The sequence below is a fragment of the Lysinibacillus sp. FSL M8-0134 genome (assembly GCF_038069745.1).
In the GTDB taxonomy this organism is placed as follows: domain Bacteria; phylum Bacillota; class Bacilli; order Bacillales_A; family Planococcaceae; genus Lysinibacillus; species Lysinibacillus irui.
Map to the genome: position 1 here is coordinate 115343 of NZ_JBBPAJ010000001.1, position 230686 is coordinate 346028.

Annotated in this window: 228 protein-coding genes, 17 tRNA genes, 3 rRNA genes, 1 other RNA gene, 1 pseudogene, 5 riboswitches and 1 other annotated feature (2 of these 256 cut by a window edge); of the genes and pseudogenes, 184 read left to right on the forward strand and 66 right to left on the reverse strand. The window is 37.2% G+C overall.

From position 1 onward, the window contains the following. From MKY49_RS00640 to MKY49_RS00660, 5 genes are all read left to right on the forward strand, one after another. Window positions 1-1095, forward strand: partial view of an FAD-dependent oxidoreductase gene (locus tag MKY49_RS00640; protein ID WP_322605213.1) — the 3' portion only. The gene continues 240 nt to the left of window position 1, outside the view; the window shows 1095 of its 1335 coding nt (coding positions 241-1335); its start codon lies beyond the left edge, outside the window; its stop codon occupies window positions 1093-1095. Between the two features lie 14 nt (window positions 1096-1109). Further along, on the forward strand, window positions 1110-1586 hold the full coding sequence (locus tag MKY49_RS00645; RefSeq protein WP_274795240.1) for a glutathione peroxidase: 477 nt from the start codon (window positions 1110-1112) through the stop codon (window positions 1584-1586). A gap of 212 nt (window positions 1587-1798) precedes the next feature. Continuing rightward, a complete protein-coding gene (locus tag MKY49_RS00650) occupies window positions 1799-2566 on the forward strand; it encodes an ABC transporter ATP-binding protein (protein ID WP_274795241.1) in 768 nt (255 codons plus the stop codon). Continuing rightward, a complete protein-coding gene (locus MKY49_RS00655; RefSeq protein ID WP_274795242.1) occupies window positions 2553-4421 on the forward strand; it encodes an ABC transporter permease in 1869 nt (622 codons plus the stop codon). The genes MKY49_RS00650 and MKY49_RS00655 overlap by 14 nt, the downstream gene beginning before the upstream one ends. 1 nt (window position 4422) lies before the next feature. Further along, complete coding sequence (locus MKY49_RS00660) at window positions 4423-4782, forward strand: YxeA family protein (protein WP_312507207.1); 360 nt, start codon at window positions 4423-4425, stop codon at window positions 4780-4782. A 44-nt stretch (window positions 4783-4826) separates the two neighbouring features. On the opposite strand, the gene MKY49_RS00665 is transcribed toward MKY49_RS00660, so the two are convergent. Next, on the reverse strand, window positions 4827-6233 hold the full coding sequence (locus MKY49_RS00665; protein ID WP_274795244.1) for a sensor histidine kinase: 1407 nt from the start codon (window positions 6231-6233) through the stop codon (window positions 4827-4829). Beyond that, window positions 6230-6952: a response regulator transcription factor gene (locus MKY49_RS00670; protein ID WP_274795245.1), complete on the reverse strand. Its 723-nt coding sequence runs from the start codon at window positions 6950-6952 to the stop codon at window positions 6230-6232. The genes MKY49_RS00665 and MKY49_RS00670 overlap by 4 nt, the downstream gene beginning before the upstream one ends. 200 nt (window positions 6953-7152) lie before the next feature. Here MKY49_RS00670 and MKY49_RS00675 point away from each other — a divergent pair, with 200 nt between their 5' ends. The 4 genes from MKY49_RS00675 (at window position 7153) to MKY49_RS00690 (ending at window position 11752) form a co-directional block, all read left to right on the forward strand. Then, the gene (locus tag MKY49_RS00675) at window positions 7153-7767 is read left to right on the forward strand and encodes a PH domain-containing protein (protein WP_274795246.1); all 615 of its coding nucleotides are present in this window, start codon (window positions 7153-7155) and stop codon (window positions 7765-7767) included. A gap of 196 nt (window positions 7768-7963) precedes the next feature. Next, on the forward strand, window positions 7964-9322 hold the full coding sequence (locus tag MKY49_RS00680; RefSeq protein WP_312507209.1) for an acetamidase/formamidase family protein: 1359 nt from the start codon (window positions 7964-7966) through the stop codon (window positions 9320-9322). Window positions 9323-9522: 200 nt separating this feature from the next. After that, window positions 9523-10077 carry an HPP family protein gene (locus MKY49_RS00685; protein ID WP_274795248.1) on the forward strand — a complete coding sequence of 185 codons (555 nt, stop codon included), beginning with the start codon at window positions 9523-9525 and terminating at the stop codon, window positions 10075-10077. A gap of 199 nt (window positions 10078-10276) precedes the next feature. Beyond that, window positions 10277-11752: a hypothetical protein gene (locus tag MKY49_RS00690; RefSeq protein WP_312507211.1), complete on the forward strand. Its 1476-nt coding sequence runs from the start codon at window positions 10277-10279 to the stop codon at window positions 11750-11752. A 94-nt stretch (window positions 11753-11846) separates the two neighbouring features. On the opposite strand, the gene MKY49_RS00695 is transcribed toward MKY49_RS00690, so the two are convergent. Next, window positions 11847-13031 (reverse strand): CaiB/BaiF CoA transferase family protein, encoded by a 1185-nt coding sequence (locus MKY49_RS00695; RefSeq protein ID WP_274795250.1) that lies wholly within the window; start codon window positions 13029-13031, stop codon window positions 11847-11849. Window positions 13032-13488: 457 nt separating this feature from the next. Between MKY49_RS00695 and MKY49_RS00700 the strand changes: the two genes are divergently transcribed. From MKY49_RS00700 to MKY49_RS00710, 3 genes are all read left to right on the forward strand, one after another. Further along, on the forward strand, window positions 13489-15051 hold the full coding sequence (locus MKY49_RS00700) for a sensor domain-containing diguanylate cyclase (protein ID WP_312507212.1): 1563 nt from the start codon (window positions 13489-13491) through the stop codon (window positions 15049-15051). Between the two features lie 594 nt (window positions 15052-15645). Continuing rightward, on the forward strand, window positions 15646-15969 hold the full coding sequence (locus tag MKY49_RS00705; RefSeq protein ID WP_341385388.1) for a hypothetical protein: 324 nt from the start codon (window positions 15646-15648) through the stop codon (window positions 15967-15969). Window positions 15970-16601: 632 nt separating this feature from the next. Continuing rightward, on the forward strand, window positions 16602-20813 hold the full coding sequence (locus MKY49_RS00710) for an S-layer homology domain-containing protein (RefSeq protein WP_341385389.1): 4212 nt from the start codon (window positions 16602-16604) through the stop codon (window positions 20811-20813). A gap of 590 nt (window positions 20814-21403) precedes the next feature. On the opposite strand, the gene MKY49_RS00715 is transcribed toward MKY49_RS00710, so the two are convergent. After that, a complete protein-coding gene (locus MKY49_RS00715) occupies window positions 21404-22687 on the reverse strand; it encodes a hypothetical protein (protein ID WP_341385390.1) in 1284 nt (427 codons plus the stop codon). Window positions 22688-23417: 730 nt separating this feature from the next. On the opposite strand from MKY49_RS00715, the gene MKY49_RS00720 reads away from it, so the two are divergent. Beyond that, the gene (locus tag MKY49_RS00720; RefSeq protein ID WP_341385391.1) at window positions 23418-24173 is read left to right on the forward strand and encodes a peptidoglycan recognition protein family protein; all 756 of its coding nucleotides are present in this window, start codon (window positions 23418-23420) and stop codon (window positions 24171-24173) included. A gap of 227 nt (window positions 24174-24400) precedes the next feature. Then, window positions 24401-24829 (forward strand): bacterial transcriptional activator domain-containing protein, encoded by a 429-nt coding sequence (locus tag MKY49_RS00725; protein ID WP_341385392.1) that lies wholly within the window; start codon window positions 24401-24403, stop codon window positions 24827-24829. Between the two features lie 94 nt (window positions 24830-24923). Here MKY49_RS00725 and MKY49_RS00730 read toward each other — a convergent pair whose 3' ends face one another. After that, window positions 24924-26558, reverse strand: a complete 1635-nt coding sequence (locus tag MKY49_RS00730) for an S-layer protein (protein WP_341385393.1) — start codon at window positions 26556-26558, stop codon at window positions 24924-24926. Window positions 26559-26811: 253 nt separating this feature from the next. Between MKY49_RS00730 and MKY49_RS00735 the strand changes: the two genes are divergently transcribed. From MKY49_RS00735 to thiC, 3 genes are all read left to right on the forward strand, one after another. Beyond that, window positions 26812-28914, forward strand: coding sequence for a methyl-accepting chemotaxis protein (locus MKY49_RS00735; RefSeq protein ID WP_274795260.1), 2103 nt, complete (start codon window positions 26812-26814; stop codon window positions 28912-28914). A 105-nt stretch (window positions 28915-29019) separates the two neighbouring features. Then, window positions 29020-29949 (forward strand): AEC family transporter, encoded by a 930-nt coding sequence (locus MKY49_RS00740; RefSeq protein ID WP_274795261.1) that lies wholly within the window; start codon window positions 29020-29022, stop codon window positions 29947-29949. A gap of 78 nt (window positions 29950-30027) precedes the next feature. Then, a riboswitch (TPP riboswitch) is annotated at window positions 30028-30142 on the forward strand. 140 nt (window positions 30143-30282) lie between these two features. Beyond that, window positions 30283-32061, forward strand: a complete 1779-nt coding sequence (gene thiC, locus MKY49_RS00745) for a phosphomethylpyrimidine synthase ThiC (RefSeq protein WP_274795262.1) — start codon at window positions 30283-30285, stop codon at window positions 32059-32061. Window positions 32062-32179: 118 nt separating this feature from the next. Here the strand turns inward: thiC and MKY49_RS00750 are convergent, their stop codons facing one another. Continuing rightward, entirely contained in the window at window positions 32180-33685 is a 1506-nt protein-coding gene (locus tag MKY49_RS00750) for a catalase (RefSeq protein WP_274795263.1), read from the reverse strand. A gap of 284 nt (window positions 33686-33969) precedes the next feature. Next, a complete protein-coding gene (locus tag MKY49_RS00755; protein WP_274795264.1) occupies window positions 33970-35424 on the reverse strand; it encodes a helix-turn-helix domain-containing protein in 1455 nt (484 codons plus the stop codon). A gap of 399 nt (window positions 35425-35823) precedes the next feature. Between MKY49_RS00755 and hutH the strand changes: the two genes are divergently transcribed. The 31 genes from hutH (at window position 35824) to MKY49_RS00910 (ending at window position 56419) form a co-directional block, all read left to right on the forward strand. Continuing rightward, window positions 35824-37338 (forward strand): histidine ammonia-lyase, encoded by a 1515-nt coding sequence (gene hutH, locus MKY49_RS00760; protein WP_341385394.1) that lies wholly within the window; start codon window positions 35824-35826, stop codon window positions 37336-37338. Window positions 37339-37408: 70 nt separating this feature from the next. Further along, the gene (locus MKY49_RS00765) at window positions 37409-38737 is read left to right on the forward strand and encodes a YjiH family protein (RefSeq protein WP_341385395.1); all 1329 of its coding nucleotides are present in this window, start codon (window positions 37409-37411) and stop codon (window positions 38735-38737) included. A 15-nt stretch (window positions 38738-38752) separates the two neighbouring features. Then, entirely contained in the window at window positions 38753-40423 is a 1671-nt protein-coding gene (gene hutU / locus MKY49_RS00770) for a urocanate hydratase (protein ID WP_274795267.1), read from the forward strand. Further along, the gene (gene hutI / locus MKY49_RS00775; protein WP_312507216.1) at window positions 40420-41697 is read left to right on the forward strand and encodes an imidazolonepropionase; all 1278 of its coding nucleotides are present in this window, start codon (window positions 40420-40422) and stop codon (window positions 41695-41697) included. The genes hutU and hutI overlap by 4 nt, the downstream gene beginning before the upstream one ends. A gap of 152 nt (window positions 41698-41849) precedes the next feature. Next, window positions 41850-42650, forward strand: a complete 801-nt coding sequence (locus tag MKY49_RS00780; protein WP_274795269.1) for an NUDIX domain-containing protein — start codon at window positions 41850-41852, stop codon at window positions 42648-42650. Window positions 42651-42734: 84 nt separating this feature from the next. Continuing rightward, window positions 42735-43289 (forward strand): cysteine hydrolase family protein, encoded by a 555-nt coding sequence (locus MKY49_RS00785; RefSeq protein WP_274795270.1) that lies wholly within the window; start codon window positions 42735-42737, stop codon window positions 43287-43289. Window positions 43290-43312: 23 nt separating this feature from the next. Then, a complete protein-coding gene (locus MKY49_RS00790) occupies window positions 43313-44779 on the forward strand; it encodes a nicotinate phosphoribosyltransferase (RefSeq protein ID WP_341385396.1) in 1467 nt (488 codons plus the stop codon). A gap of 5 nt (window positions 44780-44784) precedes the next feature. Continuing rightward, window positions 44785-45402, forward strand: coding sequence for a nicotinate-nucleotide adenylyltransferase (gene nadD / locus MKY49_RS00795; RefSeq protein WP_341385397.1), 618 nt, complete (start codon window positions 44785-44787; stop codon window positions 45400-45402). 159 nt (window positions 45403-45561) lie between these two features. Continuing rightward, window positions 45562-47415 (forward strand): SLC13 family permease, encoded by a 1854-nt coding sequence (locus MKY49_RS00800; RefSeq protein WP_341385398.1) that lies wholly within the window; start codon window positions 45562-45564, stop codon window positions 47413-47415. A gap of 549 nt (window positions 47416-47964) precedes the next feature. Further along, a 16S ribosomal RNA gene (locus tag MKY49_RS00805) occupies window positions 47965-49516 on the forward strand. A gap of 366 nt (window positions 49517-49882) precedes the next feature. Further along, a 23S ribosomal RNA gene (locus MKY49_RS00810) occupies window positions 49883-52810 on the forward strand. A gap of 64 nt (window positions 52811-52874) precedes the next feature. Next, window positions 52875-52990: ribosomal RNA gene (gene rrf, locus MKY49_RS00815) — 5S ribosomal RNA — on the forward strand. The 16S, 23S and 5S rRNA genes sit together here with 17 tRNA genes alongside, the layout of an rRNA operon. Window positions 52991-53001: 11 nt before the next feature. Continuing rightward, window positions 53002-53077 (forward strand) — tRNA-Val (locus MKY49_RS00820). A gap of 3 nt (window positions 53078-53080) precedes the next feature. Next, window positions 53081-53156: transfer RNA gene (locus MKY49_RS00825), tRNA-Asp, on the forward strand. Between the two features lie 8 nt (window positions 53157-53164). Next, window positions 53165-53240: transfer RNA gene (locus tag MKY49_RS00830), tRNA-Thr, on the forward strand. 7 nt (window positions 53241-53247) lie between these two features. After that, a tRNA-Tyr gene (locus tag MKY49_RS00835) sits at window positions 53248-53331 on the forward strand. A gap of 4 nt (window positions 53332-53335) precedes the next feature. Continuing rightward, window positions 53336-53409, forward strand: a tRNA-Trp gene (locus MKY49_RS00840). A gap of 47 nt (window positions 53410-53456) precedes the next feature. After that, window positions 53457-53532: transfer RNA gene (locus MKY49_RS00845), tRNA-His, on the forward strand. Between the two features lie 9 nt (window positions 53533-53541). Continuing rightward, a tRNA-Gln gene (locus MKY49_RS00850) sits at window positions 53542-53616 on the forward strand. Between the two features lie 14 nt (window positions 53617-53630). After that, a tRNA-Lys gene (locus MKY49_RS00855) sits at window positions 53631-53703 on the forward strand. 17 nt (window positions 53704-53720) lie between these two features. After that, window positions 53721-53797: transfer RNA gene (locus MKY49_RS00860), tRNA-Arg, on the forward strand. A 14-nt stretch (window positions 53798-53811) separates the two neighbouring features. Further along, window positions 53812-53888: transfer RNA gene (locus tag MKY49_RS00865), tRNA-Pro, on the forward strand. 14 nt (window positions 53889-53902) lie between these two features. Continuing rightward, window positions 53903-53978, forward strand: a tRNA-Ala gene (locus tag MKY49_RS00870). 13 nt (window positions 53979-53991) lie between these two features. Further along, a tRNA-Ser gene (locus MKY49_RS00875) sits at window positions 53992-54084 on the forward strand. 4 nt (window positions 54085-54088) lie between these two features. Then, window positions 54089-54164, forward strand: a tRNA-Phe gene (locus tag MKY49_RS00880). A 6-nt stretch (window positions 54165-54170) separates the two neighbouring features. Next, a tRNA-Gly gene (locus tag MKY49_RS00885) sits at window positions 54171-54244 on the forward strand. Window positions 54245-54248: 4 nt separating this feature from the next. After that, a tRNA-Ile gene (locus MKY49_RS00890) sits at window positions 54249-54322 on the forward strand. Window positions 54323-54329: 7 nt separating this feature from the next. Further along, window positions 54330-54406 (forward strand) — tRNA-Asn (locus MKY49_RS00895). Between the two features lies 1 nt (window position 54407). Then, window positions 54408-54479, forward strand: a tRNA-Glu gene (locus tag MKY49_RS00900). Window positions 54480-54768: 289 nt separating this feature from the next. Beyond that, window positions 54769-55815 carry a nitric oxide synthase oxygenase gene (locus MKY49_RS00905; RefSeq protein ID WP_341385399.1) on the forward strand — a complete coding sequence of 349 codons (1047 nt, stop codon included), beginning with the start codon at window positions 54769-54771 and terminating at the stop codon, window positions 55813-55815. Between the two features lie 73 nt (window positions 55816-55888). After that, entirely contained in the window at window positions 55889-56419 is a 531-nt protein-coding gene (locus MKY49_RS00910; RefSeq protein WP_312507499.1) for a hypothetical protein, read from the forward strand. Window positions 56420-56470: 51 nt separating this feature from the next. Here MKY49_RS00910 and MKY49_RS00915 read toward each other — a convergent pair whose 3' ends face one another. After that, complete coding sequence (locus MKY49_RS00915; protein WP_274795276.1) at window positions 56471-57679, reverse strand: CynX/NimT family MFS transporter; 1209 nt, start codon at window positions 57677-57679, stop codon at window positions 56471-56473. Window positions 57680-57856: 177 nt separating this feature from the next. Then, window positions 57857-58033, forward strand: a riboswitch (Lysine riboswitch). Window positions 58034-58115: 82 nt separating this feature from the next. On the opposite strand from MKY49_RS00915, the gene MKY49_RS00920 reads away from it, so the two are divergent. The 5 genes from MKY49_RS00920 (at window position 58116) to MKY49_RS00940 (ending at window position 63116) form a co-directional block, all read left to right on the forward strand. After that, window positions 58116-59579 (forward strand): amino acid permease, encoded by a 1464-nt coding sequence (locus MKY49_RS00920; protein WP_274795277.1) that lies wholly within the window; start codon window positions 58116-58118, stop codon window positions 59577-59579. A 163-nt stretch (window positions 59580-59742) separates the two neighbouring features. Next, the gene (locus MKY49_RS00925) at window positions 59743-60435 is read left to right on the forward strand and encodes a response regulator transcription factor (RefSeq protein ID WP_274795278.1); all 693 of its coding nucleotides are present in this window, start codon (window positions 59743-59745) and stop codon (window positions 60433-60435) included. 3 nt (window positions 60436-60438) lie between these two features. Next, window positions 60439-61374, forward strand: a complete 936-nt coding sequence (locus tag MKY49_RS00930) for a sensor histidine kinase (RefSeq protein ID WP_312507497.1) — start codon at window positions 60439-60441, stop codon at window positions 61372-61374. A gap of 136 nt (window positions 61375-61510) precedes the next feature. Then, the gene (locus tag MKY49_RS00935; protein WP_274795280.1) at window positions 61511-62434 is read left to right on the forward strand and encodes an ABC transporter ATP-binding protein; all 924 of its coding nucleotides are present in this window, start codon (window positions 61511-61513) and stop codon (window positions 62432-62434) included. Then, entirely contained in the window at window positions 62427-63116 is a 690-nt protein-coding gene (locus MKY49_RS00940) for an ABC transporter permease (RefSeq protein ID WP_274795281.1), read from the forward strand. Before MKY49_RS00935 ends, MKY49_RS00940 begins: the two co-directional genes overlap by 8 nt. A gap of 50 nt (window positions 63117-63166) precedes the next feature. On the opposite strand, the gene MKY49_RS00945 is transcribed toward MKY49_RS00940, so the two are convergent. Continuing rightward, the gene (locus MKY49_RS00945; RefSeq protein ID WP_274795282.1) at window positions 63167-64432 is read right to left on the reverse strand and encodes an Nramp family divalent metal transporter; all 1266 of its coding nucleotides are present in this window, start codon (window positions 64430-64432) and stop codon (window positions 63167-63169) included. 212 nt (window positions 64433-64644) lie between these two features. On the opposite strand from MKY49_RS00945, the gene MKY49_RS00950 reads away from it, so the two are divergent. The 8 genes from MKY49_RS00950 (at window position 64645) to MKY49_RS00985 (ending at window position 73262) form a co-directional block, all read left to right on the forward strand. Further along, window positions 64645-65340, forward strand: coding sequence for a response regulator transcription factor (locus MKY49_RS00950; RefSeq protein WP_341385400.1), 696 nt, complete (start codon window positions 64645-64647; stop codon window positions 65338-65340). Continuing rightward, complete coding sequence (locus MKY49_RS00955; RefSeq protein ID WP_341385401.1) at window positions 65330-66625, forward strand: sensor histidine kinase; 1296 nt, start codon at window positions 65330-65332, stop codon at window positions 66623-66625. The genes MKY49_RS00950 and MKY49_RS00955 overlap by 11 nt, the downstream gene beginning before the upstream one ends. Next, window positions 66622-67293 (forward strand): PepSY domain-containing protein, encoded by a 672-nt coding sequence (locus tag MKY49_RS00960; RefSeq protein WP_341385402.1) that lies wholly within the window; start codon window positions 66622-66624, stop codon window positions 67291-67293. The genes MKY49_RS00955 and MKY49_RS00960 overlap by 4 nt, the downstream gene beginning before the upstream one ends. Before the next feature lie 90 nt (window positions 67294-67383). After that, window positions 67384-67905 carry a PepSY domain-containing protein gene (locus MKY49_RS00965; protein ID WP_341385403.1) on the forward strand — a complete coding sequence of 174 codons (522 nt, stop codon included), beginning with the start codon at window positions 67384-67386 and terminating at the stop codon, window positions 67903-67905. Between the two features lie 198 nt (window positions 67906-68103). After that, window positions 68104-68252, forward strand: a riboswitch (cyclic di-AMP (ydaO/yuaA leader). 119 nt (window positions 68253-68371) lie between these two features. Beyond that, on the forward strand, window positions 68372-70195 hold the full coding sequence (locus MKY49_RS00970; protein WP_274795288.1) for an APC family permease: 1824 nt from the start codon (window positions 68372-68374) through the stop codon (window positions 70193-70195). 163 nt (window positions 70196-70358) lie between these two features. Further along, a riboswitch (purine riboswitch) is annotated at window positions 70359-70460 on the forward strand. A gap of 135 nt (window positions 70461-70595) precedes the next feature. Next, window positions 70596-71180, forward strand: coding sequence for a xanthine phosphoribosyltransferase (locus MKY49_RS00975; RefSeq protein ID WP_274795289.1), 585 nt, complete (start codon window positions 70596-70598; stop codon window positions 71178-71180). Then, window positions 71180-72478, forward strand: a complete 1299-nt coding sequence (locus tag MKY49_RS00980; protein WP_341385404.1) for a nucleobase:cation symporter-2 family protein — start codon at window positions 71180-71182, stop codon at window positions 72476-72478. The genes MKY49_RS00975 and MKY49_RS00980 overlap by 1 nt, the downstream gene beginning before the upstream one ends. Before the next feature lie 277 nt (window positions 72479-72755). Further along, window positions 72756-73262 carry a DUF4275 family protein gene (locus MKY49_RS00985; protein ID WP_312507490.1) on the forward strand — a complete coding sequence of 169 codons (507 nt, stop codon included), beginning with the start codon at window positions 72756-72758 and terminating at the stop codon, window positions 73260-73262. 265 nt (window positions 73263-73527) lie between these two features. Here MKY49_RS00985 and MKY49_RS00990 read toward each other — a convergent pair whose 3' ends face one another. Further along, a complete protein-coding gene (locus MKY49_RS00990) occupies window positions 73528-74445 on the reverse strand; it encodes a hypothetical protein (RefSeq protein ID WP_341385405.1) in 918 nt (305 codons plus the stop codon). A gap of 239 nt (window positions 74446-74684) precedes the next feature. Here MKY49_RS00990 and MKY49_RS00995 point away from each other — a divergent pair, with 239 nt between their 5' ends. Then, on the forward strand, window positions 74685-75032 hold the full coding sequence (locus MKY49_RS00995) for a VOC family protein (RefSeq protein WP_312507501.1): 348 nt from the start codon (window positions 74685-74687) through the stop codon (window positions 75030-75032). Window positions 75033-75105: 73 nt separating this feature from the next. Here MKY49_RS00995 and MKY49_RS01000 read toward each other — a convergent pair whose 3' ends face one another. After that, a complete protein-coding gene (locus MKY49_RS01000) occupies window positions 75106-75486 on the reverse strand; it encodes a hypothetical protein (RefSeq protein WP_341385406.1) in 381 nt (126 codons plus the stop codon). 206 nt (window positions 75487-75692) lie between these two features. Here MKY49_RS01000 and MKY49_RS01005 point away from each other — a divergent pair, with 206 nt between their 5' ends. Then, window positions 75693-76214 (forward strand): DUF2179 domain-containing protein, encoded by a 522-nt coding sequence (locus MKY49_RS01005; protein WP_274795304.1) that lies wholly within the window; start codon window positions 75693-75695, stop codon window positions 76212-76214. 21 nt (window positions 76215-76235) lie between these two features. Here MKY49_RS01005 and MKY49_RS01010 read toward each other — a convergent pair whose 3' ends face one another. Further along, window positions 76236-77546 (reverse strand): DUF2252 domain-containing protein, encoded by a 1311-nt coding sequence (locus MKY49_RS01010; protein ID WP_341385407.1) that lies wholly within the window; start codon window positions 77544-77546, stop codon window positions 76236-76238. A 182-nt stretch (window positions 77547-77728) separates the two neighbouring features. Here MKY49_RS01010 and MKY49_RS01015 point away from each other — a divergent pair, with 182 nt between their 5' ends. After that, window positions 77729-78298: a YitT family protein gene (locus MKY49_RS01015; RefSeq protein ID WP_341385408.1), complete on the forward strand. Its 570-nt coding sequence runs from the start codon at window positions 77729-77731 to the stop codon at window positions 78296-78298. A 27-nt stretch (window positions 78299-78325) separates the two neighbouring features. On the opposite strand, the gene MKY49_RS01020 is transcribed toward MKY49_RS01015, so the two are convergent. The 4 genes from MKY49_RS01020 to MKY49_RS01035 form a co-directional block, all read right to left on the reverse strand. Further along, window positions 78326-79222 carry a DMT family transporter gene (locus MKY49_RS01020; protein ID WP_274795309.1) on the reverse strand — a complete coding sequence of 299 codons (897 nt, stop codon included), beginning with the start codon at window positions 79220-79222 and terminating at the stop codon, window positions 78326-78328. 104 nt (window positions 79223-79326) lie between these two features. Further along, a complete protein-coding gene (locus tag MKY49_RS01025; RefSeq protein WP_274795310.1) occupies window positions 79327-80487 on the reverse strand; it encodes a PucR family transcriptional regulator in 1161 nt (386 codons plus the stop codon). A gap of 160 nt (window positions 80488-80647) precedes the next feature. Then, entirely contained in the window at window positions 80648-82066 is a 1419-nt protein-coding gene (locus MKY49_RS01030; protein ID WP_312507483.1) for an amidase, read from the reverse strand. Further along, window positions 82056-82241 carry a hypothetical protein gene (locus MKY49_RS01035; protein WP_274795312.1) on the reverse strand — a complete coding sequence of 62 codons (186 nt, stop codon included), beginning with the start codon at window positions 82239-82241 and terminating at the stop codon, window positions 82056-82058. The genes MKY49_RS01030 and MKY49_RS01035 overlap by 11 nt, the downstream gene beginning before the upstream one ends. Window positions 82242-82535: 294 nt before the next feature. Between MKY49_RS01035 and MKY49_RS01040 the strand changes: the two genes are divergently transcribed. The 4 genes from MKY49_RS01040 (at window position 82536) to MKY49_RS01055 (ending at window position 86629) form a co-directional block, all read left to right on the forward strand. Beyond that, window positions 82536-83417 carry an EAL domain-containing protein gene (locus MKY49_RS01040; RefSeq protein ID WP_274795313.1) on the forward strand — a complete coding sequence of 294 codons (882 nt, stop codon included), beginning with the start codon at window positions 82536-82538 and terminating at the stop codon, window positions 83415-83417. Further along, entirely contained in the window at window positions 83395-84345 is a 951-nt protein-coding gene (locus MKY49_RS01045) for a GGDEF domain-containing protein (RefSeq protein ID WP_274795314.1), read from the forward strand. The genes MKY49_RS01040 and MKY49_RS01045 overlap by 23 nt, the downstream gene beginning before the upstream one ends. A gap of 114 nt (window positions 84346-84459) precedes the next feature. After that, window positions 84460-84906, forward strand: a complete 447-nt coding sequence (locus MKY49_RS01050; RefSeq protein ID WP_341385409.1) for a hypothetical protein — start codon at window positions 84460-84462, stop codon at window positions 84904-84906. A gap of 328 nt (window positions 84907-85234) precedes the next feature. Further along, complete coding sequence (locus MKY49_RS01055) at window positions 85235-86629, forward strand: L-cystine transporter (RefSeq protein ID WP_274795316.1); 1395 nt, start codon at window positions 85235-85237, stop codon at window positions 86627-86629. A gap of 47 nt (window positions 86630-86676) precedes the next feature. On the opposite strand, the gene MKY49_RS01060 is transcribed toward MKY49_RS01055, so the two are convergent. From MKY49_RS01060 to MKY49_RS01070, 3 genes are all read right to left on the reverse strand, one after another. Further along, complete coding sequence (locus MKY49_RS01060) at window positions 86677-86991, reverse strand: hypothetical protein (RefSeq protein ID WP_274795317.1); 315 nt, start codon at window positions 86989-86991, stop codon at window positions 86677-86679. A 109-nt stretch (window positions 86992-87100) separates the two neighbouring features. After that, window positions 87101-87640, reverse strand: coding sequence for a DUF1273 domain-containing protein (locus MKY49_RS01065; RefSeq protein ID WP_445928412.1), 540 nt, complete (start codon window positions 87638-87640; stop codon window positions 87101-87103). A 216-nt stretch (window positions 87641-87856) separates the two neighbouring features. Beyond that, on the reverse strand, window positions 87857-89002 hold the full coding sequence (locus MKY49_RS01070) for a DUF418 domain-containing protein (RefSeq protein WP_341385411.1): 1146 nt from the start codon (window positions 89000-89002) through the stop codon (window positions 87857-87859). Between the two features lie 103 nt (window positions 89003-89105). Here MKY49_RS01070 and MKY49_RS01075 point away from each other — a divergent pair, with 103 nt between their 5' ends. Beyond that, window positions 89106-89807: a response regulator transcription factor gene (locus MKY49_RS01075; protein WP_312507477.1), complete on the forward strand. Its 702-nt coding sequence runs from the start codon at window positions 89106-89108 to the stop codon at window positions 89805-89807. Beyond that, the gene (locus MKY49_RS01080; RefSeq protein ID WP_274795322.1) at window positions 89804-91453 is read left to right on the forward strand and encodes a sensor histidine kinase; all 1650 of its coding nucleotides are present in this window, start codon (window positions 89804-89806) and stop codon (window positions 91451-91453) included. The genes MKY49_RS01075 and MKY49_RS01080 overlap by 4 nt, the downstream gene beginning before the upstream one ends. Window positions 91454-91555: 102 nt before the next feature. Here MKY49_RS01080 and MKY49_RS01085 read toward each other — a convergent pair whose 3' ends face one another. Continuing rightward, on the reverse strand, window positions 91556-92467 hold the full coding sequence (locus MKY49_RS01085; protein WP_274795323.1) for a TetR/AcrR family transcriptional regulator: 912 nt from the start codon (window positions 92465-92467) through the stop codon (window positions 91556-91558). Between the two features lie 157 nt (window positions 92468-92624). Between MKY49_RS01085 and MKY49_RS01090 the strand changes: the two genes are divergently transcribed. The 8 genes from MKY49_RS01090 (at window position 92625) to MKY49_RS01125 (ending at window position 101344) form a co-directional block, all read left to right on the forward strand. Next, entirely contained in the window at window positions 92625-94139 is a 1515-nt protein-coding gene (locus tag MKY49_RS01090; protein WP_312507474.1) for a DHA2 family efflux MFS transporter permease subunit, read from the forward strand. 162 nt (window positions 94140-94301) lie between these two features. Next, on the forward strand, window positions 94302-95321 hold the full coding sequence (locus tag MKY49_RS01095; protein ID WP_341385412.1) for a serine hydrolase domain-containing protein: 1020 nt from the start codon (window positions 94302-94304) through the stop codon (window positions 95319-95321). After that, entirely contained in the window at window positions 95318-96628 is a 1311-nt protein-coding gene (locus MKY49_RS01100) for an ABC transporter substrate-binding protein (RefSeq protein ID WP_396631781.1), read from the forward strand. Before MKY49_RS01095 ends, MKY49_RS01100 begins: the two co-directional genes overlap by 4 nt. A gap of 89 nt (window positions 96629-96717) precedes the next feature. Beyond that, entirely contained in the window at window positions 96718-97662 is a 945-nt protein-coding gene (locus tag MKY49_RS01105) for a carbohydrate ABC transporter permease (RefSeq protein WP_274795327.1), read from the forward strand. 11 nt (window positions 97663-97673) lie between these two features. Then, entirely contained in the window at window positions 97674-98501 is an 828-nt protein-coding gene (locus tag MKY49_RS01110; RefSeq protein ID WP_274795328.1) for a carbohydrate ABC transporter permease, read from the forward strand. Continuing rightward, a complete protein-coding gene (locus tag MKY49_RS01115; protein ID WP_312507470.1) occupies window positions 98488-99534 on the forward strand; it encodes an N-acetylglucosamine kinase in 1047 nt (348 codons plus the stop codon). The genes MKY49_RS01110 and MKY49_RS01115 overlap by 14 nt, the downstream gene beginning before the upstream one ends. Further along, a complete protein-coding gene (gene murQ / locus MKY49_RS01120; protein ID WP_313471407.1) occupies window positions 99506-100411 on the forward strand; it encodes an N-acetylmuramic acid 6-phosphate etherase in 906 nt (301 codons plus the stop codon). The genes MKY49_RS01115 and murQ overlap by 29 nt, the downstream gene beginning before the upstream one ends. A 51-nt stretch (window positions 100412-100462) precedes the next feature. Next, window positions 100463-101344, forward strand: a complete 882-nt coding sequence (locus MKY49_RS01125) for a MurR/RpiR family transcriptional regulator (protein ID WP_313471408.1) — start codon at window positions 100463-100465, stop codon at window positions 101342-101344. A gap of 51 nt (window positions 101345-101395) precedes the next feature. On the opposite strand, the gene MKY49_RS01130 is transcribed toward MKY49_RS01125, so the two are convergent. The 3 genes from MKY49_RS01130 to MKY49_RS01140 form a co-directional block, all read right to left on the reverse strand. Then, complete coding sequence (locus MKY49_RS01130; RefSeq protein WP_312507467.1) at window positions 101396-102478, reverse strand: ABC transporter ATP-binding protein; 1083 nt, start codon at window positions 102476-102478, stop codon at window positions 101396-101398. Window positions 102479-102584: 106 nt separating this feature from the next. Further along, the gene (locus MKY49_RS01135) at window positions 102585-103445 is read right to left on the reverse strand and encodes a PucR family transcriptional regulator (RefSeq protein ID WP_341385413.1); all 861 of its coding nucleotides are present in this window, start codon (window positions 103443-103445) and stop codon (window positions 102585-102587) included. Between the two features lie 147 nt (window positions 103446-103592). Beyond that, window positions 103593-105779: an MMPL family transporter gene (locus MKY49_RS01140; RefSeq protein ID WP_274795334.1), complete on the reverse strand. Its 2187-nt coding sequence runs from the start codon at window positions 105777-105779 to the stop codon at window positions 103593-103595. A 125-nt stretch (window positions 105780-105904) separates the two neighbouring features. Between MKY49_RS01140 and MKY49_RS01145 the strand changes: the two genes are divergently transcribed. The 4 genes from MKY49_RS01145 (at window position 105905) to MKY49_RS01160 (ending at window position 109687) form a co-directional block, all read left to right on the forward strand. Further along, on the forward strand, window positions 105905-106522 hold the full coding sequence (locus MKY49_RS01145) for a TetR/AcrR family transcriptional regulator (protein ID WP_274795335.1): 618 nt from the start codon (window positions 105905-105907) through the stop codon (window positions 106520-106522). A gap of 419 nt (window positions 106523-106941) precedes the next feature. Further along, on the forward strand, window positions 106942-107370 hold the full coding sequence (locus tag MKY49_RS01150; protein WP_274795336.1) for a DUF1641 domain-containing protein: 429 nt from the start codon (window positions 106942-106944) through the stop codon (window positions 107368-107370). Window positions 107371-107415: 45 nt separating this feature from the next. Beyond that, window positions 107416-108600 carry an NAD(P)/FAD-dependent oxidoreductase gene (locus MKY49_RS01155; protein ID WP_274795337.1) on the forward strand — a complete coding sequence of 395 codons (1185 nt, stop codon included), beginning with the start codon at window positions 107416-107418 and terminating at the stop codon, window positions 108598-108600. Window positions 108601-108736: 136 nt separating this feature from the next. Beyond that, window positions 108737-109687, forward strand: a complete 951-nt coding sequence (locus tag MKY49_RS01160) for a methyl-accepting chemotaxis protein (RefSeq protein ID WP_341385414.1) — start codon at window positions 108737-108739, stop codon at window positions 109685-109687. Between the two features lie 101 nt (window positions 109688-109788). On the opposite strand, the gene MKY49_RS01165 is transcribed toward MKY49_RS01160, so the two are convergent. Then, window positions 109789-111285, reverse strand: a complete 1497-nt coding sequence (locus MKY49_RS01165) for an alanine/glycine:cation symporter family protein (protein ID WP_274795339.1) — start codon at window positions 111283-111285, stop codon at window positions 109789-109791. An 88-nt stretch (window positions 111286-111373) separates the two neighbouring features. Next, entirely contained in the window at window positions 111374-112978 is a 1605-nt protein-coding gene (locus MKY49_RS01170; RefSeq protein ID WP_274795340.1) for a M20/M25/M40 family metallo-hydrolase, read from the reverse strand. Window positions 112979-113409: 431 nt separating this feature from the next. Here MKY49_RS01170 and MKY49_RS01175 point away from each other — a divergent pair, with 431 nt between their 5' ends. Beyond that, window positions 113410-114138, forward strand: coding sequence for an IclR family transcriptional regulator (locus tag MKY49_RS01175; RefSeq protein ID WP_274795341.1), 729 nt, complete (start codon window positions 113410-113412; stop codon window positions 114136-114138). 100 nt (window positions 114139-114238) lie between these two features. On the opposite strand, the gene MKY49_RS01180 is transcribed toward MKY49_RS01175, so the two are convergent. Further along, window positions 114239-115480, reverse strand: coding sequence for an MFS transporter (locus tag MKY49_RS01180; protein WP_341385415.1), 1242 nt, complete (start codon window positions 115478-115480; stop codon window positions 114239-114241). Window positions 115481-115545: 65 nt separating this feature from the next. Then, window positions 115546-115809: a binding site (T-box leader), on the reverse strand. A gap of 52 nt (window positions 115810-115861) precedes the next feature. Further along, the gene (locus MKY49_RS01185) at window positions 115862-116485 is read right to left on the reverse strand and encodes a hypothetical protein (protein WP_341385416.1); all 624 of its coding nucleotides are present in this window, start codon (window positions 116483-116485) and stop codon (window positions 115862-115864) included. Between the two features lie 63 nt (window positions 116486-116548). On the opposite strand from MKY49_RS01185, the gene MKY49_RS01190 reads away from it, so the two are divergent. Next, on the forward strand, window positions 116549-117517 hold the full coding sequence (locus MKY49_RS01190; protein WP_341385417.1) for a quinone oxidoreductase family protein: 969 nt from the start codon (window positions 116549-116551) through the stop codon (window positions 117515-117517). Between the two features lie 168 nt (window positions 117518-117685). Here MKY49_RS01190 and MKY49_RS01195 read toward each other — a convergent pair. Together MKY49_RS01195 and pdxR are read right to left on the reverse strand one after the other, a co-directional pair. Beyond that, window positions 117686-118488 (reverse strand): annotated as a pseudogene (locus tag MKY49_RS01195) (EcsC family protein). Window positions 118489-118753: 265 nt separating this feature from the next. Continuing rightward, window positions 118754-120124 carry a MocR-like pyridoxine biosynthesis transcription factor PdxR gene (gene pdxR / locus MKY49_RS01200; protein WP_322606478.1) on the reverse strand — a complete coding sequence of 457 codons (1371 nt, stop codon included), beginning with the start codon at window positions 120122-120124 and terminating at the stop codon, window positions 118754-118756. A gap of 97 nt (window positions 120125-120221) precedes the next feature. On the opposite strand from pdxR, the gene MKY49_RS01205 reads away from it, so the two are divergent. Both MKY49_RS01205 and ldmS read left to right on the forward strand, forming a co-directional pair. Continuing rightward, a complete protein-coding gene (locus MKY49_RS01205; RefSeq protein WP_341385418.1) occupies window positions 120222-120806 on the forward strand; it encodes a GNAT family N-acetyltransferase in 585 nt (194 codons plus the stop codon). A 113-nt stretch (window positions 120807-120919) separates the two neighbouring features. Beyond that, a complete protein-coding gene (ldmS, locus tag MKY49_RS01210; RefSeq protein ID WP_274795349.1) occupies window positions 120920-122095 on the forward strand; it encodes an L-aspartate--L-methionine ligase LdmS in 1176 nt (391 codons plus the stop codon). On the opposite strand, the gene MKY49_RS01215 is transcribed toward ldmS, so the two are convergent. The 5 genes from MKY49_RS01215 to MKY49_RS01235 all read right to left on the reverse strand — a co-directional run bounded on the left by MKY49_RS01215 (window position 122092) and on the right by MKY49_RS01235 (window position 127579). After that, window positions 122092-122799: an ABC transporter permease gene (locus MKY49_RS01215; RefSeq protein WP_312507657.1), complete on the reverse strand. Its 708-nt coding sequence runs from the start codon at window positions 122797-122799 to the stop codon at window positions 122092-122094. The two genes, ldmS and MKY49_RS01215, sit on opposite strands and share 4 nt — an antisense overlap. Next, complete coding sequence (locus MKY49_RS01220; RefSeq protein WP_274795352.1) at window positions 122796-123644, reverse strand: ABC transporter ATP-binding protein; 849 nt, start codon at window positions 123642-123644, stop codon at window positions 122796-122798. Before MKY49_RS01220 ends, MKY49_RS01215 begins: the two co-directional genes overlap by 4 nt. Window positions 123645-123789: 145 nt before the next feature. Then, a complete protein-coding gene (locus tag MKY49_RS01225) occupies window positions 123790-124746 on the reverse strand; it encodes a response regulator transcription factor (protein ID WP_274795353.1) in 957 nt (318 codons plus the stop codon). An 11-nt stretch (window positions 124747-124757) separates the two neighbouring features. Then, window positions 124758-125336 carry a dienelactone hydrolase family protein gene (locus MKY49_RS01230; RefSeq protein WP_341385419.1) on the reverse strand — a complete coding sequence of 193 codons (579 nt, stop codon included), beginning with the start codon at window positions 125334-125336 and terminating at the stop codon, window positions 124758-124760. A gap of 128 nt (window positions 125337-125464) precedes the next feature. Then, window positions 125465-127579 carry a choice-of-anchor I family protein gene (locus MKY49_RS01235; RefSeq protein WP_312507656.1) on the reverse strand — a complete coding sequence of 705 codons (2115 nt, stop codon included), beginning with the start codon at window positions 127577-127579 and terminating at the stop codon, window positions 125465-125467. Between the two features lie 268 nt (window positions 127580-127847). Here MKY49_RS01235 and MKY49_RS01240 point away from each other — a divergent pair, with 268 nt between their 5' ends. From MKY49_RS01240 to MKY49_RS01250, 3 genes are all read left to right on the forward strand, one after another. After that, entirely contained in the window at window positions 127848-128897 is a 1050-nt protein-coding gene (locus MKY49_RS01240; RefSeq protein ID WP_274795359.1) for an NAD(P)/FAD-dependent oxidoreductase, read from the forward strand. A 170-nt stretch (window positions 128898-129067) separates the two neighbouring features. Then, complete coding sequence (locus tag MKY49_RS01245; RefSeq protein ID WP_274795361.1) at window positions 129068-130582, forward strand: DEAD/DEAH box helicase; 1515 nt, start codon at window positions 129068-129070, stop codon at window positions 130580-130582. Window positions 130583-130599: 17 nt separating this feature from the next. Further along, on the forward strand, window positions 130600-131379 hold the full coding sequence (locus MKY49_RS01250; protein ID WP_274795362.1) for a YqhG family protein: 780 nt from the start codon (window positions 130600-130602) through the stop codon (window positions 131377-131379). A gap of 37 nt (window positions 131380-131416) precedes the next feature. Here the strand turns inward: MKY49_RS01250 and MKY49_RS01255 are convergent, their stop codons facing one another. Together MKY49_RS01255 and MKY49_RS01260 are read right to left on the reverse strand one after the other, a co-directional pair. After that, window positions 131417-131737 carry an ArsR/SmtB family transcription factor gene (locus MKY49_RS01255; RefSeq protein ID WP_274795363.1) on the reverse strand — a complete coding sequence of 107 codons (321 nt, stop codon included), beginning with the start codon at window positions 131735-131737 and terminating at the stop codon, window positions 131417-131419. Further along, on the reverse strand, window positions 131737-132159 hold the full coding sequence (locus tag MKY49_RS01260; RefSeq protein ID WP_274795364.1) for an SRPBCC family protein: 423 nt from the start codon (window positions 132157-132159) through the stop codon (window positions 131737-131739). The genes MKY49_RS01255 and MKY49_RS01260 overlap by 1 nt, the downstream gene beginning before the upstream one ends. A gap of 158 nt (window positions 132160-132317) precedes the next feature. Between MKY49_RS01260 and MKY49_RS01265 the strand changes: the two genes are divergently transcribed. Beyond that, on the forward strand, window positions 132318-132956 hold the full coding sequence (locus MKY49_RS01265) for a LysE family translocator (RefSeq protein WP_312507655.1): 639 nt from the start codon (window positions 132318-132320) through the stop codon (window positions 132954-132956). 33 nt (window positions 132957-132989) lie between these two features. On the opposite strand, the gene MKY49_RS01270 is transcribed toward MKY49_RS01265, so the two are convergent. Beyond that, window positions 132990-134303 carry a short-chain fatty acid transporter gene (locus tag MKY49_RS01270; RefSeq protein WP_341385420.1) on the reverse strand — a complete coding sequence of 438 codons (1314 nt, stop codon included), beginning with the start codon at window positions 134301-134303 and terminating at the stop codon, window positions 132990-132992. A 305-nt stretch (window positions 134304-134608) separates the two neighbouring features. On the opposite strand from MKY49_RS01270, the gene MKY49_RS01275 reads away from it, so the two are divergent. The 4 genes from MKY49_RS01275 (at window position 134609) to MKY49_RS01290 (ending at window position 137430) form a co-directional block, all read left to right on the forward strand. Beyond that, window positions 134609-135493: a LysR family transcriptional regulator gene (locus MKY49_RS01275; protein WP_341385421.1), complete on the forward strand. Its 885-nt coding sequence runs from the start codon at window positions 134609-134611 to the stop codon at window positions 135491-135493. Between the two features lie 107 nt (window positions 135494-135600). Continuing rightward, window positions 135601-136308, forward strand: a complete 708-nt coding sequence (locus MKY49_RS01280) for a CoA transferase subunit A (protein ID WP_312507653.1) — start codon at window positions 135601-135603, stop codon at window positions 136306-136308. Further along, window positions 136308-136943 carry a CoA transferase subunit B gene (locus MKY49_RS01285; protein ID WP_341385422.1) on the forward strand — a complete coding sequence of 212 codons (636 nt, stop codon included), beginning with the start codon at window positions 136308-136310 and terminating at the stop codon, window positions 136941-136943. Before MKY49_RS01280 ends, MKY49_RS01285 begins: the two co-directional genes overlap by 1 nt. Window positions 136944-137016: 73 nt before the next feature. Beyond that, complete coding sequence (locus MKY49_RS01290) at window positions 137017-137430, forward strand: VOC family protein (protein ID WP_341385423.1); 414 nt, start codon at window positions 137017-137019, stop codon at window positions 137428-137430. A 220-nt stretch (window positions 137431-137650) separates the two neighbouring features. Here the strand turns inward: MKY49_RS01290 and MKY49_RS01295 are convergent, their stop codons facing one another. The 4 genes from MKY49_RS01295 to MKY49_RS01310 all read right to left on the reverse strand — a co-directional run bounded on the left by MKY49_RS01295 (window position 137651) and on the right by MKY49_RS01310 (window position 140928). Then, window positions 137651-138112 (reverse strand): hypothetical protein, encoded by a 462-nt coding sequence (locus MKY49_RS01295; RefSeq protein ID WP_274795371.1) that lies wholly within the window; start codon window positions 138110-138112, stop codon window positions 137651-137653. A gap of 696 nt (window positions 138113-138808) precedes the next feature. Further along, the gene (locus MKY49_RS01300; RefSeq protein WP_341385424.1) at window positions 138809-139999 is read right to left on the reverse strand and encodes a tyrosine-type recombinase/integrase; all 1191 of its coding nucleotides are present in this window, start codon (window positions 139997-139999) and stop codon (window positions 138809-138811) included. Window positions 140000-140075: 76 nt separating this feature from the next. Continuing rightward, window positions 140076-140486 (reverse strand): ImmA/IrrE family metallo-endopeptidase, encoded by a 411-nt coding sequence (locus MKY49_RS01305; RefSeq protein ID WP_322611461.1) that lies wholly within the window; start codon window positions 140484-140486, stop codon window positions 140076-140078. Window positions 140487-140505: 19 nt separating this feature from the next. Further along, a complete protein-coding gene (locus MKY49_RS01310; RefSeq protein ID WP_322611462.1) occupies window positions 140506-140928 on the reverse strand; it encodes a helix-turn-helix domain-containing protein in 423 nt (140 codons plus the stop codon). A gap of 353 nt (window positions 140929-141281) precedes the next feature. Here MKY49_RS01310 and MKY49_RS01315 point away from each other — a divergent pair, with 353 nt between their 5' ends. After that, complete coding sequence (locus MKY49_RS01315) at window positions 141282-141437, forward strand: hypothetical protein (protein WP_181574630.1); 156 nt, start codon at window positions 141282-141284, stop codon at window positions 141435-141437. Here the strand turns inward: MKY49_RS01315 and MKY49_RS01320 are convergent. Next, window positions 141426-141650 (reverse strand): hypothetical protein, encoded by a 225-nt coding sequence (locus MKY49_RS01320; protein WP_112117128.1) that lies wholly within the window; start codon window positions 141648-141650, stop codon window positions 141426-141428. The genes MKY49_RS01315 and MKY49_RS01320 overlap by 12 nt on opposite strands. A 60-nt stretch (window positions 141651-141710) precedes the next feature. Between MKY49_RS01320 and MKY49_RS01325 the strand changes: the two genes are divergently transcribed. From MKY49_RS01325 to MKY49_RS01470, 30 genes are all read left to right on the forward strand, one after another. Next, window positions 141711-142427, forward strand: a complete 717-nt coding sequence (locus MKY49_RS01325) for an ORF6C domain-containing protein (RefSeq protein WP_112117129.1) — start codon at window positions 141711-141713, stop codon at window positions 142425-142427. Window positions 142428-142443: 16 nt separating this feature from the next. Continuing rightward, window positions 142444-142635: a helix-turn-helix transcriptional regulator gene (locus tag MKY49_RS01330; RefSeq protein WP_112117130.1), complete on the forward strand. Its 192-nt coding sequence runs from the start codon at window positions 142444-142446 to the stop codon at window positions 142633-142635. 10 nt (window positions 142636-142645) lie between these two features. Beyond that, window positions 142646-142831, forward strand: a complete 186-nt coding sequence (locus tag MKY49_RS01335) for a helix-turn-helix domain-containing protein (RefSeq protein ID WP_112117131.1) — start codon at window positions 142646-142648, stop codon at window positions 142829-142831. Beyond that, window positions 142828-143103, forward strand: coding sequence for a hypothetical protein (locus MKY49_RS01340; RefSeq protein WP_112117132.1), 276 nt, complete (start codon window positions 142828-142830; stop codon window positions 143101-143103). Before MKY49_RS01335 ends, MKY49_RS01340 begins: the two co-directional genes overlap by 4 nt. 14 nt (window positions 143104-143117) lie before the next feature. After that, complete coding sequence (locus tag MKY49_RS01345) at window positions 143118-143342, forward strand: hypothetical protein (RefSeq protein WP_146750719.1); 225 nt, start codon at window positions 143118-143120, stop codon at window positions 143340-143342. Next, window positions 143343-143501, forward strand: a complete 159-nt coding sequence (locus MKY49_RS01350) for a hypothetical protein (protein ID WP_341385425.1) — start codon at window positions 143343-143345, stop codon at window positions 143499-143501. Further along, the gene (locus MKY49_RS01355) at window positions 143498-143758 is read left to right on the forward strand and encodes a hypothetical protein (protein WP_341385426.1); all 261 of its coding nucleotides are present in this window, start codon (window positions 143498-143500) and stop codon (window positions 143756-143758) included. The genes MKY49_RS01350 and MKY49_RS01355 overlap by 4 nt, the downstream gene beginning before the upstream one ends. An 11-nt stretch (window positions 143759-143769) precedes the next feature. Beyond that, the gene (locus MKY49_RS01360; protein WP_341385427.1) at window positions 143770-143976 is read left to right on the forward strand and encodes an IDEAL domain-containing protein; all 207 of its coding nucleotides are present in this window, start codon (window positions 143770-143772) and stop codon (window positions 143974-143976) included. 16 nt (window positions 143977-143992) lie between these two features. Then, window positions 143993-144325, forward strand: coding sequence for a hypothetical protein (locus MKY49_RS01365; protein ID WP_341385428.1), 333 nt, complete (start codon window positions 143993-143995; stop codon window positions 144323-144325). Next, the gene (locus tag MKY49_RS01370; RefSeq protein ID WP_285397613.1) at window positions 144322-144558 is read left to right on the forward strand and encodes a hypothetical protein; all 237 of its coding nucleotides are present in this window, start codon (window positions 144322-144324) and stop codon (window positions 144556-144558) included. The genes MKY49_RS01365 and MKY49_RS01370 overlap by 4 nt, the downstream gene beginning before the upstream one ends. Beyond that, entirely contained in the window at window positions 144555-145175 is a 621-nt protein-coding gene (locus MKY49_RS01375) for an HNH endonuclease signature motif containing protein (protein ID WP_445928399.1), read from the forward strand. The genes MKY49_RS01370 and MKY49_RS01375 overlap by 4 nt, the downstream gene beginning before the upstream one ends. Then, window positions 145172-145444, forward strand: a complete 273-nt coding sequence (locus MKY49_RS01380; protein ID WP_341385430.1) for an AbrB/MazE/SpoVT family DNA-binding domain-containing protein — start codon at window positions 145172-145174, stop codon at window positions 145442-145444. Before MKY49_RS01375 ends, MKY49_RS01380 begins: the two co-directional genes overlap by 4 nt. 142 nt (window positions 145445-145586) lie before the next feature. Continuing rightward, the gene (locus MKY49_RS01385; protein ID WP_341385431.1) at window positions 145587-145883 is read left to right on the forward strand and encodes a hypothetical protein; all 297 of its coding nucleotides are present in this window, start codon (window positions 145587-145589) and stop codon (window positions 145881-145883) included. Further along, the gene (locus MKY49_RS01390; RefSeq protein ID WP_341385432.1) at window positions 145819-147327 is read left to right on the forward strand and encodes an AAA family ATPase; all 1509 of its coding nucleotides are present in this window, start codon (window positions 145819-145821) and stop codon (window positions 147325-147327) included. The genes MKY49_RS01385 and MKY49_RS01390 overlap by 65 nt, the downstream gene beginning before the upstream one ends. Next, on the forward strand, window positions 147324-147521 hold the full coding sequence (locus tag MKY49_RS01395) for a hypothetical protein (RefSeq protein WP_341385433.1): 198 nt from the start codon (window positions 147324-147326) through the stop codon (window positions 147519-147521). Before MKY49_RS01390 ends, MKY49_RS01395 begins: the two co-directional genes overlap by 4 nt. Further along, entirely contained in the window at window positions 147521-148399 is an 879-nt protein-coding gene (locus MKY49_RS01400) for a RecT family recombinase (protein ID WP_341385434.1), read from the forward strand. Before MKY49_RS01395 ends, MKY49_RS01400 begins: the two co-directional genes overlap by 1 nt. 145 nt (window positions 148400-148544) lie before the next feature. Further along, window positions 148545-149288: an MBL fold metallo-hydrolase gene (locus MKY49_RS01405; RefSeq protein ID WP_341385435.1), complete on the forward strand. Its 744-nt coding sequence runs from the start codon at window positions 148545-148547 to the stop codon at window positions 149286-149288. Beyond that, window positions 149288-149512, forward strand: a complete 225-nt coding sequence (locus tag MKY49_RS01410) for a hypothetical protein (protein ID WP_066036997.1) — start codon at window positions 149288-149290, stop codon at window positions 149510-149512. Before MKY49_RS01405 ends, MKY49_RS01410 begins: the two co-directional genes overlap by 1 nt. A 15-nt stretch (window positions 149513-149527) precedes the next feature. Next, window positions 149528-150304: a replication protein gene (locus MKY49_RS01415; RefSeq protein WP_341385436.1), complete on the forward strand. Its 777-nt coding sequence runs from the start codon at window positions 149528-149530 to the stop codon at window positions 150302-150304. After that, window positions 150282-151562, forward strand: a complete 1281-nt coding sequence (locus tag MKY49_RS01420) for a replicative DNA helicase (RefSeq protein WP_341385437.1) — start codon at window positions 150282-150284, stop codon at window positions 151560-151562. The genes MKY49_RS01415 and MKY49_RS01420 overlap by 23 nt, the downstream gene beginning before the upstream one ends. Before the next feature lie 32 nt (window positions 151563-151594). Continuing rightward, window positions 151595-151948 carry a DUF7448 domain-containing protein gene (locus MKY49_RS01425; protein WP_341385438.1) on the forward strand — a complete coding sequence of 118 codons (354 nt, stop codon included), beginning with the start codon at window positions 151595-151597 and terminating at the stop codon, window positions 151946-151948. Window positions 151949-151969: 21 nt separating this feature from the next. Continuing rightward, window positions 151970-152548, forward strand: a complete 579-nt coding sequence (locus tag MKY49_RS01430; protein ID WP_341385439.1) for a hypothetical protein — start codon at window positions 151970-151972, stop codon at window positions 152546-152548. Further along, on the forward strand, window positions 152541-152984 hold the full coding sequence (locus MKY49_RS01435) for a hypothetical protein (RefSeq protein WP_341385440.1): 444 nt from the start codon (window positions 152541-152543) through the stop codon (window positions 152982-152984). The genes MKY49_RS01430 and MKY49_RS01435 overlap by 8 nt, the downstream gene beginning before the upstream one ends. A 57-nt stretch (window positions 152985-153041) precedes the next feature. After that, window positions 153042-153482 (forward strand): ArpU family phage packaging/lysis transcriptional regulator, encoded by a 441-nt coding sequence (locus tag MKY49_RS01440; RefSeq protein ID WP_341385441.1) that lies wholly within the window; start codon window positions 153042-153044, stop codon window positions 153480-153482. 476 nt (window positions 153483-153958) lie between these two features. Then, the gene (locus tag MKY49_RS01445) at window positions 153959-154237 is read left to right on the forward strand and encodes a hypothetical protein (RefSeq protein ID WP_341385442.1); all 279 of its coding nucleotides are present in this window, start codon (window positions 153959-153961) and stop codon (window positions 154235-154237) included. Window positions 154238-154363: 126 nt separating this feature from the next. Next, window positions 154364-154921: a hypothetical protein gene (locus MKY49_RS01450; protein ID WP_341385443.1), complete on the forward strand. Its 558-nt coding sequence runs from the start codon at window positions 154364-154366 to the stop codon at window positions 154919-154921. A 57-nt stretch (window positions 154922-154978) separates the two neighbouring features. After that, window positions 154979-155203 carry a hypothetical protein gene (locus MKY49_RS01455; protein WP_341385444.1) on the forward strand — a complete coding sequence of 75 codons (225 nt, stop codon included), beginning with the start codon at window positions 154979-154981 and terminating at the stop codon, window positions 155201-155203. Window positions 155204-155348: 145 nt separating this feature from the next. Then, window positions 155349-155861 (forward strand): hypothetical protein, encoded by a 513-nt coding sequence (locus MKY49_RS01460; RefSeq protein ID WP_131522512.1) that lies wholly within the window; start codon window positions 155349-155351, stop codon window positions 155859-155861. Continuing rightward, window positions 155845-157665, forward strand: a complete 1821-nt coding sequence (locus tag MKY49_RS01465) for a phage terminase large subunit family protein (protein ID WP_341385445.1) — start codon at window positions 155845-155847, stop codon at window positions 157663-157665. The genes MKY49_RS01460 and MKY49_RS01465 overlap by 17 nt, the downstream gene beginning before the upstream one ends. 12 nt (window positions 157666-157677) lie before the next feature. Beyond that, window positions 157678-157827: a hypothetical protein gene (locus MKY49_RS01470; protein ID WP_341385446.1), complete on the forward strand. Its 150-nt coding sequence runs from the start codon at window positions 157678-157680 to the stop codon at window positions 157825-157827. Here the strand turns inward: MKY49_RS01470 and MKY49_RS01475 are convergent. Continuing rightward, window positions 157811-158026, reverse strand: a complete 216-nt coding sequence (locus MKY49_RS01475) for a GTPase-activating protein (RefSeq protein WP_341385447.1) — start codon at window positions 158024-158026, stop codon at window positions 157811-157813. The genes MKY49_RS01470 and MKY49_RS01475 overlap by 17 nt on opposite strands. A 59-nt stretch (window positions 158027-158085) precedes the next feature. Here MKY49_RS01475 and MKY49_RS01480 point away from each other — a divergent pair, with 59 nt between their 5' ends. From MKY49_RS01480 to MKY49_RS01620, 29 genes are all read left to right on the forward strand, one after another. Then, window positions 158086-158301, forward strand: coding sequence for a peptidylprolyl isomerase (locus MKY49_RS01480; protein ID WP_313871612.1), 216 nt, complete (start codon window positions 158086-158088; stop codon window positions 158299-158301). Between the two features lie 8 nt (window positions 158302-158309). After that, on the forward strand, window positions 158310-159809 hold the full coding sequence (locus MKY49_RS01485; RefSeq protein ID WP_341385448.1) for a phage portal protein: 1500 nt from the start codon (window positions 158310-158312) through the stop codon (window positions 159807-159809). Beyond that, a complete protein-coding gene (locus MKY49_RS01490; protein WP_341385449.1) occupies window positions 159781-160380 on the forward strand; it encodes an HK97 family phage prohead protease in 600 nt (199 codons plus the stop codon). The genes MKY49_RS01485 and MKY49_RS01490 overlap by 29 nt, the downstream gene beginning before the upstream one ends. After that, window positions 160380-161837 (forward strand): phage major capsid protein, encoded by a 1458-nt coding sequence (locus MKY49_RS01495; RefSeq protein ID WP_341385450.1) that lies wholly within the window; start codon window positions 160380-160382, stop codon window positions 161835-161837. The genes MKY49_RS01490 and MKY49_RS01495 overlap by 1 nt, the downstream gene beginning before the upstream one ends. 18 nt (window positions 161838-161855) lie before the next feature. Then, window positions 161856-162182: a DUF2190 family protein gene (locus MKY49_RS01500; protein WP_341385451.1), complete on the forward strand. Its 327-nt coding sequence runs from the start codon at window positions 161856-161858 to the stop codon at window positions 162180-162182. A gap of 13 nt (window positions 162183-162195) precedes the next feature. Continuing rightward, a complete protein-coding gene (locus MKY49_RS01505) occupies window positions 162196-162396 on the forward strand; it encodes a hypothetical protein (protein WP_066036978.1) in 201 nt (66 codons plus the stop codon). After that, window positions 162389-162703, forward strand: coding sequence for a hypothetical protein (locus MKY49_RS01510; RefSeq protein WP_066036977.1), 315 nt, complete (start codon window positions 162389-162391; stop codon window positions 162701-162703). The genes MKY49_RS01505 and MKY49_RS01510 overlap by 8 nt, the downstream gene beginning before the upstream one ends. Next, window positions 162700-163266, forward strand: coding sequence for a phage tail protein (locus MKY49_RS01515; RefSeq protein WP_341385452.1), 567 nt, complete (start codon window positions 162700-162702; stop codon window positions 163264-163266). Before MKY49_RS01510 ends, MKY49_RS01515 begins: the two co-directional genes overlap by 4 nt. Continuing rightward, a complete protein-coding gene (locus MKY49_RS01520) occupies window positions 163267-163767 on the forward strand; it encodes a hypothetical protein (RefSeq protein ID WP_341385453.1) in 501 nt (166 codons plus the stop codon). It begins immediately after the preceding gene. After that, the gene (locus MKY49_RS01525) at window positions 163757-164161 is read left to right on the forward strand and encodes a hypothetical protein (RefSeq protein WP_341385454.1); all 405 of its coding nucleotides are present in this window, start codon (window positions 163757-163759) and stop codon (window positions 164159-164161) included. Before MKY49_RS01520 ends, MKY49_RS01525 begins: the two co-directional genes overlap by 11 nt. Then, a complete protein-coding gene (locus MKY49_RS01530; RefSeq protein ID WP_341385455.1) occupies window positions 164161-165588 on the forward strand; it encodes a phage tail sheath family protein in 1428 nt (475 codons plus the stop codon). The genes MKY49_RS01525 and MKY49_RS01530 overlap by 1 nt, the downstream gene beginning before the upstream one ends. Before the next feature lie 11 nt (window positions 165589-165599). Beyond that, on the forward strand, window positions 165600-166118 hold the full coding sequence (locus tag MKY49_RS01535) for a phage major tail tube protein (RefSeq protein WP_066036973.1): 519 nt from the start codon (window positions 165600-165602) through the stop codon (window positions 166116-166118). A gap of 14 nt (window positions 166119-166132) precedes the next feature. Next, window positions 166133-166471 carry a phage tail assembly protein gene (locus tag MKY49_RS01540; protein ID WP_341385456.1) on the forward strand — a complete coding sequence of 113 codons (339 nt, stop codon included), beginning with the start codon at window positions 166133-166135 and terminating at the stop codon, window positions 166469-166471. Between the two features lie 166 nt (window positions 166472-166637). Continuing rightward, the gene (locus tag MKY49_RS01545; protein WP_341385457.1) at window positions 166638-169088 is read left to right on the forward strand and encodes a phage tail tape measure protein; all 2451 of its coding nucleotides are present in this window, start codon (window positions 166638-166640) and stop codon (window positions 169086-169088) included. Next, window positions 169081-169287 carry a tail protein X gene (locus tag MKY49_RS01550; RefSeq protein WP_313469303.1) on the forward strand — a complete coding sequence of 69 codons (207 nt, stop codon included), beginning with the start codon at window positions 169081-169083 and terminating at the stop codon, window positions 169285-169287. The genes MKY49_RS01545 and MKY49_RS01550 overlap by 8 nt, the downstream gene beginning before the upstream one ends. A 4-nt stretch (window positions 169288-169291) precedes the next feature. Beyond that, a complete protein-coding gene (locus MKY49_RS01555; protein ID WP_313469305.1) occupies window positions 169292-170302 on the forward strand; it encodes a phage late control D family protein in 1011 nt (336 codons plus the stop codon). Beyond that, a complete protein-coding gene (locus MKY49_RS01560; protein WP_083225302.1) occupies window positions 170302-170844 on the forward strand; it encodes a phage baseplate assembly protein V in 543 nt (180 codons plus the stop codon). The genes MKY49_RS01555 and MKY49_RS01560 overlap by 1 nt, the downstream gene beginning before the upstream one ends. A gap of 4 nt (window positions 170845-170848) precedes the next feature. After that, entirely contained in the window at window positions 170849-171238 is a 390-nt protein-coding gene (locus MKY49_RS01565) for a phage tail protein (RefSeq protein ID WP_066036970.1), read from the forward strand. Next, window positions 171235-171561 (forward strand): GPW/gp25 family protein, encoded by a 327-nt coding sequence (locus MKY49_RS01570; RefSeq protein WP_313469309.1) that lies wholly within the window; start codon window positions 171235-171237, stop codon window positions 171559-171561. Before MKY49_RS01565 ends, MKY49_RS01570 begins: the two co-directional genes overlap by 4 nt. Next, window positions 171558-172676 (forward strand): baseplate assembly protein, encoded by a 1119-nt coding sequence (locus tag MKY49_RS01575; RefSeq protein WP_341385458.1) that lies wholly within the window; start codon window positions 171558-171560, stop codon window positions 172674-172676. The genes MKY49_RS01570 and MKY49_RS01575 overlap by 4 nt, the downstream gene beginning before the upstream one ends. Further along, window positions 172669-173370 (forward strand): phage tail protein I, encoded by a 702-nt coding sequence (locus tag MKY49_RS01580; RefSeq protein WP_341385459.1) that lies wholly within the window; start codon window positions 172669-172671, stop codon window positions 173368-173370. The genes MKY49_RS01575 and MKY49_RS01580 overlap by 8 nt, the downstream gene beginning before the upstream one ends. Continuing rightward, on the forward strand, window positions 173364-173666 hold the full coding sequence (locus MKY49_RS01585) for a hypothetical protein (RefSeq protein ID WP_341385460.1): 303 nt from the start codon (window positions 173364-173366) through the stop codon (window positions 173664-173666). Before MKY49_RS01580 ends, MKY49_RS01585 begins: the two co-directional genes overlap by 7 nt. Further along, window positions 173663-174307, forward strand: coding sequence for a hypothetical protein (locus MKY49_RS01590; RefSeq protein ID WP_341385461.1), 645 nt, complete (start codon window positions 173663-173665; stop codon window positions 174305-174307). Before MKY49_RS01585 ends, MKY49_RS01590 begins: the two co-directional genes overlap by 4 nt. Before the next feature lie 2 nt (window positions 174308-174309). Continuing rightward, window positions 174310-176772: a sialidase family protein gene (locus MKY49_RS01595; RefSeq protein WP_341385462.1), complete on the forward strand. Its 2463-nt coding sequence runs from the start codon at window positions 174310-174312 to the stop codon at window positions 176770-176772. After that, entirely contained in the window at window positions 176772-176993 is a 222-nt protein-coding gene (locus tag MKY49_RS01600; protein WP_257521078.1) for an XkdW family protein, read from the forward strand. The genes MKY49_RS01595 and MKY49_RS01600 overlap by 1 nt, the downstream gene beginning before the upstream one ends. Next, the gene (locus MKY49_RS01605; protein ID WP_257521079.1) at window positions 176993-177142 is read left to right on the forward strand and encodes an XkdX family protein; all 150 of its coding nucleotides are present in this window, start codon (window positions 176993-176995) and stop codon (window positions 177140-177142) included. Before MKY49_RS01600 ends, MKY49_RS01605 begins: the two co-directional genes overlap by 1 nt. Window positions 177143-177263: 121 nt before the next feature. After that, window positions 177264-177506 carry a hypothetical protein gene (locus MKY49_RS01610; protein ID WP_257521080.1) on the forward strand — a complete coding sequence of 81 codons (243 nt, stop codon included), beginning with the start codon at window positions 177264-177266 and terminating at the stop codon, window positions 177504-177506. Window positions 177507-177561: 55 nt separating this feature from the next. Beyond that, window positions 177562-177966, forward strand: coding sequence for a phage holin family protein (locus MKY49_RS01615; protein WP_197224486.1), 405 nt, complete (start codon window positions 177562-177564; stop codon window positions 177964-177966). Continuing rightward, window positions 177963-178664 carry a peptidoglycan recognition protein family protein gene (locus MKY49_RS01620; protein ID WP_341385463.1) on the forward strand — a complete coding sequence of 234 codons (702 nt, stop codon included), beginning with the start codon at window positions 177963-177965 and terminating at the stop codon, window positions 178662-178664. Before MKY49_RS01615 ends, MKY49_RS01620 begins: the two co-directional genes overlap by 4 nt. A gap of 57 nt (window positions 178665-178721) precedes the next feature. On the opposite strand, the gene MKY49_RS01625 is transcribed toward MKY49_RS01620, so the two are convergent. The 4 genes from MKY49_RS01625 to MKY49_RS01640 all read right to left on the reverse strand — a co-directional run bounded on the left by MKY49_RS01625 (window position 178722) and on the right by MKY49_RS01640 (window position 181132). Next, window positions 178722-179885, reverse strand: a complete 1164-nt coding sequence (locus MKY49_RS01625) for a Ger(x)C family spore germination protein (RefSeq protein ID WP_341385464.1) — start codon at window positions 179883-179885, stop codon at window positions 178722-178724. 150 nt (window positions 179886-180035) lie between these two features. Next, window positions 180036-180641, reverse strand: coding sequence for a DUF3862 domain-containing protein (locus MKY49_RS01630; protein WP_322611193.1), 606 nt, complete (start codon window positions 180639-180641; stop codon window positions 180036-180038). Between the two features lie 78 nt (window positions 180642-180719). After that, the gene (locus MKY49_RS01635; protein ID WP_322611194.1) at window positions 180720-180914 is read right to left on the reverse strand and encodes a hypothetical protein; all 195 of its coding nucleotides are present in this window, start codon (window positions 180912-180914) and stop codon (window positions 180720-180722) included. 17 nt (window positions 180915-180931) lie between these two features. Beyond that, a complete protein-coding gene (locus MKY49_RS01640) occupies window positions 180932-181132 on the reverse strand; it encodes a helix-turn-helix domain-containing protein (RefSeq protein WP_322611195.1) in 201 nt (66 codons plus the stop codon). Between the two features lie 154 nt (window positions 181133-181286). Between MKY49_RS01640 and MKY49_RS01645 the strand changes: the two genes are divergently transcribed. Both MKY49_RS01645 and MKY49_RS01650 read left to right on the forward strand, forming a co-directional pair. Beyond that, complete coding sequence (locus tag MKY49_RS01645; protein ID WP_341385465.1) at window positions 181287-182171, forward strand: helix-turn-helix domain-containing protein; 885 nt, start codon at window positions 181287-181289, stop codon at window positions 182169-182171. A 13-nt stretch (window positions 182172-182184) separates the two neighbouring features. Then, a complete protein-coding gene (locus tag MKY49_RS01650; RefSeq protein ID WP_341385466.1) occupies window positions 182185-182367 on the forward strand; it encodes a hypothetical protein in 183 nt (60 codons plus the stop codon). Window positions 182368-182525: 158 nt separating this feature from the next. Here MKY49_RS01650 and ssrS read toward each other — a convergent pair. Beyond that, window positions 182526-182718, reverse strand: a non-coding RNA gene (gene ssrS, locus MKY49_RS01655) — 6S RNA. A 247-nt stretch (window positions 182719-182965) separates the two neighbouring features. On the opposite strand from ssrS, the gene MKY49_RS01660 reads away from it, so the two are divergent. Continuing rightward, a complete protein-coding gene (locus tag MKY49_RS01660; RefSeq protein WP_274795372.1) occupies window positions 182966-183301 on the forward strand; it encodes a zinc ribbon domain-containing protein YjdM in 336 nt (111 codons plus the stop codon). A 56-nt stretch (window positions 183302-183357) separates the two neighbouring features. Here MKY49_RS01660 and MKY49_RS01665 read toward each other — a convergent pair whose 3' ends face one another. Beyond that, window positions 183358-183870: a zf-HC2 domain-containing protein gene (locus tag MKY49_RS01665; protein ID WP_341385467.1), complete on the reverse strand. Its 513-nt coding sequence runs from the start codon at window positions 183868-183870 to the stop codon at window positions 183358-183360. Window positions 183871-183972: 102 nt separating this feature from the next. Further along, window positions 183973-184611, reverse strand: a complete 639-nt coding sequence (locus MKY49_RS01670; RefSeq protein WP_274795374.1) for a YfbR-like 5'-deoxynucleotidase — start codon at window positions 184609-184611, stop codon at window positions 183973-183975. Window positions 184612-184782: 171 nt separating this feature from the next. Here MKY49_RS01670 and MKY49_RS01675 point away from each other — a divergent pair, with 171 nt between their 5' ends. After that, window positions 184783-185223, forward strand: a complete 441-nt coding sequence (locus tag MKY49_RS01675) for a DUF2269 family protein (RefSeq protein ID WP_341385468.1) — start codon at window positions 184783-184785, stop codon at window positions 185221-185223. Window positions 185224-185344: 121 nt separating this feature from the next. Here MKY49_RS01675 and MKY49_RS01680 read toward each other — a convergent pair whose 3' ends face one another. From MKY49_RS01680 to MKY49_RS01695, 4 genes are all read right to left on the reverse strand, one after another. Beyond that, a complete protein-coding gene (locus MKY49_RS01680; RefSeq protein ID WP_341385469.1) occupies window positions 185345-187186 on the reverse strand; it encodes an FtsX-like permease family protein in 1842 nt (613 codons plus the stop codon). Then, window positions 187176-187937, reverse strand: coding sequence for an ABC transporter ATP-binding protein (locus MKY49_RS01685; protein WP_341385470.1), 762 nt, complete (start codon window positions 187935-187937; stop codon window positions 187176-187178). The genes MKY49_RS01680 and MKY49_RS01685 overlap by 11 nt, the downstream gene beginning before the upstream one ends. 97 nt (window positions 187938-188034) lie before the next feature. After that, entirely contained in the window at window positions 188035-189021 is a 987-nt protein-coding gene (locus MKY49_RS01690; protein ID WP_341385471.1) for a sensor histidine kinase, read from the reverse strand. Beyond that, window positions 189018-189707, reverse strand: a complete 690-nt coding sequence (locus tag MKY49_RS01695) for a response regulator transcription factor (protein WP_341385472.1) — start codon at window positions 189705-189707, stop codon at window positions 189018-189020. Before MKY49_RS01695 ends, MKY49_RS01690 begins: the two co-directional genes overlap by 4 nt. A 385-nt stretch (window positions 189708-190092) precedes the next feature. Here MKY49_RS01695 and MKY49_RS01700 point away from each other — a divergent pair, with 385 nt between their 5' ends. After that, window positions 190093-191103, forward strand: coding sequence for a GGDEF domain-containing protein (locus MKY49_RS01700; RefSeq protein WP_322611200.1), 1011 nt, complete (start codon window positions 190093-190095; stop codon window positions 191101-191103). A 63-nt stretch (window positions 191104-191166) separates the two neighbouring features. Here the strand turns inward: MKY49_RS01700 and MKY49_RS01705 are convergent, their stop codons facing one another. Beyond that, entirely contained in the window at window positions 191167-191349 is a 183-nt protein-coding gene (locus MKY49_RS01705) for a putative motility protein (protein ID WP_274795381.1), read from the reverse strand. A gap of 299 nt (window positions 191350-191648) precedes the next feature. Between MKY49_RS01705 and MKY49_RS01710 the strand changes: the two genes are divergently transcribed. The 8 genes from MKY49_RS01710 to nhaC all read left to right on the forward strand — a co-directional run bounded on the left by MKY49_RS01710 (window position 191649) and on the right by nhaC (window position 200551). Beyond that, a complete protein-coding gene (locus MKY49_RS01710; protein WP_322611201.1) occupies window positions 191649-192410 on the forward strand; it encodes a LysM peptidoglycan-binding and 3D domain-containing protein in 762 nt (253 codons plus the stop codon). A 171-nt stretch (window positions 192411-192581) separates the two neighbouring features. Next, window positions 192582-193136: a superoxide dismutase family protein gene (locus MKY49_RS01715; protein ID WP_312505117.1), complete on the forward strand. Its 555-nt coding sequence runs from the start codon at window positions 192582-192584 to the stop codon at window positions 193134-193136. A gap of 292 nt (window positions 193137-193428) precedes the next feature. Further along, window positions 193429-194433, forward strand: coding sequence for a TAXI family TRAP transporter solute-binding subunit (locus MKY49_RS01720; RefSeq protein WP_274795384.1), 1005 nt, complete (start codon window positions 193429-193431; stop codon window positions 194431-194433). Window positions 194434-194558: 125 nt separating this feature from the next. After that, complete coding sequence (locus MKY49_RS01725; protein ID WP_322604861.1) at window positions 194559-195077, forward strand: DUF1850 domain-containing protein; 519 nt, start codon at window positions 194559-194561, stop codon at window positions 195075-195077. After that, complete coding sequence (locus MKY49_RS01730) at window positions 195074-197101, forward strand: TRAP transporter permease (protein ID WP_341385473.1); 2028 nt, start codon at window positions 195074-195076, stop codon at window positions 197099-197101. Before MKY49_RS01725 ends, MKY49_RS01730 begins: the two co-directional genes overlap by 4 nt. 211 nt (window positions 197102-197312) lie before the next feature. Beyond that, complete coding sequence (locus MKY49_RS01735) at window positions 197313-197456, forward strand: hypothetical protein (RefSeq protein WP_274795388.1); 144 nt, start codon at window positions 197313-197315, stop codon at window positions 197454-197456. 260 nt (window positions 197457-197716) lie between these two features. Continuing rightward, a complete protein-coding gene (locus MKY49_RS01740) occupies window positions 197717-198826 on the forward strand; it encodes an amidohydrolase (protein ID WP_274795390.1) in 1110 nt (369 codons plus the stop codon). Window positions 198827-199102: 276 nt separating this feature from the next. Next, on the forward strand, window positions 199103-200551 hold the full coding sequence (nhaC, locus tag MKY49_RS01745; RefSeq protein ID WP_341385474.1) for a Na+/H+ antiporter NhaC: 1449 nt from the start codon (window positions 199103-199105) through the stop codon (window positions 200549-200551). A 72-nt stretch (window positions 200552-200623) separates the two neighbouring features. Here nhaC and MKY49_RS01750 read toward each other — a convergent pair whose 3' ends face one another. After that, the gene (locus tag MKY49_RS01750; RefSeq protein WP_274795392.1) at window positions 200624-201865 is read right to left on the reverse strand and encodes a hypothetical protein; all 1242 of its coding nucleotides are present in this window, start codon (window positions 201863-201865) and stop codon (window positions 200624-200626) included. An 80-nt stretch (window positions 201866-201945) separates the two neighbouring features. Between MKY49_RS01750 and MKY49_RS01755 the strand changes: the two genes are divergently transcribed. Together MKY49_RS01755 and MKY49_RS01760 are read left to right on the forward strand one after the other, a co-directional pair. Then, entirely contained in the window at window positions 201946-203058 is a 1113-nt protein-coding gene (locus MKY49_RS01755) for a mandelate racemase/muconate lactonizing enzyme family protein (protein ID WP_341386905.1), read from the forward strand. A gap of 11 nt (window positions 203059-203069) precedes the next feature. Then, window positions 203070-203753 carry a GNAT family N-acetyltransferase gene (locus tag MKY49_RS01760; protein ID WP_322604858.1) on the forward strand — a complete coding sequence of 228 codons (684 nt, stop codon included), beginning with the start codon at window positions 203070-203072 and terminating at the stop codon, window positions 203751-203753. A 63-nt stretch (window positions 203754-203816) separates the two neighbouring features. Here MKY49_RS01760 and MKY49_RS01765 read toward each other — a convergent pair whose 3' ends face one another. Continuing rightward, on the reverse strand, window positions 203817-204527 hold the full coding sequence (locus MKY49_RS01765) for a Fe-S oxidoreductase (protein ID WP_341385475.1): 711 nt from the start codon (window positions 204525-204527) through the stop codon (window positions 203817-203819). A gap of 119 nt (window positions 204528-204646) precedes the next feature. On the opposite strand from MKY49_RS01765, the gene MKY49_RS01770 reads away from it, so the two are divergent. Then, complete coding sequence (locus tag MKY49_RS01770) at window positions 204647-205078, forward strand: DUF4395 domain-containing protein (protein ID WP_274795395.1); 432 nt, start codon at window positions 204647-204649, stop codon at window positions 205076-205078. 392 nt (window positions 205079-205470) lie between these two features. Here the strand turns inward: MKY49_RS01770 and MKY49_RS01775 are convergent, their stop codons facing one another. From MKY49_RS01775 to MKY49_RS01785, 3 genes are all read right to left on the reverse strand, one after another. After that, window positions 205471-206433, reverse strand: a complete 963-nt coding sequence (locus MKY49_RS01775; protein ID WP_274795396.1) for a DMT family transporter — start codon at window positions 206431-206433, stop codon at window positions 205471-205473. 204 nt (window positions 206434-206637) lie between these two features. Next, complete coding sequence (gene pepT, locus MKY49_RS01780; RefSeq protein WP_341385476.1) at window positions 206638-207867, reverse strand: peptidase T; 1230 nt, start codon at window positions 207865-207867, stop codon at window positions 206638-206640. 152 nt (window positions 207868-208019) lie between these two features. Continuing rightward, complete coding sequence (locus MKY49_RS01785; protein WP_274795398.1) at window positions 208020-208670, reverse strand: lysoplasmalogenase; 651 nt, start codon at window positions 208668-208670, stop codon at window positions 208020-208022. A gap of 131 nt (window positions 208671-208801) precedes the next feature. Between MKY49_RS01785 and MKY49_RS01790 the strand changes: the two genes are divergently transcribed. Further along, on the forward strand, window positions 208802-210481 hold the full coding sequence (locus MKY49_RS01790) for a hypothetical protein (protein WP_274795399.1): 1680 nt from the start codon (window positions 208802-208804) through the stop codon (window positions 210479-210481). 41 nt (window positions 210482-210522) lie between these two features. Here MKY49_RS01790 and MKY49_RS01795 read toward each other — a convergent pair whose 3' ends face one another. The 3 genes from MKY49_RS01795 to MKY49_RS01805 all read right to left on the reverse strand — a co-directional run bounded on the left by MKY49_RS01795 (window position 210523) and on the right by MKY49_RS01805 (window position 212816). Beyond that, complete coding sequence (locus tag MKY49_RS01795) at window positions 210523-210948, reverse strand: hypothetical protein (protein WP_341385477.1); 426 nt, start codon at window positions 210946-210948, stop codon at window positions 210523-210525. 388 nt (window positions 210949-211336) lie between these two features. Next, window positions 211337-212068, reverse strand: coding sequence for a class II chromate reductase ChrR (chrR, locus tag MKY49_RS01800; RefSeq protein ID WP_274795401.1), 732 nt, complete (start codon window positions 212066-212068; stop codon window positions 211337-211339). A 115-nt stretch (window positions 212069-212183) separates the two neighbouring features. Further along, entirely contained in the window at window positions 212184-212816 is a 633-nt protein-coding gene (locus MKY49_RS01805) for a glycerol-3-phosphate acyltransferase (RefSeq protein WP_341385478.1), read from the reverse strand. Window positions 212817-212971: 155 nt separating this feature from the next. Beyond that, window positions 212972-213085, forward strand: a riboswitch (SAM riboswitch). A 116-nt stretch (window positions 213086-213201) separates the two neighbouring features. Between MKY49_RS01805 and MKY49_RS01810 the strand changes: the two genes are divergently transcribed. From MKY49_RS01810 to MKY49_RS01820, 3 genes are all read left to right on the forward strand, one after another. Next, window positions 213202-214503, forward strand: a complete 1302-nt coding sequence (locus MKY49_RS01810) for an O-acetylhomoserine aminocarboxypropyltransferase/cysteine synthase family protein (RefSeq protein ID WP_274795403.1) — start codon at window positions 213202-213204, stop codon at window positions 214501-214503. A 330-nt stretch (window positions 214504-214833) separates the two neighbouring features. Further along, window positions 214834-215220 (forward strand): hypothetical protein, encoded by a 387-nt coding sequence (locus MKY49_RS01815; protein WP_341385480.1) that lies wholly within the window; start codon window positions 214834-214836, stop codon window positions 215218-215220. A gap of 473 nt (window positions 215221-215693) precedes the next feature. After that, entirely contained in the window at window positions 215694-216680 is a 987-nt protein-coding gene (locus MKY49_RS01820) for a homoserine dehydrogenase (RefSeq protein ID WP_274797254.1), read from the forward strand. A 66-nt stretch (window positions 216681-216746) separates the two neighbouring features. Here MKY49_RS01820 and MKY49_RS01825 read toward each other — a convergent pair whose 3' ends face one another. Further along, window positions 216747-216977 carry a DNA-binding protein gene (locus MKY49_RS01825; protein WP_274795405.1) on the reverse strand — a complete coding sequence of 77 codons (231 nt, stop codon included), beginning with the start codon at window positions 216975-216977 and terminating at the stop codon, window positions 216747-216749. 154 nt (window positions 216978-217131) lie between these two features. On the opposite strand from MKY49_RS01825, the gene MKY49_RS01830 reads away from it, so the two are divergent. From MKY49_RS01830 to MKY49_RS01845, 4 genes are all read left to right on the forward strand, one after another. Next, entirely contained in the window at window positions 217132-217995 is an 864-nt protein-coding gene (locus MKY49_RS01830; RefSeq protein WP_341385481.1) for a DMT family transporter, read from the forward strand. A 76-nt stretch (window positions 217996-218071) separates the two neighbouring features. Further along, window positions 218072-218764, forward strand: a complete 693-nt coding sequence (locus MKY49_RS01835) for a response regulator transcription factor (protein WP_274795407.1) — start codon at window positions 218072-218074, stop codon at window positions 218762-218764. Further along, on the forward strand, window positions 218742-218897 hold the full coding sequence (locus MKY49_RS01840; RefSeq protein ID WP_274795408.1) for a hypothetical protein: 156 nt from the start codon (window positions 218742-218744) through the stop codon (window positions 218895-218897). Before MKY49_RS01835 ends, MKY49_RS01840 begins: the two co-directional genes overlap by 23 nt. Window positions 218898-218913: 16 nt before the next feature. Then, entirely contained in the window at window positions 218914-221118 is a 2205-nt protein-coding gene (locus MKY49_RS01845) for a sensor histidine kinase (RefSeq protein ID WP_341385482.1), read from the forward strand. 41 nt (window positions 221119-221159) lie between these two features. On the opposite strand, the gene MKY49_RS01850 is transcribed toward MKY49_RS01845, so the two are convergent. Beyond that, on the reverse strand, window positions 221160-222308 hold the full coding sequence (locus MKY49_RS01850; protein WP_274795410.1) for an acyl-CoA dehydrogenase family protein: 1149 nt from the start codon (window positions 222306-222308) through the stop codon (window positions 221160-221162). A gap of 308 nt (window positions 222309-222616) precedes the next feature. On the opposite strand from MKY49_RS01850, the gene MKY49_RS01855 reads away from it, so the two are divergent. From MKY49_RS01855 to MKY49_RS01865, 3 genes are all read left to right on the forward strand, one after another. Further along, window positions 222617-223696 carry a metallophosphoesterase gene (locus MKY49_RS01855; RefSeq protein WP_274795411.1) on the forward strand — a complete coding sequence of 360 codons (1080 nt, stop codon included), beginning with the start codon at window positions 222617-222619 and terminating at the stop codon, window positions 223694-223696. 104 nt (window positions 223697-223800) lie between these two features. Next, complete coding sequence (locus MKY49_RS01860) at window positions 223801-224637, forward strand: undecaprenyl-diphosphate phosphatase (protein WP_396631729.1); 837 nt, start codon at window positions 223801-223803, stop codon at window positions 224635-224637. Window positions 224638-225032: 395 nt separating this feature from the next. Beyond that, complete coding sequence (locus tag MKY49_RS01865) at window positions 225033-225995, forward strand: 2-hydroxyacid dehydrogenase (RefSeq protein WP_274795412.1); 963 nt, start codon at window positions 225033-225035, stop codon at window positions 225993-225995. A 37-nt stretch (window positions 225996-226032) separates the two neighbouring features. On the opposite strand, the gene MKY49_RS01870 is transcribed toward MKY49_RS01865, so the two are convergent. Further along, entirely contained in the window at window positions 226033-226833 is an 801-nt protein-coding gene (locus MKY49_RS01870) for a TIGR00266 family protein (RefSeq protein ID WP_274795413.1), read from the reverse strand. 598 nt (window positions 226834-227431) lie between these two features. Between MKY49_RS01870 and MKY49_RS01875 the strand changes: the two genes are divergently transcribed. The 3 genes in view from MKY49_RS01875 to MKY49_RS01885 are tightly spaced (at most 26 nt apart) and all read left to right on the forward strand, a layout consistent with a single transcriptional unit that may run on beyond the window. Then, complete coding sequence (locus tag MKY49_RS01875) at window positions 227432-228910, forward strand: aldehyde dehydrogenase family protein (protein ID WP_341385483.1); 1479 nt, start codon at window positions 227432-227434, stop codon at window positions 228908-228910. 26 nt (window positions 228911-228936) lie between these two features. Further along, the gene (locus tag MKY49_RS01880) at window positions 228937-230109 is read left to right on the forward strand and encodes a saccharopine dehydrogenase family protein (RefSeq protein ID WP_274795415.1); all 1173 of its coding nucleotides are present in this window, start codon (window positions 228937-228939) and stop codon (window positions 230107-230109) included. A 9-nt stretch (window positions 230110-230118) separates the two neighbouring features. Continuing rightward, window positions 230119-230686, forward strand: the start of a protein-coding gene (locus MKY49_RS01885; protein WP_341385484.1) for an acyl-CoA dehydrogenase family protein. 626 nt of this gene lie beyond the right edge of the window; only the first 568 of its 1194 coding nucleotides appear in the window; it begins with the start codon at window positions 230119-230121; its stop codon lies off the right edge, out of view.

Below are 230686 nucleotides of genomic sequence, written 5' to 3' on the forward strand. Positions count from 1 at the left end.
GAAAATGTAGATGTAGAGAAGAAAATTATTACAGGTACACAAGCAAGTGGTGAAGCATTTGAAATTCCTTATGATAAGCTTCTGATTGCAACAGGGGCAAGTCCAGTTATGCCAGTGAAAAAGGGGTCTGATTTAGAAGGTATCCACACAGTAAAAACGATTCCACAATTAGAAGACTTAATGGCTGATTTAACGCCTGCTATTCAACAGGTAACTATTATCGGTGGTGGCTATATTGGGTTAGAAATGGCAGAGACACTACATGCCTGCGGTAAAAAGGTAAAACTAGTTCAACGTGGAAGCCATGTAGCACGCACTTTAGATGAAGAGCTTGCCCAACATGTTCATGAAGAAGCAAAAAAGAATGGTGTGGAGCTATTATTAAATATAAGTGTGGAAGCATTCGAAGGGAATAAACGTGTTGAACGTGTCATTACAGATAACGGCGTTTTAGAGACAGATTTAGTTATTGTCGCTTCAGGCATTAAACCAAATACACAATTTTTACAGGGTACTGGGATAGCACTAGCCAAAAATGGAGCAATTATTGTAAATCGTCATTTAGAAACCTCTATAGAAAATATTTATGCTGCAGGAGATTGTGCAACCCATTTTAATATTGTCAAAGAGCGTTTAGACTATGTACCATTAGGAACAACTGCTAATAAGCAAGGGCGTTTAGCTGGACTTAATATGTCAGGCAAATGTGCGCCATTTAAAGGAATTGTAGGAACTTCGATCTTAAAGTTTTTCAATTTAACAATTGCTACAACAGGCATTAATGAGCGCACGGCTAAAGAGCTTGGCTTCGACTACGAGGCATATAAATTATCTGCTCGACATATCGCAGGCTATTATCCAGGTGCGCAGCGCATGTATATAAAAGTTATTGTGCGCAAACGAGATCAGCTGCTATTGGGAGCGCAAATAGTAGGGCCAGCAGGAATTGATAAGCGTATCGATGTTTTTGCTACAGCATTGTATAGTAAAATGACATTACCAGATTTGCTTGATTTAGACTTAGCCTATGCACCGCCTTTCAACGGTGTATGGGATCCTTTACAGCAGGTGGCAAGAATGAATGGACGTTTATAATGGGAGGTAGAAAGATGGACATTTATGATATTAACGTAACTTTAGAGGATGGTACTATCTATAGCCTAGAACGTTATAAAGGAAAGCCTATGCTTATTGTCAACACAGCTTCTAAATGTGGCTTTACACCGCAATTTGAAGAATTAGAAGGTCTCTATGAGAAATATCAGGAGCAAGGTCTTGTAGTCCTTGGTTTCCCATCGAACCAATTTAAACAAGAGCTAGCGACTGCTGAGGAGGCGGCTTCTCAATGTCGACTGACGTATGGTGTGACGTTCCCGATGCACGAGATTGTCAAGGTGAACGGTAAAGAAGCCCATCCTATATTCGATTATCTGACTTCCCATTCCAAAGGATTTTTAGGTAGTAATGTTAAATGGAACTTTACAAAATTCCTCGTAAATCGTCATGGTGAGGTTGTTGGACGCTACGCACCGGCAGATAAGCCAGGTAGCTTTGAGGATGATATTCAAAAGGTTTTACAGCAATAGATGAACAGGGTTCATGCACAGTTTGTGTATGAATCCTTTTTTTATTTTGATTGAGGAAAAGGGGACCTTCGTGGATGTGTGGATAGAATTCTAGATAATTTACATTGGTAGTAATTTATAAAGCTAATGATTTAAGGTTGTTGTAAGCTTGTGACAAATTTCTTGTAAGTTTGGGGTCGTATACTAAAGTCAGAAAGAAGAGGTGAGCGTATATGACGCCATTATTAAAGGTACAAAACGTTGGAAAAACTTACGGCAAAGGCGCAAATACTTTTACAGCGCTATCGAATATATCATTTGAAGTAGAAAAAGGAGAGTTTGTTGGAGTAATGGGTCCTTCAGGGGCTGGGAAATCTACGCTTTTGAATGTATTAGCAACGATTGATACGCCAACAAATGGTGAAATTATTATTGGGGATACCAATTTAGCACGTATGAAGGACGCTGAATTAGCAGATTTTCGTCGTGATAACTTAGGATTTATCTTCCAAGATTATAACTTACTTGATTCTTTAACAGTACGAGAAAACATAGTTTTACCACTGGCTATTGCAAAGATGCCAACAAAGGCCATTAGCGCAAGGGTTGACCGTATTGCAGGTTTGTTTGGAATTAGTGATTTGCTTGATAAATATCCTTATCAAATATCGGGTGGACAAAAACAGCGTACAGCCTCATCGCGTGCATTAGTGACAGAGCCAAAAATAATTTTTGCTGATGAGCCTACAGGAGCACTTGATTCAAAATCTGCTACTGATTTACTTGAAAGTTTAAGTGATTTAAATCAATCTCAAGCCGCAACGATTATGATGGTTACCCATGATGCATTCGCAGCTAGCTTCTGTCAACGCATACTCTTTATTCAGGATGGGCAGCTTTCTAAGGAAATTCATCGTGGGACTCTAACAAGGAAGCAATTTTTCCAAGAGATCTTGCAGGTGCTATCTAGCATCGGGGGTGGAGTAAATGACGTTATTTAGTTTAGCGCGTAAAAACATTCAGCGCAATTTATCGAATTACTTTTTATATATTGCCTCGATGGTATTTAGTATTGTTATTTACTTTACATTTGTGACGCTGAAATATAATGATGATCTTTCAGCGTTAAAACAATCGTCACAACAGATTAAAGGATTGATGAGTGCGTCATCAGTAGTACTGCTGTTCTTTATAGTTATTTTTATGGCATATTCCAATTCATTTTTTATGAAGAAGCGGAAAAAGGAAGTTGCCCTCTACTCGTTACTAGGTGTTCGGAAGCAAAAAATTGGCTTAATGCTCTTTTTTGAGAATTTAGTTATAGGGCTTGTTTCTTTAGTACTTGGTATTGTTCTTGGATTCTTTATGTCACAAGGGCTATTAATGATTTTAGTGCGCTTAATGGGCTATGAAGTGGTAGGTAGCCTGACATTTTCGATGGAAGCACTAATTAATACGACATGCATTTTTACACTACTGTTTTTATTCACATCTTTACAAGGTTATCGTGTTATTTATCAATTTAAGTTAATTGATTTATTTCATGCTGAAAAACAGGGAGAGCAAATCCCGCGTGCATCATTAGTAGCTGCCTTACTGGGCACAGCGCTCATTGCATTTGGCTATTATACAGCTGCTTCTGATTTGTTTACAAGTAAAATTTGGCGATTCTTTACTATTTTAGGTACGCCATTAATGGTCATCGGTGTTACGATTGCCGGGACATATCTTCTATTCCATAGTGTGAGTGTCTTTGTGCTAACCGCTTTAAAAAAAGCAACATCATGGTCATGGAAAGGGTTAAATTTAATCGGTGTTTCCCAACTATTGTATCGTATCCGAGCAAACGCAAAGTCGTTGTCGATTATTGCTATTTTAAGCGCAACAACCATTACAGCTGGTGGTGGGGTCTTCGGTATGTATTACAATGCAGAAGCAAGTGTACGCCAGATGCTTCCGAATACGTTTATGTGGAAGGGCGATGCAGTTGAATTACCGCAGCAAGAGGTTTTGTATAATGAATCGCTGTCAGTGAAAAATCTACGTGTGGATAATGAATTCTCATTTTTCGAATATACATTACTTAAGGAATCTGATTATAATCGTTTAGCTAAATTACAAGGTAAGAATCAAGAACTGCACGTTGCAGATGGTTCTACTGTGTTACTTGATGCAGCCTATGATGAGCGATTTTCACATGATTTTACTAACGAAGACTTTAAACTTGAAAACGGAGATTCCTTCCATGTAGATAAAATGTACACAGAAAGTGTTTTAAACTTTACATCTGCAGGCACAGTACTCGTTGTGAATGATCAGGAATTTACTGCTACAAATGCTGAAGAGGTGACGATTCAGGTTATTGGATTAGACAATGATTTAAAACAACAGACCATATCCAAAGACATTTACAAGCAGTTATCCTCTGAACAGCAAGAATCTTTCTCTAGCGTTCCACAAAGTTATGAGGACAGTATAGCGACAGTAGGTGCACTATTGTTTGTAGGAAGCTTTCTAGGCTTAGTGTTCCTAGCGGCAACAGGTAGTATTATTTATTTCAAAATTTTAACGGAAGCTGAAGAAGATCAGGCGAAATATGCCATTTTAAATAAAATCGGTGTGAATAGTAAGCAAATCTTAAAGACAGTAGCAGGTCAAGTAGCTGTAATCTTTAGTGCACCACTGATTGTCGGTATTGTGCATAGTTCGTTTGCATTACTTGCATTTTCACAATTATTTGGTATGAACATTACAAAGCCAGTAATACTGTGGATGATTGCATACTCAGCTATTTACTTTATTTATTATATTTTTACCGTACGTTCGTTCTATAAAATTGTAAGACAGGGGAATTAATATGAAAAAAGTATTTCTCGCAATAGGTGCTTTGTTTATCTTATTCGTAGCAGGGTTAGTCGTATTAATGACTGTAGACTTTAACCGTTTAAATAAAGACACGTACTATGTGCATATCACAGCTGATGGCGAGGTAGAGGAGTATAAGGCAGATAGCGGTCAAATCTATCAAACATATTGGTACGAGCTACCTGCATTCAATAAAAACGGAGAAGAAAAAACATTCAAATTTTCAGCTCAAAAAAACTTACGTCAGGATGCGTATTTAAAGCTTTATGTAAAAAAAGAAACGGAAGTTACTTCATATGATGAGGTGAAATTCCATGAGTTACCTGCTAAGGTGCAGGACCAAATGAAGTAGAAAAAAGGGGTGTCTCAAAGATTTTTTGAGACACCCCTTTAGCGTTAAAATTTCTCGTTTTGACTTATGCGATTTTCACTTTGTAGATAAATGTTAACACTGGTTCCTTTTCCTTCTTCAGACGTAATGGTAACAGTGCCTCCATGGGCCTCAATAATATCCCTAGCAATGGCTGTGCCTAAGCCGGTACCCGTTGTTTTTTCTGTATTTGTACCTCGGTAATAGCGTTCAAAAATATGTTCTAAATCCTCTGCAGGGATTCCCTTGCCGTTATCAGAAATTGTAATAGAATTCCCATCAACCAACACTTGGACAGCTACATCTGGAGTATTGTGAAGGAGAGCGTTGTGTAAAAAGTTCATGATCGCTCTACGCATAAAATGCTCGTCGATTTGATGGTAACTGTTCTCAGAAGCCGCATTAAACTCGATATTGGCAAGCTCAAATTGTGTTGTATTTAAAGTATCAATAACAATCTCACGAATAAATGGCACCATATTAACTTTTCTTAATGAAAGTGGTAGCTGTTGATGTCTTAAGCGCATCGTCAAGTTCAAATCATCGAGTAGATCTTGCATATGCAATGATTGTTTTTCAATAATTTTGGCGTATTCTGTTTGCTCACTATAAGCTAATTGATCATCGTTCAATAGCTCTGCATAACCACGAATAGAAGCAAGCGGTGTTTTCATATCGTGTGAGACATTACTAATCCATTCCTCCCGCATAATCTCTAATCGTTTTCTTTCCTGTTCATGGGCTGCCAATTCTCGTGATACTTCATTTAAATTTTCAAAAACTGGTTTATATACACCACCAGGAGTTGTAGCAGTCTGATGTTCATGGTTTTTTAAATGGCGAATGCGTTCTATCATTGCATATAGAGGCTTCGTTAACGTACGACCAAAAAGCCAGCCAACTAATGTAGCTACTAACAAGTCGGCAATAACAATGAAAAGTCCGAATTTACCAATAAACTGTAAAAATGATGTGCCGGAAACATGCATGACTAACCGCGAAACATCACTCCTAATACCAATGAGATAACTAACCTCATCCTTGACGCCAATAAAAACAGTCGTATCAGCTTCAAATTCTTTATATTTATAAACCTGGATTAAGTCAATAGGTGCATAGTGTGAAGGTGCCTTTTCTGGTGTAAAGTGTGCATCAATAACTTGACCATTTACATCAAGCAATTGAATCCAAGCATTCCGCTGATGCAACTGTTCAAGCCCTTCTTTATTGATTGTCGCTGACCCATTCTTTATCTCAATATATTGTTGGAAATCCCGTACAAAGTCTTCCTCTTTAGTTGCAGATGGACCATCATAATCATTTGACAATCGATAAGTAAGGAGTCCTACGAAAATGGCTGTATTGACGAAAATAACAATAATGACAATAGATAGTACGGAAAGGAGAAAGCGCGCTGTTAATTTCCACTTCATCCTTGCGCCTCTTTTGGTATGACAAATTTATAGCCAAGTCCCTTTACTGTTGTGATGTAAAGAGGTTTAGAGGCATCCTGCTCAATTTTCTCACGTAGACGTCGTATATGCACCATGACCGTATTATCAGAGCCGAAAAAATCCTCTCCCCAAACACGTTCAAACAATGTTTCCTTACTTAAAATTCGATTAGGATTATGCATAAAGCAGGCCATTAAACCAATTTCCTTAGCTGTTAACTCCAATAAAACCCCATCCTTATGCACTTCCGTTTCATCAGCGTTTAGCTGGAATGGTCCAACCTTTAGTGCTTTTTCGGCAATGCTCGGAGTGGTATCCAGTAGTTGATAGCCGGCTCTACGTAATTGTGCCTTTACACGATAAGCAACTTCCTTTGGACTAAAAGGCTTCGTAATATAATCGTCGCCACCAATGGCTAGTCCTAAAATTTTATCTATTTCCTCATTTTTAGCAGACATGAATAGCACAGGCACATGGGACACCTCTCGGATTCGTCGACATAAATCGTAGCCCTCACCATCTGGTAGCATGACATCTAGCAGGACTATATCTGGATTTGTTTGTTGGAAACTTGTCCAAGCCTCGTGAATGGAGCCAGCTGTATAAATTTGTTTATAGCCCTCTTTTTCTAGACTACGTTTTAGAAGATTAGCTAAATCAGCCTCATCGTCCACGACTAATATGGTTGGTTCTTGCACTTATTCACACGACCTTTCAATTTAAAAGAATCTTTTCTGACAATCATTATAAATGAAATGTACAAGAAAGAGGAAATGAAGCATTGTTTTTGTAAAATTTGACCTAGCTGGCATTCCCTTATAATGAGTTGAGAGGGAGGAATGAAACCTTTACACATTCTAAAGCGTAAAAAGAGTATTACTATTTAGGGGGAATGACAATGTTTAAAAAAATAGCAGCGGATGCACTTGGACTTTCAGATATTGGGGTAGTTGTACCAAAAGAGGATTATGATAAAACGGATGCGGATGATTTTATCCTACATGAAATTGATGAGAAAATTTATTTTCTAATTAAAACGAAGGCAGATGAGTATTGCTTTACAAACCGTGCCATTATTCATGTAGATGGCGAAAGCGCTATGAGTAAGAAGCGATTACTACGACGCTATGACTATTCTATGTATTCCATTACAGATGTTTTTCTCGAAACAGCAGGAACAATAGACCTTGATGTCGAAATTAAGTTTACAATCGGCAATTCTCCACTTTCCATCGACATCCACAAACGCTTTATTGATGACATTAAAGATTTGTATAAAGCACTACATGCCATTAGCTACGAGCAGAAGCACAATGCCTATAAATTAGAGGTAGCAGAAAAAAGCCTTAACATTGCATCATCATCACTTGGTCGAATTGGCAATGACAATATATCTCCAGCGTCGTCATTCAAAGAAATTACAAGCTTTGCGAACAAATGGATGATTGAACATAAAGATAAATATAAAAAAGAAGACTTCTCACATATTTTTGATTTATATATGAATAATTAAATCTTTAGCACTCGGCGTAATGCACGTTGTCGCTTTGCTTTCTCATACATCCTGACAACTGTCAAAGATAAGTATTCATAACACGAACTTTTGGTAGGCTTCTTGTCCTGAAAAGATTAAATAGCTCTCTGCAAATGTGGAGAGCATTTTTAACATAAAGTTATACATATAAATCAAACTAGGAGCGTGACGAAAAATGACAAACGAATTGCATGTGCTTGAAAAAGAAGGATTAAAAAATGATGACTTTATACAGCAACCGCAAGCCGCTGAGACATTGTTCGTAAATGAGTTCATCGATGGAATTTTAGATCCCTCACAGAAAATGTTGGGGCCAGTTAAAGATGGTGGAACAATCATTGCCAATACAACACCTGGATGCTGGGGACCCATGCTTACGCCTACTATTCGTGGAGGACATGAAGTAACAAAGCCTGTTTTTGTAGAAGGGGCTGAGGTGGGTGATGCTATTGTCATAAAAATACAATCAATTCAGGTTACATCGTTAGCAACCTCATCTGGACATGATGAAGCCATTACTGATCGATTTATTGGCGATCCGTTTGTTTCCGTTAAATGCCCTGGCTGTGGCAAGCTACATCCAAATACAGTCGTAAAAGGAATAGGGCCACAAGCCATTCGCTGCTCGACATGTGATACCGAAACAGCACCATTTAAAATAACAAACGGCTATACAATGGCACTAGATCATAGAGGTCAAATGGGTGTGACTGTTGGACGAGAGGGTGCTCGCCGAATTGCTCTTGACGCTAAAAACTACATGAGAACACCTGAAAATTCTGTACAAAATCCTGTTGTTGCATTAGCACCAAGCGACTTAGTCGGTGTAATGGCCAGAATGCGACCATTTTTAGGTCAGCTTGGAACAACTCCTTCTAAAGCGATGCCAGATTCTCATAATGCGGGTGATTTTGGTTCGTTCTTGATTGGCGCCCCACATGAATATGCCTTTACACAAGATGAATTGGATGTACATCGTACGGATGGACATATGGATATTAGTCGAGTTCGTGAAGGAGCTACCCTAATTTGTCCTGTGAAGGTTCCTGGGGGTGGTGTCTATATTGGTGATATGCATGCCATGCAGGGAGACGGCGAGATTGCAGGACATACAACAGATGTAGCAGGTATCGTACAGCTCCAAGTTAGTGTCTTGAAAAAGGTAGCATTGGAGGGCCCAATCTTACTACCGAACGTGGAAGATCTACCTTATACAGCAAAGCCCTTTACAAAGGAAGAAAAACGGCGTGCTCGCGAATTAGCAGAGGAGTTCGGGGTGAAACAAGTTGAAGAATCATTTCCTGTATCTGTGGTAGGTTCTGGTAAAACATTAAACGAAGCTACTGATAATGCCATCTATAGAGCTGCAAAACTATTTGAGATGAGCGAACCAGAAGTATTAAATAGAGCAACGATAACAGGTTCCATAGAGATTGGACGTCATCCAGGAGTTGTCACAGCAACCTTCCAAGTTCCTAAAACAATATTAAAGAAGGTACGAATTTTTAAAACTGTTAAAAAACAATATGATTAATAGTGTTCTTTTTTCGAAAGCAAACTTTTATAGGTTTGCTTTTTTGTATGGTTAATAAAGTATATAAGTAAGCATTTGTCTGAAAAATGAAGTTTAGATTGAATTCTATTGTTGTGTTGATATAATAATTAAAGTTTAACAACGATCAACATGAAAATAGTTTTGAATAGATGAGTAAAGATTAGAAAAGTTGGTGTCAAATGGCAGATTCCTTGAGTGTGGAAAATAAGTTAGAGAAAAAGAATAGTATTAAACCCTTTATATTAAAAATGAGGGGAGGAGGTCATGCGCCATCTCGGACTAATTTCGCAGATGCCTTCACAGGAGCAATTGGTGGATTAATATGTATCTTTGTGCTCCTCTGGCTAACAAGCTTTACAGATGCACCTTGGTTAATGGCATCACTAGGTGGAAGCTGTGTGCTTGTATTTGTTGTCTGGAATGCCCCATTGTCGCAGCCTCGAAATATTATTGGTGGTCATTTAATTTCTGCGTTTATTGGTTTGGCCATGTATGCATTACTAGGTTCGAGCATGCTATCTATTAGTCTTGGTGTTGGGTTAACCATATTTTTTATGGCTTTTCTAGGCATTATCCATCCTCCAGCGGGTGCTAATCCTATTATTATTATTTTAGGAGGCTATGGTTGGAGCTATTTAGTAATGCCCGTATTAATTGGTGCCGTTATTATTGTAATTTTTGGGTTATTGATAAATAATTTACGAGAAAAAAGAAAATATCCACTGTTTTGGTGATGAAAGTTTTCCATCTATGAAGTGTTTTCACTTAATAGATGGTTCTTTTTTTTTGTTAACGTTTTCGTTATGCATATCACTATTTTTTTAGCATATGTTAGTTAAGATTTGTTATATTGAAGAAAGAGTGTTAAAAACATGTATTTTAATGATAGGGGAAGATCTTTGTTGGTCGAATTCGATGGGAGGCTCCAATTGTATGCTGTTGGACTGTGATGAGCAATTATTCAAGGCTTATAAACAAAGAAGTGAAGAGGGTGCTGAAAATTTACTAGCAACATGGCTAGAGGCAGAGTCATATCTGCAGGAAGATCCAAAAATACTTGGAACTTCACTCTCACCCCATTTATTTTTAGTTAATGAAGAAACGGCTAAAAATATTGCCTTTTCCACAGCTCGTAAATATTGGGGTCGTGTATCAACAGAAATGCAAATGTATTTTGACAAATATGGTTTAGAAGCAAAATTTGTGAATGAACGGCTCAATGCTTTTTTCTATACGCAAAAAGGAAAAGAAACTTTTTTTGACCAGCTCTTTGCACAACATACCATAGATTTAGAACGATTAATTTGGCTAGTTTTTGGGAAAAGAATGCAAATGGAAATGCCAGTTAATGAGCTGCAGACCATTATTTTGTATAAGTTTCAAGATGAATATTTAGTGCATATGCTTTATAAACAACATGCTTCATTTTGGCATTGGCTATTTATGAAAAAAGTTTATTCACTGTTTATCCACAGACCTTTAGAGCAATTCACATTTCTTTATGAAATAATGGGTCTTTTTGAGAATTCTGTGAGAAAAAGTTGTGAACATGTGGATAACTTTGTGAATAACTATAAAACGATACTGGATAAGTGTATAACTCATGTGGATAAGCATAATGCTAGCTGTTTGGCAAAGAAACAGTTACGTCTTTATCAAATTGTTACACATTATTGTTTATCAGAGGACGATTATGACAATGTCAAAGCGCTGATAACTTCATTCGAAGTAGAGTGGCGCTACTCCATGTACGCACTTACAGAGAAGGAAAAAGTGTTAATTGCCTATATTTTATTTCATATAGCTAATAGAGAACATCAGAGTGATAAAGTTATACATTATGGCGAGTATTTATTGGAGGACGAACGATTAAATAATTATGCTATCGAAATTTTACTAGAATACAAGGATCTTTTACCAAATCGTAAACCCACACCACCTGCCATTATTAAAAACTATCAGCTTAATTATTTAGAGAATTTATATGCTATACTACTCGATCATTATGTAAAAATGGCGTTTTATGAGGATGGATTACTTTTATTAAAGGAGCACGTACTAGCGTCTAATAAAAAAATTAATGCTTCATTAGTACAAAAAAACTTTAGTAGTGAACAACTGATCGCTATTGAGGCATACGTTCAACAGGACATTGCACTACATGTGAATAACTCATTACAGCATATTGGCTTATCCGTGGAAGAATGGCGACGTAATTATCGACAACCTGAAGTGCCATACCATGTTGTAGCGCAAAGTGCCTCCTTGCATATGTTAAATATTTTAAGAGTATTATTTGTAACCGAGCAATTTGAGCTTTTTGAAAAGTTGATGGAAATTTATAAAAAATATTTGCTAATTGATGATCATTTTGAAAACATGCGCATGTTTATTAGTGCATATGTATAAATAATTGATAAAAAACCGGAGCTATAGTAGGAAACACTCATTTAGTTTTTCCTACTAGTTCGGGTTTGCTGTAGCTAATCTGCAAAGCAATTTTTTAGTCTAAAACGCCTTTTTCCTTTAAGGCTTTGATTTGTTCAGCACTATAACCTAAAGAAAGTAAGACCTCTTCATTATGTTCGCCTAGTTTGGCACCAACATGCTTATATTCTGGCTGTGCACCGTCAAATTTAAAGGGTGATGCTATTTGATTTTGCATCGTCCCATCACTTTTTGGAATAGCTACAATCATTTCTCTTGCCCTTAGCTGTGGATGCTCACATGCTTCTGGAAATGTTAGAACGGGTTCTACACAGCCTTCAAAATCCTCGTTAAATACCTCAAGCCATTCCTCATATGTCTTTGATAGAAATGCATCATGAACTGCCTCTTTAAAACGAATCTGCGTATAGTAGGAATCATTGAAGGTATTATCAATCAACTCTGGAATATCAAGTGCCTCACAGAGCAATTTACGGAATTGAGGTTCTAAACTACCAACAGAGAAAAAGCGTCCATCCTTTGTTTTGTAAAAATCATAGTAACTTCCGCCATTTAATATTTCTTGCTCTGGCTGCGGCACACGACCACCTCCAATAAAGGCAGAGCCGTACATAGCATTAAGGGAGAATACAGCATCTGTCATACTAATATCAATGAATTGTCCTTCTCCTGTTTTTTCACGATGCAAGGCTGCAGCTAGTACACCAATAGCGGCATGCATAGTCCCACCGGCTATATCCGCGAGTTGAACACCCATTGAAACAGGTTTTTTATCCTTATGGCGTGAATAGTCAAGTAATCCTGCTAATGATAGATAGTTATTATCGTGTCCAGGCCGGTTGCTATAAGGTCCTGTTTGACCATAGCCTGTAATTGCACAATAAATAACTTGAGGATTTATTTCTTTAAGTGCCTCATAGCCAATGCCAAGCCTTTGCATGACACCAGGTCGAAACCCCTCGATAATAACGTCGTATTCTTGAACAAGTGTTCTAACAATGTCTATAGCCTCTGGTGATTTTAGGTTTAATGTAAGTGACTTTTTAGATCGATTTAAATGTTGGTGAATATATGCCTCGTGATCATCATCATAGGGTGGCATAATCCTAGTTAAATCAACGCGCTTTGATGATTCAACATGGATCACATCTGCCCCTAAATCAGCAAATATCATTGTTGCCATTGGTCCTGGTAGTAATGCAGAAAAATCGAGAATTTTTAACCCCTTTAAAATGCCCAAATCTTCCAACCCCTTTTTGTGTAGGCTACACGACCATCCCTATGATGGCAGCGCAGCGCTTTTCTCATAATCCCCATTGTGTGAAAAGCGACATAACATTCTGTATTAATACAGTTTATTTTATTTTAATGAGTATTATAACAGAATATATATTAAATTGCCTATGCTATTTTTAATTATAAAATAAACCTTATGAATTTTATATGTCAGAATAACAATAAAAATAGGAAAATTTAGAATTTAGATCCTTTAGCAATTTTCAGTTATTGAATGTTTAATTTCAGATAATTCAGTTAACTTTAGTTTGAATAAAATGAAAGTTTTCTAGATGTCCATATGATTCGGACCTCTTTATTGATACAATCTATGTTCTAGTGTACAAAGGACAGAATTAAACCGATATAATAGGCTCAAATATTGTTATAAATAAAAAACTAATATACATAGGTGGAAGGTAATGAAAACATATCAGTTAAAATTAAAGCATTTAATTATGGGTGTAGCGATGGCAGCATTCTTCTTTACAAGCATTGGCAGTGTTTGGAGCGGATACAGAATGAATGTTGATTCGATAAAGGAAAATACACTTGAGACAAATCGAGTGTATGCGCAAAAACTGGCATCAACGGCAGATGGCTATCTTGATGAAGCCTTTCAACTTTTGGGTTATAGTGCAAATCAAGTAAGTACAAATATGAATGATGAGCATGCGCTAAACCAGGAAACAGAGCGTCTAAGATTGCAAAATCAAATGTTCAATTCTGTAGTCATAACAAATGCAAAAGGTCTTGTCTTATCTGTATCTCCGCCATCAGTTGAAATTAAAGGGGAGGTTTTAACATCTATTGGGGCAAAAGAGGCGTTATCCAAAAAGAAACCATTCATCTCTAAACCATATGAGGCGATGACAGGACGTCTTATTATTTTTATATCTCATCCTATTTTCTCAGAGTCCAACGAGTATTTAGGGATGGTGGCGGGGACTATTTACTTAAAGGAACCTAATGTCTTTCAAACGTTACTTGGAGAACATTATAGTAAGGATGGCTCCTACGTCTATGTAGTAGATTCTGATGGACGCGTAATCTATCATCAGGACCCAAGCCGTATTAATGATGTCGTAACAAAAAACAAAGTGGTTCAAGCTGTAATGTCAGGCAAAAGTGGGGTTCAATTAGTCGAGAATACAAAAGGAGTAAAAATGCTAGCTGGCTATAGTGCAGTCCCTTCAACAGGTTGGGGAGTTGTTGCTCAAAAACCTTTAGAAGTAGCATTAGCCCCTTCATTTGATCGTGTACAGGAGGTCATTATAAAATCTGTACCGCTTATGGCTGTTTCAATTATTATCGTCCTTTGGGCTGCAGCACGGATAGCCAATCCGTTACAGCAATTAGCTATTTTAACAGAGGAAAGTCTCGATAAGAAGGATGTAGAGGGGTTAAAGTCGGTTAGTGGCTGGTATTTTGAAGCTTATTCTTTGAAGAATGTGTTGATTCGGAGTTTATCATTTTTACATGGACAAGTCACATTTTTCAAGGACCAATCAACCGTCGATCCACTAACGGGTGTTACGAATCGACGTACAATGGATTCCGTACTTGCAGAATGGTCTGCAAGTAATGTACCTCATGCGTTTATTCTGTTAGATTTAGATCACTTTAAAAGTGTCAATGATACATATGGTCATGCCGTTGGGGATAAAGTATTACAATTTTTAGCGAGACACATGGAGTCTGTAGCACGTGAAGGCGATATTTGTTGTCGCTATGGTGGCGAGGAATTTGTTATGCTACTGCCGAAAACTACGGCAGATGAAGCGGCACAGGTAGCAGAGCAATTACGTGAAATTTTATCCACTACAGAAAGCCCCTGTGGTAAACCAGTAACGTTATCAGCAGGAATTGCTGTGTTTCCAGAGATGGCCGATTCTACAGAGGCATTAATTGAAGCGGCAGATAGTGCATTATATCGAGCAAAACAAGCAGGGCGCAATCAAGTAAAAATTGCTGAGAAAATCTGAATAAAAAACTTATAACAAATGGGCTTACATCTCTAATTTTTGGGGTAATTGATTAATGCAAACATCATTTGGGCAAGCTATTCTTAAGTCATCCGCCAAATGACTTCTCAACCATGTTCAAATGATATGTAACTCGGGTCACATCTCTCGATCGACTTGACAAGACGTAAGGTTATCCCCCTTTCCCTTATGACACCCAAGTACGACTAGATGTATGCCTATATATCGTGAAAGCCAAGAGAGCACCGATGCTCCTTGGCTTTTTTATGTTTTCGTCAATGTTGCTTGCCGGAATGGGTGCATTGATCACAAATGGTGTTAATCTGCTCTAAGAGTGTGTGGAAGTGATCCAAACGAGTCAGGAACCGCTCAAAGGAACAAGGAAGTGATCCAAATAAAGCAGCTCCCGCTCATAAGTCGTTTGAAGGTGATCATAAAAGGGATGCCCCGCTCATAAGTCATGAGAAGGTGATCATAAAAGGGATGTCTCCGCTCCAAAGCGGAGAGAAGGTGATCATAAAAGGGAAGCCCCCGCTCTAAAGTGGAGAGAAGGTGATCATAAAAGGTATGCCCCCGCTCTAAAGCGGAGAGAAGGTGATCATAAAAGGGATGTCTCCGCTCATAAGTCGTGAGAAGGTGATCATAAAAGGGAAGCCCCCGCTCCAAAGCGGAGAGAAGGTGATCATAAAAGGGAAGCCCCCGCTCCAAAAAGGTGAGAAAGTGATCATAAAAGGGATGTCTCCGCTCCAAAGTGGAGAGAAGGTGATCATAAAAGGGAAGCCCCCGCTCCAAAAGGACGTGAAGGTGATCATAAAAGGTATGCCTCCGCTCCAAAGTGGAGAGAAGGTGATCATAAAAGGTATGTCTCCGCTCCAAAAAGGTGAGAAAGTGATCATAAAAGGTATGTCCCCGCTCTAAAGCGGAGAGAAAGTGATCATAAAATGGGAATCCCCGCTCATAAGTCGTGAGAAGGTATCTTAGAAGGGATACCTCCGCTCCAAAGTGAAAAGAAGGTGATCATAAAAGGGAAGCCCCCGCTCCAAAGTGGAGAGAAGCTAATCATAAAAGGTATGTCTCCGCTCCAAAGCGGAGAGAAGGTGATCATAAAAGGTATGCCCCCGCTCTAAAGCGGAGAGAAAGTGATCATAAAAGGGATGTCTCCGCTCCAAAGTGGAGAGAAAGTGATCATAAAAGGGAAGCCCCCGCTCTAAAGTGGAGAGAAGGTGATCATAAAAGGTATGCCTCCGCTCCAAAGTAGAGAGAAGGTGATCCTATAAAGGGAGAATTCGCTCAAAGGAAACGAGAAAATGATCCAAACAAACCTCCCCTCCTTTGAAAAGGTAAGAAGCTTAACAGAAGCGTAAGACTCCCCCGAAAAGTAACATGAAATCGAAAAGAGAACCCCTTCAAAAACTCATATGATTATGAAGAAATTTACCTAACTATTTTCGATTTATCTATGAAGGTTCACTAGCTTTTGGTCGATATAAAGAGTATGAGGAAAATGATAGTTGTACGTATCAAAATACATAAGTGAAAGGAAGAGTGGAATGGATAAATCTAAAATCCAAAAAGTAAATAAAGCCTTGATTGCAACAGTATTTGCTTCAAGTGGGATTGCTGTTGTAGTGCCTTCACCACAAAAAGCGGCAGCGGCTACTTCTCCCTTTACGGATATTAACCAATACTCGGATAATTATAATGAAATATTAAAAGCTTATTCTCAAGGTATAATGAGCGGTTTTTCGGATAACACTTTCCGCCCAAATGTAAGTGTAACTCGTGGAGAGGCAGCGAAAATGCTGGCTACAGCGTTAAAATTGGATACGAAAAATATCCAAGATCCTTACTATAAGGATGTACCGAAGGGCAATCAGTATTATAAATATGTAGCGGCATTACAAAATGCTGGCATTATGTCTGGTTATTCAAATGGCACATTTATGCCAAATGAAGTGCTTACTAGAGGCGAATTAGCCAAAATGGTTGTAGTTGGATTCCATCTAGAGGTTTCTCCTACATACAATAATATTTTCAAAGATGTGAATAGCCAAACAAGCAATGCTATCTATATTCAAACTTTAATCGATTTGAATATTACGAAAGGCACAACGCCTGTTACATTTTCTCCATTTGATCCTGTAACGCGCGGACAGTTTGCTTCATTTGTGGTAGGTTCACAAGAGAAGAAGAATAATGAAACATCGTACAAAATTACAAATGTTGATGATGACGCTGTTTACATAAATGGGAAATCTTATTCGATTCCGGAAAGTTTATCCCATATCTTTAATGACTATAATGAACCTGTATTAAAAGGTGCCTTTATTGAGGGGGATCTTTCGGGGAAAAGTATTCGCTCCATCTCAAAATTAACGATTAATGCAAGTGGTACAAGTTCAAGCTTCCTTGATTTCGATGGTGATTATGGATCATTAGGCGCAACGATTGTTGTAAATGGTAATTATATTGAGTTCTCAAATATGACGATGACAGGAACAATGTTTGTCAACGAAACCGTTCGTCCACCGTTGCATTTAGGGGCTACACACAATCAGCCATTAGCTCTTGGACGCGTGGCAAGCAATAATATCTCATTTATTAATTGGTCAAATCCAGATAATAACAAAGGTGAAGATTCGCCAAATAACAATTCAAATGATCTTCAAAATTGGACAAACCCAAAATCTGATAAAGACAAGCCATTCGTCAACTGGTCTAAAGAAAAGCAGGAAATGAAAAACGTTGAAAAGCATCTTGAATTCTATAACAGTAGCGTTTCTCGATTAGTTGTATCGCAAACAGGTACAAAGATTGAAACGAATACAAAACTCCCTCGTGTAGACATCATTGGAAATGTACGAGAGTTTGAAATTCAAGGTGATATCGGCACGTTAAATCTGAATACAGAAACGAAGCTTACAATCTACGGTTCAGGAAATATAGATTGGATTAATTACAATAGCTACACAGATCTTGAGCTATATATTGATGGTCGTATCGGCACATTATTTGTAGATAACTCATATGGCAAAATTGATATTGGCGACTATACGTATATCGATAAAGTCATCTTACCTAAAGATGGATCACCAAATAATATCTTCGATGATTTCCTGGATGATAAAGATAATATCGGCAATATTACTGATCCAGATGGTAAACCAATTGATAAAGACGAAAACGAGAATCAGGTTCCAGATGATAAAACAAAACCGATTGTTAGTATAACGAATGTCAAAGTACTAAGTGGTAGCGAGATTCAAGCAGACTTCACATCAGATGAGGTTGGTACGTACTACTATATTGTGCGTGAAAAAGGTGAAGAGGCACCAAATAAAAGTGAAATGGTCAACCGACTCTCCAATAAGAACGTGGCACATGGTACGGGGACAGCTATCAAAGGAACAAACTCAATTAAGGTTTCTAATTTAGGTGAGAAAAAAGAATATGTCATTTATATTATGGTAGTGGATGGCTCGAAAAATGCTTCGGATACTGTGTCACAATCGTTCCAAATGAAAGATGGAACTCCGCCAGTAGTCAAATCTCTACAAGTTACTCCTTTACATGGAGGCACACGTGCTGAATTTACTTTTACAGCTAGTGAGCCTGGAGACTATTATTACTATGTACGTAAGAAAACAACAGCAGCAGATCCAACTACAGCAGATATCGTTGCTAACCCAACTGGAAAAGGAGTAGCAAAAGCTGGTGAACTTGGCATAAAAGAAATGTTAACAGACTTAGAGGCTGAGACTGAGTATCAGCTTTACGTTGTTATGAAGGATAATTCAGGTAACTACTCCGTAGATCCTGCTGTAGCTAAGGAATTTAAAACAGGTGAGCTTGATAATATTCCACCATATGTTGTTGGTGGAGAATTAGTCTTACTTGATGAAATCAAAAATGAATTTTATATAACAGTAAGTGAAGAACTGGATCCTATTTCTGCAGAAAAAGTAGAGAATTATGATCTTTCTGGCACAGGTATAGTAAACCAAGGAGCACAACAACCGATACATCCCACAAAGGTTGTCTATAATAAAGCTCAGAAAAGACTTATTTTCACTATTCCATCACTTACAGGCTTTGTTAATGGGGATAACCTAGTTGTTACTATTTCACCGAATGTCAAAGATTTAGCTGATATTGAATTTGAAAATATAAAAAATATCCCAAATAATACCGTTCCACGAAATACAGCTGAGTACATTCATAATGATATGGAATTACCGGTTCTCACAATTATAGGGGAGCCAGTAATAAATAATACAAAGGATCAAACACTTCTAGAGTTTAATGCTTCAAAAGCGGGGACGTATCATTATTTAATTATGGAGTCAGATTTAACTCTAACGCGTGATGATCGTTTACGTTTAATTGAGGCAGTTCAATTAAATGAGACAACATTTAAAGTTGGAACACAGGATGTGGCAATCATAGGTAGTGGTGGAAATAAACCAGCACAATTAGGGAAGCAGAAAGTAACAATCCCTTTACCAAATACAATACCACCATTAGATCCATTTAAGAGCTACTCCATCTATATGGTATTGCGTGATCGTTCAGGAAATGTTTCTGATATACAAACAAAACATGTTATTGATGATAGAACGGCACCTAAGATTGAAAATACCTCTATTAAAATAGCTGAGGGTGATACAAAAGCATCCTTTAAATTTATGTCTGATGAAGCTGGAACGTATCACTATATTCTTAGAAGAGCTGATGATTCAACAGTTTCCGTACCAACTAGCGCTGAGGAAGTTATTGCAAGAGGAAGAGCAAGTACTATGCGAAAAGATACAAATGAAATTAACCTTTCTCCTCTAGAACCACATCAGAATTACGAGCTATATGTTGCAGTTCAGGATAGATATAAGAATGCAACAATGGTCCAAGTTGGTACAGAGTCAACAATCTATACACATGATGAAAAACAAAATAAACCAATTAGTCTAACGCCTGGCGAAAGTGGAACAGGTGTAATGGCATATAAATTCTTCTCTGACGGTACACCACCAAAAGTAGAAGATCCGATCGTTAAACAGCTTGATGGTAAAACATTAGAAGTGACTTTCTCGGAGGCTGTTGATTTAAAAGACTCGGACTTCCAATTAGTGGATCCTGAAACAGGTAACGCGATTACTCCTACTTATGCTTCATGGAAGTGGCAGGATAAAGTAGAGGATATTAATGAATGGAAGCCACGTAAAATGATACTTACATTTGCTAATGAAGTAACACAAAGTTTTGATATGACAATTAATGCAACTGCAAAGGATAAAGGCGGATGGACGTTTAGTAAGCTGGATGCAAAGTATCAATATCCAAAACCAGATGCTAACAATAAAATTATAGAAGCATATCTAACAGGAACTTTAGGTGGAAGTGATGTTAAAACATCTCCAACCATGGAAGTAAGTATTGAAATCAACACAGAGCTTTCATGGGAACAAACATATTATTACGCTGTTACTAACTCGGCTTCTCAGGTTCTCACAAAAGAAGATATTATTAATAGTATTGAAACTGGAAAATGGACTCAAGGTATTACACAGGCTGGTAAAAAGTTATTAACAACAAGTCAACAACAACAAAACCAATCAGAAGCAAGTTTCAGATTAACTTTGAAAGCTACAGGAAGCAACGCAATATTCATGGAGGGGCAAAGGGTTTATCTATTAACTGTTGATAAATATGGAAATGTAGTAATGGATGAGAATGGTTCATTGCAGTATACTTTAATTAAAAGGTAATAGTTATCTTTATCTTTTCTTAAATAGATTAAGATAAAAGGAAGATTTAATTATTGATATACGAATATATATGTTTTTCGCTCCAAAATATATAAAAAAATTATTATAAATACATCAGCTCTTTTACTCTTTATGACCCCGTTGCATTAGAATGCCTTTAGCAGCAAGCGCAAAAAATAACAAAGAAATTTTTAAAAGCCAAACTATCATAAATTGTAGTTTGGCTTTTTTGAGAATATCAGTTTCAATTATAAAGATAATAGCAAAGAAGGTGGATAGGGGGAGTTAGGTATATTATTAATGTTAATGACCTTATATACCTGTGGGATCATGCTACTATCAAAGTGCAAGATGTCAGGCTTCGCGTTAGGGAAACGTCTAACTTATTCAGTATATCGCCCAACGTAGTTAAAAAGTACGTTGGGCGATATGTTAGAGTACTATTTAATTCTCTACAAAGCGACGTTGTTATTGATTTTCACATTAGTGTTTGGTAATTTTAGGTAAAATTCATATTAGAGTTATATTGATAAAAAGATAGCACTAAAGAAACCAACAGAGGTTACCGGTATCTTTAATGCCATAAAGGTTTAATTCCTTATGATCTGGAAAGTACCAGAAGTAGTCGTTTGGATAATATGGCGATTACCACTGACAGTAAAGTCGGCTGGGACTTGCTTACCAAAATCATTGGAGCGATAGAAGGATGAATTAGCTGGTAATCCCTCCATAATGATTTCCATATTGGCATCGAATGTCACAGGCTCCTTATTTAATTCAGCTTTGAGTGTAATACGATTGCCCTTTTTCGTTACTTCTATATTCATCACGCCTTCATCCTCATTCACTAGCGTATAGAGTGGAGGAATGATGATCGTCATTTTATCTTTTGTCGTGAGAATAAAGCGTTCTGTATCAATCTCTGTCTCAGCAACATTAATTTTGGCTTTATAGGTATTTTTGTTTTTTGTCATAGCTGTAGTTTTACCTGGAGCAGCTGCGACATCAGAGAGAACGGGTTTTTTAGGTACGTTGTCTTTTGTAGGGAGTGTATATTTACCTTGTACAAAATCAACTAAAGTCCAGACATTCGGCACTAGTTCCTGTTGTACGGGTGTTAACGCTTCAAAGGCTGTTTTAACTTCCTGAACATCATGAACCGTGGATGTTTTCGGCGATAGGGCAGCAATGGCATTTTCAACTTCCTTTGCAGCTATTTTATCCTTCGTCACAAGCAGTTCAGCATCAAGTAACATCTGCTCGATCCCCACAGGTAAAGAAACATTGGAAAATCTCCGCAATGCATTAAGCTCCGCCCTGGCATCGGCCACCTCTTTATGGAACGTCAGGCGAGATGAATTAAGTAGTTGAATTTTATTGACCACTTTATCAACAGATGTATTTGGTGTGATATAGGACGTTAATATTTTTTGCGCAGAGGCACTTACATAAGACTTTTGCGCAGCGTTTAATGTATTATACCAATCGCGTGTTTCAAGGACATTTTGATAATAATGAACAGATGATGATTCTACAGAATTTAGCTTTTCTTCAATTTGAGCAGCTAGTTTACGGTAAGCCACTCTCGTTTGTTGATGTGCTGATAAGGTTGAATAGTTCGTCACATATTGTTTTTCAACTTCCGTCAACGCATTATATGCTTTAAGAGCTGCCTCTAAATTTGGTTGGAAGGTAGCAGTTGTATTGTTTATGTTGTTAATTAGTTGTATAACATTCGAGACGTTAGCATTGTAGTTGTATACATAGGCAGTTCTTGAATGGTCAGTCAAATTAGCTGCCGATGCTGGCGCACTGTAAAGTAGTGAAGGGACGGCCACTAAAGTCAGCAAGGCCAATCTTTTTTTGTTTTTCATCTTGGAGAATCCTCCTATTTTAATTGTTATTGTATATGGAACTATAACCCAACTAATATTTGGTATTATACTAATTTTATCATAGCCTAGGATTTTTTTATGCATTTTTTGGATGAATAGGTATATTGGTTATAAATTTAATTTAAGAATGGCATAACTTCAGTACCTATAAAGGAAATCAGACTGATTAAGATAATAGAAATATAGTGAAAAAACAGGTGATGTAAGGTTAATACATTGCCTTTTTTTTATGTAGTAGAAACCTGTTTATCCAAAGACACAATGAATAAATTGAAGCAAACCTTGCTACAGACATCAACAATGTTTGGGAAGCTGCAAATTGAATAGTGAAGGGAGACAATTGCGTAACCTTAGTCTTCTTTTCTACGAATCGACGGATAAAACAATCAAAGTAGCGGATAGAATGATCGAATTAATGGATAAATCAAAAAAACTGATGGATAACCCTAAAATGCACTCAAGTGAACATCTAATGTCCAGAAAATGTTGAGAATGGTGTTATAAATTTATAGTGTTATTTTTGTGAGGATCACACGTGCAATTATCAAAAGTGACTAGGCATCTTATTGCCTGGTCGTTTTTTATTTTTAGCACAATTTGTTCAGAAACTGTTCAGTTTATTAACGTAAGCTAGAAGCAATAAAAGAAGAGTGACTATAGGAATCACAATAGTTTGGCAGGTAATGAACAAAAAGGATGGTACATCATAATGGTAGTATGGCGTCAGTATTTAGTTCCAGAAACACAGGCAGCTAAAGTGACTTATGGAAAACAAAATACAAAAAAATATATTATTATTCATGAAACGGATAATGAGAAATCTGGGGCCGATGCGGATGCATACGCCCGTTTACAATATAATGGTCATTATAGGGAAGCTAGCTGGCACTTAACAGTGGACGATAAAGAAGCGGTTCAGTCGTTTGCGTTTGAATATGCATGTGTTGGAGCAGGATCAGCTAAAGGCAATTTACAAAGTATCCAAGTAAACATCTGTGTCAATTCAGACGGAGATTATTTACAGGCTGTGAATAATACAGCTGTTATAGTTGCAAGGATCATGAAAGAAGAAAACATTACAATTAACAACGTAGTACAGCATCATTATTTCAACAGCAAAAATTGCCCTAGAAAAATGCGGGAAGAGCGAGTAAAATGGATGCAGTTTATTTCTATGGTTAGAAATGCTTCGCACGGTACTGTGAGGAAGAGAAATGCCGTAAATGCTACTACGAAGTATTTTGTCGTAACAGGCCTATATGAAACTCAACAAGCAGCTGAAAATGCGCATGATGTGTTAAAGTACCGCTTTGGCTGGAATGCCTATATTGAACAATTAAATGACAAATGGAGAATTAAGGCCGGAAAATTTATAAGCAAAACGGAAGCAAAAGTAGCGGAGAAGAAAATAAAAGTCGCACAACTTTCAAAGATAACTGAGGTAGTGGCTGACTTAACTGAGTGAAATCGGTTGTTCAGGAATTGTTCAGAACAATGTAGTAAGCTAATTTATGTAATCTTGTCAAATGTCTTAATCCTTAAACAAACCAAGAAAGACTAGGTTTCTTTGCGAGCCTAGTTTTTCTTGGTTTATTTAGTAGATAGAAAGACTAATTCTGATTTAGAAATCAAACCACAGGCTAGAAGGGCGTACAAATTTCTAGACCATTACTGAATTCTGGCTATAAATTATTGGTAGAAAATGTTGCCGTAAATGTAGAACAGTGGCTCTCTAACTTCAAGACATTGCCGCCAATCGAACAAACAACAGTGGATGAGCACGAAAAGGTTTTCCAAATGTACACCGGTGATTATTTAGGTGATTGTGATTATTTAAGGGCAGAAGGTGAAAGAGAACGCTTAAGACGTCTGTGGTTACACTATGCCCATCAGTTAAGTGAGTTTTACATAAAAAATGAAAATTATCTTGCTGTCATAAAGGTGCAGGAAAAAGTTCAATTATTGTTTTCTGATGAGGAGGAAAACTATTTCACCTTGATGAAGCTATATGATCTATTAAATAACGGAGCTGCTGTTGAGGAGCTATACTGGCTATTAAAAAAGGCCCTTCAGGAGCATTTGGCAGTGGAGCCAAGTGAGGAAATTGAGGAATGGTATTAGAGGTGGAAAAAGGCTAATACGTCGCAGGTGGATGCTTTTAACTAGTATATTTTAAACATGGGAAAGGACTCTGTATTAAGCAGAGTCCTTTCTGTTAGTATTGTAAACCATCCTTCTTAGCATAGTTGTAATTGTTAATTGCGTTGAAAAGATTATCATAAGCATTTGTAACTTCACTTTGAGTTGGGTTATAACTGTTAATAACTGATTGTGCTAGGTCAATATAACTTTGTAAATATAGCAAATCAGATGGGATTGTCCACTGCTGGGAGTGATGAATATCATACCCATCATATGAAGAAGTCAATACTTTGCTGTTATTAGCAGTTGCAATGAGTGTTTGTAAATTAGTTTTATCCACATACCCATTATTCCCATACTTATGAGCACTCTTATAAGTCCAAATAGCATTGTTTAAATTATTGATAGCATTAGCTATATCCGTTTGAGTTGCATAATAATTATTAACAACTGATTGAGCCGATGATACAGCAGACTCTATTGCGTTTCTTTCTGTTTGTGTAGTCCATGGGGTATTATATGGCACATTCGAGCCATCCCAAGAAACCGTAACGTATTGAACAGAATTGATTAAAGATTGTAGTGAAGCTTTATCGCCATAGCCATATTTTGTTCCGCTTTTTTGAGCAGCTTGATAAACAGCTAGGGCATTTTTGTATTGACTGATGGCATTTTTCACTTGTTCTTGGGAGGCACTGTTGTTGTTTGCTACAGCTCTTGCGCTTGCTACTGCTGAATCAAATGCGTTTCGCTCAGCCTGTGTTGTCCATTTGTCTGTTGTTAAAATATCATAGCCGTTTACAGATACATGTACATACGGTGGTGATGCTAGTAGTGTATTAAGCTCTTTTTTATCTATAATAGGAAGAGTAACCGAAACATTTTTATTGTCTACTTGTACGTTCCCTACTTGATGTCCTGAATCTAACGCTACTTTAGTACCGCCTTTTACAACGATTTGATCAATTTTTCCTTCACCGTACAGGTTGAAATCTTTGTCTACATTAATTGTAAGTTTTTCTACATTAGACATTACCTCAAAAGAAGTAACTTTCCCTACTACATCCACTTTTGAAAGTGTTTGATCAGAAGATACATTAACTTTAGTACGCGCTAAATTAATATCAGCTGATTTCATATCTCTTAACGTTACATATAACCAATTTACCTTTTTTGTGACAATTGGTTTTAGCGTAATTGTATCACCCACTTCGACTTCATCGAGCGTTATGGCCTTTTTTACTCTGTTTGTAATGATCAACTGACCATCAACACTAACGTCTTGAATCTTTACATAGTCTGCATTTACAGTGAGGTCTCCAGAGATATCTGCGTCACCACCGTCGAAATAGACAGATTTTTTGCTTGTCCCTGCTTTGTTTAATGTTAAAGCTGTAACGTCCGTAATTTGGCCGTTTTTTACGACAATAGTAGCTCGGGCGTTTGTTAAAGCTGTTTTGTTAGAAGTTTGAAAAAGAGATTTTAAATCTTTATGGACTCTAAATGTACCGTTTGATGTGATGACCGTATCTTTTGTTAGATTTCGGATAGTCACAGATTCACCAATGACTTTTTTTGTTGCTGCTACTTGAGTTTCATAGGAATTTACTTGGTTTAAAGGTGTAGCGGCACTTGCGGAAGACACTGGTATTACTAGCGTCGCTGTAATAGCCGTGGCCATTAATGTTGATAGCGCTTTATTTTTCATGTAAGTCACTCCAATCAGGTTATTTATTAGTTAATATATCATATTTTTCTATAATTTAGAATCGGGGGAGGATGTTATACTATGAAGCTCTATTCAAATAAGTCATAAGTCCTTTCCTTTGTAAAATGAGTTATTGGCGAAATACCGGTATTTCTCTCTATTATTATGTAAAATTTCTACTTTATTCGATAAATATTTTATTGTGATACTATCTTCCATCCTTTATCATTATTATAAAAAAGGGGTGTTAGTGGTGAAAAAATCGAGGGGTATTGCATTAAAACTATCTTCCTTAATTATAGGATTATTTTTAGTATTATTTTTATCCTATACAGTGACCACGGGCATTATTATAAAAAAACAAAGTGTTGAAGACGCAGAGCATGGAACATTGCAAACGGCTGAATCTTCAGCAGCTATTATGAGTGAGCGTTTTAAGAAAGCCAATACAACATTACATACGACAAAGCGCATTATTGAAAGCATGGAGAAAAATAATACATTATCAGCTCAGGGCATCCTAGACATGATGAAAAGTAATTTAGCTAATAACGATGATTTACTTGGGGTTGGAGCTGTCTTTGAGCAAAATTCTATTATGCTGAAGCCGAATGATGAAGCTACTTTAGTGGATTCCAAAAATCGATTTGGCCCTTATTTAAGTAAAAATGGTAATGACATTACGACAGCTCTTATTGAAGGTGTCGATGATAAAAGTGTTTCTGAATGGTATTGGATACCAAAAGAAGAGGGACGCGCAGTTTTGACTGAACCGTATGATTATAATGTAAACGGACAAACCGTTTTAATGACAACCATTTCGGTGCCATTAGTCAATGCTTCTGGTTCATTCTTTGGTGTACTGACAGCAGATGTTTCTATAGATTTTTTAAATGAACTAACAGAATCGGTTGCACCAGAAGGTGGTTACGCAGCCATTATTACGAATAAAGGTATACTGACAGCCAATAGCTTTGGTAAAGAGCTAGATGGTCGCAATATGCAAGAGGATCCGACTTGGAAAAGTATAAGTAAGACAATGGAAAATGGCGAGCTAACAAATATGTACATTGATTCTAATCAGCTAAAGGAAAGGGCTTATAATGTCTTTGCTCCAATGATATTAGAGGATATTGATGAAACATGGACAGTTCAAGTCGTGTTACCCGAATCAAAAATACTAGAGACATATAATCACGTATTCGTATTTACGATTATTGCCTCCATTATTATGGTAATTTTAATGACAGCTGCAAGTGTGTTATTCATCTATAAACAGCTAAAGCCACTCAAGTTTTTACGTACATCTATCGAAACGGCAGCAGAGGGAGATTTAACCCAAAAGGTGGATGAGAAGTATATTAAGGCTGATGAAATTGGGGCAGTTGCATTAGCTTACAATAATATGCTAGATAAAACCAATGGTGCGATTCAAACCGTATTGAACTCTACTACATTATTAAACCAATCGTCCAATCAAGTACATGAGGCCTTTAATGAAATTGTAGCGTCTAGTCAAGAGGTGTCTGTTGCCATCAATGAAATTGCACAAGGCGCATCGAAGCAATCTGAGGATACGGAAGAAACGAATTATCGAATCATGGATTTATCTGAACAGATTGATGCCATTACAGCTCTTTCTAATGAAATGGATGAACTCTCTCATAAAACGAACGAAACAACAGAAAAGGGATTGTACGAGGTTGAAAGCTTACGTGAACGTAATATAGAGACAAATGAGATGAACGGTCGTATTCAACAACAAATCGAATCATTAGCCTCTCACATTGCGAATATTAATCATATCATTGCTTCGATCCAAAGCATTACTGAGCAAACTAATCTATTAGCTTTAAATGCAAGTATTGAGGCAGCACGTGCTGGTGAACATGGTAAAGGATTTGCTGTCGTTGCAGAGGAAGTAAGAAAGTTAGCCGAGCAATCTAAAAGTGAAACAGAAATTATTAAGAATACAGTAGAAAGCATCCTTGAAAATTCACAGCAAACAGTTGCTGTCATTGCATCTAATGCGGATTTAATGCAATCTCAAAATGAATCCGTACAAAGTACACAACTGGCATTTAAAGATAACAGTGATTTGTCACGTTCAATTGCAGCCTCTATTAGTGAATTAATGAGTAAGCTATCGAGTATGTTAGAGCATAAAAATCAAGCGATTATGGCCATCCAAAGCATATCAGCAATTTCAGAGGAAACGGCTGCCTCAGCTGAACAAGTAAGTGCATCTGCAATGGATCAACAAGCAGAGTTACAAAAAGTAGCCGAGTCTATACAAAATATGAACGATATTTCCAATGAACTGCAAGAAGTCGTGAATCGTTTTAAATTAGCGTAAAATGAAGGGCTGCCTAAACAAATAGGCAGTCTTTTTTTATTGGAAGAGACATTGACCTAGTAGAAATTCGGCACTACTATAAAAGAAGGGAAGGGGGTCATCGAAATGATGTATCTCGGAATGATTTTCTTTCAAATTGTTGCACCTATTTTAGTGTTACTTATAGTAGGTGCTATCTTACAAAAGAGATTTCGCTTTAATTTAAAAGCGTTGTCTCAGCTTATTACATATTGCTTTATGCCAGCAGCTGTTTTTGTAAATTTATATGAGACGAGTGTAGAGCTGTCTGTACTGGCAGAGGTCGGATTGTTTATTGTGCTTTTTATTGGGAGCCAAATGCTACTCAGTCACCTTTTTGCGAAGTGGCTTGGTTTAGTTAAAACAGAGGCAGCAGTTTTTAAAAATAGTGTTGTGCTCATTAACTCTGGGAACTATGGCATTCCGGTAGCTCAAATGATTTTTGTAACACAACCTATTGGTGTAGCGATTCAGGTCATCCTTGTAATCTTTCAAAATATGACAACTTATACATATGGTTTGTATAATTTAATTTCCTCTACCAAATCAGGAATGACGATTATTAAAGATTTTTTTAAAATGCCCATCATTCATGCGTTGATTATTGGTGTAGCCATGAACTATTTTAATATCGGTATTCCACAGTTTATTAAAATACCAATAGACCATGTAGCAGATGGCTTTATTGCTGTGGCACTAATCACGTTAGGTGCGCAATTATCGCAGCTTGAAATCAAATCTATGTTTAATAAAACGGTTTTCGTCAGCTGCTTCACACGTTTAATTGTCGGACCAGCCGTAGCTTTAGCCATTATTTTTTTATTGGGGTTAGATGGAGTTGTCGCTCAATCACTATTTATAGCCAGTGCTTTCCCGACATCCCGCAATAGCTCTAGTCTAGCATTGGAATACGATGTGGAATCGGCAACAGCTGCCCAAACTGTTTTATTTTCAACTATTGTCAGCTGTATAACGGTAACAATAGTGATTTATCTTGCGGACGTATTATTTGCTTAATCAATAGAATATTAAAAAATAATGAATGGAAAACTTCCATCTCATAGTAATATCTGCTACACTAGCATCAAACTAAATAGTATTAACTAGGGGAGTCTGATGAGTCAGGCTGAGAGGGAAACGCTTAGAGGTTTCTTGACCCTTTGGACCTGATCTGGCTCATACCAGCGTGGGAAAGTTAAGAAACTATTGCATAGTATGTGTATGCAATTTCAACCTTTACATTCGTGGCCGGATCCAAATAATTATTTTGGATTCGGCCTTTATTTATTTGTTAGGGTGAGCTAGATCCGGTCCTTGTAACAAAAAACATTTAAGGGAGAGAAGTAGCTCATGTCAGCAATTAGTGAAAAGAACATTACGATTATGTCTAGCTTTGAAGGAAGCAAAAAGGTGTATGTTGAAGGTTCCCGTCCGGATATTTTAGTACCAATGCGAGAAATTGCATTAAGTCCGACAACAGGAAGCTTTGGAAATGAAGAAAACGCCCCTATTCGAGTATATGATACGAGTGGTCCCTATACAGATCCATCTTATCAAGTAGATATTACAAAAGGTTTACCTGCCTTACGAAGTGGATGGATTCAAGAGCGAGGAGATGTAGAAGCATATGAGGGCCGCTCTATAAAACCGGAGGATAATGGTTTTCGTCGTGCAGATGATCCGCGTAATCATGAAAATGTCTTTCCTGAATTGGCAAGAAAGCCTTTACGAGCAAAAAAAGGGAGAAATGTAACGCAGCTGCATTATGCAAGACAGGGGATTATTACACCTGAAATGGAGTTTGTAGCGATACGTGAAAATATGGATCCAGAATTTGTCCGATCTGAAATTGCAGCTGGGCGCGCTATTATGCCTTCTAATATTAATCATCCAGAGGCGGAGCCAATGATCATCGGTCGTAACTTCCATGTGAAAATCAATGCCAATATTGGGAATTCCGCGGTATCGTCTTCTATAGCAGAAGAGGTTGAAAAAATGACATGGGCAACACGCTGGGGTGCTGATAATATTATGGATCTTTCAACAGGTAAGCATATTCATACAACGAGAGAATGGATTATTCGAAATGCAGCGGTACCAGTGGGGACAGTGCCAATTTATCAAGCATTGGAAAAGGTAAATGGCGTAGCAGAGGATTTAACGTGGGAAGTTTACCGTGATACGCTTATTGAGCAAGCCGAGCAGGGTGTAGATTATTTCACGATTCATGCAGGTGTACTATTACGCTATGTTCCCCTTACAGCTAATCGTGTAACGGGAATTGTATCTCGTGGTGGTTCTATTATGGCACAGTGGTGTTTATATCATCATCAAGAGAATTTCCTTTATACTCATTTTGAGGAAATCTGTGAAATTATGAAGACTTATGATGTTGCTTTTTCTTTAGGTGATGGCCTACGTCCAGGTTCAATTGCAGACGCCAATGATGAAGCCCAATTTGCAGAGCTTGAAACACTAGGTGAACTAACACAGATTGCGTGGAAACATGATGTTCAAGTGATGGTGGAGGGGCCAGGTCATGTACCGATGCATCTGATTAAAGAAAACATGGACAAGCAATTAGAAGTTTGTAAGGAGGCGCCTTTTTATACGTTAGGTCCACTTACAACGGATATTGCTCCAGGCTATGACCACATTACATCGGCTATTGGGGCAGCGATGATTGGCTGGTTTGGGACAGCAATGCTCTGCTATGTGACACCAAAGGAGCACCTTGGATTACCTAATCGCGAGGATGTTCGAGTGGGAGTAATTACGTATAAAATAGCGGCACATGCGGCAGATTTAGCGAAGGGGCATCCTGGTGCACAACGCCGAGATGATGCACTATCAAAAGCACGTTTTGAATTCCGCTGGCGTGATCAATTCAATCTATCTCTCGATCCAGAAAGAGCGGTGGAGTATCATGATGAGACTTTGCCAGCAGAAGGAGCAAAAACAGCACACTTTTGCTCTATGTGTGGTCCTAAGTTCTGTAGTATGCGAATTTCACAAGATATTCGAAATTATGCTAAAGAAAAAGACTTGAATACGACAGAAGCGATCCATCGAGGTATGAAGGAAAAGGCAGAGGAATTTAAAAAAGCGGGTAGTCAGATTTATCAATAATGTAAAAAGGCTTGTGTTGTAGTATCGACACAAGCCTTTTGTGATTAAAAAACTCCATGTGAGTGAAAAATTCACATGGAGTAAAAATTGGATTTGGATATCAATAATAAGTGGAATATTAAACGTTTGTTGGTTGTTTTACATATGGGTTTGTAAGATCCATACCTTCTAATGAAAGACCCATTGCTTTTGCTACACCTTCACCATATGCTGGATCTGCTAAATAGCAGTGAAGGATGTGACGGCGCTTGATGAATTCTTCAACAGAAGCCATATCATTTGCCGTATTTTCAAATAGACGTTGTTGCTCTTCTGCCGTCATAAGTCGGAATAGTTTACCTGGTTGTTCAAAGTAATTGTTGTCGTCTTCACGGAAGTCGTGAATACCTGCATGACCATCGATACGTAATTCAGGCTCTTTATAGTCTAAGTTATGCTCCCATTCACCATAGCTATTTGGTTCATAACCTAGTGTTGAACCAAGGTTGCCATCAAAACGCATTGCACCATCACGGTGGAAAGTGCGGAATGGACATTTCGGTGCGTTAACAGGAAGCATATAGTGGTTAACACCGAGACGATAACGCTGTGCATCTGCATATGCAAAGATACGACCTTGTAACATTTTATCTGGTGAGAAGCTAATACCAGGAACAATATTAGACGGTGCAAATGCAGCTTGTTCAACTTCTGCAAAATAGTTGTCCGGGTTTTTGTTTAACTCAAACTCACCCACTGGAATTAATGGGAAGTCTTTTTTATACCATACCTTTGTTAAATCAAATGGGTTGTATGGTAGCTCGCGAGCTTGCTCTTCAGTCATTACCTGAATGTACATTTTCCATTTAGGGAAATCGCCTTTTTCGATTGCTTCATATAAATCACGTTGTGAAGATTCGCGGTCTTGACCAATGATGTCATTAGCTTCAGCGCCAGTTAAGTTTTTAATGCCTTGCTCTGTACGGAAGTGGAATTTAACCCAAACACGTTCATTATCAGCATTGATAAAGCTATACGTATGAGAACCAAAACCATGCATATTGCGGTAACCAGCTGGAATACCACGGTCAGACATTACGATTGTCACTTGGTGAAGTGCTTCTGGTAATGAAGTCCAGAAATCCCAGTTAGAATTAGCGTTTTTCATATTTGTACGTGGGTCACGTTTTACCACGTGGTTTAAATCTGTGAAGTGTAATGGGTCGCGGAAGAAGAATACAGGTGTATTATTACCTACTAAATCCCAGTTACCTTCTTCTGTATAGAATTTAAGAGCAAAGCCACGGATATCGCGCTCAGCATCTGCCGCACCACGTTCACCTGCAACTGTAGAGAAACGTGCGAACATTTCTGTTTTTTTGCCAATCTCTGAGAAGATTTTAGCTTTTGTATATTGAGTAATATCATGCGTTACAGTAAAAGTACCAAATGCACCTGAACCTTTTGCGTGCATACGACGCTCAGGAATTACTTCACGGTTGAAATTTGCTAATTTTTCAACTAACCATACATCTTGAAGTAAAAGAGGGCCACGTGGACCTGCTGACATAGAGTCATGGTTACTTACTACTGGAGCGCCACCTGCTGTTGTAAAACGACGGCTACGATCATTTGCGTTTGTCATATTAGTTTACCTCCTGAAAAAAATGTGAGTCAAACTCTTCATCTATAACTATAACAAATATAAAATAGAATTGCTAGTACATTATAATAATTATCGTTAAAGAATTTATATATTTAAGTATAAACTATAAATATATGCGCTATACAGAAGTAATATACATAGTTTTTCACTTGAATTTTGCTAAGCTAATCTCAATTTGTAAAGTAATAAAGAGAAATGACTGCGTTAAAAATATCTTTATTGAAAATAAAGTGAGCTAATTGAAAACTATTTTAAACAAACTTTTATTTTTTTCTATATCGGTTTGGCGTAATACCAGTTTGTTGTTTAAAGATTTTAATGAAATAATTTGGATCATCGAATCCATTTAAATGAGCAATCTCACTAATTGCAAAATCTGTTTCTAGTAGCATTTTTGTAGCATGATGAATTCTAACTTGCTGTAAATAGCGCTTAAATGGCAGGCCTTGCTTCTTAGAGAAAATCGTACTTAAATAATTAGGACTAATTCCGAGCTTATGAGCAACAAAGGGTAGAGATAATGCACTATCTTTAAAGTGTTGATCAATTATTTCTAAAGCTAGTTCAACATAATCGGCTCTTTTCTCCATCCGGGCTTCTCTTGCTAACTCGATTAAAGTTTGTGTAAAAGAAATGATGCTGTTGAGAATAGTATAAAAAATAGGATGCTCGATAATGATGTGAAATAGCTGACGATAGTTTTGTTCAATAACAGCTTTTTCATGTAATTTATATTTCAACATAAAGCGCCGGATTTGTGCTAAGACACTTGTCAGATGAATACGTAAATCATCTTGTTCATAATAGATTCCCTCATTAGAAAGTCGATATAAAAAAGTTTTAACAGCCTCTAAGTTTCCATCTTCCAAACTACTTATTAATAATTGTTGCTCCTCTGGTGTTAGTAATGGATCAAAGGGCTGTGTTTCAAATTGTTTGCTGGCATAAAAAATATGACCAAAGCCTTCGTAAAAACTTTGATGTAGTGCACGCTTTGTTAATGCATACATATTTTTAATGGTTGTAGGTGTTCCATCATATATCCCGATATTTAAAGAACTATTACTAATCAAACGCCATTCCTTCATTAACGTTCGAACATCCTTCTCCACCATTTTTATATCGTCTGTGTCAAAAAGACATACGATTTTATTGGATAGAGGATATGTTTTCATATGGAAATGAATTGGAGTTTGTTGGAGCCAAGTGTAGAGCTTATTAAATGTCTCGTGATGCTCGGGTTCAATCATTGTAAAATGCAAAGTAGGTTCAATAGAGCTAGATTTGTTATCTAAAAATAATTGATAATAAAAGGAATCATTTGTCGCCTCTTGTGCATAATCTGTAATTTTTGGTGTGCGAAGAGAAATGGCAGCGAGTTTTTGCTTTAATAGTTCTAAGTCAATTGGTTTCACAAAAAGATGGGCAACCTGTAAATCAATTGCTTTTAATGCATTTTTAAATAGGGGTTCTGTCGTCATTGCTAGAATGGCACCGGATAGTTTTTGTAAATCTCGATAAAGAGCGTTTAAGCGATTATTAGGAAATAAATCGATATTTAAAAGAATCGCATCTGGTTCAAATTGTCGAATACTTTGAGTCACTTCTGAAATACTTGTACACATTTCAATAAAAACATCTCCAGGAAAATATGTATGTAAAAACCATTTTATGCCTGCTAATTCGGTTGGGTCACGATCAATTAATAACAGCTTCATACCATCAATCCTCCTTAAAATATTCTAGTTTCATATAAAATTACGATTATATTAATAAAAATAACATAAGAATCTGAAAAAAGTCTTGTTTTCTCTTTTAAAATTCTCTATATTCTGAAAAAGGTAGTTAGTACAATGTAAATAGAGTAATTGAACAACTATCAGCAACATCGATTTTTGCAATGAAAACGCTTAAAAGTGTTTTAATGCTGATGTTTTAACTATTACGATGAAATAAATCCCCCCAGTGGATTTCGCAGATTTTGAAGAGGAGCTTTTTGAGCAATTTCGAGAAAATCTGGACGCATTGTTTTTCTACGTAAAAGCTAAGCGTCAACGGCTATGATGCCGAGGCGTAATTGATTTACATAGTTACATAAGGGAATAGGAGGATGTCATGTGAATTCGATCATCGAGCTTGATGGCAATACATTAACAAGACAACAAGTTGAGGAAATCGTAAAGGGGCAAGCAACTGTAGCACTTTCTGCAGATAGTTTAGAACGAATTCGTTTAAGTAGAGAGCGTATCGAAAAACGTTTAGCAGAAGGGCAAACGATTTATGGTGTAAATACAGGGTTTGGAAAACTCAGCAATATAAAAATTGAAGAAGAAGATATTGAATTATTACAGTTGAATTTACTACGTTCAGATGCAACGGGTGTTGGTGAACCATTCCCAACTGATGTTGTACGCGCAATGATGGTGTTACGTGCTAATGCATTGGCTAGAGGATTTTCTGGTATTCGTGAAGAAACCGTCCAGCTGTTATTAGATCTTATTAATAAAGGCGTGCATCCAATTGTTCCATCACAAGGTTCGGTAGGAGCAAGTGGTGATTTAGCGCCATTATCCCATTTGGCATTAGTACTAGTGGGTGAAGGTAAGGCAGAGTTCAACGGAGAAAAAATGAGTGGTAGCGAGGCGTTAAAGCAAGCTGGATTAACACCAGTTCGACTACAAGCGAAAGAGGGTCTGGCACTTGTTAACGGTACGCAAGCAATGACAGGTATTGGAGTTTTAACGGTCAATGAAGCTGAACGAATTGGACTTGCAGCAGATATGGCGGCTAGTTTGACGCTAGAAGCATTGAAGGGCATTACGTCAGCATTTGATCCAGCGCTATTAGCTGTAAGACCACATCCAGAATTAGAGCTGGTTGGTGGACGTATTCGTAAGTGGCTTGATGGTAGTAAACGTGTAACAAAGCAAGGGGAAATTCGCATGCAAGATGCGTATTCGCTACGCTGTATTCCGCAAGTACACGGTGCATCTTGGCAGTCATTTTTCTATGCAGAGAACCGCGTTCAAACGGAAATGAATGCTACGACAGATAATCCGATTGTATTAGAGAGTGGTGAAGTATTGTCGGGAGGTCATTTCCATGGTCAACCGATTGCTTTAGCAATGGACTTTTTGAAAATTGGTGTAAGTGAATGGGCTAATATTTCAGAACGTCGTACAGAACGTATGGTAAATCCACAGCTTAACGAAGGCTTACCGCCATTTTTAGCGACAAATCCTGGAATTGAATGTGGACTGATGATTGCACAATATACAGCGGCTTCCATTGTCTCAGAAAATAAAGTCTTGGCACATCCCTCTAGTGTGGATTCTATTCCGACATCAGGCAACCAAGAGGATCATGTGAGTATGGGCACAACTTCGGCTCGTCAAGTACGTCAAATTGTTCACAATGCGGCTCGTGTTATAGCAATAGAGTTGATTTGTGCATCACAGGCAATTCATTTAGATAAAGCGGAAGAGCAATTATCTCCAACAACTCGAAAGTATTTAGAAAAAGTGCGTGAATTCTGTCCACCATTATTAGCAGATCAACCAATCGGTGATGAAATTGAAGCATTGGCTAAGTATTTATTAGCAAGTGATGATCTAGTTAATGAATATGTGTAAATTAATTGAATAAACTTGTTAGAAATTAAAGTTAAAAGCTCTTTCTAAATAATATCTGAGGGGGACTTGGATGGAATTTCAACAACAAGAGCTGAGGCAAGACTCGGTTTTCCGAGCTTCCTCCGCTTTGAAAATGATTATATGCAGTTTAGTCGGAATATTCAGTTTCTTTGTTTCGTTTGAATGGCGAGGCAAAGATACAATCTTAATCGATCATATTGTGAACTTTATCCGTGCAGAGGTACCACTATTGGTGACTGCATATGTTCTGATCATGCTCGTAGGGGGAGCATTACTTCCATTTTTAACTAAAAAATGGAATAACTCAATTGTTAGTATTGTGTTATCTATTTTTAAAGTGTGTGGAATGGTAGCAGGAATTTTATTAATTTTTAATTTAGCACCGGGATGGCTAGCGAACGAAAGTATTGGACCGTATTTGATGGAGAAGCTTATTAAGCCTGTAGGAGTACTGATTCCAATTGGTTCATTATTTCTAGCACTTCTTGTAAGCTATGGGCTACTTGAATACATTGGTGTGTTAACGCAACCGTTTATGAAGCCAATCTTTAAAACACCTGGACGGTCAGCAGTTGATGCTGTTGCCTCATTCGTGGGTAGTTATTCGGTTGGTTTACTTCTAACAAACCGTGTCTATATGGAAGGGCGTTATACAGCGAAAGAAGCTGCTATTATTGCGACCGGCTTCTCTACTGTATCGGCAACGTTTATGGTAGTCATTGCGAGTACGCTTGATATTATGCAGCATTGGAATGCATTCTTCTGGGTATCGCTCGTAGTAACATTTGTGGTCACGGCCATAACAGCTCGTATATATCCACTTCGTTCAATGAAGGATGAATATTACCAGGGTTCGACACCTATGCCCGAAAAGATCGTTAAGAAGGATCGTTTTAAGGAAGCTTGGCGACAAGCGATGGAGGCTGTAGAGCAAAACCCACCTTTATCCAAAATTTTATGGATGAATTTGAAGGATGGTTTCATTATGGCAATGGGTGTTATTCCTTCTATTCTATCAATAGGTTTACTTGGATTGGTTCTTGCGACGTACACGCCTATTTTTGATTGGTTAGCTTATATTTTTGTACCTTTCACTTACGTACTACAAATTCCAGAGCCATTTTTAGCAGCCAAGGCACTATCTTTATCGCTTGCAGAGGTATTTTTACCAGCACTTGTCGTGACACAAGCACCACTCGTAACAAAATTTATTGTAGCAGTAGTATCCATTTCGGCTATATTGTTCTTCTCAGCCGTTATTCCACTAATTTTATCATCTGAAATTCCATTGACGTTGCGTCAAATTTTACTGATTTGGTTTGAGCGTGTCGTATTAACTTTAATTATCGTAACACCTATAGCATTTTTACTATTTTAAAGGAGAGTGTTTTGTATGGTATTCAAAACAGAAATTCGTGCACCACGTGGAAATGAACTAACATGTAAGGGTTGGACACAAGAAGCAGCTATGCGTATGCTAATGAACAATTTGGACCCAGAGGTTGCAGAAAACCCGGATGAACTGATTGTTTATGGAGGTATTGGTAAGGCTGCCCGTAACTGGGAGAGCTATGAACAAATTATTGCTTCTTTAAAAGAATTAGAAAATGATGAAACATTGCTCATTCAATCTGGGAAGCCAGTAGCTGTTTTCCGTACACACGAGCATTCCCCACGTGTATTAATTGCCAATTCAAACCTTGTTCCTGCATGGGCAAATTGGGATCATTTCTATGAATTAGAAGATAGAGATTTAATGATGTATGGTCAAATGACTGCAGGAAGCTGGATTTATATTGGTGCTCAAGGTATTTTACAAGGTACTTATTTATCGTTTGTTGAAGCAGGGAAAAAAGTATTTGGCACTGCGGATTTACGTGGTAAATTCATCCTTACAGGTGGTATGGGTGGCATGAGTGGTGCACAGCCATTAGCTGGAAAAATGGCAGGAGCTGTAATTCTAGTTGTTGAAGTAGAACGTGCACGCATTGAACGTAAAATTAAAGAAGGTTACTGTGATTACATTGTGGAAACGGTGGACGAAGCAATTGCCTTAGTGAATAAATTACGTGACCAAAAAGAGCCTGCATCAATTGGTCTTGTTGGTAACTGTGCAGACGTCAATCGTGAACTGCTAAATCGAGGGATTATTCCAGACTTTGTAACAGATCAGACATCTGCACATGACCCTATTAATGGCTATGTACCAAACGGCATGACATTTGAAGAAGCACTAGAACTGCGTAAATCAGATGTTAAAACATATGAACGAAAAGCGAAAGAAACAATGGCAGAACATGTGCGGACAATGCTAGAGTTCCAAGAAGCGGGCGCTGAAGTATTTGATTATGGTAATAACATTCGTGCATACGCTAAAGAGATGGGTGTAACAAATGCCTTTGATTTCCCAGGCTTTGTACCAGCATATATTCGTCCATTGTTCTGTGAAGGCAAGGGTCCATTCCGTTGGGCGGCTCTTTCAGGAGACCCAGAGGATATTTATAAAACAGATGCACTTGCGAAAGAGATGTTCGCTGAAGATGAAGGCCTTGTTAACTGGATTGATATGGCGCAAAAAATGGTTAAATGGCAAGGCTTACCTGCACGTATTTGCTGGTTAGGCTATGGTGATCGCCACCGTTTTGCATTAAAAGTAAATGAAATGGTTGCCAATGGTGAATTATCAGCGCCAATTGTCTTTGGCCGTGATCATTTAGATTCAGGTTCAGTGGCATCGCCAAACCGTGAAACAGAAGGAATGTTGGATGGTTCGGATGCAGTATCCGATTGGCCAATTTTAAATGCTCTTGTCAATACAGCGAGTGGTGCAAGCTGGGTAAGTGTACACCATGGTGGTGGTGTTGGAATGGGTTATTCCCAACATGCAGGCCAAGTGCTAGTAGCAGATGGATCTGAGCTTGCTGCAGAAAAAATTGCACGTGTATTAGTTTCAGATCCAGGGATGGGCGTTGTTCGTCATGCAGATGCAGGCTATGACATTGCTATTAATACAGCGAAAAACAAAGGTGTGCATATACCAATGTTAAAGGGTGATGTGAAGTGACCATTTTAATCAAGAATGCCAATGAAGTGATTACATTAAAAAGTAACATACAAGGTCCGCGTACGAAGGAACAAATGCGTGAAATTGCAGTGGTAGAAAACGGCTCTGTTCTTATTGAGGCAGATCATATTGTTGCTGTTGGAGCTTTGGATCAACTAGAGGTAGACTTTCCTGATTTAGTAAAGAATGCGGAGACTATTGATGCTTCAGGTAAGATAGTTATGCCAGGGTTAGTTGATTGTCATACACATTTAGTACATGGTGGGACTCGTGAACAAGAGTTTAATATGCGACTTAATGGTTCTACCTACATGGAAATTATGAATGCTGGTGGTGGCATTCACGCTACAACTAAACGTACACGGGAAACTAGCATTGAAGATTTATATGAAAAAACGATGCAACACTTAGATGTATTTTTAAAGCATGGTGTGACAACAGTTGAAGCGAAATCAGGCTATGGCTTGGATTGGGAAACAGAAAAGAAGCAGCTGGAGGTAGCAAAACAATTACAAGCTACACATGACATTGATGTCGTGAGTACATTTATGGGAGCGCATGCAGTACCGCGAGACTATAAAGGTCGTGAGGATGAATTTGTTGATGTCGTCATCAAGGATATGTTACCTAAAGTGGCCGAGCTAGAACTAGCTGAATTTAATGATGTATTTTGTGAAAAAGGTGTATTCACACCAGAGCAATCTCAACGAATTTTAGAAGCGGGGAAAGCACTTGGTTTAACCCCGAAAATACATGCTGATGAAATCGAGCCATATAAAGGTGCAGAGCTTGCTGCGGAAGTAGGGGCAATTTCGGCAGAGCATTTGTTAGTGGCATCGGATGAAGGTATTAAAAAAATGGCTGAAGCAGGTACAATTGCTGTCTTGCTACCGGGAACAGCATTCTTCTTACGGGCACCATTTGCAAGAGGACGCCTAATGATTGATGAAGGGGTGCCCGTAGCAATCTCAACGGACTTTAATCCTGGATCATCTCCGACAATGAGTCTACCATTTATTATGAATTTAGCTTGTATGCATATGGGTATGACATTGGAGGAAGTATTAACAGCTACAACGATTAATGCGGCTTATGCACTGAATCGGGGCGAACAAATAGGGTCCCTTGAAGCGGACAAAAAAGCGGACGTTGTGATTCTAGATGTTGCTAATTACAAGCAATTACAATACTTCTACGGTATGAACCATACACATACGGTCATCAAAAATGGTCAAGTTGTTGTGCAAAATGGAATTCTGCTGAAAGATCAATAATATTATGGGCATAAATAAGGCTAGAAAGCTTTATTTATGCTTTTTTTATATATAGGTTGCAATTACTTTGGTAAAAGATTATAATCAATTTAAATAGTAATTCATGAATTACAAATTACTAAAACCTTGTTATTGATTGAAGGGGTTACTCAATGAAAAAATTTCATACTGAAGAAGAAGTGCTTGCGAATTATGATTCTTCAAAATATCAAACACCTGATGGGTATACAGCGGATATTGCTATTTTTACAATTACGTCAGAGAAAATAGAAGAAAAAGCACCTCCTCAAATGACACTGAAGATTATGTTAATTAAGCGTGCGGCAAAAGATGCTGAAGGAAACCAGAATATTGAAGGGGGAAAATGGGCACTTCCAGGAGGATTTGTAGATGCTGTTCAAAAGGAAACAGCATATATCGCTGCTAGAAGAGAATTAAAAGAAGAAACAAATGTAGAAGGTTTACATGTACAACATTTTGGTGTTTATGATGAAATCGATCGAGATCCACGTGGTTGGATGATATCGAATGCGTTTTATGCAATTGTTCCTGAGACATATATAGAGCAACGCCAAGCTAATGATGATGCTGATGATGTACAGTTATTTGATATAGAAAATGTATTTTCGCTACAGTTAGCTTTCGATCATCGAAGAATTATTACAGATGCGTTGGAATTTATTAAAAGGGATATGATACAAACGACAGTTGCCAAAAACTTTTTACCACAAGAGTTTACTTTATCTGAATTACAGCGGGTGCTCCTGACAGTTGGAGAAGATCCTCGAATTTCAAATGATTCAGTATTTTTTACAAAAGCACCTAAATTACCTTTTATCCAAAAAGTGTTAGATGAGGAAGGTAAACCGAAGAAAACGAAACGCAATTCATTTAGGCCTTCACAACTTTATACATTCACTGATTTTGAAATAGTGGAGTCCATCTATCATTAGGAAAGAGCCATCTTTCCTGATTGTTTTAAATGAAGTAATTTGTAATTTTTATATTACTAATTAATAAAGTGGAGTGATGAGACGATGATGAAAAAACGTGCATTAATTAATATTGATTATACAGTGGATTTTGTAGCGACAGATGGAGCTCTTACTTGTGGAGAGCCTGGGCAGTTACTCGAACATACAAATGTTGAATTAACAAAGGAATTTATTAAGAACGGTGATTTTACAGTTTTTGCGATAGATGTTCATGAACAGGGGGATGTCTACCATCCAGAAACAAAGCTATTCCCACCACATAATATTCGAAATACAGAAGGTAGAAATTTATATGGAGCATTAAAGCAACTATATGAGGCAAATAAAGAGCAGGATTGCGTCTATTACATGGATAAAACACGCTACTCTGCTTTTGCAGGAACAGATTTAGAATTGAAATTACGTGAAAGAGGAATTACTGAGCTTCACTTAATCGGCGTTTGTACAGATATCTGTGTTCTTCATACAGCAGTAGATGCTTATAATAAAGGGTTCGATATTGTCATTCATAAAGATGCTGTTGCCTCCTTTAACCAAGCAGGACATGAGTGGGCGTTAGGGCATTTCGAGCACACGCTCGGTGCCACTATTATTTGACAATAAGGGATGGAGGAGAAAACATGAAATATGCAGACGATAGCTTCATGTTACACACAGATTTATATCAAATTAATATGGTTCAAGCTTATTGGCAAGATGGTGTTCAACAACGAAAAGCTGTTTTTGAGCTATATTTTAGAAAACTTCCATTTGGCAATGGCTATGCGGTATTTGCTGGTTTGAAAAAAGTGATCGATTTTATTAATAACTTTAGATTTTCCCAAAGTGATATTCAATATTTACGAGAAGAGGGGAAATATCCAGAGGATTTTCTTCAATATCTGCAGGAACTTAAGTTTACAGGAAGCATAAAGGGAATGAAAGAGGGTGAACTTGTCTTCGCCAATGAACCTATCCTGCGAATTGAAGCACCATTGGCAGAGGCCCAATTAATCGAAACCCCTTTGTTAAATATTGTGAACTACCAAACGCTCATCGCCACAAAGGCTTCACGTATCAAGCAAGTGACAGATGAGGATATTGTTATGGAGTTCGGCACTCGACGTGCACATGAATTTGATGCTGCAATTTGGGGTACTCGGGCTGCTTATATAGGTGGATTTTCTGCAACAAGTAATGTGAGAGCGGGGAAATTGTTCGGTATTCCTGTGTCAGGAACTCATGCCCATGCAATGATTCAAACCTATCGAGATGAGTATACTGCTTTTAAAAAATATGCAGCAGCTCATAAAGACTGCGTTTTCTTAGTAGATACTTATGACACGCTACGTTCAGGCGTTCCTAATGCTATTCGTGTGGCAAAGGAGCTTGGAGATCAGATTAATTTTGTGGGTATTCGTTTAGACAGTGGCGATTTAGCCTACCTTTCAAAAGAGGCAAGAAAAATGCTAGATGAAGCAGGGTTTACAGAAGCTAAAATTATGGCTTCGAATGATTTAGACGAATATACAATCATGCATTTAAAATCGCAAGGTGCGCGAATCGATGCATGGGGCATCGGAACAAAGCTAATTACAGCCTACGATCAAGCTGCTCTTGGTGGAGTATACAAATTGGTTTCTATTGAAGATGAGAGGGGAGAAATGGTTGACACCATTAAAATTTCAGCAAATCCTGAGAAAGTAACTACACCAGGGCGTAAACGTGTTTACCGTATTATTAATAATGAGAATGGTCATGCTGAAGGGGACTATATTGCATTAGATGAAGAAAACATAGAACAAGAAGAAAGATTAAAAATGTTCCACCCTATTCATACGTATATTAGTAAATTTGTTACGAATTTTTCAGCAAAAGAGTTACATGAAAGTATTGTCGAAAAGGGAAAAGTGATTTATGAGGAACCGACTCTTCAAGAAATTCAAGCATATGCGAAGGAAAATTTACGTTTGCTCTGGTGTGAGTACAAACGAACAATGAATCCAGAAGAGTATCCAGTCGATTTAAGTCAAGCTTGCTGGGACAATAAAATGGAAAGCATACAGACAATTAAAGAAAAAATCTCACAAGGAAACAGCAGGAGGTAGATAAAATGGCGAGGATAGGTATTTATGGTTCATCTTTTGACCCTATTACCAATGTTCATCTTTGGACAGCAAGTACGGTCGCACACCGCTGTAAATTAGATAAAGTTATCTTTTTGCCATGCTCAAATAAACGCAAAGATAAAACGATAAAAACCGCTGATATTCATCGTTGGAATATGCTACAGCTCGCTATTGCTAAGGACGATCGTTTTATTGCAGATTCCTATGAGATGGACCAAGAAGGCTGGAACATCTACACATATGACACGATGAAATACTTTAGAGAAAAACATCCAGATGATGAAGTCCATTTTATCATGGGGGCTGATTTATTAGTGGATATTGGTGCAGGGCTGTGGAAAAAAGGCGACGCATTAGTAGCAGAAAATAAATTTATTGTAATGGCAAGACATGGCATTGATATGCTGTCCACGATTAGTCGTTCTCCTATATTAAGGAATCATGATGATGGTAGATTCCATCTAATCGATAAAGGGCTAGCGATGGAAATTAGTTCTACCTATATTCGAGAAGAATTTGCTATGCGGGGAGAACCAAGATACCTCTTGCCTAATGCATGTTACGACTATATTAAAGAACATCATCTTTATCAAAAAGAGTAAAGTACGGTTAAAAGTGTGGATAGGTGCCACACTTTTTTAATTTTGAAAAGATGGTGAATTTTATCATATGCTCCTCTAGGTAAGCTATAATAAAAAGAGCAATAACATACAATCTTTTTGCTGGTAATAATTATAATGATTAATGTTAGAAAGGAATTCATGGATGTGCAACTTACATTAACATTTCTTATTTTAGGAGTAACGATTTTCGCATTTGTGACCAATAAAGTACGGGCAGATCTTGTAGCAATTGTGTCACTTCTAGGATTTGTCATTACGAATATTTTAACGCCGGCCGAGGCATTAGCTGGTTTTTCTAACTCTGTCGTTTTAATGATTGCAGGGTTATTTGTCGTGGGTGCAGGAATTTTACGGACAGGACTTGCAGGAATGGCAGGGCAACTTTTACTTAAGTGGTCTGGTAATAGTGAGCTAAAACTATTTGTGTTACTGCTTATTATTGTAGGATCAGTCGGTGCCTTTATGAGTAATACCGGTACTGTAGCACTAATGATGCCGATAGTCGTGAGTATAGCAATTAGTATGAAAGTCAGCCCTTCTAAATTTCTTCTACCACTTTCATATGTAGCAAGTCTTTCTGGGCTGATGACTTTGATTGCATCACCAACAAATTTAATCGTTAGTCAGTTATTGGTCGACCGAGGCTATCATAAACTTGGCTTTTTTGAAGTGACCCCTATTGGTATTATCGGGATGATTGCGGGGATAACTTACTTAGTACTTGTGCGTAATATTTTGTTACCAAAGGATCGTAATCGAACTCAGACAAATGAGGGGTATAAACTTTCACCTAAGAAAATTATTAAGCAATATGATTTAAATAATCGCCTATTTAAAATCTCTGTTCCTGATGAATCACCTATTATTGAAACATCTTTAGCAGAATTAAAACTGCCAGCTACGTATATGCTTTGTATGATGAAAATTCATCGTAAATCTCAGGAGGGCATTAACTTATTACCGATGACTTATCAAGAAATGGCTGGTCCAACAAGTGTTATACATGCAAAAGACGAGCTATATGTTCAAGGTGAAGAAGAGGATATTCGTCGGTTTGTTGAGGATTATCAGCTTGAGATGCAAGGATTAGTAGAAGGAGAAGCCGACGAACTAGTATCGAAACATCTTGGTATTGCAGAAGTATTGCTCACACCTAATTCAAGCTTTATCAATGAAACGGTCAGCTCTCTTGGATTCCGAGAAAAATATAACTTAAATATCATTGGTATTAATCGTAGAGGTGGCTATAAGCTCCAAGATATGGTTTCACATAAATTGAAATTTGGAGATGCGATATTAGTGCAAGGAGCATGGGATGAAATTCTTTTGTTAGCAAGAGAGACCCAGGATGTTGTGGTTGTCGGTCAGCCTAAGGAACATGCAAGTGTAGCAGCGGCTACAGGCAAAGCTGGTATTGCAGGTATTATTATGTTGTTCATGATTTTTTTGATGGCATTCGAAATTTTTCCTGCTGTCATCTCGGTCATGATTGGTGCTGTCCTAATGATATTGACGGGTTGTTTAAGAAACATGGAAGATGCCTATAGCAATATGAATTTTGAAAGTATCGTGCTTGTAGCTGCTATGCTGCCAATGGCGACAGCATTAGAAAAAACAGGAGGCATGGCTATTTTATCTGATGGGATCATCAATGCTCTAGGCGATTTCGGACCTTATGGTGTACTAATAGGTGTTTATATTTTAACTGCTGTATTTGGTCAATTTATTAGTAATACAGCAACTGCAGTATTGTTTGCGCCGATTGCCATGAGTGCCGCCATTGCAATGGATGTAAGTCCCACAACATTTATGATTGCAGTTGCGGTAGCCGCAAGTATGGCATTTGCTACACCAATTGCTTCCCCAACAAATGCACTAGTAATGACAGCAGGGGGCTATAAATTTATGGACTTTGTCAGAATAGGGGTTCCATTACAAATTGTTATGTTCATTGTCATGATGGTAGCCATCCCATTCTTTTTCCCATTTTAAAATCTCAGGCTATCCATCTAAAGGAATCGAGAAGTACTTCTCGATTCTTTTCTAATTGATCACGTGGAGTAGATTTGATGTTTCGTCCGTCATAAATGTAAATGAAAAAGAACATAGAGAAAGTCTCAACTTTTTTTAGTCTATCTTTAGGTTGAAAACTCAATTTTAATATTCAATTATTTTGATTATAGTTCTAAAAAAAACTACTAAATTATTATCGAGGGATATGCTAAAATAAAATACAACAGCTAGTGAAAACATCTTTATTAGCCAAAATATTTTATGTTATTAATATAGGAAGTTATCCTGCTTTGAGAAAAAACTTAATTTTTTTTTAGAAAAAGTGTTGACCTTTTAAAAATAAGGGTGTAGTATTATACAAGTCGCCACGGTGACACGCTAAAATAAAGCAAAACATGAACCTTGAAAACTGAACAAGCAAAACGTAATCAATAAAGTTTTAAGTAACTAGTTTTGGCTAGTGAACGAAACAAAATTTTGGACATCAAAATTGATGCCAGCAAAACAATTTGAGCTAATCAAATTTCTTTTATGGAGAGTTTGATCCTGGCTCAGGACGAACGCTGGCGGCGTGCCTAATACATGCAAGTCGAGCGAACAGAGAAGGAGCTTGCTCCTTTGACGTTAGCGGCGGACGGGTGAGTAACACGTGGGCAACCTACCTTATAGTTTGGGATAACTCCGGGAAACCGGGGCTAATACCGAATAATCTGTTCCACCTCATGGTGGAACACTGAAAGACGGTTTCGGCTGTCGCTATAAGATGGGCCCGCGGCGCATTAGCTAGTTGGTGAGGTAACGGCTCACCAAGGCGACGATGCGTAGCCGACCTGAGAGGGTGATCGGCCACACTGGGACTGAGACACGGCCCAGACTCCTACGGGAGGCAGCAGTAGGGAATCTTCCACAATGGGCGAAAGCCTGATGGAGCAACGCCGCGTGAGTGAAGAAGGTTTTCGGATCGTAAAACTCTGTTGTAAGGGAAGAACAAGTACAGTAGTAACTGGCTGTACCTTGACGGTACCTTATTAGAAAGCCACGGCTAACTACGTGCCAGCAGCCGCGGTAATACGTAGGTGGCAAGCGTTGTCCGGAATTATTGGGCGTAAAGCGCGCGCAGGCGGTCCTTTAAGTCTGATGTGAAAGCCCACGGCTCAACCGTGGAGGGTCATTGGAAACTGGGGGACTTGAGTGCAGAAGAGGAAAGTGGAATTCCAAGTGTAGCGGTGAAATGCGTAGAGATTTGGAGGAACACCAGTGGCGAAGGCGACTTTCTGGTCTGTAACTGACGCTGAGGCGCGAAAGCGTGGGGAGCAAACAGGATTAGATACCCTGGTAGTCCACGCCGTAAACGATGAGTGCTAAGTGTTAGGGGGTTTCCGCCCCTTAGTGCTGCAGCTAACGCATTAAGCACTCCGCCTGGGGAGTACGGTCGCAAGACTGAAACTCAAAGGAATTGACGGGGGCCCGCACAAGCGGTGGAGCATGTGGTTTAATTCGAAGCAACGCGAAGAACCTTACCAGGTCTTGACATCCCGTTGACCACTGTAGAGATATAGTTTCCCCTTCGGGGGCAACGGTGACAGGTGGTGCATGGTTGTCGTCAGCTCGTGTCGTGAGATGTTGGGTTAAGTCCCGCAACGAGCGCAACCCTTGATCTTAGTTGCCATCATTTAGTTGGGCACTCTAAGGTGACTGCCGGTGACAAACCGGAGGAAGGTGGGGATGACGTCAAATCATCATGCCCCTTATGACCTGGGCTACACACGTGCTACAATGGACGATACAAACGGTTGCCAACTCGCGAGAGGGAGCTAATCCGATAAAGTCGTTCTCAGTTCGGATTGTAGGCTGCAACTCGCCTACATGAAGCCGGAATCGCTAGTAATCGCGGATCAGCATGCCGCGGTGAATACGTTCCCGGGCCTTGTACACACCGCCCGTCACACCACGAGAGTTTGTAACACCCGAAGTCGGTGAGGTAACCTTTTGGAGCCAGCCGCCGAAGGTGGGATAGATGATTGGGGTGAAGTCGTAACAAGGTAGCCGTATCGGAAGGTGCGGCTGGATCACCTCCTTTCTAAGGATTATTTCGGAATACAAACCTAGGGTTTGTAAGATTACGTTTTGCGTTCAGTTTTGAAGGTTCATTCTTCCGAATGAAATACTTCAAATATTTGCTCCTGTCGCTACGCTTTCGTCGCAAAGCTGCGAAGAAGTAGAAGCAGGCAGTAACTTTGTTCTTTGAAAACTGGATAAAACGACATTGAAATTGTAACAAACACATTTATTTTTTAAGTTTTTTATAGGCTTAATAACATTAGTAAGGTTTCAAGACACGAGCAGTTCTAGGAAGCAATCGAGTGAATGAAGGAGCGTACTTCAGTACGTGACTGATTGAACGAGTGAAGCTGACAACGAAATGCGATGTGTATTGAAAGCTGTAGGTTAAGTTATTAAGGGCGCACGGCGAATGCCTTGGCACTAGGAGCCGAAGAAGGACGGCACTAACACCGATATGCTTCGGGGAGCTGTAAGTGAGCTTTGATCCGGAGATTTCCGAATGGGGGAACCCACTACGTTTAATCGCGTAGTATCTTGACGTGAATACATAGCGTCTTGAAGGCAGACCCAGGGAACTGAAACATCTAAGTACCTGGAGGAAGAGAAAGAAAAATCGATTCCCTGAGTAGCGGCGAGCGAAACGGGAAGAGCCCAAACCAAGAGGCTTGCCTCTTGGGGTTGTAGGACACTCTATACGGAGTTACAAAAGAGCGAGTTAGATGAAGCGACTTGGAAAGGTCCGCCAGAGCAGGTAAAAGCCCTGTAGTCGAAAGTTCGTTCTCTCCTGAGTGGATCCTGAGTACGGCGGAACACGTGAAATTCCGTCGGAATCCGGGAGGACCATCTCCCAAGGCTAAATACTACCTAGTGACCGATAGTGAACCAGTACCGTGAGGGAAAGGTGAAAAGCACCCCGGAAGGGGAGTGAAAGAGATCCTGAAACCGTGTGCCTACAAGTAGTTAGAGCCCGTTAATGGGTGATAGCGTGCCTTTTGTAGAATGAACCGGCGAGTTACGATTACGTGCGAGGTTAAGCTTTAGAAGGCGGAGCCGCAGCGAAAGCGAGTCTGAATAGGGCGAAATAGTACGTGGTCGTAGACCCGAAACCAGGTGATCTACCCATGTCCAGGGTGAAGGTAAGGTAACACTTACTGGAGGCCCGAACCCACGCACGTTGAAAAGTGCGGGGATGAGGTGTGGGTAGCGGAGAAATTCCAATCGAACTTGGAGATAGCTGGTTCTCTCCGAAATAGCTTTAGGGCTAGCCTCGTGATGAGAATACTGGAGGTAGAGCACTGTTTGGACTAGGGGGCCATCCCGGTTTACCGAATTCAGACAAACTCCGAATGCCAGATATTTATACACGGGAGTCAGACTGCGAGTGATAAGATCCGTAGTCAAAAGGGAAACAGCCCAGACCACCAGCTAAGGTCCCAAAGTAATCGTTAAGTGGAAAAGGATGTGGCGTTGCACAGACAACCAGGATGTTGGCTTAGAAGCAGCCATCATTTAAAGAGTGCGTAATAGCTCACTGGTCGAGTGACGCTGCGCCGAAAATGTATCGGGGCTAAACGATTCACCGAAGCTGTGGATTGACATCTACGATGTCAGTGGTAGGAGAGCGTTCTAAGTGCGTTGAAGTCAGACCGGAAGGACTGGTGGAGCGCTTAGAAGTGAGAATGCCGGTATGAGTAGCGAAAGACGGGTGAGAATCCCGTCCACCGTATGACTAAGGTTTCCTGAGGAAGGCTCGTCCGCTCAGGGTTAGTCGGGACCTAAGCCGAGGCCGACAGGCGTAGGCGATGGACAACAGGTTGATATTCCTGTACCACCTCCTCACCGTTTGAGAAATGGGGGGACGCAGTAGGATAGGGTAAGCGCGCTGTTGGTTATGCGCGTCCAAGCAGTAAGGCGTGTGTGTAGGCAAATCCGCACACTGTAACGTTGAGCTGTGATGGCGAGTCCGTATGGACGAAGTTCCTGATTTCACACTGCCAAGAAAAGCCTCTATCGAGGTGAGAGGTGCCCGTACCGCAAACCGACACAGGTAGTCGAGGAGAGAATCCTAAGGTGTGCGAGAGAACTCTCGTTAAGGAACTCGGCAAAATGACCCCGTAACTTCGGGAGAAGGGGTGCTCTTGAGCGTGCAAGCGCATGAGAGCCGCAGTGAATAGGCCCAGGCGACTGTTTAGCAAAAACACAGGTCTCTGCAAAACCGTAAGGTGACGTATAGGGGCTGACGCCTGCCCGGTGCTGGAAGGTTAAGAGGAGTGGTTAGCGCAAGCGAAGCTGCGAATTGAAGCCCCAGTAAACGGCGGCCGTAACTATAACGGTCCTAAGGTAGCGAAATTCCTTGTCGGGTAAGTTCCGACCCGCACGAAAGGCGTAACGATCTGGGCACTGTCTCAACGAGAGACTCGGTGAAATTATAGTACCTGTGAAGATGCAGGTTACCCGCGACAGGACGGAAAGACCCCGTGGAGCTTTACTGTAGCCTGATATTGAATTTTGGTACAACTTGTACAGGATAGGTAGGAGCCAGAGATCTCGGAGCGCCAGCTTCGAAGGAGGCGTCGGTGGGATACTACCCTGGTTGTATTGAAATTCTAACCCATGCCCCTTAGCGGGGCAGGAGACAGTGTCAGGCGGACAGTTTGACTGGGGCGGTCGCCTCCTAAAAGGTAACGGAGGCGCCCAAAGGTTCCCTCAGAATGGTTGGAAATCATTCGTAGAGTGTAAAGGCACAAGGGAGCTTGACTGCGAGACCTACAAGTCGAGCAGGGTCGAAAGACGGGCTTAGTGATCCGGTGGTTCCGCATGGAAGGGCCATCGCTCAACGGATAAAAGCTACCCCGGGGATAACAGGCTTATCTCCCCCAAGAGTCCACATCGACGGGGAGGTTTGGCACCTCGATGTCGGCTCATCGCATCCTGGGGCTGTAGTCGGTCCCAAGGGTTGGGCTGTTCGCCCATTAAAGCGGTACGCGAGCTGGGTTCAGAACGTCGTGAGACAGTTCGGTCCCTATCCGTCGTGGGCGTAGGAAATTTGAGAGGAGCTGTCCTTAGTACGAGAGGACCGGGATGGACACACCGCTGGTGTACCAGTTGTCTTGCCAAAGGCATCGCTGGGTAGCTATGTGTGGACGGGATAAGTGCTGAAAGCATCTAAGCATGAAGCCCCCCTCAAGATGAGATTTCCCATTACGCAAGTAAGTAAGATCCCTCAAAGACGATGAGGTAGATAGGTTCGAGGTGGAAGTGTGGTGACACATGGAGCTGACGAATACTAATCGATCGAGGACTTAACCAAATTGTTTGAAGCATTCAATGTACGTTTATCTAGTTTTGAAAGAATAACCTTTCAACTGAATAAGTGAAGTGATGATGGCAAAGAGGCCACACCCGTTCCCATACCGAACACGGAAGTTAAGCTCTTTAGCGCCGATGGTAGTTGGGGGCTTCCCCCTGTGAGAGTAGGACGTCGCTTCGCTTATTTTTTGTGGAGGATTAGCTCAGCTGGGAGAGCACCTGCCTTACAAGCAGGGGGTCGGCGGTTCGAGCCCGTCATCCTCCACCATATGGTCCCGTGGTGTAGCGGTTAACATGCCTGCCTGTCACGCAGGAGATCGCCGGTTCGATCCCGGTCGGGACCGCCATTATTTTTGCCGGTGTAGCTCAGTTGGTAGAGCAACTGACTTGTAATCAGTAGGTCGTGGGTTCGACTCCTATCGCCGGCACCATTCCCTTGGAGGGGTAGCGAAGTGGCTAAACGCGGCGGACTGTAAATCCGCTCCTTAGGGTTCGGCGGTTCGAATCCGTCCCCCTCCACCATTTTAGGGGCATAGTTCAACGGTAGAATAGAGGTCTCCAAAACCTTTGGTGTGGGTTCGATTCCTACTGCCCCTGCCAGGTATTGAGGTACTCGTTCATATACAGCTGTTATGATTTATATAGTGGCGATTGTGGCGAAGTGGTTAACGCATCGGATTGTGGTTCCGACATTCGTGGGTTCGATTCCCATCAGTCGCCCCATTTCAACATTGGGGTATAGCCAAGCGGTAAGGCAACGGATTTTGATTCCGTCATGCCTAGGTTCGAATCCTAGTACCCCAGCCATTTTTTTCTTTAACGAGCCATTAGCTCAGTTGGTAGAGCATCTGACTTTTAATCAGAGGGTCGAAGGTTCGAGTCCTTCATGGCTCATCATTTTTATTTACTAAGCGCCCGTAGCTCAATTGGATAGAGCGTCTGACTACGGATCAGAAGGTTATGGGTTCGACTCCTGTCGGGCGCGCCAATAAATGTATTTTACGGAATGTAGCTCAGCTTGGTAGAGCACTTGGTTTGGGACCAAGGGGTCGTAGGTTCGAATCCTGTCATTCCGACCATCTTTTATTTAAATGGGGCCTTAGCTCAGCTGGGAGAGCGCCTGCCTTGCACGCAGGAGGTCAGCGGTTCGATCCCGCTAGGCTCCACCATTTCAATATTTTTGGAGGTATACCCAAGTCTGGCTGAAGGGATCGGTCTTGAAAACCGACAGGCGGGTAACACCGCGCGGGGGTTCGAATCCCTCTACCTCCTCCATTTCGGGTCAGTAGCTCAGTTGGTAGAGCATTAGATTGAAGCTCTAAGTGTCGGCGGTTCGATTCCGTCCTGACCCACCATTATTTGCGGGTGTAGTTTAATGGTAAAACCTCAGCCTTCCAAGCTGATGTCGTGAGTTCGATTCTCATCACCCGCTCCAAAATGGGCCTATAGCTCAGCTGGTTAGAGCGCACGCCTGATAAGCGTGAGGTCGATGGTTCGAGTCCATTTAGGCCCATCATTATTCCGAAGTAGCTCAGTTGGTAGTAGCACCTGACTGTTAATCAGGTTGTCGCAGGTTCGAGTCCTGCCTTCGGAGCCACGGCCCGTTGGTCAAGTGGTTAAGACACCGCCCTTTCACGGCGGTAACACGGGTTCGAATCCCGTACGGGTCATCAAGCATGTAGCACAGATGTGTGTTACATGCTTTTTTCTATATGTAGATGTTCAACCAAGACTATAAAACCATTAAAAGGTTCTGTAGCTTTTTTATGGTGAACATAGGACAGTATAAATGCTTTAGCTCATTTCAAGGTCCTGTTCCATTTATCAATCACATGTTTCACCCACTAATAAATTTGAACAAACTATTTCATATATGCAATATGTATGTTTTTTCAACAGCTATTTTCATGGTGCTTGCCGTATCGTTGCTCTAATATGAGGGTAAGTGGAGGAATCGATATGAGTATACAGGAGATAGAGCAATTCTTAAGTCAATATCAGAAAGAACAAAATAAATCAGATCTTTGGTTAGAGAATAGATTGCAAGAGATTAAGAGTGAAGGTGAATATTACCCCACAACAGAGGAACTAGTTTTTGGAGCACGTGTCGCATGGCGTAATAGTAACAAATGTATTGGACGCTTGTTTTGGCAGTCATTGCATGTAGTAGACGCACGAGATCTTTTAGACGAAGAGGATATTTTTCGAAAATTACTAGAGCATATCGAGTATGCAACAAATAGTGGGAAAATCCGCCCTACAATAACCGTGTTTGCCTCAGATCGAGTACGGATTTGGAATCACCAACTTATCCGTTATGCGGGCTATGAAACGGAATTAGGTGTTATAGGTGATTCTCATTCTGTTGCGTTTACACAAGTATGTGAAACGCTAGGCTGGAAAAGTGAGAGAACAGCTTTTGATGTGTTACCACTTGTTATACAAGTAGATGGGCGAGCTCCAAGGCTGTTTACAATTCCAGCAGAATATATTTTAGAGGTGCCAATCCGCCATCCAGAGGAAGCTGAAATAGAAAAATTAGAGATGAAATGGTATGCTGTACCCATTATCTCGAGTATGCGTTTTCGAATGGCAGGCATTGATTACCAAGCTGCTCCTTTTAATGGTTGGTATATGGGGACAGAAATTGGAGCACGTAATTTAGCTGATCATGACCGCTATAATATGCTACCAGCTATTGCTGAGATTTTTAATCTTGATACAACCAAACAAGCTTCTCTTTGGCGTGATCGTGCATTAGTGGAGCTTAATATAGCAGTTCTCCATTCCTTTAAAGAAGATGGGGTAAGCATTGTCGATCATCATACAGCGGCTCAGCAGTTTAAATTATTTGAGGAAGCAGAGCTATCGGCTGAACGGGAAGTTACAGGCAACTGGACATGGTTAATTCCACCGCTTTCACCTGCAACAACGCATATTTTCCATAAGCCCTATGTAAATGTCTATCATACACCAAATTATTTTTATCAAAAACCATGCTATTAACAATAGAAGACTCTTCAATTTCCTATCAGTAAATTTATCAATTAATTGTATTTTAAGAAGAGGGTGATCCACTATGTTGGAGCAGCAAATTCCAGATATCCCGTGGCAACAATTGACCACACCTTATGGAAGAGGTGCAGCCATTCCGCAGCTGATTGAAGAGGAAAATTACCGACAACTAGCTGAGTTAATTGAACATCAAGGTACACTTTGGCAGGTGACACCATGGGTTTTGTTAATCCTTTTAAAAAAGCTGGGTAGCCAAGATAGGGAGGATGTCTCCTTACAAGAAATTGAACTTTATTTAGCCGTTGCTCAGGCGATTACTGTGGATTATTTAGAGCCAACACAAACTGTTCAACCCATGCAGAAGCTGCTAGATAGAAACTACTTATGGACAGAAAATGAAGAGGATGACGATCAAGAGTGGGAAAGAGAAACGCCGACGGGCTATGAGCAGACAGCATTTTTAAGCTATTATTATTTCAGCTATCTACTCTTACAAGAGGCTATCCCTAGTTTAACGGCTATTACAGTGCACAATAACGAAGCAGCAGACCGTCTTGCGGAACTGCTAAGGTTATTAGAGCAGCTGAATAAATAGGTTGATAAAAAAGCAGATGAGAAACATATGCCATTTCCCATCTGCTCCAATTTAATGGACATATTCATCTTTAGAAGCTCTCATTGAGCAGAAGAAAAGTACCATTGCCACAACTACAAAAAGCCAGCCAGCAATATCCCAGCCACCGAATAAATCATGCAAGTAGCCAAAAAGAATAGGACCAATTGCGGCAAATAAATACCCTAAAGATTGTGCAAAGCCTGATAAATCTGCTGCTTCAAAGGCAGTACGGGTGCGAAGGGTGAAAAACATCATGGCTAATGCGAATGAAGAACCACCTGCTAATCCTAGAAGGACCATCCAAAGTACTCCAAGGCTTGTCCATTCCATTACAACACCAACAAAGCCTACTAAATAGAACGACGTAAACATCAGTACAAGAGGTCGCTGTGAAGTCATTTTACTAGCAATAATAGGCACAGCTAATGCCATTGGAACTTGAGAGAATTGCATAATAGAAAACATCCAGCCAGCCTTATCAGGAGCTAATCCTTGGGCAATATAGATTTCTGGAATCCAAGCTGCAGTCGTGTAGAATAATAAAGACTGTAAACCCATTGCGCCTGTGACGGCCCACGTAACAGGTGATTTCCATAGTGGTGGACCTGACTTTTTAGATGAGGTAGTTGGTTCAGGTTTATTTGATTTTAATTGAGGTATCCAAATTAAAATCGTAACGACAACAAGTACAAGAGCAATGGCCAAAGCCCCTTGCCAGCCTAATGATGAATTAGCTATTGGATAGCTAATACCTGCGCCAAGGCCAGCAGTTAAATTCATGGACATGGTGAAGAAGGCCATCAGTAAGCCTACATGGTATGGAAATTTCAATTTTAGTAATCCTGGAATGAGTACATTTCCAAAAGATATTGCTACGCCAATTAGCATAGTACCAAATATAAGTAATCCTGTTGTTCCAAGTGAGCGTAGAACTATCCCTAAGGCCAATAGAATAGTGGATAAAAATAAAGTAAGCTCAAGCCCTAGTTTACGTGCTACGATAGGTGCAAAAGGCGATATGATGGCAAAAGCAAGCAATGGAATAGTTGTTAGAAAGCCTGCTAATACATTAGAGATACCAAGATCATCACGGATAAAGGATATGATTGGACCAACAACAGTTAATGGCATTCGTAATGTAGAGGCAATAAAAATAACCCCAAAGACTAAAAGTAATGTTGTTCCTTTCCAGCTAATTTTTTTACTTGGATAACTAGCGGAATGATCATTTGTAGTCAAAATAACTCCCCCCTGTTATTAACCATTCTAATTGAACTACTATAACACTTTATCACACTATTAAAAATAGTAGAAGATTCATAAAATACAGAACATTTTCCGTGTTGTTGAAATGTCTATGGTCTTATGTTAGTATAATAATCATCATAAATTTAATAATTATATGCCTCATGTTTGTATTGAGGTAGAGGTCGCGATATTTATAAGTATGCTAATTGAAATGACAAGCATTGATGAGATTAGCTGAAAGGAAATATTGCCGAAGTGTGAGGGGACTTGAAAACCTCATGCTGGGGCTGTCTCCGAAAGGAACAGAACTGTCACGTTTGTACAACGTGTTGAGCTATCATTTAGGAAAAACTGAGGATTAACTTAGCCATCACATTGTTCATGTGATGGCATTTTTTTGCCTCATAAATAGGAAGGAAGCTATATCGTGAGTGAAATAAAAGTAAATCAGCTCGGTCATAACGAACCAAAGCTGAAAAAAGAATTAAAAAGCCGTCATATTACAATGATTTCTTTAGGCGGTACAATTGGTACGGGGCTATTTTTAGCTAGTGGTGGTGCCATTGCACAAGCAGGGCCAGGAGGCGCATTGCTTGCCTATGCCTTAATTGGTGTTATGGTGTACTTCCTAATGACGAGCTTAGGAGAGATGGCTGCTTATATGCCATCATCAGGTTCATTTAGTACGTATGCAACAAAATTCGTAGATCCAGCACTAGGCTTCGCTTTAGGTTGGAACTATTGGTATAACTGGGCAATTACGATTGCAGCAGAAATTGCAGCAGTGTCTTTAATAATGAAATATTGGTTCCCAGATAGCTCATCAGCACTTTGGACAGTATTATTTATTGCTGTTGTGCTAACGTTTAATTTACTTTCTGTAAAGAGCTATGGTGAAAGTGAATATTGGTTTGCTATGATTAAAGTAGCAACGGTCATTGTTTTTATTATTATTAGTTTATTAATGATTTTTGGTATTTTAGGTGGTCAGGCACCTGTAGGCTTCACAAATTTCTTTATTAGTGATGGGCCATTCCATGGGGGCTTCCTTGCTACCTTTGGTATTTTCCTGGCTGCAGGGTTTTCATTCCAAGGAACAGAGCTTCTAGGTATAACAGCTGGTGAAACTGATGATCCAGGTAAAAATATTCCGAAAGCTGTAAAATCCGTATTCTGGCGTATTCTTTTATTCTATATTTTAGCAATTGGTGCAATAGGAATGCTGATTCCTTTCACAGATGAGCGCTTATTATCAGAAGATATTGCAGTATCACCATTTACATTAGTGTTTGATCGCTTAGGTATCGCCTTTGCTGCGTCGTTAATGAACGCTATTATTTTAACGGCTATGCTATCAGCAGGTAACTCAGGGCTTTATGCATCATCTCGTATGTTATGGCAATTAGCGGTGGATGGTCATGCGCCTAAAATCTTTACAAAGCTTAGTCGCCGTGGTATTCCAATTTACGCGCTACTAGCAACATTAGCTGTAGGCTGTTTAGCATTTTTAGCGTCATTTTTCGGTGACGGTGTGGTGTATATCTGGCTATTAAATGCCTCTGGAATGTCTGGCTTTATTGCATGGCTTGGCATTGCATTTAGTCATTATCGTTTCCGTCGTGCATTCGACGCACAGGGCTTAGATCCAAAGCTATTACCTTATAAAGCAAAATTGTATCCATTCGGACCACTATTCGCCTTTACAGTTTGTATGATTGTGGTCATTGGACAAAATTACACAGCCTTTACAGGAGACAAAATCGATTGGTACGGTATTCTAGTTTCTTATATTGGAATTCCATTTTTCTTACTATTATGGTTAGGCTATAAAATTAAACATAAAACAAAAATGCTTCCACTTAATGAGTGTGATTTAAAAGTGGAGGATTAAATAGAAAAGCTGTTCTGTATACCGTTGTATGACGGTTGATAGGACGGCTTTTTTATATTTGGGCGTTAAATTTATTTCTTAATCTATATCATATATATGGTAATATACTATAGATGTGGAAAGTCATACTAATGGCTTTTTAGTTAGGAAGAGGTGCATGAAAATGCAAAAACATATTTTACTAGTTGAAGATGATGAGGCTATTCGTGAAATGGTAGAAAACTTTTTACTATTGGAAGGCTTCGGTGTTACAACTGCAAAGAATGGAGAAGAGGCATTACAGTATTGTTTAAACCATTCATTTGATTTAGTTATCTTAGATATTATGATTCCTAAACTTAATGGATTAGAAGTACTAAAAATAATTCGAGAACAAGCAGCGCTTCCTATCATCATTATGTCAGCAAAGGATAGTGATGTAGATAAAGCTTTAGGGTTAGGCTTAGGTGCAGATGATTATATTGCTAAACCATTTTCTATGCTAGAGTTTTCTGCTCGCGTAAAAGCCGTTATTAGACGAGCAACCAAATATTCTAGTCAAGTGGATAACAAACAAGATGTAGTAGTGATCGATAATTTAACGATAAATATGATTAACTTTTCTGTAGATAAAGATGGGCAAGAAGTGAAACTAACATCTAAGGAATTTGCCATTTTAAAATTGCTTGTAACAAATCGCCAGCGAGTTTTTACTAAGGAGCAAATTTATCAGACAATATGGAAAGATACTTACTACGGTGATGAAAATATTATTAATGTACATATAAGAAGACTTCGCGAAAAAATTGAAGATGATCCGTCTAATCCTCATTATATAAAAACGCTGTGGGGAATTGGCTATAAGTTTGAGGGATAAAATATGACGTTATGTCTATTACTAATTATTTTGTTGCTGGCGGGTATTATTCTTTATCAAAGAAAAGTAAAAAAAGAACAAGATGATACAATCCAATACATGCATGAAAAAATACAAGCAATTGTTAATAAACCAACTAATGAAAAGGTTTTAGTTGCTACGACAAATCCAGAAATTCAGCAATTACTGATTACAATAAATGCCTTATTGGATGACAAGCAAAAGGTTCTTGCTACACATCGAAAAATGGAAGATTCAATGAAAAAGATGTTGGCAAATATTTCACATGATCTTAAAACACCTTTAACAGTTGTATTAGGCTATATTGAAATACTTCAGCTTCAAAGTTCAATTAGTGAGGAAGAGCGACAGCGATTACTCACTGGTGTTCATGCTAAAACGTTAGAAGTATTAAAAATCATTCATACATTTTTTGATCTGGCAAAATTAGAGGCAGGAGATGCAAATTATCCAATCACGAAAATCAATGTTTGTGAAATATGCCGAAAAAATATTTTATCCTTTTACGATATGGTCACATCGGTGGGATTAAATATCAATATTTCAATCCCCGAACTTCCTATGTATGCCCTTGGTAATGAAGAAGCGTTAGATAGAGTTCTAAACAATCTATTATCAAATGCTATAGCTTATGGAGCGGATGGCAATGTGATTGGCTTAACCGTAAGAAATGATGAGACAAACATTTATATTGATGTGTGGGATCAAGGCAAGGGCATTGATGAATATCATATCGATACTGTTTTTGAAAGAATGTATACACTAGAAGACTCTCGAAATAAATCCTTCCAGGGAAGCGGCCTAGGTCTAACCATTACAAAGCGTCTTGTGGAAATAATGGATGGTTCCATCCAGCTATCAAGTATTCCTTATAAAAAGACCATTTTTACAATTGCTTTAAAACGAATGATGTATTGAATTCACACTGCCTGTAGAGCTTTCAATGCTTTACAGGCTTTTATTTTGCTCTTAAGAAATTTGTAAGAATCAAGTAATTAATTAGAGAGGTTCATTTTTTATAATGAAACTAGCCACAATTGAGGGAGAGATTTACATGACATACATTGTAAAAACAAATCAGCTTACGAAAGTGTACGATGGTAAAGAAGTGGTATCCACTGTCAATATGAACGTCAAAAAGGGAGAGATTTATGGATTTTTAGGTCCAAATGGTGCAGGTAAAACCACTGTCATGAAGATGCTAACAAATCTGACGAAGCCAACAAGCGGGGATGTAGAAATATTTGGCGAAAAGCTGACGGATCGATCCTATGAAGTACTAAAAAGAATGGGAACGATTATTGAGTATCCTATTTTCTATGAAAAATTGACGGCTAAGGAGACCTTAGAACTGCATTGCGAATATATGGGGTATTACGATAAAAAAGAAATTGCTCATGTTCTAAATTTAGTAAAATTATCAAATACAGAAGAGAAGCGTGTAAAAGACTTTTCTCTAGGGATGAAACAGAGACTAGGCATTGCACGTGCCATTATAACAAAGCCAGAACTTCTTATTTTAGATGAACCAATTAATGGATTAGATCCTGTAGGGATTAAAGAGTTGAGAGAGCTCTTCAAAATGCTCTGTAAGGAGTATGGTATTACGATTATCATCTCCAGCCATATATTAGGGGAAATTGAACAATTGGCTGATACAATAGGTGTCATTAAGGATGGTAGGCTACTCACGGAAGTTACAATGGAAACAATTAATCGTAATCAAGCAGATTATATTGAAGTCATTGTCAATGATGGCAAGAAGGCAGCTTTTATTTTAGAAAGTGTATTGAAGATTGCTAATTTTAAGCTGATGGATGACAACTCTATTAGAGTTTATGATTCGACAGTATCCCAAAAGAGCCTAACAAAAACATTAATTGAACATGACATCGAAATTGAAGAGATAAGCAAAAAAACAAGCTCACTTGAGGATTATTTCCTAAAATTAATCAATGGAGGAGTTGTCCATGCTTAATTTAATGCGTTTAGAAATGAAAAAGTATCATTTAGGCTCATACGTTAAGGGGGCTATTATTGCTAATTTTATTATTCTTGGATTTCTATTTTTGGTAGTAGGTATTTCCAAAGTGGAGGGGGACCAAGACCTTGAAAATTACCAGGTTGCTTTAAGTGTCATTGAATCAATGATTAGAGTCGTCTTTAGTATTTTTGCTTCTACGTTAATAGCTAAGTTGATTATCGGAGAATATAAATTTAAGACCATCACCTTAGCTTTTATGTATCCTATAAGTAGAAAGAAATTAATCGTCGCGAAGCTTGCCATTGTAATGCTTTTTACGTTTAGTACGATCATCATTTCAAATGCTTTTATTACAACGGCTTTCTGTGTTATTAGTGATAAATTTGATTTGATTCCAAATGTACTATCAAGCTCATTAATCTTACAACACATTCCTTCCGTATTGATGAATGCGATTGCTGCCTCGGGTATAGCTTTAATCCCATTGTATTTCGGAATGAGAAAATACTCCATACCAGCAACTATTATTTCATCAATTATAATAGTATCTCTGACTTCGTCTAATACAGGTAACTTTACGTTAAACGATATTATTTTTATTCCTATTACTTTAGCAATTGTAGGTCTAGGCATTGCCTATTTAGCCATTAGAAATATTGAAAAGGTGGATGTTTAATCAAAAAAATACCAGGTACTCATTCTATCTACAGAGTACCTGGCTTTTTATTATCCAAATATTGTTTCCCACAGTAAGTAAATATTCAGCGTAACAACAATGACTACGACAAACCAACCCAAAATTGTTGTAATACGGTGATTAACTAGGCTACCCATGATGTCTCGTTTACTTGTAAACATAACAAGAGGGATAAGTGCAAAGGCAATACCAAATGATAAAACAACCTGACTAAGAACTAGAGCATAGGTTGCATTCACACCAGATGCAATGATTGCAAGTGGAGGTACCATGGTAATTGCTCTACGTAAATAAAGAGGTATTTTTCTTTGAATAAAGCCTTGCATGACTACATCACCGGCTAAAGTCCCTACAGAGGAGCTAGCAAGCCCTGCAATAAGTAAACCAAGACCAAAAGAAATGGCAGCCAATGGGCCAAGAGCCTCTTTTAAGCCGTTATAGGCAACATCTAAATCTTCAACTACAACGCCTTGTGTATGGAATACTGCTGCGGCGATAATAAGCATGCTCATATTAATAGCTCCAGCAATAATCATAGCGATGATAATATCAATAAATTCAAAACGGAAAATGCGTCTTTTTTCTTCTTCATTACGACCAATAATACGGCTTTGAGTTAATGAAGAATGTAAGTAAATAGCATGAGGCATGACGGTTGCACCTAAAATACCTGTTGCTAATAATAGTGAATCTACACCTTCAAAGTGTGGTGTGAACATGCCAATCGCCACATCGCCCCATGCTGGCTGCGCTAAAAATGTTTGGAAGGCAAATGCTAATACGACAATTAAAACCATACCAGAAATCCCCGCTTCAAAGGCTCTGAATCCTCGTCTTTGGAGTTCTAAAATAGCAAATGAGCCAACCGCTGTAATCAATGCTGCTGGTAGCATTGGAATATTAAATAACAAATAAAGCCCTAAGGCTGCACCGATAAATTCAGCAAGGTCTGTGGCAATGATAACTAACTCTGCCTGAATCCAAAGGAATATAGAGGTTTTTTTAGAAAAATGCTCGCGTGCCACTTCAGGTAGGTTTTTTCCTGTCGCGATTCCAAGCTTTGCAGATAAGGATTGAATTAAAACAGCCATTAAATTGGAAAAGGCAATTACCCAAAGTAGCAAGTAGCCATATTGTGAGCCTGCTGTTATATTTGTGGCAAAATTTCCAGGGTCGATATAAGCTACGGCTGCAATGAAAGCGGGCCCTAAAAACGGTAAAAAGCGTCGCCAACCTTTTATATCTCCGTCTAAAACAGCCTCGGCTGGCGATTTTGTGACTCGTTTATAAACCATATTGTTCCCTCGTTTCAAAAAGTATCGTCAACGAAATAAAGTTTCCTATAGGAAAATAAGATATTAGTATTCTAACGCTAGGAATAAAAAAAGTGAAGTAGTTTGCATTATCTTTTGTTTAATAAGTATGGACAATTCTCATCATTTTCTAATTAGACTTTCACCGCTTGCATCGTTTACGATGAAAAGAAAAGGTGAAGGATGGATTCGACATGACCAATCGAATTTTAATTATAGAAGATGAAGAAAAAATTGCGCGAGTGCTACAGTTAGAGCTTCAATTTGAAGGCTATGAAGCAGTAATGGCTCATACAGGAACAGACGGTTTACTTCAATATCGTGAGCAGCAATGGGATTTAATCCTACTGGATGTCATGCTACCTGAGATGAGTGGTATTGACGTGCTAAAGCGAATTCGTGCAACAGAAACCCAAACACCTATTATTATGCTGACTGCCAAAAGTGAGGTGGAGGATAAAGTAAAGGGGCTAGATTTAGGCGCCAATGATTATGTGACAAAACCGTTTGAAATTGAGGAGCTGCTTGCGCGTATTCGCAATGCTTTACGTTTTTCACAAAAGGCTAGTCCAAAGCAAGCTGCTCTCACATTTGGACATTTATCTATAAACGAGCAAACAAGAGAAGTTGTATATTTTGATAAGGAGATTCAACTGACACCCCGAGAATATGATTTGTTGTTCTATTTACTAAAGCATCCAAAACAGGTACTGACTAGAGAGCAAATTCTAGAGGCTGTATGGGGCTATGATTATTATGGAGATACAAATGTTGTAGATGTTTATATTCGTTATGTCCGACAAAAGCTTGAAGCTGCTAATGCAAAGCCCATTATTCAAACGGTTCGTGGAGTTGGGTATGTGCTAAAGGAACATAGCTATGAGACTTAAAACAAAAATTCATTTACTAACAACGATGCTCATGCTTGTCATTTTAGTGGCAACTACTAATGGCATTTATTTTTTGTATGAGAAATTTGCCTATGATACGGAATACAATCAGCTCCAGTCACGGGCAAATGATTTAAGCTCTTCACTGAGTCAGTTAAATGCACAAACCAACCTCCAGCAAGTATTAAGGGCATATATGCCAACGGACGGTGCTGTCTATATTTATGATGGAGAGCGTTTGAAAACAAAGGTTCAGGCTACACTTGAAATGCCAGAGGTCCCTTCCATTACCTACACGATGCCTACCATTTGGATAGACGGAACAGTTGTAGACATAACATTACAGCAATCCATGGAAGAGGTAGAGCAGACATTAGACTTACTAAAGGTGATCTTAGTCGTTGTATCTATTATGGCAACGCTCCCCATTTTCTTAGCAAGCTTAGTACTTGGGCGCTTAATTTTATTACCACTAGAGCGTTTAAACATTACTATGCGTAAAAGTGCAGCGACAGGGAAATATGAAAAAATAGATATTCCTGAAAAGGGTGGAGACGAGTTAACAAACATTAATCGTACCTTTAATATGATGATGGAGAAGCTTGAACAGCATTATCAAAAGCAACAAGAGTTTGTTTCAAATGCTTCCCATGAGCTAAAAACGCCGATTACCGTTATTGAAAGCTATGCAAAATTACTCCTTCGAAGAGGCTTTGATAATCGTGAAGTTGCGCAAGAATCATTACAAGCGATCGCTAATGAATCGACTCGCATGCATGAAATGGTACTACAATTGCTAGAACTAGCTAAAAATAATGAGCATCTGGCTATTCATTTGGAACAGCTAGAGCTTGAACCGTTCTTGCAGAAAGTTGCCTCACAAATGCAGCAGGCTTATCATCGAACATTTATAGTCGATGCGAAGCTTCCAAGATTTATTTATAGTGATGAAAAAATCTTGAAGCAACTACTTTTTATTTTGCTCGATAATGCTAGAAAGTATAGTGAGGGTGAGGTGCGTATTCTTACAGCAGAAACAACCAATCATGCCTGCATTACCATCCAAGATTTTGGTATAGGTATTCCAGAGGAGCACTTACCTCATTTGTTTGAGCGTTTTTATCGGGTAACAGAGGATCGAAATCGTAAGACAGGTGGCTCTGGATTAGGGCTTGCGATAGCCCATGAGCTTGCAGAACAACTGGGCATAACCATTGATGTGAAAAGTACACTTGGAGAAGGAACAAGCTTTACCCTATGTATACCAAAGGAGGAGGAGCAATGAAAAAATGGGTTCTGATAATAATTGTTATTCTCCTTCTTTGTAGTGGAACGCTGTGGTTTATTCAGTATCGCTATTTTCATGTTGAACCACTTAGCAAGTCAGAGGCTATAAACCATATTGAAGCCATCTATAAAGCCCATGTTACGCAGGTGAAGAAACAAGGAGACACCTATGAAATGTTTTTTACACGTGACAATGTCAAGTATATAGCTATGCTAGATGCTAAAACACAACAGGTAACTGATTTAACAATAAAAGAAGGACAAACGAAGTTATTGTTAACTGAAAAGCAAATAAGACAAATGGTAAAACAGAAATATGGTGATGTTGAAAGTATAAAGTTAACAGATACCACTTATACGGTACGTGTTGAGAAAGAAAACCAACAAAAAGATTTAACTGTCAATGCCTACTCGGGTGAAATAGTATCGGTGGAAAATGTTGAGCCGCATAAACCACCTGTAGAAGAACCTATAATTACTGAACAACAGGCTATTCAAATAGCGCTAGGACAATTGACGGGGGAAGTGGACTCAGTTGATTTTGAAGAAACGGCAGAAGGTGGTTATTATTTAGTTGAAATTGAAACTCAGGATGACGAAGCCACTTTTCAAATCCATGCTGTTTCAGGGGAAGTTCTGTCCATTACATGGGATGATGATCAATAATTCATTCTCATGAAATTCTAATGTTTCTCTTATAGTTCTATCATCTTTGCTTGGTAAGCTAAGAATAGATAAAACAAAGGAGAGATAGATATGAAAAAAATGATTATGATTCCAGCATTAGTAGTTACACTTGGGGTTGGTGCAGCGATTGGCTCGACAACATTATTATCTGGAGATGCTCAAGAAAAAAAGGTGTTAACAATGCAAGAGATTGAGAAGAAGGCCCTTACAGTAGTTGATGGTACAGTAGCGGATATCGAGTTAGACAAAAATCAGTATCGTTCTATTTATGAAGTAGAGGTCTATACTGATACAGAAGAATATGATTTGAAATTTGATGCTTATACTGGGAAATTACTCAAGCAGAAAAAAGAACGTCGAGATAACGATGATATGGACGACAATAAACTAGCAACTACAGTAACTACTAACATTACTAAAGAGCAGGCTATCGAAACAGCCTTAAAGAAAGCAAAAGGTACTGTAACAAAAATTAAGCTCGATGATGGCATCTATGAAATTGAATTGAAAGATGGTCAATATGAATATGAAGTAGATGTGGATTCTATGACGGGGAATATTGTTGATTTTGAACAGGATTATAATGACTAATATAGAGAGCTACTGTAAAAGTAGAGCATACTTTTACAGTAGCCTTTTGCTGTTCTGAGAGAATTTGCTTGGCATTTGTAGGTGAATTCCAAACGATTTCGAAAAAAAGTCTATGTTTTTCTCTCATAAAAGTGAAAAATTTTCTTCTTTACTTTTTTAATTGACAGGCGTAATATGACATCATTATAAAAGTTTCAAATTTCTAAATCGCTGAAGCAACTAAACGCGGGGGACCCATTTTTGACGGATGGCATCAGCCATCCTTGGGGTGAATCTCTTCATTTGAAGAGTAGGGCTACTCAGGCCCGAATCCGACAGCTAACCTCGTAAGCGTTAAGAGCAGAAAAGTTGGAGCTTGGCAGACGGATGAGCGTCTACAAGTCTTATTTAGTGATGACTTGTAGGCGTTTTTTGATCTTATTTAGAAAGGCGAAACACACTCTATAAAACTAGAAGGTGTTTAACAATGAAATCCTCATTCAAACGTTATGTAATCGGTAAACCATTAAGATCCGATGCGTTAGGGGAACAAAAGCTTAGTAAAACAAAGGCATTAGCCATATTATCATCAGATGCCTTGTCTTCAGTAGCCTATGGACCAGAACAAATTTTAATTGTCCTGATGACAGTGGGTACACTTGCCCTTTGGTACTCTCTACCAATTGCTGCTGGAGTCGTTATCTTGCTTGTGGCACTAATTCTCTCCTATCGTCAAGTTATTTTCGCCTATCCACATGGGGGAGGGGCCTATGTAGTATCACGGGAGAATTTAGGGGTAAATGCAGGTCTTGTGGCTGGAGGGTCCTTACTTGTTGATTATATTTTAACAGTAGCGGTAAGTGTATCAGCAGGTACAGATGCCATTACTTCGGCATTTCCAAGCCTCCACCCCTACAATGTACCCATTGCTATATTCTTTGTGGTTTTTTTAACAATCTTAAACTTACGTGGTGTAACAGAATCTGCTTCTATTTTGGCATACCCAGTCTATCTGTTTGTAGGTGTTATGCTCTTGTTAATTGGAATGGGGCTCTATCATGTCGCAACTGGTCAGGTGCCAGCAGAGCTACATCCAAAGGTCGGTACACCGGTTGCAGGAATTAGTTTATTTATTTTATTAAAGGCATTTGCATCAGGGAGCTCAGCTTTAACAGGGGTAGAGGCTATTTCAAATGCCATCCCTAATTTTAAAAATCCTGCTCCTAATAACGCAGCTAAAACGCTTTTAGCAATGGGTGCTATTTTAGCCGTTTTATTTATAGGCATTGTTAGTTTGGCTTATTTTTATGGGATTGCGCCAACAGCGGAAGCTACAGTTGTTTCTCAACTTGCAGAAGCGAGCGTAGGTAGAAATCTATTTTATTACATTGTCCAGGGTACAACGGCAATGATTTTAGTTCTTGCTGCAAATACAGGTTACTCAGCATTTCCTTTGTTAGCAGTAAATTTATCAAAGGATGGCTTTATCCCAAGAATATTCCAAATTCGGGGAGACCGTCTTGGTTATTCAAATGGCATCCTGATGCTAGGTGCAGCGGCTATTGTCTTAATCATTTTATTTGATGGAGCAACTGAGCATTTAATTCCACTATATGCTGTAGGGGTATTTATTCCGTTTACATTAGCGCAAACAGGAATGATGCGAAAATGGTGGCGTGATAAACCTAAAGGATGGATTGCAAAATTTACGATCAACACAATTGGTGCTGCTATTTCTTTCATCGTAGCGATGATGTTTTTTGTAACAAAAATGCCTCAAGTATGGCCAGTGTTTATCTTTTTACCAATTATTATTTTTCTATTCCATCGGATTAAGCTCCATTATCAGGCCGTTGGAGAACAATTAAGATTAAATCATGAGGAACTAGCTGCTATTGAGGGGAATGTTTTTATTGTACCAGTAGCTGGTATAACGAAAGTTGTTGAAAATTCCCTTCATTATGCGAAATCATTACATGTTGAGAAGGTAATTGCATTTTACGTAGCCTTCGACCAAGCGGATGCAAAGGCTTTTGAAGAGAAATGGAAGGCCTGGCAACCAGATGTACGACTAGTAACTTATTATTCACCATATCGCAGTATCACACAGCCATTGATTAAATTTATTGATAAGGTGGAACATCAATGTACGAAGACAGGTCATAAAGTAACAGTTGTCATCCCACAATTTTTACCGAAAAAAGGGTGGCACCATATGCTACACAATCAATCTAGCTTATTAATTCGTACGACACTGTTATTTCACAGAAATGTCGTCATTATGACAGTACCTTTCCATTTATCAAAATAATGCTAGCAAGCTAGAAAATAGTCTGTTATAATCAGTACGTTGATTGAAAACACGAACGTTTACAATTGAAAAGTTGCAGAATACCATTAAATTCCGAAAAATTAAACTTTTTTCAATATGAGATATAAGCTCTTACCGAATAAAGTGATAAATTGGTTATTCTGATAGTTTCATACAATCCACTCATATAATAGCGAGAATAGGGCTCGCAAGTTTCTACCGATTTACCGTAAATAAATCGACTATGGGTAGCAATGCTTTTAGAGAACTTCAATTTTAATGATGTTTTCTATTCGTTTCGACGTTTTTACGCTGAATGCCTTGCTCCACTCGTAGCTGAATGGAAACAAGACATCCAGCGTTTTTTTATTATTATTAACGAAAGAAGGATATGAAAGAAATGAAGTTATTACACGACAAAATTATGCAAGAAGGTAAGGTTTTATCTTCATCAGTATTAAAGGTAGATTCATTTTTAAATCATCAAATTGATCCGATGTTAATGAAGGAAATTGGTCACGAATTCGCAAATCGTTTCTCTGATCAAGTTATTACTAAGATTTTAACAATTGAATCTTCAGGCATTGCACCATCTGTCATGCTAGGCTTAGAAATTGGTGCACCTGTAGTATTTGCTCGTAAACGTAAATCTTTAACACTTTCAGATAACCTTTACTCATCAAAGGTACATTCATTCACAAAGAATGAAACAAATGATATCTCTGTATCACGTAATTTCTTAAATGAAGATGACAATATTTTAATCATTGACGATTTCTTAGCAAATGGTGAAGCTGTCAAAGGCTTACTTGATATTGCTGCACAAGCTGGTGCGAATGTTGTGGGTGTGGGCATCGTTATTGAAAAGGGCTTCCAAGATGGAGGGAAATTATTGCGTGAACAAGGTGTTCGCGTTGAGTCATTAGCGATTGTAGACTCTCTTGAAGATGGCAAAGTAACATTTGCTGCGGAGGCTCGCGCGTAATGAATACCTTTAAATCAACGACGCTAGCGATTCAACATTTACTTGCGATGTATGCTGGAGCCATCTTAGTGCCACTAATTATTGGTGGGGCAATTGGCTTTGATTCAACACAAATGACGTATTTAGTGGCGATTGATATTATGATGTGCGGGATCGCAACACTTTTACAGGTTTATTCAGGTAAATTTATCGGTATTGGCTTACCAGTAGTACTAGGCTGTACATTCACAGCAGTAAGTCCAATTATTGCTATCGGTACAAACCCGGAGCAAGGTATCACAGATATTTATGGTTCTATTATTGCATCTGGTGTAATTGTGATGATTATTGCTGGCTTCTTCGGTAAGCTTGTGAAATTCTTCCCACCAGTAGTTACGGGATCGGTAGTTTCTATTATTGGTATTTCCTTATTACCTGTGGCTTTAAACAATATGGCTGGTGGACAAGGTGCTGAGGATTTTGCCTCTGCTTCTAATGTTGCTTTAGCGTTCATTACATTAGTCATTATTTTAATTGTTTATCGTTTTTCTACAGGGTTTGTCCGTGCAATCTCGATTCTTATTGGATTAGTAGTCGGTACTATTTTAGGTGCATTCATGGGTAAAGTAGATTTTACACCAGTAGCAGATGCTGATGTATTCCATATGGTTCAGCCTTTCTATTTTGGAATGCCAACTTTTGATGTGACTGCAATTATTACCATGACACTCGTAGCAATGGTATCTTTAGTAGAGTCATCTGGTGTCTATTTTGCACTAAGTGATATTTGTAATAAAAAATTAGATTCAAAGGATTTAGCTCGTGGCTATCGTTCTGAAGGTCTTGCTTCAGTAATCGGCGGGATTTTCAATGCTTTTCCATATACAACATTCTCACAAAACGTGGGGCTAACTCGTATGTCAGGTGTAAAAGATCGTAAAGTTATTTACATCACAGGTGGCTTACTTGTAGCACTTGGCTTCCTACCAAAAATCGCAGCGTTAACAACGATTATTCCAACATCTGTACTAGGTGCGGCGATGCTTGCGATGTTCGGTATGGTGATTACACAAGGTATGGGCATGCTTGTACCTGTAATGAATGAATCAGCAGAAAACGCGATGATTGCTGCCATCGCAGTTAGTCTTGGTGTTGGTGTATCTGTAGTTCCTGGCATTTTTGATGCACTACCAACAAGCGTTTCAATTCTTACATCTAATGGTATTGTCTGTGGTTCTGTCACAGCAATTATCCTTAATATTTTATTCAACATGATTGGGCCTAAGCATAAGGAAGACCCAATGCATGGGGAAATATAGGCAAAACTAAACAACATTCATCTAAATACCTCATTTATTTTGATGAAAAGGCCGTTGTCACCTACTTTTATCTATTGATATAGATTTAAGGAGGTGACATTTTTTATGAGGAAAAAGGGGTACCCATTCAGAAGTGATAATACGGAATCATTTACAAATAATAAGATGTATACAAATCACCAAAGTTAATTAAGAATCCTTATTGAAAGAATGGTACAGTTATATTGAAGAAGTAATAAAAAGCTATGAAATCTATAATTCGTCATTGGAGGAAAAGATGATTAGAGATAAAATTGATAAAATCTTAGATAGTTTACCAGAAGAAGAGTTAGAAAATGTTTATTGGTCACTAATTTTTATCCAGGAAGATTATATATATAAACAAAACTTACGTGAAAAAGGTGTATTCATAGAATTAGTTAATGAAGCAGAGGATATTATTGATTTATGGGAAAAGACATTCGCACAAAATATTAGTGAAGAATTAAAAGAAGAAATAAATTATGATCAGTTTAAATGGCATATTTTTAGTTATGAGAAGAAAGAATGCTTGAAAAAAGAGATTGCGAGAAAAGCATTTGATAATTTATCTAAAGAAGAATTTTATGTAATGTATCAAGGGTCACCAATAGTATTTCTTTATACAAATGCTAGTAAAGTAATATCCAGGGATTTTGATATGCAACAAGATATATATATATTTGATAAAAACTTTACTTGGACATATGTTCATACACATGAATCCATGTGTGGTCCATATTTTTATCAAATCAATTGTAATTAAGATCCACAGTGGGTTTATTCAACTAAAATCAGGGGGGTATTCTATTTTGTGGAATTGTCTCACATGTGCAAGAAATCGTATCTTCTAATAAAGTTAACTAGAAGTGGTTTATATAAAGTTTTTTGGTTATAGAGTTAAGAGTTCTTTTTAGAGGGTATTTAACAGGATTGGTTGAAACCCCGATACATGATGAATCGCAGAAGAACTTGATGAAATGGTAAAAGAGATTTTGAAAACATCTAAAAAATAATACGTGATGAAATACTTAGTTTATTTTATGATTATTTTTGTCACGTATAATAATTTTATATGGAATTTCCTCAATTGAAAGTTCTTCTCTTTTCAACTCTATTATCTTATCTACATACATAGTGATATGTTTTATTTTTTTATTCGATTTCCAAAACCCTTTAGGCTTTTCTAAGTCCGTTTTAATAATAATTTGTAAGGGGTCAGGGTGGAATGAATATGCAAATCCTCTATATTCTTTAAACTCCTTTTTTAATTCGTCTCTTATTGCACTAAATATAGGTTGCCATTCTTGGTCTTTAACTTTACTTTTGCTTTTTTCTTTTATGAAAACCTTTAAGTTCATATTTGTATTAGAATAAACTGAATTAGCGATAAGCTTTTCTGTTTCTTTCTTATTTATTAAGTCCTCTTTCGTAACCTCAATCATGATTCCCTTACTCGGATCAATGGATATTGAATAGTTAGCTTTATCATAACCATTCGTTTTTAATAAGTTTGAAGTTATTTTTAGTACTTCATTTAACGATTCATTTAGCTTAACATCTTCATTGCTTAATTCGTAACTATCCAATGTTACGTAGTCAACTTCGAAGTCTCTAAAACCCGTCTCGTTTGCAACATATAAGATAATATTTTCAATAATAATCTTTTTCTTTTCTATAAAATCCTTATCTTTAGCTTGAATAGTAAATACACTGTCATCATGGGAAAAACCAAATCCGATTTGATCGAATCCTTTTTTATTAAATTCCTGAGAAATTTTCATTAATATCTCGTTTATCTTCTCATTTTCCTTTTTAGTTTCTTCCATGCTTATAACTAAAGCATTTTCTAACTTTTCTTCAGAATTAGCAGACCTTGATTTATGATTTATCGCTACAACAATTGCAGTAATGATTATAGCTGTAAAAATAAAAATGAACTTTCTCAAATTAGTCACCTCCTAGATATTGTATGTACTTTAATACTCATTATGAACTTAATTGAAAACTTGCTGTCTTAAAAACACAAACCTCCTAGGAAGCTATCAAATATCAACATATATATTAATGAGTCGAAGACGATAGAATGAGCAACTACACCTTACAGACACTGGTTAGTAAAGAAGGGATTTGCCTTTAAAACTAGAATTTAAAGAATAACAAATAGGTTAGGAAGGAGAATATTATGATCTTAAAGGGCATTGGAGGAGTATTTTGGAGGACCAATAATTTAGAGGAAATTAAACAATGGTACAGTAAGGTTCTAAATTTGGAAATTGAAAATTGGAATGGTGCTATTATTTCACCACAGTCAGACAATCAAACGATCTTCTCTTTCTTTTCTGAAAGTGACAGCTATTTTCCAACAGAGCAACAAGTCATGTTGAATTTTCAAGTGGAAAATATAGAAGACAGTATTAAGCATTTAGAAAAAATGAAAATTCCTATTGTAATGGAAAAAATGACAAATGAATATGGAAAATTTATTTGGATTGAAGATCCAGAGGGAAGGAGAATAGAGCTTTGGGAGACTTAATTTAAAACTAACGATGTCACCACCTTTTACTTAGGTCAGGAGGTGACATTTTAGTATGTAAAAAAACTATTGTTCATTTTTTAAATGGTAGTCGCGGCTGTTCGTCTTGATAGCTAGAATAAGTCCAACCGCTATTCTCCATCTCTGAACATTGCTTATCTTTACAATAAAAAATATATGTCTGTTTATCTGTACAAACATTTACTTCAAAATAATAAGGGAATACGCCGCCTTTATTCTTATCGATACTTGTATCAATAGCGATAACTTTCTCTTGCGAAGCTATTTCTTTATATTTTTCACTTGCTACTGTTTTTTGAACCATTTCGCTTAATATAACACGTTCCTCAGCATTAGCTTCATACCATTGATCAAGCAAAAACCATTTTCCCAATATATATAAATTTGTGCTTAAGCTAATGATAAGAAAAATAATTATCATTTTCTTCCTCAATATTTTACATCCTCCTTCTTTAAATATTCTTGAATAATACCATATCACACATTAAGTGTAAAATTACACTTATACCTCATGAATTTTTATACAGTTGTTTAAAATGTTTAACATTGCTGCTTGAAGGGAATTTAAAATTAGTAGAATGTAACTTTCTATTTCAACATACACTTATATATAATTACTCTCAGAAAGGTCTAGAATAAATGCAAAGTATCGTGTTAATTTTAATCCTTCAACTAGTTTATGTACCTTTTTTAACATTACGTACAATATTTTTAGTAAAGAATATTACTTTCCTTGCTGCGATATTTGGTATGTTGGAGATGTTAGTGTATGTATTTGGCCTTTCGCTCGTTTTTAGTGGAAAACAAAGTATGTTAGCTATGGGCGTTTATGCGGTTGGATTTGGATTAGGAATATTTTTAGGGGCCAAAATTGAACGTAAGCTAGCAATAGGCTATGTCTATACGACCATCAATACTCAAAATAAGAATGAGGAGCTTGTGAGATTTCTTCGTAATGAAGGGTTTGCGGTTACGATTTATATTGGGGAAGGGCGAGATAGTAATCGCTATAAATATGAAATATTAACGAAGAGGAATCGTGAGGGTGAACTCTTTCAAATAGTAGAACAGTTTGAGCCTAATGCATTTATTATCTCGTACGAACCAAAGTCATTTAAAGGTGGGTTTTTGCTTGCTCGTATGAAGGCCAAGCACAAATAAATGTGAATAGAGGGACCTCTGCTAATAGCCGAGGTCCTTTTTAAAATTGAATTTTGTTTCAACAAAGCTTTTAAATATGTCAAAGTCTGTGTAGACCATTTCCTTGTAGCTCATGGCTTGTAAAATTGTCTGCTCAATAAATATAGTACGATCTTTACCTATAGCCTTTAAAATCTCTTCCTCGCTGTGATAGGTAAAAACATGAGAATAATCGATATCAGCGCGAGCATGTATTTTGGCAGCTATTTTTCCCATAAGTGATGTTGTTGTAAAATAATCCTCTAAATCCTTATAGTTTTTAGGCTTAATCTTCTTTTTATAAGGAGAGCGTTCTCGAATATAAAATTCTTGGTTATTCATCGTGATATAGGCTAAATGAGGGTCCTCTAAATGATGCATAGCTTTTTGTGTACCCACAACACGTGCTCCTTGGTGCTCATAATGATCCCAAAATTGCTCTTGATAGGGGAGGAAATAGGCAGGAATCGCTGTACGTACTTCTTTCATTTCTAGCACTAAATCATTTTCTTCAGATGTAATTTTTTTATCTTCCACTAAAATATAGTAACGTTTTAGACCGATAGAAGCTGTGCCAGAGCCATGCTTATAAGCAATATCCTTAATTTTATAAGTTGGAAGTGCGTTTGCTATGGCACTGTATTCCTCTGAAGAGACTGGTTGAATTTCATCATTCCATAAAAAAGCTCGTTGGCCATCTTCACTCTTATATGAAATATCCTCTAAAAAAAGAGAGTGTGGACGTTTTTCAAGCATTTTCAAAAGTTTTTTAGCAGGTCCTTTAGTATTATCCTTTGTAAACATCAGTGTTAGTGGATCATCTTTTTTGCGCTGAAACCGTTTTAGTTGATCGATATAGCTATTGAGAAAATATTGAATAGCCGTTTCTTGGGTTGCCTTATGTAAGCCTTGTTCTTCTAAACAGAGTGCAATACTGACGCTCATTCGAATAATATCGTATAAATAAGAGCCGACATAGCCCTCATCGAAATCATTGACATCAAAGACAATGGTGCCTGCTTCATTTTGAAAGGCCCCAAAGTTGTCCATATGCATATCACCTTGAATCCAAGTTGGCCTACTGTTAGGAGTATGGAAGATAGAGGTAGTCTTTGCCATATCAAAGTAAAATAGATAGGCACTTCCACGGAAAAAGCGGAATGGACTTTCTAGCATTTTGCGATATTTTTCTAGGCGCTGTGCCTCTGTTAATCTCATTCGCTGCACATCAAATTCCTCAAAGATTGTTTCTAATTGCCCTTTTCTTAAATGTATTCTAGTATGTTTAACCTGTTCTAATAAAGCATGCTCCATAAGGAACCCCCTTTTTTAAAAATCAAATTTTACTTGTATTTACGGGAAATAATAGAATAAGTTTCGAAGAAATTTAGCAAATATACTCGATAAAAATGATCATTCATCTAAGGTTATTTCATAACATGTTCGATTACCTATTTTCATACTATAAGACATGCGTAATTACGGAGGGGGGTTGTATGTATTTCTTTACAAAAAGTCTTGTCATTATAATAGGAAGTATTTCTTTGTCGTTAGGAATTAATTTATTTTTAACGCCTTATGAAATATTAGATGGAGGAGTAGTTGGATTAGCGCTAATTTTACATTATTTATATAAGCTAAAAATCGGTTTAATGATTATTGTCATTAGTATTCCCATTTTTATTATCGCTTGGTTTAAATATAGAGCCTATTTTTTCAATAGTATACATGGCTTAATAATGTCTTCCTTCATTATTGATTTATTAAAGCCTGTCCGTAATTTTGTTCAAATTGATGCGCTTTACAGTGCGATTCTTGGAGGCATTCTTGTAGGGTTTGGAATTGGTCTGATGTTGCGATTTCAGACAAGCACTGGAGGGACAGACTTAATCGCTCAATTTATCTGTGATAAAACAGGTATTAATGTGGGGATATTAATATTTTTTATCGATTCCATCGTTATTGTTATAGGTGGCTTCCTATTATCCACTTCAACCTTTCTATTATCCATTATTACCGTTTTAGTAGTAGGTATTACAACAAGCATCATTACTAGTCGAGCTTAAAAAAATAGTTCCAGTTTTAAACTGAAACTATTTTGGCGTTTGATTTTCTAGTGTTTTCATAAGCTTCTTTTTAGGATGTGCTGGTTTGACTTCGGCAATTAGTATAGCCAATAAAATGAGCACTGCGCCTACGACCATACGGCTTGTTAAAATTTCATGCAAGAAGATGACGGATAGTACCATACCGAAGAAAGATTCAGTCGATAGGATAATCGCAGCTTTAGTGGCCGTTGTGTATTGATTGGCCACATTTTGGAATAGATAAGCAATCGTCGTAGAAAAAATTCCTAGATAAATAAGAGAATAGATTGCTTCTTTTTCAAATGATGTTGGGATTTCGCCTTGGCTAATGACGACTAGAACACCTATAAGGGAGGCCGTGAGAAACTGAATAATAGTAAGAGCAATGGCATCTTCCTTTTGAACAAAAAGGTTTGTACAAAAAATATCAAATGCAAAAGCAACGGCACAAGCTAAAGAAAGTGCATCACCCACATTCATTGTCAATGAGCCCTGTAATGATAAAAAGCCAATTCCAACGATTGCCATTATCGAACCAATGATTTCATAGCCATCAATGCGGCGCTTATAAACCGCATAGGCAATTAAAGGAACAATAATAACATTTACGGCAGTTAAAAAGGCATTTTTAGAAGGTGTTGTATACTGAAGTCCGACTGTTTGAAGGGCGAATGCTATATATAGAATGGTCCCTAATAAAGCTCCTTTCCAAATAACCGATTTTGAAGCTTTTTTTAATCGAGAGCCAAATAGAACAGTTAATATAATCGAAGCTAATAAAAATCTACCAGCCATTACTTGATAAGCTGTTAAATATTCTAAGGCAATGGCTGTAATAACAAATCCACTGCCCCACACGATTGCAGTAATCAATAGCATGCCATCTGCTATGTAAGTTTTCATATGTTTCTTCCTCCTGACTTCAATAGAATAGCATAAGAGTGAAGAAAAGGTTTTGATTTTATTTCTAAATATTCAGGCGTTTTTTTGTACTTATTCCAAAGTAATTATTCGACAGTCAATTTACTATGTAATAAGTACAATTTAACGGCTGCAGCTAGGTGTTCATAAAAAACATAATCATTATCTTCTAGTGCTACTAATTGACGTATTTTAGCCATACGATAGCGAATTGTATTGGGGTGACAGAACTGTGCCACTGCGACTTCCTTAATATTTCCTTTCTTAATGATATAGGTTTTGGCAGTTTCCATTAAATCTGAATCAGCCTTATCATCAAGTAATGGGGCTAAAAAGGAATTTACGTAGTCCATTGCAAATGTTCGATCTTTACGATACAACTCAATTAATAAGCGTTCAGATGCGAGATTGTTATAATGACAGCTAGGTAGTCTATCAATTTCAGCTAAAATACTGGCAAAGAAAGCTTCGCGTAAGGCGCTGGGTAATCCTGTTTCGGTATCGTAGCTACTACTATAGCCAAAGGTGATTGTATCAGTTGGTATGGCGTATAGAGCTAACCATTCATCTAAAACTTTTTCAAATTGAAACTGCTGAGATGCATGTGTCATGATAATGAAAAGGCTTTGTTTATATGAACAAATTAGACCCGATTTTAATAATGGTTCTAATGAAAAAATAGATTGCATCGAGCTATGATGGAGTGGGTCACTTGTACGTAAATTTGCTGCAAATACATATTTTTCAAAGGGCTTATTAAGTTGCTGTAAAATGGATTTGATTTGCTCTTGCGTAACATCTTCTTCCATTAATCTTCGTAAAATAGTTTCTAAAAAGAATGAGTAATCCTGTGTCTTGGCATAGGCCATCGTTTCTAAAATAATTTTTTCAAAAAATTCATCTCCACCGAATCTAAGTATAGGGAAATTTTGCTCTTCAGCGTAAGTCAAAACTTCTTCAGGCAAGTCCTTGAAAATGACAGGCTTATAAGCTAAGGCACTCGCCCCTAGCTCAATCAAATTTTTGACAGCATTTAATAAATACTCTGGTTTTTGTTTTGCAAACAATAAACTACTTAAAACAACACTATGGGGCGTGAAAATCGTATCTCGAACATGGGGTATGTCCGGTGAAAATTCAAAGTCTAAAATTTCCACATTTTGAACAGCTTTATGCAAACCGTTGTGCCCAGCTACAACGGTGAAATCCTTAGTAATCGGTAATTGTAAAAAATTCTCTACATTCATGAGTACATCATTGCCTTTCCTATAGTAAGCTTCTAGCTTCTATTATAGAATTACTTGTTTATAAAAAACCATTAGTATTCACACTTGCTTGTATCCACCAAAAAAATCTGCTCATTCAGGGTATCCCGTGAAGTGAGCAGATTTTTTTCAAAACTATCTTTTAAATATTAATAAAAATATTCGGCTTTCTATTTCGTAATGGGTTAGTTTGTTCAACTGCATATCCTACATTTAATATACGTCCTTCTTTAAAGGCAGGCCCTATAATTTGTAAGCCAATTGGTAAGTTCCCTTTGAAGCCGCAAGGAACGGAAAGTGCAGGTAATCCTGTTAAGTTGCTAGGGCCAGTAAAGCGAATAATATTATCAATTAAATCCACTTTTTGACCATTCAACTCTGCGAAATCATCGCCAATCGTACTTGCCACAACTGGTAGGGTAGGGGTAATGAGTACATCTACCTCATTAAAAATTTCAGTAAACTCTTGCTTAATTTGACGTCGTACCTGTTGAGCTTGTAGGTAATCAACTGCAGAAGGTAATTCACCAAGCTCAAATAGTAGACGTATATCATCCCCAAAATCTTGTGGTCGCTTTTGTAAATCTGAATGGTGTATAGCTGCTGCCTCTGAAAGGGACGTAACAAGCTCCGCCCATTCTGCATATTGTAAAGAAGGAATTCGGACCACTTCTACTTTTGCACCTTGATCCACTAAGCTTTGAATGCTTGCTCGTACAGCTTTTTCCACTTCAGCATCCACATTTTTAAAGAAGTATTCTTCATTAATTCCAATCACTAAATCCTTAATATCTCCAGATAATTGCTGCACATAGTCGTCCGTTGGGACATCAATGCAAGTAGGGTCTCGATGGTCAAAGCCAGCAATGACTTCAAGCAAGCCTGCTGCATCCTTTACGGTCTTTGTCATTGGACCAATATGATCTAAGCTCCATGCTAAAGGATAACAGCCATATTTACTTACACGACCGTGTGTAGGTTTTAACCCAACTATGCCACAAGCAGAAGAAGGAATTCGAATGGAGCCTGCTGTATCCGTCCCTAGTGAAGCTACGCTTGCCCCAGCCGCAACAGCTGCTCCAGAGCCTCCGCTTGAACCACCAGGAATTTTATCTAAATCCCATGGGTTGCGAACAGGTCCGTAATGAGGGTTGTTATTGGTAATGCCCCATGCGTATTCATGCATGCTTAATTTTCCGGTGAATATAACGCCAGCGTCTCGAAGCTTTTCAACAACTGTTGCATCATAATGAGAAACGAAGTCCTTATGAATTTTTGAGGACATCGTTGTTATTTTATCTTTAAAATACAAGTTATCCTTTAAGGCCATAGGAATTCCATGATACATACCTTTATAGTGGCCTTGGAGAATCTCCTGTTCAATTTCTTTTGCCTTTGCTAATGCTTCTTCCCGATAAAATGCCATATAGGAATTAATTTTCGGCTGACTTTCCTCAGCAAAGTCTAAAATAGCTTTTGTTAATTCCACGGGGGAGAGCGTCTTCGATGCAAGTAAAGGTGCCAGCTCTTCAACGGATTTTAAATGTAAATCAGTTGTCAATATGATCACCTCCAGGAATATTACGTACAGCGATATCTGCATCATCAATCGCAATACCTTCTAAATTGCTACGAAGTGACTGCATACCTTCCCAGCGTGTTTTTAATAGTTCAAGGTGTTCAGATTTCGGTGTAATTCCTTTGTTCTCCAATAATTGTTGAATAGACAAGCTCATTAACAGGATCCTCCCTTGAATAATTTTTTATCTAAATAGGTTTCCCTATAAAGATCGATCAGGTAAAAGCACAAAAAAATATAATAGGTAATATAAACCTATTATTACAATCATACACTAATAATGGTTTATATCAATAAATCATTTGTAATATATTGAATATTATGAAAAATGTATTATGAGAAAATATCTCAAAGTATAGTACGGGGGCTTACACTTTTTACATACCATTCACAGTCTGTTTACAATAAAAGGGTACAATGAACCATAATAACCAATTGAAGAGGTGCAAGAATGGAGTCTACAATGGGACAAAGTATAAAAACAAGGAGTATATTTTCCTTTTTAAAATATTTATATGGGCAACATCAAAGAAATTCATTATATATGAAACGTTTAAAAGCGTTGAAACATATTATTCAGCATAATGATTTACATACATATTTCCAACCTATTGTAGATTTACAGTCAAAGCAAACGATGGGATTTGAAGCATTAAATCGCCCAGTTCCATCAGTATTATTTAATAGTGTGGATCAGTTCTATGAGTTTGTTGGGCAAACAGATTGTGTTTTTTTATTTGAGTGTTTTTGTAGGAATCTTTCCTTACAGCGTTTCAAGGAGCGTATGCATAAAGATGTGAAGGATACGAACTTCTTAGTATTTCTTAATATACATCCGAATGTGTTAGTAGATAAAAAATATCACAGTGGAGAAACGCTACAATTACTTAAGGAGCTGGGCATTAAACCTCAGCAGGTAGTATTTGAATTAACAGAGCGCAGTGCTGTAATAGATTTTGAGGAATTCGAACGGGTGTTGTCACATTATCGATCACAAGGTTATCGCATTGCAGTAGACGATGTAGGCTCAGGTTATAATAGCTTGAAAACTCTTATTTATTTAAAGCCAGAATTTATTAAACTTGATCGTTCGTTAATTCAATTTATCGATCAAAATAGCGAGCAGCAACAGCTCGTTACCTTATTGATGAAATATGCTGAACAGGTGAAAACAAAAATTATCGCTGAGGGGATTGAACGACAAGAAGAGCTTGATTATCTGCATCGTATAGGCATTCATTATGCACAAGGTTATGCGATAGGAAAGCCATCAAAGGAAATACATTTGGGAAAAATAAGGGTGGGTGACCATGAAGATAGGGGAAGTCATTGAAAAGGTTCCGTGTATTGATGAATTTGTGAAAAATAACGAAGTAGATGTACTTTTTATGAGTAATCCTTCATTGCGAAGCATTGTAGTAGTTCGTGATGAAAAACCAATTGGACATATTACACGTACACATTTCTATCAAAAAATTGGTACTCGCTATGGCTATCATTTATTTATGGGACGCCAAAATCAACTTATCATGAAAGAAAACCCTTTAATTGTAGATCGTAATACACCAATTACTGAAGTGAGTACACTAGCTATGTCTAGACCTCCTGAAGATTTATATGATGATGTCGTTGTCACAAAAAATAACTTATATGATGGTTTAGTTAGTATTCGAGAGTTACTATTAAAGCTTGTTGATACACAAGTAGCCATTGCAAGCTTCTTAAATCCTTTAAGTAGCCTTCCCGGGAATAAATTAATTGATGAAAAGCTAGAGGAAGCATTACAGCTATCACAATATAGCTTAATCTATTTTGATTTAGATCATTTTAAATCCTATAATGACACATATGGTTTTAATAAAGGTGATAAAATTTTAATGTATTTAACAGATATACTAAAAAGACATATCTGTGGGATGGAAGATTTTTTAGGGCATATCGGTGGCGACGATTTTGTTGCCATTCTACCTCATTATGAAGTAGAAAAGATTTGTCAAAAGATTATAGATGACTTTGATGCCAATATTGTAAGTTTTTATGAGCTTGAGGATTTAGTATGTGTTCAAGTGGCCAATAGAGCAGGTGAACTAGAACCTTTAACATGTACGACCTTATCTATCGCCGTTATTACAAACGAATATCAGTATTTTAATTCCGTTGAACAATTGTCGAATGCGGTCACACATATCAAAAAGCAGTGTAAAAAAATCGCAGGAAGCTGTTACCTCATTAATAAACAACAAACCTACTTCGTCCATTAACTTAGTGCATTTCGCTAGGTTTATTGCTGGAGCTTTACTATGAATTTTTAAAAGATTATATGTAAAATATATGAATTTTTGAATAAAGTTTCTATATAAAAGTGGGGTTTTTAGATGGACTTAAGAAGACTGCATATTTGGCAGCCTATTACTTGCTTGGAGAGGGCTCAAGTCGTTAATGCTACATTAAATTATACAGATTTAGGGTTATCCTTAACATTAATAGTTCGAAACAATACGGAAGTTGATATTATTTATGATAAGATTTCCCCAATACAAGATTACGTTTGGTCATTCCGCTACACTGGAGAAATCTCTCGATCTAATTTAGTGCCCTTAGTCGATGAAGCATTGCAACAAGAAAATGCTATAAATTTTTCAGCAGAATGGTTTTATAAAATGAGCCATTCAGATTATATAGCATGGTTTGACCAACTTCCCTGGATTGGGAGCAAAGAAATTCCTCACGTTGAACATCATATTTATTGTTTTAATGATGGTGTTTTTGACATAATTAGCGACTATGAACCGAGATTTGTCATTAGAAATGAAGCGATATAAGGAAACCTATAATGCTGCCTCTAGACTGTTAGTTTTTATAACAATCTAGGGGCAGTTTATCATTTGTCACCAAATGTAGTACCAGTGACTAAACTATCTATACAATCGCCTGCACATATGCTGATGATCTTGGTTTGTTAAATGTCTTTTATAATAAAGCGTCAGGGGCAAAAGGGTGATTGTGATTCATTTTTTGAGGGTATAATCATAGGCAAAGAACCATTTCCTTTAGGAATTTATTAATCTTAATAAAACATACTTGAATTATAGGGATTATGGGTATATAATTCGATTACATTAATAATAAAACATCTTAGGAGGCATTCCATTGTCGAATTTACAAATCATTCTTAACGTAGCAGTGTTGCTTGTGTTCGTTGGAATTTTATTTATTATGAATAAAAAACACGTCAAATTTTCAAATCGTGTTTTTGCAGGCTTAGGTTTAGGGATTGTACTTGGCCTTGGACTTCATTTTATCTATGGTATAGATTCTGAAGTACTAGCCAAAACAACTTCTTGGTACAATATTATAGGTACTGGGTATGTTAAACTGCTACAAATGGTTGCAATGCCTTTAGTATTCATCTCCATTTTAATTGCCTTTACAAAAATGAAAATTGGCAAAAACTTTGGGAAAATGGCAGCTCTTATTTTAGCCATTTTAATTGGTACAACAGCCGTTTCGGCAGCAGTAGGTATTCTTTCTGCAACGGTATTTGATTTAGATGCAACACATATTTTACAAGGTGAAGCAGAAACAGCTCGAGGACAATATCTTGAGGAAAAAACAACTGGCTTAGCAGCACCGGATTTACCAACTCAAATTGTTGAGCTATTCCCAGCAAATCCCTTCCTTGATTTAACTGGAGCTCGTTCAACTTCAACAATTGCTGTAGTAATTTTCTCAGCATTCCTTGGTTTTGCTTACTTACGTGTGGCACGTAAAGATGAAGGGACAGCAGCTACAATTAAAAAAGGCTTAGATGCTATTTATGCACTAGTAATGGGTGTTGTAACAATCATTTTACGTTTAACACCATATGGAATTTTAGCTATTATGGCTCGTACGGTTGCAACATCAGATTTCGGTGCCATTTATAATTTAGGTAAGTTTGTGATTGCTTCTTATGCGGCGCTAATAATTGTTTTCTTAGTACATTTATTAATCCTAACATTAAGTGGATTAAACCCAGTTACGTACGTGAAAAAATCAGCGGAAACATTGTTATTTGCCTTTACATCACGTTCAAGTGCTGGTACTTTACCAATGAACATTAAAACGCAAACAGGCCGTCTTGGGGTATCTGAAGGTATCGCAAACTTCTCAGGTTCATTTGGTTTATCAATCGGCCAAAATGGCTGTGCTGGAGTATACCCTGCTATGTTAGCGATTATGATCGCACCTACAGTAGGTATTAATCCTCTTGATCCTGTGTTCATTATTACAGTTATCGCAGTAGTAGCCGTTAGCTCCTTTGGTGTAGCAGGTGTTGGTGGTGGTGCAACATTTGCAGCGATCCTTGTACTTTCAGCTCTTGACTTACCAGTTGCACTTGCAGGTGTATTAATCTCTGTTGAGCCTTTAATCGATATGGGGCGTACAGCTTTAAATGTAAGTGGTTCAATGACTGCTGGTGTTACAACAGCACGTATTACAAAAGAGCTTGATACAGAAATGTATAATAATAAAGAATTAGGTGCGCAAGTAGCAGACCTATAACATAAAAAAAGCCCCTTTAAAAGAAAAATTTTAAAGGGGCTTATGTTTTATATTATTTTTACATAAAAATCTTTACCATTAATTATCTCAGCTATCTCAATATTATAATGTTGTTTATAGTATTCATAAATATTGTAGGCTAAACCGGAGTGTCCATTTAAATAGGTTCCCTTTTTAATCTCTTTACGCGGATTATGGAAATCGAAATATAAGCGTGAATCATTGCTCATCGTATTCAAAATAGCTGAAAATTCCTGTTCCTCAATATGAATTCCACGTGTATACCGACATTCTCTACGATACGTATCGTGAGTGACATTAACAGGAGAAGCTTCAAGAACCATTTCAATATGTTTATTCAAATGATACAGCTCCCTTCAATTTATTGGTAGCCTTCATGAAAATAGTAGGCTACAAAAAGGAATAACTAATTATAGTATATGATTGTCAGAAAATTATAGCAATATTTTTCTACCAGTCTTGCTGTTGTATTTCTTCAGCTATCACCTGTAAATCATAGGCGTTTATTGTTAAAAGAGAATAGTCATGAGATTCCATATATTTTTCTGCAAGACGTTTAATGTACTTTGGAGAACCTTCATTTTCTTCATCGTAAATTAATAAAAGACCGTCAGTATTTTGAATAATAAATTTATCCTTCTCAATAAATTGCCAAGGTGCTTCGTACGGTTTTTTGGTCACGCTTGTAACAAAATCGGCTTGGGCAATTAATGCTTGATACTTTTCCTTTTTAGGGTCTTGCCAATTCTTCTCCTGCTCTAAAAAGGGCGTTATAACGGCATATTTTAAATTTGTATATTCCTTTTTTAGCATTAAAACAACTTCAGCACTCCAAGATTCGACGCCCTGCTGTCCACTAATAATAACCCATTCCAGTCCTTCATCCAGTAGTGTACGTAGACGAGCTTCTAGTGCCTTTTTTATAATGACAATGCCAGGGTGTTTATCATTAAAAATACCAAGTTCATGTGGCTTATAGCCAGTAATCATCATACGCTGTAACAACAAAATGCCCCCTAAGCTGTATAGTTGTAGTACTTACTAGTATACAGTAGGGGGCAAATGAAAATGAAATCTAATGTGTAATTTATTTGAATGCAAATAGTGTTAAAATTACTGCTACAGTCGCACAAATACCCAAAAACCACCATGAGTCTGTAAAGTCTTCTTTAGAGTCACTATTCATAAAAATAATTCCTTTCTATTTTAGTCTTGTTTTACCTGCCCAGACCAAGACCAATTTGTCCATATCCGTAAAATTGTTTCAAATGGACCACGTTTAAATTTCTTTAAATAGGCTAGGCTGAAAACACATTGCAAGCTATACACAACGATTCCAAATAGGATACCGCCAAAAACGCCTAGTTTGCCGTATAATCCAAGGCCATAGCCATAAAAAACAGTTGTACAAATAATGGTTTGTAGTAAATAATTGGTTAATGACAGTTTGCCTACGCTCTCGAATGCAGGAGCAAGCAGTTGAACAGGGCGTGTTTTATAAATCAATGCTGCAAGGCAGACATAGCCAATCGCTAATAATTGCGAGCCACCCATTAATAAAATGGAAGAAAAAGCATTTTCTATAAAACTAACACTTTTACATACAAGTCCAATAGGAACGAGGAGAGCACCTAGTTTATACCATTTCATTTCCTTATCCATCTCCACAAAGGCTTGCTTCTTAGCAAGTGCCATGCCGAAAAGGAATAGTGGTGCGTAGAACATTGGTGCAAAAATTAATAAAATAAAGATGAACGCCGGATCTTCCATTCCTGGTGGTTCTACATTTGCACGGAAATCAAAAATCTCTAAATAGTTTCCATTAGCGTAGATAGCATCTGCTTGTTCAATGTAAGTATCTAGCTCCTTTTGTTCCTTTTTAGATACTTCCATAGAGCCGTATGTTAACGCTGTTGTTAGTACAAAAAGGATACCAGCCCATATTAATAGAGTTTTTGGCTTACGATTAATAAAAGGAATCAAGAATAAAGTCATACAGCCATAAGAAAACAGAATATCGCCTTCCCATAAGAAGATGGAATGAAGTAAGCCAAGAGAAATTAAGCCTGTTGCACGGCGTAAAATAGACCAGCGGCTTTTATTCTTTTTTCTGCGGATGGATTCAATTAATTTAATAAGCGAGAAGCCAAATAAAATGGTGAAAATGGGCATAAACGAGCCTTCAATTACAATTTTCACAAAATATAAAGCTCCGTTATCTAAGGTAGAAAGATTTTTTAATTCATCTTTGCCATACATCCCAAACTGGAAAAACAGCAAATTTGCCATTAAGATGCCAAATAAACTAAATCCACGCATTGTATCAATGAAGGTAACACGATTAGTTGTCATTGCGTTTTATCTCCTTAATTGGTTATCTTATACATATAATAGTTGAGGAAGCTTATGGTGAAATAATGACTACCTTAAAGTAATCTTAAAAGTAGGTGGAAAAATGCAGGAAGCATCAATTTTAGTGTTAGAGGACGAACGTGCAATTGCCGAAATGATTGAAATCATTTTAAGAAAAGAGGGAATTGCCAATATAACATTATGCAACACGATAGAAGAGGCAAAAAACGAGATTAATACTAAACCATTTGATTTCTATCTATTAGATATCATGCTACCAGATGGTAGTGGGTTGGATATCGCGCATATCATTCGAGAGAAAAGTGATGCCCCTATTTTTTATTTAACAGCAAAAAGCAGTGACGCCGATAAGCTCCGAGGTTTTATGAATGGTGCAGATGATTATATTACAAAACCATTTAACCCATTAGAACTTGTGGCAAGAGTGAAGGTACAGCTAGTACGTTATATGAAGAAAAAGAATGTTCAAGAAAATCACATTTTTACTTGTAGCCGTTTTACATTCGATATTGACGCAGCAGAGATTCAGGTAGATGGCGTAAAGGAAATGATTAGTGGCCGCTTATTTCATTTATTAAAATATTTATGTGATAATGCAGGGCAAGTGTTATCAAAGGAACAAATATACGAGAGTGTGTGGGGAGATTGCTTGTTTGATGATAATACAGTAATGGTACATATACGCAAACTACGTGAAAAAATCGAAAAAAATCCTGGAAAGCCAACATGCATTATAACGGTCCGAGGCATTGGTTATAAACTTGTTGGGGATGTTTCTTCATGAAGCCTGCTGGAAAATTAACACTCCGTTTTGTTTCATATTTCATCATATTTTATCTCTTAATTATTTCAGGCTTTATTATGAGCTTGGTATTTTTCGCCATCTTTATTAATGATCGTGTTGGTGACAATATTCATGTTATGAGCTCCTTTGAAATTGAAGATGATGCTGTTGTTGAAAAAGGACAAACGGTTAAAATAGCGGATTACTTAGTGAAGCGAGCAGAGGAAAACGTAGGACAGCTATACTTATTTGATCAATCCATGACCATTGTTGATTACACAGGAGATAGTTGTGAATTATGTGGAAAGTCCGATAGCGAAATATTAGCATTGAAACAACCGGGTATGCATACATGGGAACTCCCGAATTACTACTTATTATTTATTCCGACTTCGCCTGTTCAACCTTTGTTTGAAGAGGCCTTCGAAAATTGGGTTTCAACAGGGGACATTTCTGCCGTAACCTTGCAACGTTTAAAAGAAAATAAGGCGAGTGTTGAAATCTATGACGAACAATGGAATCGGACGGATGTCATAGGAAAGCGTTATGATAAGCTGAAGAAGCCGCAATTACTCGAGGAAAAATATGATATTTTCGAGCATGAGGAGCTTACACAAAGCGTAGCCCTAGCTGATGATGCCACTTTTGTTGTGCGAATGCCTAACCCATCCTATAAGCCATTTGAAGAGCCCTTTAATAAGGCGATGGTATTGTTTGTTTCTATATTCTTCGGTGGGCATATTATTTTGATACTCGGCGTGATCTTTTTATCCATTAGTATTTCACGGCAATTTGTGCGACCACTCGTTTATGTTATTTCGCGTATTGAGCGACTGACTCAATTTGATTACAGAGAAATAAGTGATAAAAAAATTCATCATAACAAAACGGGGAAGCTCAAGCGGAAATTTAAACTGTTCCAGCCTGTAGAGGAATCACTCAATCATTTATCTGAACGACTTAATTCAAATGAAAGACAGATCAAGCACGCAGAGCAATTACGTGAAGAGTGGATAACGGGCTTATCACATGATTTAAAGACGCCGTTAAGTTCAATTTATGGCTATTCCACAATGCTGGCATCGGAAGATTATGAGTGGACCAAGGATGAGATGCGTATTTTTGCACAAACGATGCAAGAAAAGGCGACCTATATGGATGCGCTCATTCAAGATTTAACCTATACGTATCAATTAAAAAATAAGGCCATACAGCTGGATGAAGTATTACTGCCGTTAGCAGCATGGTTACCACAGTTTGCAGATGAGCAGGTAAGTGTGAAAGTTTATGGGGATGTATTGCTGCAAGCAGATGAGCTTTTACTCAAGCGAATTATGGATAATTTAATTACCAATGCGAAAAAGTATACGCCCGAAGGCACAAAAGTAATTGTAGAGGCACAACATACTGGTAAAGAAGTGATGCTAACCATTGCTGATCGAGGTCCTGGCATTCCTCAGGAGGAGCTTGATAATTTATTCGAGCGTTATTATCGTGGTACTAATACGACTGACGATATAACGGGAACAGGACTAGGACTAGCCATTACAAAACAGCTCATTGATTTGCATAATGGCACCATTAGTGTTCGTTCTGGCCAAGGTGGAACTATTTTCGTTCTGAAATTTCAATGCCACGAAGGCTGATTTTCATGCAATCCAAAGACATAAAAACCATGAAGTTGAATCTTAGAGTATATTTCATCATAGTAAAGAGGTATCAAGAATTTTTGATACCTCTTTTTGTATTTATTTATTTTTCGTACAGCGCTCAGCTGGTTGTTCAATTTTTACATAGCGCCACAAGTTATTGGCGATGTCGCGGGCTTCTGCGATATGCTCTGTGCCGACAAAAGCCTTACGGAAAGGTGTAAGAAGTGATTCAATAATAAAAAGTTTTGGCTTTTCGCTCTGTAGTTCCTCTAATAAGAATTGAGCATATTCTAAACCTTCCATTGTTTCGTTTTTCGATAATCCCTTCGTAAACCCCCGTAATTGTTCAATAACCATTTCCTTTGTAACCGTTTTATAGTTCACCACATTTTGAATGGTATTGATCATTTCAACACTTACGATGATTTCTTTCGATTCAAGCATAGTGGGTATAATTACGCTTATATTGCGCAATGCTACACGTACAATGGCTTCTCGATTGATATATTTATAATCGGCAATAAAGACGGCACGCAGTGTAAGGTTAATCATTCCAAGTGTTTGTACAGCACACTCATAGCTAATAGGGCTAATCTCTTCGCCAAAGACTTGTACTAGCCGATTGGCAAGCCATTCCAATTCTTGTAAATGGTAGTTGATAATGATTTTTTTTAGTTCTTTATCTCTTGATTGGAAAATGGATTCAAAAATTTGTATTAAATTATGTTCCCGATTGACATACATGAGTACAGCAACTTGCTGTGTCAATACTTCTAAATCTGTTGGATCCTTACCATAAATAAGTTCATGGCGGCGATTACTTGCTTCCTCTCGTCCTTCGTCTAAAATGGCGATTAAGCATTCGTTCTTTGAAGTAAAGTGATTATAAAATGTACCTTTCGAAATCTTGGCCGCATTGATGATGTCGTTAATCGATGTATCTAGAAAACCTTTTTCAATAAAAAGTTCACGGGCTGCTGTAATAATCTGTCTTTTTCTTTTGTTCATGACCTCACCTTTTTTATAGTATTATACTCTTATTCTACACTTAAAAAGCCCGTATATCAACGTTTGTAAAAAATATAAACTTATTTGTTGAAAAAAGTAGACTACGAGTATAAAATAAGTTTTATCGTAAAACACAAGAAAGAATTGAGGGATATAAATGAATAGTGAGCAAACAATGAAGAAGCCCCCTTATGGCATGATAGCTATTCTATTTGTGGGTGCTTTTGTTGCTTTTCTAAACAACACATTGCTGAATGTGGCATTACCAACAATCATGAAAGATTTTGGAATAACATATTCAAAGGTACAATGGCTAGCAACAGGTTATATGCTAGTAAGCGGTATTTTAGTTCCTGCTTCAGCATTTTTTGTGACACGCTTTAAAAATAGACATCTATTTATAGTAGCGATGTCCGTCTTTACAATAGGTACAATTATGGCAGGCTTCGCACCAAACTTTGGTGTGCTTCTAGCAGGTCGTATGGTGCAGGCAGCCGGTGCATCAAGTATGTCACCACTTTTAATGAACGTTATGTTAACAAGCTTCCCGAAAGAAAAACGTGGGGCTGCGATGGGTATATTTGGTCTAGTTATGATTATGGCGCCAGCAATCGGTCCTACATTATCAGGGTACATTGTTGAGCATCATGATTGGCGTATGCTTTTCCAAATGATTATTCCTTTTGCTTTAATTAGTTTATTATTTGGTGTTTGGAAATTAAGAAACGTGATGGAGACACGTGAAGTTCACTTAGATTTCCTTTCAGTACTTTTATCAACAGTTGCCTTCGGTGGTATTTTATACGGCTTTAGTACAGCAGGGGATAAAGGCTGGTCAAGTCCATGGGTATATGGCACAATTACAGTTGGTTTCATCGCATTAATTATTTTCGTTGTTAAACAGCTGAAAATGGATGAACCATTGTTAGAATTACGTATTTATAAATATCCAATGTTTGCATTAGGGTCTGTCATCTCCGTCATTGTCTCTATGGCGATGTTCTCAGGGATGATTTTAACACCAGCTTATGTGCAATCTATTCGTGGTATTGAACCATTTGAAGCAGGCTTGATGATGCTTCCAGGGGCACTTGTAATGGGGATTATGTCACCAATCACAGGTAAGCTTTTCGATAAATTTGGTCCACGAGTGCTGGCTATTACTGGTTTAGTCATTACGACGATTGCAACATTTGGTTTAACAAAATTAGAAATTGATTCAAGTTACACATATATCGTATCGATGTATACAATTCGTATGTTCGGTATGTCAATGGTTATGATGCCAATTATGACAAACGGGTTAAATCAACTACCACAAATTATGAATCCTCATGGTACAGCTATTAACAATACATTACAGCAAGTATCAGGAGCAATCGGTAGTGCGATCCTAGTTACATTTATGAATAATCGTACAAAAGTAAAAGCTGAAGAATTAGTTGCAGAAGCAAAAGCTAATGCTGCACAATCAGGTGCGGCACCAACACCAGAGCAAATGCAACAAATGCAAGATCAAATTATGCAAAATGCGCTATTAGATGGAATCACGCACTCCTTCTTAATTGCAGCAGGCATAACAGTAATTGCGGTAATTCTTGCGTTCTTCTTAAAGCGTGTAAAAGTTGAAAGCGTAGCATCTTCAATGGATTTAAAAAAATCAACTAAATAATTCATAGAATTCCCATTAAGTAATCATTTACTTGGTGGGGATTTTTTATTGCTCAATTTTAAAAAAAAATTTTAGGATTTTTGTTATTTTTCATCATTTAATTTTATATGATGATAATAAAATTTACTGAAAATTTAGATATTTACACAATGAGGTGTTTGCTTGATAGATGCATATATCAATGAATTAGTGCAAGAAAAGAAAATTCCAAGTGCCGTATTAATCGTTCAAAAGAAGCAAAGAAGGATGTTAACAAGCAGTTATGGAGCTTATACAGGTGAAGATGATAGAGAGCTAGCCATTGAAATCGATACGTTGTTTGATTTGGCTTCCCTAACAAAGATTGTTGCAACTTTACCAGCAATATTATTGTTGATGAGCCGAAATCAATTAATGTTAAATAGGCCAATTCAATTTTTCCTACCAGAGTTTAAATTCTCTACTATTACAATCCAACACTTGCTACAGCATTGCTCCGGTCTGCCGGCAGACTTAACCCCGGTAGTGGAAAGACATCATAAGCGCGACATCATGAAGGAGATATTTGCAAGTGAAGTTGTATGTCAGCCAAATGAACAAGTGTTATACAGCGATTTAGGAATGATTTTATTAGGAAAGGTAATTGAAAAAGTAACTGGAAAGTCTCTAAAAGGTTTTGTAGAGCAAGAAATTTTTATGCCATGGGGCATGCATCGAACTTGTTTTCAACTACCGAAGCATAATAGAGGACTTGCAGCAGCAACAGAAAGAGTATCCGGTAAATTTGTACAGGGGATTGTACACGATGAAAAAGCGCTGTTACTAGATGGAATTGCTGGTAGTGCAGGTTTATTTTCTTGTGCAGAGGATTTAGCAAAGTATGCGGAAATTTGGGTAGGAACCAGGCAACAAAATGTAATACCGTATCAATGGCTCAAGCTGGCCTATACAGAAGTGTTTAGAAATAGAGGATTAGGATTTGAAGTATGGATGGGGGAAGATTCAACATTTTGTTTTGGCAGGAGGTGGAGCAAGGGCTCATTTGGTCATACAGGATTTACAGGCACAAGTATTTGGATGGACCCTGTTCACCAGGGATTTGCTATTTTTCTAACGAATGCGGTGCATTATGGGAGGAAAACAAGCATGAGAAGCATTCGGGAGAGGCTTCATACGATGATTTATGAAAAATTACTGATATGAAGGGTGGAACGGACATGAGACAAAAGAGTAAATGGTTATTACCGTTTCTTTTATTATTCGTTGTAGCTTTAGTAGGCTGTAACTCTGATGAGGAATCAACGAGCTCCACAACACCTAACAAGGAGGAGGAACCGAAAACAGAAGAAGTTTCGCTAACTATAGGGAGTTGGCGGACAGAGGATGTTGCTAAATATGAAAAAGTCATTGCTTTATTTAATGAACAACATCCTGATATACACATTTCATTTAACCCAACTAAAAATACAGAATATAACACAGTCCTCAATACAGCTTTACAGGCTGGTGAAGGGCCGGATATTTTTCACTTACGGCCATATGCAGCTGGATTAAAGCTTGCTGAAGCAGGTTATGTTGAGAAAATTAATGATTTAAATGGATTAAGTGCATTCCCTGAAGAAGCATTAATGGCTTCTCGTGATGAACAAGGGAATCAATATGGTGTACCGATTAATTTAAGCTCAACTCAATTTTTCTATAATAAAAAGATCTTTGAAGATAACAATCTTGTAGTTCCATCTACATGGGAAGAATTCATAGCATTAAATGATCAATTATTAGAAAAGGGTATTACACCAATAGCAATGGGTACAAAGGAAGGTTGGTTATTGTCGTTGCTACACGGTATTATAGGTCCAGCAATTTATGAAGGAAATGACTTCTATCAAGCTGTACTTGCGGGAGAAAAAGATTTTACGGATGCGAAATTTATCGAATCGCTTCAAGTAATGAATGACTTGAAAAAGTATTTCCCAGCCAATTCTGAAGGATTAGGAATGGATGATATTCGGACATTGTTTGCTTTAGAAGATGCAGCAATGTTTCCGCTAGGTAGTTGGGAAATTCCTGTTGTGTTAGAAATGAATCCAGATTTAGAGTTAGGCTATTTCCCAATTCCTTCAAAAGAGGGCAATAAAACAGTAACAACTTGGGTAGACGGCTCATTTGCAATTAATGCAAATTCAAAAAATAAAGAAGCAGCGAAGCTATTCCTAGAGTTTTTAACAACGAAGGAATTTGGTGAGTTATTTGTGAAGGAATTTTCTATGATTAGTGCTATTCCGGGCATTACCTCTGATGATGCATTACTAAATGACATTAGTAATTCGACTACAAATGAAGCAACACCATATATGTGGGTAACTAATTTCACGGGTGGGGACCCAACAACGAAGAGCTTACTGGAAAGTGAGCTTCAAGGTATGTATTTAGGCCAAGTAACGCCAGAAGAGGTAGCTACAAAGGTGCAGGAAAACGCTAAAACTTGGTTTGCACCATTTCAAAAATAATTCAACCATGAAGCAAGACCCTGAAGCGCCAACTAAGGAGTGTAGGGGTCTTCTTGGCACAATATTATTAAAAGGGGCGGCTGTTCATTATGAGAGAATCTACAGCTTCACCGTTAAGAAAAAGGAAATCTTGGGCGAGATGGACTATCCATCTATTCCCTATTCCTGCGTTAATACTGTATGGAATGTTTGTACTTTATCCGATTTTAGCAGCATTATCCTATAGTTTTTTTGAGTGGAAAGGGATGGCTCGCGGAAATTTTATCGGATTCAAAAATTTTGTGACGCTTTTTACGACAGAACCATATGGCTCCTTGTTTTGGAACGCCTTCAAACATAATGTCCTATATTTTATCCTGCAAATGATTGTCATGAATGGATTAGCATTTTTTCTTGCGTTTATTATTTATCAAAAAATTAAGGGAGCTGAGTTTTTTAAGGCAGCTTTCTTTTTACCCAGATTATTATCGGTTATTGTAGTAGGTTTCCTATGGAAGCTCATTCTGAATCCTAATTTCGGTACGTTAAATGTGATTTTAGAGAAACTCGGTTTGGAAACCCTACAAAAAGCATGGCTTGGTGATCCTAAAACAGCTTTAATTGCCATTATTTTAGTTAATTGTTGGTTTGGATTAGGTTTTGGCGTTTTAATTTTTCTTGCAGGTTTTCAGGGGATACCAAGTGAGTTAGTTGAAGCAGCAAAGTTAGACGGCGCCAAAGGATTTACCTTATTACGCACCATTTATTTACCTTTAATGGTGCCATCGATTATGATCATGGGCATTTTAACATTTATTCAATCCTTTGAGGCATTTGAACTTGTTTATGCAATGCAAGGCTCCATGGGAGAGCCGTATTACTCAACAGATACATTAGCTGTATTTTTCTATCGCTTGGCATTTGGTAGCTCTACAGCTTCTGGGGCGACAGCTATAGGTCTAGGGTCCGCTTTAGCGACCGTATTATTCCTCTTTATATTAATTTGTACCACACTATTTTTACGTTTTGCTAATAAAAAGGATGTTCAAATGTAGGGGGGGAGTATATGAAGCAAAGTGCCATTTGGGTTCGACCGCTTTACTACCTTGTTGTATTTACGGTGGCGACCATCAGTTTATACCCTATTTTGTTAATGATTTTGTCTTCCTTTAAGAAAAGTGTGGACATTTACAAAGATCCATTGGGCTTACCGACTAGCTTTAGCTTAGATACTTACCGCACATTATTATCTAAAATTCCATTTACTACGTATTTTATGAATAGTATGTTTGTGAGCATTTTATCCGTTGTATTAATTGTTGTTGTTTGTTCATTGGCTTCTTTCTATATTGCTCGCTTTAAATTTTCTTGGAATCATGCATTATTCTTTATTTTCTTATTAGGTATGATGATTCCTATTAAGTTAGGGATTGTGCCGCTCTTCATTTTAATGCGTGATTTAGGACTGATTAACTCTTTATGGTCCTTAGTTTTAATGAATACAGCGACAGGAATTCCATTATCAATGCTAATATTAACAGGATTTTTTAAAACGATGCCATATGAACTTGAGGAGGCTGCTCGTATTGATGGAGCAGGGAATTTAAAAATCCTTTGGCATGTCGTATTACCGTTAATGAGACCAGCACTTGGTACAGTCGTTATTATAAACTTTATCGCCGCATGGAATGATTTTTTCTTCCCACTTATTTTTATTACGGAGAAGATGAAACGAACTATACCAGTAGGCATGATGTCGCTCTTTGGAGAGCATTCAGCAGATTGGGGCTCGCTCTTTGCAGGTCTAACATTAGCATCGTTACCTATGATTCTACTATTCTTTATTGCTTCAAAGCAATTTATGGAGGGGTTGACGGCTGGTGCCATTAAATAGGCCATACATTATTGGGGTAGATGGTGGTGGTACGGGAACTCGGGCAGTGATCGGTACACAAAAAGGAGAAGTGCTAGCCATTGTTGAAGGAGCAGGAACAAATATGAAGTCAAAGCCACCAGATGAGGTAAGGCAACAGATTGTGCAGCTACTAGAGCAGCTATTACAAAAAGTTAGTGCCACAAAGAATGATATTTCTACAGTCTTTCTATGTGTGGCGGGAGGGGATCGACAAGTAGATAAAGATCGATGGGAACGATGGCTGGGCTTTTTATTCCCTGCTAGCACCTGTCAGATAACGATTACCAATGATGCAGTAGCTGCGCTTACTAGTGGCACTTTTACAAAGCAAGGGGTTGTTGTAATAGCAGGAACGGGTTCCATCGTATATGCTATCGCAAAAAAACTTCAAGTTAGTCGTGTCGGAGGATGGGGTTACCTATTAGGTGATGAAGGCAGTGGCTACTATATTGGGCAAGAGGCATTGCGTGCTATTGCACAACATTATGATGTTTTTGGTATGAATGGTGATGTGTTTACAGCGACTATTTTAAATCAGCTATCATTAACCAATCCTGCTGACATCATTACGCAAGTTTATGAGGATCCACAGCCTCGTGTACTTATAGCCTCCCTAGCTCGGACGGTGTTAGGTTTAGCTGAGCAACAGAATGCTAAGGCGGAGAATATCATCAAACAGGCAGTTCACCATCTAGTTCAATTCATCCAAACGATGTTAATAAAAGAACCACAGGTAAAAAACCTGCCCATTGTCCTATGCGGAGGCTTATTTGAAAATCTTTACTTTGTTCAGTGTTTTCAAATGAAGCTGAAACAAGCTTCAATCCATAATCGATTAATTCAACCTGAAGTACCACCTGTTATAGGGGCATTTATTAATGGGCTTTTCAATGAGGGAATTCAAATGACAGAGGCTTTACAACGAACGATAAAGAAAACTTGGATGAGCATTCACGAAAATAGTATGGGGGGATTTGATCATAATGGAACGAATGACAAAACTGACGACTGAAGGCTATCATCCAGATACGGCAAATTTAGATTTAATGAGCACTGCTGAAATTGTAAAGCTGATGAATGAAGAGGATAAAAAAATACCGCAAGCAATAGCTAAGGTCTTGCCTGCAATTGAACAAGCTATAATAGCCGTTGTTCAGGCACTTAAGAACGGTGGGAGATTATTTTATGTAGGTGCAGGGACAAGTGGACGTATTGGGTTGCTTGATGCGGTGGAATGTCCACCTACATTTAGTACGTCCCCGAAGCTTGTGCAGGCTATATTGGCTGGAGGATCAGAGGCGGTAATGATAGCTATAGAAGGCGCCGAAGATGATCTATCTTTAGGAGAAGCAGAACTAAAGAAACAGCAGCTAACAAACCGCGATGTAGTGATCGGTATTGCGGCAAGTGGTCGAACTCCTTTTGTGAAGGGGGCATTAATTTATGCTCAGCAACAAGGGGCTAAAACAATTAGTTTAGTTAGTAATGCTCATGCGGTTATTAGTCAGTACGCTGATATTAAAATTGAGGTGATTACGGGACCGGAAATTTTAACAGGTTCTACAAGATTGAAGGCTGCAACCGCTCATAAACAAATATTGAATATGATTACAACGGCTTCGATGATTAAACTCGGAAAAGTTTATAAAAATTTAATGGTGGATGTCCATGCTAGTAACTTTAAATTACGAGAGCGTGCCAAACATATTGTCTGTGAAGTGACGGGTGTTACTTATAGTCAGGCTGAAAGAGTTCTGGAGCAAACCAATTTCCACGTAAAGCTCGCGATTGTGATGCTCTTGACGAATACAACTATTGAAGAAGCAACAGAATTACTCGCTCAATCCGAAGGGCACGTGCGTAGAGCGGTGGCGCTAAAGAAGTATTGATGAAGAAGGTGCATGGATAACCTCCTTTTATCTAGAGATGGGGCTGGAAAAATGGAAAAAATAAATGCTGGTTTAATTATGCTTGCTGAAATGCACGAAAAGCTTCCCCCCTCCGAAAAGAAGGTGGCAAGCTATATATTAGCACATCCAACACAGGCAATAAAAATGACTGCGGTTGAACTAGGAGAAGCTAGTCAAACAAGTAGTGCGGCTGTTATTCGGCTGTGTAAATCTCTAAATATTAGCGGTGTTCAAGAGCTGAAATTACGTATTGCTGGTGATTTACAACATACGATAACTGTAGATCGAGATATTGAGGCAAATGAAGCATTACCATCGATTGTAGAAAAGGTAACGATACAAAGTAGTGAAATTTTAACACAAACAGCTAATTTAATAGATATAGCTGAATTAGAACGTGCGGTATCTGCTTTATCGCAAGCACGCAAAATTATTTTTTTTGGTGTAGGTGCTTCAGGTATAACAGCAAAGGATGCAGATCAAAAGTTTTTAAGAATTAATAAAAATAGTAGGGCATTTATGGATTTACACTTAGGAGCTACTGCGGTTGTTAATGCGCAGAAGGGGGATGTAATAGTAGGGATTTCCTTTTCTGGGGAAACACATGAAGTGGCAAAAATCCTGGAGATAGCTAGTGAAACACCTGCAACTACAATTAGTTTAACACGCTATGGAAGTTCATTAGTTTCTAGTTTAGCGGATATTTCTTTATATGTATCTCCAAATGTTGAAGCAACCTTTAGAAGCGGTGCTACCTCATCACGTCTTGCCCAGTTGCTTGTCATTGATATTTTATTCATGGGGGTAGTGACAAGTGCCTATGAACAAACAATAGACTATTTAGACGAAACACGTACCATCATTCAAGGATTGCAAAAAAAAGTGGCTAAACGAAAAAATAGAATAAAATAAAACGAAGACGATCAAGATTCATAGCATCGTCTTCGTTTTTTATAGTTTTGTTTATATCCGTTCTTCTGTTTCGGGGTCGAAGAAATGAATCTTTTCTTCTTTCATAACGAGCGTTACGACCTCAGTTGGTTGAAAATTACTATCAGCTTGAACACGCGCAATAAATGGCTGAGTTACTAAAGAAGAATATAAGAAGGTTTCTGCACCGAGCAATTCAGCAACATCAACAGTTGCTTTGAAAGCATAAGGGGAAATGATATCAGTGATTTGTAAATCCTCTGGTCGTATTCCCATAACAATTTCTTTCCCTAAATAATTTTTTCTCTGTAATAATGGCAAGTACTTGGGAGGGATAGGGAAGCTTTGACCATCTAAAAGAATCTCCGTTTCTGTAAGTCGACAATGGAATAGGTTCATAGATGGTGAACCGATAAAGCCTGCCACAAACATGTTATGTGGTGTATTATATACTTCTTTTGGTGTCCCAATTTGTTGAATAAGCCCATCTTTCATCACCACGAGACGTGTAGCCATTGTCATAGCCTCGGTTTGATCATGAGTAACATAGATCGTTGTTGTTTGAATTCGTTGATGGAGCTTTTGAATTTCCGCACGCATTTGCACACGTAATTTAGCATCCAAATTAGAAAGAGGTTCATCCATTAAAAATACCTTCGCTTCTCTAACAATAGCACGGCCAAGAGCCACACGTTGACGTTGTCCACCTGATAAAGCTTTTGGCTTTCTTTTTAAATAATCCTCTAATCCTAAGATTTTAGCAGCCTCTTTGACACGGCGATCAATCTCTTTTTTATCGACCTTCCGGAGCTTTAAGCTAAACGCCATATTATCATAGACGGTCATATGCGGATATAAAGCATAGCTTTGGAATACCATTGCGATACTTCTATCTTTCGATTCCACATCATTCATTAAGACATCATCAATAAAAAGTTCCCCTTTGGATATATCCTCTAAACCAGCAATCATACGTAATGTTGTAGTCTTTCCACAGCCCGATGGACCTACAAACACAATGAATTCTTTATCATGAATATGCAAATTAAAATCAGTTACAGCCTGGACATTTTTATCGTATATTTTATAGATGTGCTCTAGCCGTAGTTCCGCCATACACGCTACACCCCTTTGCAAGTCATACTATCATTGTAAATGACTTCTTAATTGAACGATAGGGCAATGGTGCACAGTGGTGGGGGTATAAATTGTGCAGTTGACCTTAACGTGACTCCAAGAAAATAATGGCGAGATAAACCTCTAGTCGATGAGAAAATTGCCTAATGTCCTTTTGTGTTAGTTGCTGGAATTTTTCTAAGCGATTTTGTAGTGTATTACGGTGCATATACAACTTTTTTGAGGCTAATGTGATATTACCTTCGTATTCTATTAATTGTTTTATTGTATGAAGTAAATCAGGCTGAGAGGTAGCATTTTTTAAGATAGAGGAGATAAAAATATCTTTCGCTTGAGGCTCTGTATGCTGAGCTACGTATGGCACTAAAAGCTCTTGCTGTGTGAGCACATGCTTATTTGTGTAAGTCCAAATCGATTGTTGTAGCTGGACATACCAGTTAAATCGCTCCTTTGTCGTGCTAATGTCTTGTATTACATCAGAAACGAAGATTTTAAAATGAACCTCAATGTTCTCTATTAAAGGGTCGAGATAATGAGCAAGGTTTAATATTTCATTGCCCTCGATACATTCTATAATGGTGAATAATTGGGGATGAAGTGATATCAATAGAATATCCTTTCCCAATAAAGCTTCGAAGACTTTTCGTAGTAAAGATGGTGCTGTAAATGCTTTGTCAAAGTGGAGAAATATTAAACGGTGCATAGGAAGGACTGTAGGAGCAACATCCGACTTATCTGTTAGATATTCTAACCAGACAAGGTCATAGTCATTTGGCAAAGCAATAGGGCCTGAGAAAATTTGCAATAGCTCTAATTCACTTTGTGTTATCGTGTGTTTTGGAATTTCATAGAGCTGATTATTAAAATTAAATACATAGTTTTCATCCGTTTTATTGGAAAAGGGGCTTAATGAAGGGAAGCGTTGCTGTAATTTTTGATAGTCCATACATACAACTCCTTTTAAATTGAAAGAAAAATAGGTCGAATTCGTATAGTTATATATATGAAGAAATATTTATAGTAATCATACAAAAACACGAATATTAGCTAGTATGATAGTTTACATACCTAATGCTAATATCCGTGTTATCCTTTAAGCGTCTTTTTTAAATAACTTACCTGGCCAGAATGCATATTTACCAAGTACTGTTGTGATTGCTGGAACTAGCAATGGTCTTACAATGAATGTATCGAGAAGCACACCAATCGCTGTTACAACACCAAATTGTACAAGTACCTGAATCGGTAATGTGGCAAGAACAGCAAATGTACCTGCTAAAATGAGGCCAGCAGATGTAATAACACTTCCCGTCCGAACTACACCTTCTTCTACAGCTGTTAAATGATTGACTGTTTTACGTTTTTTCCAAATTTCCGAAATCATAAAGATATTATAATCTTCTCCGAGTGCGACTAAGAACACGAAGGAATACAGTGGGATAGCTCCAGAAATGGCCTCTGCCCCCATGATGTGGTGTAAGATTAACCATCCAGCGCCTAATGCACCGAAGTAAGAAATAATAACGGTTGCTAATAAATAAATAGTAGCTGTAATGGAACGCAAATAGACAAACAATAGTAATGCGATTAATGCAATCATCGTTGGCATGATCACCGTTTCATCACGCTTAGTTATTTGTTTTGTATCATATTGGCTAGCAGTTTCTCCACCAATCCATACATGCTTCTCCGCATTAGTAAGTCCTTGATCCTCCAAAATTTTAATAACCTTAGTTTTAAGATCAGGAATACGGGCTAATGATTCCTTTGCGTATGGGTTGGCATTTAAAGTGAGTTCGTATAATTGAATGTCATTATTTTTTTCGCCTGTTCGTACATCTTCAACTCCATCAATATAGGAGATTGCTGTAAGTTGCTGCTGTAAATTAACATTAGCCCCTTCAGTATCAATAACTAATTGCACAGGTGCTAATTCTCCAGGCGAAAAATTTTCTTCTATTAATGTAAAACCTTCTCGAGACGGCATATCTTTCGGGAAGGATGACAGTAAATCAAAGGTATATTGAATACGTGGAACAAATGCTGCTAATCCTCCCAGTAATATTACCGTTATGGTGATAACAATCCATGGCTTATGCGTAACAAAATGTCCGATTTTATGGCTAACCTTATGGGAAGGCTTATGTTGTTTCTTACCTTTTTTAGTGGCCATTTGCTCTGTACGGGGGATGAATGGAAAGAAAGCGACGCGCCCTATTAGTACAAGAATAGCCGGTAGGACAACAAGAGCAGCAATTCCCATCACCAGCACGCCAAAGCTAAATGGGACAGCAAAACGCTGAAATGCACCATAATGAGCAAGACTGAGTGTAGCTAGACCAATAACAACTGTTAAGGCACTCATTAAAATAGCACCGCCTGATTCTTTGACAGCCAGCTTCATAGCGGCAGTCTTATCCTCCACATCAAAGAGAATTTCTCTATATTTAGATATTAAAAATAAACAATAGTCAGTCCCCGCACCAAAAAGTAAAACAGTCATAATAGAAACTGCTTGTGAATCCTTATCAATCCATCCATGGTCAGCAAAGAAACCTAAGGTCGGACTGATAACACCATAGGCAAGCCCAACAACAAGTAAAGGAATAATAGCTAGCAATGGTGAACGGTAAATAATAATAAGTAATACTAAAACAAGTAATACTGTTGCTATTAATAGTTTTACATCTGCTTGAGAAAATAAACTAACAGCATCTGTAGCAATCCCAACTGGTCCAGAATAACGCACATGAAGTCCATCACTGGAAAGTTCTTTATCTTGTTGGACTTGGTAGCGCTCCATAATCTTTGTTAGATTATCCAAACTATCCTGTAGCAAATCTGTCGCGACTCCTTTTTCAAAAAACACAGGTGTTACTATTGTGGTGCCATTTTCGGAAGTAGAAGCCATTAAAGCTTGAGTTGGCATTTGGTCAAATGGTGGGACAAGAGTTTGATGAGCTAATGGCTTTGCCGAAAGCTCGCTGTAAACACGCTGGATTGCTGAAAAATCATCGGATGTTAGACCACTGTCACGATGCCATACTAGCAATAAGGGTGTTCCAGCATCATTAGGAAATTGCTCTGCAATAATCGCTGCCGCTTGTTCAGACATTTCAGTGTCAGGTAAATTTTTGCCCGACTCGCTTTCTATGCTATTGATTTGTGGCCAAGCAAATGACAGCACAACTACTAATAACACCCAAAAAGCTAGTGCTACTAATCGCCCCTTTTTACTTGCAACCATTGAGCCCCATTGCTCAAGTGGATGTTTTTTCATCAAAAGACCTCCATTTCATGTAAGTGACTTAATTATATATACTAGAAGGTTAATTAATCAATCAAGAAATATTAATATGTTATAATATGTGTTAAAACAATGCTTTATTTAAGGAGGCGAACTTGATGAAACAATCACCGCGTGTTCTCGGGAGACCTCGCCATGATGAAAATGCGAAACCAACAAAAGATATTGTTCTTGAAACGGCCACAAGGCTTTTTATTAAAGAGGGCTACAAAAATGTGTCGATGGATGATGTAGCAAAAGCTTGTAACGTAACAAAGGCGACTATCTATTACTACTACCCAACTAAAGGCGAGTTATATACATCTGCATTAATCGCAATGATGGATCGTATCAAGCTATCTATCCTACAAATTTTAGAGCAGTCGAAACCATTTAAAGAACGGCTTGAACAGCTTGTTGAGATTCATTTATCAGCAACAATCGATATTGATATGAAAAATTTTATGAAAGAGGCGGCCATTAATTTATCAGAAGACCAGTTAAGTCAAGTTCATGCTTCTGAAAACAGAATGTACCAAACGATTGAGCGAGCCATGGAAATGGAAATGGATAAGGGTACTATTAGAAAAGGAAATTCAACATTTTTTGCCCATACCTTCATGGCACTGATGTCTGTAGGATATTTTAAAGATGGGGATGGAAATAGATTATTTCAAACAGAGGCAATTGCTGCAAAAGAAATAGTGGAATTTTTCTGGCTTTCTGTCCAAGTTTAAGACTAAATTTTAGGTGAAAACAAATGGAATCTTCGTAGAAATAGCTTGCGCAAAATTCCTAATAGTATTTTTTTACATCTAGGACAAAATACAAACGTAAATACAATAAATAGTTGACGAAATCAATGAATTTTGAAAAGATTGTCGAAATTGTGATTTAGCTCATTGAAATAATGTACAAACAGCCTTATAATGAAGGTTGTAATGTCACCAAGACAAGATAAGGATGGTATTATGATGCGCTTTTTGCGGTTTAAAGTAAACATTGTAATAACAAGTCATACGAAACGCTATCCAGCCCTTGTGACTGGTGAATGTGTAAGATATACGCTGTAACGACTGTTAAGTTTTACCTTAATGGTCTTTTTTACATGTAGGCAATAAAAAATAGTACTAGTGATGGCAAAGGAGAGTTCAAAATGTCAGAAACGAATAACCAAACACAGGCTGAGCAAGTAACTGTGAGCAAAGAACAATTAGATGTGCTAGATCAATTATTAAAGCCTGAAGTTCAAGAATCTCTTACAACTTTAGTTGAGCAATTACCAAAGTTAACTGAAATGATGACATTATTAACGAAATCATACGAGTTTGCTCAAGCTGTTGCAACAGACGAAGTGCTTAAAAATGATACTGTTGGAGCAGTAACAGAAATCGCTGGACCTGTAGTGGGCTCTGCGAAAAACCTTGCAGCAACTGCAATTGAAGCTAAAGACCGTGCAGCTGAAAGCCATGAAGTAATTGGTTTATTCGGTCTTGTGAAAATGTTAAAAGACCCTCAAGTTCAAAATGTTTTCCGTTTTGTTAATGCTTTCTTACAAGTAAATGCAGAGCGTAAAGCTAAATAAGACTCAAGGTAAATTCAATTCGTAAGGACGGAGGATTAATTAATCATGTCAAAAGAAATCGTCATCTTAGGTGCAGGTTATGCTGGCGTTTTAACTGCATTAACAGCACGTAAGTATCTATCAGCTGATGAAGCTAAAATTACTGTAGTAAACCAATTTCCAACACACCAAATCATCACTGAGCTTCACCGTTTAGCTGGTGGTACAATTGCAGAAGGTGCTGTTGCTCTACCACTTAAAAAAATCTTTAAAGGTTTAGATATCGATCTACACATTGCGAAAGTAACAAAATTCAATGTAGATACTAAAAAAGTTGATTTAGATAATGGCTATACATTAACTTACGATACACTTGTTGTATCTTTAGGAAGCCAAACTGGATTCTTCGGTATCCCAGGATTAGAAGAAAACTCAATGGTACTTAAATCAGTAAATGATGCCAACAAAATTAACAAGCATATTGAAGACCGCATTAAAGCATATGCTCAGTCTAAAGATGAAGCAGACGCAACAATCGTTATCGGTGGTGGCGGTTTAACAGGTGTTGAGCTTGTTGGTGAAATCGTGGACAACTTCCCGAAAATCGCTGCAAAACACGGTGTTAATTTTGCTGATCTTAAAATTAAGCTTGTTGAAGCTGGTCCAAAAATCTTACCAGTACTTCCAGATACACTTATCCAACGCGCTACTGAAAGCTTAACAAAACGTGGCGTAGAATTTATTACTGGTACGCCTGTAACTGGTGTGGATGGTAATGTTATTTCTCTTAAAGATCGTGAACCAATTGTTGCCAATACACTTGTTTGGACAGGTGGAGTTGCTCCACTTCCAATCGTAGGCGAATCAGGTCTAGCAGCTGATCGTGGTAAAGCAACAATCAACGAATTCTTACAATCTACATCTCATGAAGACGTATTTGTTATTGGTGACGCGTCTGTTGCATTACCAGCAGATGGTGGTCGTCCGCTTTACGCTCCAACTGCACAAGTTGCTTGGCAAATGGGTGAATGCGCTGGTTACAATGTATTTGCACAATATAAAAACCAAGAAATGAAACCATTCTCAGCAGTTAACTCTGGTACACTTGCAAGCTTAGGTCGTAAAGATGCTGTTGCTACAATCGGAGCTAGCAACACAGAGCTTAAAGGTCTTCCTGCAACATTAATGAAAGAAGCTTCTAACATTCGTTATTTAACACATATTAAAGCTTTATTCGGTTTAGCATATTAAAATAGTGAATTCCCTTAAATGCAATTTTGCGTTTAAGGGGATTTTTTTGTGTAAAAACCTGGGATATTATTGATTAATCGTAAGGTAATGGATAAAATTAATTGAATAGGAAAAATTTACTTGGGGTGATAGGACGATGTTCACGATATTTCGATCAAAAGAAGAGGATGTTGAGCAATTTAAAAAGAAAATTGATGAGCTAAATGCGACATTAGATAAAAAAGACCATGAATTTCAATTATTTTTAAATCTGTTACATAAGGAAATCATTGAAACTATTGAACAACATAACAAGGTAAATAATCAGCATGCAATTTTAGGAGAAATGGTTGCTGATATTGTGGGAGAGTTTAATAAAGTAGAGGCAAGCACAATTCAATCTAAGGAGATTTCTGAAAACGCACTAGATAAAGGCAATGTATTAATTTCTTCATCCGATCAAATGATGACATTATCAGTAGAAAGCAAGCAAGCTGTCCATGAAGTTGAACAGCTTATTGATGCATTAGGAGAGCAATCTCAGAAAACCTCTTTAAGCATGAGCCATTTAAGTGAACGATCCAAGCAAATTGCAGAAATAGTAAATGTTATTGGGGAAATTTCAAATCAAACAAATTTACTAGCTTTGAATGCATCAATTGAAGCAGCAAGAGCAGGGGAGCATGGTAAAGGCTTTTCAGTTGTTGCTGAGGAAGTTCGGAAATTAGCTGAAAACACGAAAACTAGCACAGAGGATATTGCAAATTTAACAAAGAAAATTGAGGAACAAATTGCACTTGCTTACGAAGATAATAAAAATAATATGCAGCTAGTAACGGAAGGTATTGATAAAAGTGCTAAAACCTCAGTGAAAATTGATCAATTACTACAAATTATGACCAATGTTCAAAGAGGAATTAATGAGCTATTAGATTCCATTAAAGATCAAAAACTATCAAACGAAGATGTGATGCATAAATTTAAAACGACAACAGCCTTATTCGATGAAACTAATCATGTCCTAACAAGCCATATTGATGAATCCGAAATTGTGACGAAAAAACTTTTAGCAGCAGTAGAGCAAGTAAAATATTTCCCAACTGAATAAATAAATAGGTTACACTATTGAAACCATTCTAAAATTTTTAAGGTTTAATAAAGAAAACCCTGTATAGACCTCCTAAAGTGTCTATTACAGGGTTCATTTGTTTATTTAAAATCGCCAACTTTTTCTTTTAAAGCGGCTAATTGATCTGGATAGTTCTTTTCAGTAATGTCATTCCATAATTCTGCATCTTTTATACCGCATCTCTCTGGAATAAATACTGGATCAAGCCCCATTTTCTTTTGCTCCTCATAATCTCTCAACGTAGCAATACCTGGCTTTGTTAATAGGATAATAGCTATTAGGTTTAACCAAGCAAGGGTTCCTACACCAATATCCGCAAGATTCCAAGCCGTCGAGGATGAACGTATAGTACCGAAAAAGATGGAGATAACCAATAGTACCTTTACAACAACTGAAATAGTCCCAAAGTTTTTACTGTTTTTAAATAAGTAAGCAACATTACTCTCTGTATATACTCCAAAAGCAAGCATTGTAGTAATGGCAAAGAAGAATACAGCGATTGCTACAAACGGGCTTCCTAAGCCAGGAATAAATGAGTTAATAGCCTCTTGAGCGAAAGCTGTACCCGCTTCAACTCCAGGAAGATTCTCGACTATAAATCCACCGTTAGGATGGGCGATATTGTAACTACCTGTAGAGATAATCATAATGGCTGTAGCTGTACAAACAAGTAATGTATCTACATAGACAGAGAATGCTTGTACAAGCCCTTGTTTGGCAGGGTGAGATACTTCTGCGGTACCAGCTGCTTGTGCTCCTGTACCTTGACCTGCTTCATTTGAATAAGCACCTCTTTTTACTCCCCACATAATGGCATTCCCAAAAACAGCTCCGAATGCAGCATTTAAATTAAAGGCAGAGCTAAAAATTAATGCAAATATAGCAGGCACTTCTTTTATATTGATAAATAAGATAACGAACGCAAGAAGTATGTAAGCTGTTGCCATAAACGGTACAGCATACTCAGCAACTTTACCAACCCTTTTGATTCCGCCGAAAATAGCAAATCCAAATATTGCCGAAACAATGATACCTGTGATTATTGGTGAAATCCCGAATGCACTTTTTGTAGAATCTGCAATGTTAAAGGCTTGGACACCAGAGCCAGTGAAACCAGTTGCTAAAATAGTAGCAATGGCAAACAGTATAGCAAATGGCTTATTTTTCAGCCCTTTTTCGATGTAGTAGGCTGGTCCTCCACGATACTCGCCTGCAATTTCTTGTTTCCAAACTTGTGCTAGAGCGGACTCAATATAGGCAGCACCAGCACCTAAAAAGGCGATGACCCACATCCAAAATATAGCTCCTGGTCCTCCGAAATAAATTGCTGTCGCTACACCGGCGATATTACCAATACCAACACGGCCACCTAATGCCATAGCAAAACTTTGAAAAGATGAAACACCATTTGCTGATTTTTTCCTATTAAACAATTGTTTAATCATATCTTTGAAAAGACGTAGCTGTGGAAACTTCATGAGAAGTGAAAAATAAATTCCTGCTCCTAAACAAAGATAAACTAAAGCATTACTCCAAATAATCCCTGCTATTTTCCCTGTTAAAGCGGCAAAATCCATATAACAACCTCATTTCTATATTCATCCTAGATACATTGGTGACAATTCAAATTAGAGATAGTGAAAACCATTTTGAATGAAGTTTTTCTTACAATAAGCTTTTAATTAACGTATCAATCATCATAGGCATTTCTTTAAAAGCACTATCTACATGTAATCGTTCTGTTTTTTGGTGTGCATCTTTGCCAAATGGACCGACATTTAAGACAGGGCCTTGGAGGGCTGTCATTTCTTTAAATGGAATGCTATACGTTTCGCCCCAGACAGGTGTATTTCGTTCAAAGGCTAGCCACTCATTGGATGCATCTGAATAGTTTACATAGCTTAAATCACAAATCCCGTTAAAATAATGAATTTGTTCTACTTCAACACCAAATGTTTGGGCTGTCTTTTTCATCAATTCAATCGACTGTTTTACTAGTGGATGATTGGATGAATTAATGGCAGGGTAGTATGGTGGTGCATATAACAGAACCGTCGCTGGTGCTAATTCCTGACAGCGAATCATGAGCTGGTCTACGATGCGAATGGATTTTTCACGATCATCCCATTCACTATGCTGTAGAACTTGCTGTTTAATTGCTTGTACTTCTTCAGCACCTAATTTTTCGATGGCATGTTCCAATAGAGCTTCGTAACGTAAAACCTTTACCTTGCCTACGCCCTGTACATTTTCTCGTGTACAAATTTGCTCATAGTGGTCATTACAAGCAGCCATAGCTTCTAGTGCAACCTGTTCAAAAATAGCCATCACTTCTGCAGCTGTACGTTTTAGCAAAAAGACATTGTAAAGGGCTGCCGCACGGTAGGGCGTTTGTGTAGAATATTCCATTTTTAAATCTTTTAATTGTAACGAGACGGGTAGTGGTGTACTTTCACCTAAATCACTTTCACGGAAAAGTGGATTCCACTCCATATGCTGTGTCATATAGGAAGCAATAAAGTTAGCAGTCATGCCTTTTAATGGCTCACCAACATGGGTTTCCTTCCCATAAAACAGGGCAGCGGGCATGATCTTACCTATGGTCCCTGAATAAATATATTCATTCGTATCAGATGGTCCTTGTGAGAAGGACGGTTCACTATTTAAAAATAATTTATACGTTAAACCATGTTGTTCTCGTAGTCTTACAAGCTCTACTACCGCTGCTCGCATACCTGCAGAGTTCACTTCCTCATCCGGCACAGCTGTCAATAATAGATTGATCGGCCATTGCTCAAAGCTAGCTTTTTCAATCAACTGCATATGTAACGCCAGACCCATTTTCATATCCATTGTGCCGCGGCCAAATAAATAATTACCAGACTCCAAATCAATTCGAGCTGCCTCTGGCAAATCTTTTTTATATTTCGGTTCCATTAACTTTTTAGTTAATTCCTCTGGATAAAAAGCTAATGGCTCTAGCTCTCCATATTCCTCCGTATGCACAGTATCAAAGTGGCTAATTAACACGACTGTTTCCGTTGCCGCTGGATGCTTATATAAGGCTGTTACAGCATTTCTTCCTAAACCGGCATCATGTAATTCAATATACTCAGGATGATTTTTATAATATGGAAGCGTTAACAATTTATCTTTTAATTTATAGGCAAATTCATTTTCGCCCTTTGTTAGTGTTCGACTTTCCCAGCTAACAATTTCACAAAGTAGGGCACGTAGTTTTTCAGGTGTATTCCACATAAAAGTATTCATAAAATTTCTCCTTTTATAGTAAATTGTAATTTTTTGAAAATTATATAAATCATAAAGTGTGTTATTTGGATTACCTTTAATTTATAAATTCCACTATACGAAATTTAATCTGCATAATGGAATATAAATTATCGTAAAGGGAAAATATAAAATTGTCAATTTTAATTTTTAAGAATACTTGTAATTTTCCGTACTAATAGTGATTTCCTCTAGACATATTTCATCTAGCATCTATTTAAATATTTAAAAATTAGTTAAAATAAAATGAAACTACATTCAAAAGCAGGGGCTACATGTTAAATTTAAAAAGCACATGAAAGATTTGATAATTTGCATGAATTGTAATTTCTAAATTATTCCCCTAACAGCTATTTTAGATCTGTAAAGCTTTAGAGTAGAGGTCATATAGGATAATGGAAGGGAGAAATGGAATGATACAATCAATAGAAAGAGCAATGGTAGTTATAAATATGCTAGCAAGACATCCAAAACGGTTTTTTTCTGTGCAGGAAATTTTTAATGAAACAGACCTACCAACTAGCACAATTTACAGAATATTGTATACATTAGAAAACTTTGATTTAGTAGAGAGAAATGATAATAAAAAGGAATTTCGACTGGGCTATACATGGTTGCAACTTGGTATGAAAATGTATCATGAAACAGATATCAGGGAAAAAGCGCATCCTCTCTTAGAAAACCTTGCCTATAATGTTCGTGAAACGATCTACTTAAGTATTGCAAAACAGTTTGCATCCATTATTATTGATCGAATTGATAGTCCTAAAAATGTACGTATTATTGATATGATTGGTGAGAAAATCCCGTATCCTATCGGAGCTCCTAATAAAGTGTTGCTTGCATTTTCTAGAAGTGAGCTACAGCAGCAATTTTTAAAACAACTTGAAGAGCAAGAGAAAGAAGAATTGATTGAGAAGCTCAATGGTGTGAGAGAAAAAGGATTTGCCATAAGCTTTGGGGAAAAAACAAAGGGAACAGTATCAATAGCAGCACCTATTTTTGATTCAAATAAACAACCAATTGCAGCAATCAGCGCTGAATGCTTTGAATATGATACAGATGCTGAAAAATTGGAGAGTATAACAAAAGAAGTAATTAAAACAGCACAGCAGCTTTCATTTGAATTAGGATATATCTAAAACATTCTCCATTTTAATAACCATCTAATGTCAATGTATAGTAGACGTTAGATGGTTAAATTTTTTTAAAACACAAATGCTTCAGTTTTAGAAAGAATGGTTATTTCCTGCTACTCTCAATGCCTTGGTAATAGCGTCTTTTCGAAGGTCGTGTAGTTAACAGTAGTAGAATAATAGCGGTTAACAACATGAAAAAGGAAGCACTAAAGACAACTGCACGGATTGTCATCCATTCAGCAACTAACCCAAATACAGCGGTGAATATAATGATAAAAAGAGCTTCAAAGAATCCGTAAATACTTCCAATTCGCCCCATGCTCTTAGTGGGAATGTTATTTTGATAAAATGTATAAAACCCTGTATTCGCAAAAGCAGTTGCAAATGACAATAGAAAGCATCCTAAAGCAGCAATAAGAAAAGTAAAGGATGAAGTAAAAACCAAATAACCTACTGCTGTTAAAAGAGAACCCATACCGATGAGCCATGCTGTAGGAATTTTTTCGACAAATGCTGAATTGGTTATAGAGCCAATTAACACACCTGCTCCTGCGAGACTGACTAAAATTCCATATTGTCCTTCTGACAATGCAAGAACTTGTGTTGCAAAAGCTGCCTCTAAAGAATCGGTTGCTGTCATCAAAACGACGGTAGTACTAAACAACAAATAGATCATCATGACGTAGCGATTTTTTAAGCTAAAACGTATGACCATTTGCCAATCATATAGTAAGACTCGGTAAAGCGATGCTTTTTCTGTTACATTATCAAATTTTTCATTAGCTTCAACATTAGGCATCTTAAAGGTTATACAGGCTGATAGACATAAAGCAATTGCATTTAAGTATATGGCCATATTGGGTGTTCCAAGTGTAAATAGTAAACCAGCAATAGCAGGACCAGTTAAAAATGCCCCAGAATCGAGAAGGCTACGCAGGGAATTAAAACGTTTCCGTTGTGCATTAGGGATCAATTTAGTGATATAAGTCATAGATGTTGGATGATACATAGTGCTAGCTACTGTAATGATAAAGACTAAGATATAAATTGATACTAAGCTAGAAAAGAAAGGGAGTAAAACGATTAGTATAGATTGAAAAAGATTTAAAATAATCATTAAATTTTTTTTATTAAAACGATCGATTAGGCTTCCTGACCAAAAATTAGTGAGCAAGGATGAGCATGCTCTTACAATATATAAGCCAGAAACAGCAAGAGCTGATTCTGTAAGCTTCAAGACAATCAGATTTAAGGCAATAAAATAGATCCATTCACCAATACTAGAGATACCAATACTACACAATAGGATAGCAGGATAGCGCCAGGCCTCTAAAGATTTTTTCATATAAATTCCTCCTTCAGCAAAGTCGTGATTTGCAAATAAAAAATCCCACCCCCAAGACGTATAGTCTTAGGGACGAGATTGTGGAATTTATACTCACGTGGTGCCACCCTAGTTCACTATTATGTCACCATAATAGCCTTTTCAGTACGACATAGTGCCTATGCTTATACTGTAACTCTATAACGGGAGTTCCCGTCGCACCATCAGTCAAATAGAAATCCAATGCGCTACTCCGAGGCTTGTTTCAATAATTCGTTCTTGCTCGTTTTCAGCAACTCGAGCTCTCTGGGAAGAACAGCCTTATTTACTCTTCTCTTCTCTGTATTTTTGATAGTGTAGCATAGATAGATATTTCTGGTAAATAACCCGTTGGAAATTTAGTTAATTAATTTGCAGAAATGCCTTTAATTGTTTCATTAGCGACTGACAGTACTGAATAGTGAGCGCTATATTAGAAGGGATTTCAAGTGAATGATCAAGATTTTCGAAAACAGAAAGTTTATGTGAAGTTAATTGTGCTATTTTTTCCTGTGAATAATGGGGGTCAGCTGTGCCAATTGCCAAAAAAGCATGTTTGTCTAATAGATTTGTCACTGTATGTTCCAGTGACAAAAGAGGTGTTAAGAGCACATAATTAGCAGGAATTAAGGAAGGTCGCTGCATATAAAAATCGATAATAGGCATGGTACCTAAAGATTTCCCTATGAAAATAACATGTGTATAAGGTTTTGTTTGTAAAAAGTCTTCTACAATAGGATTGACAACGCTATAAACCATATTCGATATAGCTTGGGGCTCCTGCTCGAATTGCTGTTGTGCAAATGTATAATTAATTTGAATGACATCATAGCCGAGTTCTAGCACAAGTAACCTTGAATAATAAAGAATAGGTTTGTCATAGCTATAGCCAGTCCCAGAGAACATAAAACATATTTTATCGCTATTGTTATCAAAAAAGTTGTAGGATATACCGTTGTACATATCTTGCTTCGGTTTGATTTTCATGTAGGTTCCTCCATTATTTCTATATTTAGTTTATAATTTACTATAACAAGGAGGGGGAAATAAATGAAAGCAATTGTTATGAATGAGTTTGGTGGATCTGATGTTTTAAGATATATAGATTGTCCTAAGCCTACTATCTCTGAAGGAGAGGTTTTAATACGCACATCTTTCACTAGTGTCAATTATGCAGATATTAAAAACCGTTCGGGTAATAAAGCGAAGGCAAATTTCCCGATGATTCTAGGCTTAGATGTTGCTGGTGTTATTGAAGAGGTTTTCGGAAATAACAGTGCTTTTCAAGAGGGTGACCAAGTCATTGCATTCCCCAAAAGTGGCGCTTACGCAGAATATGTGATAGCAAAGGAGCAATTAGTTTTTAAAGTTCCAAGTAATGTACCTTTTGAAAAGGTTGCAGCTGTACCGACTGTTTCTTTTTTATCGTATATCTTAACACATCAGATAGCACCCATTAGTCAACATGATGCTGTATTAATTCATGCTGCTTCAGGTGGAGTAGGGACAATGCTCATCCAAATGGCAAGAAAGCTTGGTGCAAAACAAATTATTGGTACGGTAAGTAATTTAGAGAAGGCTACAATTGTTGAACAACTAGGTGCAGATCATGTCCTCATATACGATCAATTTAGTAATCATGTCAATAAATTAACAGATGGCCGTGGTGTTGATATTGTATTCGATTCTATTGCAGGAGCTATAACCGAAGAAAGTTTGGCTTGTTTAGCACCTTATGGGACACTGGTGCAATTTGGCAATAGTGGAGGCCGTGCAGGAAATATTAAAACATCAGATTTACATAGTAGCTGCCGTAATATAAAAGGGTTTAGCTTAGGCACAACTAGAGCTTCAAAACCAGAGATGTTACAACAAGTTGCGCAGGATATTTTTACTTTATTAAAAGAAGACAGCTTCCAAGTGCCAATTGCTAAAGTGTTTAGTTTAGAGGAAATGCAAAAGGCGCATGATTTTATGGAGAGCCGACAGCATCAAGGGAAAATACTTATTAAAATATAAAAAAGTAAGGAAAAGATGACGCTCTTATAGCAAAGAGTATCATCTTTTTTAGTGCTGAAAAACAAATCAATCAACCAATAGCGATTTTACGCGCAAAGGGTTTGTCGTTCCACATAAATCTTTTTAAAGGGCTATTTTGCTCCAACACTTTTGCACCATCTTTTTTCATCAACATTCTAATTCATTTAATTTTTCATAAATACGTCTTTTTCGATAGAGCATAATGCCGGTTTCTGCAACATCCTGTATCATCCCTTTATTGGCGTAAGCTCCAAAAACCATCCCTGCAATAGGAATCATCTGAAACAGCTTTTTCCAGCCAAGTTGATCGCGATATGTGTAAAAAACCTCCTGCCAACCCTGAAGCTGAGAAATCATGTTGTCCGAAGCTTTTTTTGTGCTATTCATTGTAGAAAGCTCCTGTAAAATCGCTTCTTTACCAACAATATCAGCAGAAGTAAACTGAAGGCACTTCACAATAAAAATACGCTCCATTTTATCATTCGGATCATAGCCATGAATCATGGCAATTTCCTGCAATGTTTTTAATGCTGTTCCTAAAATAACAGGAATATCAATAGCCAACGTAAAGATTCCACCAAAGCCAGTAGAAGCTCCCTGAACAGTAGCAAACTTTACACGCTCATTTTGTAATTGATCGCTAAGAGTGATCATGTTTTCTAATGTTGACCGATATCAGCAATGGTCAATATGTGTTGAGTGGAAGAATGGTTACGGATTTTTTGCATCATTGCTTGCTCACTAATTAAATACTTTCCTCCTGATTGAATATAATTTCCCAATTCATCAACCAATAAAGCGATTTTATTTTGAATAAAGACTGGGGTCATTTTATCTAAAAGCTTAAAAGGTATTCGTCCTAACTTTTCCCAAAACCATAAATCTTTTTGATCTTTTTCCCATACTTTAATTTCCTGTAAATGCTGTTCTAATTGCTCACGGTTCTCCATCTCGTTTAATCCCCTTATGTGTCCATTTAATTTTAATGATTTAGCATATGTTATTTATTTAAGGTCTGCCGAATCTAGATCTAGCCTCCAACGGATGTCTCAGATTTTGAAGAGGAGATTTTTAAGCCTTGCTCGATAAAATCTGAACGCTTTGTTTAGCTGTACCAAAGTGATCTATGCAGAATCTGAGGCTTAATTGATATACGAAAAAATGTTTTAAAGGTTTCGCTTTATTTAATGAGTATTTCGACAAATAAAGAATAAGTCAGCGTTGCCAAACAGAAGCAAGCAGCGCAATGCCATCATTAATTTGCCCAAGTGTCAGTCCACCGTAACCAATAATGACCATTGCCTCATTGGTTCCATTTTGATAGGCAGTAGAGCAAGGGTAGACACGAATGCCTACTTCTTGTGCAAGCTGGATCGCTTTTTTCTCAGTAAGATAATGAGGTAACTTCAAAACAATATGGAGCCCTGATTTTTCACCGATTACCTGAAAGTCATTTGAAAAATGCTGAGAGATAGATGTCAGTAATGCTTGCTGTTTTTTACGATAAATTGTCCGCATTTTAGCCAAATGTTTATCGAATTGTCCTTGTGCGAGAAAATCTGCTAAGACAAGCTGGTCTACTTTGGAGACAACCGATTTTTGCTCTTGGTGGAAGGTCATAAATGGTGCGACTAAAGATTTTGGTAGAATCATATAACTTATACGTAATGATGGGAGCAATGTTTTCGAGAATGTTCCGAAATAGATAACGTGTTGAAGCTGGTCCATCTTAGCTAATGAAGGGATTGGAAGTCCCTTAAACCGAAACTCCGAATCGTAATCATCTTCTATAATAAGAGTCTCGTTCGAGATAGCCCATTGTAACAATGCAGCTCTTCTTTCCATTGTCATAATCATGCCCAAGGGGAATTGGTGAGCCGGTGTTGTGTATAACATGTGAATTGTTTTTAAGGGAAGTGTTATTCCCGAATTATCCACAGGAATTGCCTCTGTTGATAATCCACACTGCTGTATGATTGCACGTACTCGTTTAAAGCCTGGTTCTTCTAAACCAACCCGAGTAGTTGAACCAAGAAAAAGACAGAGGGCTAAAAGCTGGCTTTGCGTACCACTATAAATAAACACCTGTGAAGCGTCACACACGACCCCTCGGGAGCGTTCTACATAGCGGGCAATCTCCATACGTAAAACAGTTTCTCCTTCCCAAGGGCTTGTTGATAAGTTGTCGCAATTAAAATGCTTTTTCATGAGCTTGTGCCAAACAGCGTAAGGAAACGCTTCGTTATCCACATGGCCATTAGTAAAATCGAATTGTATGTCATCTTGGGGGTTGGTTGTGCTTGGAGCAGCAATTTGTTGTTCGACATGCTGCTGCAGCCAATCAAATTCAAATGGAGCAATGTAATAACCGGATCGTTCTTTGCTATAAATATAGCCTTCTGCAAGTAATTGTTCATAGGCTTCCTTTATAGTATGCACACTGACATCCAGCATTTGAGCAAGAGCACGTTTTGAGGGCAATTGCTCATGAGCAAGTAATCTTTTAGTTAAAATAGAGTGCTTTATTTCTTCATAGATTTGTATGTACTTAGCTGAATTTCCTGTAAATGAAATAGAGAGCTCCACATTCAAAACCTCCTTTGGTATGGTCGTTTTTTTAATAATTGGATATATCCATCATATCAATTTTGCCGTTAAATAAGTAGAAAAGGAGTGAAGTGTAGTGGAATTCATTACATTAGAAAATGAAGTAGTCAAACTAAAGCCTTTAGAGTTAAGCGATATTCAAGGACTTCTAGAGGCAGGTAGTTATCCAGAGATTTGGTCACATATGTCCAAAACTATAGAAAAAAGGGAGGATGTGAATAACTTTGTGGAAAACGCACTACTTACAAGAAGCGGTAAAACTGAGTTTCCTTTTGTGATTGTGGATAAACAATCGGGGAATATTATTGGCTCTACTCGTTATATGGATATTGATGACAAGCATCAACGACTAGAGATAGGGTATACATGGCTGACACCCGCATACTGGCGCACAGCTATTAATACCCATTGTAAATATTTATTATTACAATATTGTTTTGAATACCTTCATTTACAACGAGTTCAAATCAAAACAGATCATGAAAATATCCGTTCTCAAAGAGCTATTGAACGTATAGGTGCCACAAAGGAAGGGATATTGCGTAATCATATGATTCGCAAAGATGGGACAATTCGGCATACAGTGATGTATAGTATTACGATTGAAGAATGGCCACAGGTGAAAAAACATGTAGAAGATTTATTAGTGCAAAGTAAATAAATAAAGGTATAAAATGGAATTTAATTAATCTTTAAATCCGTTTTTTCTTATAAAAAGTGTCAAAAAATAATAGGAAGGGTAGAGTACCTAAAACTTGAAAGAGGGTAATCTACTTGAAACCAAAATATACTTTAAGACAAATTTATGGTGATAATGCTGTGTATACACCAAGAACACCGTATAGTGATAATCCTTGGATGATGGATGATCCTCATAAGCTAGATGCTTTAACCTCAAGAGAAGTAGCTATTGCTGATATCCCCGTATTAGTACACCGAGCCACACAAACAGAAAAAGCTCAAGAGCTACATGAAGTGGCAGGGTTACCTTGGGTTGAACAGCCCTATAGTTATGAAACCAAAGAGGAATATTTGGCACAAATTCAATCTTGGTGTGAGGAAGGAAAGACAATTGTTTGTCAATATATCCATGACTTGGAGCACATGGATCGTCAATGCTATTGGATGGATGCCGAGAAATTTAATGAGCTGAATACAAAAGCATATATCGATCATCTAATCGACAGTAAATTCGTGCCGAGCCGTTTAAATGTTGAGACATATAGACTTTCGGATGCCATTAAAAATTGGCAGCCACCAGTTGTACTAAAGCCCGGAGATGATTCTCCAACATCTGGGGGGTATGGTGTCATCATCTGTCATAATAAAGAAGAGCTAACAGAAGGCTTACGGCAATTTCGAATGACCGGTACGGAGAGCATAATTATTGAGGAACTTTTACAGACAAAGGACAATTATAGCTGTCAATTTGTTTATTCAGAGGAGCTAGGTATTCAATACTTGGGAGCCTCTCAACAAATTACCGATGATAATGGCATTTATGAAGGGAATATTATAGTAGAAAAAGTCCCTGAAAAAGTTATTGAAGTGGGAAGACATATTATGGAACGTGGTGTTGAAGAAGGTTTTGTTGGAGTGGCTGGCTTTGATTTAATCGTCACGGAGGCGGGAGATGTTCAAGCCATAGACTTAAATTTTCGTCAAAATGGTTCTACCTCTATGCTGATGTTTCATGAAGCTTTAGGGAAGCCCATTAATAAATTTGCTTCTTATGCAGCACCAAGCCCGGAAAAGAATAAGCACTTTTTTCAAACAATCAAGACATTGATTGAACAAGGGACGTTGTTTCCGCTATCTTTCTATGATGGCGATTACTTTGAAGAGCCTATAGCATCTAGATTCGTTGGCATATGGTATGCTGATACACTAGATGAAATTGAAAAGCTAGAGCAGAAGTTAGTGTATGAAGAAGAAAAGAATGGTCATTAATCGACCATTCTTTTTTTATAGATAATTGCCGCTAAAATCCAAGAAAGAAGAGACCATACAATAATCGTAATCATAGGAATAATCACATCTGTCATAGAGTACTTACCTTCTAATGCTTCCGCTAAAAGTAATAACTGTGAGCTTGGGAGCCATTCCGCTAATTTTAAGATTGGGTAAGTCGAAGATAGAGCTAAGGCCATAGGACCGAATGAGAAGATCAACATTATAGGCAGCACAATGATAGATGCTTCCATGATTGATTTAGCAAATAATCCACAAATTGTACCTAGAGCAATATAAAACACAGCAGAAAGTAATAATGCAATTGCTAAGATAAAAAGGTTCGCAGGTTCGTAGCCAACTAGAAAAATAGCCAGTGCTACAGAAACAATTGTAATAATTAGAACAAACAAGCTTTTACCAATCAAAATATCTCCAAGTGAGGCTGGGGAGAGCATGAGACTGCGAAGAGTGTTTTTTTCTTTTTCTTCTGCAATTAAACTACATTGTACGTAGGTGGTCACTATGGAGAACGTTAAATTAATTGGTAAGAAATATATGTTAATGGTATTTGCACCTGTTTGATTATATAAAAATGCCATTACAAGTGGTAATAACACCATAGATGATACAGCATAGTTACGTGAGAATTCCTTATAATCCTTCATCAATATAGCTTGAATACGTGTCATTGAAATATTCATACTAAATCACTCCCTGTTATTTGCATAAAAATGTCACCAAGTGTTGGCTCGTTTGTATAGATACATCTAACTTGCTCTGATTGCATCCATTGATATAATTTTTCTGCATCCTGAGCACCATTTTCTATAATTTCCTGAGCACCATTTTTAAGCTCTACTGTAATAGTGTCAGTACCAAATTCTTTTTTTAGGTCTTTTGGAGCTCCTATTGCTCGGATTTTCCCTTTATGGAGGAAAGCAACACGGTCACAAAGTATTTCTGCCTCGCTCATATCGTGGGTTGTTAAAAAAATAGTTGTCCCCATATCATTTAATCTTCTTAAGCCATTATAAATATGCTGCGTATTGACAGGATCAAGTGCAGAAGTAGGCTCATCTAAAAACAATAATTCGGGCTTATGCATGATGGCACGTGCAAGTGTAACACGTTGAATCATTCCTTTTGAGAGCTGACTAATCTTCTTTTTTCGGTCTGCATATAAATTGACAAAGTCTAAAGCTTCTTTGACAGCAGAATTAGGTATCTCATATAAATTACTGTAGAGTAATAAATTTTCCTCAATAGATAGTCTTGTGTACAGTCCACTATTATCTGTTAAAATACCAAAACGTTTTCGATTTTGACTTTGCTTCATGTCAGTTGCTGGCTGACCAAATAATAGAACATTGCCAGCAGATTTATCTGTTTGTGCGGTTAATATTTTAATAGTAGTAGTTTTACCTGAACCACTCGGTCCAAGAAAGCCAAATATTTCGCCTTTCTGAATAGTAAAGGAAACATCTTGTAATGCTGTCTCTTTATTAAAAGTTTTTTTCAAATGTTGCACATCAATCACTGCGTTCATGTGTAACCTCCTGTTTGTTGTTGATGTCTATACTATAATCAACAAGAGTAAGGCTCACAGTAAAAATTGCGTGAATGGCAGAAAAATGACCTTCAGTGGAACCTTATTAAAGGTGACAGGAGTCGTTTATTTCCTGGGAAATCTACTAAATTCCGAGTATTTCCTTTAAATCTGCCAGTTTATTTTTCGACAGGGGAACTACTGTCTTTTCTGTACTGTTGAGTGCTAGGCTATAGCTATTGCGTGTCCATGTAATGATCTCTCGAACCTTTTGTAGGTTAACGATATAAGAACGATGACTTCTAAAAAAGCCGAAAGGTGTCAATTTTTGCTCTAGCTCATTAAGGGATAAAGAACATGGGTATGCTTCACCAGCAACAAAGACAGAAACAACCCCATCAACACTTTCAATATAATCAATTTCAGGTGGATTAAATAAAATAATCTTGTCATTTTTCTTTGTAGGAATCTTATCAAGCCGAATTGGTGCGCTCTCAAATGGCTGTGGAGTATGTTCTACCTCCTCCTCCTTAACATCCAATGTATGTAAACCAGTTCCATCTAGCCTATGTATAACCGTACTTGTAATCATTAAGTCTTCCAAATTATTCGAGAGTAAAATAATACTTTTTTGTTGCTCGACTAAGCGTTTTAATAATTTTTGGATATTTTGTTTAGAAAAATCATCAATGTTTTGAAAGGGCTCTTCTAAAACTTGCATAGGCGATTGGTGGAGATATGTAGTCAAAAGCTTTAATCGCTGTTTTTCACCAGTAGAAAGTTTATGGATTTTAGTGTTTTTTTGTTCCATAAGGCTAAGTAATTTTAATAAATTCTCTTTTTCCCTAGTTGAATGATGAAAAAGCTTTAAAAAAAACTGTAAATGCTCGAGGACAGTTAGGCGCTCATACAAGGCACTCTCACGAAAGTATGTAAAAGTATTCTTTTGCTTCATAAACCATTGCATCAATGTATGTATTTTAGAAACATCAGTGTAGATCCCAATGATTGTACCAGGTTGTAAGGACAGGTGAAAACTTGGATAAATAACATTACCTCCTTCAATATAGGGATCAACGTCAATATTAATGTTACGTTCCATCTTTGTTCCTCCTAAATTTTGTTCTCTTGTAAAAAGCTTTTAATGTCAGTTTGTGCTTGTAGGAAGCTACTGTAGCAATAATTAGAGTTGGACGCATCCATAAAACCATGAAGCCCCTGATATTGTTTCAGATGGACATTTGGTATGCTCACAAGTGCTTGTTTTAAGGTTTTAACATCAAAGCTACTTTCCTGACTAGGTAAAATAACCAAGGTTGGACAGGAAGGTCTAACATCTATATATTGACGTATACGTGAACCATAAACACAAACGATTCGGTGGAGGGGAAGTGCTGATAATCTCCAAGCTAAAGTGGCCCCTACACTATATCCAATTAATACTACTTCTTCGTAGTCTTCACATGCTTTTAGCAGTTTTTGTGAAAGTAATTCAATAGGAGTATCGAATCCAACTGACTGTACGAAAAAGTCATAAGCTTGTTTTTCCTGTTCATATGGAAAGGAAAGTCCCTCTGGATAGAGCGAAATACAGGTAGTAGTTGTGTTGTCATCACAGTAAGCTCTCTCCTGTTCTTTAATAAAATGATTTACCCCATATATTTCGTGTAATATAAATAGTATCCTTTTCATGATTACCTCTTTAACTTTTTCCAATAGTTTATCAAAAAGTAACGTTAACGTATATTTTGGAAATTTATGAATGTTCCTTTTTGAAATGAAAAAAAGCTGTCCGACTACTCGAACAGACTTTTTCAATATTAGTATGATTGAACAAATAAACGATAAAGAATGGACGCGATAGTAGCACGAGATAATGTGCTTTGTGGTTCGAAAAGTTGTTGTTTATCTCCTGTTAAAATTCCAGCTTGTTGTAAGCTATAAATGGCCTCTTTAGTATGAGCGGAAATAGCAGCATCATCCTTGAATAATAGCTTTGGCTGATGCTTTGATAATGGTTTTTCTATTAGCTTTGTAAAATTATACAAAATTACGGCAGCTTCCTCTCGGCTAATAGGTTCATGAGGCCTAAACTTTCCATCTGTTGAATCAACTAGCTTATGTTCATGAGCCCAAGCAATAGCTTCAGCAAAATAATCATCTGGTTTTACATCTGAAAAAGGGGCTTTTGTTGTAGTGCTAATCCCCTGTGCTCGACTGAGAACAGTAATAAATTGTGCTCTTGTCAGTTGTGCGTTTGGATAAAACTGATTTTTTGTGATGCCATTAAATATCTGAGTGCTTGCTAAGTATTCAATAGCTGTTTGAGCCCAGTGTCCTTGTATATCTGAAAATGTACTGTTATTCGAGTTGCCAAATGTAAAAGCAGTAACAGTGCCACTAACCTCGTGGGCAGCAAGTAAAGTTGGAAGTCCAGTAATACTTGTGGATGCAGGAATAAAGGTTAAACCTTCTGGTGAAACATCTCCCTTTATGTTTTCACTAAAATCTCGTTCATTGAAATATTGAACAAACTCTGGAGCATCCGGCTTTGTAATATCATACATCATAATGCCACCAACTCGTTCTATACCGATAAAGGCATACGTACGATCACCAATTTGCCCGATTTTTACATCCTCTGGTTCAGGTCCTTTTTTACCGCTGCGATTATCAAGCTTAGTATTATTATTGGAAGCATTGAAGTATTCAGGCAATGAATCAGCAATGACTTTTTCAAAATCACTACCGCTATCATAGATCTGTGTCATTGTATCGGCTTCATAGATTGAGAAAGACCGTGCACCGAAGCTATATAACTTTCCTTGTTGTAAACCATCATAATCAGATGAATCAAAAAGAACAACATCATTTCCTTTTAATTCCGTTTCTTTTTCATTTATGTAACCATTCCAATCACGTGAATCGCCTTCATTTGCTGTGACTAAATACGTTTTACCATTTACCTCGTAGGATGCAATTCCATCAGGCATATAGATTCCAAAAAGATTCTCTGTAGTAATATTGATTTTGTTATCTTTCATAAAATCCAGAGCATTTTTTTCCTTACTATGATCCTTAAAACCTAATGGTTGTATATTTATCCATTCACCCATTGTAAGATCTAGAGTAGCAATAGCATTTGCTTCTTGTAAGGTAATATAGGCTTTATCACTCATACGATTAACAGCTATATATTCTGGTTCAAAATCAACGGACGGATTCGTTTTCTTCTTTAGAATTATTCCTTTAGCCACAAGATCCTCACGTTGAGCGTCCATAGCCTTAAAAGTTATGTTTTTAGCGGTGGCTTTTGTCATATCAGTTGAGAGCTCAATTATACTGACGCTGCCTTCGGGATCTGTGGCCATCTCATAACCTTCTCGGGGTTCACCTTCATTTGCTACAAGTATCTTCTTTCCATCCGGGGTAAAGGTGATCATATCAGGCTGTTTACCAGCTTCCACAACATGAAGGATTGTACCACTGTAATCTAACAATACAGCTAATCCATTATCATTGTAGTCTGCTGCTTGTACTGCGGCTGCGATGATATCCGATTCCGTGCTAATACTAATACTTGTCACGTCCCCATATGAGAAGTTTGGTTTTACTTCTTTTAATGCCTTTTCAAGATTTATGAATTTCTCTGCTTTTAGGGTAGTAAAGGGCGTATTTTTTTGTAAAGGGACAACCTCAATTTGCTTAGTCGTCCCGTTGATCACATAATATTTGTGATTGTCAGCATTGTAAGCAACGATTTCGGTTGCGCCGCCATCCTCATTTTTTACACCAGAATCATACCGAGAGGAGACATTTAAGGTTAATTCAGACGGTATTTTTTCTACCGCATAGGATTGATTTTCTCCCACTAAAAAGGAAGCTAAAGCTATAGAACAACCTGCTGCCATTGCGGCTAATTTTTTATACTTCATACATATTAAACCTCCAATTAAAGTTAGTTTAAGCGTACATGTCCAATGTAAAGGCCGTATAAAGATTAATTAAAGAATAGTAAGATTTAGCAAAATATAAGGTTTTCATTATCATTTTAGTTGATAATGATTATCATTATCGTATAATGAGGTAAGGAGGAAATATAAAGTAATTTTTGTATATGAAAAGTAAACAGTTAGAGCTGTGGTAGGTAAGCCAATGCTATGGCCTTGGGATAGGAATAACAAATGAAAGGTGTGTTAAATATTGTTAGAACAAGAATTGTATGATGTAACAATCATTGGTGGGGGACCTGCAGGTTTGTATGCTAGTTTTTACTGTGGTTTACGTGAAATGAAGACAAAGTTAATTGAATCACAGCCACAGCTTGGTGGTAAAATCCATGTTTACCCAGAGAAAATGATTTGGGATATTGGAGGAGTTACGCCCATTTCAGGTGGGCAACTTATTAAACAATTAGTCGAGCAAGCCTTAACGTTTAATCCTTCCATTTATACAAATGAAAAAGTGCTCTCAATTGCCAAAAATAAAGAAGGAATTTTTGTCGTTACAGCTGAATCTGGAAATATTCATTATTCTAAAACGGTTATTGTTGCTATTGGTGGTGGCATTCTGAATCCTCAAAAAATCGAAATTGAGGGAGCTGAACGCTTTGAAGTATCGAATTTAAACTATACAATCAAATCCTATGAAAAATTTAAAGATAAGACAGTAATAATATCTGGTGGTGGTAATACCGCTGTAGATTGGGCATTAGAGTTAATGGAGGTAGCTTCCAAGGTATACTTAACTTATCGAAAAGATAAATTGTCTGCACATGAGGCTCAAATAACAGAGCTTACGAATAGTGCCATTGAGTGTCATTATAATTCTGAAATTACCAAGCTCATTGCAGACGATCAAGCAGGAATGATTAAAGCGATTGCTTTAACGAATCATGAAACAGGCACTGTAACAGAAATTCCTGTCGATGAAGTGGTTATCAGTCATGGCTATATACGTGATAAGGAGTTATTAGATAATAGCCCGCTAGCCATTGAACGTAAAAATGACTATTTTATTGCTGGTTCAATAAATAGTGAATCTTCCATTCCGGGTCTGTATGCTGCAGGTGATATTCTGCATCATGCTGGTAAAATCCATTTAATTGCTGCAGCATTTCATGATGCATTACATGCAGTCAATAGTGCGAAGAAGTATATTCAACCTGATGCTTCAGAGGGTGGTATTGTTTCCTCACATAACGATATATTTAAACAACGTAATCGCAAGCTATTGCAGGAAAGTTTAAAATGATAATTCCTAGGAACACTAATAAACTGTTGGTGTTCCTTTCTTTCTGTTTTCACATGCTTGATGAGGAAAATGATGTTCTATAAAATTGCCCCACTTAGTTGTTTTTTATCGGAAGGAACATAGATTTCCCTTTTTTGGACAACCTAAGCTAGAAATAATGACATGAGGTGATGATCATGAAAATAGAAAGGTCGTCCGAGTGGGAAGAAGGATTTGTTAATCGATTAAATCATCTTGAGAAATGGCATAGCTGGACATTGTATAAGATGAATTATGATATTGTGAAAATGAAATTGATTCCTGACTTTACAGGATTACAAGCTACGAAGTATTTACCTAATTTAAAGCCGCTGACACATCAGCTAGAAGCAGCTGAAACTGTAATTGAACGCATGAATGGAAAGGCTATCTTAGCTGATGAAGTAGGTCTTGGTAAAACGATTGAAGCTGGTTTAATTTTAAAGGAGTATCTCATTCGAGGTCTTGTCAAAAGGGCATTAATTTTGGCCCCTGCCTCTCTAATTAATCAGTGGATAGAAGAGTTAAATGTTAAATTTCATATACCTGCCATCGCCTATAAAAAAAATTGTCCGATAGAGCGCTACGATGTCTTAATTATGAGTATGGATACAGCAAAAAAAAGTCCTCATAGAGAGCGTATTTATGAGCAAGATTATGACATGATTATTATTGACGAGGCACATAAATTAAAAAATAATAAAACACAAATTTATGAATTCGTTCAAGGTTTAAAGAAAAAATTCTGCTTATTATTAACAGCCACACCTATACAAAATGATGTGTTCGAATTGTTTTATTTAATCTCATTATTAAAACCGGGTCATTTAGGGAACTATGATACCTTCCAATCGGCATTTTCAGCTAGTAAGCATCATTTAGAACATGATGATTATTTGAAAGAATTAGTCAATCAGGTTATGGTGAGGAACCGAAGAGAAGATACGGGTATAGAATGGACGAATCGTTGTGTTCAAATTGTACCGATTACTTTTACGGACGAAGAAAGAGAAGTTTATGATATGCTTGGAAACCTTGAAAACACAGGATCATTTTCATTAATTACATTGCAAAAGGAAATGTGTAGTAGTAAGGAAGCGACAGCATTAACATTAACAAATATGCTGGAAGAGCATGCACAGTCACAAGATATTGAAGCAATTATAGCAAAGGTAATGGCTTTAAAAGTAAATTCAAAAGCAGAAAAAACGCTAGAAATTGTGAAGCAAGCAAATGACAAGGTTATCATTTTTACTGAATATCGGGCTACACAAATTTATCTACAGTGGTATTTACACTCTAATGGTATAACGAGTGTGTTGTTTAATGGTAAATTTAATAAAAGTAAACGAGATTATATGAAGCATCTTTTTAAAGAAAGAGCACAAGTACTTATTGCTACAGAGGCAGGTGGAGAGGGGATAAACCTTCAATTTTGTCATCATGTTATCAATTATGACTTACCATGGAATCCAATGAAGCTAGAGCAAAGGATTGGTCGTGTCCACCGTTTAGGTCAGGAGCATGACGTCCATATTTATAACCTTGCTATCGAAAATACCATTGAAGAAAAAATCTTGGAATTACTTCATACAAAAATAGATGTGTTCGAGAAAGTGGTTGGTGATTTAGATGCCATTTTAACTAACTTTAAAGAATCCGTATGAGGTAAGGAGGAGCAGCCATGTATCCGCAACAAGTCCATCACTATTTAAAGGAATTTTTTTCTGAGAATGACTGTGCCATTTTGGTAGAAGAAAATCATTATTTAACGGTACAACTAACAGTAGATATTGATAAAAGAATTATGAATAGGCCGTTTTACTGGCAGTATATAGAAGCGACGAATAGTGAGCCAAACCCAGCACAAGTAACCTTTATTACAGATCAGTCAGCACTATCAGGCAATGTATTTGGAGAGGCAATTCATTACGGTTCGCCACGTCTAAATCAGCTATTTTTAGCGACAAGGGAGCTTGGTGCATATGTACAATTGTTTGAAAAGGTTGATCGAGATATGGGACAGGTCATTTTAACGCCCTGGCTAGGCGTTAATTTTAAAGTTTCCTATTGCTGTGATCGTACGAAAGAAATGCTTTATTCATTTGGTATCAATTTATTAACGGGTGTTATCAAGGAGGATTTTCATGAAACGATTTGTTCTTCGGATTTTGACACAGAACCCGCAGACAATGTATTTCATGTGCAATATATTATAAAGCCAACGCGAGCGCTTGAAAGATTAAAGGCTACAATAGAGTCAATTATTGAGCAGGACGATCATTCATGGGCAAATGAAGCACAAAAACGATGGCAACGAGATCAACGAGTTTTAGATTATTTTTATGAAGATGTAGAGGAAAAACCAGAATGTTATGAAATTGAAAGAAAAGCATTAGAGGAGCAATATGAATCTAAAATTAAAATTGACATAGTGAATGGCGGATTATTTTATCTCTTTTAAGAAGGAGCTGTCTGAAATAAGGACAGCTCCTTTTCTTTTATGAATCTTCAACCAAGCTCTGTAGCTGAGCCAATTTATTGTCCCAAAATAAATGGAAATATTGCAGCCAATCTTCAATTTCTTTTAAACGCTCGCTATGCAGCGTATAGATTTTCTCTCTACCCTTTTTTTGGGCAGAAATAAGCTCTGCCTGTTCTAATATTTTTAAATGCTTCACGACAGCAGTTCGACTTATGTCAAAATGCTCGGAAATATTAGAAATGGGTCTATCAGTTGCTGCAAGGAGCTGTAAGACATTTCTTCTTGTAGGATCAGCAATTGCTTGAAAAACATCATACTTTACTGCTGATTGAGACATTAGGATTCGGCAATCTCTTTTAATTTTTGATGAATAATCATTGTCCACCCGCCATCCATTTTTGTACGGATAGCTTCAGCAGCTGTGTTGGCTTTAGGGATAATATGTGAAGCTTCCTTCCAGCCTCCATGTGTTAAGGTAAATTCAGTTTGCTGTCCTACTTCTTTTAGCTCAAAAGTTACAAACCAGCCATCCTCATCCCAGGCAAATCGCAGAAAATGTGGGGCATCTACACGTTCTACCTTACAAGGTGAAGGTCCAAAAGGTGATTGAATAGTGAATTCGTGGCCTTCGATAGGTTGAAAATCATTTGGCATAAACCAAGTAGCAATCTTTTCAGCCGTTGCTACTGTTTCCCACACTTTTTCAATAGGGGCGTTTAGTGTAATTGTTTTGACAATATCCTGTAATTGTTCAGTCATGTTGAGTTACTCCTTTGTTGATGATACATAACCATAAGGTGTTATGAATATATAACACCTTATGGTTATATGTCAATAAAAATAATTTCTATCTTTTTGTAGGGCGATGCTTGTGCTACAATTAATTAAAATTTTCTGACAGATGGTGAGGGGATTTTATGGTCAACATATCTGTGTTCTTAGTTATGTGCATTTTGCTCATTATTTTACCTGGTCCTGATACAGCCATTGCCACAAAAAATACGTTAACTGTAAGTAGAAGGGGAGGGTTGCAGACAATAATAGGTTCTTGTTGTGGTTTATTGATTCATACATGTGCAGCAGTTATCGGACTTTCAGCTATTATTGTGAAATCTGCCTATATATTTGCCGTATTAAAGTATGTTGGAGCGGTTTATTTATGTTATTTAGGTATAAAAACCTTGTGGACACTTCGAACAATACGCACACAACCGCCTGTTGTAGAAGATGTGGAAAGCATGGATCACAAATATTCTCAGCAATCTTGCTTTAAGCAAGGGTTTCTAACAAATGTGACAAATCCAAAGGTCGCTGTATTTTTCCTAACATTTCTTCCGCAGTTTGTGGACGGTACAAGCGGGACATTTTTTCCTTTTTTAATAATGGGTTTAATTTATACAGCATTAACCATGTTATGGTTTGTCTTTTATGTCTATCTTTTAGATCGAATTAGCGCATTTATGAAAAGGCCATCGACGAAGGCTATTATCGAAGGGGTAACTGGCGCTGTGTTAATAGGCTTTGGAATTAAATTAGCATTAGAAAAAGCCCACTAATTTTGTTGGGCTTTTCTAATGTAATATAAAATGTTAGAAGAAAAGGAATCCTATGCTAATAATGATTCCGGTATAAATTAAAATAAACAAACAGAAGCCCATAATATCTTTTGCCTTTAACCCAGCAATAGCAAGAGCAGGCAAAGCCCAAAATGGCTGAATCATATTCGTCCATGCGTCTCCCCATGCAATTGCCATAGCTGTTTTCGCATAATCTGCCCCTAATGCCGTCGCAGCATCTAACATAATAGGCGCTTGCACAGACCATTGTCCACCACCTGATGGAACGAAGAAATTGACTAATCCTCCTGAGAAGAATGTAAATAGATAGAAAGTATGTTCATTGGAAATACTCACAAACCATTGAGAGAACACTGCAGCTAAACCTGAATCTGTCATCATTCCCATAATGCCCGCATAGAAAGGAAATTGAATAACGATACCTGTAGTTGTTTTAATGGCATCCTGTGCTGCCGCAAGGAAACGCTGAGGAGTACCATGAAAAATAATGCCCAAAACAATAAAGATTGTATTGACTACATTTAAATCTAGGGCAAAGCCTTTTGTAATAAAATGATGAAATAAAAAGACAAGTCCAATTAAACCGATTAATATCGTTAAAATATAGCTACGCTCCGAACGACTTGCGAAGTTATTTTCTGGCTTAGGTAGTGCGACTTTTTCTTCCTCTAATAATGAGGGCTCAACTTCAATTGTATCTTCGTCCTTTGGCATCATCCAGCGATTAAAGAAAGGTAAAGTTAAAGCTATTACAATAACAATAAATAAGTTATACGTTGAAAATAGTGTAACATTTGTTGGTATAACACCAATTAAATTTGCAAAAGGATGTCCCTCAGTTGCAATGGACAGGGGAATAGAGCCTGCCAATCCTCCATGCCAAATGATAAAACCCGAATAAGCACTAGCAATTAATAAGCGGTAATCTACTTTCTTTACATGACGAGCAATTTCCTTTGCAAATAAAGCCCCAATGACAAGACCAAATCCCCAGTTAATCCAACATGCTATAAGTGATATGAATGTTACAATAATAATGGCCATGCTTGGTGTCTTTATTTTACTAGCTACAGCTGACAACCCTTTTTTGAAAATTGGGCTATTTGCCAGTATATGTCCAGCTGCTAACACAATGACCATTTGCATCGTAAATTCTAATAATTTCCAAAAATTCCCTCCCCAATAAGTTACCATTTCGAGAGGTGACGAATCAGTAAGAGAGACCACTAATAACAGTACTAATACTGTGAGTATAGTGACAAATATGTATGGGTCGGGTAAATACTTTTCCATAATAGTATTTGAAATCTTTGTTAATGTTTTCATTCATGAATCCCCTTTCTTTTTTCTGCATCCCCTACACTTAATATTACATAGAGATTATTGCGAATAAAGAGAAAATTTGTATAAGGGACGATAAATAAAACGTGTAATAGAAATAGATGTTTTGGGATTTTAATAAACGTGACCTAAATTAATGTTATTGTAATCATATGAAAGCCTTACAGCTATAGTATTCGGATACAAATTTTTTTAGAAGAAGGACTAGCAATATCAGAGAAGAATTTATTACTATATAGGAGTTTTTTAAAATAATTCATAACAAATTAGAATAAATGAGGAAGATGTTTATGGAATTACGAGATTTAAAAGCTTTTATGGCTGTGGTTGAACATGGAAGTTTTACGAAGGCAGCGAATGAATCGTTTGTATCGCAGCCTTCATTAAGTAAAAGCATTAAAAAATTAGAAGATACATTGCACGTTGAATTGTTAAACAGATCTACACGTAATGTAGAGTTAACAGATGCTGGAGATATAGTCTATAAACAGGGGCAAAAAATAATGCGCTCTGTACATGATTTGCATATTTTACTGGATGATTTATTACATATTAAAACTGGCTCAATCAAGTTAGGAATTCCACCTTTAATTGGTACATTATTTTTCCCGAAAATAGCTAGGGACTTTCATCAACAATATCCAGAAGTCCATTTAGAGCTGGTAGAACGAGGAGCAAAAATGGTAGGTACGTTAGTAGAAAATGGCGAGGTGGACATGGGAATAGTTGTGCTGCCCACTGATGAAAGGAAATTTTCAGTTCAGCCATTTGTAGAGGATCAATTTTTCGTATTTATTAATGAATTTCACCCATTAGCTCAACAACAACATATACAATTACAAGATTTAAAAAATGAAACTTTTATTATTTTTGCTGAGGAATTTGCATTACATGATTATGTTATTAAATCATGTAAAAATGTTGGGTTTACACCCTATGTGGGCTATAAAAGTTCGCAATGGGACTTAATAGTTGAACTAGTTTCCTCCAATTTAGGTGTGACACTACTGCCATACTCCATTGCTGCCAAACAAACAAATACTAATGTCAAAATTCTTCCTCTATATAATTTTGACATGCCATGGCGTCTGGGAATTATTACAAAGAAAAATACATATCAATCCTATGCATTAAAACAGCTACTCAAAACGGTTCGTATGCAAGAAGATAAGTGATTTATTCTATTTAGGAATAAATAGTATTCAAATTAATTCCTTTACTTGTAAAATAGCAATGATGTAGAATTTTCCTTAATAAACGAGCAAATTTGGGAGGTTTCGAGATGGGGAATGGGAAGGTATGGAGTTCGTTCGAAGATGCTGTTGCAGATATTAAGGATGGAGATACATTAGCTGTAGGAGGCTTCGGGCTATGTGGTATACCTGAAAAGTCAATTGCAGCATTAGTCCAACAAGGAACGAAGGATTTAACGGTTGTTAGTAATAATTGCGGTGTGGATGATTGGGGACTTGGCTTACTGTTAGCAAATAAGCAGATTAAAAAAATGGTTGCTTCCTACGTAGGGGAAAATAAAATTTTTGAACAGCAATTTTTAAGTGGTGAACTAGAAGTAGAATTAACGCCACAAGGTACACTTGCTGAACGACTACGTGCAGGGGGGGCAGGAATTCCGGGGTTTTATACAGCTACTGGGGTGGGAACGCCAATTGCTGAAGGAAAAGAAGTAAAGGTTTTTGATGGAAAAGAATATATTTTAGAAGAAGGAATTGTTGCTGATTTTGCCCTTGTCAAAGCGTGGAAGGCTGATAAGCTAGGAAACTTAGTATACAGAAAAACTTCGAGAAATTTTAATCCTTTAGCTGCTATGTCTGGGAAAATTACGATTGCCGAAGTAGAAGAGATTGTTGAGGTAGGCGAATTAGACCCAGACCATATTCATACACCAGGGGTTTTCGTGCAACGTGTGTTAGTAGGCGAAAATTATGACAAGCGTATTGAGCGTTTGACGGTGAAAAAGGGGGAAGCATAATGGATACAAGACAGAAAATCGTCAAAAGAGCAGTGAAAGAAATAGCAAATGGTATGAATGTCAATTTAGGTATAGGTATCCCAACACTTGTTGCAAATGCAATCCCTGCCGATTACGATGTGCTGTTACAATCAGAAAATGGTCTTCTTGGTATTGGCCCTTACCCAGCTGAAGATACGGTAGACCCTGACTTAATTAACGCTGGGAAAGAAACTGTCACCGCAGTTCCAGGAGCATCCTTCTTTGACAGTGCAGAATCATTTGCCATGATACGAGGTGGCCACATCGACCTTGCTATTTTAGGTGGTATGGAGGTATCTGAAACAGGAGACCTTGCTAACTGGATGATTCCAGGAAAAATGGTGAAGGGTATGGGCGGTGCTATGGACCTTGTTGTCGGAGCCAAAAGAGTAATCGTTGTAATGGAGCATGTGAATAAAAATGGAGAATCAAAGATTAAAAAGCAATGTGAGCTACCACTAACAGGTAAAGGGGTAGTGCATCGATTAATTACAGACTTAGCTGTATTTGATTTTACACAAGAGGGTATGAAGCTTATAGAATTAGCTGAAGGTGTTACTTTAGAGGAAGTAAAAGAAAAGACTGCTGCATCGTTTAGTGTAGCTTTAGCCTAATAATTTCAGACCTAGGACTGTTCCCTGAATGATTGTAGACATCCTACAATAAACTAAAAAGGGAGCCATAACGATGAAACAACAATGGACAAATGAATTAGCAGTTGCACAGGTTAGAATAGCAAGACCCACAGATCGAATCAAAGAAATCGAACGTTTTTACTGTGAAGGTGTCGGATTAAAGAAAATTGGTTCTTTTACAGGACACAGAGGCTATGAAGGTATAATGATTGGCCTACCAAATGCAAGCTATCATCTAGAATTTACTGAGCATGTGGAGGGAAGTCCGTGCCCAGCACCAAGTAAGGACAATCTTCTAGTGCTTTATATTCCAAACAGCGAAACGATTCGGCACATTTCAGATAGACTAGCACTCATGGGATATCCTGAAGTAGAGCCTGAAAATCCTTATTGGGCAGAGAAAGGGGGAACGATTGAAGACCCTGATGGTTGGCGATTAGTATTAATGAATACTGAAGGAATTTAAATAAAAAATAAGAGCACGAGCTATCTGATATAGTCTCGTGTTTTTTTATGATGTAAAATACCCTAGATAGTATATACGAAAAGCATGGCAAAGGAATTTGGTATCCAACTCACTCCAAGATAAAACGGCCTTTTATATTAGAAGGTATAAAGCGGTATGTAAAATAACATGAAAGATACCCCTGCATGTATTGCGTGGGTATCTTTATTTTGATAGCACCTTAATCCTCTAAAGCTTCATCCTCGTGATAGTGAGTAGCTGCGGATTCAATATCAACCTGTAGATAGTTGGCCCAATCCACTTCGTTAAAATCCTCTTCACTAAAATAAATATTCAAGAGCTCTGTCATCGTTTTGTCCCCGTCAGGCTCAGTAAGAGGAGCAAACCAAGTAATAGCTGGTGTTTTCACGCTTTTTAGTTTGGATAATTCAGCAAAAATCTTAGTGGAATCCTTCAACATCTGACTTTTTGAGCCCTCTGTTACATCTGTATCTTGAATGGAAATCGTCACAACACCTTTGGATTCTTCTACAGAGAACTCATTTTTAACGATTGCACCCACAATATCTTCCACAGTAGTATTTTGATCAACTGCCACTTCCTTTGGTTCTGAACTTTTGCCGCAAGCCGTTACTAATAGTGAAGCAAATACTAGAAGAAAAATTAATTTTTTCAATATCATAACCTCCCTTGTTACTCCATATATGCGCAAAATGAGAGGGAATTATACTTTATTAGAGAATGTTACAAATACTTTTTATTTATAAAATATAGTTTAGTTTGGGCGAAATCATTTTTGTTCTACTGGGGCCCACAATTACTTTACACATATTGGGTTGATTGTTAATATAATGGCTCAATAATATTGAATGAGTTACTATGCTTGCTGCATCCAAAAAATGTCGAACAATTCGACAAAAGGCGGATTGCACAGGCATACATAAGAATGGTCAAAAGGGGAGTACTAAAAGTAAAAGCTCTTTTAATAAGGGAATGATTTATGCTTTTGCTCACCGTTGCTAATGAGATTGTTGCTTTGCCTCATAGTGAAAATGTAAACTTTGGGGTATCAGTGGGAATTATAAATTACATTAATAAAAAACCCACCCTCCATTGAGAAGGGTGAGTTATTAGAAGCCTTGTGGCTGTAAGATTAAAATTAAAAAGCCGCGAATGCCGTAGTTATTATAGAAAGTTTTAAACCACCACTCCTCAAATGAGTTGTTACACGAAAATTATTTATAAATAATAGCAATAAATGCCGTTAATAAAAGCTTTTTAAAAAGTATTTATCATTAATTATCGTTGATTACAATTATTTATAAACAATTTTAACACCAGTTTAACACCAATATAGCACCAGTTATTTTAACTGGTATTAAGATTGTTTTTTTACTTTAAAGAAGTTATCTAATTTGTCAGCAGCTGCACGATCGGCAGATTTAAAAGCATGTCCATAAGTGTTCATTGTCACTGAAATATCAGCGTGTCCCAAACGTTCACTAATAATTTTAGCATGCACACCTTGTGCGATTAATAATGATGCTGAAGTATGTCTCAAATCATGTAACCTAATGTACTTAAAGTTATGCCCATCGATAAAATTTTTCCAATGTTTAGAAGGGCTTGTTGGATATAAATGAGTACCATCAAATGAATGGAATAGCCATTCTCTATCTTGTTCTATCCATTTACCACCTTTTTTCAATTTTTCTTTTGCCCAATGTATACGATATGCTTTTAATTCTTCCATAACTGACTCAGGTAATGTCACATAACGTTTAGATTTTTTGGTTTTAGTAGCTTTGATATGTGGACCTTGTTTAGTCAAAACAATAGATTGGTGAATGTATATCTGTTGATTCTCAAAATCTACGTCTTTCCACTCTAAACCTAACAATTCTCCTTTCCGTAATCCGGCAGCTAGTGCTAAAGTGAACATCATTTTCCATAGTTCAGGTTCACTTTGTAACATATACATTAATGTTTCAATCTCATCTTCTTCATAAATTTGCATTTCTTTATCAACATCATCAGTATCGCTTGGACGAGGCTTTTCAACTCCATCCATAGGGTTGTTAGATAAAACATTCCACTTCACAGCATACTTAAATATGCTTTTTAATGTTCTATACACATCTTGTTTACTATGATAGGTTACTGGCTCATCTTTGCCATCATATCTTTTCATATCTCTCACAACGGACATAAGATGGAATGCGTTGATTTGATCCATTGGCATATGGCCAATAATAGGATTTATATGAAGTTCTAATTTCCGCTGATGATTCCCATAAGTGGTTAAAGCAAGAGTTGAGGCAAAATCCTTTTCCCATTGTTCTGCAAAATCTTTAAAAAGGATTTTTTCTACCTTTACATAATTTCCTGACAAAACTTCATTTTTGAATTTTAGATACTCTCGATCTAAAAATTCCTTTAACTGCTTTGGAGTCATTTTTTCTTCTATAGTAATAGTTTTTGTCTCACGTGGATACCTACCTTTTGCATCTTTAGGTAAATAAACAGTGAAACGATATGAATTTTCTCCACGTTTTACGATACTTGCCATTTAAAATTTCTCCTTTCGATTTAACTTTCAGATATGCTCTAACTAATCACCACCTTTAATAGAATGCATGTTCTGTTTAGGGTAAAAAATTTTTAAGAAATTGTTCTGGTATTCCGTATGTATTTATTGCTTCTTCATAAGTAATAGGATTGTCATTATCAGAAAATAGTAATTCAACAGCAAATAGATTGGCTTCCGTTTCATATTTATCTGTTGAAAAAAATGTGTTTGCTTTTAAAAAAGCCATGTTGTGCTCAGGATGTTGGATAACGTGACCGAGTTCATGAGCACAAGTTAGCATTTGTTTTTCATAGGATAAATTCTTATTTATATGGATAATAAAGGTTCTGTATAAATTACTGAAATAACCCCACGAACTCCCTAAATCTTCATATACAATCGTTATATCCATAGCCTTGGCAATTTTAAAAGGATTAGATGTGCCGTACTTTTTTATTAATTGTTTAATCAATTTATTTGTATCCATAACATCACGCCTTATCTACTTATCGATACTTTTTAGGAGTGAATTTTTTCTTGGCAAGTCTCTTATGCAATCTCAAAGCATTTCTCAATGAGGTAATGTATAGTTCCCTGTCCTCTTGATCCATTTCATCTAATACTCGACCATCGAATGATGCAAGACCGAGTTCACTTTCCGCACTGTTAAGGATTCGCTCCAGATCTCTTTCGATATCACGTTCATCTTTTTCTGTTAAATCGTAGTAACGTTTTTTATCTGTGCGACCAAGTAAGTAGTCAACAGATACATCAAAATAATCTGCCACCATTTCTAACTTATCTGTACCAGGGGTAGATGTATTCCATCTTCTGATTTGACCATTAGAAATGCCAATATTTCTTTCAACCTCAGCAAAATTAGTTTTTTTCTCGTCACATAAAAGTTTTATTCTTTCAACTAAACCCATTAGTATCAGCCTTTCATGAGCTTATGAAGAAAATATAATAACTTTTAAGTCATTTTAGTTTGACAAATAACTTTTGTGCTATTATACTGTGTTCATAAGCTAAGTTATTCGCTTTAAGACAATAGAAAAGACAACCTATATAAAATCATTTTATCGTTGGGGAACGGTTCAAAATGTTGATTTAACAGGCTTTTTAAAGTCTTATTTAGCTATGCACAAATAATAGCATATAAGTTATTTTAGGTCAATGTCTATAGTCAATTTAGCTAATAATTTAGCTTATATAATAATCAAAGCGCTGTGATACCGAGCCGACGACGGTATGAATTTTTAATAAAGTGAGGTGAGAAGGATTGAGTAAGAAAAAAGAAACCCCTGCATTAGCAGAGGTTAAAGAATTAAGAAAGTTCATCAATGTGAACGATGTAAACGAACACCTAAAGCAAGGATGGAAACTACTTGCAGTCCATCCTCATGGTAACAACTTTTACTATTTACTATTCAAGTGATTCTCTTTCTTTTCTTTGCTGCTCAATTTCACTGTTGATGTAGTCAGCTTCAACGGCGGATTGAGGATAACCTAGAGAATAAACGAATGCAGGGCTGTTATCTTTGATTCCTGGAAGAACCGATAACAAAACCCAGTTTTTATTAAGTAATTCATTTACTTCATGGAAATCAGTTACTTCAATTGTTTTTGTTATTTCAGTAAATGTAGTCATGATATCACCTACCTTTCAGAAATAGTTTAACAGAAAGGTAATCGTAGGGAGGGAAACAATTTGAATTTAACAGTCATTCAACTACGTGGTAAACGTGTTTTAACAACAGCACAGCTTGCAGAAAATTATGAAGCTGAAGAAAAATTAGTTCAGCAAAATTTCAACAATAATAAGGAACGGTATAAAGAAGGTAAACATTTCATTTTGCTACAAGGTGAAGAATTGAAAGCCTTCAAACACGACTTCGAAAATTTAGGGGTGGTTAAAAAGAACACATCCTCGCTCTACCTATGGACAGAAAAAGGTGCGTGGCTTCACGCTAAGTCATTAAATACAGATAGAGCGTGGGAGGCTTATGAATTGCTTGTGGACGAGTATTACAAAGTGATTGAGCAACCGCAATACAATAGTTTAGAACTCGCATTAAAAGCAGCACTTGAACATGAACAGGCTATCAAAGAAATCAAAACAGATGTGGACTACCTAAAAGGCAATATGCGGATAGATGGTCTACAACAACAAGAAATCCAACAAGCTGCCAAACAATCTATTGTACAAGCTTTAGGCGGTAAAGATTCAATAGCTTACCAAGAAATTAGCAAAAAAGTGTTCTCTGCATTTTGGAATGAGTTCAAGCAATATTTTAAAGTTCCAAGGTACGGAGATATACCAAAAGTGAAGCATGAGGAAGCGTTAAGATTTATCAGCCTATGGCGTCCATCCACATCATTACAGATGGAGATTGACAGTTGCAATAGCCAAATGGCTTTTGAGTGAGAAAGGAAGTGTAAGTATGCCAGAAACAATGGAAGCACGCAGAAGAATCCTTGAATACAAGGAAAGTAAAAACATGACCTATGAACAACTAGGGTTAATGGTCAACAAAACACCTGTGTATGTACAGGAAGTTTTAACAGGTAAGAAAACAGGTCCGCGTGCTAATGAGTTGGTACTTAAAATCATACAAGTTTTTGGGATTAGGTGAGGTGAAGCATGTGGAAAAACTCACTATGTCGGTAGATGAAGTTGCAAGTGAATTGGGCGTTAGTAAAACAACTATTTATACTATGGCGCGCGAAAAAGAAATTCCTCATACAAAAGTGAGAGGAAGAATTTTGTTTCACAGACCTACAATTGAGCATTGGTTAATCACTAATACAGAAGGCGGTGAACCCAAATGAACACAACCAACCTACAGTGGCTAGCAATGTCTGCAGAGGAAAAGCAATCAACGCTTAGAAAAGTAGCGAACCTATTGCGATTTAGCAAAAAGCGCTTTAAACAACATGCATCACTAAGTGTAAAAAAGGCACTAAATAGTCATTTAGAAGTATTAGATGGTATGAAAGTGATATTTCCAGTCGTAGGTTCGAGATTTGGAGAAATACCTTTTTATATGGTAAATGGTAAAGGATATTTCTTAGACACAGTAGATAAGGAATGGTGTGAATAGAGGTGACAGAAACAATGAACGCAATTGAAGCAGTTAATCATTATGCCCGACGTGGTGAGCGTGTGGATGGGGTATTACAGCATATCGTCACAAGTGAGATTAATAGATTACGTCAGGCACTTTCATATTACGCTGATAAAAAACATTATGAGCTTTATTGCATAGGTGAACCTATTCCATGTGACATAACAGAGGATCATGGACATATTGCTCGTCAAGCATTGGAAGGCGGTGATTGATTGCGTATAGGCAACACTCATGCTGATGTTTATGACCGTGAAATTGATTACTGGCGAGACATTGAGGATGCACAGAATGCCCAAATAGAGGCACAGAAAAACGTGTCAAAGGCTCAAACCCATGACAATGCAGTATACAAGGAAGGTGAAAAGGGATGAAGCTACAACCTGCAGCTGAAATGAAAAAAGTAAGTGTCAGCAACTTTGACAAATTAAGGGCTGACGCATTGCAAAGTGATGATTTCAAAAACCTCGTTAAAGGCATTGAAAATCAAGCTGAGAAAGGTCTTTGTGAGTACACGTATTACCACAAAACCAATAAGCAGATCGTTGCCATTTTCCAACAGACATTAAAAGAGAATGGCTATATAGCTAACAAGCATTTATCAGGTTTAGGTCTAACTATTAAATGGTAGGGGTGATTTAGTTGTTTGAGGACTTACTTAGAGCAGCCGCAGCTAAAGCTATTGAAATGGCTGTGAATGAAGGACATTTGATTAAGGAAGATGGCATTATCTTAAAGCCAGCAACAATCAATCTTGTAAATGAAATCGAAGAAATGAACCGCCAGCATTTGATTGATATAGCTTTAGCTAACAATGATCGTGAGCTGTTCATGCAATTAACAAATTGAAAGGATGGTGCCTTTAATGGACAAGGTAAAGGTTAGTCGTGATGTTGCAGATGCTCTAGATCATGTTACTAGAACTTTTAGTAATGAAGCGATTATTTATGCTCATGTGACAAAACCAGAAGGATGGTTGTTAGACCATAATCGAGCATTAAACCGTATCAGTTTAGATATGATCACACGTGCTTTATATATCGGTTATGAAGTAAATGAAACACCAGTAGAAAAATTTAATTACTTCTACGACAAGTATTCACAATCTGACATTATGTTCGAAAAAGACTTTTTAGGTGGCATGTTAGCTGTTGCCAAGTGGTTTGATCTGCCAGTGAAAGGAAGAGAGGATGAATGAAAAACACACTAGGTGATTTAAACAATCATTTATTTGCACAGCTCGAGCGATTGAGTGATGAAGATTTGGTTGGTAATAAATTAACGGAGGAAATTGAAAGAGCTAAGGCTGTTACAAGCGTAGCAAATCAAATTATCTCTAACGGTTCCTTAGTGTTACAAGCTCAAAAATTTTATGACAATCCAGATAGATTAAATCTCGATGCTGAAAAGCCAAAATTGCTGAAAGGGTGAGGTTATTGCGTCATACCTGGACACATGAGCAAAAAGAATTTTTACGTAAGCATTATCCATCAAATAGTCAAATAGATCTGCTAATTTTGCTCAATCAAGAATTTCAATTAAATATCAACATGAATCAATTAAAAGCTTGTTTGACAAATCACAATATTACTAGTGGTCGTACAGGACAATTTGAAAAAGGTAGTACACCTGTTAATAAAGGTACAAAAGGGCTTTACAACGTGGGAGGCAATCGCACTTCTTTCAAAAAAGGGGATACGCCAAAGAATTATAAACCTGTAGGTACTGAGCGAATTGACCGTGACGGTTACGTATTAATTAAAGTTTCTGACTCAGGTACTTGGCATGAAAGATGGAGACATAAACACAAGGTGGTATGGGAAAAGGCAAATGGTCCAATACCAAAAGGTCATGTTCTAATTTTTCTTGATCAAAACAAACTTAATATTTCACTAGAAAATTTACAGTTAATTACTCGAGCGCAGCTAGCAAGGATGAATCAAAATAAATTATTTCATCTAGATCCTGAGCTTACTAAGACAGGTGTTGTAATTGCAAATATCTATACAAAAATGGGCGCTCTTAATCGAAAGGAGAAAACAAAATGAAAGCAACAGGAATTGTTCGTAGAATCGATGATTTAGGACGTGTGGTTATCCCAAAGGAAATTCGTAGAACTTTGGAAATTGCAGAAGGAGATCCATTAGAAATTTTTACAGACCGTGACGGTGGAGTAATTCTAAAAAAATACAAGCCTGATATGGCGTGTGCGGTTACTGGTGAAGTCTCAGATGACAATTTCGTTTTACTAGGCGGCAAGCTCATTTTAAGCCCCGAAGAAGCTAAAAAATTAATCACTGAAATTGAGTTGAAGTAGGTGATATAAATGAATGATTGTCTTTTAGAAGTCCTGGGGGATTATTTTGTAAAACACGACCTTGTCAATAAAGGTTGGGAGTTTCATGAATTTGTAGAGGCCTGGCAACTTGGTCACATTGTGATGGAAAAGAGGTGAACGAATGTTTAAAGGATATTGTTTTCCTGTACCTGGTGATGGAGAATGGCATACGCCTGCTGTCATGTTAAACGATGCAGAGGAAGTGTTCCGTTATACGCAGTTGCAAAGTAAGTTGTTTCGTGAGGTACGTGTAGTAGATGGAGATGATTTTATTGTTGTTCAAATGATAGATCAACAATATACGTTTCCAGAAGAGTGGAAAAAGTTTAATAGAGTACGGGAGGATTATGAAAATGGAAATAAAATTCAATCAATTAACCTTGCAGAATTTCAAAAGCCACAAGGATCTAGTAGTTAAGTTTGGCGACATGACTAAGATCCTCGCAGATAATGCAAAAGGTAAAAGCTCCATTGGTGAAGCAATTACATTCTTATTATACGGTACTGACCTGGTGGGGAGCAAACTTGATCCTTCACCAGTAACGTATCAAGCAGAGAATACGCTTGTGACATTGTTATTAAGTGTTGAAGATGGAGAGCTACTACTTGGCCGTGAAATTGTGAAAGGTCGTAATAAGTTCTATGTAAATGAGGTACCTTCCAAAGCAACTGAATTTAACGAGGTAGTGGAAAAGCTATTTGATAAAGATTTATTTTTATCGCTGTTTAATCCAAGTTATTTCTTCACATTGCATTGGGAAAAACAGCGTCAAATGATTTTAAAATATACGACTGCACCTGCAAATAAAGAAGTATTAAAAGAGCTTTCTAAACCACAATCGGACAAGTTGGCCACATTAGTCAAAAAGCATTCTTTAGAGGATTTAGATAAGATTCATCGATCCAATAAAACTAAGTTGGACAAACAATATATAGGTGCTCAGAGTCGTACCAAGACGTTACGAGAGCAGTTAGAAAAAAATGCTCCCACAGTTCCTTTAGACTCGCTAAATGTGGAATTAAACCAGCTTGTTAAAGAACGAAATGCTATAGAGGCTGTGACTGATAAAGCACAGGAAACAAATGGCCGAATAAACAGGCTTCATACCGAAATTCAAATTTTGACAACAGAACGTGATCGTATCAAAGAAACCTTTAATCAGCTAAAAAACGAACCTATACAAGATACTTGCCGTGTTTGTCACCAAACGTTACAAGATGAAGCTATTGATGCTGTAGAGGCAGAAAAAGAGCAACGTATTCAACAAGTAAAATCGAAATTCCAAAAAGTTGTAGATGAACGGAAAGCATTAGAAGAAGAACTTAAAACACTTGAATACGTGGACGTATCTGAGCAAATGGAAAAAGCGCGTTCGCTTCAAGAGAAGATAAGTCCAATAGAATATGAGATCTCTAAACATAGGGAGTATAAGTTCTTAGAGGAACAAGTTAATGCTGCAGAAGCTAATGAAAAAGAAACGCTTGAATCACTTAATGAGTCCATTTTTATCCTGGATACCATTAAGGATTTCAAGGCAAAAGAGGCAGAATTACAAGTCAAAAAGGTTCAAGACTTATTCGAAAATTTATCAATAAAACTGTTCGAAGAAGTGAAAACAACAGGTGACAATAAACCAACCTTCATAGTGCAAATGGATGGCAAAGACTATATGAAACTTTCATTTAGTGAACAAACTAGAGCAGGGCTTGAAATTCGTGATGTGATGTCAGAGCAAAGTGATCTTATCGCTCCTTGTTTTGTAGATAATGCAGAAACCATTACTAAGTTCAAAGAACCGAATGGACAACTCATTATCAGCCAAGTTGTTGCAGGTAAAGAATTGGAGGTCATTTCTGAATGAACGTTAAAGAAATCACAGTCGGTTACACATATACCAAAAATCTTGGAAACTTTGAAAATGTGAAAGTAGATGCTGCTGTAACTATTTCGTTAGAGCCAGGGCAAGATGTTGACGCACTTTACGACAAAGCTTATGAAAGTATGAAAAAACAGGTCAAAAACGGCCTTAATAAATTTACGGAGGTACGCTATTAATGAACAGAAACTTACCAACTTTAACACCTGAAATTACGGAGGCTTTCGCACCTGCAGTATTAGAGGTCATTCGTAGTTCGATTGCACCTACAGCTAATGATCAAGAATTTTTGCTATTCGCTCACAAGGCGGCATCATATGGCTTAGATCCATTCAAAAATGAAATTTTCTTTATCAAGTATGGAAATCAAGCACGTATTCAATTTGCAGCTGAGGCCTATCTTTCAAAAGCGCGTGAACAAGAGGGCTTTATCCCACCTGATACACAAATGGTGCATGAAAACGATGAATTTAAAATCGCTATGAATAAAGAAACTAAGCAAATGGAAGTGATTCAACACGAAATTGGCTTCCCACGTGGAAAGATTATTGGTGCCTATTCAGTTGCTTATCGTGAGGGCTATCCACCTGTAACGGTCATTATGGACATTGACGAAGTTGCTCATATGTTCACAGGGCAAAATAAAGACAACTGGAACAAGTGGACAAGTGACATGTTCGGCAAACACGTTCAGCAACGAGCATTGAAAAAGCAATACGGATTGTCATTCGAGGATGTAACGATCTCCCAAAATGATGTACCTCAACCTGCTACGCAAACACGCAGGGATATTACACCTACCCAGGAGCAGATAGAGGCCCCTATTGAACAGACTGTATTAACTCGCTCAGAAGAATTACTCAAGGAAGTCAAAACAAAGTTTAAACAACTTGGTATTACAACGAAAAAGGCTATGCAAGAATACCTGGATAAAAATGCACCAGGCATTGATCCTACAACAGCTACGGAATCTGAACTAGTTGGCTTAATTGAGCTACTAAATATGAATATCGAAATGCTAGCTTCACAGTCAAACGATGCCGATTTACTAGAGTAAAAACTATGAAACTACCACAAATAATAGTTTATGAGAGGAATAAGGATTGTAAGCTGTGTGGGCGAGAAATGAATGAAAATGAATACAACTTGTACCGTGGGCGTGAAATATGCTCACGGTGCCATAAGGAGTTAGGGGGTAGGAAATGAAAGTTGACATCTTAGCAAGTGGTTCAAGTGGCAATTGTATTGCTTTAACAACCAATGAAACTACCATTCTGATCGATGCAGGCATTGCTAAAACGAAAATAGAGAAACGGCTACTGGAAGTAGGTATAACGCCAAATAGAGTTGAAGCAATTTTTGTTACACATGCACATAGCGATCATATTAAAGGGCTGCCATTGGCCAATAAATACAAAATTCCTGTGTATGCTGGCGAACGTGAATGGAAAAACATCACTACCGTTGAAGATGAATTAATTAGGCCAATTGGTGTTGGTGGTGTTTTCGGTTGTGGCCAGTTTATAGTAAGCCATTTTAATGTTCATCACGATGCAATCGATCCGAGGGGATACGTTGTATGGACTTTAGATAATTTTAAAGTATCTATTTGCTTAGACACTGGCCTGGTTGATAAAAGCATGTTGAACGCTATGAGGCATAGTGACATTTACATCATCGAAGCCAACCATGATCCACGAATGGTTGAAGCATCTGATTACCCTAACAGCGTTAAGGCGAGGATATTGAGTCACGTTGGACACCTATCAAATGAACAAACAGCAAAAGCCCTCAGAGAACTTGTAGTGGGCAAAGGGGAACGAATCTATCTTACACATTTAAGTAGCAAGAACAACCTCCCTACGCTTGCGGAAATGACCGTAAATATGGAGTTATCGAAAAAAGGATACAAAGCAGGCAATCACTACGAATTGGAGGTCATTTAATGCATCCTTATGAATTAATTTTAACTGCTATGTTGAGATTACAAATTGAAAACATAGAGCTAAAAAAGCAATTAGAGTCCATTCAATCTAAAAGTGTTACTGGATCAGTTGCGGATCGCATTGATGATTGGTTAAACAGACCATACACAGGTAGTAGTCGCAAAGATATTGAGGAATTTTCAAAGGAACTCATTGAATACATGAGCAGCCAATTGAAAGCATGAATAGGGTGAGTGATCATGGCAAGTCCACAACTCAAGAATGGGCATACACGGATTGCCAATGAAATCTTCGATCATATCATGAAGACTAATCTCAATGGCACACAATTTCGTCTGGTCTTGGCCATTTGGAGATATACGTATGGTTTTCAGAGAAAGACCAATGAAATGTCCACTAGCTTTTTAACAAAAGCGATTAATGCCAATAGAACCCAAGTTAATAGAGAACTAGCAACGTTGATTGATAGAAACATAATTAAGATTACAGGGATTGGTTCAAAAGGAGCGAGAATCATGGGGTTTAATAAAGATTATAAAGAGTGGGATGAACAGCTGCCGTCTAAAGAGGTAGATCCTGAAATCCCTGATCAAACTAAACAAATAAAAAAACCAAAATATGATGAAGAAAATACTTATTACAAAATGGCCGTCTACTTTCATGAGAAAGTTTCTGCAGTTGCAAATGAGGCTGGCATATCTCATTTAATCAAGAAATCCAATATGCAGTCTTGGGCTGATGATATGCGAAAGCTAATTGAAATAGATCAAGTGGATAAGCACTTGGCCAAACAAGTCATGGATTGGGTAACGCAGGATTCTTTTTGGCGCACCAATGTTTTATCAGCAAAAAAGCTTCGTGATAAGTTTATGGAATTAGCTATAAAAATGAATGCTGATAAGAAACCTGTTCAACCAAAACAAAAGCCTCAATATGATCCGAGAGATAAAGAAATAGAGTTCCAGCGCTGGTTACAAGATGGGAATGATCCAAATGACTTTGATTGGAGCAACTGATTACGAACTCGATGCAGAAAAATCGGTGCTAGGTGCAATATTTCTTGAGCCGAGTGTGATCGATGACATTGTATTTCTTGAATCAAGGGACTTCATTAGCGCGCGTCACCAACAGATTTATAGAGTAATGAAATGGCTAGATAATAAAAATCAGCCTATCGATATTACTACTGTTACTGAGCTGTACATGCAGCATAACAAAATGGACGAGGTAAGCATTTCTTATTTAGCGGAATTAGCCGTTTCCTGCCCTACAGCTTCAAATGTCGTGTCATATGCCAATATTGTTCGTTCGAGGGCTATTCGAAGACGAGGAACAGATATAGGGCAAAAAATTATGAATCTAGTACATGAGGATTTCGAAACGGATGATGATTATTTTGCTGAAATCGAAAAACTAGCCTCAGAAGTAAGGCCCGAAGATGATGGCAAGATGCAAAGTTTAAAAGAATCACGTCATGGATATTTTGCACATCTTTTAAAACGAGCTGAATTTATTCCAACTGGTTTTAAACACTACGATAAGTGGGCGCATGGCCTTTGGAGAGGTTGGCTGTTCGTTAGTGCTGGACGTCCTAGTGTTGGTAAAACAGCAATGCTTCTTCAAAGAATTATGGGTGTGGCCAAGAGTGGTCCAGTATTAATTTGGTCACAAGAAATGGACAAGTACCAATTGTTTGATCGGATGATTTCAAATTCAACAGGTATTCAATATGGCCGCATTAAAAATAAGGACTTAAAGCCTGAGGAATTAGGAGTCATTGAGTTTGCCTATAAGGAGTTAGAAAAGTTACCAATCTTTGTCCAAGATTCAAGTGGCGTAACAATCGAGGAAGTAAGGGCTACCGCAAGGCGTTTTAAAAAACGATATGGGCAAATTGCCATGATTGCTGTGGATTATCTGCAGATTATGAAGATTCCCCAACGTAAAAATGAGACCAGGGCGCAGGCTATTGGAAATGTAACCACTACTGCCAAGCAAATAGCCAGAGACATGAATTGTTGCTTCATGATGTTATCGCAGATGACCAGGGAAAGCGACAATGTTAAAAAGCCGCAGCTGTCACACTTAAAAGAATCTTCTTCGATTGAGCAGGACGCTGATGTTGTGGAATTTTTATGGCACGATCCAGCTGACAAAATGCCACAAGGAAAAGTCATTCAACAGTTTTTTGCCAAAGGACGAGACATAGGCATAAACGAATTTAAGTTGTTATTTATGGGTTGGAAACAGAAGTTTATTGAATTGGATAAATAGTAGAAAGATATTGTGAGGAAGGGTGAACAAAAATGGCATCGATAGAAACATTATTAAACAAAACACTTTCATCAATAGAACAGGTAGGCAATGATGAACTTTATTTCCTTACAACTGAAGGAGATAAATTCAAAATGTATCATGAACAAGATTGTTGTGAAAGTGTTTGGTTAGAGGAAACTATCGGGGATTTAGAAGATTTAATTGGTAGTCCTTTATTAATGGCTGAGGAAGTAATAGAAATTCCTCCTGAAAGCGACAATTACGAAAGTGTAACCTGGACATTTTATAAGTTCGCTACTATTAAAGGCTATGTGACTTTACGTTGGGTTGGTGAATCGAACGGATATTATTCTGAATCAGTAGATTTTCGCAAAGTTATTTAATAAAAGATTTGGAGGATCGTTATGAGATTCATAGGCTTAGATCCATCAACTAAAACCGGATTTGTTGCACTAGATGAAAGTGGCCAGATACTTAGAGCAAAAGAATTAACAGGCGTAGGTGATAAAGATCCTTTCCGAATGATCACACTTATTGACGAAGTTATGGCCCACATGCAAAAAGGTGACATCATAACTGTAGAAGGATTTGGTTTTGCAACGCAGCAGGGCATCCAGCTTGGCGGCATTGGTTGGGGTATGCGAATGTCTCTAACTAGACGAGGCTTTAAATACTATGAGGTGGCACCTAATGCCGTAAAAAAATTTGTAGGTGTAACAGGCTTCACAGGTGAAGTTGGGAATAAAAAACGTCTTACTGGTCCAGAGAAGAAAAAAGTCGTTATGAAAGCTGTAATAGATCACTATGGCTTCTCACATAAAAGCGACAACGTTGTCGATGCATATATCTTAGCCCAAATTGCAAGAATCATGTACCAGTTTAATAGACCTGATTTTATTGGTTGTCCTGTCTATCAAGCAGAGGTAGTTAAATCGATATTAGGAAATAAAACAATTGAAATGGAGAGTGTGAAGAATGGCTAAAGTTGAATTAAATGTCCTTTTTAAAAAAATACAAAAGGATGATAAAAAAGAAGTTTTAGAGTTTCATATCTTGGGTGATGATGTTCAATATAAATCTGAATTAATTGGTATGGCAGGCAGCATTGTAATACTTGAACTTGGTGATGTTAAATTATCTGCAGAGATGAAATCAATTCAGCGCGATAGCAAGAAAGTCGTGCTAAAATTTGAAGCCAAAGGTGATAGTGAGGAAAAGACTATCAAACTATATCCAAAAGCAGGCTTTAATGTGAAGCTTTCACTTGAACAAAGCCAAATGAGCATTGAAGAATTTGAGGAACAGCATGAGGGTATCGAATATCAGGTTGATGGAGATGGTAGCGTATCAGTAGCACCTGATCAAATGACCATTGAAGATGTCAATGAGACAGAAAACAAAGATGATTTACTAGATTGATACTAATTGCCCTGGTAGATGCCAGGGTATCTTTCTTGTAGAAGGGGGAAATCTGTTTTGGATTTTGAATTGCCTGAATTAGATAGAAAAGCAACGCAAGCAGCTGTCGAGCGAGAATTAGAAAAATACCGCATTTTTAAACATTTAACTTTTGAAGAAAAAGAAGCAGCTACAACATCACATATTAATGACATTGGTGGAGGGAAAGGCAATTTAACAAGTGACCAAACAGGCTCAGTGGCCATTTACAACGTTGATGAAAAGAGTGTAAGACGTAAATATTGTGAGCGTGTAGAACGTGCTGTAAAAAGGCTGCCACCAATGGAAAGATTCTTGATTGAAACAAGATACATGGCTGATGATGCCGAATACTTAACAGATATGAAAGTCTATTGTTTTAAATTTCAACCTCCAATTTCACCACCTACTTATGACAAAATTCGTTGGAAAGCCTTTTATAAACTAGCTTTGGACTTAAATATCGTACACACTAAATAAAATATAGTTTAAAAATATTTGCAAAAAAATTTAAAAATATTTGCAAATCATTTTAAAGCATTTGGTTTTATACATGTTAAATTAATATCATCGGGAATTGATTAAGGGACACCTTAGTTGATTCCTTTTTCATTTCCATAGTGTTGACTGTCGCGGATTAGCGTCACCTTTTATGTCGCTAATTAGCGTCTGCTTATGTCGCGGATTAGCGTCTAGTAATGTCGCTAATTAGCGTCTAGTGAAACGAGTTCCTTCATATAATGCAAAATCTCTAAAGAAAACAATAAAGAAAACAATAAAGAAAACTAACTAGCAAATACAATTTGCAAGGGTAGATCTCAATTTATTTAAAGGAAACTAATAGAGTTATCCCAAGCCATCTTACAAATAGTACATTCTTTTGTTATGTCAAATTTGTATTAATGACCACAAATAATACTCTGGTATATGATATTTGTAAAAGGAGAGAATAAAATATGAATAGAGTAGAATTAATGAGGTATAAAGATGGGCATAAAATTATTTTTAAAGCATTATCTGGACCGCTTAATGATTGGAGACCAATTGTTACTCTTACAATAAAGCTGGATCATGATGGTGTTTTTAATGGCGTGGAGTATAAAAATACTAACGAAAATATTAAATCATTATGGATATCAGATTTAGAGACTATAAAAGATAAATATCCTCATTTTATAAAATATTTAAAAGCTGCTGTACTAATGTATGAAGCATTTGAGGAAACTCAGAATTAATTTCCTTTTAAAATAGATACATAGAGTCACATCTAACAAGGTGTGGCTTTTTATTATGTTTAATTTTTCTCTTAATGACAATACATCCCAACTAATTTAAGATGTAGGTAGATGGGAGGAAAAGGGATGAATTTTGATACAAAATATTTAATTAGATGGGGAATACCTGGATGGATAATGATAATGGCACTTTTCCCTTACTTATTCGTGACTTTTATAGATGGATTTAAAGAGATCTTTAAATTATCTGCAGTTGATATTTTAACAATAGGGGCAACATTAACTTTTTTAGGAGTACCGCTTGGCTATGTTTTAAATCAAGTGCATCACTCTTTATTTTGGGTTCTCCCAAGTCTATATAAAAGAGAATGGAAAATCTATTTTAAGCAAGAGGTTTCAGCTGATGAAAAGCATTTATCTATTGATGAATTTAAAAAAGAAAGATATAGATACTTATTATCAAAAAAACATGAACTAGGAGGGGTGGCGGTAAGTTTATTTATTTCATGGGCAGTGATTCTAATTATGAATATTTCTATAAATAACTTATTATGGTCTTGGATTTATTTTGGTATTGTTACAGCTTTAACAATACTGGTAATTTTAAGTCGCAACTATTCAAGTCGAAATGTCCATTATTATTTTTATGATTATTTATTAAAAGAAACAAATGAAATAAGATAAGGGTCATATCAATCAAGATGTGGCTTTTTATTATGGCCAGAAGGTGGTGAGAAGACCATGACCATGATTGTATACTTGACACTAGCATTGGACTTAATCATACGTGCGCTATGTGTGATGTTATTGATTGCTGGTATTGTTCATACAGTTGTTTCTATTGGAGAGAAAAAGAAAGCAGTTAATGAGCTCACTGTTATATCTAAACGGTTACACATTCTTATGGACATTCCTATTAAGAAGGCTAGAGAGTTCATGAAGGGTAATGATAGTCACAAAGAGTAACACATGAACCATCATAAACCCAGTGATACCAAGGCTTTGGGTCCTTCCCAGGAGGGAGGGGTTATGCGGGGCTAGCGACGCCCGCGGCTTGCCTATTTTTATTTTAAAATTTTTACTTCGGAACTTCGGAATTGAGGTGAACAAATTGGACGGTTTTAAAGAGGAAAAAGGACGAGTGCTTATTCGTACAAATAAGCTTTGTGAACTGATTGAAATCAGCGACAGAACACTAACGGATTGGAAAAGGCAAGGGCTAACACAGCATAGTCGTGGTTGGTGGGATTTGCAGCATGTTCTAAAATGGCGAGGCGAAATTTATAACGGTGATTCCGAAACGAGTAAGTCTGTAAATCTGCAACAAAAAAAGCTAGAAGCAGAGGTTGCATTCAAAGAATCACAAACAGAACTTGCACGTATCAAAATGGATATTGCTGAGGGGAAATACATCGAGAAGGAAATTGTTGAAGCTGAACTTACTCGCTTTTTCTTGGTATTTAAAAAATCAGCCATGATGTTGCCTCGAAAATTAATTGGTTTCATCACTGGCTATTTAGATCCTATGGAATTGCGAAAAGTTGAAAAGCAAATTTCAGAGCTTATAAATGATGCATTGAATCAAATGAGTGTGGATGGTGTTTATAATGCCAAGAAAAAGTAAAAATAAATTACCAACCTACTTAAAAAATGCATTACGCCATTTAAAGCCTCCCGAGAATTTGACTGTTAGCCAATGGGCTGAAAAGTATAGAAAATTAGATCCAAAAACAAGTGCGATTCCTGGTCCATGGCGAAATGAAATGACACCTTATTTAGTTGAGATTATGGATGAATTTAATAATGCGGAGACTGAAGAAATTGTCTTTATTAAACCAACACAGGTCGGTGGAACAGAAGTTTTATTAAATGTTTTAGGTTATGTAGTAATGCAGGATCCTAATCCAGCCATGGTTGTTTATCCGACTGATGATTTAGCCGAATCTGTATCAGAAAATCGTATTCAACCAATGTTCCAATTATCAGGTGAACTTAAAAGCAAATTCAAAAAAAATGAATCAAGTCGGTTGGAACTACAGTTTGATGGAATGTATCTATCTTTGACAGGTGCTAATTCGCCAGCGTCTCTATCTTCAAAAGCCATGCGGTATTTACTACTGGATGAAGTAGATAAGTATCCTGGTGCTTCTAAAAAAGAAGCCGATCCAATTAAGTTGGCACGTGAACGTACTAAAACTTTTTCAAACAGTAAAGTTTTTATCACATCTACACCAACTATTAGAACTGGCCATATTGCAAAAGCAAAAGATACAGCGGATGTAGTAAAGCATTTCTTTTTACCTTGCTGTCATTGTGGAGAAATGATTGAGCTTAAATTTAAACAAATAAAATGGCCAAAAGAAGAAGGTATGAGTGAAATTGATCGTGCTGAATTCGCCCATTATGTATGCCAAGAATGTGGCTGCATCATTACTGATCAGCACAAAATTCAAATGTTGAGGTTAGGAAAATGGGAACCAGTAGAACAGCGTACTAAATTTCCTCGTAAAGTTGCATATTGGATGAATACTTTGTACTCTCCATTTGTAACATTTGGAGCCATTGCAAAAGAATTTTTAACATCAAAGGATGATCCTGAAGCATTTCAAAACTTCGTCAATTCCTGGTTAGCAGAAGTTTGGGAAGATACCAAATTAAAAACTAATGCAGATATGGTTAGGGAACGACAAACTGATATTCCTGAATTTACAGTGCCTGAATGGGCAGAACTATTAACTGCAGGTGTCGATGTCCAGGAAACAAGTTTATACTATACAATTCGAGCTTGGGGAAAATATATGACTTCTCAATTAGTAGCGAAGGGTCAAGTATCAAGTTTCACTGATATTGAAAACATCATGAATGCAGAATTTTATAAAGAGAATGGCGAAAGAATGATAGTAAATGCAGCTGGGATTGATTCAGGGGACCAAACCGATGAGGTATATGATTTCTGTGCACGAAATAGTGAATGGGCTATCCCAATCAAAGGTGTTGGTGATGGACTTCATCACTTCCGCATTAGTATGGTCAATCGAACAACATCATCAGCACATGGTATGCAGTTAATTCTTATTGATGGTGGTAAATATAAAGACATGATTGCATCACGTATGAAAAAGAAAAACGGTACTGGATCATGGATGGTTTATAAAGGCATTGATGATGACTATGCAGAACAAGTGACAGCTGAACATAAAATTAATGAAAAACGAAGTGGCCGAACCGTTTCTGTATGGGTAAAGAAAACTTCCCATGCAGATAACCACTATCTCGATTGTGAGGTCTATGATTTTGCTATGGCGGATGTTTTAGGCGTTAGGACGTTGCATTTATTGCAACAGGAATCACCAGTTGAAGACAATGTAAATTCAGTTGCTGAAGAATTTAATAATGATTGGTTGGGTGGTAATAAAAAATGGATGTAGGAGGTGAGATGGATGAATCTTGAGACCACTAAAAAAGTAAATGAAGCAATTATCGCTCTTTGTGATTATACATTAGAAGTAATTAAGGAAAACTCGGCAGATAAAATTGAAAATCTACCGAGTCTTGTAAATGCATTAGCAAATCTTATTCAATCTCGTTAGTAAAATTACCTAGATAAGTATCGTTTACAGCTGAGGCAACCTTCTTGTAGAAGAGACTAATCTCTTCTGCTCGAAGTTGATTGTACTCCCGCATTTCTTCTTTGTCTTTGAAATTACTTTTAGATGGAGCAATGATAATTCCTTTTTCGATAGCTGCAATAGTAATTTCTTTAGCGATTTCAGCATAACTTTGAGCCATATGTATTCACCTCACTTTCAAAGTGATTATAGCAAATATTGGGAGGTAGTTGATAGTTTATGAGTATTTTAGAACAGTTACAGCAAGTAAATAATGCGATAGCTGCCATTGAAATAGGTGGCCAGGAATATCAAATCGGTTCAAGACGGTTGAAGCGTGCTGATTTATCCTTGCTTTATCAGCGACAAAAGGAATTACAAGGGCAGTTAGAAGCTGAAAAATCTGATGGTTTTGGCTTGGCCAACACATCTGTTGCTATATTTGATCGAAGGTAGGTGTGCAAATGAATTGGTTAGACCGAACAATTGCCTGGTTATCTCCTGAATCTGCATATAAACGTTTGGGTTATCGAAAAGCTGTTAATGACATGCGTTCGTATGACGCAGCAGGTGATGATCATTTAAACGCAGGGTGGCGAGCTGTAAATGCAAAAGCTGAATCTACTGATGGAATGTATCGCGATACAATTCGTGCGAGAAGCCGTGATTTAGAACGAAATAGCGACATTTTAGAAAGTGTTGTCCTAGCATTTGAACGAAATGTCGTTGGCGGAGGCTTTAAGTTGCAAGCGAAAACTGAAAATGAAGATTTGAATACAGCTATAGAATCATTATTTAAATTGTGGTGTCGTCCAAAGAATTGTGATGTCACACAACAACAGAGTTTTTCAGAAATATGTCAAATGCTTGTGCGACGCCAAAAGGTAGACGGTGGGATTATTGTAGTTTTGAGATATATTGATGATGGTGTTGTACCTTTATCATTACAAATCTATGAGGTAGATGATTTAGATACAATGATTCCTACAACTACGACAAAAAAGATTGTGAATGGTATTGAATACAATGCCTATAATCGGCCAGTTGCCTATTATCTAAAAAAATATGATGCATATGGAAACTATATCGGTACATCTGAGCGAATTGACGCTAAAGATGTGCTTTTTTTATTCAAGAAAAAGCGTCCTAGTCAGTTACGGGAAATGAGTGAATTATCGTCTACGCTCCCACGTGTACGCGACATGAATCAATTTATGGAAGCTGTATCTGTAAAAGAACGTGTTGCAGCATTGTTAGCGGTGTTAATTAAGAGAATGACACCTAGTGGTGGAGCTCTTGGACGAGGAAATGGTCAACCTGATAAACGGACTGGATATGTAGGAAAAATGCTTAGTCCAGGTATGATGATGGAATTGAATCCAGGGGACGATGTTCATGTTGTTCAGCCTCCAGCACAGGCTGCTAACTCAGCCGAATTTATTCGTTTACAACAGCGCCTTTCAGGTTCGGCTCAAGGCATTTCCTATGAAGTTGCAGCGCGTGATATGTCACAAGTCAACTATTCATCAGCTCGCCAAGGGCTATTAGAGGACCAAAAAACGTATTTAATGCAGCAACAATATTTAATCGATCATTTTTTTATCCCTGTCTATGAGGCGTTCATTGAATCAGCTGTTTTGGCTGGAAAGATCAGTATTAAAGACTTTCATACAAAAAAAGAGAGCTACCTACAGCATGAATGGATTGCACCAGGTATGAAATGGATTGATCCTCTTAAAGAAGCAAATGCAAATAAAATAGCGCTGGAAACAAATCAAACGACACTTGCAGAGATTGCAGGAAATACAGGAAATGATTGGCGTGAAATCATTGATCAGCGAGCACGTGAAATCGAATATATGAAAGAAAAGGGGGTGATAAATAGTGAATCCGCAACAAAATCCGAAGAAATCGACAAACTCATTGAGGAAACAGATGACGAAAAACCAGAAGATGAATCGTGATTTATCCTTTGATATTCGCTCATTAAATGACGATAAACGGACATTTGAGCTGTCTTTTTCATCAGAAGAACCATATCAACGTTGGTTTGGTCCTGAAATTCTCTCACATGAACCAGGTGCAATTGATTTAAGTCGATTAAATGAAATTGGCGTGCTTTTATATAACCATAATCGTGACAAAGTAATTGGCCGTATTGATAAAGCGTGGACAAAGGATAATCGGGCTTATGCGCAAGTTACCTTTGATGAAGATGATGAATCAGATGTGATTTATCAAAAAGTAAAATCTCAAACTCTTAAAGCTGTATCAGTTGGTTATCAAGTTGAATCATGGGAAGAAGTGGCACCTGGTAAAACTTCTGCAAATGGTCGCCACGTGGGACCATGTAGCGTTGCTTTGAAATGGCAGCCATATGAAATTAGTATCGTTTCTGTGCCAGCTGATGCATCAGTAGGAGTAGGTCGAGATATGGAAGATGAATTTGAGCAAGAAATACAAGAAAAAGGCGACTATTCGTATTATGAACGCCAAATTTTACTTAATGAAAACCTATTTGGAGGGATAAAATAATGAATTTATTACAAATGTTAGCACGCCAAAAGGCGATTGTTGATGCTGCAAAAGCAGAGGGAAATCGTGCATTATCAGTTGAAGAAAAGCGAGAATTTGATGAATTACAAAGTAAAATTGATGCTCTCCGTGCACAAGGTGATCCAAATGAGCCAACACCAGCACCAACACCAGTAGATAACTCGGAGCGTGCACTTGCTGCCGAACGTCAACGTGCACTTGAAATTACATCACTTTGCCGAGATTTTGGTTTAAACGCTGAGGAATATATTAAAGACGGCCATTCAATTGACCAAGTTCGTCAATTCATATTGGAAAAGCAAATTAAAGATCGTGCGCCACAACCTTCAGGAATTCAAATGGGGAAAGATGAGCGTGATAAATTCCGTGATGCAGCTGCAGATGGACTAGCTTTACGTGTTGGAATGAACGTTGAAAAGCCGAATGATGGCTCTGGAGAATTACGTAATTTATCATTACGTGAATTAGCAAAGGAATCACTCATTATCGAAGGTGTAAATAACGCTTATCGATTAAGTGATGATGAACTTTTACGCCAACATTTAACGCCAACATCTCTATTTACAAACATCATCGATCAAACTGCTCGTAATGTTTTCCAACAAGCATATACAGACGCAGCTACAACATACCAACATTGGACACGTCGTGGAACATTAACTGATTTCCGTCCTACTAAAACATATCAAGTTGGTACTGCAGGGGAACTATTGTTAGTGTCAGAGAATGGTGAATTGAAACATGATGATCCTAATGGTGTTGAAGGTCCAACACGTCAATTATTAACTTATGGCCGTCAATTCTCCATGTCACGTCAAGCATTTATTAATGATGATGTAAGTTTCATTGAAACTATCCCAGCCCTATATGCTCAATCAGCACGACTTGGTATTAACCGTTTGGTATATCAAACTCTAGCTAAAAATCCAGCTATTTGGGATGGTAAGACACTCTTCCATGCGGATCATAAAAATGTTATGGCCACAGGCGGAGCCCCATCAGTTGATACATTATCACAAGCACGCCAATTATTAAGAAAACAAACAGCAGCTGGTGGAGATGTGAAATTGAATATCCCTGCACGTTTCATGTTAGTACCAACTTCACTTGAAACAAAGGCAGGTCAATTAATTGGTTCAACTGTGGATCCATCACAAGCGAATCCTAATATTCCAAACCCATTCTATAATCAATTTACAATCGTTTCAGATGCAGAGCTTGATGATGCAAGTGTAAATGGCGAATTAGAATGGTATGTAACATCAGATATTTTACGTTCACCAATTCAAGTTGATTTCCTAAATGGGAAAGATATGCCGACGATTGTCATGAAACAAGCACCAGCTGGCCAACTAGGTTTCCTATGGGACATTTATATGGATTATGGTGTAACAGTTGTAGATTATCAAACAGTAGTTAAAAACAACGGTAAATAAGGAAGGGGTTAAGACAAAATGGCGCAAGCAAAATATGTACAACGTGGCGAAACAATTGATTTTATTAATAACACTAGTGCGGACATTGTAGCAGGCGAAGTTATCTCCTTATCCAACCGCATTGGTGTTGCGGCTACTGCAATTCCTGTGGGTACAAAAGGAGCTATCAATGTAATGGGTGTGTATGATTTACCTGCCCTTACTACAGAAGCATTTACGATTGGCCAAACTGTTTATTTTAAAGATGGCAAGGTACAGGCTACCGAAACAGATGCTACACCTGCAGGTTGGATTATTGAGCCAAAATCACAAGCTGGAAATATTGCCCGAGTAAAAATCGATTAGTGGAGGTAATGATATGGCCATTATTTTAGAGTCAATCACTCATGTATGGTTCGCTGGACGAATGATTCCGCCAGGTGAAGTTTTTTCAGCAGATGATGCCTTTGCTACTAAATTAATCGAGGGTGGTTCTGCAAAAGTAGCAAATGCAGTAGATAGTAAGGATGAACAACCAAAAGGTCGCCGCGTGAGAAAAGCAGATGATGATCATGAATAAGACTTTTAAAGATTTCTTATTACAAGATGTAAATAATGTTTTTTTAAATGAAAATGAGTTTGCGGAAACGGTCATCATCAATAAAAATGCAATGAAAATTGTTCGTGATAGTGATGAAATGGTCCAATTTAATACTGATAAGAAGTTGGCTTCATGTGATGTAGTTTTTCATGTGGAGTCCTCTTATTTTAGAGGTATTCCGCAGCCTGAAAGGATAATGGAGTTTGAGGGGAAAGAATATCGAATAAAAGTTGTCCGTAATAATTTAGGAATGCTAACAATTGGACTAATGAGGTACACAGAATGAGTATGTTGATTCAAGTCGATGCAGCTGCTTTAAGGGATGTTGAACAGAGACTTGGTCAATTTGCTAATCGAGCTCCCAATGCGATAGCCAATTCATTAAATCGAGCATCCACCAATACCGCCAGCAATATTACAAAAGAAACACGATCAAAATATCATCTTAAACCTGCAGATATTAAGGCAACATTAAAAATTACAAAGGCAAGTAAATCTGTTTTATCAGCAGAAGTAAGATCTAGTGGTGAGGCTGTACCGTTAGACCGATTTAAAGTATCACCTAAAACAGTCAATCCCAAACGAAAAAGCCAGTTAAAAATTGCTGTTAAAAAGAATGGGATGAAACAAGTTTTAGGAGCATTTGTAGCTAATTTACATGGCATTAAACTATTTAAACGTGAAACGAATAAAAGGTTACCGATTGCAAGACTTTTTGGTCCTTCAATACCTCAAATGATTGGAAATGAGGAAACGGTACGAAAAATTAATGAACAATCATGGATTACGTATGAAACACGTTTGAATCATGAAATCAATCGAATTTTAGGGCAATTAGGAGCGAGTTAAATGACAGTTGCTAACATACAAAATGCTTTAGTTGATAGACTAGCTGAAATATTAAAAGGTTTCCCTTTGAAAACTTCCTATAACAATCAAACACCATTTAAGATTTTTCGTCATAAGATTCCCGAAAGAACAAGTGACAAATTTAATTACTCAGATGAGGATACACATGATGAAGTGTATCCTTTTTGTTTGGTTAAAATCGATCAAGGACAAAAAGAGAGTAATGAAAGTTTAGAGGATAATGTGTTGAATGTTTTAATTGGTGTGAAAAATGAGGGTTTGGAGGGAGAGGGATATGATGATGTAATGGCTTGTATTCAAGCCATTTGGAATGACTTCAATCGCAATCCTATTTTAGAAAACAAATATCTATTCAAGTATCCATTAAGTTGGGCACTAGATGGAAGTGAAGAAGAACGCCATCCCTTTTATTATGGAGGCGTACAACTGACCTTTGAAAGTAGGTCATTAACACAAGGAGGGTTTATAAATGGCCAATGAACGTATTAAAAACCAAGTAGAGCCTGTTTCTCCTGAAGTAGTAAGAGAAACGATAGAAAGTGCCCTTCCAACGCATTTAGATGGAGGCGTTGTAGAGCAAGATAAATCAGCAATTATTTCTGACGAAAATGTTATTCCAGCAACAAGTATTACTCAAAAAATCTATGTTGGCCCTAATGTACTGGGCTTGCCAACATACACGGTGGTTGAAACAACTTTTACACCACATATTAATAGTTTTATTGAGAAATGCCCTGAAATAGAAAAATTATTCGTGCCGATTTTAGAAATGGCAGAAGTAGAAAGTCGGACTAAAGTAAAAGGTACCTTGGAAAATCGTTATTTTAATGCAATACGAGAATTCTATTCAGTACCAAGGAAGGAGGCTAATTAATGGCTGGCTATCAACACGGGGTCTATACACATGAGTTACCAACATCTATTAAGCCACCTGTAAAATCAACTGCTGGATTAACTGTTATTGTAGGTACTGCACCTATTCATTTAACAGAAGATCCTGCATCTTTGGTGAATAAACCAATGTTTGGCTACACGTATTCAGAATGTGTAAAGAAAATGGGTTATCTTGATGATTTTGATAAATATACAATTTGTGAGTCAATTAGTTCGCATTTCGCGCTTTTTGCTGTAGCTCCATTGGTAATGATTAATGTTTTAGATCCTGAAAAACATTCTGTTGAGGGAAATAAACAATTAAATGTAATAAAAAATGAAGCTGTTTTAAAAGAGGATGGCGTGCTCAAATCAACAATTGTCATTAAGAGTGTGGATGGGAATACACCATATGAGGAAAAAGATTATGAGTTGGAATTCGATGATAATGGCCATCTTCACATTTTTACTTCTGTTGCTAATGAAATTAAGGTGGAGTTTAAAAAGTTAGATACAACAATGGTAACTGCCGCAGATATTATTGGCGGTGTATCACAAGATGGAACTTTAAAAGGACTTGAGTTAACAAACGAAGTATTTCCAAGGTTCCGCGAAGTACCAGGAATACTTATTGCTCCTAAATATTCAACAGATCCTGCTGTAGCTGCTGTTATGAAAGCCAAAGTAAGTAATATTAACGGTTTGTTTGGTGCTACTGCATTTGCAGACCTCTCAACAACTGAAGTAAAAGATTACACACAAGCCCCAATGGTAAAAAATCAAAATAATTTAGATAACGAAGATTTACTAGTGTTTTGGCCAAAAGTATCTCTTGGTGGAAAACAGTATCATATGTCAACACAAGCAGCTAGTTTAGCAAACCTAGTTGATGCAAGCAACGAAGGTTATCCATGTGAAGAGTTTTCAAATAAAAACTTACAAATGGATGCAGCTGTACTAGAAGATGGTACAGAAATTTTACTTAGCTTGGAACAAGCAAACTATCTAAATGGCCAAGGTATCGTCACAGCGCTTAACTGGACTGGAGGTTGGCGTGCTTGGGGTCATCGGACATCTGCTTATCCAACAAATACTGATCCAAAGGATGCCTTTATTTCAGTACGTCGTGTGTTTATTTATGAGCAAAATCAATTTATTCTTTCGTTTTGGAATAACGTAGACAAGCCAGGAAATCCAAAACTAATTGAAAATGTTGTTGATAGTAAAAACATTGATCTTAACAGCAAAAAGGCACGCCAGTTAATCTTAGGTGGTCGAATTGAATTTGCAGAAGAAGAAAACGCTACAACCGATCTAATGGATGGCTCTTATGCTTTCCACTTGTATCTCACACCAGGAACACCAGCGCGCGAAATAAAAGGATTATTTGAATTTGATCCTGGTTATTTCAGTGCGCTTTTTAGTTAGGAGGAAACTAAATGAATATACAAGATCAATTAGTAACTCAATACTCAGTTTGGAAGAATGTAACGGATTACCTGGGTGCAGGCGAGGTTGAGCTACCGTCTTTTGAGGCACTTACTGAAACAATGAAAGGTGCTGGCATTGCAGGTGAAGTGAATGCGCCTGTTGTGGGACATTACGGATCTCAAACTTTAAAAATTAACTGGCGAACAATTACAAAGGATGCCATTGCACTTGCAGAACCTAAAGCCCATTCGATAGATTTACGTGCAAACCAACAGTTATTTGATGCAGGTAAAGGTGAATATGTAAATCAATCAGTTGTTATTAAAACACGTTGTGTACCTATAAATCTTAATCCTGGGAAACTGGCTATCGGTGCATCTACAGAAACAGCCAATGAGTTTGAAGTGCACTACATCAAAATTATGATTGATGGAAAAACAGTCATTGAAATTGATAAATTTAATTTCATTTGTGTAATAAACGGAAAAGACGTTTTAGAACAAGTACGAAAAAACATTGGATTATAGGAGGAAAATGAACAATGAATGATAAATCAAATATTGAAATGGTGGACAACCAAGCCTTAGAGACACAGATTAATTTGAAACGACCAATTGTATTTGAAGATCAAACAGTAAATCAAATTAATTTAGACTTTGAAAGTCTTACTGGTGAGGATATTGAAAAAGCCGAGGCTCAATTTAATGCTGAAGCACCACAAAATTCAATGGTTATGGTAAAAGAAATGTCTAAGCCTTTTCTAGCTATTGTGGCTTCAAAAGCAGCGAGAGTTCATGTTGATCTAATTCGTAAACTATCAGCACCTGATTACGCAAAGATTACAACACGAACATCGCTTTTTTTATTAGGTGGCAAATAGCCAAGGAACCAGCTGAAAGCATTCGTTTGATGTGTACTTATTGTGCATTACAAAGCAGAACACCAGTCGATTTTTATTTAAAGTTATCTATACGTAGGTTATTTGGTTGGTACAACACATTTAAACGAATCGATGCACAAAAGCCAAAGAAGCGAGGTGAAAGTTAGTGTCTAAGGTATTTGACATTGCTTTTAGGCTTGGAGCAGAACTAACGAGTAGCTTTACCAACACTTTTAATGATGCTGGTGGAATGATGAAAGCGTTAGGTGGTGCCGCGGCTGCTCTTGGTGGTGCAGCTGCTCTTACTAATGCCATTTCACAAGTAGCTGATATGAGTCAAGAATTGGCCACTTTATCAGCTCAAACAGGCTTAATTGGTGATGATTTCGAGGATTTAAAAGGGACTGCAGAAAATTTATTTCGCAATAACTATGGAGATTCCTTTGAAGAAGTTACGGATGCACTCGCTAAGGTTAAGCAGAACATGCATGAATTAAGTGATGCGGATTTAGAGCAATTTACTGGTGAGGCTTTGTCATTTGCCAAAACTTTTGACGAGGATATAAATGAAGTAACCAGGGCTGCTAACAATATGATGAGTAGCTTTGGTGTTAATTCAGCAACCGCAATGGACCTCTTTGCTGCAGGAGCGCAAAGGGGTCTTAATTTTTCCGATGAAATGTTAGATAACGTTGCAGAATATGCACCGTTGTTTGGTGAAATGGGCTATAGTGCTGACGAATATTTCGGCATTATGGAACGTGGAGCAAAAGCTGGTGTTTACAACTTAGATTACGTGAATGATGTGATGAAAGAGTTCCAAATCAGGGTTAAAGACGGCTCAAAATCAACTGACGAAACGTTTTCTGCTATGAGTAAATCAACATTTGATTTGTGGGAAAGTTTTAACCGTGGTGAGGCATCTGTAGCAGATGTTGCAAGCGCTGTGACAAAAGAGCTCCAAGGCATGGATGACCAGGTTGCAGCCAACCAATTAGCTGTGGCGTTATTCGGAACGAAGTGGGAAGATTTAGAGTCTACAGCTATGTATGCGATGTTGGGATCAACAGATGCCATGGAGGGCTTTGAAGGAGCAATGGAGACAGTAAACCAAATACAGTTTAGTTCATTTAATGCGGCCATCCGAGGGATAGGCCGTATTTTATTTATGGATTTGGTTTATCCAATAGGAGATGCAGTTCTTCCATATCTCAATATATTCGCTCAATATTTAAAGGATAGGTTACCTAATGCTGTATCAAGGCTCAAAATGGTGCTCTCAGTTATTGGACCTGTTGTATTGGGTTTAGTGGGCGCATTTGCGGCTTACAAGGTTGGGTTATCTGCTATCGTTACCTACCAAAAGGTATATAACACCATTCAAAAAGCAAGCACAGCTTTAATGGCGGCACATCGTACAGCTATGTTGGCCTCTACTTTTGCAGGTGGAGGATTTAAAGGAATGCTTGCAGCTGTATCCAGTGGAATGCGTGCGTTTAATGCAGCCATGCTGGCCAATCCTGTTGTGCTTATCGTTGCAGGATTAGCCGCATTAGGCGCTGGATTATATTTTGCTTATCAGAAGTCGGAAACATTTAGAAACGCCATATCGCCATTGCTAGCCCTGTTAAAAGAGACGTTCATAAATGGTGTATCTGCAATAGGTTCAACTGTCATGAGCTACCTTCCAGTAATTATGGAGGCATTTTCTTCTTTAGGCGGAGCTATAATGTCAATCGCAACTGCAGCAATTCCCATATTATCAACTATTATTCAAGCTGTTTTTCCGATTATTGTTTCTGTAATTCAATCAGCAGTCCCATTAATAGCGATGCTCATTCAAGGAATCGCACTGATTTTCACAAATTTTGTAGTCCCTGCTGTATCCGGTTTTTTACAAATTGTACAATTTGTCTTTCCATATGTTCAAATGATAATTCAAAATGCTATAGCAATCGTAAATGGAATTATTCAAGCAGGGATGGCCCTTTTGCGTGGCGATTGGGATGGAGCCTGGAATGCCATTCTTTCAACAGCTTCAACAATCATGAATAATATCATTTCATTCTTCCAAGGAATTAATCTGTATGATGTTGGGATAGCAATTATCAATGGATTGATCAACGGTATTAAATCCATGGGTGGGGCTGTTTTAGGCGCGATAGGTGATTTAGTACCTAAACCTTTGAAAAGCGCAGCTAGTAAGTTTTTAGGGGCGCTCCCTGGCTTTGCTGAAGGTGGTATCGTTGGTAATCCAACGTTAGCATGGATTGGTGAGGGCGGTGACACAGAGTCTGTAATCCCTTGGAATAATAGTCAACGAAGCAGAGACTTATGGCTACAAACTGGCCAAGCACTTGGCATGTTAAACAATGATGGAATGCTTGCAGATTTACAAAAACAAGTGGCACCCGATGCATCAATTATTAATCCTCAACAAGTAGCTGACTCTAGTGGTAATGGTGGAAGTATTGTTATTCATTATTCGCCACAGTACAGTGTACAAAGACCAGAGGATTTAGATAGTGTTAAACAACATGCGGATGCTGATAAAGACGATTTAGAAGCTCGTATTGCGGAAATACAACGAAATGAAAGGAGATTGTCGTTTGGGTAAGCTGTATAAGACAATATCAGGTGATGAGTGGGATGTAATTTGTTATAAACATTACGGCACAGAAATGGTGATGGACCAAGTAATGAATGCCAACCCAAAACACATTCAAACAGTTGTATTTTCAGCTGGTATTGAGTTAATATTGCCTGAAATTGACACGATTAAAGAAAGCGCTAATAAACCGCCATGGATGAGGTGATATAGTGACTAATACAAGACGAGCAATTGTCGTTATTTCTTACAATGGGAAAAACATAACAGCAGACTTAGCGCCTGATTTAACTTCATTTCAGTACAATGATAATGAAGGGAAAAGTGATGAAATCCAATTAGATTTGCAAGATCGTGAAAAGAAATGGCAGGATCCATGGTTACCAGGTAAAGGTGATAAGATACATGCTACAATCCGTCTTGAAAATTGGCGTAAAGAAAAAGAAGTGTCGCAGTTAAAATGCGGCACTTTTTATATTGACGATGTAAGTTTTAAGGGACCACCAGATAAAGTCTCAATTAAAGCTGTTTCAACACCTTTCAATGAAGGTGGTAAAGACACTGAGAAAACGAAAGCATGGGAAAATACAGATTTAAAGACGATTTTAACAGATGTAGCAAAATCAGCAGGACTAAAATTATTTTTTGATGCTCCTAACCACAAATATAAACGTGTTGAACAATCTAAAAAAACTGACTTGGCCTTTGCTAAAGAGATCACCAAAAAAGAGGGTTTATCCATCAAGGTAACAAATGATCAGCTTATTGTTTATGACGAGTTGGAGTATGAAAAGAAATCAACCGTCCGAACAATTACACGAGGTGAGGATGATATTAAATCATACGATTTTAAAGAAACTGCAGCTGAAGAACAGTATGCCAAAGTGGAGATTTCTTATTCTGATGCTACAAAAAAGAAAACCATAAAATACACCTATAATGTACCAGGTGTGAAAAGTGGACCTACCCTCAAGGTTAATAAAAAGGCTAAAAATTTAGATGAGGCTAAACGATGGGCACAAGCAGAAGCACGCAATAAAAATAAGCGTTCTAAAACGGGGAAAATTACATTGTTAGGTGACGAGAGATTAGTACAAGGGCTAACTATCGAACTAAAAAAGTTTGGTGCTTTTAGTGGTAAATATATTATAGAGTCTGCTGGACACAATGTAACAGGCGGTTATACAACAGATATTAATTTAAGGGGGGTGCTAAGTTATTAATGTCAAAGTCAATGCAATCAACTTCATTTGAAGCTGTTAAATACGGCATTGTTTCATCAATCAATCGTGCAAAGGCAACAGCAAGAGTACATTTTGAGGATTGTGATGATGCTGTATCAGATGAATTAAGTGTAATACCTTTCAGAACAATGAAAACGAAACACTACTGGATGCCGAGTGTAGGGGAGCAGGTTATAGTTTTATTTGCAGCCAATGCGCCTGACACGGGATTTATTATTGGTGCTGTATATTCTGATGTCGATACGCCTCCTGAAGAAATCGGAGAACAAGATTGTATAGGTATTTGGTTTGAAGATGGTACCATACTCAAATACGATTTGGATACTAAAACACTTGTTATGGATTGTACTGGTGAAATTAATATTGTGGCAAAACAACCTATAAATATTAAGGCAGAGAGTGATATGTTTCTAGATGGAAACCTACACGTTACTAAAGATATTATCGCTGGTGGGGTCAGTCTAGTGAATCACGTCCATCCATCTCCTGGAGGTACTACTGGTACACCAACGAAAGGATGATTAGATGATTGGGACATGGGGCAATGTAATTTTTTCTGTATCAGATAAGAAAGTGAATACATTTGATGGTTTTAAGCGTAGTGAATCAGCAAGATGGTCAAAGCATGATATACATGGCCAAAAATCAAAGTCTGAATTTACAGGCGTAGATAATGGAAAAGTATCTTTCACTATGCACTTTTCTGCCTTTCATGGCGTGAATCCTATCAAAGAATTAGATAAATTCATCAAGTGTGTGCGTAGTGGAGAAGCACACACTTTAATCATTGGAAATAAACGTGTTGGCGTTAATAAATGGTATCTGCCAAGCGTTGATCAATCATGGGACTATTTCGACAACAAAGGCAACATATTGAGTGCTGGTATTACAATAACGATGGAGGAATATGTATGACACAACAATATACATTAACTTACAATCCTTCAGTTATAAACTTTCGTCCTAATAGTGTATTGGAAGAAATCTTTCAAAATATAAATACAATCCTTGGTACGTCCAAATTTTCTGTACCTCTTTTTCGCAGTTTTGGGCTAATTGAATCATTTGTAGATAAGCCAGTAACGAACCTTCATCCGTTGTTGGTTGCAGAAATTTTCGAAGCAGTTGAAACATATGAACCGCGTGTGATTGTAGAGGAAGTAAAGCTAGATGTAAACGTGGATGGCCAAGCCTATCCAACAATAATTTTTAGTCTTAGAAATGGGGTGGTATTGTGACGGTTATTTTGCCTGAAATAAATTTTTTAACAACTAACCCTGAAGAACTGGCCAATGAATTCATTCAAATGTATGAACAAGAAGAAGGAAGGAAACTTGCACAAGCAGATCCATTGAGGCTCATTTTTTTAACTTGTGCATCTGTGATTACTAAACAAAACGTGGCCATAAATGACGCAGCCAAACAAAATTTACTTTACTATGCGCGTGGGGATATATTAAAGCACAGAGGGGCTGAATTTGATACACCTGTTTTAGAAGCAACAGCAGCGTCCACCACGTTACGTATGCATTTGTCTTTACCTCTTTCAACATCAAAAATCATAAAGAAAGGGGAACTATTAGCTACTTCTAATGAAGGGGCTATTTTTTTTGTTTCTACACATGATGCTGTTATTGAAACGACAGATTTATTTGTTGATATTAATTTAAAGTGCACCATCACAGGTCCTGAAGGTAATGGTTTTGCTATTGGAGAAATCAACAGCTTAGTGAAGCCATTGCCATATATAAGCAAAGTTGAAAATATTACAGTTTCAGCAGGTGGATCACTAGAAGAAGATGAGGAATCATACCGAAATCGTATTTATTTAGCACCTGAAAAACTCTCTAATGCAGGGCCGACAGGAGCATATGAGTATTATGCAAAATCGGCATCACCATTGATTAGCGACATTTTTGTAGATTCTCCACAACCTGGTTATGTGAATATCAGCGTTTTATTAAAAAACGGAGAATTACCTTCAGAAGAAATTATTCAATTAATTTATGAAAAAGTGAATGCCAGGGACGTACGGCCACTAACAGATTTTATTACTGTAAGTGCTCCAGAAATAGTCACTTATGATTTAGATGTTGTTTATTACATCGAAACAAATGCGGTAGATAAAACACTCATTCATCAAAATGTTGAAAAAGCTATTGATGAGTATGGGAAATGGCAATCATCAAAGATTGGTCGAGACATTAATCCATCGAAATTGATTAGCGATTGCTATAAGGCTGGAGCAAAGCGAGTCGAGGTAAGGAAACCTTTTTTTATGGCTATTAATAAAGGCCAAGTTGCTGTTATGGAAAACAAAAATGTAACATTTGGGGGCTTAGAGGATGATTGACTTAAAACAAAATACGCTTTTACGTGAGATCCCCAATAACCTACTACAAGATGAAAAGGTTAAAAATTTAGCGAAAACATTGCAGACATCATTGGATCAAATGCGAGATTGGGCTTATAAAATTAACTACACGTTACATTTAGATAAATTAGATGATGCAGTGTTAGACCATTTGTTGTGGGAGAAACACATTGGCTGGAATGAAGGATTGTCGTTGGCTACTACACGCCAACAAAAAATCAATCTTATTCAAACAGCTATCAATACCCACCGACGCAAAGGAACACCTGCAGCAATCGAACAGGTCCTTGAAGCATTAAATTTGCCTGGTGATGTGATTGAATGGTTTCAATACGAAGGAGAACCATTTCACTTTAAAGTTGAAGTAACTACCACAAACATTACAAGTAAAACTTTATTATTACTTAGGCAACTAGTAAACGAATATAAAAACACAAGATCATGGCTCGACTTTGTGGCTGTAAAGTTGCCCAAAAATGAGTATATCGAAATTGAATCTAGCAAGTCACATTATCCAGTTTACATGCCTGTTTGTGGTGAGATTTATTGCGAAGGTGTACCAGGTGCAGGCACTAAAAAATCAATTGAAATTGAATCGAAAAACTACACGTATCCAGTTTACATGCCTGTTTGTGGTGAAATATTTGCTAGCGAGGTGATAGACACATGGTAACACGTATTTTATTAGACCGAACATATGAATTTTGGAGAGACATGATGAAAAAGGCTGTTGTGACAATAGACGGCCAAGATGTAATCAAATCATTCCATTCGCAGGAGATTGTAGGAGACACAGTAAAAACTTATGTGTATTTGGATGATGGCCATGGTCATGTAACCAATGCAAAATTAGTTGATGCTCAAGGAATTGAATTAGATCGATATGAAACATCAATTGAACGAAGCGATGATGGTGTAATGATCATTTTTACGCTCACTGGCACGTTGAAAGGAGAGTTGCAGACATGAGTTTGGTGGTCTCAAATAAATATGAATTAATATATTGGCGTGATCGTATCTGGAAAATAGGTCCTGATGGCAAATTAATACCTCAACGGTATGAAAATGGAGAAATAATCTACAATCCACTCACTGGACAACCAGAATATGAGTATTTAGAAACTGGAACACGTGTAAATGCGAAGCGCCTAAATCATATGGATGAAGGCATCTATTCAGCTCATGATTATATTGTAGAGCTCAAAGCAACCATTAGACGTATGCAGATCCAAATGGAACTTGATGGCCGAGTGCCAGGTAACAGTGGGACGTTCGCAGACACTTTAGATGGCAGCTCAAACAAAATTACATTGGATAAAGCCTTAACGGACATTATTGAGGCTGTTGAAACAGGCGGGACTACTTTAAAAGTGGCAAGTGTTGATGGTTTTAAACCGTTTACGCAAGTCACTATTTTTGATGATGTAGCAAAAGAAGATGTTGTGATCACTGAGGTTGGCACAGGCACTATTAAAGTACAAGCCCTGAAAAATGCGTACAAAAAAGGTGCAAAAGTTGCTCGTAGTAATGTAGAAATTGACATAGTGAATGCTGAAATGGGTGTAGGTGTTTGGCAGACATTTAGTGTTGAATTAGTAGAGGTGGTGTAGAGATGGTTAAGTATTATTATGATAAGTTTACGGCAATAGGCAATACATCTTATGTAGAGCCTGGTTGGGTATCTCAAGGCAATGATTATTCACCACGATATTCTGATTTAGCTAAATCCTACTCATGGAATCCTAGTACGGGGAAATTCACGGTTAATAGTGATTTTTATGCGAGTGGGACAATGATACCTACTGGTGCAATAGGGTATAGATTGTCAGGAACTGTACTGTATAGATATTCTAAGACGGACGCGAGTAGTCTTTCGGAATACTCTTCAAACGCTTCAGCTAGTACAAAAGATTCTAACTCCGCAAGCATAAACACAACCTACACAAAAGGATCCCTAGTACAAGCAGGTATTGCAGTAGAGGATGGTACGTACCCAGCAAACGGACTTCATACGGACGGTCATTGGTACGTTAAAGGCGCAGCAGTTGGGCCATTACCGCCGGGTACAGTAACAACTGAGGCGTATAGCACAATAAACACCGGCGGACGTAAATTAATTCGACTACAAGACGGAACGCTAGTCGCTGTAGTATTCCTAAATAATTCTTTTATAAAGGTACACATTTCGAAAGACAATGGAGTCAATTGGACTCAAGCCATGGCATTAGGTATTGCGGCGTCCGTAGATGTATGTATAGTACCGATTAATGCTATACAAGTAGGTCTCCTATATTCATACGGTTCGTCAATTAGATATAGGACGTTGACTAGAAACGGGGACAATTTCACGGCGGGAACAGAAATGGTATTGGATAACCCGAGTAACCCGCATCGAGTTTCTTTAGAAATAGATCCTAATACCGGACATTTATACGCCGCGTGGTCGGGCCAAAAAACACCGTATGCTACATCACATAATATAATTAGGTCTATCAGTACGGATAAAGGTGTAACATGGAGCGCGGCATCGTTTGTCACGGATTTCAACGTGTCGTCAATAAGTTGTGTTTTTGCGAGTGTAGTGGTCAGAAATAATCAACCTATTTATATCTATAGGATGACAGATGCAACGAGTTATACTATATTGGCTAGATTTTTAGAGAATGGTTCGTGGGTACAAAAGACAATATTCCTAGCGCAAAACAATCAAAATATGGGCGACAATTCCGCAGTAGTTGACAAAGACGGGGTTATCCATGTTGTTTGGACTCGTTCAGAAACCTATAATTTTCTATGGTATAGTAAATCTCTCGACGGAGGTAAAACATGGTCAACGCCAGCGAAATTCGTAAAACCGGGAAATTATCCGTCTATCACAGTGGATAAAAACAACGTTGTAAAAATCGTCGCATATCAACCGACCAGCGGACTTTTAGTTTATACTTTTAATAACGGTAATTGGTCAGACTATACACCGCCAACAGGAGTGGCAACTAACCCTCAAACATTAGTTGATAATACGTTTAAACTTGCTTTTGGGGATATACCGCCAATAATTTATATGAAAGATAGTAAGACAGTACAATATCAAGGTTCTTTCACTACTAACACTATACCAAGTGTTTCACTAACATCACCAAGTAACAATCAGACGTTGTATGAAAACGACACAATAAACATCACAGGCGATGCGTATGATGCAGATAAAGACCAATCAGTAACGGTTTTTTATCAAATCGATGGTGAACAAAGAAAGGTCTTAGCAACAAACGTCAGTCAGACACAAATTTCATTATCAAAGCAGCTAACGTTTAAGGATGGAAAACTGTTTGATGGTGAAACGGCACTTACTGGAACGCTTGCCGAAGGGGTAGCACATACGCTAAAAGTTTGGGCAGTGGATAGTGATAATAGCCAATCGGCTACTATTGAACGCACGTTTTATGTTGTGCCTAACCGAGCTCCTTTATTATCTGTTGATGCGGTTGTACCTGCAGGAGTTGTCGATTCAGACAAATTTAAAATTAGTGGTACTTCATCTGATCCTGACGCAAACGCTAATGTTAAAGTAACCAAAAAAGTAAATGCTAACAATCCTGTAGAAATCTATAACGGACCAGGCGGAGCATGGGAGTTTGACGTTTCGCTTGCTGAACTTGTAGTAGGTGAAAATACCATCGTTATTGAAGTAATAGACAACTATGGTGCTAAGACAAGTAAAACAATAAAACTTAAAAAGAATGAAATTAAAACGCCTATTTTGCATGCTGTAGCGAGGCACAAGATTACACCTCCTGCTGGATCCGCAAAGGGCGTTTTATTATTCATTGAGCGAGACGAGGATATGGATCTAACAGTTGAGTTATCTATGACGTTAGTAGGCGAGCAAGAGCAGTATGAAACGCTAACGGCCAATAATACGGCTCCTATGCCTAATACAAACGGCATAGTTGAAGATACTTTTTATTTTGAGACGACTGAGCCAAAAGATAACATCATTTTGAAAATCTCTACAACACGGCCAGATGCAACGGTAAATCATAAAATTCACTTAATATCGGGGGCGGTTGAGTAATGGCTTTTGAATATAAACAACGTGAATCTGATGGCTCTATAGGGCAGCCTGTAAAGGTTGGAACTGGATTGAGCATAGATGAACAAGTGTCGTCACTTGGTGCACAATTAGCCCAGGAAAAGATAAAGGGTATTCAAAAAGACCTTCTTATTAATAGCCTTGGTCAAACAGTTACACAATTGAAACTAGAAATGTTGGCCATGAAAGGGGGTGACCTATAATGCAATTCTGGCAAATCGCTTTTATGTATAAATGGGTGACTGCAGAGCAATTAAAATTAGCAGTTAAAACAGAAGAAAATCCTTTTGGAGAAATCACGCCTAAACAGTATAAAGAGATTACAGGAAAAGATTTTGTGACGCAAGCATAGGTTTAGCGTTATTTTTTTTTGGTAAAAAATAGGGTAAGGATTGGTAGAGCATGAATTAGGTAGTGAAAAACTCGTAATCTGTATATGATGATGGAACAACAACAGATTAGGAGGGATGCAAATGCAATATCTAGTTAGAATCGCCAAAACTATTATTTATGGATGGTTAGCTATCATTTTAGCGTGTAATATATATGGAGTTGAAACAATATTTAGTTTTATACCGAATATAAAAGTTACACATAACAGCGGTGAATTGCAATTTTTGTTAGACAAAAGAACACTACAGTTCACATTTCATTTAGCGATATTAGAAGCGTTAGATAATTACCTTACAATAAGAAACAAATATAAAAAGAAATAAAAAAGTCCTTCCACAAAGTGGAGGGATTTTATTTTTGGAATAGGGAAGTGTTCAGATGGAAAAATGGATTGCTGTAGTAAGTGGAACAATAGGCACAATCGTTTCATATTCAGTGGATGGTCTAGGAATGGCCGTTACTGTTTTAATTGGATTTATGGCCATTGACTACCTAACTGGAATTATGGGAGGTATTGTAAATCAAAATTTAAACAGTCGTACAGGCTTTAACGGTATCATTCGAAAAATCTATTATTTAATGTTGGTTGGTTCAGTATATTTATTGTCTGTTGTAATACCTGGCATCGAGTATGCAGGGGATGGAGCAGCCATTGCATTTTGTGTACTAGAATTTATTTCAATCACTGAGAACGGTACTAAAATGGGTTTGCCAATGCCTGACTTTGTAAAAAATATTTTAGCAATCGTGAAGGATAAAACAGGAGAGGGTGAGGTTAAATGAGTTACACAATTGAAAAACGTTTAATGTCAGGACTACCTAATAAGGCTTTAACGGCAGTAAAATATGTAATTGCCCATGAATCAGGCAACGGTAATAATACAGGTCCAAATGCATTAGAAAATGAAATTGCCTATATGAATCGAAATAAAGCAGAGGCATTTACGTCACACTGGGTAGGTGGTGGAGGACGTATCGTGCAAATTGCGCCAGTTGGCAGGTTGCAGTATGGTTGTGGTCCAAAAGGTAATCCACTTAGCTATGCCCAGGTGGAATTGGCTCGTACTTCTGATAAAGAGCAATTCAAGAAGGACTATGCTGCTTACATCTGGTTGTTACGTCAACTTGCTAAAGAGGCTGGAATACCTGTTGTGTTGGATGGGGCAGGTAACGGTATTAAGTCACATCGATGGATTACAGATAATCTTAAAGGTACAACACATAGAGATCCGTATTCGTATTTAGCGAGTATGGGAATCTCCGAGGCACAATTCAAGCTAGACATATTAAATGGCTTAGAGGAAGTAAAAGAGTCACAGATTACAGAAGCAAAAGTAATGCTTAATGATGGTAAAAGCATTCCTGCTGTGATTATAGATGGTAGGACACACGTTCAAGTACGTGAGCTAGCCGATCTTTTAGGATTAAAACTTGTTTATAACAATGAAAGTAAAATAACAAAATTATACGAAGTAAAATGATAATATCAGCTCTCTTGTAATTCAAAGGCCCATTACCAATTAAGGTAACGGGCTTTTTTATTCTTCAATTGTCTCATCAAAAGTTTTTCTTCCTGGATTTATTTTATTAACATGAACATTAATTTTACTTATTGAATCTTCCGTTAAAGGTATTTTTCCATTATGCTCGATTTTTTTCCACACCTTCACATTACTTCTGTATAGATATTCTGATAAACGATATACATCAGCATCTAATTTTAGACCTTCTTGATAAGTTTCTTTAACTTCTTTTTCTATTTGTTGTGCGATATTTTTTCTCACTTCATCCGTAGTAATCTTTCCTTTGAATCCATTGAGTGTTCCTTGTATTTTGATATCAATTTCAAATTCAACTTGATCGTTTTTTTTAACAATGGGCTTAACTTCGAGATTTAATTTATCTAAATCAACGGTTAGATAATCTCTTTCATCACCTACTAATTTAAAAGTGACTTCTCCCCGAATCGTATCTTCATTCATCCATTGATTACCTCTTGCTAAGGAATCTGTAATAAAACCTTTAACCCCATTTTTTGTGAGAATACCTATGCCAGAAAAAGTAGTTTCCTCCATTAATTCTTCATCATTTTCCCAATTTTTCTTCATTGTCACATAAGGTATAGCAATCTCATGGTTTGGTTCATTTAAACCAATAATTAATTCCCTTAAATTTATAGGTTGAACAAATGATAATTGTTTAGTAGTACTAATTGGATTACTTAATTTTGAAGCTGTCAAAGAATTACGCAAAATTGGTGTTACAAGCATTAAGTCATTAATAGGGTCCTTTGTGCAATAAACCCAAATATGATATCTTGTTTCTCGAAAACGAATAAAAGTATCAATAACAGGAATGCTTCGTTCATTTTCCATGGCACGTTCTGATAAGATTAGGTATCTCATATGTCCCCAAAAGATCTCTTGATCAGATGAACGGTACAATTTATAAATCGCTTCTTCGATTGTTTTACCTTCAGCATACCCGACTTCAGCAGGTTCAACATCACCACCAGATTGCTCTGATCTAGCTACATCAGCAAAATTGATAATTTGTAAGTAGACTTTATATTTATCATCTTCAAAATCAACTCCTACAGCATTGATATAGTACATCCTTTGAGGTTCAGTTACATCCCAACAGCCTGAGAGGAATAAAGCGATTAAAATAAGTGGAAAAATGGATTTGTAATTTCTGTTCATTTTTTCGCCTTCTTTTTTTGTTGTTGTTTGTTAAGTATGCACCCGATAGATTTGTTCTAAACAAATAAAGGATCCCTTCTAAATCTAGAAGAGATCCAAGGGTACTTCAGTGGTAGAAAGAAAAAACCACTCAAATGAGTGGCTTTATTTTTATTCTAATCCTAATTGAGTTTTGTTCATCAATTTTCCGCCCTGGAACATTAAAGATGCATTACCACCTAATGATTTACCATTATAGCTATACATTACTACATCTCCAGATTCAGATACAACCGCACCTTCACCACCAAGAATCTCAAATACTTGTTCTTTAGTCATGCCATTTTCTAGCTTGTTAAATTGCTCAAGGGTAATTTCAATATCCGAAGTTTCCACACCAAATTGAGATTTGTTGATTAGTTTGCCACCTTGGAACATCATAGTAGAAGATGCCATGACACCATCAGTTTCAAATTCATACATAACTGTGTGGTGAGGTTCACCAGCTGATCCCGTTTCAGACATTATTTTACCTTCAGCACCCACAATTTTTACTACTTCTTCATAGGTCATGCCATCTTTAATTTGTTTGAACTTTTCCTCAGTTAATTTGCCATCTTCTTTAGTAGCTGGTGCTGATGTCTCTTGCTTAGAATCAGTAGAAGTTTCAGTAACTGGTTTTTCATCTTTTGTTGACTCATCCTTTGTAGTAGTTTCTCCACAACCTGCTAGTCCAAGACTTAATACTAACGCTGCACTAAATACTAATTTTTTCATTTGTAAATTCCTCCCTCTTTATTTCCATTTTAGGGAATCAAGAGACAAATGTACATATAAAAAAACAGACAACCTATGTTAGTTATCTGCTTTCTCTTTTATTTCATATGTCACGACTGCTTTAATGCCATCTTTATTTCTAGTCGTCTTTGTATCAAAGGATACATACAATTCATCAATTGTATAACCTTCATTTAACTTCGCTTTAAGAGCATCTCTCAATGCCTTCTTTTGTATATTCGAGATTTTTGTTACCAACTCGTTTAATTCCATCCCCATCACCCCACAGATTATTTCAGTTCAAGTATTTCGTTCATATCAGTTATTTCAAGGGCTTTACATATTATTGCAAGTTGTTCGCGGTTAATGGTGCTACGTTGATTGTTTACAATTTCGCTAATTGCATTTGGTCTAATAGAAGTCATTTCAGCTAATTGCTTTTGAGAAATCCCACGTTCATCAATGATTTTCTTTAATTTTACCTCAATCATTTTTCCACCACCTATCATTTAATATCATAATCCCATTATAACACCATATCGCTATTTGATAAATATTTTATTCCGTTATATTGACATATCGATATGTCAATATTAATATGTATATAACGATATATCGATATTTTATGATAGTGAGGTGAAAACGATGGCATTTGAATATTTAGCAATTTACAAAACATTTGAATCAGTAAAAGATATGGACACAGCTGTTGAAGAACACATTGCGGCTCATTACTACATTTTAACGGAATCAGAACGTGCCATCGTTTTTAAACTTGCTTCTCATAGCTTAGAACATCCAGGAGCTTGCCACCTGAAAGCTGCCACAATTGCTTCAGCATTGGAGATCAGCACTAAGACAGTATATCGGAGCGTTAAAAAGTTAGAGGAATTAGGCATCATCGAAAAAGTACCAGGAACGAAATTAAATGGCATCAAAGGGGCTAGTATTTATTGCATTTTACCTTATGTCCCATCGAGCGTGTCCCAACGAGAAACAGCTCAGGCCATTAGTAATGACGCGGTTTCCGAGACTTTTACAGAAAACCAATCATCTAAATCTTTTAATCATTTATCTTTTAAAACAAGCACTTTACAAGAAATATATAATAATGTTCACGCTGAAAAAGAAGCTCATAAGGAATGGATGAACGAGTACCAAGTGATGTTATTTGATTTCATGAATAGCTTGCCATTAGCTGACAATTTGAAAGATGAATTGCACAAGGTTGTAATGGCTTCACAAGTAAATTCTGTGGATGAATTTATAAAAGCTAAGAACGTGCTATTTAAAATTGCTATGGATATTAAAGAAGGTATTTTAACTATCACTAGTACATTAAGAGCCGTATTCACAGGAGCATATAACAAGGCTGTAGAGCGTTCTAGTATGAAGCAATATAAATCATCATCTATAGAAGAAACAGCTAATAGAGAGCGTCCAGTACCTTTCTATAACTGGCTAGAGGATAGAGATAGTCGCGTAGAAATATGTAGTAGACCAAACTTAGAAAACTGGCTGGAATGGTGAAAGGGGACAGAATATGACTCATTTTGAATATATGGAGCAACAAGGGCAATTAACGATTTTTGATTTTCTTTCGGTCCAAGAATCGGACCATAAGCTAAATGTGGACCGATTGCCATCCACAGATGTTAATAAAACTGTTGATAAGAAGAACGCCATAATAGAGTCTCGTATAAGAGTTTGTATTGTGCGGAGATAAGAAAAAGACCACCCAGTTGAGTGGTCTGTGCTATTATTTATCATTAATTATCGTGAATTTTAACACCAATTTAACACCAAGTGATGTTTTGGTAATATTTTTAAATGGTTTTTAAACTTTCGTAAATAGCTCTAAACCCTTGGTACATCTAAGTTAGAGTAAAAGCCGCGTATGCCGTAGTTATTATAGAAAGTTTTAAACCACCACTCCTCAAAGTGGGTGTTCGCAGAAGCTTTCCTGCTTATCCTCATGCACCGTAGTGTGAGGCCCGTCATTCCAACTCCAATAATAAAACTCCCTTTTACAGCTTAAAGGTTAAAACTTAATATTATACGAACAATGCAGCCTTTATGGATATAATAAAGCATGAGCGACAAACATGCAAGTAAGATGATTACAGCAAATTAGTCAATGGGCAAGCGTTCCAAAAGATGAAATAGGTATCTAAAATGGCTTGCAAATAGGTGCTATTGCTTCATATTTCTTTCACAAATGAGAACGGAAAATGCGAACAACCTTTGCTTATTATGGTTGACTATGTAAAGATAGGAGCATAAAGAGGATTTTCCTAGTTAAAAAAGTAGAAGGGGGAAGCACATTGGCTTATCCAAATTGTCCAAATTGTCATTCTGAATACACATATGAGGATGGAACAAACTTTGTGTGTCCTGAGTGTGCTCATGAGTGGAGCAAGGACACAGCTGAACAGGAATTAGATGCACTGATTGTTAAAGATGCAAATGGTAATTTATTAGCAGATGGCGATTCAGTTACTATTATAAAGGATTTAAAGGTTAAGGGAAGTTCTTCCACTTTAAAAATAGGGACGAAGGTAAAAAGTATTCGTCTTGTAGAAGGCGATCATAATATTGATTGTAAAATCGATGGCTTTGGCGCTATGAAATTGAAGTCAGAATTCGTGAAAAAAGCATAATAAAAATCAAATGCACCTAAACGTGGTAACAAGTTTAAGGTGCATTATTTGTCTACTTATTTGAAAATCCTGCGTAAAAGAATGGCAAAGGCTGCGCCTAATAAGGCAAAAATTGTATGTAAAAGAGCAATGTAGCCTGCTCCAACTATCAATGCTCCTATTTCTGTTAAGGAATAGCTGGTAGTATAGAGCTCATTATTTAAATTGTTAATAATGGCCCAGACAAATACAGGAACGGAGCTAATAATAAAGATAATCCAGATATTTTTATAGAAGAGGTATGAAAGGCAACCAAAAAGTGCATAGGAGATGACAAAACCCTTTTGATTGCCGAGCAATGATGAATTAATAGCAAACATAAAGGATAATACAATAAAGACAATATGAAAAAAAGATAATGTTCTTTTCATAGGTAAATATTCAATTGGGAGCTGCTTTGAACTAGTGAGCTGCTGACATTTTTGACAACTTGCTAAATGCTGTTCTATAAATGCTATAGTCGGTTTCTGGAGTGCTTGTTTCTTATAAAGAGGTAATAAATCTTCTACAATTGAGCATTCTTGTGACAATACTTTCCCTCCAATCAATCTCCCCTCATTATACGACTTTTTTTAGAAAATAAAAAAAGCCTTCCGTGAATTTTCAATCGGAAAACTTGTACATGCCACTTATTATTTTGCTGTTAAAACTTCATTTGTTAATGCTTGAATATCGATATGTGTTTTTTCCTTTACGGCATCCTTTAAAATTTCTGTGCGGAAATACTGAACGCTTGCTTCAAGTGGAATCGCTAAAAGCTTGGAAAGGGCTGATTGATACATATAGACAAATTCCTTGTCCGTGTTGCCCCGCTTTAATTCGGCAAACGCTTCATAAAATTGATCGAGCTTATCCGCGAATTCGAGTAAACGGCCTTCTAAAGTATTGTCCTTACCTTCCTTCATACGTTCAAAGAATATTTCCTGAAACTCCTGTGGAATTTCATTAATAATAAACTTTTCCATCATCTTTTCTTCCACATGTGCTAGCATTTGCTTCAGCTCTGGACTAGCGTGTTTTACTGGTGTCTTAATATCACCAATAAAAACTTCAGCAAAGTCATGGTTGATGGTTTTTTCATATAAAGACTTCCAATTAACTGTAGCACCGTTCATTTCTTCTAACGTTGCAAAAAACATTGCATATTGTGATACTTTCCAAGAATGGGCAGCCACATTGTGCTCCTCGAACTTAAAGCGTCCGGGGCAACGAATAATACGCTCTAAATCATTAAGGCTTGTAAAAAATTGATGAATTCCTATAAAAATCACTCCTTTTTGTTCTATAAGTGCATGTTACTATAAACAATACCCTCTTTGCGTGGATTTCAAACAATTTTACAATGATTCAAGCTGTGTTTACAAAGGATTCACAATTGTCGACCAAGCTGACTTAAGTTGGATGCTATAATGTAGAGGACTGATGAAAAGGGGAGTACCATCATGTTTTCCATTTATACACTTCTTCTTTATATACATATTTTAAGTGCTGTTCTTTCGATTGGGCCTTTGTTTGTTGTACTAACTGTCGTTAAAAAAATGCGAATAGCTTCCAATGATGAAATGCCACCTTATATAGAAGCTTTTAAAGGGGCAATTACTATTGTCAAACATTCAGGACATGTTCTTGTAGTATCAGGTATATTGCTAATGTGCCATGCTGGCTATCATTGGCGTACTTCATGGATTGTATTAACTTTTCTTGTGATGTTTGCCTCGATTGTATTTTTAGCTAGAGCTTTTAAACCTACATTACGGACATATAATACACCTGCTTATAATCAACAACAATTTGTTTCACTTTTACAGCGTAAAACATGGATGTACATTTTACTACTATTAATCATGCTGTGGTTAATGGTAGCTAAGCCAATTCTTTGGTAAGAAGAGGCTGAGAAGAAGCATCTTAGCTAATAAACAACCCGACCTATTTTTTAGAAACGCTCATTTAGTGTTTCATGATATAGGTCGGGTTTTCTGTTTCGATAGGAAAATTATTTGGATTCTAGTTTACTAGGCGTTTAAAATAGCTTTTTCGAATAAAGAAATAACTGATGAGGAACAGCACAAAGAAACAACAAGAGCTGGCAATCGAAACTTGTAAAAAAGCTGTGGAGACCATAGCTCGCATGGCTACTAATGTAGTAAGCAATAGTGTAATGGCTAAGGTGAACGGTACGAAAATAAGAATCGCTAATTCTTTTGCAATAATGGTAGCTAATTCTTTTTTTGAGAGTCCGAGCTTCCGAATGCCTATATATTTATTCTTTTCCTGCATCAATGTTGTTTGTAAATAGAAGTATAAAATACTCATTGCAGCACTTAAGAAAATTAAGCTTAGCATGGAACCAATGAAGAACATCACACTTTTAATAAACATTTCTGTATTATATAAGTCGATTTTCGAAGTAAAGTAACGTTGTCCTGGTAAAGAGGGTATGTCTTCTGTAATTGTATTCGCCAATGCCGTATGCGCTGACCAATTATCTAATTCAAAAATATAGGTTTTATAAACAGGATAATCAATGGCTTGGTAAATGTCATCAGGTACAATGAAATAGCTATTCTGAAAACCCGTAGATAACAGGTTTTGCTCATTGATGTTCGCTAATTTGAAAGATTTTATATACTTGTCACTAGCATTTTGGGTGATGGGTAATACGCCTCGGCTTCCTGCAACAGCAATAAATTCATCTTTACGTAGGTCATTGTCCTGTTGCAGTAACAAGTTATAATCAGATAATGCCATATAGCCAAGGCGTTGATCCTCATTTGATTTAAATTCAATAAAATATTTGTTTGCTTCCACTGTTGCAAGCTTTGTTTCAAGATAATCAAGATCTTTCTTGACCATATCAGCATTTACTTTTGGATCAGCGATGTATTGGAAGCTGTACGGGTAATTTTCTTCACTATCCTTTTTTACATTGTAATAAGAGCTAAATAAAATACTCGTACATAGAAAGACACCGCTTAATAGAATTGTGATTAGAAATAGCATATTTGCATGGGATTTCATTTTTGCATTTAAATTAGACGCCAACAGCATATTTGTTTTACGTAAATATGCTGGTGACTTTTCAAACATTATTAAAAACAGTCGGAATCCTTGAGTAAGGACGAAGTAAATCGTACAAAGAATGCTAGCAAAAAATAAAAAATAATAGATAACACCTAGAGACTCTACAACGGCGTGCTCGATTATTAGTATATAAGCTAACATGACCGTCATCACACTACTCACTGCTAATAAAATATAGTGTGGTTGAATCGATTTTTCGATAACCGTATCACTTTTTAAGAGCTGAATGGAGGCTTCTTTATTAATAAATTTAGTGACGACTTTAGAAATCACAATAAATAAGATCAAAAACAAACCAATAGTTAAGCCGATCGCTTGTAGAGGTAAATACATACCGAACGTTTCTGCCTTTAAAACAACTTTTGCTCCCATTAAAAAAAGGGGAGTAATGACTAGTCCGAGAACGATCGCTACCATAATGGCCAAAATGCCAATGAACAGATTTTCTCGGAATATAAGTTTCCGAATTTGCTTCATGGAAGCACCTGTAATCATAAAGATTCCGAGCGTTTTTGTCTTTTTCCGTAAAAATGCCATAATCGAGTAGGTAATGTAAATAAATGAAAATAAATAAACGAGCATACTGGCTAACATCAATGTAATGCCAAGTGTCGAATCTGGATCTAAACTTTTCAGACTAGGATGAAAGACGATAACTGAAAAAAGAAAGAAGATAATAATGGAAAACATACTACTCAAGAAATAAGAAACATACGTCCATTTATCTCGTAATATATTCTGGAGGACAATATGATTAAAGCTCATGATGCCCACCACCTAAAAAAGCAAGCGTGTCCATAATTTCTTGGTAAAATTGCTTACGATTGTTGCCACGATGTATTTCGTTATATAATTTGCCATCTTTTATAAAAATAATACGATTAGCAAAGCTTGCTACATAAGGGTCATGAGTCACCATAAGAATAGCTGTTTTTAGCTCTTTATTAATAGAGGTAAATAAGCTCATCACATCATTAACAGCCTTGGAATCTAAATTCCCTGTAGGTTCGTCTGCCAATAATAAATTAGGCTCATGGATAACAGCACGAGCTATTGCTACTCGCTGTTTTTGCCCGCCTGAAATTTCATAAATTCGCTTGGGTAACAGTTCCTCAATACCAAGAAATTGAGCTACATGCTTTAAACGTTGAGACATTTTTGAAGCAGGTAAGCTATCGAGAGTTAATGGCAATAAAATATTTTCTTTCACTGTTAATGTATGCACAAGATTAAAGTCTTGAAAAACGAATCCTAATTCAGAGCGTCTAAATTTGGCGAGCTCATCATCATTTAATACATAGGGATTTTTATTATTTATGACGATATCACCAGCAGTAGGACGATCAATAGTAGATACACTATTTAAAAATGTTGTTTTTCCACTACCTGAAGGTCCCATGACGGCAACAAATTCCTGTTGTTGTAACTGAAAATCGATGCCGTTTAATGCTTTATATGTGATTTCTCCACTATATTCTTTTTGTAAATTGGTCACGTGAAGTATTGTGTTTTCCAAACTGAAACAACTCCTTAATGTTGATTAGATAACTTAAGTATAAAAAAGGAGCGGTGCTTAACCTATTTCACTTGATGACATGAAGATGACAAAGTTGTCATCTTTTTAGACTGTTAGAAAAATTGATGGAAAAAGTAGTGACTCGGTCAATGGATTGTATGGAGAAAGGGTGCTCTAGCGCTGTTAAAACCTTTTTCACTAAATAGAGTCCTATGCCGGTTGCTTCTCCACCGATTCTTCCCTTACTTCCCGTAAAAAATAAATCAAAGACTCGTGCTAATTCGCTAGTAGGAATAGTTTCTCCTCCATTTTTTATGTGTAGAGTTACCTTGTCGTAATCGATTTGAATAGTACTTGCTATCTCACTATATTTAATAGCGTTATTTAACACTTGGTAAAGTACAATTTTTAACCACTTTCGATCTGAATAAATAATTTGGTCTTCGGCAACTGTCATTTTAGGGAAAACTTCCTTCGTGATAAAGTAATCCTTCAAATCATTGACAACTTCTTGGACAAGTCCTTTTAAATTAATGGATTCGATTTTTAAATCAGCCACTAAATTAGACGTACGCTCATACGTTAATAGCTGATTGAGTGTAAACGTGAGTTTATCGCATTCTTTACTAATTGTTTGCCATTGTATTAATTCGTCTGAAGACTTGTTAGAGGATGATTGTACGATTAACTGAATGACAGATAGCGGTGTCTTCATTTGATGTGCAAAATGTGAAAGAACAAGATGTTTTTCTTGTGCTTGCTCCTCTAAGCTGTGTTGTTGAGTTAAAAATAAATACTGCATTTGTCTCAATTTTTCGCTGTAGGCTTGCTCAATTGGTGCAAGAGGTTCAAATAAATTCAGGTCTTCATAGGCTTGCACATTTTTTTGTAAATGAGTATATAACTTTCTTCTACGATAATAACGACCTAGTAGCCAACTACTAAACAGAAAGCTGACAAGAAAGATAAAATAGACATAGTGTGAGGTGAAATCATCCAGTTTATGAATAATCCAAGGCAATAGTAAAAAACTTAAGCAATAGAGCATAATAATACTTATATGATCACGAAAGAATAACTTCATCGACCTGCCTCCACTAATTGATAACCAAGTCCACGAATGGTTTTAATCTCAAGCTTTGAGTGAATTGCCTCCATTTTTCTACGGAGTCGACCAATATTCACTGACAATGTATTTTCCTCCACGAAGGTTTCATCATCCCAAATGGCGCTTAATAATTTTTGACGTGGTACAACGTTAGGAAAAGCTTCGAATAATAACTTGCTAAGCTGCATTTCTTTTAATGTTAACAAGCTCTCATTGCCTTCAGCTTGAAGACGAACTGTATCTGGATTTAATGTCGTATTGGCTATTGTGATGGAAGAGGATTCTGTTAAAGCATACTCACCATATGTACGTCGAAGTAGACCATTAATCTTAGCGATAAAAACGTCTAATGAAAAAGGCTTTGTGATAAAATCATCTGCACCATTTTCTATTCCATATACTTGATCAATATCATTAACTCTGGCTGAGACAATGATGATAGGACAAGTTGAGAGCTGCCGGATTTTCCTTGACCAAAAATATCCATCGTAAGTAGGAAGATTAATATCCATAATGACTAAATGTGGCTGAATGGTATTAAATTCTTCTATGATGTGTGTAAATTGCTGGTCAGTATGACATTCATACTGATATTTCGTTAAATGCTCAACAATCAGTGAAGCTATATTGGCATCGTCCTCTATTATGTAGATTTTGTACATATTGATCGACCTTTCCTTAGTTCTGTATTTAAAGTGTACCCTTATTTCCATTAATTTTTAAAATGGTAACTCAGTGAAAAAAGAGCTAGCGCAAACTGCATAAAATGATAGTAGGTTAGAAATAGGTTTCTTTCAACCTAGTCAATATATAAATTTGCAAATTTTTACATAAATGATTACTTTACGCTTAAATTAAACGGCGCTTTATAGTGATTATAGTTCTATTTACTTTCCTTTTTATATTTTAAAAGAGTAAAACTGGATTAGTTTTTAAGTTTTCTTTAAGAAGTATGGCGTATGATAAATATATGAAATCTTATAGTTGAAGTCGGAACATAGATAAAATTTAACGAAAAAATCACCTCAATGGGAGAAATGGTCTATTGTGAGTAAATTCAAGTTAAAGTTATCATTTCTTATTGTTAGTATAACGATAATCGTTGTACTTGTTACGTCTAGTGTTAGTATCTGGAGTAGCTATCGAAATTTCAATGAAATTTTGAAGGTAAATAAAACAGACATGCAAGAAACATATGTAATGGAAGTATTGGCCATTACTCAAGACTATTTACAGGGGTCTGAGAAAGATGAAATCGAGCTGTATATGGAGCAAATAGTCGATACTTTACTTGAGGAAAAAGAAGTTTCTTTTAGCTTGTTTTTTAAGAAAACCATTGTCCCTATAATATTAGTAATAGCTATTATGCTTGGGCTAGTTATATGGTTAACGATAAAAATTACGCAGCCTCTGAAAAATCTTTCGAAAAAAATGGAACTAGGGGAAGAGATAAACGAGAACGATGACATTACTGCATGGTATTATGAAGCGAAGATGTTGAAAAATTATGTACAAAATATGATGATTTGCTCACAAAGTAAAATTGCTGATCTAACGGAGCAATTGAACTTAGACTCATTAACAGGCATTCCCAATCGTAGAAGAATGGATCAAACTTTACATGAATTAATTGTTAATAAAGTCCCGCATGCCATCATCTTAATAGATTTAGATGATTTTAAAAGTATTAACGATACATATGGTCATACAGTAGGAGATGAAGTGCTAAAAGCATTTGCTAATAATATGCAAAACATTGTGGATGAACAAGGTTTGTGCTTTAGATATGGTGGAGAAGAGTTTATGGTCATCTTGCCTTCGAGGAACATAGACGCTGCTATACAATTAGCTGAAAGACTCCGAATTAAACAGGCTATACAAGAAACAGCATGTGGTAGACCTGTAACCATGTCTGCTGGTATTACTGCTTTTACACTGAATATCCAAAGTCCTAATCAATTGATAGAAATAGCAGATCATGCTTTGTATAAGGCCAAACAATCAGGAAGAAACTGTTTATGTGTAGTAAGGAATATGAGACAAATGATTATTAAATAAAATGTGTAAAAGCATGCTAGTGTTCAATACTAGTATGCTTTTTAGTATTTTATTATCCAAAAATTAAATCGAAACGTCTATTATTGACCCTTTATATGGATGTGTAGGGACTTGCTGCTGAGGTATATCTTGCAGTAATTCAATTGCTGCAGATGTATTTAAATTAAGTGCACTCTGCATGACACTCGACTGGACGGTTTGTTGCAGCTCCATTAGCTGGGATGACATAAGTGAATTAATTTCCATTTCTACCTTCCCTCCTTTTCTTTTTTTATCGGCTTAAAATAGCAAGTATCTAATATAAAAACAGATAAACTGAGCAACTAAATTATAGATTCTCCCCGCTTAAATTATTGAAATTTCCAAAAAAATCATCGAAATTGTATATTTTTCCGTTTTTATAGTAATAATTCCTAATATCAGGCAGACAGTCCTGAGTTATTAAATTGCAAAGTTATGGTTGCTTTCATCAATAGAGTGTTTAACTCTAGTGTGCTAGCAGCAGATTTGCAACAAATAATAAAATAATGGAGGTATTACTAAACATGAAGAAAAAAGCATTAGCTTTAGCAGTAGCAATGACCTTTGGTTTGAGTTTGTATGCTAGTCCTTTTTCTGCTGAGGACAAATCGCCAGGCAGTATATTATGGGCACTCCCTCAAATTTATAATTTAACAGTTGGAGAGTTCCAACAACTAAATGAGATGGAATCGTTCTTGTTTTATCCAGAACAAGATTTAGTGAAGGATACGACAAAAGTGGAAAAAACGTCAGAAGATGAATATATCATTAGAGGCGGTGACACATTATTTTCGATAGCCCGTACAAATGATGTAACTGTAGATGAACTAAAAGCGTGGAATAACCTTGCTTCAGACTTAATTTTAGCGGGTGAATCATTGGCAATTAAGGCTTCGGCAGCAAAGCCAAAGCCAAAGACTTCCGAGGGAACTGCACCTACTAAAACAGTTGCAACAACAAAAACGAAAGCAGTAAGTGCTCCGTCAAATAGTTCAGGTAAAACATTAACAATGCGAGCGACTGCTTATACAGCATATTGTGAAGGTTGTTCGGGAATTACAGCCAATGGAACAGATATTAGATCGAATCCGAATTTAAAAGTAATAGCTGTGGATCCGCGGGTTATTCCTCTAGGTACAAGAGTTTGGGTGGAAGGCTATGGGGAAGCAATAGCGGCTGATACAGGGGGAGCTATTAAGGGCAATAAAATTGATGTCTTTATTCCTACTGAGGGACAAGCACTTCAATGGGGTGTTAAAACAGTAACAGTTAAAATTTTAGATTAAGTGTAGAGGGGATTTCTCAAGTCTTGGGAAATCCTTTTTTATATGAGTGTATCAAATATTTTTGTATGGAAAGCAAGCATCAGGTAAACGATTATGTAAAGACGAAATATAATAATTTGTGCATAAGAAATGGATAAGTTGGAAACCATCAAAAATAGAGGAGGTATTTTTATGAAAAAAATAAGCTTGATTGGCCTTTCTTTATTAGTTTTCGTTGGTGGTTGTAGTTTTTTTGATAAGAAAGAAGAGAAGGTACCAGTAAATGCAGAGTCGTCTCCATTAACAGCGACTGCAAAGGTAATAGGGGCAAATAACGAAAGTTATGGTAATGCCTATTTTCAGGAAGAGGATAATGGAGTAAGGATGACGTTGGCATTAACGGGCTTACCGCCAGGCACGCATGGCATTCATATTCATGAAGTTGGAAAGTGTGAGCCACCAAAATTTGAATCGGCTGGTGGACATTTTAATCCCACACATAAGGAGCATGGCAAGCTAAACCCTAAAGGCTATCATTTAGGTGACTTACCAAACTTAGAGGTTGGTGAGGATGGGAATGTTGATTTAGATTTCCTGGCAGAAGGCTTGACCTTACAAAAAGATCAACCTAATTCGTTACTTGATAGTGATGGAAGCGCAATTGTCATCCACGAATCAGAGGACGATTATAAAACAGATCCTGCAGGTAACTCAGGTGCAAGAATTGCTTGTGGGGCCATTCAATAAAATACTGTATTCAACTGCATCTAAGCTTAGATGCAGTTTTTTTGAACTGTTTATAGATATTCATTATTTATACATATGGCATCTGTATTTATTTTATTAGAAAAGAAATTTTACGTTTAGGATAGAGAAAAAAGCATTAAATAATAGACTATTTATATTGTAAATTAGTGGATAATAAGTGGTATTTCATAATTATAAAATTCTGAATTTACTATAAATATATTGACATTATTATACAAGGTTTGATAATTTTAAATAGATTCTTAATTATAACCAGAGGGGGAAGGTTACTATGAAGAAAAGGCAATTTAAATTATTAATGCTATTGAGTATCTTCGCGCTATTAATTTTAGCTGCATGTGGATCAGATAGCGGCAGTGGTTCAAAGGACACGAGTGGAGATGACTCTGCATCATCCGATAAGCCAGCTTCGGATATTAAGTTTTTAAGCTTACTAACAGGTGGTACGCAAGGTACTTACTATGCACTTGGCGGAACTTTTGCCGATTTAATTTCGACAGATACAGGTATTAAAACAACTGCAGAAGTATCTCAAGCTTCGGCTGCCAACATGACAGCCTTACAAGAAGGAAAAGGTGAAATTGCATTTGTTCAAACAGATATTGCTTATTATGCTACTGAAGGGAAGCTCATGTTTGAGGGGAATAAAATTGATACCATTTCAGCTTTAGGTGCACTTTATCCTGAAACAGTGCAACTCGTAACAACTGAAGCTTCAGGTATTAAATCATATGCGGATTTAAAAGGGAAAAAGGTGTCTGTAGGTGCTCCAGGCTCAGGTACATATGCAAACGCTGAGCAGTTACTTGAAATTCACGGCTTAACAATGGATGATATCAAGGCTCAAAATCTTGATTTTGGTGAGTCAACAGATGGTCTTCAATCTGGCCAAATCGATGCAGCATTTATTACAGCAGGTACACCAACGAGTGCTGTAGAAGCATTAAATGCTACAACGAAAGTGAATATTATCGGAGTAGATCCAGGTAAAGCCGATGAAATTATTGAGAAGTACCCTTACTATGCAAAAGATACAGTAAAAGCTGGAACATATGGAATTGCAAACGATGTGGAGACTGTTTCAGTCCTTGCAATGCTAGCGGTGAAAAAGGATCTTCCAGAGGATGTTGTCTACTCAATGACAAAAGCTATTTATGATAATACAAATAAAATTTCTCACGATAAAGGGAAATTTATTAAAGCTGAAACAGGATTAGATGGCATTAGTATTGACATTCATCCAGGTGCTCAAAAATACTTTGATGAAAAGAAATAGTGTGAATTGTTGTTGAAACTAGCTTTTTAAAAGAAACGAAGAGGCTCGATTGCATAAAGCTTCGAGCCTCTTTCTTAAGTTGTAGATATAGGCGAGTAGCTTTTAAAGTGGGTGAATAGAAAAATATGCGTTGTAGGAAATTAATTATAGTATTTGCTTTATTAAGCTTTTGCCTATGCATTTTTGTATTTCTTCCTCTTCAAAAGGTGTTCACCTTTACAGAAACACGTGCGGAACATCCGAACGTTCACTACATACCCATTTCAGCTGAGCAGAAATTTCAAATAAGATATACCCACTCCATACATAAATCAGATGTATGGGAATCCTATCAAACTGTTCAGGGAAATCGTATTCAAATGCTAGAGATGGAATATGAAGATTTGGCGATTGGTATGCCTGGCTATGCGGAGGAAAACCAAACTTTAATTCAAAGAGATGGTAAATATGTACTTCAGTTTGATAAGAACAAGATAATTGATGATTTTACAATTTATATTGGTGATTTAGATTTAGATCTTGTATTGATTTACGAAGATGTGGAATATGATTTAAAAAAAGATTTGGGTAGGGGAAAGTCCTATTTATTTAAAATTAGGCGACTATCGCTTTATGAACAGTGGAAAGGAGTAAGGATGAAATGACAACACAGGAAAAATCGCGAAAAGAAGAGCGAGTAGACGAATTTGAGCAAATTTCTGCTGAAGAGCAACAAGCCATACTTGAGAAGTATGATATTGAATCGAATGTAAGAACAGTTACGGGTGTCATGAAGCATATTATTTTCTTTGGTCTTCTAACATTTTCATTGTTCCAACTATATACTGCAATATTTGGGCAATTTCCTGCACAAATTCAACGTACGATTCATTTAGGCTTTGGTTTGACACTTATTTTTCTATTATTTCCAGCTCGAAAAAAAGCGCCAAAGCACAAAGTTGCATGGTTTGATTATCTATTAGCTCTATTATCTATTGCAGTAGGTTCTTATTGGTCTATGAACTATACGGAGCTTGTGAATCGTAATGGCTCTATTACACAGATAGATTTTATTGTTGGTCTGATCGCTGTTGTTTTAGTGCTTGAGGCTGCTCGACGTGCTGTAGGACTACCGATAACGATTATTGCAATTGCATTCTTAATTTATGCATACTATGGTCCGTATTTCCCGGCATTTATGGCACATAGAGGTCAGGATTTAGAGAGCATTGTGAACCTCATGTACTTTACAACAGATGGAATATTTGGTACGCCAATTAGTGTATCAGCAACGTTTATTTTTGTCTTTTTACTCTTTGGAGCATTTCTTGTCAAAACAGGGGTCGGTCAATATTTTAATGACTTAGCAGTTGCGTTAGCAGGTAAATTAATTGGTGGTCCTGCAAAGGTAGCTGTATTTTCAAGTGCTCTACAAGGTACCATTTCTGGTAGCTCTGTTGCTAATGTAGTAACATCAGGCTCCTACACGATTCCTATGATGAAAAAATTAGGATATCGTAAGGAATTCGCTGGTGCAGTGGAAGCGGCAGCATCCACTGGTGGTCAGCTCATGCCTCCAATCATGGGTGCAGCAGCATTCCTAATGGTGGAGTTTATTGGGCGTGGCATTACCTATTGGGATATTGCCAAGGCTGCAGCAATTCCAGCTCTTTTATATTTTACGGGTATATGGATTATGACGCATTTTGAAGCGAAAAGAGTTGGCTTAAGAGGTCTACGAGACGATCAAATGCCTAATCGACAAGAGGTATTTAAGAAAATATATCTTCTATTACCAATTGTAGCTATTGTTGTCTTGATGTTAACGGGAACACCAGTTATGCATGCAGCTTTGTATGGGATTATTATTTCAATTGGTGTTGCTATGTTTAATAAGGAAACACGTCTCAAACCAAAAGATGTAATTGAAGCATTGGTTGAAGGTGCTCGAACTGCCTTAGGTGTGGTAGCAGCAACAGCTTGTGCGGGGATTATAGTCGGAGTTGTCGTAAAAACAGGATTAGGTTTAAGTCTAGCAAATAGTTTAGTAGCATTAGCTGGTGGTAGTATTATTTTGACATTAATTTTCGTGATGATCGCTTCCCTTATTCTTGGTATGGGTGCACCTACTACAGCAAACTATGTTATTACATCGACAATTGCTGCACCAGCTATTGTGGCATTATTATCGCCAAATACACCACAGGAATTAGTACCGATAGTTGTTTTACTATCAGCTCATTTCTTCGTGTTCTATTTTGGTATTATTGCTGATATTACACCACCAGTAGCTCTAGCGGCTTTCGCGGCATCAGGTATTTCTGGTGGCGATCCAATCAAGACAGGGGTTAACTCAGCGAAGCTCGCAATTGCAGCATTTATTATTCCGTATATGATTGTCTTTTCTCCAGCTTTATTAATGATTGATACGACAGTTCCGCAGATTTTATGGGTAGTATTTACTGCCATCACCGGAATGGTGGCGATCGGTGCGGGAGTTATTGGTTACTGGTATCGCAAGCTATATTGGTTTGAAAGAATTATTGTTATTGCTGCAGGGCTATTACTTATTTATCCAGAGAAATTTTCGGATTGGGCTGGTTTAGCAATCTTTATTGTGATGTTTGTCATTCAATTTTTATCACATAAAAAAGGGAATCAGAATGATAACACTGGCCTAACAGTTTAATAAATTTTTGCCTTAAGATTTTAAATCTGCTCAATCAATAGCTGGCTACTAATAGCCAGGTGTTGGTGGGCAGATTTTCTTATGTTTTTAATCTAATATTGAGATTGGTTTTATATTTATAATGCATAATGTGTATTATTTATTGCTTTTTGCTAAAATCCTATTGTATAATTCTTTTATCAGAAAATTCAATTAAATAAGGAGTGATACAATGGGTAAACTATTAAATTCTAAATTTGAGACCTATTTAATGGATCAAGAGTTTGAGTCACATCAAGAGGAAGAGAACAATGAGGAGCAAATGGCGAACATTCAGTATGAAGAATATCCCGAAGGATTTTTTACAAGTTTATAATGTTTTTTTGATGGGCTATGTTGAAAGTGATATTAACTTTTAACATAGCCTATTGCATTGTAAGCCTCGATTTTTATCTTAATTGCTCCGCTAAAAGTTTAAAAAAACTCGACGCATTTACGTAAAGGCGTAAACACCTTTCTCTAAGTATATTATAGATAAGATCATTATTATATTTTGTTTAGGTCCAAAGACATATGTACTTTTCTGAAATAGATTCATGTATAATGGGAAACAAAAATGCGTATAGAGGTGTAGTTATGTCAAAAGCTATAACAGTAGAAGAAACGATTTATCAATGGTTTGATCATTTTCATAAATATCCAGAAGTAAGCTGGAAAGAGTTCGAGACAACTAAAAAAATTGCTTCGATACTAGATGAGTTACAGGTTACTTACCGTTTATTAGGAGATGTCCCTGGTTTAATAGCTGAGATTGGGACAGGTGATGAAATCGTTGCTGTACGTGCTGATATCGATGCTTTATGGCAAGAAGTTGATGGGAAATGGCAGGCCAATCACTCTTGTGGCCATGATGCTAATATGACAATGGTTCTTGGTTCCTTATTACTACTGAAAGATCGTCCGTTAAAGCATCGTGTTCGTTTCATTTTCCAGCCTGCTGAGGAATTAGGAAATGGTGCTTGTGCAGCCTTTGATCGAGGAGCAGTTGATGGGGTAACACATTTATTTGGTGTGCACTTAAGACCAATTGAAGAATTGCCGCTTGGAAAAATTTCGCCAGCTATCCATCACGGTGCTGCTTATTTTTTAGAGGGTACTATTCAAGGGATTGATGCGCATGGTGCAAGACCACATCAAGGTAAAAATGCCATTGACGTCATTATGGCTGTACAACAAATGCTACACAGTATTCATTTATCACCATTTGAACCGCACTCCGCCAAACTAACAAAAATTATTGCTGATGGTGGTAGTACAAATATTATTCCCGGTAATGCAAGCTTTTCCATGGATATTCGCGCACAGCATAATCAACAGCTCGAATTGCTCCGTAGTAAAATTGAAACTGGTTTAAAATCAATACAGCAACAATTTGATATTGATATGGGGTGGAATTGGTTAGATTTCACACCAGGTGCTGAAGTTTCACCAATTGCTGCAAAAATGGCAAAGGATGCGATAATTGAGACATTAGGTGAGGAACATTTAGCGGATGAAATAACTACACCGGGAAGTGATGATTTCCATTTTTATACTGTGAAAAAACCAGAACTAAAAGCGGCGATGATTGGAATTGGGGCAAACTTAACGCCAGGTTTACATCATCCTAAGATGACATTTGATCGAAGTGCTTTGATAGATGCTGCAAAAGTACTTGCGTGTGTATTAGAGAAAAAACCTGAATAAAAAAATTTAAGCTATATGAAAAAATGTAATTATTTTTTCATATAGCTTTTTTTGCATGAACATTTTTTGAAATGCATGGATATTCAAGGGTTTGCATGGTTTTTTAATGCTACTTGAAAGCGTTTTATTACGCTTAAATAAAGGGATTTGCTTGAGAAGCATAATTTTTTTGCGTTGACTTTTAATTTTTTGAATATTAAGCTAAAAAACGTAAAAAATTATTTGCGTCTTTATAAAACCTAAAAGGGATTTGGTGCAAAAAAAGGGGATGGGACGATGAAAAAAGAAATTAGTGCATTTTGGGCACTTCTCACATTTGCAATTATGATTATTACAATGTTGATTACAGTAGTTGTATTAGAGCAAAGTCCTCACGTACCATTAATTGTTGGCACAACTGTAGCAGCAATTGTTGCCAAAATACATGGATATAAGTGGTCTGAAATAGAAGAAATGATGTATAAGGGTATACGTCTTGCATTACCAGCAGTTGTCATTATTATTTTAGTTGGTTTGACAATTGGCGCATGGATTGGAGGAGGAGTCGTAGCAACAATGATTTTCTACGGCTTAAAATTAATTTCTCCAGCTTGGTTCTTAGTGACAATCATGCTATTATGTTCAATCGTGTCATTAGCTATTGGTAGTTCATGGTCGACGATGGCTACAATTGGTGTCGCAGGTATGGGTATTGGTTTAAGTATGGGTATCCCAGCTGCCATGATTGCTGGTGCAGTTATTTCAGGATCATACTTCGGTGATAAAATGTCACCGCTATCAGATACAACGAATCTAGCGGCAGGCTTAACAGGAACTAACTTGTTTGACCACATTAAGCATATGTTATATACGACAATACCTGCATTAGCTATTGCTTTAGTTGCTTTCGGTATTATGGGAAGAAAATTTGCTGATATATCAATGCAATCAGAAGAAATTTTAACAACACTAAAAGTAATGGAAGAAAGCTTTGTCATCTCACCTTGGTTATTACTTGTACCAGTTGGTGTTATTGTATTAGTGGCAAGAAAGGTTCCGGCTATACCAGCTTTAATTATCGGGATTGTTTCAGGTTTCTTGCTACAAATTTTTGTGCAAGGTGGTACTGCAACTAGTGCTGTTCATGCACTTCAAGCAGGATTTGAAATTTCTACAGGCAATCATATGGTTGACGACCTATTTAATCGTGGTGGTTTAGACTCTATGATGAATACGGTTTCAATGACAATTGTAGCGATGACATTTGGTGGAGTGTTAGAATATTCAGGTATGTTAAAGGCTCTCATGAATCTTGTGTTAAAATTCGCTAAATCTACAGGTAGCCTTGTCGCTTCAACGATTGCTGCATGTATTACAACAAATGCAACATGTTCTGAGCAATACATTTCCATTGTTGTTCCTTCACGTATGTTTGCAGGTGTTTATCAACAACGTGGTTTACATTCTAAAAACTTATCCCGTGCATTAGAGGATGGGGGAACATTAACATCTGTATTTTTCCCTTGGAACACATGTGGTGTGTTTATTTTAGGTACTTTAGGTGTAGGAGCTATGGAATATGCACCATATGCTATTATTAATTTTGTTGTACCAATCATTTCAATTATTTATGCATATATTGGCTTTGCGATTGTTAAGCTGACTCCAGAGGAAATAGAAGCTGCGGAGCAACGTAAAAAAGAACAAGAATTTAATGATGCTGATAACATGGTAATGGTAGACTAATTTTTAAAATTATCTTTATCTTACAAGTTCAAAGAAAATTCTCGCAGATTATGAGGTCTGCGAGAATTCTATTTAATAGGTTGCAAAATTCAATTCATAAATAGTGCGGGGGCGACCTTGTTGATGAGTCATCTCTTCACCTACAACTTTTGCATAGCCATTATCAACTAATTTTTTGATAATACGTTCTGTTGTACGTCGAGTTACCTGCAAATATTCAGCAAGATTTTGTGAAGTAAATTGTGCCGATTGACGTTCATGACTAAAATTAATTAGTTTAGAAATATTTAACGGACTAAGGCTGGTAAGCTTTGCCATTTGTAAAACGTAAGGATCATCTGTTTTTAAAGAAACTTTACCTTTAGAATTAGGAAAAGGCCCTAATAGACTTTTATGTTCATCGAGAATATAGATTTCGGAAGGTTTAGCAAATGTTAAAGCATATTGAGCATTTTGTGTGGCTTCCAGAATGGAGTGCCCATAGCCAAATGCTAGTTTAAATGGTTGTTCGATTTGCTGTATGAGCTCTTCCAGGTTTTCCTTTTCTAGAGCATTTTGTAGATGTCCAGCTGTTGTATATAACTCAAAGGTATGCGCTGATATTTGCTTATAAGTTGAAAAGGTTGCCTTTGCAATTTGACTTAAAATAGTTGATTCTATAGATGAATCTTTTGGAATTTCTAATAGACCCACAACAGCCTTAAACGATTCTGATTTTGTTAATAATGATTTAGATTTAGTTTCTTCAAGACATTGAATGATAGAATTTTTTGTATCTAACATGCGCATTGCTGGTATTTGAAGTGCTTGTAATTCATCAAAAACACTATGAATACTTGTGATGACAAAATCAATGCTTTTGGTATTCCATAAGGCCATGTGACGCTGTAAAATATTCTCGGTCGGTTCCGTAATCGATATGTGCTGAACGTGTGGCTTTTCGCCCGTATACTCTATTTCTGCTAAAACATTATCAACAAAGGCTGGATTCATAACATCAATGGAAATTCTGTCGATGGGAACAGTATGTTTAGCTACTAGCGATAAAAAAGTTGTTGAGATGGCTGTTTCATCTTGTTTAATATAATTCCAAGGTATGGGTATTTCTGAAAGTAAAGATTGAGCATGCAAATAGGGTAATGTACCTCCAAATAGCAGTGCATCACATGGTTTAATTTGCTTTACCAAAGTAGGTGCTTCAGATGGATGCCTGTAAAGATAAAATTCTAATTGAATATCGGTTACGTTTTGTGCGATACTAATAATACGCTTCATAAATGCTTTAGAACAAATAATCGCTATTTTGGTAGACATGGGCATCGTTCCTTTTCTATTTTTTTAAATATTTAGCGACGTATTAGCGACAAATTTAACGATAGAGGAGACTGATTATGATGAAAATCCAACAAGTAGAAATTTTTGCTATACATTTACCGCTAATTGATCCATTTATCATTAGTTATGCTACATATGATACAATGCCTTCTATTATTTTAAAAGTAACAACTGATACAGGTATTGTCGGGTATGGAGAAGCTGTACCTGATGAGCATGTAACAGGTGAGTCATGGGAAAGTACTTATGCCGTACTGAAACATCAACTTGCCCCTGCGATTATCGGGGAAAATCCAATGGCCTTTGAAAAACTACACGATAAAATGAACAAAGTGGTGAAAGATGTACCTGCTGCCAAAGCAGCTTTAGATATCGCTTGCTTCGATATCGCTGGGAAAGCATTAAACGTACCTGTATATCAGCTTTTAGGCGGTCGTTATCATGAAAAATTCCCAATCACTCATGTACTAAGTATTGGTGCTCCTGAAGCAATGGCTGAAGAGGCTGCTAATCGAGTTGAAATGGGCTATCGTTCCTTTAAGATGAAGGTAGGTACAGAGGTAATGAAAGATGTTGCTCGTATTAAAGCGGTACGTGAACGAGTAGGTGAAGACATTGCTATCCGTGTGGATGTAAATCAAGGGTGGGGGAATGCAGCAACTACTTTACAAGGATTACGTGCAATGAAGGATTTAAATATCGATTGGTTAGAGCAGCCAGTAGATAGCGAAGATATTGATGGAATGGTAGAAATTAAATCAAAATCTGATGTGACATTAATGATTGATGAAGGTCTTCGTGGCGTACGTGAAATGCGTGAAATTATTGCTAAGCGTGCAGCGGATAAAGTGAATATTAAATTAATGAAGTGTGGAGGCATCTACCCTGCTATGAAGCTTGCTGTTATGGCAGAGATGGCAGGTATAGAGTGTCAAATTGGTTCTATGGTTGAATCATCTGTTGGTTCTGCTGCAGGTTTCCATGTAGCTTTCTCGAAGAAAATTATGACAAGTGTTGAACTAACAGGCCCATTAAAATTCTCTAAAGATGTGGGCAACCTGCATTATGATGTTCCATTTATTTGCTTAAACGAAGAAGCAGGCTTAGGTATAGATGTAGATGAAGATGTAATAAAGGAATTATGTAAATTTTCAACAGTTGTAACTGCTTAAGGAGGCGTAAAATGGAAAAGATTTATGAAGGTATGCTTGGTAAGACACCTTTTTTTGTTACAAAATTAACGCCTCAGCATATACAACAAATTGAGGAGCTGCAGCATGAGGTCTATGAGGCATTAACAGATCAAAGTATTTTACAGCCATTAAGTACAGAGGAATTTGAGTATATTTTAGATGGCAATGGAATGATGATTGGTGCTTATGTTGAGGATCAATTGATTGCCTTTCGAGCACTGTTAAATCCACCTATTGATGAAGAGCATCTTGGCTATGATTGTGGAATTGAGGAGAAGGATTTTCAACGTGTTTTATATCAAGAAATTTCCAATGTTTCACCAAAGTATCGCGGTTATGGCTTACAGAAAACATTAGCTACTGTAGTGATGAATAGCATCGATTTAAAAAAATATGACTATGTTTGCTCAACCGTAAAGCCATATAATATTCCGAGTTTAAAGGATAAATTCTCGCAAGACCTCTTAATTAAAGGCTTGAAAATTAAGTACGTAGATAAGCTGCGTTATATTTTCTATAAAGATTTAAGACAAGATTTGTCCCCAGTATTTACTGAAAAACAAGTACTATCAATGGGAGATATAGCTGGACAACAGCAACTCTTAAAACAAGGTTTCCTTGGTACGACTATGTATGAAGATAACAATGATTGGTTTGTTGTATACGAAAAATAAAGTAAAAGCCTTACCTGACACAAAAGTTTTGTGAAGGGTAAGGCTTTTTTACGAGGCTCTAAGTTATTTCTTCATTGGGCAAAAACCACAGGCCATTAAGCCAGGGATATCTTTAGAAAAACAACATGATTTTCTTACAGGCAAATTGATTAAATTTGTGGGGCTTTGACCACCTGTATATTGTGCCCACCAAGATTTGTTGGAGAAGCGTGCCCATGTTTTAGGGTCCTCTAAAATTTCAATATCCTCCATAGCTTGATCAGCTAAACCAGGATTAGATAACAATACATGATAGTGCCATAGCAAATATCCGAAGAAATTTTCCCAAATGGTAAGAGGGGAAATCGATGTTACTTTCCTTAGTTGTTGGACAATTACATGCCCATCGTAAAGGACTTTCTCTATGACTGTTTGACGCTCATCTTCATCGACATAACGCCAATCATTTGGATTAGCGAACATGGCAACGGTAAAACTATTGAATTCCTTGGCCGCATCGAAACGCAATTCAAGTGGCTTACCATCCCATACTTCGTCATAAGCGGCAAGCATATAAAATTGCATAGCAAAAAACATACCATAGCGGCGTGCAAAGTGAGAAATAGCGGCAGTTTCTGTTGCGGCATCAGTTATACCCATCATGAGATTTAAAAAATCAGGGTGGTAAAAGTCTTTATGTATATCAGCTAATGTAAATAAAGTCCGCTTAGGCTCAGTTGTATAAATACTATAGGAGTTTAATTGTTGAACTTGATCCATCGTTAAAGCTGGCATGGTAATCCTCTTTTCCTTAGAACTTCTGTTAATTTCATTATAAAGTAATCAATTTTGCTTCACAAATAGTATGCCATATAGTAAAATACATTAAACATATAAGAAAGGTAGGGTTTATAATGTCACAGGTTCTTGCCATTCCAAGACCGCTAGTTCGATTAAATCAATGGACTATTCTTTTAAGTGTGATTTTTACATGGATAACCGGAGTTACATGGCTATTAGTTATTCCTCTTGCTGCAAATTTACTAGGCCTTTTATTCAACTATAACCCAATTATTCGCGTTGGGAGGCTGTTTTTAAAAAAAGCTCCTTCTGCCTATATACCAGAGGATGCACAACAACAGAAATTTAATTCCAGCATTGCTAGCTTTTGTTTAGCAGCCGGTTTAATAGGATATCTATTAGATTGGCAGGTCCTAGGCTATATCTTTACTGGTATGGTTGCAATAGCCTCATCCATCGCAATTGCCGGTTTTTGTATAGGTTGTTTTCTTCATTTTCAACTGAAGCAATGGCAATATCGACGTTCGTTAAAAAAATCTTTTTAAAAAAGGAAAAAAATTATTAGATAATTGTTGACAATTTAATTGATAATGATTATCATTATCGTATAAAGATTATTCCTCCTCTACAATACAGTGTAGAGAGGATGAACTTTAGCTACTTTTCTCCAGAAGTTTGCTAGTTCATGATTACGCTCCTAAAACCCCCCTCATTTTTTGGGAACGTGAAAATCTCAGACGACTCATTCTAATTTTAGAATGGAGTCGTCTTTTTTTGAAAATCATTGCGCATTGTTGTAATTACTATGGCAACCACTAGAGGAGTTATTCATCACTTAGAAGATTAACACGGAAATGTGCATCTTGGTTCTTGATCTGAATTGGAAGAACGACGATGACATCTGTGACCAACGAAAACTTCCGCCCACAGTGAAATGTTACGAAGAAGTAGTTTGCTGAACAGCGTTTTTTCTCCCAAGTATCATTGTATAGTAACTATGTAGTAACATGCCCACAATGATGACACCAAGACCTGCTAATGCAAGCGGGTTAGGGAAGGCAATTCCTAATAATAATACTTCACCGATTATAACAAAAAGAATTTCAGTTGATTGTGTAGCCTCAACTGCAGCTAATTTGCCTTGATGGTCTCTTACGCGGTCTGTTGCGATAAAAAATAATATGGTTGCAATGACTCCAGAGCTAATGCCAACAAGTAACGATTGGAACATTTGGCTTGCTGAAGGCAGGCCGACAGTAAATATGGCATAAATAGCCATGATGATCCATGCTGGCAATGAAGCAATCGTCATGCCTAGTACACGCTGAAAGGTATCGATCCGTCCCCCACAAACTTCCATCATCTTGCGATTTCCAAGAGGGTAAGCAAATGCTGCGACGATGACAGGTAAAATACCAAGCATTAAACTTCTAAATGAAACGGATTGTGCCTGAGGTATTTGTATTAGCAGAATACCTACTAAAATGACACAAGAAATAAGAAGAGAAATGAAAGGGATTTTTTGGCGCACTGTTTTACCAGCAATAACTGAAACGAAGAGGGGAGCTAATAATACACCAGCAACAATAGTAAATTGCCACGTGCCAGATACGAGCCAACCTGGACCAAATGCTGCAGCAAATGTTAATGGCGCATAGAATAAGACAAATCCCACGAAGCTCCAAAGTAGCCATGCTATAGGCTGTGCTTTCATTTCTCCAGATAAATGAGTAAAGCCTTTCCGATAAAAAACGATGATGAGTAAGAAGGGTAGCATGAAAAAGTATCGAAGTGACGCACTCCATAGCCAGCTACCACCTTGCATTTCCATTGCATGATTTAAAATAAAGGTCACGGCAAAGAAAAGTGATGCTAAAATGCCTAATGCAATTTCTTTCATAAAATCACCTCAATTTTAGTTTTAGATTCTTTTATGTAATTAGAAAATTCAGTAATTAATGCTGAAAAAATTACGAAGAAAGGAAAAAACCTTTCTTCGTAACTATAACATTATCAATTATGTCCCATCGAGTCCAGATTTTTTTGAGTTTAATCAATCTGTGACATTTTAACAGGTGAGGGGTGGATCACTAATATATACCTATTATTTTGTTTGTTGTTCAAATAGCTGAACAATTTCAATAATAACTTGTGTTGCCTTTTCCATTGTTTCAGCAGATACATATTCAAATTTCCCATGCATATTTTCGCCGCCAGCGAAAATATTTGGTGTTGGTAAGCCCATATAAGATAATTGTGAGCCATCTGTACCCCCGCGAATCGGCAAAGTATTAGGTGTAATATCTAATTTTTCCATTGCAGCACGTGCAATATCAACAATTTCTTTTACAGGCTCAATTTTTTCGCCCATATTATAGTATTGATCTTCAATTGTAATGCTTAAAGCATGTTCTCCAAATTGTGCTTGAATTTTAGCTGCAGCATCGCGCATTAATTGTTTTTTCTCTTCGAATTTTTGGCGATCATGGTCACGCACGATATAGGAAAGCTCTGTATGTTCAAGAGCCCCTTTAAAGCCCATTAAATGAATGAAACCTTCATAACCTTCTGTCTTTTCAGGAACTGCTTCAGCCGGCATTTCATTTTGGAAGGCAATTGCCATTGTAATAGCATTGACCATTTTATTTTTTGCTGAACCAGGATGTACACTTGTTCCTTTTGTAACAACCTTTACACCTGCCGCATTGAAGCTCTCATATTGTAACTCACCAAGTGGTCCGCCATCCATCGTATAGGCATAGTCTGCTCCAAAAGCAGCTACATCAAATTTATGTGGCCCACGACCAATTTCTTCATCTGGTGTGAAAGCTACACGAATTTTACCATGTTTAATAGTAGGATTTTTAATGAGGTACTCCATTGCTGTCATGATTTCAGCAATACCGGCTTTATCATCAGCCCCTAGCAATGTAGTACCATCTGTTGTAATAAGGGTCTGACCCACGTAATTTTTAAGCTCTGGGAAATCTGTAGGGGACATGACTAAATTTTCATTTAATTGAATGTCTCCGCCATCATAGTTATCTACACGCTGTGGATTTACATTGGTACCTGTATAGTCTGTAGCTGTATCAACATGTGCTAAAAAACCGATAGTAGGTACATTTTTATCTGTATTTGCCTCTAATGAAGCAAATAAATAGCCATTTTCATCTAATGTAATCTCTGTTAAACCAATCTCGGCTAGCTCATCTTTTAAAACATGTAGTAGGTCAAATTGCTTTTGTGTAGAAGGAGTTGTTTCGCTTGTGAAGTCTGATTGTGTATCAATTTTTGCATAGCGTATTAATCGTTCAATTACTTGTTCTTTCATAAGTATGGCCTCCTATTGTGTACGTTGATTTTTTTAGCGGGTGTCCAAAATTTGCTCAAAGAAGTTTGAGCCTTTGATGGATGTCACGGAATCGGGCTTTGTGCGATCACAAAGCCAGTTCCGGACGTAACTATGCCAAGTCATAATTGATATTATTGTACCACTTTACTTCGGATTTCGGAATATTGAAGGATACTTAATGCAATAAACACTTGGGCGCTATAATAAGTCAGCATAATTACTTCATGTGAAAAAGCTAGTGGTGTAACAAATTTATTAATAGCTAAATAGGAATCGGAAGCAATAAATAACAGAGCCCCAATTATTGCAAATTTAGAGCCTGTTCTTATAGCTGTCCAGCCCATCGTTAAAATCACCGAAATATAGGCAATCACGGCAATGCTAAGTATTGTTTCACCTGTTTTCAAGACGGAACCTGCAATCCATATGGCCATGCAGACACCGTAAAGTAGTAGCGTTATTTTAGCCCAGGTTGGTACTTTCTGTTCGTTTGTGGTAGAGAAAGCAAAAATATAAAAGACATGACCAATAAGAAAGCTAGTCAGCCCAATTAAAAACCACTGCAATGTATAGTCGCCAATCATACAAAAAATAAGCCCAATAATAATTAAAAGTTGGTATTTTTTAATATGTAATGGTTTTTGAACGGCAGCTAAAATAATGATTAACAACATTGGAATTACTTTAAATAGTAGTTTTAAACTTTCGGCAATATGGGAAAAAAGAAAAATATAATAAAGACCAAACAAGATTATGAAACCTATTAATATTTTTTTAAACAAATTTTTCAGCTCCTTTCCTTTTGAAATTCAATATTTATGGTAGAATTCCTTTCTGTACAACGTATGTATGAAACTTTTTTAGTATGTAACCGTAAATAAGTAGACAGAAAGTTGAAGAGAGGATGAACCAAATGACTAAGCTACTGATAGCTTCTGCAGTCATTGCATTAATCGCGAGTGTATTAGTAACACCGCTTATTACAAAGAAGCGAGAAGATGGTAAATCGAGAAAGGTGATCGGATATTTCTTTATTGGCATCTTTGTGCTAGGATTTTTAGCCACAGGTATCACACTATATGTAACAAAAATTGATGTAAATTGGCTTGTTTTTTGGCCAGCAATAATTTTATTATCGCTAGCAGGTGCTCTGCTTGCGAGTGGTATTGAACGGAAGATTAAAGGAATTTTATTTTTAGCAAGTTTAGGTGTAGCAGTTTATGTATTATCAGCACCTTTATGGAATGCTAATGATAAATTTAATTCTTCAGAAATGAAGGAAGAGGTTGAAATAAAACCTTTCGATGAAACACAAACACCTGCGAGTGTCCCACCAAAATTTGCTCGTAATAAAATGAAAAAGGCATTCGGTCAAGTGCCAAATACTAGTTACTATGAGTTAGGACGTTTACAAATTCAAAAGGTGAAGGGTGAATATGTTTATATCGCACCAGTCGAGTTTTCTGGGTTCTTTAAATGGATGAATGGTGATACAACACCAGGCTACTTTATAATGAGTGCTACAGATTCGGCGGATAACCCTAAGTTTGTAAAAGAAGAAATGAAGTATGTTCCTTCTGCTTATCTAAATGCTAATTTAGAACGTCATATTCGCCTACAACATCCATTCCTTATTTTTTATGGGGATGTTCAACTAGAAGTAGATGATGACGGAAAGCCTTATTACATTCGTTCCTATGGTGAATTTATTTCAGCACGAAATGGCTTTGATGTGAAAGGGATTGTCTTAGTAGATGCACTGACAGGGAAATCAGAGGTGCTTAAACTGGACCAAATACCTGAATTTATTGATGGTGCAGTATCTCCAGAGACAGTAAGCTTACAAAATAGTTATTTCGGTAATTATGTTCATGGTTTTTGGAACAGTATGTTTGGTAAAAAGGATGTAAAAATCCCTTCCGATGAAGGAACAGAATCGAATGTTAGCCCAATTTTCGATGAGAAGGGTGATATGTATTACTTCACAGATTTTACAAGTCCTAAAGAAGGCGTAGATTCCATGCTAGGGTATTCCTTAACAAATGCACGCACAGGAGAAGCCACATATTATACAGGGAATTTAGATTCAAGTTATATGGATTCACAAGGTAATTTACAAATTATTGAGAAGAAATTTATTGAGAAAAAATGGACTGGTGAAATGCCAGTGCTATATAACTTTTATGGGGAAGCAAGCTGGCTAACCGCGGTGCTGGATTCCAACGGCTTTTTACAAAACTATTTCATTGTGTCTGCTGCCAATCCTGAAATCTCCGTTTATGCTACTACTCCTAAGGAGGCACTAAAATTATATAAAACTGCATTAAGCCGTGGAGGAAATACAGTTGACGGTAGTTCAAATGCTGAGGAGAAGCAAGCTAGTGGGAAAGTATTACGTGTGTACAAGGAACGTTTAGGAGATTTTACGACAGTTTCTTTCTTATTAAACAATGGTGAAAATTATTTAGTCAGTGCTGAAACAGAACCTCTAGCCATTTATTTACAAGAAGGTGATGAGGTAATTATCACGTATGGTGATACAGGGGAACAGTTCTTACCAGTTCGATCCCTCATTATTAAAGGGTTACAATAAAAAACAAAAGACGATCTTAGGATAACGAAGATCGTCTTTTGTTATGTCGATTGTTTTTGAATGGAGGTAAGCATTTTGACTCTATGGTTCATAAAAAGTGTCCTTGCATGATCATTTAAAGTAAAAATTTGTTGTACATAGTCTTGTAGCAATCTATCTTCATATTCAAAAGAATGATCATCTTCATTTTCTAAAATATAGGATAATAGAAGTGCATGTAAGACAGCCACCTCTAGATTTTGGGTATTTGTAATAAACTTCAAATTTAGAATAGAAGTGTGGGAAACAAATTGATTAACATAATCAATAGCATTTTTATACAGTGTCAAATTAACACGTGGCTCTAACCGCTTTCTTAGCTCGGTGCACGCATTATTTAATTCTTCTATTTTTAAAAATAAACCTCTTACACTTCTCTTATGCTGTTGTTCTAAGGTATGAGCAAGATGTTTATTGATATGAGACATTGTTAGTAAAACTCCTTTCTTCAATAGGGTTCATTTATTAATATGAATGGAATAGCTGGAAATGGGAAGAGTCTTTTCGTTTAATTTGAAGCAGTCTTTACTCTATATATCGAGACAAAATTACTAGATTTAATATAGAAAAGTGATGACATTATGAAAAAAATGGGGTTATTATCATACGATAGTAACCCCATTATGTTATTGAAAAAATCACTATTATAAAAAGAACGTTGGCAGGAGGGATTTTATTTCCGTTCCCCCAGCTTCAAACAATCATGCTGCATTTACTAGCAGTAGTAAACAAAATCAATAAGTCGTTATGATACTGAATATAAATATTAGGTCTCTTGGTAGTTCATAGTAAATTACACTGAGCGTAATCAGTTAATTACTTCCAATTAAATCCTTTTGTAGCTAAAAACTCTTTGATATGAGGACGACGTTGTTCGACTAAAAAATCAGCCATTTGTTTTGTCCAATTATCAATTTTTCTATTTGAGGATCGGTTATTATAATACATCTCCATTGTCTCATTATAAGCTGGTAAAAGCTCATCATACTTGTCTACATTGTATCCGTTTTCATGTAATACGGCAGACACAGGTAAGCGTGGTTTGACTTCATTGCGTCGTGCTGGTACGCCAATTGTTAGGCCGAATAAAGGAAAAACGTGATCAGGTAGATTAAATAATTCACTTATTTCGGAAGGATTGTTACGTACCCCTCCAATATAGCAAATTCCATACCCCATTGATTCTGCTGCGATCACAAAGTTCTGTGCAAACAACGATACATCAGCTACACCCACTAGAACATTTTCAGCAGAATCTGCAACTATGTCTACACCTTCTAGTTTTCCAGCCATTTGAAGACGCTTGAAGTCAACGCAAAAGACAAAAGCACCACCAGAAGTTTCATATTGACGAGGGTTACCAGAGAGTAATCCTAATTTCTCCTTTTTGTCTGCATCTGTTACCCATATTACACTATAGGCTTGGACAAAATGTGATGTGGCAGCCATTTGTGCTGTTGCAATTAAATCCTCGATGATTTCTCTTGAAATCGGATTGCCATCATAAATACGAACCGAGGAATGGTTGCGTAATAATTCTTTAACCATTTAAATATTCTCTCCTTTGTGTCTTATCTATATCATGAGCATAGCACGCTTTGTTGTCAAAATCGAATAAAGAGGGATTTGTAGTTATATTTAAATAGTTTGTAAATGTAAAACTTTATTTCTTTTTCTTAAATGCAGATGTGACTTTTGGCTCTGTGCCATTTACTAATCGTTTAATATTTTCAATGTGCAAAATAATCGCTATGCCAAATAGAAGGACAGCAATAACAGTAGGACCGATTCCAGGAATCCATAAATAAGTTGCTGTACAAAAAACGAGATAAAACTCAAGTACTCCAACAATTAAATAGTTTGTTGCCAAAGATAAAATGACAAATAGAATAAGTGCAAATAAACCTATTTTCCAATCAACAGCAAGTAAAATGCCAATAATGGAAGCAGTACCTTTTCCACCATTAAAGCCCATATAAAATGGGAAATTATGACCTAAAATAACCCCTGCAGCCATCATGTAAGTTAAAAGCCATATTTGTCCTTCGGTTAAATGTATAGCATCTGCTAAATAAATGTGTGCGCCGATAATGGCTACAACACCTTTACCAATATCGATGAGAGCTACTAAAACGCCATATTTCCAACCTAGGGAAAGTGTAGCATTGGATGCACCAGCATTACCATGGCCAGCTTTTTTTAAATCAACCCCAGATAAAAATTGTGCCACTTTAGAGCCGTGAATACAGCCAATTAAATATCCAACTAAGAGAAAAATAATCACGGCTTTTACCATAAAAATACTCCCTTCAAAATTTTTTCTAAAATAGTGTATGCGTTCATAGTACGTAAAAGAGCAGACAGAAGTTTCGGAAAAAATAAAATTTACATGTTGACAGAAAAAAACTCTATGTTTATACTGTGTAACAACGATGGAAATTGAATCTCATACTCTTATCAAGAGCGGCGGAGGGATAGGCCCTATGATGCCCGGCAACCAGTAAGTGATGAACTTACTAAGGTGCTAATTCCTACAGATTCTTACTTGGATCTGGCAGATAAGGGGAGGAAAACTTGCAACCGCAACCCTCTTCTTAGCTGAAGAGGGTTTTTGTTTTCTACAGAAAAATCCTCCTCATCTCCGGTGCCATCGTAAAAAAATAACCATTTGGAGGTACACAATGACAAATTTTAAACCAGAAACATTGTTGTTACATGGTGGTCAAGAACCAGACCCAGTGACAGGATCTCGAACTGTTCCCATCTATCGCTCAACGGCATTCGTTTTTAAAGACACTGCTCATGCGCAACGTCTTTTTGCCTTAGAAGAAGCAGGGAACATTTACACACGCATTACAAATCCAACTGTTGATGTTTTTGAAAAACGTGTGGCTTTATTGGAAGGTGGAACAGCAGCAGTAGCACTTTCATCTGGTGCAGCGGCTATCGCATTTTCCATTTTAAACCTAGCTGGAGCTGGTGATGAAATTGTAGCAGCTAGTTCTTTATATGGCGGTACTTATAATTTATTTGCTAACACACTACCAAACTACGGTATTAATACAATTTTTGTAGATGAAACAAACCCAGACAATTTTAAGGCTGCAATTACCGATAAAACAAAAGCTATTTTTGCTGAAGTTTATGGTAATCCAAGCTTAAAGGTTTTAGATATTGAAGCGGTAGCTAAAATTGCACATGAGAATGGCTTACCATTAATTATTGATAGTACGTTTGCTTCTCCGTATGGCTCAACACCTATTGAATATGGTGCAGATGTTGTTGTTCATTCAGCCACTAAATGGATAGGTGGTCATGGTACAACTTTAGGTGGAGTAGTGGTAGATGCTGGTAAGTTTGATTGGACTAGCGGACGTTTTCCTGGTTTTACTGAGCCAGATGCTTCTTACCATGGCTTACGCTACGGCATTGATACGGCTTCAGCAGCTTTTGCTACGAAGCTACGCGTACAGCTATTACGTGATTTTGGTCCAACATTGAGCGCAGACGCAGCCTTTAATTTGTTACAAGGTTTAGAAACGCTTCATTTGCGTATCCCTAAACACAATGAAAATGCATTGGCAGTGGCTGAATATTTACAGAACCACCCATCTGTGGAGTATGTAAATTATAATGGCTTAGAAGATTTCCCAACACATGATTTAGCGAAAAAATATTTAAGAAATGGCTTCGGTTCAGTGCTCACATTTGGCATTAAAGGTGGACGTGAAGCCGGACGAAAGCTTATTGATAGCGTGAAGTTATTTTCACATGTAGCAAATGTAGGAGATGCCAAGTCATTAATTATTCATCCTGCCTCAACTACACATCAACAGCTCTCAGCAGATGAATTAGTTCAAGCTGGAGTAACCGAATCGCTTATTCGCTTATCCATCGGTTTAGAGGCAGTAGAGGACATTATTGCAGATCTAGAACAAGCGATTACGCAGGCAACAGCAACTGAACAAACAGTAAAAGCTTAAGTAAAAACATAAGGGAGAATGTTGTAGCGTTTACGTATTTTCTCATTCGATTTGCCTCATTTGGTAATACTTCTAACGTTACTACATCAGTCGAGTAAAGTCTCTGTTGATTATCAGAACCTTTTGAAAAATAATACCAAGTATTTTTATATGTATTGTTGACTTAGTTAAATCCTTGTTATATACTAGGGAATAAGTTAAGGGTACGAAATTCTTGTTATAAAGGTAATGTTTTCATAAGTGCTCCCCCACTTTTGAATAGATGTGGGAGAGTAGTTACTTAGCCAGTAACTGCTCTTCCCAAAAACTGATGATAAAGGAGTGTTTGAAATGGGTAATATCTATAGTGCACAAAACATTGCATCCTATCTAATTTATGAGCTAAATGAAGGGCATGTTTTTGTCAATAATTCATCCATCCAACATCTCCTTGCATCGGTTGAAAGAAAATGGCAGCAAGTCTTTGGTCATACAGCATTTCAAGAGCATGTTGTTGCTGAAGAGGAGAGCTATACGATAAAGGAAGTTTTCGAAGCATATAAACATTACGGTGTAAGCCATATTCCACTTCCTGCGACAGAGTTTTACTTAAAGTATGGTACTTTTCAATTAGTGGAACGAACATATGCAGTCCCAAATTTTAAAGAAGAAGAAATTAGTCTTGTTCAACAAGCTTTAACACAATATCGATATCAGTTGCTTTCAAAAGCAAGTTGAACCCCCCTCATATATAAGCTCATTCTCTACTGCTACAGGGAATGAGTTTTTTCTTTAGAGGTCCTTAAAATAATAACAAGATTATAGGTGTCCAAGCATACATATATAATAGAAGAAAGACATTCATCTATTTAAATGTAAAGAGTCAATTTTTGTTCAAATCTTATGGATTAATCGAAAAAACGTATAATAAGGGGAATGAAACCGATTTCTTTTGCACGTCTAGAGAAAACAAATGTCCTTCCTAGAAAGATTTTTCTTGTGAAAAGTATGTATTTGCGATACAATTTTCTTTAAGTTAAATTTTGAATTGTTTGAATTTGTGTGTGTTGCTACACGTACTGAAATAGCAAAACTCATACGAAGAAGAGTTGACTAAAGCCTGCGGTGGGTGTCAAATGATCATGACACAACCCCATGGAGAAATTAGCTTTGATGAAACTGCGGAATGTAAGTTGGAGGGAATAACAAGAATGGCAACTATAAAGGCAGCGATTTTAGGATTTGGAACGGTAGGTCAGGGCATCTATCATATATTAAATGAAAAGCGAGAAGAGCTAAAAAATAAATTAGGTATTGAATTAGAAGTTGCGAAGATTTTAGTGACAGATGCTAGTCGTGAACGTGTGCCAGGAACAGCACATTTGATGACAACGAGCATAGATGATGTCTTAGCAGAACCAGGTATGCAGGTTGTGTTTGAAGCAATTGTAAATGAAGAGCCTGCATTCAGTTATTTAAAGCGAGCAGTTGAGCATAAATGCCATGTTATTACAGCCAACAAAGTGATGTTTGCTAAACGAGGTTTAGAGTTACAGGATCTTGCAAAGGCAAATGGTGTTTTTGTAGGCTATGAGGCAACTACTGCTGGTGGCGTACCTGTTATTAAAACAATGAAAAATATTTTACTTGTTAATGACGTAAGTCGTATACAAGGAGTCTTAAATGGCACATGTAATTATATTTTAACAAAAATGCGTGCACAGGGCTGGTCTTTCGAAACAGCTTTAAAAGAGGCACAGAGCTTAGGGTATGCTGAGGCAGATCCATATAATGATGTTTCTGGTCAGGATGCCTTTAAAAAATTAATGATTTTAAGTGCTTTGGCTTTTGGAGAACAGCCAGATTGGGCTGATGTAGAGGTCATTGGAATAGATAGTATCTCGGCTGAACAAGTACGTGAAGCGTGTGAAAATGGTTTGCGTTACCGCCATGTAGCTGAAGTGGAGAAACTGGCTGACGGTAAAATTATCGCTAAAGTTGGTCCACAACTTGTTGATAAAGAACATCCACTCTATCCAGTCGATGATGTGTTCAACGCAGTGGCATTAGAGACTAACTACATTGGCACATTAACATTAGTAGGTCCTGGAGCAGGAATGTATCCTACCGCTAGTGTCATGGTAGAAGATTATGCCGAGATTATTGGGAAAAGAGCAGGATTTGTTGTAACGATTTAAATTAACTTATTACATTTAGAAGCCCACCATTCAACAATGTTTAAATTGTATGAATGGTGGGGTTTTTTAATCCTCGTCTTTCACATCAATATCCTCTGGAATAGGGGTAGATCGCCAAATTTCGATTTCCTCTTTAATTCGTTCCAGTTGTTTAAAATAAGTACTAAATTGACCGCTATTTATTAGAATTTGTTGTCCATCGTAAACTGAACGGATGCGCCCCTCATATACTAGACGCATTACTTGATCCTCAGGCATGCCAAGGTCAATAGCTGTCTCTGCAATTGTTTTATACATATGATTCGCTCCTTTTACAGTATTTATTATAACGTCCATTCAATAGAAAGCATACTGTGCTATATGAAAGAAAAAATAAAATGGTAATTGTTTGATTTTGGATAAATATGTATTATAAATATCATGAAGTAATGAAGCGAGGATGATTGATAAAATGTTAAATCCATTGTTTGTATTACTTGCAGCCATTTTGTGGGGCATGACAGGTACGGCTCAATCGTTTTTAGATCAAGGAGTATCTCCGATTGCGGTAGCCACAATCCGTTCTGCCATTGGTGGCGGTCTATTATTAGCCATCGCTATTTTGTTACGAAAAATTGACCTCCGAAATTGGTCATGGAAATGGACGATTTTAGCTGCGGCTAGTATCGCCCTTTTCCAAGGACTTTTCTTCTCATCAATACGTCTAACAGGTGTTGCTATTGGAACAGTTGCAACAATTGGGAGTGCGCCAGTGTTTTCTGGTATTTTAGAATGGATCGTTTGGAAAACGCGGCCCACATTGATATGGGGTCTTGCTACACTTATGGCCATCATCGGATGTCTTTTATTATTTATGAGCAATGGGGATGAAATAGTTCATGCTGGTGGATTCGCCCTTGCGCTTTGTGCAGGCTTATCCTTTGCATTTTATACAAATATAAGTAAAAAATTAATGGCACAAGCAGATGCATTACCAGCAGTAGCTATGACATTTTCGGTTTGTACGTTGTTTTTACTCCCGTTTTCTTTAGAAAGTGGATTTGCTTGGCTAGTAAACATACACAATTTATGGACAATGCTGTTCATGGGAATCATGTGTACAAGCGTAGCGTATTTACTGTTTTTAAATGGTCTGCAGAAAATTAGTTCATCCACAGCCGTAACCCTTTCATTGGCAGAACCATTGACTGCGGCCATACTAGGTGTATTTTTGATTGGAGAACACTTAACTATAGTGTCCTGGCTTGGTGTAGCAATGCTATTAGGAGGTATTGTTGTTTTAACACTAGGTGGAAGAAAAAAACTAAAACCTTAAGAAAATCTTCATTTTTATAATAGCTGGTTTTTAAGATTTGAAAGGTAGACTTATATTTGAGAGCGAGGTGTATATCATGACGAAATTAACAGTTCTTGTTACAGATGACGATCAAGATATTCGTGATGGTATTGAAATCTATTTAAAAAATGAAGGCTATCATGTCATTAAAGCAGCAGATGGCTTAGATGCATTAAAAAAGCTAGAGAACAATGAAGTACATTTAATTATTTTAGATATTATGATGCCAAACATGGACGGAATAACGGCTACCTTTAAAATTAGAGAGGAGCGTAATATTCCAATTATTATGCTAAGTGCGAAGGCGGAGGATGGCGATAAAATCCATGGATTATCAGTTGGAGCTGATGATTATGTGACAAAGCCATTTCACCCATTAGAATTATTGGCACGGGTGAAATCGCAACTACGACGCTATGTTCAACTAGGGACGTATAGTGAAGGTGCTACAAAGGTAGAAATTGACGGACTTGTTCTTGATGAAGAGGCTAAAGAAGTCATATTAGAAGGAGAACCAGTTCGCCTTACCCCGATAGAATATAAAATTACAGAACTATTAATGAAAAATGCAGGGCGTGTTTTTTCGATTCGAGAAATTTATGAACGGGTTTGGAATGAGGAAGCGTACAATGCTGAAAATATTGTAGCTGTTCATATCCGGAAGATCCGAGAAAAAATCGAAGCAGATCCGAAAAATCCGCGCTATTTAAAGGTGGTATGGGGCGTTGGCTATAAAATGGAAAAATAAAATAGAGAAGTATATGACTATTGCAGGATTTATTGCAGGTGTTATTGGGCTTATTTATTTTGGGATTTATGCCTATCAAATCGTCGATTCTCGCTCCTCAGAGGTTTTACAATTGTTAGAAAGAATTTTTTAGAGGAGTGTAAAGAGGGATGATAAAAAAATGGAGATCTCTTTTCGTTTTAATGTGTTTAATCTGGACGATTTTCGGTATTTTTACTTTTTGGCATGTAGGTTATCAGTATATTGGTAAATCATATTTCGATTCAGAAAATTTCCAGCATGAAATAGATAATTTCACTGCAGAATTAGGACCTTTAGTAATAAATGTACCGAAGGCAGAGGATTTGAAAAATAAAATAGAAATTACCCAAACTGAAATAGAGGATCATCGTAATTACTACGGTACATTGGGACAGCAAATCGATAATATTAAAGCACAATACGAACAGCGTATTCAGGAAGCTATAGATGCCAATGCAACTGAATTAAAGACTAAGCTAGAGACTGAACGCGATAATAAAATTAAAGATATTACGGCAAATTTTGAAGATGATGAGCATGTACGAAAGAAGATTCTTGCTGAAAAAGAAGTGCTCATTGATAAATATATTAAAGACGTACAAAGTGAAGCCAAAAACTTTGAAAAAAACTTTGACTATTGGTCTTATGAGTTGAAGAATACGGAAACAGGTAAAACATATCGTGCTGGTGATGTTACTGAAAGTAGTGCCTATAAAATAAAATATACGGAGCGAAATCCATTATATGCAGGTAACATAAGTAATAATTTCAGGGATACTTTTTACCGTACAGAAACATATGTAAATGTAGATGACCTTTATGAAACAACTGAATATACGGGTGTCTTAACGATTTCAAAAAAAGCAGTGCAAACATTAGGCGTTATGCAGGATTATAGTCGTTTTCATCGAAATCAATATACCTTCTTCTTAGTATGGCTCACTAGTATAGTAACAGCATTCTTTGTTTGGAGAGGACGTAAGGGTTTACTACAAACTGTCAAGGATATGAAGGAAAAAGAGATTTTAACTAAAGTTAAATTCGACTTTCAAGTTGTTTTAGTATTGATCACAGGATTTATATATCTTATTGCGTCTCAAGTTGTTTTTGAATCTATTGAATACACTTACGAATACAATTATCAACATAATTATGTGCGCTATATACTAGATCTTGCCTTTAAATTAGGTGTGTTATTTGTAATTGGCAGTGCCTTCTTTGTGCAGTTAATATGGTTGTATACAAGAGTAGATACTTTGAAAAAGCTAGAGGAAAATGTAAAATCGAGCTATTTATGGTCACTTGGGGATTCGATGACTGATTTATTTATCAACCGTTCGATTGCATTGCATTCAATTGTGATGCTCGCTGCAGCCTTCTTTGGTGGAGGTAGTCTTGTCGCTTCAATGTTAAGAGGAGGAGCTTTTCAAGTTCTTGTCCTTGGATTGTGTACGTTCGTAGGAGTTCCAGCATTAATCGTTTTTCTATCAAGAATGGGTTACCTAAATCGCATTATGAAGGATACGAAGGATATGGCTGAAGGACGGTTAAACCGTGATGTAAAGGTAAAAGGCAAATCACCGCTTGCTGGTCATGCGGAGAATCTTAACCATTTACGGGAAGGTGTTCGTACGTCAATGCACCAGCAGGCTAAAAGTGAACGGTTAAAAACAGAGCTAATTACCAATGTGAGTCATGATTTACGGACTCCTCTAACCTCTATTATTACGTATACGGATTTACTGAAAAACCCTACGATTACAGATGAAGAACGTCAGCAATATATTCATATTCTTGATAAAAAATCTGAACGTTTAAAAGTGTTGATTGAAGATCTCTTTGAAGTATCAAAAATGGCAAGCGGGAATATCGAGCTTCAACGAAGTCGTGTAGATTTGACACAGCTTATTCAGCAAGCGGTGGGAGAACATAAGGAAGATTTATCACAGTCACGTTTAGATTTACGAATGACGATGCCTCATGACCCTATTTATGCCTATGTGGATGGTCAAAAATGGTGGAGGCTTATTGATAATTTAATTGTTAATGTCTTGAAGTATGCGTTAGAAGGGACACGTGTATATGTAACGTTAAAACGTACGGCAGATGGTGACGCCGAATTCACAGTGAAAAATGTAGCGAAGTATGAAATTAGCGAAGATGCTGATGAATTATTTGAACGCTTTAAACGGGCAGATGCTTCACGACATACAGAAGGCTCTGGACTTGGATTAGCTATAGCACAGTCCATTGTTGATTTACACGGAGCTAGAATGACTATTGATGTCGATGGTGATTTATTTAAAGTAACAGTTCGTATTTCGGCAGTATAATGGGAAGATGGTGGCAGAGGTTTGCCACCATCTTCTTTACATTATAAGCCTAAATTTTTAGCGATAATAACTTTCATGACTTCATTTGTTCCAGCATAGATGGACATAACAGGAATATCTCTATACCTACGGGCAATTTTGTATTCCTCCATATATCCATAGCCGCCATGCAATTGCATACATTGTGTGGCAAGATTACGTGCATTTTCTGTTATCCAGTATTTTGCCATTGATACTTTAGTAACGACATCTTTACCTGCTATATGGTCTTCAATCAAAGATTCTAAAAAAGCTTTGCCAAGCTCAATTTTAGTTGCCATTTCAGCTAGTTTAAATTGAGTATTTTGGAAGTCGCCAATTGTCTTACCAAAGGCTTGGCGCGATTTTACATAGTCAAGCGTTATGGCAAGCATATCCTCTGCGGCTGTTTGAGCAGCAATCGCTACCGCTAAACGCTCTTGTTGCAGTTTTTCCATCATATAGTGAAAACCTTTGCCTTCTTCTCCTAGTAGGTTTTTTACAGGCACTCGGCAATCTTCAAAATAGAGCTCTGCTGTATCTTGGGCATGCATGCCAACTTTTTCGAGTTGTCTTCCTTTGGTAAAGCCAGGAGTACCTTCTTCAATGACAAGTAGACTAATTCCACGATGCTTTTTCTCTGCCTGTGGATTTGTCTTCACTGCAACAACGACTAAGTTTGTATGAATTCCATTGGTAATGAAGGTTTTTTGACCATTCACTATATAATGGTCACCATCGCGAATAGCTGTAGTTTGGATATTGGCTAGATCTGAACCTGTACCAGGCTCGGTCATCGCAATAGCTGTTATAGAGTCGCCTGTCACACATTTAGGTAACCAGCGAGACTTTTGGTCATGTGTACCATAGGCCTCGATATATGGTACAACAATATCATTATGCAGGCCCACTCCGATCAGGCTGGAGCCTATCCGTTCAAGCTCTTCTTGAATGATAACACCAAAGCTGAAATCCAGCCCCAGCCCTCCATATTGCTCTTCAACCTGTGGACAAAGATAGCCCATATCACCGAGCTTACGCCAAAATGAAAGAGGAATAAGATGATCCTTTTCCCATTGAGCATAATGTGGCTCTGCTTCTTCAGCTAAAAACTTACGAAAGGTTTTACGAAATAACTCATGCTCTGTTGTTTCAAATTTATAACGTGTCATTTGATATAGCACCCCTTTTTGATTCGTAAATGTGTAAATATTCTGTCTTATTGATCATGTTACTGGAAGATTTGTGAAAATAAAAGTAGCTTTTAGTGAGGAAGTGACGAAAATGTCATCTATATACAGTGAAATGTCATGTAATACGATAGAATTCAAATAAACGAAAAGATAAACTTATATTTGTAAGCAATTTAAAGTGGCTAGTTTCTATTTTCACTAGAAGATTATTCAAATGCTTCATGTAATAAGATTGTTAAGTAAAATGATATAATCGACTAAATATAGAGAAAGTAGAGGACGAAGTTATGCCAAAAGTAATCGGCGGTTTACTTTTAATTAGTGTTTATAGTGCGTTGACTTTCTATTTAGGGTGGGGAGTGAAGCAGTGGCTTGTAGCTATGGGGTGGTTCCGTTATCCAGTCCTATTTTGGTTACTATTATATATTGTGGCATTTAGTATTATAATCGGAAGGCTACATGAGTCTTTACGCTTCTTTTCGGTGATCAGCAATTATTGGATGTTTATCTTTGAGTATGGATTATTACTATGTTTAGTTGCACAATTGATTATTTGGTTAACACCCTTTAAAAATGTACAAATAATTGGTAGTATAGCAGTTGCTGTGCTATTAGTATTAGGTATCATTGGCTCTTATTTAGCCTATTCTCCAGTTGTTCGTCATTTAGAGATCGCGGTTGCAAAAAAAGACAGTGAGCTTCATTCAATGAGAGCTGTTGTGGCATCCGATTTTCATTTAGGGGTTTTATCGCATAAAAGGCATTTGCAACGCTTTGTTAGCTTAGCTAATGAAGCACAGCCAGATATTGTGTTGTTAGCTGGTGATATTGTGGATGATGATCCAAAATGGTTTGTACAAGAGGGAATGGCGGATGTCATGAAACAATTAAGGGCTACATATGGAACGTATGGTATACTAGGTAACCATGAGTATTATGGCAAAAAAATCCCTGAATTTATAAGAGAAATGGAAAATGCCAATGTAAAAATACTGCTAGATGAAACAATTCGTATAGAAAATGCGTTTATATTAACAGGGCAAGAAGACAGGACGAACAAAGAAAGAAAACCACTTGAAGATTTAAAGTCTACTGATAATTTACCTTGGCTTGTAATGAACCATACACCTGACGACTTGTTGACACCTTCGAAAATGGGTGTTGATTTACATATGTCAGGTCATACGCATAAGGGTCAGCTATGGCCGAATCAGTTTATAACAGCAAGAGTATTTGAACTGGATTATGGTTATAAGCTGAAGGAGCACATGCATACACTTGTTTCATCAGGATATGGCTTCTGGGGACCACCTATGCGAATTGGTAGTAGATCAGAACTGTGGGTAGTAGATATAAAATTTCAATAATAAGTTGAAATTTTGAATTGGACTACTTAGGCGAATTGGCAGTAGTATAGAAAAACGGAGTATTTTATAATAAGTGGGTATTTTATTAAAAAAGGTAAGGTGACATGGTGGAAATTATAGAGTTATTAAAAGCATTGATATTAGGCTTTGTTGAAGGTATGACAGAATTTGCACCAGTATCTTCTACAGGTCATATGATTATCGTAGATGATATGTGGTTAAAGACAGAAGAGTTTTTAGGAAAATATCCTGCGAATACATTTAAAATTGTAGTTCAACTTGGTTCTATATTAGCAGTTATCGTTGTTATGTGGAAACGTATGTTGAGCCTCATTGGCTTATACAATATAGATGGACAATCTAAATCTATGAATGGCCGTTTTAACTTATTGCATGTCATTGTTGGGATGCTACCTGCGGTTGTCTTAGGTTTTGCATTCAAGGATTTTATTGATGACCATCTTTTTAAAGTAGAGCATGTTATTTATGCATTGGTAGCTGGGGCAATTCTAATGATTGCGGCAGATAAATTGGCACCGAGAAAGCCAAAAGTAGATTCTCTAGATAAGATTTCATATGGATTGGCATTTAAAGTAGGGCTAGTACAATGTCTATCTTTATGGCCAGGTTTTTCCCGTTCAGGCGCAACAATTTCAGGTGGGGTACTATTCGGTATGAGTCACCGTGTTGCAGCTGATTTTACATTTATTATGGCAGTACCGATTATGGCAGGTGCTAGTCTAGTATCTGTTTTGAAAAACTGGGATACTTTATCAATGGACTATTTTGGATTCTATGCTGTCGGATTTATTAGTTCATTTGTCTTTGCATTACTATCGATCAAGTTCTTCTTAGCACTTATTTCAAAAGTGAAATTAATGCCTTTTGCGATTTATCGTTTAGTTTTAGCTGCTGTTCTTTGCGTAATCATTTTCATGTAAAGTTAAAAGTCACTCTTCTGTACAAGAAGGAGTGGCTTTTTTGCATGCCTTTTCTGAATACATCTTTTTGAAATGAATATCATTGGGTTCAAAGTACTTTTTGTGGTGTAATATGATAACTGTATCTTCTGAAGAATTAGAAAGGGTAACCAATCGCTTAAATTCAACAATTAGAGAGTTATAAAAATTAGCTATGCATACAATATATGCATTGCTTTTTAATACAAAGGTTTAGGATAGAATGATTTATTTCAAGGATAAACTAAATAAATAGGCTGATGCGGTAGCACGCCATTAGTTATAGATAACCTGTAACTAGAAACCTCTAGAAAATGATTGTTTTAAGTGTTACGCTAAAGGCGAATTAGGGAAATGAGTAGAGGGGTGTTTGGAACATGAAAAAGAAATTATTTATAACACGGAAGTTTCCTACACATATTGTTGAGCCGTTACAGGAGTATTATGAAATCTCACAGTGGGAAGAAGAGGAGATTGTGATTCCACGTGACAAACTGCTAGCAGCTGTAACTGATTGTGAAGTGCTGTGGGTAACGATAGCAGATCAAGTAGATGAAGAGTTACTTTCTTACGCTCCAAATTTAAAACTAGTGACGAATTTGGCAGTTGGTTATAATAATATCGATGTTAAAGCTTTACGGAAAAAAGGAATTATGGCAACCAATACACCTGGTGTCTTAACCAATACGACTGCGGATTTAGTATTTGGTTTACTACTAGCCACTGCGAGAAGAATTCCGGAAAGTGAGAGGTATTTACGGGAAGGTAAATGGAAAAGCTGGTACCCCATGCAATTGGTTGGTAAGGATGTATCTGGAGCGACAATAGGAATTATCGGTATGGGCCGCATTGGACAAGCTGTTGCAAGACGTGCAAAAGGTTTTGAAATGAAGGTTCTATATAATAATCGTAGACGCCGTCACGAAGCGGAAGAAATGTACGGTTTTCAATATGTTTCATTGGAGGATCTTTTAAAGCAATCTGATTTTGTAGTGATCATGACACCTTATAATAGTGATACGGAAGGCCTTATTGGAGCACAAGAATTAGCTTTGATGAAGGATGATGCTGTATTAATAAACGCTTCCCGTGGTGGAATTATCGATGAGGCTGCACTATATGATGTTTTGAAAAATGGAAAGCTCTGGGCAGCAGGGCTTGATGTGTTTGAACAAGAGCCAATTGCGATGGATCATCCATTATTAACACTTCCGAATGTCGTTGCGCTACCACATATCGGTAGCGCGTCTTTAGAAACGAGAACAGCTATGTTAATGTTAAATGTGAAAGCCTTAATGGCATATGGGCAGGGCAAGGCAATTTCGAATCGAATCGATTAAAAATTGGAGCATATCACTGTGATATGCTCCATCTTTATTATCTATTAAATAAATCGAATATACCGCCGATACCGCCTTCGCCCTTAGACTGGCCGCCTCCGCCTTGTGAAATTGGCGCTGCTGCAAAGACACGACTTGCTAGACGGCTAAATGGTAATGATTGTACCCACACTGTTCCCGGGCCGCGTAATGTAGCAAAGAAGATTCCTTCGCCACCAAATAATGCTGTTTTTACGCCTCCAACCATTTCAATATCGTAATCTACATTAGATGTCATTGCCACTAAACATCCTGTATCCACACGTAAAACTTCTCCTGGTTGTAACGTTTTTTCGTGAATTGCTCCACCTGCATGAACGAATGCCATGCCGTCACCCTCAAGCTTTTGCATAATGAAGCCTTCCCCACCGAAGAAGCCTACACCGATTTTTTTCTGAAATTCAACGCCAACAGATACACCTTTAGCTGCAGCTAGAAATGCATCCTTTTGACAAATGATCTTACCATTTAGTTGGCTTAAATCCATTGGTATAATTTTACCAGGGTATGGGGAAGCAAAATAAACATGTTTCTTACCTGAGCCAACATTTGTGAATGTCGTCATGAATAAGCTTTCACCTGTAATAAGTCGCTTTCCAGCACCTAGTAATTTCCCCATTAGACCACTTTGCTGGCCACCACTTGAACCATCGCCAAAAATAGTTTCCATATGGATAGAGTCATCCATCATCATTAATGCCCCTGCTTCTGCAACAACTGTTTCTTGTGGATCAAGCTCAACTTGCACATATTGCATGTCGTCACCAAATAACTTGTAGTCAATTTCATGATTATTCATAAAGGAATTCCTCCAAAAGTAAATTTATTGATATTGTATACGATTATAAGACACAATGGTTTCAATTAGAAATTAAATATTTTAGAAAAAAAGGGAATTAACTAGAAAATGTCGAATATAAAAAACTAGAATGTGTATTATTTATTTTCATTTAACTAAGGGTGTTGTGAATATACATAACCTTAAAGACTTCTATTATTAGAAGTCATCCTCTCAATGGAGGGATTAAAGTTAAGTGGAAATAAGGCCTCTGGCAGTTGTCACTGATCATTATGTAAATAATAGTATTACAAGGTGCAATGTATATTGAAAATTCGGAATTTTGACACATTTTATCTTCGCACAGTGGAAAACACCTCCTCTGTGGATGGTGGATCACCGATGTAATAAGTCGATTTTTTCACTATGGATTTAGTCTGAAGATAAAGCTCTGGCAGAAGAATCGGATTTTCAAAGGAATTGTATAATAAGACAATTCAAAATCCGGACGTAATCGCCCAGGAAAACTAATTCTGTTTACATTTATAGACTCTGTACCTATGGAATACGACTGGTACAATAGCCGAGGCATCATAGAGTATTTCAGGGGGTGTATGTAGTGGAGATTAAAAACTATATCGGTGGTAAATGGGTCACACATTCACATTTACAAAGTATAGCAGTGACGAACCCTGCAAATGGTGAGCAGCTTGCAACTATACCACGCTCGACTTCAAATGAGGTAGATGAGGCAGTTGCTGCTGCTAAGCAAGCACAAAAAAGCTGGGCACTTATACCAGCACCAAAACGTGCAGACTATTTATATGCCATCGGTCAAAAAATGAAAGAAAAAAAGGAATATTTGGCGACCGTTTTAACAAAAGAGATGGGCAAGGTAATCGAAGAGGCTAGAGGAGAAGTGCAAGAAGGAATTGATATGGCTTACTATATGGCGGGTGAAGGTCGAAGATTGTTTGGTGAAACAACACCTTCTGAGCTTGCCAATAAATTTGCCATGAGTGTAAGAGCACCAATTGGTGTTGTTGCACTTATTACACCGTGGAATTTCCCAGTAGCAATTGCTACGTGGAAGTCATATCCTGCCATCGTTGCGGGAAATACATTCATTTGGAAACCATCGAACGAAACACCAATGATGGCCTACGAAATGGGCAAAATTTTTGAAGAGGTAGGCTTACCGGATGGTGTAGCTAATATTGTGTTTGGTACAGGTCCTACAGTAGGGACGGCTTTAATTGAACATCCTGACGTCAAGGTTATTTCCTTTACGGGTTCTACGACAACGGGTAGTAAAGTAGCTGAGCTTGGTGGCAAGCATTTAAAAAAGATTTCTTTAGAGATGGGTGGAAAAAATGCAGTCATTGTTATGAATGATGCTGATCTACAGCTAGCTACAGAAGGGATTTTATGGAGTGCATTTGGTACTGCTGGACAAAGATGTACAGCATGTAGCCGAGTGATTGTGCATAAAGATGTAAAAGAACAATTAGAAAAGCGTCTCTTAGATGAAATGCAAAAGCTAACCATTGGGGACGGTTTAGATAAGGGCGTTAAAATAGGACCAGTAATTAATAAAGCTGCACTGGAAAAAATAAATCACTATGTGCAAATAGGCAAACAAGAGGGTGCCACATTATTAGCAGGGGGCAGAATATTAAATGAACCACCTTACGATAAAGGATTCTATTATGAGCCAACACTGTTTACGAATGTGAAACCTGATATGATTATTGCCCAAGAAGAAATCTTTGGTCCAGTCGTTTCTTTGATTGAAGTGGCAAATTTAGAAGAAGCAATTGAAGTAAATAATGGCGTGAAATTTGGCTTATCCAGCTCAATTTTCTCGCAAGATGTGAATACAATTTTCCGCGCACAGCGTGACTTAGACACAGGTATTGTTTATGTAAATGCCGGCACAACAGGTGCTGAAATCCATTTACCTTTTGGAGGCACAAAAGGGACTGGAAATGGTCACCGTGATTCAGGTGTAGCAGCTCTGGATGTATACACAGAATGGAAGAGTATTTATGTAGACTACAGCGGTAAATTACAAAGAGCACAAATCGATACAGAGTAACAGATCAACGAAAGGGGATGTTCTTGATGAAAGTTGTTGTATTAGGTGCAGGTTTAATGGGTAAAGAGGTAGCTCGTGATTTAATAAAAAACGATAAAGTTGAGCGTGTGTATTTAGGGGATATCGATGTAAAAGTTGCACAGGATTTTGTAGACACACTAGATACAAATAAGGTTGAGGTTGTAGAGCTACACGCAGAACGTGACGATTCGTTAATGGACGTTATTTCGAAGGGTGATGTTGCCGTCAATGCATTGTTTTATTCGTTCAATGAGCGAGTAGCAAGAGCAGCCATTGAGGCAGGTGTACATTCCGTCGACTTAGGTGGTCATATCGGTGGCGTTACAGAGAAGATATTGGATCTACATGAGGAAGCCAAGGCAAAAGGTGTTACAATCATTCCTGACCTAGGTGTTGCTCCAGGCATGGTCAATATTCTAGCGGGGTACGGTGCCTCGAAATTAGATGAGGTCGAATCTATTAAACTATTTGTAGGTGGTATTCCAACTGAGCCAAAACCTCCACTCCATTATACACGTGTATTTTCTTTAGACGGCGTATTCGATCATTATACTGAGCCTTCCAAAACAATTCAGAAGGGCAAGCTTGAAGAAGTTCCATCCCTATCAGGCGTTGAACCTATTTATTTTGATGGTTTCGGTGTGCTTGAGGCATTTTATACATCTGGAGGGATCTCCACTTTGTATAAGACATTCCCAAATGTCCGCACACTAGAATATAAAACAATCCGCTATAAAGGCCATGCAGAGAAGTTTAAACTTTTAGCTGACTTAGGATTCCTTGATTCAGCAAATAAGGTAGAAGTGGATAATCAAGAAGTACCTGTCCGCGCAGTAGTACGAGAAGCACTTAAAAAGAAACTTGAACTGGGAACAAAACCAGATGCTGTACTATTACGTGTTATTGTAGCTGGTGAAAAAGCACAGCAACAAGTGACATATGAATATGAAATGGTTGTACGTAAGGATATGACCATCAATGAAACGGCAATGGCACGTGCAACCGCTAATACCATTTCGGTTGTAGCTCAAATGATTGGTGCAGGTGCTATTACAGAACATGGTGTATTCGCACCTGAAGCTATAGTGCCCGGTGCTACGTATATTGAAGAGATGGCTAAACGGGGCGTAGTGATTAAAGAGACATCTCATAAGTCTGCAATGATTGTGAAATGGTAGGTGCTAACCATGAACTTTGAAATGTCCAGTGAGCAAGAAATGCTACGAAAAACAGTAAGACAGTTTGTTGATGAGGAAATCATCCCCTATATTGCAAAATGGGACGCGGCAGGCGGCTTTGATGCTAAGATTTGGTCGAGACTTGCAGAACTTGGCTTAATGGGTGTTTGTGTACCTGAACAATATGGTGGAAGTGGTATGGATTATAACGCTCTTGCGATCGTTTGTGAGGAGCTTGAACGTGGAGATACGGCGTTTCGCACAGCCGTATCCGTCCATACAGGATTAAATAGCATGACCCTTATGCAGTGGGGGACTGAAGATCAAAAGCAGCGATACCTTGTTCCACAGGCAAAAGGTGTTCGTATTGGAGCATTTGGTCTTACAGAGCCAGGCGCTGGATCTGATGTAGCTGCTATGTCTACAACGGCTGTCCGTCATGGTGATCATTATGTCCTCAATGGACAAAAAACATGGATTTCCTTATGTGATATTGCAGATCACTTTATCGTTTTTGCTTATACAGACAAAGCGAAAAAACATCATGGTATTAGTGCCTTCATTGTAGAGCGTTCTA

Coding starts and splice junctions, on each gene's coding strand:
- MKY49_RS01235 (WP_312507656.1), bottom strand. CDS start 127,579: ATGAAGTATAAAAAATTAGCCGCAATGGCAGCAGGTTGTTCTATAGCT.
- MKY49_RS01740 (WP_274795390.1), top strand. CDS start 197,717: ATGTCAAAAGCTATAACAGTAGAAGAAACGATTTATCAATGGTTTGAT.
- MKY49_RS01155 (WP_274795337.1), top strand. CDS start 107,416: ATGTCAAAAGAAATCGTCATCTTAGGTGCAGGTTATGCTGGCGTTTTA.
- MKY49_RS01025 (WP_274795310.1), bottom strand. CDS start 80,487: ATGAATGTAGAGAATTTTTTACAATTACCGATTACTAAGGATTTCACC.
- MKY49_RS01600 (WP_257521078.1), top strand. CDS start 176,772: ATGGCTTTTGAATATAAACAACGTGAATCTGATGGCTCTATAGGGCAG.
- MKY49_RS01500 (WP_341385451.1), top strand. CDS start 161,856: ATGGCGCAAGCAAAATATGTACAACGTGGCGAAACAATTGATTTTATT.
- MKY49_RS01450 (WP_341385443.1), top strand. CDS start 154,364: ATGAATTTTGATACAAAATATTTAATTAGATGGGGAATACCTGGATGG.
- thiC (WP_274795262.1), top strand. CDS start 30,283: ATGTCAGCAATTAGTGAAAAGAACATTACGATTATGTCTAGCTTTGAA.
- hutU (WP_274795267.1), top strand. CDS start 38,753: ATGGTATTCAAAACAGAAATTCGTGCACCACGTGGAAATGAACTAACA.
- MKY49_RS01455 (WP_341385444.1), top strand. CDS start 154,979: ATGACCATGATTGTATACTTGACACTAGCATTGGACTTAATCATACGT.
- MKY49_RS01490 (WP_341385449.1), top strand. CDS start 159,781: ATGACGAAAAACCAGAAGATGAATCGTGATTTATCCTTTGATATTCGC.
- MKY49_RS01260 (WP_274795364.1), bottom strand. CDS start 132,159: ATGACTGAACAATTACAGGATATTGTCAAAACAATTACACTAAACGCC.
- MKY49_RS01230 (WP_341385419.1), bottom strand. CDS start 125,336: ATGAAAAGGATACTATTTATATTACACGAAATATATGGGGTAAATCAT.
- MKY49_RS00715 (WP_341385390.1), bottom strand. CDS start 22,687: ATGAAAAACAAAAAAAGATTGGCCTTGCTGACTTTAGTGGCCGTCCCT.
- nadD (WP_341385397.1), top strand. CDS start 44,785: ATGGCGAGGATAGGTATTTATGGTTCATCTTTTGACCCTATTACCAAT.
- MKY49_RS01175 (WP_274795341.1), top strand. CDS start 113,410: ATGATACAATCAATAGAAAGAGCAATGGTAGTTATAAATATGCTAGCA.
- MKY49_RS01525 (WP_341385454.1), top strand. CDS start 163,757: ATGGCCAATGAACGTATTAAAAACCAAGTAGAGCCTGTTTCTCCTGAA.
- MKY49_RS01215 (WP_312507657.1), bottom strand. CDS start 122,799: ATGAATATTTCAATGACACGTATTCAAGCTATATTGATGAAGGATTAT.
- MKY49_RS01310 (WP_322611462.1), bottom strand. CDS start 140,928: ATGGGTTTAGTTGAAAGAATAAAACTTTTATGTGACGAGAAAAAAACT.
- MKY49_RS00660 (WP_312507207.1), top strand. CDS start 4,423: ATGAAAAAAGTATTTCTCGCAATAGGTGCTTTGTTTATCTTATTCGTA.
- MKY49_RS01265 (WP_312507655.1), top strand. CDS start 132,318: ATGGTCAACATATCTGTGTTCTTAGTTATGTGCATTTTGCTCATTATT.
- MKY49_RS01635 (WP_322611194.1), bottom strand. CDS start 180,914: ATGGAATTAAACGAGTTGGTAACAAAAATCTCGAATATACAAAAGAAG.
- MKY49_RS01365 (WP_341385428.1), top strand. CDS start 143,993: ATGGACAAGGTAAAGGTTAGTCGTGATGTTGCAGATGCTCTAGATCAT.
- MKY49_RS00680 (WP_312507209.1), top strand. CDS start 7,964: ATGACAAACGAATTGCATGTGCTTGAAAAAGAAGGATTAAAAAATGAT.
- MKY49_RS01560 (WP_083225302.1), top strand. CDS start 170,302: ATGTCAAAGTCAATGCAATCAACTTCATTTGAAGCTGTTAAATACGGC.
- MKY49_RS01430 (WP_341385439.1), top strand. CDS start 151,970: ATGAGATTCATAGGCTTAGATCCATCAACTAAAACCGGATTTGTTGCA.
- MKY49_RS01400 (WP_341385434.1), top strand. CDS start 147,521: ATGAACAGAAACTTACCAACTTTAACACCTGAAATTACGGAGGCTTTC.
- MKY49_RS01755 (WP_341386905.1), top strand. CDS start 201,946: ATGAAAATCCAACAAGTAGAAATTTTTGCTATACATTTACCGCTAATT.
- MKY49_RS01300 (WP_341385424.1), bottom strand. CDS start 139,999: ATGGCAAGTATCGTAAAACGTGGAGAAAATTCATATCGTTTCACTGTT.
- MKY49_RS01775 (WP_274795396.1), bottom strand. CDS start 206,433: ATGAAAGAAATTGCATTAGGCATTTTAGCATCACTTTTCTTTGCCGTG.
- MKY49_RS01760 (WP_322604858.1), top strand. CDS start 203,070: ATGGAAAAGATTTATGAAGGTATGCTTGGTAAGACACCTTTTTTTGTT.
- MKY49_RS01190 (WP_341385417.1), top strand. CDS start 116,549: ATGAAAGCAATTGTTATGAATGAGTTTGGTGGATCTGATGTTTTAAGA.
- MKY49_RS01650 (WP_341385466.1), top strand. CDS start 182,185: ATGACTCATTTTGAATATATGGAGCAACAAGGGCAATTAACGATTTTT.
- MKY49_RS01865 (WP_274795412.1), top strand. CDS start 225,033: ATGAAAAAGAAATTATTTATAACACGGAAGTTTCCTACACATATTGTT.
- MKY49_RS01640 (WP_322611195.1), bottom strand. CDS start 181,132: ATGATTGAGGTAAAATTAAAGAAAATCATTGATGAACGTGGGATTTCT.
- MKY49_RS01245 (WP_274795361.1), top strand. CDS start 129,068: ATGATCATGAAAATAGAAAGGTCGTCCGAGTGGGAAGAAGGATTTGTT.
- MKY49_RS01625 (WP_341385464.1), bottom strand. CDS start 179,885: ATGAACAGAAATTACAAATCCATTTTTCCACTTATTTTAATCGCTTTA.
- MKY49_RS01125 (WP_313471408.1), top strand. CDS start 100,463: ATGGAAAAAATAAATGCTGGTTTAATTATGCTTGCTGAAATGCACGAA.
- MKY49_RS01605 (WP_257521079.1), top strand. CDS start 176,993: ATGCAATTCTGGCAAATCGCTTTTATGTATAAATGGGTGACTGCAGAG.
- MKY49_RS01540 (WP_341385456.1), top strand. CDS start 166,133: ATGAATGATAAATCAAATATTGAAATGGTGGACAACCAAGCCTTAGAG.
- MKY49_RS01285 (WP_341385422.1), top strand. CDS start 136,308: ATGGATACAAGACAGAAAATCGTCAAAAGAGCAGTGAAAGAAATAGCA.
- MKY49_RS01530 (WP_341385455.1), top strand. CDS start 164,161: ATGGCTGGCTATCAACACGGGGTCTATACACATGAGTTACCAACATCT.
- MKY49_RS01835 (WP_274795407.1), top strand. CDS start 218,072: ATGACGAAATTAACAGTTCTTGTTACAGATGACGATCAAGATATTCGT.
- MKY49_RS01715 (WP_312505117.1), top strand. CDS start 192,582: ATGAAAAAAATAAGCTTGATTGGCCTTTCTTTATTAGTTTTCGTTGGT.
- MKY49_RS01090 (WP_312507474.1), top strand. CDS start 92,625: ATGAATAGTGAGCAAACAATGAAGAAGCCCCCTTATGGCATGATAGCT.
- MKY49_RS00790 (WP_341385396.1), top strand. CDS start 43,313: ATGAAATATGCAGACGATAGCTTCATGTTACACACAGATTTATATCAA.
- MKY49_RS00970 (WP_274795288.1), top strand. CDS start 68,372: ATGAAATCCTCATTCAAACGTTATGTAATCGGTAAACCATTAAGATCC.
- murQ (WP_313471407.1), top strand. CDS start 99,506: ATGGAACGAATGACAAAACTGACGACTGAAGGCTATCATCCAGATACG.
- MKY49_RS01270 (WP_341385420.1), bottom strand. CDS start 134,303: ATGAAAACATTAACAAAGATTTCAAATACTATTATGGAAAAGTATTTA.
- MKY49_RS01035 (WP_274795312.1), bottom strand. CDS start 82,241: ATGAGCTTGTCTATTCAACAATTATTGGAGAACAAAGGAATTACACCG.
- MKY49_RS00765 (WP_341385395.1), top strand. CDS start 37,409: ATGGAATTTCAACAACAAGAGCTGAGGCAAGACTCGGTTTTCCGAGCT.
- MKY49_RS01870 (WP_274795413.1), bottom strand. CDS start 226,833: ATGAATAATCATGAAATTGACTACAAGTTATTTGGTGACGACATGCAA.
- MKY49_RS01040 (WP_274795313.1), top strand. CDS start 82,536: ATGGAGTCTACAATGGGACAAAGTATAAAAACAAGGAGTATATTTTCC.
- MKY49_RS01070 (WP_341385411.1), bottom strand. CDS start 89,002: ATGACAACTAATCGTGTTACCTTCATTGATACAATGCGTGGATTTAGT.
- MKY49_RS01295 (WP_274795371.1), bottom strand. CDS start 138,112: ATGATATTGAAAAAATTAATTTTTCTTCTAGTATTTGCTTCACTATTA.
- MKY49_RS00965 (WP_341385403.1), top strand. CDS start 67,384: ATGAAAAAAATGATTATGATTCCAGCATTAGTAGTTACACTTGGGGTT.
- MKY49_RS00950 (WP_341385400.1), top strand. CDS start 64,645: ATGACCAATCGAATTTTAATTATAGAAGATGAAGAAAAAATTGCGCGA.
- MKY49_RS00910 (WP_312507499.1), top strand. CDS start 55,889: ATGTTGGAGCAGCAAATTCCAGATATCCCGTGGCAACAATTGACCACA.
- MKY49_RS00755 (WP_274795264.1), bottom strand. CDS start 35,424: ATGAAGCTGTTATTAATTGATCGTGACCCAACCGAATTAGCAGGCATA.
- MKY49_RS01345 (WP_146750719.1), top strand. CDS start 143,118: ATGAACGCAATTGAAGCAGTTAATCATTATGCCCGACGTGGTGAGCGT.
- MKY49_RS01725 (WP_322604861.1), top strand. CDS start 194,559: ATGCGTTGTAGGAAATTAATTATAGTATTTGCTTTATTAAGCTTTTGC.
- MKY49_RS01815 (WP_341385480.1), top strand. CDS start 214,834: ATGGGTAATATCTATAGTGCACAAAACATTGCATCCTATCTAATTTAT.
- MKY49_RS00690 (WP_312507211.1), top strand. CDS start 10,277: ATGCTGTTGGACTGTGATGAGCAATTATTCAAGGCTTATAAACAAAGA.
- MKY49_RS00935 (WP_274795280.1), top strand. CDS start 61,511: ATGACATACATTGTAAAAACAAATCAGCTTACGAAAGTGTACGATGGT.
- MKY49_RS01110 (WP_274795328.1), top strand. CDS start 97,674: ATGAAGCAAAGTGCCATTTGGGTTCGACCGCTTTACTACCTTGTTGTA.
- MKY49_RS01160 (WP_341385414.1), top strand. CDS start 108,737: ATGTTCACGATATTTCGATCAAAAGAAGAGGATGTTGAGCAATTTAAA.
- MKY49_RS01695 (WP_341385472.1), bottom strand. CDS start 189,707: ATGTACAAAATCTACATAATAGAGGACGATGCCAATATAGCTTCACTG.
- MKY49_RS01130 (WP_312507467.1), bottom strand. CDS start 102,478: ATGGCGGAACTACGGCTAGAGCACATCTATAAAATATACGATAAAAAT.
- MKY49_RS01735 (WP_274795388.1), top strand. CDS start 197,313: ATGGGTAAACTATTAAATTCTAAATTTGAGACCTATTTAATGGATCAA.
- MKY49_RS01145 (WP_274795335.1), top strand. CDS start 105,905: ATGAAACAATCACCGCGTGTTCTCGGGAGACCTCGCCATGATGAAAAT.
- MKY49_RS00645 (WP_274795240.1), top strand. CDS start 1,110: ATGGACATTTATGATATTAACGTAACTTTAGAGGATGGTACTATCTAT.
- MKY49_RS01330 (WP_112117130.1), top strand. CDS start 142,444: ATGCCAGAAACAATGGAAGCACGCAGAAGAATCCTTGAATACAAGGAA.
- MKY49_RS00945 (WP_274795282.1), bottom strand. CDS start 64,432: ATGGTTTATAAACGAGTCACAAAATCGCCAGCCGAGGCTGTTTTAGAC.
- MKY49_RS01810 (WP_274795403.1), top strand. CDS start 213,202: ATGACAAATTTTAAACCAGAAACATTGTTGTTACATGGTGGTCAAGAA.
- chrR (WP_274795401.1), bottom strand. CDS start 212,068: ATGGTTAAAGAATTATTACGCAACCATTCCTCGGTTCGTATTTATGAT.
- MKY49_RS01850 (WP_274795410.1), bottom strand. CDS start 222,308: ATGACACGTTATAAATTTGAAACAACAGAGCATGAGTTATTTCGTAAA.
- MKY49_RS01390 (WP_341385432.1), top strand. CDS start 145,819: ATGGAAATAAAATTCAATCAATTAACCTTGCAGAATTTCAAAAGCCAC.
- MKY49_RS01830 (WP_341385481.1), top strand. CDS start 217,132: ATGTTAAATCCATTGTTTGTATTACTTGCAGCCATTTTGTGGGGCATG.
- MKY49_RS01405 (WP_341385435.1), top strand. CDS start 148,545: ATGAAAGTTGACATCTTAGCAAGTGGTTCAAGTGGCAATTGTATTGCT.
- MKY49_RS01710 (WP_322611201.1), top strand. CDS start 191,649: ATGAAGAAAAAAGCATTAGCTTTAGCAGTAGCAATGACCTTTGGTTTG.
- MKY49_RS01355 (WP_341385426.1), top strand. CDS start 143,498: ATGAAGCTACAACCTGCAGCTGAAATGAAAAAAGTAAGTGTCAGCAAC.
- MKY49_RS01515 (WP_341385452.1), top strand. CDS start 162,700: ATGAGTATGTTGATTCAAGTCGATGCAGCTGCTTTAAGGGATGTTGAA.
- MKY49_RS01020 (WP_274795309.1), bottom strand. CDS start 79,222: ATGAAAACTTACATAGCAGATGGCATGCTATTGATTACTGCAATCGTG.
- MKY49_RS01180 (WP_341385415.1), bottom strand. CDS start 115,480: ATGAAAAAATCTTTAGAGGCCTGGCGCTATCCTGCTATCCTATTGTGT.
- MKY49_RS00700 (WP_312507212.1), top strand. CDS start 13,489: ATGAAAACATATCAGTTAAAATTAAAGCATTTAATTATGGGTGTAGCG.
- MKY49_RS00785 (WP_274795270.1), top strand. CDS start 42,735: ATGATGAAAAAACGTGCATTAATTAATATTGATTATACAGTGGATTTT.
- nhaC (WP_341385474.1), top strand. CDS start 199,103: ATGAAAAAAGAAATTAGTGCATTTTGGGCACTTCTCACATTTGCAATT.
- MKY49_RS01420 (WP_341385437.1), top strand. CDS start 150,282: ATGACTTTGATTGGAGCAACTGATTACGAACTCGATGCAGAAAAATCG.
- MKY49_RS00685 (WP_274795248.1), top strand. CDS start 9,523: ATGGCAGATTCCTTGAGTGTGGAAAATAAGTTAGAGAAAAAGAATAGT.
- MKY49_RS01065 (WP_445928412.1), bottom strand. CDS start 87,640: ATGATTACTGGCTATAAGCCACATGAACTTGGTATTTTTAATGATAAA.
- MKY49_RS01690 (WP_341385471.1), bottom strand. CDS start 189,021: ATGAAGTTATTCTTTCGTGATCATATAAGTATTATTATGCTCTATTGC.
- MKY49_RS01510 (WP_066036977.1), top strand. CDS start 162,389: ATGAATAAGACTTTTAAAGATTTCTTATTACAAGATGTAAATAATGTT.
- MKY49_RS01005 (WP_274795304.1), top strand. CDS start 75,693: ATGCAAAGTATCGTGTTAATTTTAATCCTTCAACTAGTTTATGTACCT.
- MKY49_RS01290 (WP_341385423.1), top strand. CDS start 137,017: ATGAAACAACAATGGACAAATGAATTAGCAGTTGCACAGGTTAGAATA.
- MKY49_RS01250 (WP_274795362.1), top strand. CDS start 130,600: ATGTATCCGCAACAAGTCCATCACTATTTAAAGGAATTTTTTTCTGAG.
- MKY49_RS01255 (WP_274795363.1), bottom strand. CDS start 131,737: ATGTCTCAATCAGCAGTAAAGTATGATGTTTTTCAAGCAATTGCTGAT.
- MKY49_RS00975 (WP_274795289.1), top strand. CDS start 70,596: ATGAAGTTATTACACGACAAAATTATGCAAGAAGGTAAGGTTTTATCT.
- MKY49_RS01705 (WP_274795381.1), bottom strand. CDS start 191,349: ATGGAAATTAATTCACTTATGTCATCCCAGCTAATGGAGCTGCAACAA.
- MKY49_RS01435 (WP_341385440.1), top strand. CDS start 152,541: ATGGCTAAAGTTGAATTAAATGTCCTTTTTAAAAAAATACAAAAGGAT.
- MKY49_RS01480 (WP_313871612.1), top strand. CDS start 158,086: ATGAGTATTTTAGAACAGTTACAGCAAGTAAATAATGCGATAGCTGCC.
- MKY49_RS01100 (WP_396631781.1), top strand. CDS start 95,318: ATGAAGGGTGGAACGGACATGAGACAAAAGAGTAAATGGTTATTACCG.
- MKY49_RS01620 (WP_341385463.1), top strand. CDS start 177,963: ATGAGTTACACAATTGAAAAACGTTTAATGTCAGGACTACCTAATAAG.
- MKY49_RS01165 (WP_274795339.1), bottom strand. CDS start 111,285: ATGGATTTTGCCGCTTTAACAGGGAAAATAGCAGGGATTATTTGGAGT.
- MKY49_RS01085 (WP_274795323.1), bottom strand. CDS start 92,467: ATGAACAAAAGAAAAAGACAGATTATTACAGCAGCCCGTGAACTTTTT.
- MKY49_RS01105 (WP_274795327.1), top strand. CDS start 96,718: ATGAGAGAATCTACAGCTTCACCGTTAAGAAAAAGGAAATCTTGGGCG.
- MKY49_RS01855 (WP_274795411.1), top strand. CDS start 222,617: ATGCCAAAAGTAATCGGCGGTTTACTTTTAATTAGTGTTTATAGTGCG.
- MKY49_RS00780 (WP_274795269.1), top strand. CDS start 41,850: ATGAAAAAATTTCATACTGAAGAAGAAGTGCTTGCGAATTATGATTCT.
- MKY49_RS00730 (WP_341385393.1), bottom strand. CDS start 26,558: ATGAAAAATAAAGCGCTATCAACATTAATGGCCACGGCTATTACAGCG.
- MKY49_RS01225 (WP_274795353.1), bottom strand. CDS start 124,746: ATGGAACGTAACATTAATATTGACGTTGATCCCTATATTGAAGGAGGT.
- MKY49_RS01465 (WP_341385445.1), top strand. CDS start 155,845: ATGCCAAGAAAAAGTAAAAATAAATTACCAACCTACTTAAAAAATGCA.
- MKY49_RS00905 (WP_341385399.1), top strand. CDS start 54,769: ATGAGTATACAGGAGATAGAGCAATTCTTAAGTCAATATCAGAAAGAA.
- MKY49_RS01805 (WP_341385478.1), bottom strand. CDS start 212,816: ATGGTAAAAGCCGTGATTATTTTTCTCTTAGTTGGATATTTAATTGGC.
- MKY49_RS00940 (WP_274795281.1), top strand. CDS start 62,427: ATGCTTAATTTAATGCGTTTAGAAATGAAAAAGTATCATTTAGGCTCA.
- MKY49_RS00655 (WP_274795242.1), top strand. CDS start 2,553: ATGACGTTATTTAGTTTAGCGCGTAAAAACATTCAGCGCAATTTATCG.
- MKY49_RS00710 (WP_341385389.1), top strand. CDS start 16,602: ATGGATAAATCTAAAATCCAAAAAGTAAATAAAGCCTTGATTGCAACA.
- MKY49_RS01750 (WP_274795392.1), bottom strand. CDS start 201,865: ATGTCTACCAAAATAGCGATTATTTGTTCTAAAGCATTTATGAAGCGT.
- MKY49_RS01370 (WP_285397613.1), top strand. CDS start 144,322: ATGAAAAACACACTAGGTGATTTAAACAATCATTTATTTGCACAGCTC.
- MKY49_RS00960 (WP_341385402.1), top strand. CDS start 66,622: ATGAAAAAATGGGTTCTGATAATAATTGTTATTCTCCTTCTTTGTAGT.
- MKY49_RS01520 (WP_341385453.1), top strand. CDS start 163,267: ATGACAGTTGCTAACATACAAAATGCTTTAGTTGATAGACTAGCTGAA.
- MKY49_RS01410 (WP_066036997.1), top strand. CDS start 149,288: ATGCATCCTTATGAATTAATTTTAACTGCTATGTTGAGATTACAAATT.
- MKY49_RS01565 (WP_066036970.1), top strand. CDS start 170,849: ATGATTGGGACATGGGGCAATGTAATTTTTTCTGTATCAGATAAGAAA.
- MKY49_RS00930 (WP_312507497.1), top strand. CDS start 60,439: ATGACGTTATGTCTATTACTAATTATTTTGTTGCTGGCGGGTATTATT.
- MKY49_RS01645 (WP_341385465.1), top strand. CDS start 181,287: ATGGCATTTGAATATTTAGCAATTTACAAAACATTTGAATCAGTAAAA.
- MKY49_RS01590 (WP_341385461.1), top strand. CDS start 173,663: ATGAGTTTGGTGGTCTCAAATAAATATGAATTAATATATTGGCGTGAT.
- MKY49_RS01045 (WP_274795314.1), top strand. CDS start 83,395: ATGAAGATAGGGGAAGTCATTGAAAAGGTTCCGTGTATTGATGAATTT.
- MKY49_RS00675 (WP_274795246.1), top strand. CDS start 7,153: ATGTTTAAAAAAATAGCAGCGGATGCACTTGGACTTTCAGATATTGGG.
- MKY49_RS01790 (WP_274795399.1), top strand. CDS start 208,802: ATGACTAAGCTACTGATAGCTTCTGCAGTCATTGCATTAATCGCGAGT.
- MKY49_RS01615 (WP_197224486.1), top strand. CDS start 177,562: ATGGAAAAATGGATTGCTGTAGTAAGTGGAACAATAGGCACAATCGTT.
- MKY49_RS01585 (WP_341385460.1), top strand. CDS start 173,364: ATGGTAACACGTATTTTATTAGACCGAACATATGAATTTTGGAGAGAC.
- MKY49_RS01630 (WP_322611193.1), bottom strand. CDS start 180,641: ATGAAAAAATTAGTATTTAGTGCAGCGTTAGTATTAAGTCTTGGACTA.
- MKY49_RS01495 (WP_341385450.1), top strand. CDS start 160,380: ATGAATTTATTACAAATGTTAGCACGCCAAAAGGCGATTGTTGATGCT.
- MKY49_RS01275 (WP_341385421.1), top strand. CDS start 134,609: ATGGAATTACGAGATTTAAAAGCTTTTATGGCTGTGGTTGAACATGGA.
- MKY49_RS01610 (WP_257521080.1), top strand. CDS start 177,264: ATGCAATATCTAGTTAGAATCGCCAAAACTATTATTTATGGATGGTTA.
- MKY49_RS01080 (WP_274795322.1), top strand. CDS start 89,804: ATGAAGCCTGCTGGAAAATTAACACTCCGTTTTGTTTCATATTTCATC.
- MKY49_RS01340 (WP_112117132.1), top strand. CDS start 142,828: ATGAACACAACCAACCTACAGTGGCTAGCAATGTCTGCAGAGGAAAAG.
- MKY49_RS01395 (WP_341385433.1), top strand. CDS start 147,324: ATGAACGTTAAAGAAATCACAGTCGGTTACACATATACCAAAAATCTT.
- MKY49_RS01720 (WP_274795384.1), top strand. CDS start 193,429: ATGAAGAAAAGGCAATTTAAATTATTAATGCTATTGAGTATCTTCGCG.
- MKY49_RS01015 (WP_341385408.1), top strand. CDS start 77,729: ATGTATTTCTTTACAAAAAGTCTTGTCATTATAATAGGAAGTATTTCT.
- MKY49_RS01320 (WP_112117128.1), bottom strand. CDS start 141,650: ATGACTACATTTACTGAAATAACAAAAACAATTGAAGTAACTGATTTC.
- MKY49_RS00955 (WP_341385401.1), top strand. CDS start 65,330: ATGAGACTTAAAACAAAAATTCATTTACTAACAACGATGCTCATGCTT.
- MKY49_RS01485 (WP_341385448.1), top strand. CDS start 158,310: ATGAATTGGTTAGACCGAACAATTGCCTGGTTATCTCCTGAATCTGCA.
- pepT (WP_341385476.1), bottom strand. CDS start 207,867: ATGAAAGAACAAGTAATTGAACGATTAATACGCTATGCAAAAATTGAT.
- MKY49_RS01135 (WP_341385413.1), bottom strand. CDS start 103,445: ATGGACTATCAAAAATTACAGCAACGCTTCCCTTCATTAAGCCCCTTT.
- MKY49_RS01730 (WP_341385473.1), top strand. CDS start 195,074: ATGACAACACAGGAAAAATCGCGAAAAGAAGAGCGAGTAGACGAATTT.
- MKY49_RS01820 (WP_274797254.1), top strand. CDS start 215,694: ATGGCAACTATAAAGGCAGCGATTTTAGGATTTGGAACGGTAGGTCAG.
- MKY49_RS01580 (WP_341385459.1), top strand. CDS start 172,669: ATGATTGACTTAAAACAAAATACGCTTTTACGTGAGATCCCCAATAAC.
- MKY49_RS01880 (WP_274795415.1), top strand. CDS start 228,937: ATGAAAGTTGTTGTATTAGGTGCAGGTTTAATGGGTAAAGAGGTAGCT.
- MKY49_RS01380 (WP_341385430.1), top strand. CDS start 145,172: ATGAAAGCAACAGGAATTGTTCGTAGAATCGATGATTTAGGACGTGTG.
- MKY49_RS01305 (WP_322611461.1), bottom strand. CDS start 140,486: ATGGATACAAATAAATTGATTAAACAATTAATAAAAAAGTACGGCACA.
- MKY49_RS01765 (WP_341385475.1), bottom strand. CDS start 204,527: ATGCCAGCTTTAACGATGGATCAAGTTCAACAATTAAACTCCTATAGT.
- MKY49_RS01845 (WP_341385482.1), top strand. CDS start 218,914: ATGATAAAAAAATGGAGATCTCTTTTCGTTTTAATGTGTTTAATCTGG.
- MKY49_RS01470 (WP_341385446.1), top strand. CDS start 157,678: ATGAATCTTGAGACCACTAAAAAAGTAAATGAAGCAATTATCGCTCTT.
- MKY49_RS01505 (WP_066036978.1), top strand. CDS start 162,196: ATGGCCATTATTTTAGAGTCAATCACTCATGTATGGTTCGCTGGACGA.
- MKY49_RS01280 (WP_312507653.1), top strand. CDS start 135,601: ATGGGGAATGGGAAGGTATGGAGTTCGTTCGAAGATGCTGTTGCAGAT.
- MKY49_RS01570 (WP_313469309.1), top strand. CDS start 171,235: ATGACACAACAATATACATTAACTTACAATCCTTCAGTTATAAACTTT.
- MKY49_RS00650 (WP_274795241.1), top strand. CDS start 1,799: ATGACGCCATTATTAAAGGTACAAAACGTTGGAAAAACTTACGGCAAA.
- MKY49_RS01825 (WP_274795405.1), bottom strand. CDS start 216,977: ATGTATAAAACAATTGCAGAGACAGCTATTGACCTTGGCATGCCTGAG.
- MKY49_RS01675 (WP_341385468.1), top strand. CDS start 184,783: ATGTTTTCCATTTATACACTTCTTCTTTATATACATATTTTAAGTGCT.
- MKY49_RS01535 (WP_066036973.1), top strand. CDS start 165,600: ATGAATATACAAGATCAATTAGTAACTCAATACTCAGTTTGGAAGAAT.
- MKY49_RS00740 (WP_274795261.1), top strand. CDS start 29,020: ATGATGTATCTCGGAATGATTTTCTTTCAAATTGTTGCACCTATTTTA.
- MKY49_RS01680 (WP_341385469.1), bottom strand. CDS start 187,186: ATGAGCTTTAATCATATTGTCCTCCAGAATATATTACGAGATAAATGG.
- MKY49_RS01475 (WP_341385447.1), bottom strand. CDS start 158,026: ATGGCTCAAAGTTATGCTGAAATCGCTAAAGAAATTACTATTGCAGCT.
- MKY49_RS01445 (WP_341385442.1), top strand. CDS start 153,959: ATGAATAGAGTAGAATTAATGAGGTATAAAGATGGGCATAAAATTATT.
- MKY49_RS01795 (WP_341385477.1), bottom strand. CDS start 210,948: ATGTCTCATATCAATAAACATCTTGCTCATACCTTAGAACAACAGCAT.
- MKY49_RS01150 (WP_274795336.1), top strand. CDS start 106,942: ATGTCAGAAACGAATAACCAAACACAGGCTGAGCAAGTAACTGTGAGC.
- MKY49_RS01220 (WP_274795352.1), bottom strand. CDS start 123,644: ATGAACGCAGTGATTGATGTGCAACATTTGAAAAAAACTTTTAATAAA.
- MKY49_RS01185 (WP_341385416.1), bottom strand. CDS start 116,485: ATGAAAATCAAACCGAAGCAAGATATGTACAACGGTATATCCTACAAC.
- MKY49_RS01170 (WP_274795340.1), bottom strand. CDS start 112,978: ATGAATACTTTTATGTGGAATACACCTGAAAAACTACGTGCCCTACTT.
- MKY49_RS00720 (WP_341385391.1), top strand. CDS start 23,418: ATGGTAGTATGGCGTCAGTATTTAGTTCCAGAAACACAGGCAGCTAAA.
- MKY49_RS01010 (WP_341385407.1), bottom strand. CDS start 77,546: ATGGAGCATGCTTTATTAGAACAGGTTAAACATACTAGAATACATTTA.
- MKY49_RS01770 (WP_274795395.1), top strand. CDS start 204,647: ATGTCACAGGTTCTTGCCATTCCAAGACCGCTAGTTCGATTAAATCAA.
- MKY49_RS01385 (WP_341385431.1), top strand. CDS start 145,587: ATGTTTAAAGGATATTGTTTTCCTGTACCTGGTGATGGAGAATGGCAT.
- MKY49_RS00925 (WP_274795278.1), top strand. CDS start 59,743: ATGCAAAAACATATTTTACTAGTTGAAGATGATGAGGCTATTCGTGAA.
- MKY49_RS01050 (WP_341385409.1), top strand. CDS start 84,460: ATGGACTTAAGAAGACTGCATATTTGGCAGCCTATTACTTGCTTGGAG.
- MKY49_RS01075 (WP_312507477.1), top strand. CDS start 89,106: ATGCAGGAAGCATCAATTTTAGTGTTAGAGGACGAACGTGCAATTGCC.
- MKY49_RS00980 (WP_341385404.1), top strand. CDS start 71,180: ATGAATACCTTTAAATCAACGACGCTAGCGATTCAACATTTACTTGCG.
- MKY49_RS01860 (WP_396631729.1), top strand. CDS start 223,801: ATGGTGGAAATTATAGAGTTATTAAAAGCATTGATATTAGGCTTTGTT.
- MKY49_RS01595 (WP_341385462.1), top strand. CDS start 174,310: ATGGTTAAGTATTATTATGATAAGTTTACGGCAATAGGCAATACATCT.
- MKY49_RS01425 (WP_341385438.1), top strand. CDS start 151,595: ATGGCATCGATAGAAACATTATTAAACAAAACACTTTCATCAATAGAA.
- MKY49_RS00985 (WP_312507490.1), top strand. CDS start 72,756: ATGATTAGAGATAAAATTGATAAAATCTTAGATAGTTTACCAGAAGAA.
- MKY49_RS00750 (WP_274795263.1), bottom strand. CDS start 33,685: ATGACAAACGCAAATGATCGTAGCCGTCGTTTTACAACAGCAGGTGGC.
- MKY49_RS00800 (WP_341385398.1), top strand. CDS start 45,562: ATGGATGTGCAACTTACATTAACATTTCTTATTTTAGGAGTAACGATT.
- MKY49_RS01415 (WP_341385436.1), top strand. CDS start 149,528: ATGGCAAGTCCACAACTCAAGAATGGGCATACACGGATTGCCAATGAA.
- MKY49_RS01140 (WP_274795334.1), bottom strand. CDS start 105,779: ATGAAAAAACATCCACTTGAGCAATGGGGCTCAATGGTTGCAAGTAAA.
- MKY49_RS00665 (WP_274795244.1), bottom strand. CDS start 6,233: ATGAAGTGGAAATTAACAGCGCGCTTTCTCCTTTCCGTACTATCTATT.